This window comes from Streptomyces sp. CY-1, assembly GCF_047218265.1.
GTDB lineage: Bacteria > Actinomycetota > Actinomycetes > Streptomycetales > Streptomycetaceae > Streptomyces > Streptomyces niphimycinicus.
The window spans coordinates 5,762,599-5,991,203 of sequence record NZ_CP178393.1 but is presented as its reverse complement, the minus strand read 5'-3'; the positions used below and the strand labels follow the sequence as shown (position 1 = coordinate 5,991,203).

The following is a 228,605-nucleotide window of genomic DNA, read 5'->3' as shown; positions in this document are numbered from 1 at the left end:
ACCACCCCGGGCGGCAATGATCCGACCACCGAGCCCACCGACGACCCGCCGACCGAGCCCACCACGGATCCCACCGGTACGGCGGGTGCCACGGACGGCGGCATTCCGTAACGGCCCGGGGGCGCCCCGTGGCGCCCCCTCCCAAGGCCCTCTCCGGGCCGGACGTCAGCCGCAGAAGGCGTCCCGGACCGCGTCGTACTCCCGGGTCCACCACACCACCAGCGCCGCGGCCGCCGGGAACTGCGGATCGGCGCGCCGGTCCCCGCGCTGGTAGCGCCAGCGCAGCATCCAGAAGTCGTTGAGCCGCTCCCACCACACCCGGTGCACGGCCGCGGCCATCTCAAAGGCCCCGGCCCCCGCCGTGCAGCGGTACGCGCGCGCGTAGGAGCGCACCTTGGTGAGCTCCAGGGCGCCGTCCGGCCGTACGAAGAAGATCGCGGCGGCCCGGACCGCCTCCTCGGCGCGCGGCTGCACCCCGAGCCGGTCCCAGTCGACGATGGCGGCCGGTTCCGTGTCGCGGTAGAGCAGGTTCAGCGGGTGGAAGTCGCCGTGCACCCAGCCGGCGACCGGGACGGCGTGGGCCTCCGGGCGGCGGTGGGCGTGCCGCTCCAGCAGCGCCCGCCGCTCGACCAGGCGGTGCTCGGCGAGTTCGTCGAAGCTGTCGCGGTCCCGGCGCCCCCGGATCAGCGTGAGCAGCTCGTCGATGACGGCGAAGGTGTCCTCGGGGTCGGCCGCCTCCTCGGGCGGCCGGCGGTCGCCCGTACGGGCCCGCATGACGCGCTCCAGACAGGTGTGGACAAGCCCGAGCAGCCCGCCCAGCCGCCAGCACTGGGGGGCGGTCAGCTCACCGCCGGCGCGGTGCTGTCCGTCGATCCAGGGGTGTAACGCGTAGCAGCGGCCGCCGATGACGGCGACCGTACGGCCGTCGGCGTCGGGGACCGGCGGGGCGACGGGCACCCCGAGCGCGCCCAGCCGCTGGGTGACCCGGTGCTGGCGGGCGATGGCGGTGCGGTCGCCGTCCAGGTGGTGTTTGAGGAAGAACCGGCCGCGGGTGGTGGCGAGGCGGTAGCCCCGGTTGAGCAGTCCCTGGGTGAGCGGTTCGCAGGAGACGGCCTCACCGGCGCTGTCGTAGCGGCGGAGCAGGGCGCCCAGGGTTTCCCCGTCGGGAGCGGCCTCGGCGGAGTGTACATGTGAGCGCGGCACCTGCCAGATGTTAGATCACCGGGGATCACCTCCACGGCGCGCGAGGATGACGACGCACGGCACACCGGGGTGCGGCCGGACGGCACGCCGGGGTACGACCGGTTGACCGGACGGGGTCGACGTGTCCCGGCCCGCGTCGGCCGCCTGGGGCTCGGCGCCTGCGGCGGGCTTTCCCCTCCCCGCCCCTTCCCGCAGCACCGATATGCGGCTCCGCCGCGTGGTGGGGCTCCGCCCCAGACCCCGGGGTCCAGGGGCAAGGCCCCTGCCACGCGGCGGACATCCCCATGGCGCTTCCGGGCCCGCGCCGCCCCCGCCAGGGCTAAGCGCTCCGCTGGAAGTGTCGCGATGCGTCGTCGGCCGACCGCGGCGCCGTCGTGGCTGGTCGCGCAGTTCCCCGCGCCCCTTCGGGGCGCTGCCCGAACCGCAGCGGACTTCCTCCGGCCTGCTTACCGCTTCTGGGGCTGTGTCGCCCCCCGCCAGGGCTAGCGCTTCTGGGGCTGTGTCGCCTGCATCCGCGCGACATAGGCCGCCGCCTGCGACCGGCGCTCCATGCCCAGCTTGGAGAGCAGGCTGGAGACATAGTTCTTGATCGTCTTCTCGGCGAGATGGAGCCGTTCGCCGATCGCCCGGTTGGTGAGCCCCTCCCCGATCAGCAGCAGGATCCGGCGCTCCTGCTCGGTGAGGGCGGCCAGCCGGTCGTCCGGTTTGGCGGCCGTCTGGCCGCGCAGCCGCTCCAGCACCCGGGCGGTGGCCACCGGGTCGAGCAGCGACCGGCCCGCGGCCACGTCCCGGACGGCGGAGAGCAGTTCCTCGCCGCGGATGTCCTTCAGGACATAGCCGGAGGCGCCCGCGATGATGGCGTCGAAGAGCGCCTCGTCGTCGGCGAAGGAGGTGAGCATCATGCAGTGGATGCTCTCGTCGCGGGCGCGGATCTCCCGGCAGACCTCGACCCCGCTGCGGTCGGGCAGCCGGATGTCCAGGACGGCGACATCCGGCCGGGCGGCCGGGATCCGCGCCAGGGCGTCGGCCGCGGTGCCCGCCTCGCCGACCACCTCCATGTCCGGCTCGCTCGCGAGCAGATCCCGTACGCCGCGTCGGACCACTTCATGGTCGTCAACCAGGAAAATCCCTATTTTTCCTTCTTCGCGCACGGATCCAGTCTCACACACGATGTCTTCCCGTGCCCTTGTCCTGCGGGATAACGTGCGCTTGTCCGGCGGCCTGCGGGGCTGTGACCAGTGGATGTTTCCCCCCTCGCGCGATTTACTTGGAAATCCAAGCAAAATTGCAGGTCAGGTGGGGTTTCGCAGACATGCGACGCACTGGGTAACGTGCCTTGTGCAGGGCCAGCCGCCGGGAACCTGTCACGCCCGGCCATGCCTCGGCGCACCCACCCCGTGCGCCGGGACGGAACGGGCGAGCCGCAACTGGCCGCCGGCGGATCCCGGGGGCCGGACAGACGGAGGAGCACACGTGACCGTGGAGAGCACTGCCGCGCGCAAGCCGCGCCGCAGCGGAGCCAAGCGCAGCACCACAGCGCGGGACGCCAAGAAGCAGCCTGGGGGCCAGCCCGAACTCGTACAGTTGCTGACCCCCGAGGGCGAGCGTGTCGAGCACCCCGATTACGCCATCGACCCCACCCCGGAGGAGCTGCGCGGTCTGTACCGGGACATGGTGCTGACACGGCGTTTCGACGCCGAGGCGACCACCCTCCAGCGCCAGGGCGAACTGGGCCTGTGGGCGTCGCTGCTGGGCCAGGAGGCGGCGCAGATCGGCTCCGGCCGGGCGCTGCACGACGACGACTATGTCTTCCCCACCTACCGCGAGCACGGTGTGGCCTGGTGCCGGGGCGTCGACCCGACCAATCTGCTCGGGATGTTCCGCGGGGTGAACCACGGCGGCTGGGACCCGAACAGCAACAACTTCCACCTGTACACCATCGTGATCGGCTCGCAGACGCTGCACGCGACCGGCTACGCGATGGGCGTCGCCAAGGACGGCGCCGACGCCGCGGTCCTGGCCTACTTCGGCGACGGTGCCTCCAGCCAGGGCGATGTCGCCGAATCGTTCACCTTCTCCGCGGTGTACAACGCCCCGGTGGTCTTCTTCTGCCAGAACAACCAGTGGGCCATCTCCGAGCCCACCGAGAAGCAGACCCGGGTCCCGCTCTACCAGCGCGCCCAGGGCTACGGCTTCCCCGGGGTGCGGGTGGACGGCAATGACGTGCTCGCCTGCCTGGCCGTCACCAAGGCCGCGCTGGAGCGGGCGCGCACCGGGCAGGGCCCGATGCTCATCGAGGCGTTCACCTACCGCATGGGCGCCCACACCACCTCGGACGACCCGACGCGCTACCGCTCCCCCGAGGAGCGGGAGCTGTGGGAGACCAAGGACCCGATCCTGCGGCTGCGCACCCTGCTGACCCGCGAGGGCCTGGCCGACGACGCGTACTTCGCCGAGCTGGAGCGGGAGAGCGACGCGCTGGCCAAGCGGGTACGGGACGCGGTGCGGGCCATGCCCGACCCCGATGACATGGCGCTGTTCGAGCACACCTACGCCGACGGGCACGCGCTCGTCGACGAGGAGCGGGCGCAGTTCGCCGAGTACCAGGCTTCGTTCGTCACCGCTGAGGAGGGCATCTGACATGGCCGCCGAGAAGATGTCGCTCTCCAAGGCGATCAACGCGTCACTGCGCACGGCCCTCGAGTCCGACCCCAAGGTCCTGATCATGGGTGAGGACGTCGGCAAGCTGGGAGGCGTCTTCCGCGTCACCGACGGGCTCCAGAAGGACTTCGGCGAGGACCGGGTCATCGACACCCCGCTCGCCGAGTCCGGCATCGTGGGCACCGCGATCGGGCTGGCGCTGCGCGGCTACCGCCCGGTGGTGGAGATCCAGTTCGACGGTTTCGTCTTCCCCGCCTACGACCAGATCGTCACCCAGCTCGCCAAGATGCACGCACGCTCGCTCGGCAAGGTCAAGCTGCCGGTCGTCATCCGCATTCCGTACGGCGGCGGCATCGGCGCGGTGGAGCACCACAGCGAGTCGCCCGAGGCGCTGTTCGCGCATGTGGCCGGGCTGAAGGTGATCTCGCCCGCCAACGCCTCCGACGCCTACTGGATGCTCCAGCAGGCCATCGGCAGCGACGACCCGGTGATCTACTTCGAGCCCAAGCGCCGCTACCACGACAAGTCCGAGGTCGACACCGCCGCGATCCCCGGTCCGCTGCACGCCGCCCGGGTGGTGCGGCCGGGGGCGGACCTGACCCTCGCGGCCTACGGCCCGATGGTGAAGGTCGCCCTGGACGCCGCCGCGGCCGCCGCCGAGGAGGGCAAGTCGATCGAGGTCGTGGACCTGCGGTCGATGTCGCCGATCGACTTCGACACCATCCAGCGTTCCGTGGAGCGGACGGGGCGGCTGGTCGTCGTCCACGAGGCTCCGGTATTCCTGGGCACCGGGTCGGAGATCGCCGCACGCATCACCGAGAGGTGCTTCTATCACCTCCAGGCCCCGGTGCTGCGGGTCGGCGGCTTCCACTCGCCGTACCCGCCGTCACGGCTCGAGGACGAGTACCTTCCGGGGCTGGACCGGGTGCTCGACGCCGTAGACCGTGCGTTGGCGTACTGAAGGGCTTGAGGAGATCGTGACGATGACCGCAGTCGAACAGCGCTTCCGTGAGTTCAAGATGCCCGATGTGGGCGAGGGGCTGACCGAGGCCGAGATCCTCAAGTGGTTCGTGGCGCCGGGCGACACCGTGACCGACGGTCAGGTGGTGTGCGAGGTCGAGACCGCCAAGGCCGCCGTCGAGCTGCCCATCCCCTTCGACGGCGTGGTGCACGAGCTGCGCTTCGACGAGGGCACCACCGTGGACGTGGGCACGCCGATCATCTCGGTGGACACCGACCCCGGTGCGGGGGAGGCGGCGCCCCAGGCCGCTCCCGCCGCGGGGAAGCCCGCCGAGAAGCCCGCCGCCGAGGCCGAGCCCGCCGGGAAGGAGGGCCGCCAGGCCAACCTGGTCGGCTACGGGGCGGCGCCCGCCTCCACCAAGCGCCGTCCGCGCAAGCCGGTGCCGGGCTCCCAGCGCTCGGCGCCCGCCCCCTCCGCCGCGGCGCCCGCGCCCAAGGAGCCCGCGCCCGCCCCCGCGCCCGCGCGCCCCGAGGCCGCGCCCGCGCCCGAGCTGAACGGCAGCGGGCGGCCCGCCCGGCCGCTGGCCAAGCCCCCGGTCCGCAAGCTGGCCAAGGACCTGGGCATCGACCTGGAGGCGGTCACCCCGAGCGGGCCGGACGGGATCATCACCCGCGAGGACGTCCACGCGGCCGCCGAAGCCGTCCAGACGGCCCGGGAGACGCCCGTGGCGGCTCCGTCCAGGGCCGTGGCGGGCCGGGAGCGGCGGGTGCCCGTGAAGGGCGTACGGAAGGCCACCGCGCAGGCGATGGTCAACAGCGCCTTCACCGCCCCGCATGTGACCGAGTTCGTGACGGTCGACGTGACCCGCACCATGAAGCTCGTCGCCGACCTCAAGCAGGACCCGGCGATGGCCGGGCTGCGGGTCAACCCGCTGCTGCTGGTCGCCAAGGCCCTGCTGGTGGCCATCCGGCGCAACCCGGATGTCAACGCCACCTGGGACGAGGACAACCAGGAGATCGTCTACAAGGACTACGTCAATCTGGGCATCGCGGCGGCCACGCCGCGCGGGCTGATCGTCCCCAACATCAAGGACGCCCACGCCAAGACCCTGCCCGAACTGGCGTCCGCCCTGGGTGAGCTGGTCACCACCGCCCGTGAGGGCAAGACCACCCCGGCCGACATGTCCGGCGGCACGGTCACCATCACCAACGTCGGCGTCTTCGGCATCGACGCGGGCACACCGATCCTCAACCCCGGTGAGTCCGCGATCCTCGCCTTCGGCGCCGTCAAGCTCCAGCCGTGGGTCCACAAGGGCGAGGTCAAGCCCCGCCAGGTGACCACGCTCGCGCTCTCCTTCGACCACCGGCTGGTCGACGGCGAGCTGGGCTCCAAGGTGCTCGCGGACGTCGCGGCCGTCCTGGAGCGCCCCAAGCGCCTGATCACCTGGGCGTGATGTAGCGGCAGACCCCATCCCCCGTCCGCATCGCGGACGGGGGATGGGTGCGCATGCATCTTGTATCTATGATGTGCGCATCATGAGTCCCGCCGATACGGCCACCAAGCCGCCACCCGCCGCCGAACGCGTCTACCACCACGTCAAACAAGCCGTCCTCGACCGCCGCTACGAGGGCGGCACACTGCTGAGCGAGGGCGAACTCGCGGACGCCGTCGGGGTCTCCCGTACGCCCGTCAGGGAGGCCCTGCTGCGCCTGGAGGCCGAGGGGCTGCTCAAGCTCTATCCGAAGAAGGGCGCCCTGGTGCTGCCCGTCTCCTCGCAGGAGATCGCGGATGTGGTCGAGACCCGGCTGCTGGTGGAGCAGCACGCGGTCGCCAAGGTCGTCCCGGCCGGGGAGCAGTTGCTGGGGCGGCTCGAGGAGCTGCTGGAGGAGCAGAAGGTGCACGCGGCGGCCGGGGATCTGGCCGCCTTCGCGGCCGCCGACCGCTGCTTCCACGCGGCGATCGTCAGGGCGGCGGGAAACGCCATCCTGGCGCAGCTCTACGACCAGTTGAGGGACCGCCAGTTGCGGATGGGCGTGGCCACCATGCACGCCGAGCCCGGCCGTATCGCCAAGAACATCACCGAGCACACGGATATCCTCCGGGCCCTGCGCGCCGGGGACGCCGGGTTCGCGTCCGGGCTGGTGCAGCGCCATATCAGTTGGGTGAGCAACCTCGCCCGGGGTGAGGAGCGATGACCTCGGCCCAGTTGCCCGGGGATCCGCCCGGCGGCCGTCGTGCCGTCGCCGTGTGGGGTCTGGGCGTCGCCGTCTACTTCGTCGCCATCACCTATCGCACCAGCCTCGGCGTCGCCGGTATCGACGCCGCCGAGCGCTTCCACATCAACGCCTCGGCGCTGTCGACCTTCTCCATCCTCCAGGTGCTGGTCTACGCCGGGATGCAGATACCGGTCGGGCTCATGGTCGACCGTCTCGGCACCCGTAAGGTGCTCATGCTCGGGGTGGTGCTCTTCACCCTGGGGCAGTTCGGCTTCGCGTTCTCCCACTCCTACGCGATGGCGCTGGGCTCCCGGGCGCTGCTCGGCTGCGGTGACGCGATGACCTTCATCAGCGTGCTGCGGCTCGGCTCGCGCTGGTTCCCGGCCCGCCGCGGGCCGCTGATCGCCCAGATCGCCGCGCTCTTCGGCATGGCGGGCAACCTGGTCTCCACGCTGGTGATCGCCCGCTCCCTGCACAGCGTCGGCTGGACCACGACCTTCGCGGGCAGCGCGCTCGGCGGCCTCGCCGTCTTCGTCCTGGTGCTGTTCTTCCTCAAGGACCACCCGAAGGGCTTCGAGCCCGCGCCCGCCACGCATCTGGGCGCCGACTACGTCCGCCGGCAGATCGCGGACGCCTGGCGCGAGCCCGGCACCCGGCTCGGCATGTGGGTGCACTTCACCACCCAGTTCCCGGCGATGGTCTTCCTGCTGCTGTGGGGGATGCCGTTCCTGGTCGAGGCGGAGGGGCTGTCCCAGGCGACCGCGGGCCAGCTCCTGACCCTGGTGGTGCTCTCCAACATGGCGGTCGGCCTGGTCTACGGGCAGGTCATCGCCCGGCACCACGCCGCCCGCGGCCCGCTGGCCCTCGGCACGGTCGGCGCCACCGCGCTGCTGTGGGGCACCGTGCTGGTCTGGCCGTCCGCCCACGCGCCGATGTGGCTGCTGGTGGTCCTGTGCGTGGTGCTCGGCGCCTGCGGGCCCGCGTCGATGATCGGCTTCGACTTCGCCCGGCCCGCCAATCCGCCCGAGCGGATCGGCACCGCGTCCGGAATCGTCAACATGGGCGGCTTCACGGCCTCGATGACCACACTGCTGGCCGTCGGTGTGCTGCTGGACCTGACCGGCCAGAACTTCCGGATCGCGTTCACCTCGGTGTTCGTGCTCCAGGCGCTGGGCATCAGCCAGATCCTGCGGCTGCGCGGCCGGGCGCACCGCCGGGAGCGCGAGCGTGTGGTCGCGAGCCGTGTCGAGGCCGTGCACGTACCGGCGTGACCCCGGGGGCCTTTACGGCGAGACCCCGGGGGCTTACGGCGTGATCCCGGGCGCTGTGCGGCCCGGCCCTCCGGGCCCGCGCTACGGCGTGACCGCGAAGTGCCCGAGGATCGCCTCGGCCAACTGCTGATCGCCCTCGATCTTCAGCCGATCCGAGACCGCCTCGGGCCGCACCCGCCCACAGGCCAGCCGCATGTAGGTCTCCCAGTCCAGGGAGAGGGTGGCCGTCGGCCCGAGCGAGACGCTGCCGTCGATGCTGCCCCGGCCGTCCGCGTCGACCCGCACCGTCCGCATGAACTCCAGCGGGCCGTTCACATCGAAGACGACGGCCGACTGGGGCGCCGCGCCCGCGTCCTTGGCGACCACCTTCGGCAGCCCCGACAGCAGCAGGTCACGGGTGATCGTGGCGCCCGGCGAGTCCAGATTGCCCGGCTTGTTCAGGGCCCGGCGCAGATCCTGCTCATGCACCCAGACGTCGAAGACCCGCTTCGTCAGGGCCTCCTCCAGCGTCACCTCGGAGCCGCCGGGCCAGCGCACCATGGCGTCCGGGGCGCGCTTCTCGTTCCGCAACTGGCGGCCCCGCCGGATGACGGTGTACTCCAGCTCGGAGGTCATCTCGGGCGCGGTGTGGCAGCGCCGGACGTCGACCTGGACCTCCATGTACCGCGACAGCTCGTTGGTGACGTGGTAGAGGTCGCGCGGCAGGGTGTGGATGGGGCGGGGATCGCCGAGCATCTCGCATTCGAGGCCGATCACATGCGAGACGACGTCCCGCACCGACCATCCCGGGCACTCGGTGGCGAGGTTCCACTCGCGCTCCGCGAGCGGATTCACCAACTCCGATATCGCGTCGATGGAGTGCGTCCAGGCGTCGATGGAGGTCTGAAGGCTGGGATGGACGGTCACGGGACCCCTCGGGCGGTTGGTGCGCGGGCTGGGTGCTGGTGTGTGCGTTCAAGTTACGCTGCCCACGAGCGCACGGGCAGTGCTTTCGGCTCTGATCGTAGGCCCGGATCGGCGGCCGGCGGCCTGCTCGCGATGGTAGTGTGCGCCCGCCTTCGCCTTATCTCCGGGCAGACCCCCGCATATCGGTCGAAAGCCATCGGGGGGTGGGGGAATGAGACGGGTGGGGCTGCTGTTTCATGGGGATATGGCTCCACGTGCACGCGTCCGCGCTCCCGAACTGATCGGCCGGGGCGGCTGGCTCAATACCGGCGGCAACGACCTCACCCTCACCGACCTGCGAGGGCGCATCGTCATCCTCGACTTCTGGACCTTCTGCTGTGTGAACTGTCTGCATGTCCTGGACGAACTGCGCGAGCTGGAGGAGAAGCACCGCGACACCGTGGTGATCGTCGGGGTGCACTCGCCGAAGTTCGTCCACGAGGCGGAGCACCAGGCGGTCGTGGACGCGGTCGAGCGCTACGAGGTGCACCACCCGGTCCTCGACGACCCCGAGCTGGCCACCTGGAAGCAGTACGCGGTACGGGCCTGGCCCACCCTGGTCGTCATCGACCCCGAGGGCTATGTGGTCGCCCAGCACGCGGGCGAGGGCCACGCACACGCCCTGGAGACCCTCGTGGGCCAGTTGGAGGCCGAGCACGCCGCCAAGGGCACCCTGCGGCGTGGCGACGGCCCATATGTGCCCCCGGAGCCGGTCCCCACCGAGCTGCGCTTCCCCGGTAAGGCGCTGCCGCTGCCCGGCGGCACCTTCCTCGTCTCGGACACCACCCGCCATCAACTGGTGGAACTCGCGGCGGACGGCGAGAGCGTGGTGCGGCGGATCGGCGCGGGCGAGCGCGGCCTTGACGACGGCACCGGCGAGCGGGCCCGCTTCAGCGAGCCCCAGGGGCTCGCCCTGCTCCCCGACGGCACCGTGGCCGTCGCCGACACCGTGAACCACGCGCTGCGCCGCTACGACCCGGCCACCGGCGAGGTCACCACGCTCGCCGGGACCGGCCGCCAGTGGTGGCAGGGGTCGCCCACCGAGGGGCCCGCCCGGGAGGTCGACCTGTCCTCCCCCTGGGACGTCGCCTGGTTCGCCGGCCGGCTGTGGATCGCCATGGCGGGCGTCCACCAGTTGTGGACCTACGACCCGGAGGCCGGGACGGTACGGGCCGCCGCCGGGACCACCAACGAGGGGCTGGTCGACGGCCCCGCCGAGGAGGCGTGGTTCGCCCAGCCCTCCGGGCTCGCCGCCACCGGGGACCGGCTGTGGATCGCGGACTCCGAGACCTCCGCGCTGCGGTACGTCGAGCGCGACGGCGACGGCTTCGCCGTCCGTACGGCCGTCGGCACCGGGCTCTTCGACTTCGGCCACCGGGACGGCGCCGCCGAACAGGCGCTGCTCCAGCATCCGCTGGGCGTCACCGCGCTGCCCGACGGCTCGGTGGCGATCTCGGACACCTACAACCACGCGCTGCGCCGCTACGACCCGGCCACCGGCGAGGTCTCCACGCTCGCCACGGATCTGCGCGAGCCCTCCGGCGCGGTCCTGGCCGACGGGGACATCGTCGTGGTGGAGTCCGCCCGGCACCGGCTGACCCGGCTGCGGCTGCCGGAGGAGGCCGTAAGGGTCGACGCGGTGGCCCACCGCACCCAGCGGGCCGCGACCGACATCGCCCCGGGGACGCTCCGGCTGGACGTGGTCTTCCAGGCGCCCGAGGGGCAGAAGCTGGACACCCGCTACGGCCCCTCCACCCGGCTGCTGGTCAGCTCCACCCCGCCCGAGCTGCTGGCCGAAGGAGAGGGCGCGGGCACCGATCTGAACCGTGAGCTCGTCCTTGCGGAGGGCATGACCGAGGGCGTGCTGCATGTCTCGGCGATGGCCGCCTCCTGCGACGACGACCCCGGCAACGAGTACCCCGCCTGCCATGTGCACCAGCAGGACTGGGGCGTCCCGGTGCGGATCACCGAGGGCGGCGCGAGGCGGCTGCCGCTGGTGCTCGCCGGGATGGACGGCTGAGCCCGGACCGGCGGTCAGCCGCTCAGTCCGGGCAGTTGGGCAGCGTGGAGTACTGCACCTGGTCCTGGCGGATGCGGATGCCCGGTACCCACATCCGCTTGCCGTCCTGTAAGACGCGGAACCACATGCTGCTGTGCCCGCCCGCCTCGTCGGTCACCGTGACACCGTTGGCGATGCGGCAGTCGGCGCGCAGTACGTCGCCGTGCCAGGCCCGGCCCACGATGTTCGACGGGCGGTAGGCCACGTACGGATCCTCGGCCAGGCCCAGGGAGCAGGCGCGGACGCGCTGGTGCCGGCAGTCCTTCTCGGCGTTGTAGACGGTGATCCGGGCGTTGCCCAGGGGCGAGGAGCCCGCCGCGCCGCCCGGGGACCCGCCGTCGTCGGACGACCGGAGGGCGATGATCCCGGCCGTGCCCCCGGCGATCAGGACGACGGCGCCCACCGCGGCGAGGGTGAGCCGCAGCCGGCGCCGGGACGGCCGGTCCTTTGGGGGCTGCCCCAGGGGCGGCGGCGCGGACGCGACCGGCTCCGGACCGGCCTCCTCGGCGGCCTGCACGGCTGCCTCGGCCTCGGTGGCCCGGTGCAGCAGGGTCACCAGTTCGGGCAGCCGGTCCTCGGCGGTGAAGGAGAGCTTGCCCCACTGGACCAGAAGCCGCTCGTCGGGGAGGCTCTGGCCGCGCAGATAGCGGGAGAGGGAGGACCGGCTGGCGGGCAGCCGCCCCTCCAGTTCCTTCAGGCTGAGTCCCAGCTCACCGTGCATCCGGCGCAGTGCGGTCACGAATTCCCTTACCGGGCCGGAGAGTTCCTCGGGAAGCGGGGCAAGCGGCTTGCGTCGCGGGTTCTCGGGGCGATTCGGATGCGCTGGCACGTACACCATTGCAGCACGGGATCATGAACATGCAGAGCGACACGTCCACACCCCCGAGGTGGACGTGCCGCTCGTTACGGGAACCGGGTCAGGAACGCATCAGTCCGTGAACTTCAGCGGCCGGTAGGGCTTGTACTCGCTGCCCGGCTCCAGTCCGTAGCGACGGGTCGTGTGATCCGTCCCGAAGTCGCCGCGCTGCTCGTAGGAGGTGTACGAGGTGTGGGCGGCGTCGTTCCACTTCTCGAACATCACGACATGGCGGGTGTTGTTGTCCCCGGAGGCGTCGATCAGCAGATCACCGGGCCGCAGGTCGTTCAGGGCGATCGGCTTGGTGATGCCGGAGCCGGTGAGGCCCACGGTGTTGGTGCCGGGCGCTTGCAGGCCCAGCGCCATGGAGACATAGCCCGAGCAGTCCTGGCGGTAGCCGTCCTTCCAGACCTGGGCCTGGCTGTACGGCACCCGGCCGCCGTTGTCGGCGGTCAGCCAGGTGGCGGCCCGCTTCAGCGCCTCCGCGCGGGTGCCGCCGGTCTGCGGCGGCTCCGGCGGCTCACCACCGCCGTTCTGCACCGGGACGCCGGGCAGCGAGTCCTGCGGGATGTCCACCGCGACGACGGTCACAAAGCCGCTGACCGGCCCGGTGATATGGGCCATGTAGGTCGAGCAGGCCCCGTCCTCGCAGACCTTCTTGCCGGTGTTGACCTGGTAGTCGGCGGTGATGCGGTCCTGGCCGGGGGTGTTCTTGTTGAGCATGCCGACGGACGGGGAGCCGGTGTCGGCGCTCTGGTGGACCACCCAGCGGGTGCCCCAGGTGGGGAAGTCTGCGCTGGCCGCGGCCCTGGTGCCGAACTCCCCCGTGGTCGTCTTCAGCTTGAGTGCCGCGGCCCCGCCCTGCGCCGATGTGGTGTCGCGGCTCGTCAGGCCCTGCTCGGCGACCTTTCCGGCCTTCGCCGCCTTGGCGTCATGGCCCGCGGTGTCGGCTCCGCCCGAGCAGCCCACGAGTCCGGTGGCGCCGATGCCCGCCGCGGCGATCGCGGGGACCACCCTGCGCAGGAAGATCCGGCGTCGGCCGCCGCTGATGGAGTGCGTCATCTCTGGATTCCCCCTTGGTGAGAGCGCCGACGGCGGGCGTCGGCACGGCTCGGTCGAGGCCGCCGGGCCGTCCGCCGCGGCGACGGGAACCACTGTGGGCCGCGGGGCGGGGCCTTTCCGGGCCCGAGCCGACCTTTGGGACGTCCCAGCCGGGCGCGCCCCTGATGACCTGCCAAGACGTCCATGGGAGAGGCCGGGTGCGGGACATGGAGGGCGGTGCCGTGGGACATGACGAGACGGCCCCCGCCGAGGCGGGGGCCGTCCGGGGCAGGTAGCCGGGGGGAGGCGGCTACCTGTCCAGCCAAGGGGCTCGGAATCGAGCGGTCACCGGAGTGAAAGGTCGAGCGATCATCAGCGGCAAGGTCGAGCGGTCACCAGAGCAGTGCGTCGGACGCGTCGCTCTGCCAGTAGCCGACCTCCGTCCCGTCCCCGACCTCCACCGAGTCGCCGGGGAGGTCGACGCCGCGGCGGCTGTCCTCGCCGGGGAGGGAGACGGTCAGCCCGGTGGCCTTACGGCCGCCGTCGGCCGGGGCGCCGGCCGCGGAGGTGGTCAGGCCCGCGTAACCGCTCCCGCCGGGCGGCAGCGTGACGACCGTCTGGGGCCGGGTGTCCCCGTCCTGCGGCACCGCCGTCCGCCCGCCGTCGAACCGCACCACGGGGGAGCCGATGAGACGGCAGGTCACCCCGGACTGATTGGTGATCTCCAGCAGCAGATGGTTGGCCGGCCGGGGGACGGAGGTGACGCTCACCGACATGGTGTCCAGACGGCACACGCCGGTCTCGTCCTCGACGCCGCTGTCGGCCCCCAGGCCGCCCTGGGCCCCGGCGTCGGCCCCGACCGCCACCGACTCCCGCGCGGCCTGCTGGGCGCCGCCCTGGAGGCCCTCCTCGTTGGCGGTGGGGACGGTGGGGACGGCCGAGGCCATGCTCTCGGCCTTGCCGGCCGTCTTCACGCCCGACGCGTCGGCGGTGCCGCACGCCGCGAGGGTGATCCCCGCGGCGATGACCGTAAGTCCGGCCGCGACCGAGCGCAGGGTGCCGGCGCGGTGGGCGAGGCGAGCGGTGGTGAGCGGCATGGCGGGTCTCCCCTCAGCGGGCGTTCGGGCGTTTTCCGGTACGGCTCAAGCCTGTCCGGACCCGCTGCCGTTCGGCTGGTGAACGGCTGCCGCCCGCTAACGTCCCGCTAACGCCCCGCTGTTGACCCCTGCTCAGGCCCCCTGTGACGGCCCGCCGGAGGCCCCGCCGGACCCCTCGCCGGGGGTCTCGCCGTGCCCGCTCCCGTCGCCCTGGGCGAAGAGCTTCACCAGGTCGCTCATGACGTAGCGGTTGGTGGCCTCCTCGTCCAGCAGATGCATCTCCGCCAGCCGCTCCAGGGAGTCCTGGATCAGCTCGGGGTCCGCGCCCGACAGCGCGGCCGCCTCGGCGGTGTTGACCTCCCGCGCGAAACCGGTGCCCAGGGCCCGCAGCAACTGTGCGTCGTCCGCCGAGAGCCGGGCCACGGAGTTGCGCAGCGCGGCGGCCACTCCGGTGTCCTCCGCCGACAGCAGCGCGAGCCTGCGGCGCTCGTCGCGCAGCGCGGTGGCCAGCCGGGCCAGCCGCCAGCGGGGCCGGGCCATCAACTGGGCGGAGGCGGCGCGCAGCGCCAGCGGCAGCCCGTCGCACAGGGCCACCAGCTCCCGTGCGGCCTCCGGGTCCTCGGCGACCCGGGCGGGGCCCAGCAGCGCGCCCAGCAGGGCCGCCCCGTCCTCGGTGCCGAGGGCGTGCAGCCGTACGGGGCGGGCGGCGTCGGTGGCGATCAGCCCGTCCAGCCTGCTGCGGCTGGTGACCAGCGTGGCGCAGTGGGGCCCGCCGGGCAGCAGCGGGCGCACCTGGGCGGAGCTGCCCGCGTTGTCCAGCACCACCAGCAGCCGGCGGCGGGCGGCCAGCGAGCGGTACAGCGCGGAGGCGGCCTCGGTCGAGGTGGGGATCTGCTCGGCCGGGGTGCCCAGGGCGAGCAGGAACTCGCGCAGCACCTCGGCGGGCACCGCCGCCTCGCCGCCGCTGAAGCCGCGCAGATCCGCGAAGAGCCGTCCGTCGGGGAAGGCGGCTGCCTGGGCATGGCCCCAGTGGACCGCCAGACCGGTCTTGCCGACCCCGGCGGGCCCGGTGAGCAGGGCGATACCGCCCTCCTGGGGGTAGCCGCCGGAGCCGCCCTGGGCCGGTTCGGCGCTGCCCCGGGTCAGCCGGGTCAGCTCGGCCAGCTCCGCGCCCCGGCCGTGGAAGCCCGCCGGGGGCCGGGGGAGCAGCTCGGGCACGGGCGCGGCGGCCGACGCGGCGGCGGCCACGGACTGCTGATGCGACGACGGGGTCGACGGCACCGGCTGCCCCGAGTGGCCCGCCGCCGCGGCGCTCTCGGCGCCGCCCTGCGGCCCGTCCGCCTCCGGGGCCGCCCGCAGGATCTCCTGGTACGCGGCGCTCAGCCGCTGGCCCGGGTCGACCCCCAGATCGTCGTCGAGCAGTTGCCGGGTGCGGTGGAACCAGGCGATCGCGTCGGACTGCCGTCCGGAGCGGTACAGCGCCAGCATCAGTGCGGCGATCAGCCCCTCGCGCAGCGGGTTGGCGACTGCGGCGGGGTGCAGGGCGCGCACCGCCTCCTCATGCTCGCCCAGCGCCTTGTGCGCCCGGGCCAGGGCCTCCACGGCGCTCAGCCGGCGCTCCTCCAGGGCGTGCGCAGCCGCCGCGAACGGCGGGCTGGCCACGGTCCCGGTGAGCGCCGGGCCGCGCCACAGGCCGAGCGCCTGGCGGAGCAGCCGGACCGCCTCGCCGGGGGCGGTCTCCGGGCTGGCCTGGGCGGTCAACTGGTCGAAGCGCTGGGTGTCGATCAGGGACTCGGGGATGCGCAGCAGATAGGCGGAGCTGTGGGTGGCCAGCTCGACACCGTGCTCCTCGGCGCCGCCCTCGGCCAGCGCCGCGCGGAGCCGGGAGACATGGCCCTGGATGACGGTCCGGGCGTGGGCCGGCGGCTCGTCCTCCCACAGGCTGGTTATCAACTGCTCCACGGACACCGTCGCATTGGGCCGCAGCAGCAGCATCGCGAGCACGCTGCGCCGTTTGGCGGGCCCCAGCGGAAGCTCGACGGGCGCTGCCGGCGGTCCCGCTATGACGGTCACCGGTCCCAGCACGGAGAAGTCCAACTCAGCCCTCCAGAAAGGCGTGCAATGCCTTGGCCAGCAGCCGCGGGTCCTGCACTCCGCACAGTTCCCGTGCCGAGTGCATGGACAGGATCGCGATGCCGATGTCGACGGTGGCGATGCCGTGCCGGGCGGCCGTGATCGGACCGATCGTGGTGCCGCACGGCATCGAGTTATGGGAGACGAAGCTCTGCCAGGGCACCCCGGCGCGCTCGCAGGCGGCGGCGAAGACGGCCCGCCCGGCGCCGTCGGTGGCGTATCTCTGGTTGACGTTCACCTTGAGGATCGGGCCGCCGTTGGGCCGTGGGTGGTGGCCCGGCTCATGGCGCTCGGCGTAGTTGGGGTGAACGGCGTGACCGGTGTCGGAGGACAGGCAGACGGTGCCCGCGAAGGCGCGGGCCCGGTCCTCGTACGCGCCGCCGCGGGCGAAGACCGAGCGCTCCAGCACCGTGCCGAGCAGCGGGCCGTCGGCGCCGGTGTCGGACTGGCTGCCGTTCTCCTCGTGGTCGAAGGCGGCCAGTACGGGGATGTACGGCAGCTCCGGGCGGGCGGCGGCGATGAGGGCGGCCGTACCGGCGTGCACGGAGACAAGGTTGTCCATCCGTGGCCCGGCGAGCAGCTCGCGGTCCCGGCCGAGGTAGGCGGGCGGCTCGACGCTGTGCGTCATCAGGTCCCAGCCGGCGATCTCCTCGGCCGCGACACCGGTCTCCTCGGCGACGAAGCGGATCAGGTCGCCCTCCTCGACGCCGCCGAGCCCCCAGATGGGCGTCATATGGCGCTGCTTGTCCAGCTTGAGGCCCTCGGTGTTGACGGACCGGTCGAGGTGGACGGCCAACTGGGGCACTCTCAGCAGCGGCCGGTCGATGGTGACGAGATGGTGCGAGCCGTCCCTGAGGGAGATCCGGCCGGAGAGCCCGAGGTCACGGTCGAGCCAGGTGTTGAGCAGCACCCCGCCGTAGACCTCGACGGCGATCTGTCTCCAGCCGTGCGCACCGGTGTCGGGAATCGGCTTGACCCGCAAATTGGGAGAGTCGGTATGAGCGCCGACAATTCGGTACGGAGTGGCGGGGTCCGCCCCCTCCGGTACGTACCAGGCGATGATCGCCCCGCCTCGCAGCACGAACCGGCCACCGGCCGCGCCGTCCCAGGACGCGGTCTCCTCGACCCGCTGGAACCCGGCCTTCTCCAGCCGCTCGGCGGCGCTCGCCACAGCGTGGTACGGCGATGGGCTGGCGCGGAGGAAGGACATCAGGTCATCGGTGTGGCCGCGGTCGATGCCGGGTTGTGCGCTCATGTGCTCAGCATAGATTCGCCGGGGGGTGACTCGCCCTGGTGCGGGTCGTGGCATCCATCCGTGACACCACGTTGATCCAATCTGATGAAAGCACGTCAGGTAAGGCGAGAATTCGGGAGAATCGGTCGATATTCCCCGTGTACCGAGCAACGCCGCACTGAGTCGTAACTCAAGGGGATACCGGATGCGCGTTCTTCGCCACCTGCTTGTCGTTCTGGGGTCGCTGCTGCTGCTGTGCGCAGGCGGACCTGCCATGGCCAAGCCTGTCACGGATTTCGCCGCGGGGCTCGCGCCCGTGGCCTCTCCGGAGCCGGCGGCCGTGCCCTCTCCCGGCCTGCGTCCGGGGAACGGCGGGGAAGGTGAGGGCAAGGGCCACCCTCCCTGTCCGGCCATGGACCGCATCGGGGGGACCAGCATCGCACCCAACCCGCCGCGTGAGCGCTACTACCAGGGTGACTGGCGGCTCGGCCCCGCCCAGCTTCCCCGGTACGGCGCCATCGGGCGGATGCTCGAAGGCTACGAACGGCTCGACCACTTCCGCACCTCCTCCGCGTTTCTCGACTGCTACTGGAACGAGCAGACGAGCGGCTGGTGGTTCCCCTACCCCGACGGCTGGGTTCTGCTGAACGGGTCACCGCTGCACACCACGATCAGGATGAAGGTCGGCCAGAAGGTCGATCTCTTCGGAAGCGGCTTCGGTCACTTCCTCGCCCCGGCGGGCACGCCCTACGCGGAGCGCGCGCTGCCGCCCAGCAACCTCAACACCATCGACCCGGCCTATCCGAACGGCTATCACCTCTATGAGGTCACCGCGCCCTTCCTGGTCGAGGCCGGTCCCATCCGGCCATGGTTCGGACAACCCGGCTTCGGGCTCCAGTATCTGACCGGTCCTTCGATCCCCCAGTTGGTCGCGGCGGGTAATCTGCGCGCACTCAACTGAGGGCGGATCCTGAACCGGTGGACAGAACGGAACTCGTCACAACCCTGCGCGACGAGCAGGTGCCGGACGCGCTGTACGACATCCCGGGAGTGCAGGACATCCCGGTGCAGCCCGACGCCTACTACTATCTGCGCCCCGCCGCGGACGGCGGCTGGGAGACCGGGCTGAGGGAGCGCTCCCTGGACCGGGACACCACCCGGTTCGCCACGGAGGACGAGGCGTGCCGGGATCTGCTGGAGAAGCTGAGGGCCCGCCCGCGCCCGCCGGAGGGCGGGGGAGAGTCGGTCGACGAACTCCTCGCCCAGGGCGAGGAGCTCAGGCGGTGGGCCCGGGAGGAGGTCGAACGGGCCCTGCGGGAGCGGCCGCCCGACGAAAAGCGAAACGGTGACGAGGAACGGTGACGAGGAACGGCGACCAGGAGCGGTGATGACATCCGCGGGCGCAGGCCAGGGGGCCGGCCGCCCCGCTGGAGGATGGGACGGCCGGCCCCCTGGACGAGGGAAGAGAGCCCTCAGAACGCGGACTCGTCCAGGTCCATGAGCCCCTTGTCGACCGACTCGGCCAGCGAGCGCTGCACCGAGACGCCCGGCAGCACCTCATGGGCGAAGAACTTCGCGGCGGCGATCTTGCCCGCGTAGAAGGACCGGTCCTTCGTGGAGGCGGTGCCCAGCTTCTCGGTGGCGACGGCCGCGCCCTTGAGGAGCAGATAGCCGATGATCACGTCACCGGAGGCCAGCAGCAGCCGGGTGGAGTTGAGACCGACCTTGTAGATCGAGCTGACGTCCTGCTCGGTGGCGGCCAGGTCGGTGAGCATCGCCCCGACGATCGCCTCCAGGTCCACCGCGGCCTGGGCGAGCTGGTCGCGGGCGGCTTCCAGCTCCTCGCCCCCGGCGGCCTCGGCCAGGAACTTCTTGATCTCCTCCGAGACGACGGTCAGGGCCTGGCCCTGGTCCCGGACGATCTTGCGGAAGAAGTAGTCCTGCCCCTGGATGGCGGTGGTGCCCTCGTAGAGCGTGTCGATCTTGGCGTCCCGGATGTACTGCTCCAGCGGGTACTCCTGGAGGTAGCCGGAGCCGCCGATGGTCTGAAGGGACTGTGCGAGCTGCTCGTACGCCTTCTCCGAGCCGTAGCCCTTGACGATGGGCAGCAGCAGGTCGTTGAGGCGGCTCACGGCGGAGGCGTCCTCGCCCGCGGCCTCCTTGACCAGGATCTCGTCCTGGACGGAGGCGGTGTAGAGGACCAGGGCGCGCAGGCCCTCCGCGTACGCCTTCTGTGTCATCAGCGAGCGACGCACATCCGGGTGGTGGGTGATGGTGACGCGCGGGGCGGTCTTGTCGGTGAAGGCCGCCAGGTCCGGGCCCTGCACCCGCTCCTTGGCGTACTCCAGGGCGTTGAGGTAGCCGGTGGAGAGGGTGGCCATGGCCTTTGTGCCGACCATCATCCGGGCGAACTCGATGATCTTGAACATCTGGCGGATGCCGTCGTGCTTGTCGCCCAGCAGCCAGCCCTTGGCCGGGTGGTCGGCGCCGAAGGTCAGCTCACAGGTGTTGGAGGCGCGCAGACCCATCTTGTGCTCGACATTGGTGGCGTAGACGCCATTGCGCTCGCCCAGCTCACCGGAGTCCCAGTCGAAGTCGTACTTGGGGACGATGAACAGCGACAGCCCCTTGGTGCCGGGCCCCGCGCCCTCGGGCCGGGCCAGCACGAAGTGGATGATGTTGTCGGAGAGGTCGTGCTCACCGGAGGTGATGAACCGCTTCACACCCTCGATGTGCCAGCTTCCGTCCTCCTGCTGGGCGGCCTTGGTGCGGCCCGCGCCGACGTCGGAGCCGGCGTCCGGCTCGGTCAGCACCATGGTGGAGCCCCACTGCCGGTCCACCATGAGCTGGGCGATCTTGAGCTGCTCCTCGGTGCCCTCGTCGTGCAGCACACCCGCGAAGGCCGGGCCCGAGGCGTACATCCAGATCGGGGTGTTGGAGCCGAGGATGGTCTCGGCCGAGCCCCACAGCAGCGAGCGGGGGCAGACCGTGCCGCCGAGCTCCTCCGGGACGCCCAGCCGCCACCACTCGGCCTCCATATAGGCCCGGTAGCTCTTCTTGAACGACTCGGGAAGCGGCGCCGTGTGGGTCTTGGGGTCGAAGACGGGCGGGTTCCGGTCGGAGTCGGTGTAGCTCTCGGCCAGCTCGTTCTCGGAGAGCCGGGATATCTCCGCGAGCACGCTCTTGGCGGTCTCGACGTCCATCTCCGCGAACGGGCCGGTGCCGTACACCGTGTCGCGCCCGAGCACCTCGAAGAGGTTGAACTCGATGTCGCGGAGATTCGACTTGTAGTGCCCCATGGCGACGGCTCCGTAAGGGATCGGGAGGCCAGGACCTCTGCGTTGACGCGTATCGGATCAGCAGTCGCCATGATGCTACCCGTGGGTAATAAAGGGCAACCCTCAACCGGGTAACTGTGACTCAGTACGCTTCATCGCATGTACGGCTACGACCAGAACGCGAGCGCAGGGCAGGGTTATGCCGCTCCGCCACCTCCGCCGCAACAGCAGCCGCATGCGTCACATCACGCGCAGGCGGGTGCGGGCTACGGCCAGCAGCCGCTCTACCCGGAGCCCTCGCCGCCGTCGCTCGCCGACGCGGTGCGCGCCTTCACCACCGGTTCGATGCCGGCCGAGGACTTCCAGCAGATCTTCGCGGGCTCGAAGGTCTACTGCCCGCGCGGTGACAACCCCGGCTTCCTGGCGCTGCACAACACCCAGCAGCCGGTGATCCCCATGTTCACCTCGCTCAAGGAGTTGCGGCGGTACGCGGGCAAGGAGTCCAAGTACTTCGTGATCACCGGCGCCGAGGTGATCGACCTGCTGCCCACCGGCTACGGCTTCGTCCTCGACATGGAGGGTGAGCACCGGATGGTCTTCGACGCGAAGGCGGTGGAGCAGATGGTGGACTTCGCCATGCGGCGTATGTACGGATAGGCCCGGATAGGACCCGACAGGCACCGATAAGTCCTTATACCGCCGCTCGCCTCGCGGGGCGCTCGGGTGGAAATAAAGGCCCTCTTGCGAGTCGTTCACCATTCAATTAAGTTGAATGGTGAACGACCGAGGAGGCCGTCATGCCCGCAGTGACCGTAGAGAACCCGCTGACCCTGCCGCGCGTCGCGGCACCCGCCGAGGCACTCCAGCGCCCCGTGCGCGCCGTCACCACCGCCCCCAGCGGTTTCGAGGGGGAGGGCTTCCCGGTGCGCCGGGCCTTCGCTGGCATCGACTACCAGCACCTCGACCCGTTCATCATGATGGACCAGATGGGCGAGGTGGATTACGCGCCGGGCGAGCCCAAGGGCACGCCCTGGCATCCCCACCGCGGCTTCGAGACCGTCACGTACATCATCGACGGGGTCTTCGACCACCAGGACTCCAACGGTGGCGGCGGCACCATCACCAACGGCGACACCCAGTGGATGACGGCCGGCTCGGGGCTGCTCCACATAGAGGCGCCGCCGGAGTCGCTGGTCGTGTCGGGCGGCCTCTTCCACGGCCTACAGCTCTGGGTGAACCTCCCGGCCAGGGACAAGATGATGGCGCCGCGCTACCAGGACATCCGCGGCGGCAATGTGCAACTGCTGACGACCCCGGACGGCGGCGCGCTGCTGCGGGTCATCGCCGGTGAGCTGGACGGCCACCAGGGTCCCGGTATCACCCACACACCGATCACGATGATCCACGCCACGCTGGCGCCGGGTGCGGAGATCACCCTGCCGTGGCGGGAGGACTTCAACGGCCTCGCGTACGTCCTCGCGGGCCGCGGCAGCGTCGGCACCGAGCGCCGCCCCGTCCAGGTGGGGCAGACGGCGGTCTTCGGCGACGGTGGCGCGCTGACCGTCCGCGCCGACGAGAAGCAGGACTCCCACACTCCGGAGCTGGAGGTCGTCCTCCTGGGCGGGCAGCCGATCCGCGAGCCGATGGCCCACTACGGCCCGTTCGTCATGAACACCCGCAAGGAGCTCCAGCAGGCGTTCGAGGACTTCCAGAAGGGGCGTCTCGGCACGATCCCGGCCGTGCACGGGATGTCCGAGGGCGGGATGTAAGGCTCGCCGGGACCACATGCGAACGAGCCCCGTCCGGTATGGACGGGGCTCGTCAGCGCCTACGGGCGGATCACCCGCCTTTCAGCGTTGTTCTCAGTGTTGCCCGGCGCGACGCTTCCGGGTCACGAACGCGGCTGTCGCGCCCGCACCGGCCAGCAGGGCACTGAGGGAGATGATCTTCAGTAGGCCGGACGTACCCGTGTTGGCCAGCGACCCACCGCCTCCGCTTGTTCCGGAGCCTCCGCCACTCCCTGAGCCTCCGCCGCTCCCTGAGCCTCCGCCTGTCCCCGAGCCTCCGCCGGACTGGGGGCCCGGATTGTTGGGCGGCTCAGAGGTCGGCGGCTCGGACGACGACGGAGTGGGCGTCGGCGTGGGAGTCGGCGGTTTCTGCTTGGGGATGTACACGCCGGCGTCGATCGTGTGATCGACCTCTCCCGGCTTGTCCGGCGCCGTGACGGGTGCGCTTCCGTTACACAGCCGCCCGGTCCTCGGCGGGGTCACATTCGAGTCATGTGCCCGGTTGGCACCGGCCCGCGGGAGCGTGAACCGCAGCCTGGTGGCCGGCGGCTGGGTCGGCACCTTGTCGGTGTCCGCGGTGCACACGTCGAACTGCACCGTGTATTTGGCGCCCGGCTTCAGCTCATACGCGGCGCCGACGCCACCGAAGTAGTACTCGCCGGCGGCATCGGTCTTGGTCGTGGCGACCTGCTTGCCGTCGGCGTCCAGCAGGTTGATCGTCGCGTCCGGCAGCGGCACTTCGTTGCGGCCCTCGGGATCCTGGATCCCATTGTGGTCGCCGTCGAACCACACCCGGTTCCCGATCTGGATCGGCGCGTTCGCCGCCTCGTAGGCGATATCGCCGAGCCCACCGGCCTTACCGAACCCGCTCTGTGCCTGACTGACGAACTGGTACCCGTTGGCTTTCGGGCTGTTGCCCGGGCCCTGGCCGGTGGTGATGTTGTGGTACCCGGTCCCTGAGGTCGCGACGTCGACGACCGGGTCGAACTCCGTGCTGACGACCCACTGCTGCTGCGGGATGTAGGCCACCGACCCCAGCGCGGTCTCTGCGTGAACTCCGTTGCCATAGAAGTCGCCCGGGAAGTACTCGACGACACTGCTGTCCTGGCCGCCACCGGTGGCGGGGGTGGCGTGGTTGGGGCAACTCCCGGTGCCTTCCCACGAGTACCCGCCGTCGGGATTGGCGCAGGCCATGTTGATGTCACCACCGGCCATGCCATTTTCCGGGGTGTCGTTGTTCGGCCTCGGGTCCAGTCCACCCCAGCTCACGACGTCCATGAACCGGTCGCGGAAACCGAGGACCATCGAACCGTCGCGGGTGAAGGCGAGGGAGGCGAGCTCCGGCTGCGGATCGATGTGGACGTTGCCCACCTTCCGCTCGTCCCACGTGTCCAGGGAGGTGTTCCACGGGTTCCAGTGGGTGGCCCGGTCGACGTCGTTGGAACCGAAGACGGAGCCGCGCTTGGCGGTGAGCGGCTGGGTCAGCACGGTGTCGAACTGTCCGCCGTCGTAGGTGTAGACGACGGCTTTCAGGTCTTCGCGCTTCTGTGTGCTCTCCGCGCTGCACACGCCACCGACGTAGAGCTTGTTGTCGTGGACCTGAAGACCGAACGGCCGCCAGTCACCGGGGCTCGCGCAGCCCGGGTCCGGGATGCGCACCGTCGCCTTGGGCGCGGACGCCGTGGTACCGGTCGCGTCGAAGCTGACCAGTCTCCGGGTCCGCAGGTTCATCGCGTACAGCGTTGAGCCGTCCTCCGACAGGGCCATGCCGCCGATGCTCTCTTTGCCCGGCGCATCGGTGAATCCGGCGTCTTTGATCATGTTGGAGGCGTCGTGCGGTGTCACCGTGGCGTCCGGCACCTTCGCGAACAGGGTCGGCGCGCTCCCACCGTCGGTCGGCGTGGTGTAGATCGCGTTACCGCCGTCCGGCCCGTACGGGGTGTACCGCCGGGCGAACGCGCCCTGGAACAGCCGCTTCTGGTACTTGTCGTAGGCCAACGCGAACGTCGTGCCCACCTGGGCCCGCGTGTTGAGCGCGGTCGGGCACGCCGTGTCGCCGGGACACGTACCCCGTTTGTCCGTCCCGAACGCCACCAGTGCCCGGGTGTCCTGCCCGTCGGCGGTGTTCTGGATCGGCACGAAATACCGCGAGTCCGGCAGCGCGTAGTCGGCCGGGTTCCAGACCCCGGTAATGACCGAGTCGTCCTTGCCGTCCGACACGTCCACGAACGTCGTGAAGCTGTCGAAGTGGTTTTCCGCCGTCGAGGCCGGCGCCGCCCGCAGGTACTTGCTGTACGGCGCCGGGATGGTGACGTCGACGCGGTACTGGCCGCCGGTCAGTTCGGTCGACTTCGAGACCACCACCTTTCCGGTGGCATCCGTGGTGCCGGCGACCCGATGGCCGGCAGGGTCGGTTACCCGAACCTTCATGCCCCGCTGCGGCACATCCATGGTCGTGTTGATCACGCCGGTGCCGAAGAAATCCCGCAGTACCTGAACCGTCAGGGTTCCGTCGCCGGTCGAAGCGGTGGCCGTCCCGGCCGTCGCACCCATGGCACTGCCCAACAGCAAGAAACCGCATAGGCCCACTCGTGCCAGCGGACCCGTACGCTTCCCGGCTGTCCGGCGTAACCTTCCACATACTCTTCGCACAGCCATCACTCTCCCCTCGTGATGTGAACCGACCACCCGCTTCCAGCCGTACATTTCGCATCCCGGCCCCGGGTGACACGTCGGTCATGAAAAGGGCCCACCGCTGTTTCGGTGGGCCCGGTCGTTCTTGGTCGTCCTGGCGGAGGTGGCGAATTCAGGGACTCGGGAGTGCCATTCCCGGACGAGTCGCACTTGGCCTCGCCTCCCACATGGAAACAGCACAAGAGTCTGAATTGTCATCCTGAACCGCCCCACCAGCAGCGATACTGTAGCGGGTGTGACCCAAGATCGGGGGGAGAGTAGGGAATGAATAAGCGGAACGGGTTAGCAATCCGCCGGGTACGGAGTCTGAAAATCAGACACGTTTTCTCGCGGCGCGCGGCCGGTCAGCGCCGATGGCTGAGGCCACGCTGGGTGGTGGCCGCAGCCATCGGCGGTGTGGCCGTCGCGGTGGCCACGTTCCTGGCCGTCGACAGCGGCTCCGCCCCCAGCGGGCCAAAGACATTGACCTCGGATCAGGCGAACCGCCTGGCGGTCACGCGGTTCCTCAACTACCAGGCGGGCGGGCGCGCCGTGACGATCGACGTGCCGAACACCGCCGGTGGGCTGACCATCACCGGATCCATCGACTACCGCGGCAAGGTCGGTTACGGCGTGGTGCACGGCACCGGGCGCGATACGTCCAGCGACGGGCTGATCCAGTGGACGGCCACCACCGTGTTCGTCCACCCGATGGCGAACACCCCGGCGAAGGCACCGGCACGGCCGCCGGGTTCGGGTTGGTACCGCCGTCCGCTCCAGAACTCCGGCAGTTCGCTGGACAGTTCGCTGGCCATCGCGCTGAAGCTCGGCAGCGACCGGCCGGACAACGCCGAACTCCTGCCACAGAACGGTGCCGCCTGGGTGGGGCAGGACCGGTTGGACGGCCATCAGGTGGACATCATGACCGGGCCGAGCGCCCGCGCCACGTCCGGTTCGGCGGGTGCCGTGCCCACGTCCGGTTCGGCGGGTGCCGTGCGCTACTGGCTCGGCTCGGACGGCACCATGTACCGGGTTCGCGTCGGCGTGGCTTCCGCACCTCAGCCGGTGGTCATCGATTTCGACACCCAGAAGTACGTTCCGGTCCGGCCGGTACCGGGAGCCACCGCGGCGCGGTAGCCGCCGCTCAGGACGTCCGCACCCGCGCGCCCGCGGCGAGCAGTGCCGCCGACGGCAGCCGGATGCCCGCCGTGTCCGGCAGCGCCGGAACGGCCGGTACGGCGGTGGCCCCCGTGCTGGTGGCCTTCGGGAACTGCGGCTGTGGCCCAGGCGCCGCCACGTCGGTGAACGGGATACCGCCAGGTGCCGTCGGCTTCGCCCAGGTGCCGGACGGCGAGGGCGACCGGGCGGGACGCGGGCAGGACGCGGTTGTCGCGAGCCGGGCGGGCTTCGTCGTTCGCAGATCATTGCCGCGCAGGCAGTTGCCCCGTCCCTTGGTGGCGGTGGGGAACGTCCAGCCGACGTCAACGCCGTTGGCGGCGAAGGTGTTGTCCAGGATCCGGTTGCCGTTCGGCGGTAGGTCAGCGGTTGCGGTGATCATCAGCCCGGCGTTGCTGTTGCCGGCGACTCGGTTGCGGACGAACTGGTTGTCGGTGCCGCCGTCGATGCCGATGCCGATGCCCCACCCGCCGTCGGCCTGTTCGGGGGTGGCCGCCTGCTGGTTGGCCGCGATCAGGTTGCCCGCGATGACGGCATCCCGCTGCGGGAGCAACTTCTCCTGGTGGTCGGAGTTGGTGGTGAGCCCGACCCGGTTACCGACGAGGCGGTTACCGACCACGTACATGTCGCCACTGGCATTGGTGCCTTCGTAACCGACCGCGTTGAGTTCGGCGACGTTGTCCCGCACCACGATGCGACAGGGCTTGCACTGTCCGACATAGATCCCCGAGTCGGCCGAGCCCGAGGTGTACGAGTGCTCGATGACACCGTTTTGCGCGGAGAACGCGTAGATGCCGTACAGCCCGTTGCGGGTCGCGGTCACGTGGGAGACCAGGAACGATTTCAGGAAGGTGACGGGCTCGTCGCCGGTGTCGTAACCGCCGGATTGCCCCGGCATTCCGGCGGCCGCCTTCGCCGAGCCGGTGACCAGGACCCCGTTCTGGGTGTTGTTCTCCACGGTCAGGTTCTCCACGGCCACCCCGGGAGCGGCGACGACGATGCCGTTCGGCTGCCGCAACCGCCCGTCGATGACGACCTTGTCCCGGGACGCGCCGCGGAGGGTGATGCGAGGCTTCGATATCTTCACCGACTCGTGGTATTTGCCCGGCGCGACCAGCACAAGATCGCCGGGCCGGGCCAGAGACACCGCGGCCGAGATCGTCGGGGCGTCGGCCGGCACGTTGATCGTCACATGCGCACCGGACGGCCGCCGGCCGTGATCCGATCCGTCATCGTCCGCGCCGCAGCCGACCATTACGGGTGCCAGTGTGCCGAGTAACGCGGCCATCAGGCGAAGACGGAGACGAGGCATGGCGTCATCCTGGCACGGGCGCCGACAGGGTCGCAGGTACCGATACGGATATGGCACAGTTCACACTGTGTGCCAAGCCGACTCTCGCCCGTCACGCCGCGCGTTTCTCGGTGCCACCGGCACGGTGACCGCCGTCGGTCTCTCCGCCGGGTGCCAATCGAGTTCCGCCCCGCCGGACCGGTCCGATGCCCCTGCGCCGACCCCGCCGGTGTCAGCGGTGGGCCGGTACCAGGCGGGTATCACGCTTCCACAGCCGGCCCAGCGGAACCTGCTGGCCGTGGTGGCCGACCTCGTCGACGAGGTGCCTGTCCGTCCGTTGCTGGCCGAACTCGGCGAGGCCATCCGCACGCTCACCGCGGGGACCGACGCACGGCTGATGGGCCTCCCGCCGGGCGATCTGACCGTGACGATCGGAGTGGGCCCCCGGCTGGTGCGCACGGTCGATCCTGCCCTGCCCGGCGCGAAGGACCTCCCGCGGTTCTCCCGCGAACGGATCGCCTCCCGGGCACGCGGTGGCGACCTGCTGATACAGATCTGCGCCGACGACGCCTTGGTGGTACCGGTGGTGACTGCCGCGCTTCTGGAGCGGGCCGGTGACCGGATACGGGAACGCTGGCGGCAGACCGGAGTCCGTGGTGCGAACGTGCCGGTGGCTCGGGGCCGTGCCGCGCCCCGGAACCTCTTCGGTTTCGTCGATGGCATCGTGGGCCCCCACACCAGGGCCGAACAGGAACGCGATCTGTGGTTGTCCGGACCGGCTCCGGTCGCCGACGGCACCCTTGCCGTACTACGACGCATGGAACTCGATCTGCCGCGGTTCGCCAAGCTGTCCGTCGCCGAACAGGAAGCGGTCTTCGGCCGCCGCCGAGCCACCGGCGTGCCCCTCTCCGGTGGCCCCATCGCCTCGGGCCCGGACCTCGGGGCCAAGACGCCGGACGGACGCTACCTCGTCCCGGCGGACGCCCATGCCCGCAGAGCGCACGCCACCGCGGTCGGCGTCGGCCTCATGCTCCGTCGCTCCTACAGCATCGACGGAGCCGCCCCCGGCCTGCTCTTCATGAGCTTCCAGAACGACATACGGACCTTCACCAACACCCTCACCCGTATGGACAATTCCGACGCCCTGCTGGAATTCACCACCACGACCGCCAGTGCGACCTTCCTGATACTTCCCGGCTTCGACGAAGAACGCCCGCTTGGTTCCCGGCTCTTCCGCTGAACGGCCGGACCACAGAGCCGGCGTCCGCCCTGCCGCTCACTCGTGGGAGCCGGGCCGCTGGTCGCGGGAGGGGGCGGCGCCGGTGGCGGAGTCGGGCAGGGACCAGCTCGCGAGCAGGTCCAGGGCGCGCTTGGACGAGGAACCGGCTTCGGCGGTGTAGACGAACAGCGCCGTGTCGGGGTCGCCGGGCAGGGTCAAGGTCTCGTACTCGACGGTCAGCTCACCGACGACGGGGTGGCGCAGGCGCTTGGAGCCGTGGGTGCGTTGGTGGACGCGGTGCCGCTCCCACCACTGGTCGAATTCCGGGCTGCCTTCCCGCAGTTCGGCGATGAGGGCGGTGGTGGCCTGGTCGCCGGGGTCGCGGCCGGCGTCGAACCGCAGGCTCTCGACGGCGGCCCGTGCCTGGACGTCCCAGTCGACGAAGAGTGACCGGGCGTCGTCGTCGAGGAACATCCAGCGCGCGTAGTTGCGGTGCTGGGGCGTCATCCGGTCGAAGTCGGTGAAGAGCGCCTTGGCCATGCGGTTGGCGGCCAGTACGTCGGTGCGGCGGCCGAGGAGGAGGGCGGGCTCGCCGTCGAGCGCGTCGAGGAGCTGGTAGAGCCCGGGGCGCACCCGCTGAACGGCGCGGGGGCGGTGCCGAACGGGCCCCGAGGCGATGCCGATGAGGTCGCGCAGATGCGCGCGTCCCGCGGCGTCGAGATCCAGCGCGCGGCCGATCGCCTCGACGACGGCGGGCGAGGGCGTGATGCGACGGCCCTGTTCGAGGCGGGCGTAGTAGTCGGCCGACACTCCCGCCAGGATCGCGACTTCCTCACGGCGCAGCCCGGGCACCCTGCGCACCCGGGCATCCGGGGGCAGACCCGCACGAGAGGGGTCGCCCTGGCTGCGGGAGCGCTTGAGGAAGTCAGCGAGTTCACGGTTGATCTCGGCCATGGATCCAGTGTTCCCGACACCGCGCGCTCCTGACTGGACCTGTGCGTCCTAGTCAGCCGGGTCCGCGGTCGCACAGGGCGCGAGATGGGCGCCCACGGGGCCGTGCGACGGACCACGCTGGAGTCGACGCCACGGCGGGCCCGCCACGCCACGCCGCGTCACTCATGTCATGGAAGGGGATTTCCCGTGAGCAGGATTCTGATCGTCATGTCCGCCGCCGACACCTGGGAGCGCACCGACGGCTCGGCCTACCCGACCGGCTACTGGGCGGAGGAGGCCGCCGCACCCCACGAGGAGTTCGTCCGGGCCGGCCACACGGTCGACTTCGCGTCCCCCGGCGGGGTGTTGCAGCCGCTCGACCGGCACAGCGCCGACCCCGAGGTCGCGAGTGAGAACTGCGCGCACCACGTCGCCCACGCCGAACGGGCGCTGCGGGAGTCCGGTCCCCTCCGGAAGCTGGCGGAGATCGACATCGAGCAGTACAACGTCCGCGACGGCAACCTGTTCACCGGCCAGAACCCGGCGTCCAGCGGCTCCATGGCCGTCGACATGATCGCCGCTCTCGGCTGACCCCCGCGCCTCGCCCGCCGCTCTCGGCCGACCCCCGCGCCTCGCCCGCCGCCGCGTCGCGCCGCGGCGCACCGACGAGGCGGTACTCCGCGGTGGTCGGCATGGACCGGCCGACGCCCCCTTGTGATCACTCACCCGAAGGGGCCGCGCCGTCCGGCGCGGCCTCGTGCAGCTCGTACCAGATGCATTTGCCGTCGCCGCGCGGATCCACCCCCCAGTTGTCGGCGAGCATCTCCAGCAGCAGCAGCCCGCGCCCCGACGAGGCCAGCTCGCCCGGCCGCCGGCGGTGCGGCAGCTCATCGCTGCTGTCGGCGACGTCCAGCCGCAGCCGCCGGGTCCCGTGCCGCCCGCTGACCTCGGCCACCAGCAGGGCGTCCCCGTCGGTGTGCACCAGGACGTTGGTGACCATCTCGGAGAGCATCAGCACCGCCGACTCCACCTGGTCCGGGTCGGCCCAGTCGTGCAGCATGTCGCGCAGTTGCTGCCGGGTGCCCGCTATGCGCTCCGGCTCGGCCTGCGCGACCGTGACCGCCGTCCGCCGCACCGGCGCCGAACCGGGTCCGACCAGGCACACCTCCGCCTCCCGGCGGATCAGCAGCAGCGCTATGTCGTCCTCGCGCCGGTCCGCGAGCGGGCCGGTGGTGTGGTGGGAGGGCGGCCCGTGCACGGCCTGCACCAGGGAGTCGGCGAGGGCTTCGAGATCGTCGGAGTCCAGGCCGTCGGAGGGGAGGGTGCCGGGGTCGGCCGTGAGGGTGGCGGGCCGTTCGAAGACCTTACGGATCCGGTCCCAGCCGGTCTCCAGATCGTGGCCGCCGGTCTCGATCAGCCCGTCGGTGCACATCAGCAGTGTCTCGCCGGGCTCCAGTACCACGCGGGTGGTCGGGTAGTCGGTGTCCGGGTCGATGCCCAGCGGCAGCCCGCCCGCCGTGGGCCTGACCATCATCGTGCCGTCGGCGAGCCGGACCGCCGGGTCGGGGTGGCCGGCGCGGGCGATGTCCAGGGTGCCGGCGACCGGGTCCACCTCCATATAGAGGCAGGTGGCGAATCTCGGGTCGTAGCGGCCGTCAGGACCGTCCGGCGCAGCCAGCCCGGCGAGGAAGCGGGAGGCGCGGGAGAGCACCGCGTCGGGGTGGTGCCCCTCGGAGGCGTACGCCCGGACCGCGATCCGTAGCTGCCCCATGATCCCGGCGGCGTGCACATCGTGGCCCTGCACATCGCCGATCACCAGCGCGGTACGGCCCGAGGGCAGCCCGATCACGTCGTACCAGTCGCCGCCGACCTGTAGTCCGCCGCCGGTCGGCACATAGCGCGCGGCCACCGTCAGCCCCGGGATATCGGGCTTGCTGGCGGGCAGCATCGAGCGCTGGAGTCCGTCCGCCAGCTCCCGCTCGGTCTCCTGGAGCGCGGTGCGGGACAGCGCCTGGGCCAGCATCCGCGCGATCGTGGTCAGCACCGAGCGCTCATCGGGCGAGAACGACACGGGATGGGCGAATCCGGCCATCCACGCGCCGATGGTGCGGCCCGCGACGATCAGCGGCAGAAACGCCCAGGACCGGCGCTTACGGGGCCGGCCGAGCGACCAGGCGGCCGGAAACCGGCCGCGGTACTCCTCCGGCGTGGGCAGATAGACCGCCCGGCCGGTGCGGACCACCTCGGCCGCCGGATAGTCGCTGCCCAGCCCGATGTCATGAAAAGGGTGATCGGCTCCCGCCCGCGGCCCGTGGTGGCCGATCACCGAGATCCGCTCGCCCTGGACGCCGAAGACCGCGAGCCCCTCCGGGGAGAAGCCCGGCATGGACAGCCCCGCCGCGACCCGCAGCACCTCGGCGGTGGACATCGCCTCCGCCAGCGCCCGCCCCGCGTCCAGCAGGAACGCCTCGCGGTTGCGCCGCCAGTCGCCGGTGACCGGCGGGCCCGCGGCCGAGGTGCCGGGCAGCGGGTCGGGGACCTCCTGGAGGGTGCCGAGCAGGTAGTAGCCGTCCTCGCTGCCGCCCCGCGCTATCGGCCGGGACCGGGTGCGCACGGTCCGCAGTACGGTGCCCTTCTCGTCCACGATGCGCAGCCGGGCCTCGGCCAGCGTGCCCTCGGCCACCGCCAGGTCGACGATCGCCTTGACCTCCAGCCAGTCCGCGGGGTGGAAACACGCGCGGGCGGCGGCCTCGGGGAGGGTGGTGGCCTCGGCGGGCAGGCCCACCAGCCGGGCCGCCTCCGCGTCATAGCTGACGGCGCCCGAGACACTGTCCCAACGCCATAGGCCGGTCGCTATGGCGGCCAGCAGGTCCTCGGTGCGCATTGCACTACCTTATGGGGATTTGCCAACCGCTTACCAGTGAGGGTCGTGGCGCCGGTAGGCTTGGCCGGAAGTTCACGAGGGTACGCACGCCTCCCGATCAGACGACTTGGATGAATGATGCATCGGTACCGGTCGCACACCTGTGGTCAGCTCCGCGCCGCTGACGTCGACACCGACGTCCGGCTCTCCGGCTGGCTCCACAATCGACGGAACCTGGGCGGCATCCTCTTCATCGATCTCCGCGACCACTACGGCCTGGTCCAGTTGGTGGTGCGCCCCGACACACCCGCCAACGAGGCGCTGAGCTCGATCAGCAAGGAGACCGTCGTCCGCGTCGACGGCCGGGTCATCGCGCGCGGCGCGGACAACGTCAACCCCGAACTGCCCACCGGCGAGATCGAGGTCGAGGTCGCCGACGTCGAGGTGCTCGGCGCCGCCGACCCGCTGCCCTTCACGGTCTTCCCCGAGGACGGGGTCGGCGAGGAACGGCGCCTGGAGTACCGCTTCCTGGACCTGCGCCGCGAGCGTATGCACCGCAACATCATGCTGCGCTCCGCCGTCATCTCCGCCATCCGGCAGAAGATGACCGCGCAGGGGTTCAACGAGCTGGCGACCCCGATCCTGTCCGCCACCTCGCCGGAGGGCGCCCGGGACTTCCTGGTCCCCTCCCGGCTGCACGCGGGCAAGTTCTACGCGCTGCCGCAGGCCCCGCAGCAGTTCAAGCAGCTTCTGATGATCGCGGGCTTCGACCGCTACTTCCAGATCGCGCCCTGTTTCCGCGACGAGGACGCCCGCGCCGACCGCTCGCCGGGCGAGTTCTACCAGCTCGATGTCGAGATGAGCTTCGTCGAGCAGGAGGACGTCTTCGGCGTCATCGAGAAGGTGATGACCGAGCTGTTCGAGGAGTTCGGCGGCGGCCGCCATGTGACCTCGCCCTTCCCGCGGATCCCGTTCCGCGAGGCCATGCTGAAGTACGGCTCCGACAAGCCGGATCTGCGGGCCCAGCTCGAGCTGCGGGACGTCAGCCACATCTTCGAGGGCTCCGGCTTCAAGGCGTTCGCGGACAAGCACGTACGCGCGCTGGCCGTGCCGGACACCGCCGACCAGCCGCGGAAGTTCTTCGACCAGCTCGGCGAGTTCGCGGTCGAGCAGGGCGCCAAGGGGCTGGCCTGGGTCCGGATCGGCGAGGACGCCAAGCTGACCGGGCCGATCGCGAAGTTCCTCACCGAGGAGGACGTCGAGAAGCTGATCACCGAGGTCCAGGGCAAGCCCGGCACGTCGATCTTCTTCGGCGCGGGTGAGTTCGACGAGGTCTCCAAGATCATGGGCGCGGTGCGGGTCGAGGCCGCCAAGCGGACCGGCCACTTCGAGGACGGCGTCTTCCGCTTCTGCTGGATCGTGGACTTCCCCATGTTCGAGCGGAACGAGGACACCGGGCAGATCGAGTTCTCCCACAACCCCTTCTCCATGCCGCAGGGCGGTCTGGAAGCCCTGGAGACCAAGGACCCGCTGGACATTCTGGCGTGGCAGTACGACATCGTCTGCAACGGGGTGGAACTGTCCTCCGGCGCCATCCGGAACCATGAGCCGGACGTCATGTACAAGGCGTTCGCGATCGCGGGCTACGACCGCGAAGAGGTCGAGCGCGAGTTCGGCGGCATGCTGCGCGCGTTCCACTTCGGCGCCCCGCCGCACGGCGGTATCGCCCCCGGCGTCGACCGCATCGTGATGCTGCTGGCCGATGAGCCCAACATCCGCGAGACCATCGCCTTCCCGCTCAACGGCAACGCGCAGGACCTGCTGATGGGCGCGCCCAGCGAGGTGGACGAGACCCGGCTGCGGGAGCTGCACCTGTCGGTGCGCAAGCCGCCGCAGGTCAAGAAGGCCGAGACCGCCGAGAAGGCCGAGAAGCCCGCCGAGTAGACGGGCCGGACGAGACCCACCGGGCGGGGGCGTGCCGAACGGCGCGCCCCCGCTCCGCGTCTGCGGCGGATGGCCGAATGACGCGCTTCGCACAGCCATTCACAGCGGGCACCCATGGGGCTGCCAGGTTGCCTCCCTACTGTCCCGGCCCATGACCGAACAGCAGAGCAACGACCTCGATTCCCAGCGGGACCTGACGAGGCGGCGGGTCGTGGTGGCGGGCGGCGCGGCCGTCGCGGCGGCGGGCCTGGGAACGGCCATCGCCACCACCGCCTCGGCGGGTGAGACCTCCGCGGCCTCCGCCACCCCGTCGGCCTCCGCCTCCGCCCCGTCCGGAGAGGTCTGTTACCGGCTCACCTCGGAGACCACCGAGGGGCCGTACTACATCGACGCGGACAAGATCAGAAAGGACATCACCGAGCACAAGGAGGGCATCCCGATGACCCTCCGCCTCAAAGTGATCGACTCGGACACCTGCAAACCGGTGGCGAAGGCCGCCGTCGACATCTGGCACTGCGACGCGCTGGGGCTCTACTCGGGCTATGAGAGTTCGAGCAGCGGCGGGGGCGGCACCCCGCCCACCGGCACCCCGCCCACCGGCACCCCGCCCACCGGGACGCCGCCCACCGACGCACCGACGGGCGCTCCGACCGGTGCCCCGCCCGGCGGCGGCCACCAGGAGCCGACCGACGACAAGCGGTATCTGCGCGGCACCCAGCTCACCGACCGGCACGGCTTCGTCGAGTTCACCACGGTCTTCCCCGGCTGGTACCGGGGCCGCTGTGTGCATATCCACACCAAGGTGCACGTGGGCGGCAAGCTCACGGACGCCGGTTACGAGGGCGGCCACACCTGCCACACCGGTCAGCTCTTCTTCGCCGAGGAGGCGGTGCTCGCCTCGGCCGAGGTGGCCCCGTACAACACCAGCACCACCGAGCGCACCACCCTCGAAGCGGACGGGATCTACCCCGGCAATGGGGCACAGGGCGGTCTGCTGAACCTCAAGTACCGCAAGGGAAAGATCGAGAAGGGCGTCACCGGAAGCCTCACGCTGGGGGTCGACCCGGACGCGACCCACGAGGGCACGGACCTCTGAGGCCCTCGGGTCACAGCCTCGGGTCACAGCCTCCGGTCCACGCCGCACGGTGTGCCACGGTCCGCGCGGGCGACCCGGTGCACGGCGCGCAACAGCCGCTTCGGCGTGGTCCGGTGCTGCCATAAGACGGCTTGCACGCCGTACTCCATCACCGCCATCAGCTCCGTCTCACGCAGCTCGCCCGCGATCAGCACCACCCGCTGCCGCCCGCCCCGCACCAGACGGCGCAGCTCCGCCCCGGCGCGGTCGTCGAGGCGCTCGGCGAGCATGACGGCGACCGCGCCACGGGGTTCTTCGCCGGGCGGGCATGGCCGGTCGACCAGCTCGACGCTGGGCTGATGCTGTAGATGACGCACGACCCCGGCCCGGCTGAGCGGGTCGGGGCCGTGGACCGTCACCGTGACACGTGGGTCCGGCACTGCTTCCTCGACTCCCCGGTGGTTATGGACTCCACAGGGTCACCGAGAGGACTAAACGAACGGTTGCCGCGCGATCAACACGCGCATGAGCGGCTATGCGGCGCCCGTTCGCCGACCGCTACGCGGCGCCGTTCCCGTTCCGCTCCGCACCGCCGAAGCGCTCCCGGAAGGACTCCAGGTCCTCCTCGGTGATCTTCGCGAAGAGCACCGGGGGAACGGTGAAGGCCGTGCCCGCCGGAACCGACGCCAGCGCCTTCGCCTCCTCCTGACCGACCCAGACCGCGGTGTCCTCGCTCAGCGCGAACGCCGACCGCATGGCCCGCGCCGAGGCCGGGATGAACGGCTCGGAGACGATCGCGTAGAGGTGGATGAGGTTCATCGCCGTACGCAGGGTGAGGGCCGCGGCCTCCTGGTCGGTCTTGATCTCCAGCCAGGGGGCCTTCTCCTCCAGATAGGAGTTGCCCGCGCTCCACAGGGCGCGCAGCGCCGCCGCGGCCTTGCGGAACTGGAGCGTGTCCATGTGTTCCTCGTACTCCGCCAGCAGCCGCGCGATCTCCTCGCCCAGGCGCTCCTCCGCCTCCCCGGCGGCCTTCCCGGCCGGGACCTCGTCACCGAACCGCTTACGGGAGAAGGACAGCACGCGGTTGACGAAGTTGCCGAGGGTGTCGGCCAGGTCCTTGTTGACGGTGGCGGTGAAGTGCTCCCAGGTGAAGGAGGTGTCGTCGGACTCCGGGGCGTTCGCCATCAGGAAGTAGCGCCAGTAGTCGGCGGGCAGCACCTCGAGCGCGGCGTCGGTGAACACCCCGCGCTTCTGGGAGGTGGAGAACTTCCCGCCGTAGTACGTCAGCCAGTTGAACGCCTTGACGTAGTCGACCTTCTTCCAGGCGTCCCGGGTGCCGAGGAGGGTGGCCGGGAACATCACCGTGTGGAACGGGACGTTGTCCTTGGCCATGAACTCGGTGTAGCGGACGGTCTCGTCCACGTCGTACCACCACGACTTCCAGTCGCGGTTCTCCGCGTCTGTGTCTCGCGCGGCGTCCGCCCACTCCTTCGTCGCCCCGATGTACTCGATCGGCGCGTCGAACCAGACGTAGAAGACCTTGCCCTCGGCCGCCAGCTCCGGCCAGGTGTCGGCCGGCACCGGCACGCCCCAGTCCAGGTCGCGGGTGATCGCCCGGTCCTGGAGCCCCTCGTTCAGCCACTTGCGGGCGATCGAGGAGGCCAGCGTCGGCCAGTCCTTGCCGCGCTCGTCGACCCAGGCGGCGACCTCCTCCGCCAGCTTGGACTGGAGGAGGAAGAGGTGCTTGGTCTCCCGGACCTCCAGATCGCTGCTGCCGCTGATCGCGGAGCGGGCGTCGATCAGGTCGGTCGGGTCGAGCACGCGGGTGCAGTTCTCGCACTGGTCGCCGCGGGCCTTGTCGTAGCCGCAGTGCGGACAGGTGCCCTCGATATAGCGGTCGGGGAGGAAGCGGCCGTCGGCGTTGGAGTACACCTGGCGGATCGAGCGCTCCTCGATGAAGCCGTTCGCCTTGAGCTCACGCGCGATCGTCTGGGTGATCTGCACGTTCTGCGCGGAGGAGCTGCGGCCGAAGTAGTCGAAGGCGAGCCCGAAGCCGTCGTAGATCGCCTTCTGCGCCTCGTGCTGCTGGGCGCAGAACTCGTCGACCGGCAGCCCGGCCTCCTTGGCGGCCAGCTCGGCCGGGGTGCCGTGCTCATCGGTGGCACAGATGTAGAGGACGTCATGGCCGCGCTGGCGCATATAGCGGGAGTAGACGTCGGCCGGGAGCATGGACCCCACCATGTTGCCCAGGTGCTTGATCCCGTTGATGTAGGGAAGGGCGCTGGTGATGAGGTGTCGAGCCATTGCAGGCTGCTCCCGAGTCGATACGGTAAGTGACGTCCAGCTCTACTGAGCCGCCCATATCGTATCCGAGTGACGGGGGCCACCCGCGCGGCGTTTTTCCGCGGCGGATGGCCCCCGGTGTCGTGCTCGGTGGGTTGCCGGATGTGGTGCGGCCCCTGGTCAGCCCTGTGTACGGGCGGCCAGCCAGCCCGCGAACTTCTTCAGGATCTCCCGGTACAGCTCGGCGTCGGCGACCGTACGCGGGTCGAGCCCGGCATGGAAGAAGCCGGTGTTGTCGACCGCCCGCTTCTCCGGGACGGCCAGCGCGGGCGCGGTGTCCAGCTTCCGGAGGAAGTCGAACCCCTTCGCCTCCGGGTCCCCGAACGCCAGGAACTGCCAGAACAGCGGCAGCCCCGCCGCCTCGCACAGCGCCTTCTCGGCGGCGGTCTTGGTGGTGGGCGCGCCGTCCGTCTGGAAGATCACGAACGCGGGGTCGGTGGTGCCGGACGCCTTGTAGTGCTCGATGACGGCGTTGACGGCGGTGTGGTAGTTCGTCCGCCCCATGTGGCCGAGCGAGCCGTGCAGCTCCTCGATGCGGCCGGTGTGCCGGTCCAGCTCGAGGTCGGCGGTGCCGTCGATGTCGGTGGAGAAGAACACGACGGGCACGGTGCCGGTGGCGTCGAACTGCGCGGACAGGGCGAGCGCCTGGTCGGCCAGGTGCTGAACCGTGCCGTCCTTGAAGTACCCGCGCATCGACCCGGACCGGTCCAGCACGAGATAGACGACCGCCCGCTGCCCGGCCAGCCCAAGCGCCTGGATGGCTTCCCCGGCCGCGTTGTACGCCCCAACCAACCCGGGCGCCCGCGATGCGAGGTCGGCGGGAGAGATGGCGGATGCGGTGGTGGATGCGGTCGCGGTGGCGGGCGCGTCGGTCTTGGCGGCGCTGGCGGCGGTGGCGGCGGTGGCGGCCGCGACCGGCTCGGGCGCGGGCTCGGCGGCGGGCTCGGCGGGCTTGTCGTCGACCTTGGCCGCGGAGGCGGCCGCGGGCTCGGGCTCGGCCTCTGCCTCGGCGGGCTTGTCGTTGCTCGTGGCCGCGGGGGTGGCCTCGGGCTCGGCCTTCGCCTGGGCGGGCTCGCCATCGGTCTTGGCCTCGGGCTCAGGCTTGGCCTCTGCCTCGGCGGGCTTGTCGTTGCTCGCGGTCGCGGGGGTGGCCTCGGGCGTGGGGTCGGTCTTCGCCTGGGCGGGCTCGCCATCGGTCTTGGCCTCGGGCTCAGGCTTGGCCTCTGCCTCGGCGGGCTCGTCGTCGGTCGTGGCCGCGGGGGCGGCCTCGTCGTCAGCCTCTGCTGCCGCCTCGGCTTCGGCCTTGGGCTCGGCATCGGCACTCGCCGCCGCCGGAGCCGCCGTGGCATCGCCATCGGCTGCGGGCTCGACCTCCGCCGGGGCCTCCGGTTCGGCTTCCGCAGTGGCCTCGGCCTCTGCCGTGGCGGGCTTGTCGTCGCTCGTGGCCACGGGTATGGCCTCGTCGCTCGCGACGGCGGGCGTGGCCTCGTGGTCAGCCTCTGCCGCTGCCTCACCCTCGGGCGCGGCGGCGGTTGCCGTCTCTGCCGTGGCGGGCTCCGGCGCGGGGTCCTCCGTAACCTCGGCCTCGGGTGTGGTGTCGGCCTCCGCCGAGGATGCGTCGGCGCCCTCCGCCACCGGCTCGGCCGTCTCCGCCACCGGCTCGGCCGTCTCCGCCACCGGCTCGGTCGCAGGCTCAGGCTCGGCCTCCGTCACGGCCTTGGCCGGGGTCTCGGCGGGCTCGTCTTCGGTCTTGGGCTCGGCAGCAGCGGCGGTGCCCGCCTTCGCCTCGGCTTCGGCGTCGGCATCGGCACTCGCGTCCGCCGACGGGGTGTCCGCGGCTGCGGCAGCCTCGGGCGCGGCGGCGGGCTCGGCCGGGGCGTCGGCTGCGGGGGCGGTGGGGGACGTGGCGTCGGCAGCGTCCGCAGGCGTGGACTGGGCGTCAACATCCGGCTCGGACACGGCCGTCGCCGCGGCCTCGGCGGCGGGCTTGGGCTCGTCCGCCTCTGCCTTCGCCTCCCTCTTCGCCTCGGCGGTGACCGCTGCCGCTGCCTCGACCGGCGCCTCGTCGCCGGAGGTTGTCGTGTCCTCGGGCGCGGGGGACTTCAGGATCTCGTCGAGGGACTTCAGCGGAGCCGACAGGGCCGGGTCGTGCGTGGATTCGTCGTCGAGGGAGTCCGGGTCCGGTGCCATGTCCGCGGCCGGCTCAGGCTTCGGCTCAGCCCCCGGCTCGGGCGTGGGCTCGGCCTCCACCTTGGCCTCGGCCTTCGGCTCGGCGCCGGACTCGGCAGCCCTCGGCCCGGCGCCGGACTCGGCAGCCTTCGGCCCGGCGGCCGACTCAGCCTTGGACTCGGCCTTCTCGCCCGCCGTCGGCTCTGCCGTCGGCTCTGCCGTCTGCCCTGCCGTCTGCTCTACCGTCGGCTCCGCCGACTTCTCGGCCGACTGGGGGTCCGGGACAACCTCCGCCTCCGGCGCGGCAGAAGCTTCGTCCACCCCCGTGGTTCGGGAGCGGCCGAAAACTTTGCGCAGTAGGTCCCGTATGCCCATGGGAGATACCTCTCACGTGTCGAGTGCGGTGCATGGCGGTGCATGACCGTGGTGCCGAAAGGCTAGCGGGCCGCCCGGCGGCCCTCTTCCGCCGATTCCGCTCGCGCTTCGTTCACCTCTGGTTCAGGCGTTCGTCGCCACTGTGCGGTTCTACGCCCATAGCTTCGCCGCCAAAGGATCCCGACGTCATGTCGGACCGGACCGCGTCGGCGTACTGCCCATGCGGGGCCCTTCGCAGCCCATACGTGACACCCTTACGGAGGGGAAGACGTGCGCAACCTCCTGCCGCTCATCAGCTCACACCCGGGCGGTCGTTCCGCGCTGACGTGCCGGTACCGCTGTGGCGACGCCTGCTTTCACGAGACGCCGAACACCTCTGACAACGCCTACGTGGGCGACGCAATCGCCGCTGCCACCTCGCGCCGTTCCCTTCTGCGCGCCGGTGCGGTGATGACCGTGGCGGCCGCGACCGGGGCCGTGGCGGTGGAGCGGGCGCCGCAGGCGTCCGCCGCGTCGGGCGACGCCGCCGCCACCGCCGGTGCCGCCGCCGAGGCGAAGGACGGCAAGGCCGCCCGCGGCCTCCGCTTCTCGCCGGTGGCCCCCAACACCCAGGACACCGTGGTCACCGCCGAGGGCCACGACCAGAACGTGGTGCTCCGCTGGGGCGACCCGATCCTGCGCGGTGCGCCCGCGTTCGACCCGGCCAAGCAGAGCGCCAAGGCCCAGGCGGGCCAGTTCGGTTACAACAACGACTACATGGCGGTGCTGGACGTCCCCGGCGAGCGCGACCATCAGCTCCTCGTGGTCAACCATGAGTACACCGACGAGGTGCTGATGTTCGCCGGGTACGACCCGGAGAACCCCACCCGCGAGCAGGCCGAGATCGCCTGGGCCGCGCACGGGCTGTCCGTGGTGATGACGGCCGAGGAGCGCCGGCTGGGCCGGCTCACCGCCCTGCCCCGGCACCAGCTCAACCGCCGTATCACCGCGACCACTCCGTTCGAGGTCACCGGCCCGGCGGCGGGCAGCGAGCTGCTGCGCACCTCCGCCGACCGGTCCGGCAAGCGCGTCCTCGGCACGCTGAACAACTGCGGTGGCGGCATCACGCCGTGGGGCACGGTGCTCTCCGGCGAGGAGAACTTCAACCAGTACTTCGCCAACCCCGACAAGGTCACCGACCCGACCGTCAAGGCGGGCCTGAAGCGCTACGGCTTCAAGGACGGCGCCTCCGAGCGCAAGTGGGAGCGTTTCGACGACCGCTTCGACCTCGCCAAGGAGCCCAACGAGGCGCACCGCTTCGGCTGGGTCATCGAGGTCGACCCGTTCGACCCCGACTCCACCCCGCGCAAGCTGACCGCGCTGGGCCGCTTCAAGCACGAGGCCGCCGAGCCCCGGCTGACCACCGATGGCCGTCCGGTCCTCTACATGGGCGACGACGAGAAGTTCGACTACTTCTACAAGTTCGTCTCGGCCAAGCGGATGATGAAGGGCAACAGCCGCATCGCCCGCGAGCACAACCGCACGCTGCTGGACGAGGGCACGCTGTACGTCGCCAAGTTCACCGGTGACAGCCCGTCCGCCGAGATCGACGGCACCGGAAAGCTTCCCGCGGACGGCGAGTTCGACGGCGCCGGTGAGTGGATCCCGCTGGCCAGCGGCGACCGCTCCTTCGTGGACGGGATGACCGCCGAGGAGGTGTACGTCTTCACGCGTCTGGCCGCCGACAAGGCCGGTGCGACGAAGATGGACCGCCCCGAGGACGTCGAGCCGAGCCCGCGCACCGGTCGTGTGTACATCGCGCTGACCAACAACTCGGACCGTGGCAAGACGGGCAAGGCCGCGGCCGACGAGGCCAACCCGCGCAACGCCAACAAGCACGGCCAGATCCTGGAGCTGACCGAGCGCTGGAACAACCCGGGCTCCACCCGCTTCAACTGGCGGCTGTTCCTGGTCTGCGGCGACCCCGAGGACCCGAGCACCTACTTCGGCGGCTTCCCCAAGGACCAGGTCAGCCCGATCTCCTGCCCGGACAACATCACCTTCGACGCGCACGGCAATCTGTGGATCTCCACGGACGGCAACGCGCTCGGCAGCCATGACGGGCTGTTCGGCGTGGCGACGGCGGGCAGCCGTCGCGGCCAGGTCAAGCAGTTCCTGACCGTGCCGACCGGCGCCGAGACCTGTGGCCCGATCGTGCAGGAGCGGCGGGTGCTGGTGGCCGTGCAGCACCCGGGTGAGCTCGATGGCGCGAGCGTGGAGAAGCCCGCGTCGACCTGGCCCGACGGACCGGGCAAGCTGACCCGGCCGTCCGTTATCAGCGTCTGGCGGCGCGACGGCGGCGACATCGGCGCCTGAGGCCCACGGGCCTTGTGAAGTCCACGAGGCCCACGCCCCAGCCCGCGCCCCCGCGACCCCCGCGCCCCCCGCGAGCCGCCGCAGCGGCTCGCGGGGGGCGCGCGCGTAAGGAGTCCGGAAAAGCGGGGTTGCTCTCGCTCATATCGGACCCGGATATCCGTGTGGATAGCTGACTAAACTCTGGAGTCAGGAAAACGGGAGAACGTGAAAAGCGGGGGAAATCATGGTGCGACCCGGGTCGCTCGGACCACCGACGACGGATCGGCGCGGCCGTTGGGCGCAGAGCCCACTCGCGCTCATGGACACCACGATGGACCAGTTGCGCACCTTGATCATGGTCCATGAGGCCGGTACCGCACTGGGCGCCGCACGGATTCTGGGCCGTGAACAGTCCAGTGTGCAAAAGCAGATCGACACCATGAACCGGAACTTTCGCGAGCTTTGCGGCGAACCCCTCGTACTCAAGCAGGGGCGCGGCAAGGACGTGCTGTTCACCGGCACCGGAGAAGCCCTGGTCGAATTGGCGCGCGGAACTCTCGGCGAGTGGCTGGACGGCATCCATGAGTCACGGCGCCGCCTGGGAAAAACCCTGGTGGTGGGCACCACTCGATTTACCCTCAGCTATCTGGCGGGCGCCGGGGAGCGGGTGTCCGAGGAGTTCCGGCAGCGCGCCATCGAGCTCAAGGTCGGCCATGTGCGCACCCGGGACGTACTGGCCAAGCTGCGCGCCAAGGATGTCGACCTGGTGTGCGGCTCCGTGGTGACCCGGCCCGAGGGCGACGATGAACTCGCCGCCTTCGATGTCATGGAGTGGCGCCGCAGCGGGGTCTCGCTGCTGACCAATCTGTCCGAGGCCGAGCTGCCCGGCCCCACCGCCCCGAGCAGCGCGCTGCGCTCCCTGCCGCTGGTGGTCTCGGCCAGCGGGCTGATGGCCGGGGTGCTGCACACCTGGTTCGGCGGCGACTACCGCAACAAGCTGCGCATCGCCGCCGAGATCGACACCGTCAACTACGGTTTCGAGCTGCTGCGCTCCGGTCTGCTGCGCGGCTGCATGCTGGTCACCAAGGGGGTAGCGGACGCGGCGGGCGATCCGCGGGTGGCGTACGGACGCGGGCTGCGCGCGGTCGAGCTGGTCAATGACACCGGGCCCCGGCTGGAGGTGCTGCTGGGCGCCTTCACCCGGCGTGGTGAGCGCGCGTCCTATGACGCGGGCCATCCGCTCAATCTGCTCTGGGACGCGCTCGCGCAGGAGAACGCGCGCTGGCAGCGGGAGCAGCGCTGGCCCACGGCTGGCCTGGAGCCCGATCCGTTCGAGCTGGCCAACTCCTACAACCCGAGCGAGAGCTGAGCCGCGACCCGAGCGGGAACTTGAGTCGCTGAGTCGCCGGTCAGCCCTGTGGCCCGTACAGGTCCAGCTCCACCAGCAGTGCCCGGTGGTCGGTGTGCGGCAGCTCCAGGAAGCGGGCCGTACGCGGCCGTAGTGCCCGGCTGGCCAGCACATGGTCGATCTGCGCCCCCAGCACCGGGGCCGTGGCGCTCGGCCAGCTCGGTGTGCGGGAGACGCCGGTGGCCCGTGCGCTGTCCCGCAGCCCGGTGTCCAGGACGGACCGGAAGGCGGCATGGTCCTGGGTGGCGTTGAAGTCGCCCGCGATCAGGGTGGGTTCCTCGCCCCGCCCGGCGGCGTAGGCCCGCAGCCGCCCCAGCTCGGTGCGCCAGACGTCCAGCTCGCCCGGCATCGGCGGCATGGGATGCGCGACCTGTAGCCGCAGCCGCTGCCCGGCGATCCGGACGACCGCCCCCGGCATCCGCAGCGTCCCGCGCACCCCCTCCGCGCGGGTCAGCGGGTGGCGGCTGAGGATCGCCGAGCCCGCGGCGGGGCTGTCGCCGAGGGCGATGCTCCGGTACGGGTAGGCCGCGCGGACGGCGGCCGAGTCCAGCGCCTCGCCGCACTCCGTGTCGCACTCCTGCACCGCGACCAGGTCCGGCCGCTCCCGGCGCAGCGCGGTCAGCAGTCCGTCCCTGGCCTGGCCGAATTCGAGGTTCGCGGTCATCACCCGCAGCCGGGCGAGGACCGGTCCATGCGGCTCGGGCGGGGTGCCGCCGTCGTACGGCTGGATGAACCACCCGGTGGCCGCCGCTGCCGCCAGCGCCCAGCCGCACCCCAGCGGCCAGCGGGCGGCCGCGCAGAGCAGCAGCCCGAGCGCCGCCGGGACCAGCAGCCAGGGCAGGAAGGCCAGTAGCTGCGGTATGGGGGTGATGCCGTCGATGTCCGCGGCCCGGCACAGCACCACCGCGCTGACCAGGGCCAGCGGCAGCATCGCGGACCAGGCCGCCGTCCGCCGGGCCCGTCCGCCGGGGAGCCGGAGCAGCCGGGCGACGGCGCCCCGGGTGCCCCGGGCGCCGCGCGGGGCGCCGGACGGGCGGCCGGGGCCGGTGCCTTGGTCCTCGGCGACTGTCGTCTCCACGCTGGGGCCTCTCGATCGGGGCGGGGCGCACATTCTCTCCTACGCCCCGCAGGTCTAGACCTTGACGTGTTCATGAGCTAACTTCCCGGAGCATCGCAGGAGTTCATGTCGGCATCCGTCGTTCATATACGCGAACCCCACCGTCAGGAGCCGCCCCCATGCGCACCAGAGCCCTGTATCTCGCCCTCGCCGCAGCGCTGGCCGCGCTGTTCGCGGGCATCCTCAGTGGCCCGGCCACGGCCGGACAGGCCCAGCGGTCCGCCGAACCCGAGGCCGCCGCCGCCTTCACCCACCCCGGGGTCCTGGTCAGCCAGGCCCAGCTCGACTTCGTCCGCTCCAAGGTGAACGCCGGCGCGCAGCCCTGGAAGGGCGCGTACGACGCGATGCTGTCGAGCCCGTACGCCTCGCTGTCGCGCACCCCCAAGCCCCGGGCGGTCGTCGAATGCGGGCCGTACTCCGACCCCAACCTCGGCTGCACCGATGAGCGCCAGGACGCGCTCGCCGCCTACTCGCTCTCGCTGGCCTGGTACATCACCCGCGACAGCCGCTACGCCGAGAAGGCGATCCAGATCATGGACGCCTGGTCCGCCACCATCAAGGACCACACCAACAGCAACGCCCCGCTCCAGACCGGCTGGGCCGGATCCTCCTGGCCCCGGGCGGCCGAGATCATCCGCTACAGCTACGACGGCTGGTCGGACGCCTCCATCAGCCGCTTCTCCACCATGCTGCGGAACGTCTACCTCCCGAAGGTCATCGGCGGCTCGAACTCCAACGGCAACTGGGAGCTGGTGATGATGGAGGCCGCCACCGGCATCTCCGTCTTCCTCGACGACCGGGCCAGCTACGACAAGGCCGTCGCGAAGTTCCGCGGCCGCGTCCCCGCCTACATCTACCTCCAGTCCGACGGCTCCCTGCCCAAGACCGCGCCCGGCAGCGGCCTGGACACCCGCGACAAGATCGTCAAGTACTGGCAGGGCCAGACGACCTTCGTCACCGGCCTCACCCAGGAGACCTGCCGCGACTTCACCCACACCGGATACGGCATCGCCTCCATCGCGCATGTCGCCGAGACCAGCCGCATCCAGGGCCAGGACCTCTACCCCGAGGTGGGCGAGCGGCTGCGGCAGGCGCTGGGCTTCCAGTCGAAGTACGAGCTGGGCGAGGGTGTGCCGTCCTGGCTGTGCGGCGGCAGCGTCAAGCGGGGCCTCGGCCCGATCACCGAGGTCGGCTACAACGCCCTGCACACCCGCCTCGGCATCGCCATGGCCAACACCCAGAAGCTCACCGAGCAGCAGCGCCCGGCGGGCACCAACAGTCTCTTCCTGGGCTGGGAGACCCTGACCCACGCGGAGAACCCGTCCTGACCCCCGCCCGATCCGGAACGACCCCGGACCGCCCCGCGCCCCGGGGCCCGGGGGGCTCCGCCGTACGGCAGGGCTCCGCCTCCGGACCCGGGGTTCGGGGGCGGAGCCCCGGGTCCGGGCTCTGGGGCGGAGCCCCAGTCGCGGGAAGGGGCGGGTAGGGGAGCAGCCCGCCGCGGGCGCCAAGACCCGTCACCCACCCCGCAGCGCCAGCACCGCCTCGACCGTGTCCGCCTGAGCCGCCGGTTTGTCCTCCCGGTAGCGCAGCACCCGCGCGAACCGCAGCGTGACGCCCGCCGGATAGCGGGACGAGCGCTGAAGCCCGTCGAAGGCCACCTCCACCACCAGCTCCGGCCGCACCCGCACCACCCAGCCGTCGTCGCTGACCGCGATCCCCAGCAGCGCCTGCGTCTGCCACTCCAGCATCGCGTCGGTGAGCCCCTTGAAGGTCTTGCCCAGCATCAGATACGTGCCGTCCGCCGCCCGCGCGCCCAGATGGAGGTTGGACAGCTTCCCGGTGCGGCGGCCGTGCCCCCACTCCGCCGCCAGCACCACCAGATCCAGTGTGTGCACCGGTTTGACCTTCAGCCAGGACGCCCCGCGCCGGCCCGCGCCGTACGGCGCCTCCAGCGACTTGACCAGCACCCCCTCATGCCCCCGCGCCAGCACGTCGGCGGCGAACTCCCGCGCCGCACGCCGGGTTTCCGGATCCGCCGGGTCGTCGGCCACCAGCCGCCGCACCCGCCGGGGCCCGGGGGCGATCCGGGCCAGTTCGGCATGGCGCTCGCGGGCCGGGAGGTCGAGCAGAACGTCGTCGTCCACCACGAGCAGATCGAAGAAGACGGGGGACAGCGGCAGCGCGGCCGACGCCCCGGCCACATCGAGCCGGGAGCCGACCCGGGCGGAGGTCTCCTGGAACGGCCGTGGCCGCCCCTCGGCGTCCAGCAGGATCACCTCACCGTCGAGGATCGCCCGGTCCACCGCCAGCTCCCGCGCCGCCGTGACCACCTCCGGAAGCCGGTCGGTGATCTCATCGAGGGTGCGGGTGTAGATCCGTACGTCCTCGCCGTCCCGGTGCACCTGCACCCGGATCCCGTCCAGCTTCTCCTCGACCGCGCACGGCCCCAGCCGGTCCATGGCCTCGTCCAGGTCCTTGGCGCTCTGCGCGAGCATCGGCAGCACCGGCCGCCCCACCTCGAGCCGGAACTCGGCCAGCGCCTCAGGTCCGCGCGCCAGCAGCGCCTCGGCGACCGTGCCCAGCGAACCGCCGACCATCACCGCCCGCCGCACCTCGGCGGCCGGTGCGCCCACCGCCTCGGCGAGCCCCTCCACGGCCAGCCCTTCCAGGGCCCCTTGCCGCAGCTCCCCGCCGATCAGGCCGAGCAGAAAGCCCTGCTCCTCCTTGGTCGCGGCGGTCAGCAGCTCGCCCACCAGCCGCTTGCGGGCCGCCGTCGCGCCGGTGCCGGAGACCGCCGCGACCCGGGTCAGCGCCGCGTCCACATCGAGCACCGCGAGCGTCGGCTCGGCGGCGGGTTCCCGGCGGTGGCGCAGGGTGGACCAGCCCACTCCGGTCCGGCGCTGGGGCAGTTTGCCCGCGAGGTAGGTGATCACCACGGCCGCTTCGGCCGGTTCCGTACGCCGGAACAGCCGGGCCAGGCGCGGCGATCTTCTCCGAGCGGGCGGAGGTGGCCGCGACCTGTCGGGAGGTCAGCGCGACATCGGCCAGCAGCATGGCTCCAGCCTGCCCCGCACCCCGCCGGGAAGCCAGACGCCCCGGCTCTCAGGCGGTACGTCCCGTCTCGCCGCGTCCCCCCATCTCGCCGCGTCCTCCCGTCTCGCCACGTCCTGCCATCTCGCCGCGTCCTCCCGCGCCACCGCGGCTCGGCCCGGCGCACAGCGACCAGATGACGAGCGCGTCGATGATGAGCAGCACGGTGGCCCAGACCGGGTAGTACGGCAGCCACAGGAAGTTGGCGATCAGCGCGAGCCCGGCCAGCACCACACCCGTGACCCGGGCCCACATCGCACCGGTGAACACCGCGAACCCGGAGAGCAGGAGGGCGATGCCGACGCCGAAGTGGACCCAGCCCCAGCCGGCGAGGTCGAACTGGAAGATATAGCTCTGCGTGACCAGGAACACCCGGTCGGTTCGGATGGCCGAGATGCCCTGGAGCAGGTTCATCAGCCCACTGAAGATCATCATGACCGCCGCGAAGACGAGCCATCCGCTCACCGCCCGGTGCGCGTGGCCCGGGGCGACCCCTGTCTGAACTCCACCGGCGTGACTGGCCATGTCGGGCTCCTTCGTCAGGCGCAATCGATGCGGTGTCGGCACCGATTGACGGCAATAAGGGTGAATTGCCCTTTTTCTCAGATTTGCATAGACCCCCGACTTCGGCACCTCGCCATCGTGAACGCGCCCCAGGAAAGCGCTCCGTAATCGATTCGACACGGAAAGTCGCCCACCGTATGTGCCTTGTCGTTGCGCGCCCGGCCGACGGAAGCGGAGATTCGCCTTCCGGGATTTCCCGGTGTAGATGTATGTGTATGGCCCGGTTTATGGGTCGATCGTGGGCTGCCCGCATGATCCCCGGTCGGCGCCCACGGAGTCGGCGCCGGGAGCGCCCGGAGGTGGCGGGCCGGCGCTTTCGATCGTGGCTGAACGTTCGCAGCGTCGCCGGGCAGGTTTTCATCCTGCAACTCGTGATCGTGCTGTTGCTCGGCGCGGCGGCCACCGTCGCTCTGGTGCTCCAGGTGCGGCACGACGCCACCGACGAGGCCCGCGGCCGGTCCGTCGCGGTCGCCGAGGCGTTCGCCAACTCCCCCGGCATCGTGCAGGCCCTGCACAGCCCCAACCCCACCAAGGTGCTCCAGCCGAAGGCCGAGGCCGTCCGGAAGAAGTCCGGGCTCGACTTCGTCGTGGTCACGAACGACAAGGGCATCCGGTACACCCACCCCAAGCTCAACCGGATCGGCAAGCACTACGTCGGCAACATCGAGCCGGCGCTGCACGGGCACACCACCGTCGAGACCGGCCCCGGCACACTGGGCGAGGCGATGGACGCCGTGGCACCCGTCTTCGACAGCCATCACAAGGTCGTCGGCCTGGTGGGCGCGGGGATCACGATCCAGAAGGTGAGCGGGCTCGCCAACCGTCAGCTTCCGCTGCTCGTCGGCGCCGTCTCCGCCTCCCTCGTCCTCGCCACCGGCGGCACCGCCCTGGTGAGCAGGCGGCTGCGGCGGCAGACCCGCGGCCTGGACCCGGTCGAGATGACGCGGATGTACGAGCACCATGACGCGGTGCTGCACTCGGTGCGCGAGGGCGTGCTGATCGTCGGCGGCGACGGGCGGCTGGTGCTGGCCAACGACGAGGCGTCCCGGCTGCTCGATCTGCCGCCGCGGCCGGAGGGGCGGCTGGTCGACGATCTGGGCCTGGAGCCCCATGTCGCCGACGTCCTGGCCGCCCGGCGCGATGTCACCGACGAGGTGCTGGTGGCCGGCGACCGGCTGCTGGCCATCAACAACCGGCTGACCGACCGCGACGGCGGCCCGCCCGGCAGCGTCGCCACCCTGCGCGACTCCACCGAACTGCGCGCCCTCTCCGGCCGTGCCGATGTGGCGCAGCGGCGGCTCAAGCTGCTCTACGACGCGAGCGTGGAGATCGGCACCACCCTCGATGTGGCCCGGACCGCCGAGGAACTGGCGCAGGTGGCGGTGGACCGCTTCGCCGACTTCGTCACGGTCGACCTGGCGGAGCCCGTGGCGCGCGGGGATGAGCCGCTGGCGGTCGGCGGTGTCGAGATGCGCCGGGCGGCGGTCCACGGGATCCGGCCCGGCCAGGGCCACCCCTTCTATCCGGTCGGCCGGGTGTTCTCGTTCGTCCCGACCTCGCCCCAGGCGTTCGGGATCAGCGGCGGTGAGCCGGTCGTCGAGGACGATCTCACCGAGGCCACCGGCTGGCAGGCGCAGGACCCCGAGCAGACCGCCAAGGTCATCGAATTCGGCGTCCGGTCCCTGGTCACCGTGCCGCTGCGGGCCCGGGGGGTGCTGCTGGGCGTGGTCAACTTCTGGCGGATGAAGCAGCGCGAGCCCTTCGAAGAGGAAGAGGTGTCCCTCGCCGAGGAGCTGGCCGCACATGCCGCCGTCTGCATCGACAACGCCCGCCGCTACACCCGCGAGCACACCATGGCGGTCACCCTTCAGCACAGCCTGCTGCCCCGCGCCCTGCCGGAGCAGAACGCGCTGGATGTGGCCTTCCGCTATCTGCCGGCCGAGTCGGGGGTCGGGGGCGACTGGTTCGACGTCATTCCGTTGCCGGGGGCGCGGGTGGCGCTGGTGGTGGGCGATGTCGTCGGGCACGGTCTGCACGCCGCGGCGACGATGGGGCGGCTGCGGACGGCGGTGCACAACTTCTCCACCCTCGATCTGCCGCCCGACGAGATCCTGTCCCACCTCGACGATCTGATCGCCAGGATCGACCAGGACGAGGGCCCCGGCGGGCCGGATGGCGACGGCGGTGGCGGCGAGGGGATCACGGGGGCGACGTGTCTGTACGCGATCTACGATCCGGTGACGCGGCGGTGCACGATGGCGCGGGCCGGTCATCCGCCGCCCGCGCTGGTGCGTCCGGATGGCTCGGTGGAGTTCCTCGACCTGCCCGCCGGGCCGCCGCTGGGCCTGGGCGGGCTGCCGTTCGAGACCGCCGAGGTGCAACTGGCCGAGGGCAGCCATCTCGTCCTCTATACCGACGGGCTCATCGAGGACCGCCGCCGGGAGATCGACACCGGTCTGGAGATGCTGCGCAATGCCCTGTCCCACCCGGGCCGGACGCCCGAGGAGATCTGCACCGAGGTGCTGGACGCGCTGCTGCCCAGCAACCCGAGCGATGACATCGCCCTGATCGCCGCCCGTACCCGGGTCGTCGGCGGCGACCGGGTGGCCTCCTGGGATGTGCCGTCCGACCCCGCCGCCGTGGCCGGGGTGCGTGCCGAGGTGATGCGGAAGCTGGCGGAGTGGGGGCTGGACGAGGCGTCGTTCACCGCCGAGCTGGTGCTCAGCGAACTGATCACCAACGCCATCCGCCACGCCACCGGCCCGATCCGGGTGCAGTTGCTCCGCGACAAGGCCGTGATCTGCGAGGTCTCCGACACCAGCAGCACCTCCCCGCATCTGCGGTACGCGGCGACGACGGACGAGGGTGGCCGGGGGCTCTTCCTGGTCGCCCAGTTCGCCGAGCGCTGGGGCACCCGCTACACCTCGGACGGCAAGGTCATCTGGGCCGAGCTGGCGATTCCGTGAAGCTTCGGGGGCGAAACGCTTCCCGGCCCGTGACATTTCCGGGGCCGTAACGCCTGCGAGCAATGGCAGCGGCATATGCGTCCGGAAGGTGACGCTTCTTGACGCTCCGATTTGACGGACCGTCATGATCCATGTGATGAGCGGGACCGGTCAAAGTGACGTGACTCTACTAACATGTGGCGCCCACGGCTTGATGTCCGCGTGGTCCAGCCAAAAACCCTCAACGCGCCCATGAGGACCTGATAGATGTCAGCACACATATCCAGCCATCCGCACAAAGGGCCCTCGGTGACACGTGGGGCCCTGACCGTGCCCCTGCTGGCAGCCGTCGTCGCCGGTGGCGCGGGAGCGTGGGTGACCACCGCCGTGCCGTCCGCCCAGCGCGCCTCCGTCGCCGTCTTCTGCGGCGTGGCCGCCGTGCTGCTGGGGGTGGCGCTCGCCGTCGCCACCAACCGCTCGCGGACCATCGGCCGTCTCCAGGAGCGGGTCACGGAGCTGGAGACCGCGGCCGCCGCCAAGGAGATCGAGGCCACCCGGCTCGCCGAGGAAACGATTCCGTCCGCGGTCCGGAGACTGCGCGAGGGCGGCTCGGTGGATACCGTGATCACCCGCATGGAGCGCCCCACCAGCAGGGCCCATCAGTTGCTGCTGCGGGCGCTGCTGCGCGAGATCGGCGACGGTGAGCGGATGCGCGCCTCCGCGATGGCCGCGTGCGCCAACGCCGCGGGCCGCGTCCAGGCGCTGGCCACCAGCATGCTGGCCGATCTGCGGGAGATGGAGAACCGCCACGACGAGACCGTCCTCGGCGATCTGCTGAAGCTGGACCACACCACCGCCCAGGCGGGCCGGATCGCGGACAGCATCGCGGTGCTGACCGGTGCGCGCTCCGGGCGCCGCTGGACCAAACCGATCGTCATGGAGTCCGTGCTGCGCGGCGCGATCGGCCGGATCAGCGCCTTCCAGCGGGTACGGGTCCACTCGGCCAGCAACGCCGCGGTGGCCGGTTACGCGGCCGAGGGCGTCATGCACGCCCTCGCCGAACTGATGGACAACGCCGCCAGTTTCTCGCCTCCCACCGAGGAGGTGCACGTGTATGTCGAGGAGACGCACGCGGGCGTCGTGGTGACCATCGAGGACGGCGGGCTCGTGATGGGCCCGGCCGCCCTGGACCGCGCCCAGAAGTCCGTCTCCTCCGAGAGCCTGGATCTGATGAGCCTGTCCGGCACCCGGCTGGGCCTGGCGGTCGTCGGCTGTCTGGCCCGTAAGCACGGGCTGACCGTCTCCTTCCGGCCGTCCGCGCGGGGCGGCACCGGTGTGGTCGTCCTGATCCCGCAGCAGTTGATCACGCACGTCAACCAGGACGCGGTCGTCGTGGACGCACCGGGCACCGTGCGCACCGGGGTCCCCCGGCAGGCGTCCGCCCAGGCCGTCGCGGCCACGGCCACCACCACGGCGCCCGCGGCGGCGGCCCCCGTACCGGCCACCTCGCCGTCCCCCGCTGCGCCATCCCCTTCGCCGTCGTCCGCGCCCGACCCCGCCACGCCGGAGCCCGCCGCGCAGCCCCCACGGCCCGTCAACGGACTGCCCAAGCGGCGCCGTGGCGAGACGCTGGCCGCCGCCACCCGGGCGGCCAACCAGGCGGCCGAGACGGAACCCAAGGCCAAGAACAGCCGTCCACGACCCGAGGAAGCCGGAGCCCGCTTCGGCGCCTTCCGCCAGGCGGCCCGCGGTGGTTCCGCCACCGGTGCCCCGTGTGACACCGAGCCTTCGGTATCCGCAGAGCACAACGAGACCGCCGAGTCCGCCGAGTCCGCCGAGTCCGCCAAGCCTGCCGAGTCCGCCGAGCCTGCCGAGAACGACAAGCCGTGACAGAAGGAACGCCGATGAACACCACCGACCGCAGCTTGGACTGGCTGTTGGAGAACCTGCTGGAGAAGACCCCGGGGTCGCGCCACGCGCTGGTGCTCTCACGGGACGGGCTCAAACTGTGCCTCTCCTCCGGGTTGTCCGTGGACCAGGCCGATCAGCTCGCGGCCATCGCGTCCGGCATCCAGAGCCTCGCCCATGGCGCGTCCATCGAGTTCGGCGACGGCAGCGGCGGCGTACGGCAGTCGATGACGGAGTTCCACGGGGGAATTCTGTTCATCGTCGAGGCCGGCGAAGGCGCCCATCTCGCCGTGGTGGCCCATGACGACGCCGATGTCGGCATCATCGGCCACAACATGAACGAGCTGGTCGAGCAGATCGGCGACCATCTGCGCGCCGCCCCGAGGGTGGTCGCGGGCGACACCGGCGGAGGGGCGACGGCATGATCCGAGGGCCGCTGGACAAGGAGGGGCCGGACCGGCTGTACACCGTCACCGGCGGCCGCAGCCGGGCGGACGAGAGCCGGTTCGACATGGTCACGCTGATCGTCAGCGAAAGCGACCCCACCCCCGGGATGCAGTCCGAGCACGTCCGGATCCTGCGGATGTGCCGCCGCCCCCTGTCGGTCGTGGAGATCTCCTCGTATCTGGAACTGCCCGTCAGCGTGGTCAAGATCCTGCTGTGCGATCTGCTGGACACCGGCCGGATCACCGCGCGCCATCCACAGGCGGCCCGCCCCGGCGGCCGGCTGCCCGGGCCCGAAACCCTGAAGAAGGTGCTCGTTGCACTCCAGAATCTCTGACGACACCGTCAGCATGGCGCTCCCCGGCAGCACCGGACACGCACCGCTGCGGGAGAGCGCGAGCAACGGTCTCAAGATCGTGATCGTGGGCGGGTTCGGCGTCGGCAAGACGACGATGGTGCGGTCGGTCAGCGAGATCCGCCCGCTGAGCACCGAGGAGACGATGACGCAGGCGGGCGTCGGCATCGACGACGCCTCGTTCGTGCGGCACAAGACCACCACCACGGTGGCCTTCGACTTCGGCCGGATCAGCCTGGACGAGCAGATGGTGCTCTACCTGTTCGGCGCCCCGGGCCAGGAGCGGTTCTGGTTCCTGTGGGACCGGCTCTTCTCCGGGACCCTGGGCGCGGTCGTCCTGGTGGACACCAATCGGCTGTCCGACTCCTGGTACGCGCTGGACCGGCTGGAGCACCACGGCACGCCGTTCATCGTGGCCCGCAACAACTTCACCGAGCCGCAGCACTCGCTGGAGGAGGTGCGGGAGGCCCTCGACCTCCCGGCCGATGTGCCGATGATCGACTGCGACGCCCGTAAGCGCGACTCCAGCAAGGCCGTACTGGTCGCGCTCGCCCGCTACCTCTACTCCCTTTCCACCAACGGCGCCGCCGGGGAGAGCACCGCGTGACCACGCCTGACCCCACACCCTCGTCCGGGGGCCTGTCGGAGGACCCGCCCGGGCCCGTCTTCCGGTCCGCCCCCGCGCCGTCCGACGGGGTGGTGCCCGCCGGGTCGGTGCCACTGGACTACCAGCGGTTCCGGGACGAGCCGCTCGACCTCTACCGGGAGCTGCGCCGGGACCACGGCCCGGTCGTGCCCGTCCTGCTGGACGGCACGATCCCGGTCTGGGCGGTGCTCGGCTACCGCGAGGTGGTCCGGGTCACCACCGATCCCCGGCTGTTCGCCCGCGACTCCCGCCGCTGGCACTCCTGGCATCTGGTGCCGCCCGACTGGGAGTTGATGACCTTCGTCGGCTACCGCCCGACCATGCTCTTCAGCGAGGGCGCCGAGCACCAGCGGCGGGCCGAGGCGATCTGGGACGGCCTGGGCTCGGTGGACCAGTTCGAACTGCGCACGCAGTGCGAGCGCGTCGCCGACCGGCTGATCGACACCTTCGCGGGCAGCGGCCGGGCCGATCTGGTGGCCGAGTACGCCAGCCAGATCCCGCTGCGGGTGGTGACCCGGCTGTACGGCCTGGACGACACCGAATCCGCCGCCATCCAGGAGGATTCGCTCCACCTCACCGGGCCCGACGGCGCTCTCGCGCTGCGGAATATGCAGACCAGGACGGAGGCGCTGGTCAAGCGCGTCCGGGAGAACCCCGACCAGGTCAATGTCGCCGCCCGTCTGGTGACCCACCCGGCCGGGCTCACCGACGACGAGATCGTCAACGACCTGCTCGGCAGCGTCTACGCCGTCCAGCAGCCCACCAGCGATCTGATCGCCAACGCCCTCCGGCTGATGCTGACGGACGAACGGTTCGCCATCACCCTCTCCGGCGGCCGGCGCAGCGTCGGCCAGGCGCTCAACGAGGTGCTGTGGGAGGACACCCCGGTCCCGTTCTGGATCGGCCGCTGGGCCGCCGAGGACACCATGCTCGGGGGACGCCGCATCAGGAAGGGCGACTGCCTGATGCTGGGCCTCGCCGCGGCCAACGCCGACCCCGACGTACGCCCGGACTTCCACTCCGGCGCGGGCGGCAACCAGGCCCATATGGCCTTCAGCCACGGCAAGCACGGCTGCCCCCCGGCCGCCCGTGAGATCGCCGAGATCATCGCCGCCGCCGCGGTCGAGGTCCTGCTCGACCGCCTCCCGGACGTCACCCTGTCCGTCGCCCCGGACGACCTCGAATGGCGGGTCACCCTGATGATGCGCGGCGTGGCCGCCCTCCCGGTCCGATTCACCCCGGCCCACCCGCACTGACCGGTCGACGCACTCCGGTGGTGCGTTGCCACCGCCGGGGGATGAAAGGGGTACCGGTTTTCCCATAGGGCGCGTGCCCGGGCGTAGCGTGGAAGCCACAACCACCCGATACCTGACGGTGAATGGGGGGCCGGAGCCATGGGCTGTGAGGACGGGCAGGGGCTCGGGGACCGGATCGCTCGGTTCCGAGTTCGGCGCAAGCTTACGCAGGAGCGGCTCGCCGAACGGGCGGAGCTGTCCGTGGACGTGGTGCGCAAGCTGGAACAGGGCCGGCGGCAGACGGCGCGGCTCTCGACGATCAACGCCCTCGCCCGCGCTCTCGATGTGGAACCCTCCGTACTGATCGGGCAGCCGACCACCTTCGAGGCCCGTCAGGAGGGCGACTCACCGTCCGTGCTCGCGCTACGGCAGGCCGTCTCCCCGCTGACCGGACTCCTCGGTGAGGACGCCGACCCCGAGGCCCCGCCCACCATCGGTGCGCTGCGCGCCGCGTTACGGTCCACCGAACGCGTACGGCGCGAGGGGCGGATGGCCGACATCGGCGTCCTGCTGCCCCAGCTCATCCGGGACGCCAGGACGGCGGCTCACGCTCACAGCGGCGCCGACGCCGCCGCGGCCCATGCGGTGCTCGCCGAGGCGTACCAGGTGGCGGCCACCACGCTGGCCGCGCTCGGCAAGGAAGACGCCGGTTTCACGGCGCTGGAGCGCTCGATGGAGGCCGCCCGGCGGTCGGACGATCCGCACCTCGAGACCATGGGCATCTCCACGTTGTCGTGGATCCTCACCAAGCAGGGGCGGCTGGAGGACGCCGAGCGCGTCGCCCTGACCGCCGCCGAGCGGATCGAGCCCGGATTCCGGTCCCGGCCCATCGAGCTGTCCCTGTGGGGGATTCTGCTGCTGCGCGCGGCGACCGCGACCGTGCGGCGCGGCAGACACGACACCGTGGAGGAACTGCTCAACATGGCGACGGCCGCCGCCTCCCGCATCGGAGAGGACCGCCTCGACTACGCCACACCGTTCGGCCCGACCAACGTCGCAGTCGCCAAAGTCAACTTCCTGGTGGAGATGGAACGCGGCGCGAAGGCGCTGACCGCGGCCCGAACCGTCCCCGAACTCCATCGGCTTCCGCCGACATGGCGCGCCCGGTTCCATGTCGACCGCGCCCTCGCCTGCGTCGACCTCGGCAAGGACGACAGCGCTCTCCGCGCCCTCCTGGCCGCGGAGACCGACGCGCCGGAGTGGATGCGCTACCACGGAACGGCCCGGCGGGTGGTGGCCGAACTGCGCGGCCGCGAGCGCCGACGCACCTCCCCCGTGACGGAACTGGCCGACCGGATCAACCTGGACGGGTAGGACGCGACGTCCCACCCACGTACCACAGTGGTACGTAGGGTCACTGTCCGGTCGCTCTCGGCGGTCATAACGTGCGCTCACGTTCACGAACCGCGAGGTCCGCCATGATTGTGACCACCACCGCCCGCCCCTCCGGGCACCCCGGCTACACGGAGACCCTGCCGTGCACGGCCCAAAGCGCCGCCACGGCTCGTCGTCTCGTCCGTACGGCGCTGGCGGTCTGGGGCATAGAGCACGGCGCCGACGCCGCCACCCTCATCGTCTCGGAGCTGGTGGCCAACGCGGTGGACCACACCGACTGCCGCGTCATCCGCATCACCGTCACCCGCCCGGCTTGGTCCGCGTCGCGGTCGTGGACAAGTGCCGCACCCTTCCCGTTCTGCGCACCGCCGGGGCCGATGACGAGCGGGGCCGGGGGCTGGCCGTGGTGGAGGAGGTCGCCTGGCGGTGGGGGGTCGATCGGCTGCGTTGGGGGAAGCGGGTGTGGGGCGAGCTGAGATGCGACACCAAGGGAGAGGGAGCGGCGATGAGCACCATGATGGAGAGCCCGGCAGTTTCCCCGACGACTGTGCCGAGGGTCGTCGAGCTGGAGATCACTGGAGCCTGTCAGCTCCAATGCGCGCACTGCTTTGCCGAGTCGGGGCCGACCGGCACGCGCGGCGTGATGACGGCCGACGACTGGCGGCGGGTGATCAGCGATGCGGCGGCGCTGGGCGCGCGCGAGGTGCAGCTCATCGGCGGTGAGCCGACCACGCATCCGGCATGGGCCGAACTGGTCGGCCACGCGCTGAGCCTCGGCCTTCACATCGAGGTCTACAGCAACTTGTTCCACATCAAGCCCGGTTGGTGGCGCCTTCTCGCCCGCGCGGGCGTGAAACTGGCCACCAGCTACTACAGCGACCGCGCCGAGGAACACGACGCCATCACGACCCGACCGGGCAGCTACGAACGCACCCGGGCGAACATCGCCGAGGCCGTACGGCGAGGTATCCCGTTACGTGTCGGCATCGTGTCCGTCCTGTCGGGGCAGCGCGTGAGCGAGGCATGTCGGGAGCTGGAAGCGCTCGGCGTGACGGCGATCCGCACGGACCGCGTGCGGCGCCTCGGCCGTGCCTCGCTGCCCGAGGCGGGGGCGGACACGGCGGAGTTGTGCGGGCGGTGCGGGCACGGACAGGCGGCCGTCCTGCCCTCGGGCGAGGTGACCCCGTGTGTGATGGTGCGATGGCTGACCACCGGCAATGTCCGGGAACGAGGCTTGGCCGCAATCCTGGGCGGCGAGGCATGGGCCGAGGCGCTGAGCACGATTCCGGCCCGCGCCGAGGGAGGTCCGTGTGACCCTGACTGCAAGCCCGCGTCGGACGGTGGCGACTGCTCGCCCGCCGAGCAGGAGGCATGCGACCCGAAGTACGACGAATGAGGTGGCTGATGGACTGGAAGCCGCACGCCGAACGTCTCGCGGCCGAGGTGACCCCGCCCGTCTCGCGCTGGCGGGGCGCGGTGGCCTCGACCCCCCGCCACGCTTTCGTGCCGCGGTGGTGGGAACCGGCGGGTGGCGGCACATGGGTGTTGCGCGACGGGCCGGCCGACGAGTCGGCGTGGTTGCGCGCGGCCTACTCCGACACGTCCCTGGTGACCCGCGTCGGCCCGCTGCACGCCGACCGGGCAAGCCCCGACGACCGGCCGCGCGGGGTGCCCACATCGTCGAGCACCATGCCCGGCCTGGTGGTGCGCATGCTGCGCCACGGGCTGTTGTATGACGGCGCCGACCTCGGCCTGATCGGCACGGGTACTGGAGCCAGTACCGCCCTCGCCGCGCGGCGCCTCGGGGACAAGCGCGTCACGGCCATGGACGTGGACCCGTATCTGACCGCGACGGCGACCGATCGGCTTGCCTCTCTGGGCATGTTCCCTCAGGTGGTCACCTGTGATGCCACGGGGCCGCTCCCGGGGGACTTCGACCGCATCGTGTCCATGGTGGCGCTGCACAACCTCGCCGGCGTGACAGCCGCGCTGCGCCCCGGCGGGCGCCTGGTGACCACGCTCGCTCGCATGAGCGTGATCGTCACGGCCGACAAGGACACGGACGGCGGCGCGCGCGGGGTCGTCGAGTGGGACCGGGCAGGGTTCATGAGCGTCCGCACCGGGGCCGACTACCCGCCGGGGACGGAAGAGCTGTTCGCGGCCGTACGGGACCTCGAGGGCGAGCAGATGATGCGGGGCCGCTATCCGGTGCTCAACGTCGCGGAGGCGTGGGACGTGCGCGCCATGCTCGAACTCGCCGCGCCCGGCGTCGAGACCCACTACGAGGAGCGCGGCGAGCAGCGCACGGCATGGCTCGTGCACGCCGACGGCTCATGGGCGCGCGCTTCGGCGACGTGGATCGACCCGCCCACGGTCCATCAGGGCGGCCCGCGGCACCTGTGGACGGTGCTCGAACGCATCCGGCACCGACTGAACGCCGAGGGTGGCCTACCGATCTACGGGAGCCGCGTGCACATCACGCCTGACGGTGTGTGCCACTTCACGCGCGGCAAGTGGTCGGCCTCCTACGGCTGACCCCACCCGACCGTCCGACCGTCGGTTCCCTGGGAAGGGTCGGTTCCCTGAGAAAGAAGGGGGGCTTGCTGGACCTTCCTTCCCCTCGTGAGGAAGGTCCGGCAACTCTGCGCCCTGTTGGCCTAATGCGCTGTCGCGCGCATTAGGTAACGGGTGTCACAATAGCGAGGGGCGTGTACGCCGTGCAATGGGTTACCGGGCGTAGAGCGCCCGGATGTCGTGAAGATCTGGTGCTCACGAGGGTGGAGGGGCCGTAGAGTCGGCGCGTCATGACAGAGCGACCACCGCATGGGTCGGCTCGCCCCGGGGGGCGTACGGCCCGGACTCGTGCCGCCGTGTTGGCGGCCGCGTACGAGGAGCTCGATCGCGACTCGTTCGCCGCGCTCACCCTTGACCGGCTCGCCCGGCGTTCGGGGGTGCATGTGTCGACCATCCGGCGGCGCTGGCGGACGGTGGAGGGGGTCGTCGTCGATCTGCTGGCCGAGCACAGCTCGACGCTGCCGACCCCGGACACCGGTGACTTCCGGCGGGATCTGACGCAACTCACCCAGGCCATCGCGGACTTCAACAACGCGCTGCGCAACCGCAACGTCATCCAGGGGCTGCTGGTGGCCGCCGCGCATGATTCCCGGGTCGAGGAGATCGTGCGCGCCGCGTTCGTGCGGCGTACCGAGGAGGTGACCCTGATCGCGCGGCAGGCGGTCGAGCGGGGGGAGATCCCCGAGGGCACCGAGGCGCGGGAGGTCATCGCCGCACTGGCGGCGCCCCTCTACTACCGGGTGCTCATTCTGCGCGGGTTCATCGACGAGCGGCTGGTGCGCACCAGCGTCGAGGCGACGTATCAGGCCGCCGTCGCCGGGGTGTTCGTGCCCGAGGGTGAGCGCGAGGGTGAGCGCGAGGGTGAGCGCGAGGGCGAGGGCGAGGGGTGATGGCGCCCCCGGGGCGGGGGCGCCATCGGCTGGGCGTCAGGAGGACGCGCCGCGTGCCTTGAGCATTCCGGCCATCAGCTCGATCTCCGACTGCTGGCCCTGGACCATGGTCGTGGCCAGATGCTTCTCGGTCGGGTCCTTGACCAGCTTCACCGCGCCCTTCGCCATCTCGACGCCGCCCTTGTGATGGGCGGTCATCAGCTTCAGGTAGAGCACCTCGGCCGCCTTGCCCTTGGCCTTGCGCAACTCGTCGAGCTGGGTGTTGGTGGCCATGCCCGGCATGAGCGAGCCGTCGTGCGGCTTGTACGTGCCGCCGCCGTCCATGCCCTTCATCGAGCCGTGGTCCATGCCCTCCATGCCGTCCATGTCGTTCTTCATCCACGTCATGGGCGGGTCCTCGGACGTCTTGTCCAGCCCCCACATGTCCAGCCAGCCCTGAAGCATTCCGCTCTGGGTGGCCTGCGTGCTGGCGATGTCGAACGCCAGCCGCCGCACCTCGTCGTCGCTGGTGCGGTCGCGCACGATGAACGACATCTCCACCGCCTGCTGGTGGTGGACGGACATGTCGCGGGCGAAACCGGCCTCGGCGGAGGTGTCCTTCGGCGTACCCGTGTCGGTCGTGCCCTCCGAGCGGTCGCTCGTCAGCCACAGCACGGCCACCGCCACCAGGGTCAGCAGCGCGAGGGCGGCGGCGATCCCCGCCACCAGCGGCTGGCGCGAGGCGCGGCCGACGGCGGTCCCGTCGCTCACGAGGTCTTTCCGTTGGTGCAGTAGGCGCCGGGCTCGGGGGTCTGCTTGCCCTGGACGAACTTCTTGAAGAATTCGGCCACCCGCGGGTCCGAAGCCTTCTGGATGTCCAACTGGTTGCCCCAGGCGTTGAGGACGATGGGCGCGTCCTGCTCCTGGTAGGGGCTCATCATCGAGTACGGGGTCTTCTTCACCCGCTCCGAGAGGGCGGCGATGTCCTCCTTCGGCGCCTTGTCGGTGTACGTCACCCACACCGCGCCGTGCTCCAGCGCGTGCACCGCGTTCTCCTTCGTCAGCGGCTTGGTGTAGACGTCGCCGTTGCAGTTCTGCCAGACCTGGTTGTGGTTTCCGCCGACCGGCGGCGACATCGCGTACTTCACCGTGCCCTGGACATGCGTCCGGCCCAGGTTCTTCCAGGTCTTCATGCCCTTGAACTCGCCGCTCTGCACGACCGCGGAGGTGACCTTGGCCTCCTTCTCGTCCTTCTTGTTGCTCGCGTCGACGAGGAAGTAGCCCCCGACGGCCAGTCCGGCGACGATCACCGTGACGGAGGTGATCGTGATGGCCCGGAACCTGCGCTCGCGCGCCTTCTCCGCGCGGCGCAGTTCCTCTATCTTCGCGCGGCGGTCGGCCGCGGTGCCCTTCGTCTTCGATCCCTTGGAGCCCATGGCTGTCCTTGTCCTCGGAGTACTCAAAGTTCGCGCAGTTCGCGCAGTTCGCACGCTGGATGGGTGGTGCGGTGCATCGCGGTTACCGGCGCCGGCCTAGGTCCGAAGCACTTGGAGCTGATGGAGGCCGAGGGCGCGGGCGGGGCGGTCGGGCGGCGCCCGGACGGAGTCCGGATTCCGGTGGCCGTCGGGCGGCGGAACCTCGGTGAGGAAGAGCGGGGGTACGGGCGTGGGCACCAGGGCCTGGACCACGTCCCGGGGGCCCGCGACACAGTCGTCGCTTCCGGAGCCGGTGCCGGTGCCGGCTCCGGAGGCGGAGCCGGAGCCGGAGGCGTCGGACGGGCCATGCGCCGGAGCCGGATGGGTGATCGGCTTCTCATGCGGCTCGGCCGTCGCGACGGGTTCCGACGCGACGGGTTCCGTCGCGACGGTGTCCGACGTGACGGGTTCCGACGCGACGGTGTCCGTCAGGCGGCGCGGGCACCCCGTGGACAGGCCATTGTGGTCGGCGGCGGGATGGACGCAGGAGGGCGCCACCCATATCGCCGCGGCGAGCAGCAGGACGGCACGGCAGAGGACGGACGGCACGGTGCCGCGCACCGCGTCCCTCCGTATGTGGCCCTCTCCGCCCTGCCCTTTGCCCATCGCGCCAGATCGTAACCACTGCGGCTGTCGCGACTGAATGGGTCCATGGCGGAACGTGGGCAAACGCCTGGTGAGGGCGTGGTGTCAGGCACGCCGTCCGGCCCCCTGAGGTGGCCCGGCGTCAGCCCCGCCGCCCCGCCGCCCGCCGTACGCCGTCCCTCAGTAGACGCCCTCGATCACGACCTCGTCGTCGAACATCGCGACCGGCCCCACATCCGCCACCGAGTCCCCGGCCGCGCCCTCGGGCGGCGGGACACGGATCGCCAGATCGCGCTCCAGGTTGTTGGGCAGCAGCGCGGACTTGCTGACGTGGTTCATCACCACCTGGCCGCGCTCGCCGTACGGCACCGGCTCCCCGCTCGCCGGGTCCACCACCGAGAAGGTGACAAACGGGGTGCGCGGATCGAAGACACACGGCTCGTCCGGGCCGAGCCCCAGCCGCTCCGTGGCGCCGCCGAGGATCATGGTGTTGCCGTAGGTGCCGTAGAGCGCACAGCCGGGGAAGACCTCGGTGCGCAGCAGATCGCGGGTGTCGGCGTCCATATGGGCGCCGCCCCACATGATCCCCTTGACCTTCTCCCCGATCAGCTCGATCAGGTCGTCATGCCGGGCCAGCCGCTCCAGCAGCGGCGGGGTGGTCATGAGTACCCCGATGTCCTGGGTGCGCAGGACGTGCGCCGCCTGCTCCACCAGATGGCTCACATAGGCGTCGGTCTCCTCGGCCTTCCCGGCGGAGATCAGCTTCTTCACCCACCGCGGATCCATGTCGACGCGGAACATCAGCCCACCGTGCCGCGCGGCCGTGCCCGCGACCATCTCGCCGACCATATGGGGGCCGCTGGGCGCGATGGCGAGCCAGTCCACTCCGCGCGGGATGCCGAGCCCGTCGAGGTCGGCGCTCAGTCCGTGGGTGAGCCGGTCCAGCCAGTCGCGCAGACAGACGATCCGCTTGGGCGCGCCGGTGGTGCCGCCGCTTTCGAAGACGCCGACGATCCGGGCGTCGGCGCCGTAGCCCTGGGGGATCAGATCGCGCACCGGCACCTCGCGCAACTCCCCGGTGGCATTGGGGAAGAGCGCGAGATCGGCGACGCCCTTGACGTCCCGGCGCGGATCGAAGTCCAGCGTCCGCGCCTTGCGCAGCCAGAACGGGGAGCCGGTGTCCGGGCCGAAGTGCCACTCCATGGCGGCGCGGATGTACTCATCGGGGTCGGGGCGCTCGTCGAAGGGGACGTCGAGCACGGAAAGGGAAGCTGTCGGCACGGGTTGCTCCTCATGCTCCTCGTGGGGGACAGACGACGCCGGATCGGCGTCAGGGAAAGGCGGCGTCGTCATCGGCGCCGTCACGGTCAGGCGGCGCCGGGTCGGCGCCGTCAGCCGCGGATGACGGCCTTCGTACGCATCAGGAACTCGCCGAGATACGCGTCGTGCGGGATGCCCGGGGCGATCCAGTGCGTGGGGTGGTCCCCGATGTAGAGGTTCTTGACGGACGGCTCGGCGAGCAGCGCGTCCAGCAGCGCCTCGTCCCCGGTGATCGCCGTGACGACCAGGCTGTCCCGGAGCGCGGCGACCCCCGCTTCACGCGTCCAGGGGGCCACCCAGACGCAGGGGAACGACAGCTCCATGCCCAGCCGCGGGTCCCGCGGATCGTCGAGCTGGAGGACGGCGGGACGCAGGGCCGCGCTGCCGTCGCCGAGGTCGTCCACCACTCCGTCGCCGCCCAGCCATGCCCGGGCGCCCGCGGCCTTGCCGAGCAGCAGGCGCTCGAAGCCGCGCGCGACCTCGAGCGGATGGACCGGCAGTATCGCCTTCTCGTCCTGCGGCGGCAGGCTGGGGAGCGCGGCGAGCCGCTCCGCCAGCGCCTCGGCGACCGGCGCCGGATCGCCCTCCACGAGCACGGCGGTGGCGTTGACGCACGCGGTGCCGCCATGGCGGGCGATCGAGTCGACGACGACATCGAGATGGTCGCGCCAGTCCCGGTCGGCGGTGATCAGGATCTTGGAGCGGCCGGGTCCGTTGGGCAGCACGGCCGGATCGGTGGCGTAGCGGTCGATGACCTCCTGGCCGCCGTAGACCATGGACAGATCCGCACCGTGCAGGATCTCCCCGGCCGCGTCGTGGTCGGTGGGCAGCAGCACCACCTGATCCGTTCCGAAACCGGCCTCGCGCAGGGCGCTGACCAGCCGGTACGGGGTGAGCGGCTCACGGCGGGAGGGGCGTACGGCCACCCGGTAGCCCAGTGCCAGCGCCTCCAGCCACAGGGCGTGCACGGCGGGGTGGTTTCCGGCGGCGTGCACGGCGAAGACATCGCCGCGCCGGATCCACACGGCGGTGCCGCCGCGGGCGTACGGATCGCGCCAGTCGCCGACCGCCCCCACCGGGCGGGCCGCCTGGACGCTGCGGTACGCCTCGGTGGCGCTGAGCTGTATCGCCTCCACGGCGATCCGCACATTTGCCAGCGGGGTGCCCGACATCCGGCACACCGCGCTCTCGTACGCCGCCGCCGTCACCCCGGCGACGGTGCCGGTGGCGAACAGCTCCCCCGCCCGCTTCAGCGCGGCCAGCCGCTCCTCCAGCGGCGGGGTGGCGGCGGCGTGCAGCGCGGCCAGCGCCCGGGTGACGAACAGCCGGGGCACCAGGGAGAGTTCGGCCATGGGGGTGCCGGTGACATCGCTGATGGTGAGGCGGTTACGGGAGCGGTAGGGCCCCTTGGGGCCGAGGGCGTCCAGGGCCTGGAGGGGGTGTGACGGGTCCGGAGTACGCGGGGCGTCCAGGGCGTCCGGGGTGGTGGCGGGCTGGGACACGCTGGCTCCTTCGCGGGCGGAGGACACACCGGCCCCTTGGCGGGCGCGGCGGGAAAGGGGTGAACCACGCTTATCCCACGGTGCGGGCGGGGCGGAGTCAATTGGCCCAAAGGCCATACCGGGCCCCTGGGCCGGGCCGGGCGCACCGCGGGCCACGTACCATGCGCGGCCGGAGGTGGTAGGGACATGGGAGAGACAGGAGGCGGTCGCGTCCTGGTGACCGACGACGACGCGGCCATACGACGGTCCCTGGAGCGCGGGCTGCGGCTCAACGGCTTCTCCGTGACCCTCGCGGACGGCGGCCACGCCGCGCTCGCCGCGGTGCGCGACGGCGCGCCCGATGTGGTGGTCCTGGACATCTCCATGCCCGACCTCAGCGGTATCGAGGTGTGCCGCGCCCTGCGCGGGGACGGCAATGACGTCCCCGTCCTGATGCTCTCGGCGCTCGACGAGGTGTCCGACCGGGTGGCCGGGCTACAGGCCGGGGGCGACGACTATCTGGTCAAGCCGTTCGCGCTCCAGGAGTTGGTGCTGCGGCTGCACGCCCTGCTGCGCCGCCGTCCGCCCGCCGCCACCGACCGGGTGCGGGCGGGCGCGCTGGAGATGGCGCCGGAGGCCCGGGAGGCGTGGCTGGACGGGACGCCGCTGCGGCTCACCCGGCGCGAGTTCGAGCTGCTGGACATGTTCGCCCGCAACGCCGGGATCGTGCTCACCCGCGATCAGCTCCTGGATCGCGTCTGGGGCTATGACTTCGAGGTGCGGACGGACGCCGTGGACACCTTCGTCAGCTATCTGCGCCGCAAGCTGGAGGCGGGCGGCCGGCCCCGGATGCTGCACACGGTGCGCGGCGTGGGCTTCGTCCTGCGCCCGTCCAATGCGCCGGAGGGCCGTCCAACAGGCCCGTGAGCGGGGGCTGTTCCGGCCCACAGAATTTCCACAAGGAAGGCTCCTAGTTTCTTCCCCAGTCCGGGATGGTCCGGCCCGTCCCGGGCCGTCCGGCTCCGAGGGAAGGAACAGCACCATGCACCGTGGAAAGAGCGTCATCGTGGCCTGTGCGGCCACCGCTGCCCTGCTCGGTCCGGTGGGCGTCGCGGCGGCGGACGGCAGCGCCCCGGCCTCGACACCGGCCGCCGCCCCGAGCGCGAAGCCGCACAAGGGGGCGGGGGACGGCTCCCAGGGGCTGTGCAAGCGCTCCACGAAGATCGACAAGCGGCTGGACCGGGCGCTGAAGCGGCTGAAGGGCCAGGCCAACGTCAAGGGGTCCGTGGCCCGGCTGGCGAAGCGGGTCGAGCGGGCGAAGAAGGCGGACCACACCGAGGTCGAGACCTTCCTCAACCACAAGCTCACCTTCCGCAGGTCCCTCGTGACCACGCTCGAGCAGCGCCAGAAGGACCTGTCGAAGGTCCGGACGTGGTGCGCCTCGCGCGGTGCGGGTTCCGGCACATGAGGCGCGGCCGGCCCGTGCGGCGCGGCCCCTGGGCCGTGGCGGCCACGGCGGTGCTCTGCGCCGCGCTGGCCACCGGCTGTGGTGGCGGCAAGGGCGGTTCGGATGACGCGGACGGCTCGGACGGCTCATCGGGGTCGTCGTCCGCCCCGTCGGCCACCGCACCGGCTCCGTCCGGCTCCGAGCTGGACGAGCTGAACAAGCTGGTGGACGACGCCGAGTCGGCGGCCGACAAGGCGGACTCCGACGCCGCGAGCGACAACTGACCCCGAACGACACCTGACCACAAGAAGCCGAGAAGGCCCCCGGCGCGGCATCGCGCCCGCCGGGGGTCCCCTCAGACGAGGGTGACCGAGGCGATCAGACCGGCGGTGGATCCGGCCGGTACCGGGTTGGCCTCGGCGCTGACCAGATCGCCGCTCTCCATGACACCGGAGCCGCTGACGTCCACATGCACCCGCAGCCCGTAGTTGTCGCCCGGGGCCGGCTCACCGGGGACGGTGACACTGAACGGGACGTGGCCTCCCGGGCTCAGTGGCACATCGGTGAGGACCCGCGCCGCCACGATCGACTCGGGGGCATCGGAGCGGGACACGTTGCGCACCTCCACCACCACCCGCGCCGCCCGCCCGGCGGGGGCGTCGGGGGGCAGGGTCACGATGCCGCTCAGGACACTGCTCACTCCGAGATGTTTTCCCCCTGGACGGAGGACTTGTTCCGCCATCCGGGTGGGAACGCCGTTCGGGCCGGGCGGAGCGTGCCGTCAGCCCGCGCAGGGGCGGCCGTTCAGGGTGAAGGCCCCGGGCGGCCGGTTGCCGTCGTTCCAGGTGCCGAGGAAGCCCACGGAGAGGGAGCCGCCCGCCTTGACCCACTTGTTGTAGTCGGCGGCGGTGGCGGTGACCCTCGCGCCGTGCTGGGTGAACTCCCCGTCCCACATCTGGGTCACCCGCTGCGAGTCGCGGAAGGTCCAGGTGACCCGCCAGTCGTAGAGGGGCTTGCGGGAGGTGAGGGTGACGGCGGCCTTGAACCCGCCGGGCCATTCGGTGAGGAGCTGGAAGCGGGCCGTGCAGTCGGCGTATCCGCCGTGCCCCCGGCCGGAGGGCGGCCTTCCGCCGTGGCCGGACGCGGAGCCGGAGCCGGAGCCGGAGTCGCCCTTGGAGGGCGAGGGGGACGCGGAGGGCGCGGAGGGGGAGTGACCGGGCTTCCTCGTCGAGCCCTTGCCGGGGTCGTGGCCGGAGCCCTCGCCCGGGTCCTTGCCGTGGCTCGCGCCCTTCGAGGGGCTCGGGGAGGCGGGGGAGCCGGGGTTGTTCGGTGAGGAGGTGGCGGGGGCCAGGCTGCCGTACGTCTCCTTCGGGCCCATGTATCCGTCGCTGCGGTCGTCGGAGTCCGCGGCGGTTCTGGTCAGCGCGACCAGTGTGGCGAGAGCGACGACGGCTATCACCGCCAGGATGACCGTCGTACGGGCTCTGCGTAACCGGCGGCGGGAGGCGCGGCTCCGGCGGTCGACCCGGTGCCCGCCGGTGCGGGAACCACCCGCACCCTCGGCCCCTCCCGCCCCGGCTCTGCCTCCCGCGCCACCGACCCGTCTGCTGCGCCGCCCCCCGACCGCGTCCAGGACCCGGTCGCGCAGCCGCTCCCACAGCGGCGCGCGGACCGCGTGCGCGGTGGGAGCGGCTGCGCGGGCGCTCGGCGTGGTGCCCGGGGCCCGCTCGGCGAGCGCGCGGCGCCGCGCGAGGTAGGGGTGCGCGCCCCAGCCGATGACCCCGCTCGTCAGCGCGCCGGGCAGCCCCTCGCCGTCCACGTACATGCAGGTGGCGGCGTCCCGGCAGGACCGGCAACGGGCGAGGTGCTGCCACAGGTCGGCGGGTGAGGGGGAGTCGGGCGCCCGGGTGGCGGCGTCCAGCAGCTTGGCGTAGCTGCGGCACTCCTCGTCGGTGAGGGTCTCCACATGGGCGCGCTGACACCGTTCACGGAAGGCCGCGCGGACCCGGGCGATCTCCTCGGTGGCGTACTCCGGGTCGTAGCCCAACTGCCGGGCCACCGCCTCCGTGGACCGCGCCTCCACCTCGACCAGCCACAGCAGCTCCCCGTCCGCCTCCGGCAGATCCCGCAGGGCGCGCAGGGCGAGCGGCTGGTCGCGGGGCGGTGCGGCGAAGCGGGCGGCGACGTCGGAGGTCAGCCATGTCCGCAGCTCCGGGTTGAGCCGGTCGCCGTGGCGGTGGGCATGCCAGTCGGCGGCGGTCTTCCGTACCGAGGTCAGGAAGAGCGGAAGCCACGGGAGACGCTTGCCGAAGCCCCGGGTGCGGCGGTGGCGGGTCTCCCGAATACCCCGCCGGAACGCCTCGGTGGCGAGCCGCATCCCGTCCTCGGGAGTGGTTGTGCACAGTTCCGCGTAATCGGCGACCGCCTCCCAATAGGCGCCCAGCAGCGCCGTCGCGGAGGCCGCGCCATCGACTTCCTCGGCGGGCGCTTCGGCGAGACCGTGGCGCGCCGGGGAGCCGTCCCCGGGAGATTCCCTGGGCGATGAGTGGTCGGGCATGGAGGCAATTCCTCACTCACGAACAGCGGCGCCCCCGCCGGGGGCAACCCTCTCATAAACGGGCCGCGGGGTGGTCAGCCAACAACACAGCTCTGCCTCGGAGTTGGGGATTCCCCTTACGGGGCGGGCCGAGCCTTTCACGCCGGTGACCTGGCTGACAAGAGACGTAGAGCAGTCCCCGTTTGGCTGACGAGTCGCCTGACGAGCCGTTAGGTCGAACCGAATTCAGGTGAATAGTAGTCATGTTCACTGCCCGATGCGACACAAAGTTCCATGCCGCAAAAGGTCCGGACCGCACCGTTCGCCGCGTGAACTCCTGTGCGCTTCCGGTGACTTCCGGTGGCACCCCACCCCGGCCTCCGGTCCGGGCCCGGCCACCGCCGCACCGCATGGGCTCAATCGGCGCATGACCTCCCGAATCGTGTGGTTCGGGCGCTAAGGTTCACTCCACTCACGCGGAATGCGCAGTGCGTCACGCAGTGCAATGAGGAGGCTGTCCGGGCGGGCCCCGAGGCGGCTGTTTGGGGGGACCAACCATGCGCGAGATGACCAAGGGCGGCAATGTCGGCCTGGCGACTCTGAGCGAGGACGCGGGATCCGTGATCCTGAGCCTGAACTGGAGCACGGCGACCGGAGACGGGGACGCCGACGTCTCCGTGCTGCTGCTGAACGGTGATGGCAAGGTCCGCGGCGACGCGGACTTCTACTTCTACAACAACCCGGCCGCCGCCGACGGCAGTGTGCAACTGCTGGGCAAGACGCCGACCGCCGAGGGAAACGAGGACCGCATCAGCCTCGACCTGACGGCGGCACCTACGGATGTCGAGCGGATCGTCGTGGCGGCCAGCCGGTACGGCGGCGCCAGGTTCGGCGATCTCAGTGACCTCCGGATGACCCTCGCGGACCGGGGCGGCGAGACCCTGCTGGGATTCTCGATCGATGACGCGGATGTGGAGACCGCGTTCATCTTCGGCGAGCTCTACCGCCGGGGCGAGGAATGGAAGTTCCGGGCCGTCGGCCAGGGGTACGAGTCCGGACTGGCCGGCCTGGCCATGGACTTCGGCATCGACATCGACGATGACGCGGCCGACGAGGAGGCGGGGCCGGAGCCGGAGCCGGGGGCGGAGGCGGCGCCGGGGGCGGAGGCGGCGCCGGGGGCAGTGGAGCAGGCGTCGGTGCCCGAGGCCGAGAGGACGCCCGGTATCCCCGCGCAGGCCGCGGCCACGGCGCGCGCGATGGGCGAGGAGTCCGTATCCGCTTCGGCCCGGCGTCCCCGTACGGCCAGGAAGAAGGTCACGCTTCCCAGGGTCGCCAAGAAGTCGCTGGCGGAGAACGAGTCCTGGCGGGCGGCCCGGCTCTTCCCGGTTTCCTCGCTCAAGAATGACCGGGAACGGGAAATGCGCGCGACGTCCGTCCTGCTGTCGGTGATGACTCAGGTTCCGGAGTTCGGGCGTCGGCTCACCGCGGCCTTCGGCGCACCCGCCGGCCGTATGGAGACTTTCACCGAGGTCTCCTTGCCGCATGGCGGCAACGCCCCCAAGCGCCCTGACGGCGTGATCCGCGTCGAACGGGCCGGGAAACTCTGGACTGCCCTGGTGGAAACGAAGACCAACGGCAATCCGCTGAAGTCCGAGCAGGTCCAGGACTATATGGACATTGCCGCCCGGCGGGGCTACGAGGCCGTGATCACGCTGTCCAACGACGTTGCCATCGAAGGCAGTCCACTGGTCGACATAAAGGTGGACGGACGCCGTAAGCACAAGGTCGCGCTCTGGCATCTGTCCTGGGCCGAGGTGGCCCACCACGCCCAGATGCTGATCCGCCACGAAGGCGTGGGCAACACCGCGCACGCCTGGCTCCTCCAGGAACTGCTTCAGTACCTCCAGCATGAGAACTCCGGCTGCCACGGCTTCCAGAACATGGGCCCGGCATGGGTGCCGGTGCGCAACGGCATCGACAACGAGACGCTGTGCCAGGGGGATCAGCGCGCCATCGATGTGGTCGAGAGCTGGGATCGGCTCATCCGCCAGGTCTGTCTGCGGCTGGGCGGCGAACTCGGGCAGAAGGTCCTGCCCGTCCAGCGCGCCAGGCGGGGGACCGACCAGAGCTCCCGTCGTGCGGCCACGGCCGACCGGCTCTGCCAGGACGGCCGCCTCTACGCCGAACTGCGCATCGAGGACACCTCCGGGATCCTCGCCATCGTCGCCGATCTGCGCACCGGCAAGCTGCGCACCTCCATCGAGATTCCGGCCCCGGATCAGGGTTACCCCCTCACCTGGGCCAAGCGCCTGGTCCGCCAACTCGCCGAGGCCCCGGCCGATCTCCATGTGGAAACCCTTGTCGAGGGAGAGGGCGGTGGCCCGCGCGGCACCCTTGAGCGGCTCCGCCCCGAACCGGCCGACATGCTCCCCAAGGGCGGCGCCCGGATAACCGGTTTCCGGCTCTCCCTCTTCAAGAGCATGGGCAGTGCGCGCGGCAACGCGGAGTCCGGCTTCATCCGCAGTGTCGACGACGCCGTGGATCGCTTCCACTCCGGTGTCGTAGCCCACTTGGGGCGCCGCCCGGGCCGTCGGCCGTAGCGGGGCCGGTCCCTCGGCCGGGGATAAAGAGGCGGATCGGGCCACTGTGCAGTGTGACATTGCACTGTTACCGTTGAAGGGACAAGTGGCCTGGTCCCCTCGCCGAGAAGGTTCCGCATGCCCGAGATTCCCGGTGTTTCCGCGCCCTGGCGTGGCGTTCATGTCGCCACGGCGCTGCCGTTCCATGACGATGACGAACTGTCGGTCGACTACGAGGGATACGCCGCCCATGTGCGGTTTCTCGCCGAGCACGGATGTGACGGGGTCTGCCCCAACGGGTCGTTGGGGGAGTATCAGACCCTGACGGACGAGGAGCGGGCGCGGGTGGTGCGGGTGGCCGTGGAGGCGGCGCCCGAGGGGTTCGGGGTGATGCCGGGGGTGGCGGCGTACGGGGCGATGGAGAGCCGGCGGTGGGCGGAGCAGGCGGGGGAGGCCGGGGCGCGGGCGGTGCTGGCGCTGCCGCCGAACAGCTATCGCGCCGACCGGGAGGCCGTGGTCGGCCACTACCGCGAGGTGGCGCGGGCCGGGCTGCCGGTGGTGGCCTACAACAACCCCCATGACACCAAGGTCGACCTCACCCCGGAGCTGCTGGCCGAGCTGCACGGGGAGGGGCTGATCGTCGCGGTCAAGGAGTTCAGCGGGGATGTGCGGCGGGCGTACGAGATCGCCGAGCGCTCCCCCGGGCTGGATCTGCTGATCGGCGCCGACGACGTCCTGCTGGAACTGGGGCTGGCCGGGGCCGTGGGGTGGATCGCCGGGTATCCGAACGCGATTCCCGAGGCCACCGTGGAGCTGTACCGGCTGGCCACCTCGGGCGTCGGCACGGACCTGGAGAAGGCGCTGCCGCTGTACCGCGCGCTGCATCCGCTGCTGCGCTGGGACTCCAGGACCGAGTTCGTCCAGGCCATCAAGGTGTCCATGGACCTCGCCGGGCTGCGCGGCGGATCCTGCCGGCCGCCGCGCTCGCGGCTGACCGGTGAGGTGGCGGCGCGCGTCGTCCGGGAGACCGAGACCGTGCTCGGGCTGGGGTACCGGTGAGGTCGCGGCGGGTCCTGCACACCGTGGAGTCCCACACCGAGGGCATGCCCACCCGGGTGGTCACCGGCGGGGTGGGGACGCTCCCGGGCGCGACCATGGCCGAGCGCCGCCGGTGGTTCATCGAGCACCAGGACCATCTGCGCACCCTGCTGATGTACGAACCGCGCGGCCACTCCGCGATGAGCGGGGCCATCCTCCAGCCGCCCACCCGGCCGGACGCGGATCACGGAGTGCTCTTCATCGAGGTGTCCGGGGTGCTGCCGATGTGCGGACACGGCACCATCGGAGTGGCCACGGTGCTGGTCGAGACCGGGATGGTCGAGGTGCGCGAGCCGGTCACCACCATCCGCCTGGACACCCCGGCGGGCCTGGTGGTCGCGGACGTCGCCGTGCGCGACGGGGCCGCGACCTCGGTGACGATCCGGAACGTGCCCTCGTTCTGCCTGGCCACGGACCGTACGGTGCCAGTGCCCGGCTTCGGCGAGGTGCGCTACGACATCGCGTTCGGCGGCAACTTCTACGCCATCGTGGAGCTGGGCGCCCTCGGGCTGCCGTTCGACCGGGCGGCGGGGCAGGAGCTGCTGACCGCCGGGCTGAAGATCATGGAGGCGGTGAACGAGCGGGAGCCGCCGCACCACCCCGAGCGGCCGGACATCACCGGCTGCCACCATGTCTATCTGAAGGCCCCGGGGTCGACGGCGCGCCACTCCCGCCATGCCATGGCCATCCACCCGGGCTGGTTCGACCGCTCCCCCTGCGGGACCGGCACCTCCGCGCGGATGGCGCAGCTTTACGCACGCGGTGAGCTGGGCCTGGGCGAGGAGTTCGTGAACGAGTCGTTCATCGGGACGCGGTTCATCGGGCGACTGCTGGAGGAGACCACGGTGGCCGGGCTGCCCGCCGTCGTGCCCGCGATCACCGGACGGGCGTGGGTCACCGGCACCGCGCAGTTCCATCTCGATCCCGACGATCCCTTTCCGGCCGGGTTCTTGATGTAGGGGGGCGGGCGTGGCGATGGTGGGAGAGATGACGCCGGGGCGACGCAGCACGACTCCGGGGATCGGCGACGGGATCGGCGAGGAGCTGCCGAGCACCGCCGATCTGGTCGTCATCGGCGCCGGAGTGGTCGGTGCGGCCGCGGCCTGGTTCGCCGCCCTGGCCGGGCTGCGGGTCGTGGTGGTCGACCGGGGCGCAGTCGCGGGCGGCACCTCGGGCGCGGGCGAGGGAAACGTGCTGGTCTCGGACAAGGAACCGGGCCCGGAGCTGGAACTCGCCCAGTACTCACGACGGGTGTGGGGCGAGGACCTGGGCGCGTACGGCGGGCTGTGGGAGTTCGAGTCCAAGGGCGGGCTGGTGGTGGCCTCCGCCCCCACCGCCCTGGACGCGCTGCGGACGCTGGCCGAGCGGCAGCGGGCCTGCGGTGTCGACGTGCGGGAGGTGTCAGGGGCGGAACTCCACGCCCTCGAACCGCGGCTGACCCGCGAGGCCGCCGGGGGCGCGCTGTATCCGCAGGACGCCCAGGTGCAGCCGATGCTGGCGGCGGCGCATCTGCTGCGGCTCGCGCGGCGGCGCGGAGCGGTGGTGCGTACCCGGACGGAGGTGGTGGGGTTCCTGCGGCCGGGCGGCGGGCGGCCGGGCGGCGGGCCCGCGGGCTCCCCGGTCACCGGCGTACGGACCTCCCACGGCACCGTCAGCGCCCCCGCCGTCCTGAACGCGGCGGGCACCTGGGCCGGTGCGGTGGCGGGGCTCGCGGGCGTCGAGCTGCCGGTGCTGCCGCGCCGGGGCTTCGTCCTCGTCACCGAACCCCTGCCGCCCGCGACCGTACGACACAAGGTCTACGCGGCCGACTACGTGGACGCGGTGGCCAGTTCGGACGCGGAGCTTCAGGCGTCGCCGGTCGTGGAGGGCACGGGCGGCGGCACGGTGCTGATCGGCTCGACCCGGGAGCGGGTCGGCTTCGACCGGCGGCCGTCCCCCGCCGCGCTACGGGCGCTGGCCCGGGGCGCCATCGGGCTGTTCCCGGTGCTGGCGTCGGTGCGGGCGATGCGCGTGTACGCGGGCTTCCGGCCGTACTGCCCCGATCATCTGCCGGTCATCGGCCCCGATCCGCGCGCCCCCGGGCTGTGGCACGCCTGCGGCCACGAGGGCGCGGGCATCGGTCTCGCGGCGGGGACGGGGAAGTTGATCGCGCAGGCTCTGACCGGGGCGACGGGGGAGGCGACGGAGCTGGACCTGACGCCGTTCGCCCCCGAACGCTTCGCAGCCGAAGGAGGGCGCGGATGAGTGAGTGCAGCACCCGTAGTGGACCGCCGCCGTACCGGCTGACCTTCGACGGCGCGGCGGTCACCGCGCTGCCCGGGCAGAGCGTGGGCGCGGCGCTGATGGCCGCCGGGATCGTGGCCTGGCGGACGACGCGGCGGGAGGGCAGGCCGCGCGGGCTGTTCTGCGGGATCGGGGTGTGCTTCGACTGCCTGATCACCGTGGATGGGCGCCCCGGGCAGCGCGCCTGTCTGGTCCCGGCACGGGACGGGATGCGGCTGTCGGCGGAGGGCGGCGACGGCGAAGGCGACGGCGAAGGTGACGGCGAAGGTGATGGCGGAGGTGATGGCGATGTCGGCTGATCCGCCGATGTATGACGTGGCCGTCGTGGGCGCGGGGCCCGCCGGGCTCTCCGCCGCCGTCGGCGCCGCCGAGGCGGGCCTGGACGTGGCGCTCATCGACGCGGGGCGGCTGCCCGGCGGCCAGTACTGGCGCCACGACGACGAACACCCCCCGCACTCCGGCCACCGCGACGGGCGGCTCTTCGCCCGTCTCCGCGCCCGGCTGCACCACCAGCGCCGCCTAGGCCGCCTCCACTACCTCCCCGGCCATCAGGTCTGGCTGATCGACCGCCCCCGCCCGGACACCGGGCCGTTCACCCTGCGCCTGAACGGTCCGTACGACACCGCCCCCGTCGAGCGGGACCGGGTGCGGGCCCGCGCCCTGGTGCTCTGCTGCGGCGCCCACGACCGCCAACTTCCGCTCCCCGGCTGGGACCTGCCCGGGGTGATGGCGGCCGGAGGTGTCCAGGCGCTGCTGAAGGGGCATCGGACGGCGGCGGGCCGCCGGGCGGTGGTCGCGGGCACGGGACCGTTCCTGCTGCCGGTGGCGACGGGTCTGGCTCAGGCGGGTGTACGCGTCCTGGCCGTATGCGAGGCCAACCCGGCGCACGGCTGGCTGCGCCACCTGGGCGGGGCGGCGCGGGTGCCCGCCAAGTCCGCCGAGGCGCTGCGGTACGCGGCGCTGATGGCCCGCCACCGCATCCCGTACCGGACACGGGCCGCGGTGACCGAGATCCTGGGCGAGGACCGGGTGCGCGGGGTGCGGCTCGACGGCGGCGAGGTGCTCGAGGCCGATCTGGTGGCGCTGGGCTGGGGGTTCACCCCCGCCCTCGAACTGCCCCTGATGGTCGGCGCCGACACCCGGCGCGACCTCGACGGCTCCCTCGTCGCCGTGGTCGACGCCCGTCAGCGCACCACCGTCCCGGACGTCCTGGCCGCGGGGGAGACCACGGGCGTGGGCGGTGCCGCACTGGCCGTCGCCGAGGGACGGCTGGCCGCCCTGACCCTGGTGGCGGCCCACCGGCTGCCGGTCGATCCGCGCGCCGCGCGACGGCTGCGCGCCACGATCCGCCACGGCCGGGCCTTCGCCGCCGCCCTGCACCGCACCTACCCCGTGCCCGCCGGGTGGACGGATCGGCTGACCGAACGCACGGTGGTCTGCCGCTGCGAGGAGGTCACCTACGGGGAGCTGTGCCGCGCCCGCGGCGAACTCGGCGCCGAGGACCCCCGCACCATGAAGCTCCTGGCCCGCCCGGGGATGGGCTGGTGCCAGGGCCGGATCTGCGGGTTCGCCGTCGCTGCCGTCACCGCGTCGCTGACCGGCCGCCCGGCCACGGCGGAGGATCTACGGCCGCTCTCGGCCCGGCCGTTCGCGGCCCCGGTGACGCTGGGGGAGCTGGCGGGGATGGCGGACGGGGCCGAGGAGCCCGGAGCCGACGCGGACGAGGAGCCCTGAGCCCCCGCCCATCGCGCAGATGCCAGCGTTCGTACCCGAATCGTTGGACGAATACCACCTGACCGCCGTGTACCGGCTCGCAGATGCGGCGCTACCATCGGCGGATGCATACGTACCGGATCGGTGAGGCCGCGGCCCTGATGGGGGTCAGCGCCGACACTCTGCGGCGCTGGGTCGACAGCGGACGGCTGGCCGCCGAACGGGACGAGCAGGGGCGCCGGATCATCCCGGGCCCGGCGCTCGCCGCGTTCGCCCGCGAGGTCGCCAGTAGCGCGGAGCGCGACAACCCCGGCTCCTCGGCCCGCAATCGCTTCTCGGGGATCGTCACCGAGGTGATCCTGGGCGATGTGTCCGCGCAGGTGGAGATCCAGGCCGGGCCGTTCCGCGTGGTGTCCATGATCAGTCGGGAGTCGGCGGAGGAGCTGAAGCTGGAGCCCGGCGTTCCGGCCGTCGCCGTCATCAAGTCGACCAACGTGGTCGTGGAAACCCCGTGAGCACGCGCACCGTGAGCGGCAGTGGCACAGGCGGCAGCGGCAGCAGAGGCAGAGAGGGAGAGACAGACTCCATGACGACCCGTTCCGTAACCGGATCCCGACCCCGAGTCCGTTGGACCTACCGTGCGGTGGGCGGTTTCGCGCTCGCCGCCATGGCACTCACCGCCTGCTCCTCCGGCGACTCCGACGACTCCGACGACTCCGCCAAGAAGTCCGACTCCGGCTCCTCCTCGAAGAAGCCGTCCGGCACGGTGACCGTGTTCGCGGCGGCCTCGCTGAAGGAGAGCTTCACCGCGCTGGGCAAGACCTTCGAGAAGGAACACCCCGGCACCAAGGTCTCCTTCAACTTCGGCGGCAGCGACGCCCTCGCGGCCAGCATCACCTCCGGCGCCCCCGCCGATGTCTTCGCCGCCGCGAGCCCGAAGACCATGAAGACCGTCACCGACGCCAAGGACGCCAAGGGCACCCCGGTCACCTTCGTCCGCAACCAGCTCGAGATCGCGACCCTCCCGGGCAACCCGAAGAAGATCGCGACGCTGAAGGACCTCACCCGCTCCGGGCTGAAGGTCGCGCTGTGCGCCAAGGAGGTGCCCTGCGGCTCGGCGGCCCAGAAGGCGCTGGACGCGTCCAAGCTGAAGCTCACCCCGGTCTCGTACGAGCAGGACGTCAAGGGCGCCCTGACCAAGGTGCAGCTCAAGGAGGTGGACGCCGCCGTCGTCTACAAGACCGATGTGAAGGCGGCGGGCGGCAAGGTCGCGGGCGTGGAGTTCCCCGAGTCCAAGCAGGCCATCAACGACTATCCGATCGCCCTGCTGAAGAACGCCCCCAACGCCGAGGCGGCCACCGCCTTCATCGACCTGGTGAAGTCCGCGCAGGGTCAGAAGGTGCTCGGCGAGGCCGGTTTCCTCAAGCCGTGACGGAGCAGAAGTCCGGGCCGGTGCCGGACGCCGCCGACGGCCCGGCGGAGGTTCTGGACGGCGGTTCGCGCCGCCGGTCCGGAACCCCCCGCTTCCGGGCGGGGGTCCCGCTGCCGCTGCTGCTGCCCGCCCTCGGCGGCCTGGTCTTCCTGGTGCTTCCGCTGGTGGCGCTGCTGGTCCGCGCGCCCTGGCGGAGCCTGCCCGACCAGCTCACCAGCGTCGCCGTATGGCAGGCGCTGCGGCTTTCGCTGATCACCGCGACCGCCGCCACCGCCGTGGCGCTGGTGCTGGGCGTGCCGCTGGCCTGGCTGTTGGCCCGCGCCCGCTTCCCCGGCCGCCGACTGGTGCGCGCCCTGGTGACCCTGCCGCTGGTGCTGCCGCCGGTGGTGGGCGGTGTGGCGCTGCTGCTCGCGCTGGGCCGTAACGGGATCGTCGGCCGCTGGCTGGACTCGGCGTTCGGCATCACCCTGCCGTTCACCACGGCGGGGGTGGTGGTCGCGGAGGCGTTTGTGGCGATGCCGTTCCTCGTGATCAGCGTCGAGGGCACGCTGCGGGCCGCCGATCCGCGCTACGAAGAGGCCGCCACCACCCTCGGCGCATCCCGCTTCACAGCCTTCCGGCGCGTCACGCTGCCGATGGTCGCGCCCGGTGTGGCGGCGGGCGCGGTGCTGGCGTGGGCGCGGGCGCTGGGCGAGTTCGGCGCCACCATCACCTTCGCGGGCAACTTCCCGGGCCGTACGCAGACGATGCCGCTGTCGGTCTATCTCGCGCTCCAGAGCGACCCGGCCGCCGCCATCGCGCTCAGCCTCGTCCTGCTAGCCGTCTCCATCGCGGTCCTGGCCGGGCTGCGCGACCGCTGGATGGCCGCCTCATGATCACGGACACCTCCCCCACCGAGGACGCCGGGCCGCGCACCGACGGCCTCGACGCCCGCATCGTCGTGGACCGTGGCACCTTCCGCCTCGACCTGCGGCTGTCCGCCGCGCCCGGCGAGGTGGTCGCCCTGCTCGGGCCCAACGGCGCGGGCAAGACCACCGCCCTGCGCGCCCTGGCCGGACTCACCCCGCTCACCACGGGGGCGCTGCGGCTGGACGGCCGGACCCTGGAGGAGCCGGAGCGCAAGCTGAGGACCCCGCCCGAACACCGCCCGGTCGGCGTCGTCTTCCAGGACTATCTGCTCTTCCCCCATCTCACCGCCCTCGACAACGTGGCGTTCGGCCCGCGCTGCCACGGGGTGCCGAAGGCGGAGGCCCGTGCCCAGGCGGCCGACTGGCTGGAGCGGATGGGCCTGACCGACCGCGCGGGCGCCAAACCCCGCGCACTGTCCGGCGGTCAGGCACAGCGGGTCGCCCTCGCCCGCGCCCTCGCCACCCGCCCCCGGCTGCTTCTGCTGGACGAGCCACTGGCCGCGCTGGACGCCCGCACCCGCCTCGACGTGCGCGCCGGACTCCGCCGCCATCTGGCCGAGTTCGAGGCGGTGGCCGTCCTGGTCACCCATGACCCGCTGGACGCGATGGTGCTCGCCGACCGGCTCGTGGTCGTGGAGGAGGGCCGTACCGTCCAGGAGGGCGCCCCCTCGGACATCTCCCGCCGCCCCCGCACCGACTACATCGCCAGCCTCGTCGGCCTCAACCTCTACCAGGGCCGCGCCGACGGCCACACCGTACGGCTCGACGGCGGCGCCACCATCACCACCACCGAGGACCTCACCGGCCCGGTCTTCGTCGCCTTCCCACCCGCCGCGGTCACCCTCCACCGCGACCGCCCCGACTCCAGCGCGCGCAACCTGTGGCGGCTGGAGGTCGCCGGTATGGAGTCGCACGGCGACCAGATCCGCGTCGACCTCACCGGCGAACTCCCGCTGCTGGCCGACCTCACGACGGTGGCGGTGGCCGAACTGTCCCTCCACCCGGGCCGCACCGTGTGGGCCACCCTCAAGGCGACCCAGACCCACGCGTATCCGGCCTGATACTTGCTCTACCGGGCCGGGAAGTGCCGACCCATCAGGTGTCTCTTGAGCGACGGGCCAGGAACTTTCCCAGTTCCCACACGAGCAGGAGCGCGAGGGCGGCCAGCAGCGCCCAGCCGAACTGCCGCGCGTTGATCTGGGCCGTTCCGAGGATGCGGCGGAAGCCGTCCATCTGGGTCACCAGTACCGCGAGCACGAACTGGGCCAGCGCCACCCAGTTCATCTGCCTGCTGTCGAAGGTGGACGTCGTCAGCACCGAGTCCGTCTCGCTGCGGCACTCGAACGCGGCCACGATCAGACAGAGGGCGAAGGCGGTGAACGCGATCGACTGGCCGGTACCGACGCTGTCGAAGCGAGTCTGACCGAGCTTGATCAGTCCGAGCAGGACGACGGTGATCGCCAGCCCGCCGAGTCCGACCGTGACCAGTACGGGCCGGGTGAGCACGGACTCCCCTCGCGGTCGCGGCATGCGTCGCATGAGCCCGGGGCTCTCCTGGTCGAAGCCGAGCGCGAAGCCGAAGGAGGCGTTGACGACGAAGTGGATCCACAGCACCTGCGGCGGGGTGAAAGGCTCACCGGCGGCGATGTTGAAGACGGTGGCCCCGAGAAAGGTCAGCACGAAGGTGACCAGCAGGAGCAGTACGAATCGGATGTACTTGGTGAGGTTGTCGTAGATTCTGCGGCCCTGCTCCACGGCGTAGACGATGGTGGCGAAGCGGTCGTCGGAGAGGATCATGCGTCCGGCGTTCTTCGCCACGTCCGTGCCGCTGCCCATGGCGATACCGATGTCGGCGGCCTTGATGGCGGGCGCGTCGTTGACGCCGTCCCCGGTCATCGCCACGACCTCGCCCTTCTTCTTGAGCGTGTCGGCGAGCAGTACCTTGTGCTCCGGCGCGACGCGCCCCACCACACCGATGCCGTCGATCCGGGCGAGCTGCTCGTCCGCACTCATGGCGGCGAAGTCGGCGCCGAGGACCGCCTCGCCGGGGATGCCGAGCTGCCGGGCGATCGCCGCGCCGGTGGTGACGTCGTCACCGGTCACCATACGGACCCGGATGTGCCCCGCCTGCGCGCCGGCCACGGCTGCCCCGGCGTCCTCGCGCGGCGGATCGACCATGCCGACGAGACTGGTCATCCGCAGTTCGGTGATGTACGCGAGGAGGTCGCCGTCCGGATCGAAGCCGGCCGGGTCCAGATCACGGGTGGCCGCGGCCATCACCCGGCGTCCCTCACCGCCCATCCGCTCGGTCTGCGCGTCGGCGCGCGCGCTCAGTTCGGCGTCCCACCGTACGGTCTCGCCCGCCGCGAGCGCGGTGGCCGCCCGTTCCACCACTGCCGGGACCGCGCCTTTGACGAAGCACCGGACGATCTGCTGCCCGGAGGCGTCGACCGCTGAGTTGAAGGTGGCCATCAGCTTGTAGTCCGGGTCGAATGGCAGCGTGGCGAGCCGGGGAAGTCCCTCCCCGGTGGCGTCGATGTCCAGCCCGGCCTTGTGCGCGAGCATCAGCAGCGCGCCCTCGGTGGGATCGCCCACCACCCTGCCGTCCACCAGCTTCGCGTCGCTGGCCACCACGTACGGCAGGATCGCGTCCTCGATGCTCGCGGAGGACCCCGCGGCATGGTGGATCTTCCCGCCGAGCCCGTAGCCGGTGCCCGAGACGGTGTACCGGTCGGTGGGACTCACGACTTCGACGGCGGTCATCTGGTTCATGGTCAGGGTGCCGGTCTTATCCGAGTTGATCGCCGACGTGAACGCCAGCGTCTCGACGGACGGCAGTTCCTTGACGATGGCGTTCCGCTTCGCCAGGTTCAGGCTGCCGACGGACAGGATCGCCTGGGTCACGGTCGGCAGGGCCTCGGGGATGGCGGCGATGGCCAGCGAGACCGCGCTGACGAACAGGACGTCCCAGGGCCTCGTCCCGCCCGCGCCCCAGGGCGAACATCACGATCATGGTCAGGGCCGCCGCCCCCGTGATCCACAGTGTCAGGGTGTCGAGTTCCCTGGTGAGTGGCGGTACCTCTTTCTCGGTGGCCGACAGCATCCCGGAGATCTTGCCGACCTCGGTTCCGGCGCCGGTCGCGGTGACGACGAGCACGCCGCTGCCGTGGGTGACCGGGGTGTTCATGAACGCCATGTTCGTCAGGTCGCCAGGTGCCGGCAGGGGGCCCGGGAGTGTGCCGGCGTCCTTCGCGGCGGGAACGCTCTCTCCGGTGAGCGCCGACTCGTCGATTTGCAGGGCACTGGCCTCGATGATGCGTCCGTCCGCCGCCACCTGGTCACCGGCGGCGATGAGCACGATGTCACCGACGACCAGATGTTCCGCGGGGATCTCGGCCTCCGTGCCGTCCCTGCGTACCCGTGCCGTCGCCTTCATCATCGATTGCAGCGCGTTCATCGCGCTCTCGGCTTTGCCCTCCTGGCGCAGGCCCAGGCGCCATCGCCGTCGTCACTCCGCCGAACGGACCAGCTCGCTGAAGCTGGAGTGGCCGTGGGGCGCACTCGTCGACCAGCGAGCCGCCACCCACCCGGCCACGTTCGTGAACCCCACCGGCTGACCGTCTCGGCGTTGCCTACGCGCCACCGGGGGCCTCGCGGCAGAGCGGCCGGCACACCCACAGTTCGACCTCCTGGGGCCTGCTGCCGCAGGCCCACACGACCGTGCCGAGCAACTGATCGGCGTACAGCCGCCGCCCGCACAGCGCGCAGTGCCAGCCCTCCAGTTGGGGCCCGGTCAGCGTGTCGGGATCCGGCAACTCGATCCCGCCCAGCGCGACGTCCCGCTGCGCGGCCAAGCCCTCGCTCACCGATCCGCCTCCGCATCGATGCCCAGCTCGGCAACGGCCGCCCGGGCGAGGGCCTCGCGAAGCCGGTCGGCATCGGTGAGATACCGACCCGGCCCGAGCGGAACGCGCCAGTGCAGATATGGCCCGCTGGTGCGGTCGACGGGGGGAACCCCGATGTACGAGGTCTCGACGCGCCCCGTACCGAGCGTCTGCACCTGCCGGATGCGTCGCCAGTACTGGGCGCTTCCCGGCCGGATCAGCCAGTACATGAGGTTGTAGTCGGCGATGACGGCCCCGGAGGCCCCACCGAGTAACTCCAACGCCCGCCCGCCGAGCGCCTCCGGCGCCCGTACGACGTCCCAGTGCGGGCCGACCCGCACCATCTCTACGTCGGCGCCGCGCGGTGGCGCCCATGTTTGTGGTTTAGGGGTGCTGATGTGCACGGAAGCCCCCGGCGTCATGGGTGGTCAGGTGATGACTGACCGTAGAGACACCGGCGGCTGCCCACCCGAGCTGTCAGTTCGGGCGAACCACGGGCTCGGTGGTCAGAAGACTCCGACCCGCTCCGCCAGCTTCTCAGCCTGCCGGGCATGCATCGCCCGACCTCGCCGGATCACCGTGAGCATGAGCTTTCGCGCCAGGGGCGTACGCGCCAGGTCCTCCGGGGCCAAGTCCTCGAGTTCCAGCAGGCTCAGCAGCACCGCCGCGTCCTCGCGCCGCAGGTGGTGACAGCGCGCCACCTCCAGGTTGAAGGTGAACGACCGCTCCATGGACGGCAGATCGCTGGTGTCCAGTTCGTCTGCCACCTGTAGCGCCTCGCTTGTGTCGCCCGCTTCCATCTCGATGCTGACCTCGTGCAAGGCCACGTTCGTCGGCCCGAAAACGGTCCACATGATGTTGCCTTCTCCGACGCTCCGAGCCGCTGGACGGGCGTGGTTCCTGAGTCTGTCCCGTGCCGCAGACCAGTCACGACGCCGGGCCTCCGCGACGACCGCCACGAGTTGGAGCGCTCCTGACATCGCGACCCTGTACGGCTCCGCAATGGGCGATCGGCGTAGCTCCTCGACCGCGCGGAGCGCGACCTGCTCGGCGCCGTCCGGCTCCTGGGAGGCCAGCAGAGCATGTCCCAGATTCCACTGAGCGGCCGCTATGCGCAGTGGGTCATCCACTTCCTCGGCTGCCCGTACGGCCCGATCGGCGGCCAGCATCGACAGATCCACCCGGCCGGTACGCCGTAGGTACGACCGCAACAGGAAGTAGAGGTCAGCCCTCACACGCATGATGCTTCGGCGCCGGGCGGGGTCCGTGGCCGAGCGGGCCGTCCGGGCAGCGCGCTCGGTATCCGCGATCAGGCCGGGCAGAACGCCTGCCATGTCGGTGAATCGGGTCTTGCTGCTCTGCCAGAGCCGCCAGGCGCTGTCCACACGCTCGCGCAGTGCTGTCGGCTCGGCGGAGGAAGGACTACAAGGCGACCCGTAGCCCATCAAAGCCCGCACGATCGCGGGCTCGGTCGTGTCCAGGGATGCGCGGCTGCCTGCGGGCATGTCGGCGAGCAGCGCGGCAGTGGGCACCCCGAGCTCCTGGGCGATGGCGTGCAGGATGGGCAGCGACGGCACCTTCAAGCCGCGTTCGATCTGGGACAGGTAATCGGGGGAGATGCCGACGAGCCCGGCTACGACGTCTTGTCGCCGTTCGCCGCGGTAGTGCCTGATCCTGTCGCCGATGGGCAGATCGGATGCGACCATGCCTACCTCCGTACGTATGCCCACTCAGCGTATGGTGCCCGTCACCAACGGGGGTCGGTATCCAACGATCGGAAGGCAATACAGTGCCGCAGCTCGTGTTGTGGGACATCGACCACACGCTCGTAGATACCCGAGGGGTCGGACGCGAACTCTGGGCCGAGGCGTTCGAAGAGGTCACGGGTCGGCCCATGCGGGAGCAGGCGAAGATCGATGGGTCGACCGAGTCGGTCATCCTCCGCGAGACGCTGGGGCTCCACGGGTTGCCGGACAGCCGCGACCTGTTCGAGCGGTTCGCTCAGGCTCTCGGAGTCGTCCACGTACGCCGCGCGGCCGAACTTCGGGAGCGCGGGCATGCCCTCCCCGGGGCCTCCTCGTTGCTCTCGGCCCTGGCTGCGCGGGACGGGATCACGCAGACGGTGATGACCGGCAACATCCGGGCCACCGCCGAGGTGAAGCTGGCCGTGTTCGGCCTCGACCAGTGCATCGATCTCTCGATCGGGGCATTCGGCGAGGACGCGGACGAACGTCCGGAGCTGGTGCGCATCGCTCTGCGGCGTGCCCAGATGCGGCCAGACGACGCTGTCCTTGTCGGGGATACGCCATACGACGTCGAGGGCGGCCTGAGCTGTGGCGTCCGCGTCATCGGCGTGGCCACCGGGCGTACCAGCGCGGCCGGTCTACGGGCCGCCGGAGCTACGGAAGTCGTCGAAGATCTCGCGGACACGGAGAAGCTGCTGAAGCTCCTGACGAAGTGAATGGGGCATCCCGCCGGGCGTGGCGATCCGCCCGGGCCCACGCCTGTCCGGCCTGAAGCGGCCCCGGTTGGGGCATGCTGGGGCACATGAGGCAGGGGGAGCCCGGGGAGGGCGAGGGGTATTCGGGGCGGGCCGCGAGGCGTCGGTTCATCGTCGCGTCCGTGGTGAGCTGTGTGGCTGTCGCGGTGGCGGTCACGCATGTGCTGGCGCCGGACCTGAAGATAGACAACGTCACCGTGGCGCTCCTGGTCGTGGCGGTCGTGCCCTGGCTGCGTGATCTGCTCAACAGCATCGAACTGCCGGGCGGGGTCCGCCTGGAGTTCAAGGAGGCGGTCGAGCAGCGCATCGAGGCCGCCGAGCGCATCGCCGACGCCGCCCTCGTCGGCAGCGGCGACGACGGACCGGAGACCGACGACCCCACCGCGCTGGCGGACGTGCGCCGACTGGCCGCCGAATACCTCGGGGTCCGTAGGTCGATGGCCAGTGGCTCCACCCGTACGCAGCGCATGAGCGGCATCTTCGCGCGGCTGGTGCGCGCCACCCAGCGGCTCGCGGACCCCGACCTCGACGGCTGGCTCGCCTCCCCGGACGGCGGTCTGCGGCTGGCGGCCTACGCGCGGCTCTACGCGGTGCCGGTACCCGACGCGCTGACCCTTCTCGCCGACGCTGTCGTCAGGGAGCCGCTCGCCTTCAACCAGTACTGGGGCATCCGCGCGCTCGACAAGGTCGTCGACGCCGTCGGGGTCGAGGACGTACCGCCTGGCGTCGTCCGCCGTCTGGAGGACTGCCGACCGCGTGGCAGCGACCGGGTGGCCCTCCTGCGCCGTCTGATCACCAAGCTCCACGGCCTCCGATAGGCCCCTCCGGGTACCCCCCCCGAAAAAACGCTTGATCCGAAGCAACTAATTTGTCAAGCATTTTCAAGAGGGGTACCCCAACCCCCCTCCGGCTGCCCGGCACCTACCCCGGCCCCCGACCAGCGCAGCCGCCACCGGCGCCCACTCCCACCGACCCAGCGCCCGGCCGCGGCGCCGCGCCCCCCACCTCCGCCGCCGCTGCTCAATTGCGCCGAAGGCGCGAAACGGCGCCGCACCCGACCAAGCCGATCAGCCCGACCAAGCCGATCAGCCCGACCAAGCCGATCAGCCCGACCAAGCCGATCAGCCCGACCAAGCCGATCACCCCGATCACCCCGATAACCCCCACCGGGGCAGTCGTACCAGCGGCGGACCCCCTCGCCCCCTCCGTACTGCGTTCTCAGTAGTGCGAACTGTCGGCAGGCGCACGACGACACAATCACCCCCTCCCAGAGAGCCTGGACGGACAGTCGGCACCAGATGTTCGGCACCAGATGTGGAGACCTCCTGCCGTGGCTACTTTCCTTTACCGAGTGGGCCGTCTGGCCTTCCGGCGACGCTGGTACGTCGCCCTGGTCTGGGCGGCCGTGCTGGCCGCCGTCGGGCTGGGCGCCCTCAAGGCTCCGGGAGCCTCCGACGACGGGTTCTCCATGCCGGGCATCGAGGCCCAGAAGGCGTTCGACCTGATGGAACAGCGCTTCCCCGGAGCCACCGCCGACGGCGCGACCGCCCGGGTCGTCTTCGTCGCGCCGAGCGGTGAGAAGGTCACCGCCACCGAGAACAAGCGGGCCGTCGAGAAGGCCGTGGCCGACCTGGCCCACGGCCCGCAGGTCGCGAGTGCTGTCGACCCGTTCCAGGCGAAGGCCATCAGCAAGGACGGCTCGACGGCGTACGCGTCCGTCACCTACAAGGTCGCCGCCAACGACCTCACCGACGCCGGCAAGACGCGTCTGGAGCGGGCCATCGACACGGCCCGGGACTCCGGGCTGACCGTCGAGGCGGGCGGAAGCGCGATGGACGACGGTGGCGGGCCCGGCGGCGTGGCCGAGGTGATCGGTGTCGCGATAGCCGCCGTCGTACTGCTGATCACCTTCGGTTCGCTGGCCGCTGCCGGACTGCCGCTGCTGACCGCCCTCATCGGCGTCGGCGTGAGCATGGCCACCATCCTGACCCTGTCCCAGGCGCTGGGCCTGTCCACCACGACCGGCACCCTGGCGATGATGCTGGGCCTCGCGGTCGGCATCGACTACGCCCTGTTCGTCGTCTCCCGCTACCGCGAAGAGCGCGCCAAGGGCCGTGCGCCGCAGGAGGCGGCGGGTCTGGCGGTCGGCACGGCCGGTTCCGCGGTCGTGTTCGCCGGGCTCACCGTGGTCATCGCGCTCGCCGGACTCGCGGTGGTCGGCATCCCGATGCTCACCAAGATGGGCCTGGCCGCGGCGGGCGCGGTCGTCGTCGCCGTACTGATCGCGCTGACGCTGGTCCCGGCGTTCCTCGGCTTCTGGCCGAACGCCGTGCTCCGGCGGCGGGCCCGCAGGACCGGACGGATCGAGGACGAGGGCACCCGGAACAACGGGGGCAGCCGCTGGGCGCGGTTCGTACTGCGGCGTCCGCTGCCCGTGCTGCTGCTCGGCGTGGTGGGCCTCGGAGCCCTCGCGGTGCCGATGACGGCCCTGCAACTCGGCATGCCCGGGGACGAGGCCAAGTCGACCTCCACCACCGAGCGCCGGGCCTACGACGCGCTCGCCGAGGCGTTCGGGCCGGGCTTCAACGGGCCGCTGACCGTCGTCGTGGACGCGAAGGGTGCCGCCGACGCGAACGGTGCCGCCGACGCGAACGGTGCCGCCGACCCGAAGGGCACCGTCGACCCCAAGCGCGCCGCCGAAACCGTCGCGCAACAGATCGGTCGCACCGAAGGCGTCATCTCCGTCTCCCCGCCCCGCTTCAACGAGGCCGGTGACACGGCCGTCTTCCAGGTCGTGCCGTCCACCTCGCCGACCGATGAGAAGACCAAGGACCTGGTCACGACCATTCGGGGCGAGCGGCCCGGAGTCGAGTCCGAGACCGGGGCGACCTTCGAGGTCACGGGCACCACCGCGCTGAACATCGACATCTCCGACAAGGTGCAGGCCACGCTGATCCCTTACCTGGTCGTCGTCGTGGGCCTCGCGATCGTGCTCCTGCTGGTGGTCTTCCGGTCCCTGCTCGTCCCGCTGAAGGCGGCCCTCGGCTTCCTGCTGTCGGTGCTGGCCTCCCTCGGCGTGGTCGTCCTCGTCTTCCAGCAGGGCCACGGCGCCGGACTCCTGGGCGTGGAACAGACCGGCCCGATCATGAGCCTGATGCCGATCTTCCTGGTGGGCATCGTCTTCGGCCTGGCCATGGACTACGAGGTGTTCCTCGTCTCGCGGATGCGGGAGGCGTACGTCCATGGCGAGAGGCCCGGCGAGGCGATCACATCCGGCTTCCGGCACAGCGCCCGCGTGGTGGTGGCCGCCGCGCTGATCATGATCGCGGTGTTCGCCGGGTTCGTCGGCGAGAGCGACTCCATGATCAAGATGATCGGGTTCGGACTCGCCTGCGCCGTCCTGTTCGACGCCTTCGTCGTACGGATGGCGATCGTGCCCGCCGTGCTCGCCCTGCTCGGCGACAGGGCCTGGTGGCTGCCGAAGTGGCTGGACCGGCTGCTGCCCAACGTCGACGTGGAGGGCGAGGCCCTCAGCCGCCGACAGGAAGCGGACCAGGAAGCCGGCCAGGAAGCCGGCCAGGAAGCTGGCCAGGAAGCGGGCCAGGGAACAGACCCGCAAGCCGACCCGGAAGCGGGCCCGCGTCCGGCCGGGACGCCCGGCCGCGAAGTGGCCCGCACCTGATCCGACCACCCTGCCCACCCCACCGACCGGGGCCACCCGTGGCGAACGCCATGGGCGGTCCCGGCAGCCGTTCGCACGGGGAGCGGGGAAACGGTCACGATGGCCCCAGAGCAACGACCGGAGAGCCCGATGAGCACCAGCCTTGAGCGTTACACGGACCGTTTCGAGCAGTACGCCGACCGTTACCCCCGCGTCGTCGACGTGGTGCTCGTCCTGGCACTGATGGGCGGTGCGACCCTCGGCAGCAATCTCAGCCTGCCCGGCGCCGACCCACCCGACCAGGACAGGGCCGCCGTCGTCCTCATGGGCGTGTCCTGCATCGCCCTGCTGAAGTACCGCACCCACCCGCGCACCGCCGTCGTCGTGACCGCGGTCTGCACCGTGATCGCGATCTCGCGGGGGTATCTGCTCACCCCCCTGCTGCTGGGCCCCGTCATGGCGGCGCTCTACTGGCTGGCCACGCTCACCGACCGCAAGACCACACGCGTCTTCGGCGTCACCACCATGGTGGCGCTGATGGCCGCGGCGGTGTTCGCCGACTCCATGGACGGCCTCTCCCTGCTGCTCAGGACGATCGGCCCCTTCTTCTGGCTGATGCTGCCGCTCGCCGCCGGCAACATGACCCGGCTGCGGCGCGCCTACCTGGCATCGGTGCAGGCCCGCGCCGAACACGCCGAGCGCACCCGGGAGGAGGAGGCCCGGCTGCGCGTCACCGAGGAGCGCATGCGCATCGCCCGCGAGCTGCACGACGTCGTGGCCCACCACATGGCCCTGGCCAACGCGCAGGCCGGTACGGCCGCCCACCTCGCGCTCACCAGCCCGCAGCAGACGCAGAAGATCCTCACCGACCTGACCGGCACCACCTCCTCCGCACTGCGCGAGCTGAAGGCCACGCTGGGACTGCTGCGCCAGAACGACGACCCGGCCTCCGCATCGCTTGAGCCGTCCCCCGGCCTGGCCCGGCTGCCCGAACTGGTCTCGGCGTGTGCGTCCGCGGGGCTCACCGTCTCGGTCACCACGACGGGGGAGCCGCGCCCGCTCTCCCCCGGGGTGGACCTGACCGCGTTCCGGATCGTGCAGGAGGCGCTCACCAACGTCACCAAGCACGCCGCCGCGGACGCCGCACACGTACGCATCGCCTACGCCGGATCCCGTCTGCTGATCACGGTCAGCAACGAAGGTCCGGACGCCATGAGCAGCACGGACACCAAGGACACCACGGACACCACCGAGGCCGGGCCGAGCCGGGGCTTCGGCGTCATGGGCATGCGTGAACGCGCCCACACCATCGGCGGCGAACTGCGTGCGGGCCCCCGCCCGGGGGGCGGCTTCGAGGTCACCACCGCACTGCCGCTCCAGCCCGCGGCGCCCGATGCGGCACCCGACGCGGCCTCCCAGGCGGCCGCAGCCGCCACCGATGTTCCAGCAGGAGGAGAAGAGTCATGACCATCAGGGTGCTGCTCGCCGACGACCAGGCCCTGCTGCGGGCCACCTTCCGGATCCTGATCGACTCCTGCGAGGACATGACGGTGGTCGGTGAGGCATCGGACGGCGCGGAGGCGCTGGAACTGACCCGCGCCCACCACCCCGACATCGTCCTCATGGACATCCGGATGCCGGGCACGGACGGTCTCGCCGCCACCTCCGCGATCTGCGCCGACCCGGAGCTGGCCGCCACCCGCGTCCTCATCCTGACGACGTTCGAGACCGAGGACTACGTCGCCCAGGCGCTGCGCGCCGGTGCCAGCGGCTTCCTCGGCAAGGACGTCACCGCCGACACCCTGCTGGCCGGTCTGCGCACGGTGGCCTCCGGCGAGGCGCTGCTGTCACCCGCCGCGACCCGCACCCTCATCACGAACTTCCTCATGTCCCCCGCCCCCGACGCCCATCTCGCGCTCCCGGAGCGCCTGTCGGAGCTCACCGGCCGCGAGCGCGAGGTGATGGGCCTGGCCGCCGAGGGCAGGTCCAACACCGAGATCGCCGAGATCCTCACGCTCAGCCCGCTGACCGTGCGCACCCATATCCACCGCGCGATGACGAAGCTGGGCGCCCGCGACCGCGCCCAACTGGTCGTCATCGCCTACCAGACGGGCCTGGCGCAGGCGGCTCCGCCCACACCGTGACCGCCGAGGCCGAGGCCGCTGTCACGGTGTCACGCGTCGGTGTTTCGCACCGCGCCTCACCCGCTCTGCGGGATCCGGACGGCCTGCCCGCTGACCCGCACCCGGGGCTCGTCGGGCGTGACGTCGAGCAGGAGATCGCTGGGGCGGCCCATGTCCTCGCCCTGGCGGATACGGACCCGGGTCGGGCCGTCGACCAGGCCGAGTGCCCGCAGATAGCCGCCGAAGGCGGCGGCCGCGGCGCCGGTGGCCGGGTCCTCGACCACCCCGCCGACCGGGAACGGATCGCGGGCGTGGAAGACGAAGCCGTTCGTAACGCCGTCCGCCGAGCCACGCGCGGAGTCGTCCCCCGCCTCGCGCCACACCAGATGCACCGTCGTCCAGCCGCGCCGCCGCATCACCGCCTCCAGCGCGTCGTAGTCGTAGTCGAGGTCCGCCAGCCGCTCGCGGGTGGCGGCGGCGAGGACGAGGTGGTCGTTGCCCGCGAAGGCGACATGCGGGGGCAGGGCCGGGTCCAGGTCGTCCGCGGACCAGCGCAGCGCGGCCAGCGTCGGTTCGACCTCCGTGCCCGGGTCGGCGGGGCGCGACCGGGTGGGAACGCTGGTGAGCGTGGCCCGGGACGGGCCGTCGCCGTCGCCGTCGGCCGTGGTCTCGACGCGGATCTCGCCCGAGGCGGTGTCGAAGACCAGCTCGCCGGGGCCGTCGCGGTCGGCGAGGGCGACGGCCGTGGCGATGGTGGCGTGTCCGCAGAAGGCGACCTCGGCGAGCGGGCTGAAGTACCGCAGCCGGTAGCGGCGCGCGGCCTCGTCCCGCTCGGTGATGAACGCGGTCTCCGAGTAGCCGACCCGCGCGGCGACGGCGGTCATGGCCGCGTCGTCGTCCGCGAGGGCCGCGGCGTCGAGGACCACACCGGCGGGGTTGCCGCCGTCGGGGTGGGTGGTGAAGGCGGAGTAGTGCAGAACGTCGATGTCCGTCGTGGGTGCCGTCATGCCGTCCACGGTTCCACCGCGGCCGGTATCGCGTCCAACGATTCCTTTCGCTGGAGGCGATCGAGAAACCCGATGGGGCCAGGTGGGGGCTGCCTATCCTGACCGTCGTGGACACACGACTCCTGAGGACGTTCGCGGCGCTGGCGAGAACCGGCAGCTTCACCGCGACCGCCGCCGATCTCCATCTCGCCCAGTCCACCGTCACCGTCCAGATACGCACCCTGGAACGGGAGCTGGGCACCCGCCTCTTCGACCGGTTGCCGTCAGGCGCCCTGCCGACCAGCGCCGGCCGCCGGCTGCTGAAGGAGGCCGAGGAGGTCCTGGACGCCGAGGCCCGGCTGCGCGCGGTGGCCGCGGCCGGAAACGGCGACGGCGCGGACGGCACGGTGGAGGGCCCCGTCGCCCTCGGCGCGGGCGAGTCCCTCTGCGCCTCGCATCTCCCCCGCGTGATCGCCTCGCTGCGCCGCAGCCACCCCGGTATCGACCTCCACCTCCATCCCGCGGGCACCGCGGCGGCCGTCGAGGGCCTGCGTACGGGACGGCTCGACCTCGTCCTCCTCCTCGAACAGGAGGTGACCGACGCCGACTTGGTCGCCCGCCCCATCGCCCGCGAACCCCTCGTCTATCTCGCCGCCCCCGGCCACCCGCTGGCCGGACGCGAGGCGGACTGGGACGAACTGGCCGCGCAGAGCTTCTTCGTCCACGAACAGGGCTGCTCCTACAGCGACCACCTCGTCCGCACCCTGCTCACCCTCCCCGGCCCGCCACCGCGCCTCACCCGCTTCGGCAGCATCGAGGCCGCCCGCTCCTGCGTCGCCGCCGGGCTCGGCCTGACGCTGCTGCCCCGCGCCACGGTGGAACGCCAGCTCACCGACGGCCAACTCGCCGAAGTCCACGGCCCACCCATCCCCCCGGTGCCCGTGCACCTCACCCGGCACCGCCGCCGCTGGACCAGCCCGGCGGCGCGGGCGGTGGCGGACGAGCTGACGCGGTTGCTCCCGGCGTGAGCCGTGGGGGCGTTGCGGGTCAGACGAGCGTGACGCCGTCGTGGGCGCGGACCGCCGGTGGCGTGGTGGCGTCGAGGGCATCGAGGGCGTCCAGGATGCGCACGGCGTACGCCTCGTCGGCGAGGTCGGGGACCTCGGCGCGGGTGGCCCAGCGCCAGGCGCGGGTGCGGGGGCCCGTGGCGGGGGTGCCGTCGAGGGCCTCGCAGCGGAAGACGAGGGAGACGGTGAGGTCGTTCATGTCCTTGTAGACCCCGGTGAGCACGGCCGGGAGCGCGATCTTGACGCCCGTCTCGTCGAGGATCTCGCGCTGAAGGGCCTCGGGGACGGTGGCGTCGGGGTCGAGCGCACCGCCCGGCGGTTCCCAGGTGCTGCCGTCGCGCCGTTTGATCAGCAGCGCGCGGCCGCGCTCGTCCACGATGACTCCGGCGACGCTGACGCGGTGCGGGCGGTCAGGGGTCACGTTCCTCGGCCCTCTCGGCTGGCTGGGTTTCTCACGGTGGCAACGGCCGGACGGGCTGAACGCAGCCCGTCCGGCGACCCTAACGAACCTCGACCGCGCCGTCGTCCGCCCCGCCCGGGCGCTTCGGCTTCGGCTCGTCCTGCGGCCCCGGCGTGCCCATGTTGCGCCGCACCGCGTCCAGGATGGTCAGCCCCTGGCCGACCAGGCCCGCCGCGATCTCGCCCAGCCCATCGGCCCCGTTGAGGACGTTGACGTTCGCCCCGGACAGCCCGGAGGCGGCCTCTTTGACGATCTGCGGAAGCTGGTCGATCAGCATGCGGTCGAGCGCCACCCGGCCGTGCGAGGCCGCGGCCTCGGCCTGGATCTTCATCCGCTCCGCCTCGGCCATGGCCACGACCCGGATCCGCTCGGCCTCCGCCTCCGCCGGTTTCACGATCTCGGCCACGAGCTGCTGCTGCCGCAGATCGGCCGCCCGCTGGGCCAACTCGGTCCGCGCCGCCAGCACTTCCCGCTGGGCGTGCGCTTCTGCCAGCGGCCCCGCCTGGGCGGCCTCGGCCTGGGCGCGGTCCACCTCGGCGGTGTACCGGGCCTGGACCACCGCCGTCTGCCGCGCGTACTCGGCCTGGTTGCGCGCCGCCTCCTGCTCCGCCTCGGCCGATGCCTGGCTGGCCTGCGCCTGGGCGATCTGGGCCTGCCGCTGGATGGCGGCCTTGTGCGGGGCGGACATCGCGTCGATATAGCCGGTGTCGCCGTCGTCGATCGACTGGATCTGCAACGAGTCCACGATCAGGCCGATCTTCGCCATCTCCGCCTTGGAGGTGTCCAGCACCTCGGTGGCCAGCTTCTGCCGCTCGGTGATGATCTCCTCGACCGTCATCGAGCCGATGATGGACCGCAGATGGCCCGCGAAGATCCGGCCCGTCAGCACCGCCATCTGCTCCTGGTCGGAGAGGAACCGCTGCCCCGCGTTGACGATGGACTCGGTGTCGTTGCCCACCTTGAACGCGATCACCGAGCGCACCGTCAGCGTGATGCCCTGCCGGCTGACGCACTTCTCCTCGACCTCCGCCTCGCACATCGCCAGCGTCAGGAAGCGGACCTTGCGGAAGACCGGAAGCACGAACTTGCCGTGCCCGGTCACCACGCGAAACGGCGCACCTCCCTGCCCACGCCTGCCCCCCGAGATCAGCATCGCCTGGTCGGGTGCGGGCACGCGGTAACCGAACATCCTTCGTCTCCTCAGCCGGCGCCGCCGGCCATGCCGGACGACGCGTTCAATGGATCGGTCCACTCGATGACGTCGACCTGGCGGGAGCCACGGAAGTCGATCACGAGGACGGACGCGCCTTGGGGCAACGGGTCGGCAGACCAGGCGAGGAACGTCTCCGAACCGCCTCTGACCCGCACCAGGACCTCACCGGGACCACCGGCTCCCCGGGTGCCGAGTACCAGCACCCCGGTGCAACCGATCACAGGATCATCCGGTGTCATACGGCGGCCGCCCCCCCAGTCGTTCCGCTGCTGAAATCCGACGTTAGACCGTTTTCCCGGCGCCGGATACGGTTGTGCGCAGCGAGGACCGGATGAACCGCCACTCGCGCGGATGGCCGCTACGAGGTGGCGTCCTTGGCTTCGGTGTCGGTGTCGGTGTCGCCCTTGGCGTCTGCTTCGGCCTCGCCGTCCGCCGAGTCCTCGAAATACGCGTCGAGCACCGCGTCGAGCTCCGCCGTCCATTCCTTGAGGAACTTACGGGCGGGTGCCTCGACATCGGCCGTGTACCAACGCCGGTTGGTCGTATAGACCGTGATCCCGAAGCGCTTGCCGAACCGCGGGGAGTCGACCTCCACCGCGCCGATCTCGTCCCATCCGAACTCGGCCTTCTCGCCGTCGAGTTCGAACACGACACCGTGGCGTCCGGCCCGGATCGCACCGCGCCGGTCGGACACGTCGAAGGCGACGCCGCCGTCCTCCTCCTCGCCGTCCTCCTTCTGATCCGCTTCCTCGCCGTCGTCGTCCGCTTTCCCGTCGGACGCGTCGCCCTTCGCGTCGGCTTCGTCGTCGGACTCCGCCTCGGCGTCGGCGCCTTCCGCCTCGGCGCCCTTCACCTGGTCGGCTTCGTCCTCGGCGGTGACTTCCTCGGGCGGCCGCTCTGCTGCGTTGTCCGGTGCGTCCTCCTCCACATCGGCAGGGCGCGGGGACGTCAGGCCGGGGACATACCCCGGATCCGTCCCGGCTGTGTGCATGGGCGGGATGATCGGTCCAGTGCTCTGCTCCACGGCGGGAAGTATTGCCGATAAACCTGTGCCGACGACAGGCAACCCCGTCCCCAATCGAGCCGACCCGGGAAAGCCGCAGGTTGCGCGGAGCGAATCCGGACGCGGGCCGCGGTGCGGGCCGGGGGCCCGCACCTTTACCGTCCCTTTACTATGGATGGAGGGACACTGCCTTCCCCGGACATGTGGGGATCGACCGGACGTCCCCGCGAGCCACCTACCAGCGACGAAGGAGCACCAGACCCGCGATGGGCGACCCTGACCCTCCCAGTACCACCCGTGCCACCCTCCGCCCACCCCTCACGAGGACGCCCCTCACCACGGCATCCCTCACCGGGGAGCCCCTGAGCGGGCAGACGGCGGTGGCACGGTGACCGAGATCCTGTTGCTTATCCTCGCGCTGGCGCTCACGCTCGCCTGCGCGCTCTTCGTGGCCGCCGAGTTCTCCCTCACCACCGTCGAACGTGGTGACCTGGAGCGCGCCGCCGAAGCCGGTGAGCGCGGGGCCGACAGCGCGCTGACGGCGGTGCGCCGGCTGACGTTCCAGCTCTCCGGGGCCCAACTGGGCATCACCGTCACCTCCTTGGTGATCGGCATGCTCGCCGAGCCCTCGCTGGCCGCCCTGCTCCAGGGCCCGCTCACCGCGACCGGCCTGCCCGAGGGCGCGGCCTCGACGACCGCGCTGGTGCTGGGCGTGGCCCTCTCCACGGTGGTGCTGATGGTCGCCGGGGAGCTGGTGCCCAAGAACTGGGCGATCTCCCGCCCCCTGCACGTGGCCAAGGCGGTGGCCGCCCCGCAGCGCGCCTTCACCGCCGCCTTCGCCCCGCTGATCCACCACCTCAACAACACGGCCAACCGCCTGGTGCGCCGTCTGGGCCTGGAGCCCGCCGAGGAGCTGGCCTCCGCCCGTACCCCGGACGAACTGGTCGCGCTGGCCCGCCACTCGGCCGCCGCGGGCGCGCTGGAACAGGACGCGGCCGAGCTGTTCGTCCGTACGCTGCATCTGAGCGAGCTGACCGCCGAGAACGTGATGACCCCGCGCGTGGACGTCCAGGCGCTGGAGGCCCACGCCACGGCCGCCGACGCCGCCAACCTCACCCTGGCGACGGGCCGGTCCCGCTTCCCCGTCTACCGCGACACCCTGGACGAGGTCGTCGGCACCGTGCACATCCGCGACGTCCTCGCCCTGGACGCCGCCGACCGCGCCACCACCCCCGTCACCGACCTGGCCACGCCCCCGCTGCTGGTCCCCGACAGCCTCCCGGTGGACCGGCTGCTGGACCGGCTGCGCAGGGCGCACACCATGGCCGTCGTCATCGACGAGTACGGGGGCACGGCGGGTGTCGCCACCCTGGAGGACATCGTCGAGGAGATCGTGGGCGACGTACGCGACGAACACGACACCGACGAGACCCCGGGCCTGGTGCCCCTCGGCCCCGGCGCCTGGGAGGCGGACGGCGGCGTACGGCTGGACGAGCTGACCGGCATCGGCCTGACCGCCCCCGAGGGCCCGTACGAAACGGTGGCGGGCCTCCTGGCCACCGCCCTGGAGCGCATCCCGGCCGCCGGGGACACCATCGAGACCGACGGCTGGCGGCTCACGGTCCTGAAGGTGGACCACCACCGCGCCGACCGCGTGCGGATCACCGAGACCTCCGACACCAGCGAGCCCGCCGAGATCACCGAGGCCACCCGATGACCGTCATCCAACTCGCCATCGGCGCCCTCACCCTCCTCACCAACGCCTTCTTCGTCGGCGCCGAATTCGCCCTGATCTCCGTGCGCCGCAGCCAGATCGAACCGCGCGCACAGGCGGGGGAGAAGCGGGCGCGCGGTGTGCTGTGGGCGCTGGAGCATCTGTCCGCGCTGATGGCCACGGCCCAGCTCGGCATCACCATCTCCTCGCTCGCCCTGGGCGCGGTCGCCGAACCGGCCATCGCCCATCTGCTGGAGCCCGTCTTCGACACCGTTCATGTGCCGCACGCCCTGGTGCACCCGATCGCCTTCGTCGTCGCGCTCACGGCGGCCACCTATCTCCACATGCTCATCGGCGAGATGGTCCCCAAGAACATCGCCCTGGCCGCCCCCGAGCGCACCGCACTCCTCCTCGGCCCGCCGCTGGTGGCCCTCACCCGCCTCCTGCGCCCCGTCGTCTTCGGCGTCAACGCCTTCGCCAACGCGGTGCTGCGGCTGCTGAAGGTCGAGCCCAAGGACGAGGTCGAGTCGGTCTTCACCGACGATGAACTCATCCGGCTGGTACGGGACTCCAGCGACGCCGGGCTGCTCGACAAGTCCGGCGGCGACCGGCTGCGCGACGCCCTGGAGCTGGGCACCCGGCGGGTCGGCGACATCCTCGTCCCCCTCGACGCAATGGTCACCGTCGACCATCGCGTCACCCCCGCCCAACTGGAACGCACGGCCGCCGCCTCCGGCTACTCCCGGCTGCCGGTCACCGGCCCCGGCGGCGCCATCCTGGGCTACCTCCACATCAAGGACACCCTGGGGGCCGTCGACCGGGACCGCCCGTTCCCCCGTACCGCCGTCCACACCATCTCCCGGGTGCGGGCCGACACCCCGCTGGACGACACCCTCACCACCATGCGCGCCACCGGCACCCACCTGGCCGTCGTGACGGCCGACACCGGTACGGCGGTCCTCGGCTTCGTCACGATGACGGACGTCCTGGACGAACTCGTGGGGCCGGCCCCGGTATAACCGCGTCGATCAGGACGGGTGCCGCGCCGAGGGACGGTCCGGGCGCACGGAGAACGCCGTGTCCCCGGCCGTCCCCACGATCGCGTCCTGGACGAGCACCACCCTCGGCTCGGTGTCCTCCGCCGCCGTCCCGGGGTTGTCCAGCGCGGCCGTACGCCACGCCTCCGTGCCGTCGTCCACGTTCAGCGCCAGCAGCCGGCCGAAGCGGTTGGAGAAGTACAACTGCCCGTACCGTCTGGAGAGCACGGGCGCGGACAGGTTCTCCGTCTCCGTCGCCCGCTGCCACAGCTCCCGGCCGCTGTCCGCCGAGACCGCGGTGACCGTGCCGTTGGCACGGACGAAGTAGACGACACCGCGCAGCAGGGTCGGCTTGCCCAGCACCGGGCGGCGCAGCGGGATCCGCTTGGTCTCGCCGGTGCTCGGATCGACCCGGAGCATGGCGGTGTACGGGCGCTCGTAGCCCGATTCGTACACCTCCTTCGCGGTCTGCGGTATCAGGAACAGCGGCTTGCCCGCTGCCGCGCCGACGGTCAGCGTCTTCTTCGGCAGCGTGGTGAGTTCGTGCTGCTTGCCGTCCGAGGCGTCGAACCGCAGCAGTTCGTACGGGCCCTCGGCGGCCAGCCCGTTGGCGGCAACGGGTGAGCACAGGCCGTACGGTTCGCCGCCCAGTACCGTCGGCTCGCAGTACTTCCCCTGGGGCGCCGGTGACTGCCACAGCCGCTTACCCGACGTCCCGTAGGCGACGAGCTGACCGCCGTCCGGCGACAGCGTCAGCACCCCGCCGCGGAACAGCTCCACCGGGGCCGAGCCGTTGATCCGCTGCTCCCACCGCTGTCGCTTGGTGGCGGCGTCCAGGGCCACCACCGACCGGTGGCCGTCCTCCGACGCCCGGTAGGCGTAGGCGATGCCGTCCCGCACCCCGATCGGGCGCGCCGCCTGGGGGCGGGCGCCCCAGCGCCACAGGACGCGGCCGGTGGCGGCGTCGACCTTGGCGATCGTGAACCCGTTTCCGGCGCAGTACAGGGTCCGGCCGTTGTCCGGGACACATCCGGACTGCTGGTAGACGAGGGGCGGCCCCTCGGTCTCGACCCGCAGATCCGTCCGCCATGGCTTCCAGCCCTCGGGGAGCGACGCGGGCTTCTGGGACGGCCCGGTGGCGGAGGCGGAGGACGCGTCGCCCGACGAGTCCGTCATGTCCGGCGCGAAGACCGCCGCCGCTACGGTCAGCCCGGTGACGGCCAGGGCCACCCCGGCGGAGGTGACGACGAGCCGCCGCCGAGCGCCCCGGCCGGGGCCGGTGCGCCCGGGGCCTGGAGGTTGCGAGCCGGGGGGCTGGGGAGCGGGCCGCGGATCGTGGGCCGAGGAGGCGGGGGGACGCCCAGCGGCGGCCGCTCCGGCGCCGGCAACCCTCGCGGGACCCCCGGCCGCGCCGGGACCACCGGCCGCGCCGGGACCACTGGCCGCGCCGGGACCAGCGGCCGCGCCGGGACCAGCGGCCGCCCCGAGGCCACCGGCCGCCCCCGGACCACCGGCCGTTTCGACGCGCTCCGCCGCGGGAAAGTCCGGCAGCGCACGCAGCATTTGATGTAGTTCGTCCAGCTTCGGCCGGGCCTCCGGCTCCTTGGCCAGACAGCGTTCGGCGATGCCCCGCAGCGGTGCCGGGACCTCGTCCAGCGTCGGATGCTCGTACATCACCTGGTAGCCCGACAGATACGGGCTGTCGGACTCGAACGGGCTGCTGCCCCGCGCCGCGAACACCAGCAGCGACCCCAGCGAGAACACATCCGAGGCCGCCGTGACGTCCCGCGGACTGCGCAACTGCTCAGGCGACATGAACGGCGGGGTGCCGAGCACCCGCCCGATGGTGACGGTGAGCGTCTGGCTGTCGACGGCGCGGGAGATGCCGAAGTCGATGACGCGCGGCCCGTCCTCGGCCATCAGGATGTTGGCGGGCTTCAGATCCCGGTGCACCACCCCGGCCCGGTGGATCTCGCGCAGCGCCTCGACCAGCCCGAGGCCGAGTGTCCGCAAGGTGTGCCCGTCCAAGGGGCCGTTCTTCCGTACGACCTCGGAGAGGGTGCGCCCCGGCACATACAGAGTGGCCATCCACGGCCGGTCGGCCTCCGGATCGGCGTCCACGACGGGTGCGGTGAACGCCCCGCTCACCCGGCGCGCCGCCGCGACCTCCTGCCGGAAACGGGTCCGGAACTCCTCGTCCTGCGCGTACTGCTCGTGGACCAGCTTGAGCGCGACCTGCCGCCCCGACGCCGAACGCCCGAGGTAGACGACGCCCATGCCGCCCGACCCCAGCCGGTCGACCAGGGCGTAGCCGCCTATGGATTCCGGATCCCCGGTGGCCAGCGGCATCGCCGATCCCCTTTCCCGCGCTGTCCCCGCGTCTTGAACGGCCCTACCGGCCTCCTAGATTAGGTCGGCGGGGGCATCGGCGGACCAGGCGGCCCAGGGCGTGGCGGAACGGTTACCAGCGCAGCGCCGTCCGGTGGCGGGACAAACGGACGGACCGGCGAACGGGCGGGTCGGCCAACTGGAGGTGGGGGCCGTGCCGTTGCGTTAGTGCCGCGTTAGCGGAACGGAGTTTCGGCGGCAGCTTTACGCCAGCGGATCACGGCAGGCTCATAGCCATACCGAGGGCCGGAGCGGAACACCGGCCGGACCGCCGACCCGACCCAAAGGGAGAAACCCACCATGAACGTCACCGCTTACCGCCGCGGCCGCACCGTCCGTACCATCGCCGCCTCCATGCTGGCCGTCGCCGCGCTGGGCCTGACGGCGGCGTGCGGTGGCAGCGGCGACGGAGGTTCGGACAACGAGGGCAAGGCGAAGTCGTCGGCCTCGGCCCCGGCGGACAAGACGGCCAAGGGGGGCGGCGCGGACGCCAAGGACACGAAGACGCAGGCGCAGAAGATCGGGGCGGCGTCCGAGGACGAGCCGATCGGCGACTGCGACGTCAACAAGACGGCCTTCTCCCTCCAGAAGGTCAAGAACCCGATCAACCACCTGCTGCTCAAGGCGACCAACGGGGCCGGCGTGGACTGCAAGCTGGTCGGCTACCCCGGTCTGAAGTTCGGCGAGGACGCGCAGTCCGCCACCCCGGTGAACGAGGACAGCCAGCCGCAGTCCGTCGTCGTGCTCGCCCCGGGCGAGAGCGCCTACGCGGGCATCACCACCTCCTCGGGGGACGGCTCGGGTTCGGAGGGCGGCGAGGTCAACTCGCTCGAGGTGTTCGTCGACGGCAGCGAGGACCCCGCGAGCGTCGAACTGCCCGGCGGCTCGGTCTACATCGACAGCGCCGCCCAGGTCACGTACTGGCAGACGACCGCGCAGGACGCCCTGACCTGGTAGGCCCGAGCAACCCTAAGTCCATATACATGAACGCTGTCTTGCATAGGAGACAGCACCCCTGGAGTATGAAGCGACGTCGCCGACGTGCAGAAGGAACAGCGGCGTCGCCGAAGCGGCGAACAGGGGGAACGGATGGGCATCGACTCGGCCGCGCTGCTGGTGTCGGCCGGGGTGGCCTCCGGGCTCGCCGGTTCGATCGCGGGGCTGGCCTCGCTGTTCAGCTATCCGGCGCTGCTCGCGGTGGGCCTGCCGCCGGTGGCCGCCAATGTGACCAACACGGTGGCCCTGTTCTCCAACACCGTCGGCACCGCGGCGGGATCCCGCGCCGAACTCCGCGGCCAGCGCGACCGCCTTCTCCGGCTCGGCGCCATCGCGGCGCTGGGCGGCGCGGTCGGGGCCGCCCTGCTGCTGGGAACCCCGTCCTCCGCCTTCGAGACCGTCGTACCGTGGCTGATCGCCCTCGGCTCGGTGCTGATCCTGGTCCGCGATCCGCTCCGCCGACTCGTGGCCTCCCGCTCAGGGGCCCTCGCGCGGACCGCCCGGCCCACCCTCCCGCTCGCCTGCGCGGTCCTGCTGGTCGGCCTGTACGGCGGCTACTTCGGCGCTGCCTCGGGCGTGCTGATGCTGGCGGTGCTCTCGCTCTCCGCCACGGAGCCCCTCCCGGTCACCAACGCCGTCAAGAACATCGCCACGGGTGCGGCCAATGTGACGGCGGCCGTGGCCTACGTCGCCGTCGCCCCCGTGAACTGGGCCGCCGCCGTAACCCTCGGCCTCGGCGCCCTCCTCGGCAGTTGGCTCGGCCCCCTGGTCGTCCGCCGCCTGCCCGAAACCCCGCTCCGGATCGCCATCGCCCTCGGCGGCCTGGGCCTGGCCATCTCCCTGTGGCGCTAGCCGGCCACTCCCCGGACAAAACGGTCGACCGTACCCGCTCCATGGGGGGCCATTACCCGCGACGTAATCGCACCGCGCCACGCCCCCCGGCAGCATGGTGATCGCTCCCCGCAAGGCTTCCGATCGGAGGGATCACCATGTCCTTGGCCGCACCCACGACCACCCGCGCCCTGGTGGCGGAACTGCTGCGCCGCATCGGTGAGGGCGACCCCGAGCGCATCGCCGAGCTGTACGCCGAGCGCAGCGACTGGAAGCTGGACTGGCCGGAGGCCGAGCACGGCCGCCCCGCCACCCCATGGATCCGCCACCGCTCCACCCGCGCGGACGTGGCCGCCCACTTCCGGGAGCTGGCCCACCACCATGTGCCGGAGCAGGCGGCCACCGAGGTCGAGCGCATCCTCGTCGACGGCGACGACGCGATCGTGCTGGGCGAGATCCGCCAGACCGCCCGGGCCACCGGACGCGCCTATCGTGCGCGGTTCGCCCTGCACCTCACCCTCGAAGGCGGCCTCGTCACCCGCCACCACGTCTACGAGGACAGCCTCGCCGTAGCCCAGGCATTCAGTAAGGACTGATCAGCGCGCGAGCAGGGGCTCCACCCGGGACAAGGTGTCCAGCACATTGGCCTCGGTGATCGCCATCCGCGCCTCGTCCGGCGTCAGCCAGCGCAGCGGCGCGTCCGGGTTCTCCGGCCGTACCGCCTCGGGCACGCTGGTGGCCAGCACATACCGCACATCGGCGTGCTCATGCGCCGGCTCCCGGCTGCTCGCGGGGACCGGGACGATCACCACATGCCGTACGTCCGCGTCCGGCCACGGCGCCAGATCGGGCAGCCCCGTCTCCTCCCGCCCCTCCCGCAGCGCGATGGCGAGCGGATCGTACTCGCCCGGATCGCCATGCCCGCCCACCAGCAGCCACGACTGGTGGCGCTGGTGCCAGCGCAGCAGCACGCGGCCGCTGTCGGGGTGCACGATCAGGGCGGATGCGGTGATGTGAAGGGGCGTCGACCGGTCCCAGGGGGCGCCGCCAGCCTCGACAACGCCGAGCACCCGCTCGAGGTCGACGCATTCCGCGGTGGTCTTCGGCCGGTAGCCCGTGAGGACATGGGCAACTGCGTGGTCGGCTGTGGCCATGCGCCGGATCCTAACGACGCGAGGCCGCCTATGGCGCGGGGTTTTTGCCGGGGAGAGAGCTGCGGCACCGCCAGGAGCGCATGCCCGACGGTACGGACACGAGAGGCCCGGGTCGGTGACCCGGGCCTTGAATCATCGTGACCGGCTGAGATCCTAGTCCTCTGCGGAGGATATCCGGTGGGCGATGGTTACGGCGGCGATGTCTTCGGTATGCCGCACCACGCTGTGCTGACTTCTGCCATTCGCCGGGGTTTCCGGATTGCTGGATGTCCATACGTTGAACAGAGTCGGCATGCATGCCAAAGCTGCCAAGAGAAACGTCACTGCTCGAAGCCGACCGGTACGGATTTTCAATGTGCACCTGTCCTCGCGGATTCTGCGGGGGCGTCAAGATCGCCGCCTGGCGAGGATATTAGACCTGTCGCCCCGCAAGATCAAACAGAAGAGCGGGGAGCAAGTGTTCGGTTGTCAGTCTAGGGGCTACCGGAGGTTAACTTACCGACCAGTTTAAAACTCTGTTTCTCCGTGATCGATTCTGGTCAGGAGTTTGTGCAATCTGTTCGCTTCTCGATCGTTCAGCCCGCGTAGCGTGGAAATCGCCCGCCGCAGCAGCTCCCTGGCTTCCATGGCATCACCCGCTGTCGCGCGTACCTCGGCGAGGATCGCTTGCGCCCTGGCTCCCTCGTCGCGAGCGTTGGCCCTGTTCGCGGCAGCTATGGCCGCTTCCAGGTGCTCGGCCGCGGCCTCGAGTCGGCCACTGGCGAGTTCGCTTTGACCCAGCCCGCGCAGGGCGCGCGTGACTTCCTGGGTTGTTCCGATGTCGCGGGCGATGTCCAGGGCCTTCAGGTGGTTCTCGATGGATGCGTCAACAGAGCCCTCCTTGAAGTACGCTTCCCCGAGACCGTTGTACGCTGTCGCCTGGCTCTTTCTGTCCCCGAGCATGCGAAATTCCGTCAATGCCCGATGGTGGAGCGCCAGCGCCCGGTCGATTTCGCCGGTTTCGGCGAGACTCGCGGCCAAATTGGTACGCACCATCGCCTGGGTGTAGGCATTTCCGGTGGACTCCGTCAGGGGAAGTAATTCCTCGAAAGCCTTCCGGGCCTGTGCGTAGTCACCTCGGTGTGCGTAGAGGTCGCCTACGTTGTTGAGTGTTCTGATAACCCCGGCCTCATCCCCTGCGGACCGGAAACCGGATATCGCGTTCTGGAAGTGGTCCAGTGCGCGCTCCAGTTCTCCGAGGGCGAGAAGGGATATCGCGGTGTTGTTTCGAGATCTGGCCTGATTCAGGACGTTGCCGGTCGCGATGCCGATCGCGAATGCTCTCTGGTGCATCACCACCGCGGTCTCGTTCTCACCTATATGCCAATGAATCACCCCAAGGCTCCGATACGCCTCCCACTCCGCCTCCCGGTCCCCGATCGCCCGCGCGATCTCCAGTGCCCGCTCGCCCGCCTCCACGGCCCGCGCATAGCGGCCCGTGTTGGCGTGGTTGGAGCTGAGGCAGAGCAGGGCGTGGCACTGGGCCGGTTGGTCGCCGGTGTGTGACCAGTGGTCGGCGGCGTGCTGGAGGATGTCGATGGCGTCCTGCCAGTGGCACTCGGACTCCAGGAATCCCGCCAAGGCGTGGGCGAGCCGGGCCGCGGACGGCCGTGAGTCGTGGGTGCGGGCGTGGCGTTCGACGGCGAGGAGGTTGCCGTGCTCGGCGGCGAACCAGGCACGCGCCTCATGGGCGTTCCGCATCCGGGAGCGGGCCAAAGGCTCCTGCGCATCCTCCGGCGCGAGCCGGATCCTCCGCGGGTACGCTACCCGGTCGGCCTCCTCGGCGTTCCGAAGGTAGAAGGCGATGAGCCGTTCCAGGGCCTGCTCGCGCTCCCGCGCGCTGTCTTCCGAAAGGGCGAGCATCCGGGCGTATTCGCCCAGCAGGTCATGAAACCGGTACCGGTCGGGCGCCGGTTCCCGGAGGAGGTGGCACTCCAGCAGGGATTCGATCAGCCGTTCGGTCTCCTCGGGGGGAAGGTCGAGCAGCGCGGCGGCCGATTCGGTGGTGAAGTCGGGCCCCGGATGCAGCCCCAGGCGCCGGAACGTGGTGCGCTGGGTGACGTCGAGGGTCCGGTAGGAAAGGGCGAAGGCGCGTAGAATCTCCTGATCCGCGTTGCGGATCTCGCCGAGGGGGCCGGGGCTGCGCGCCAGGCGCTCGCCCAGGGTGGTCAGGCTCCAAGAGGGGCGGGAACGGAAGCGGTTGGCCACCAATTCGATGGCGAGCGGCAAATAGCCGCATAGGCGCACGATACGGGCGGTCTCCGTGATGTCCTGGGTCCGGGCCGCACCCGCGAAACTCCGGAAAAGGGTGATCGCGTCATCGGTCGGCAGCACATCCAGGGCAAGTGGCACCGCATGCGGAAGCCCCGTCAGATGCCGACGGCTGGTGATGATGGTCAGGCATGGCGAATTGCCGGGCAGCAGCGGTGCGACCTGATCGGGCCCCGCCGCGTCGTCCAGCACGATCACGGCCCGGCGGTCGGCGATGGTGGTCCGCCACAGGGCGATCAACTCGTCCAGCCGGACGGGGATCGAATCGGCGGACGCGCCGAACAGCCGCAGGAGCATGGCGAGGGCCGCGCCCGGACTCAGCGGTTCCTGGGAGGGGGAGTGGCCCCGCAGGTCCACGAAGACCTGACCGGCGGGGAATCGAGGAGCCAGCGTCCGAGCCGTGTCCACCGCGACCGCCGTCTTGCCGACCCCGGCCATGCCACTGACCGTTTCCAGCGTCAGCACGGCCCCTTCCCCCGGCTCCGTGTCGACGGACGCCATCAAGACGTCGAGCTCGGAGCGCCTGCCGATGAGCGGGGGCTGGTACGGCAGATTGCGTGGCGGAGGCGGCCCGGCGGAATGCCCTCCGGGAGCGGGCCCGGAGGCCGCCGCGGGGGCGGCGGTCCCAAGGAGCCGGTCCACGGGTGTCCGGTCGAGGACGCCGCGGTGTATTCGGTCCAGTTCGTCCCCCGGCCGGGAGCCGAATTCCGACATCAGCAGTCGGCGGGCCCGCTGATGCACCCGTAAGGCGTCCGTGTACCGGCCGCTGCCGTAGTACGCCAGCATCAACTGGCCCGCCAGCGTCTCGTCCTCCGGGTGGTGGCGCACCATGGCCGACAGCTCCCCGATCGAGTCCGCGAAACGGCCGAGCCGGTGCAGAGCGGCGATGCGGGAAATGGCCGCCTGGAGACGGCGCTCGGCGAGCGTGCTGCGTACGGTTTCGGCCCAGGTGCCGGGGAGTCCGGCGAGGGCCTCCCCCTGCCAGAGGTGTTCGGCGCGGGTAAGGAGGTCCACGACGCGTTCGTCCTCGCCGCTTGTCGCCACCGCTGCGGCCAGATCGGTGAGGCGTTGGAAGCGGTTCAAGTCCACCGAGTCGGGGTCGGTGTTCAGCACGTAGGTGTGGGCCCGGCTGGTGATGCGCGGGGAGCTCGGCCCGGTGCCGGCGAGGCGTAGCTGCTTACGCACCCGTGAGATGTACGTGTGGGTGTTCTCGCGGGCACGTGGTGGAGCCTTGCCGTCCCAGAGCCGCTCCAGGAGCGAGTTCATGGAGATGGGGCGGCCGACTTCCAGTGCCAGAGCGGCCAGCAGAGCCCGTTCCTTGTCAGAACCGAGCTTCAGTTGCCGGCCCTCCAGCCGAAGCTCCACCGGCCCGAGTAAATGGATGTCCACCAGCGTCCTCCCGCTGGTCTGTCCTTTTTCAGTGAGCATGGCATGGGGCATCGGGAGCCGCCATACGCCGTCGGCGGCGCACTGGCCGAATCACGTCACCGGGCGTTCCCGGGTGCATCGTCGAAGCCTCCTCGAGGGTAGAACCGGGCTGATCCACACAAACGGCAACCGACTGACCGGGGGGGGCAGACGGATGGGCCAGGCACCCGGGGATGCCCACGAGAACCTGATCGGCGGCCAGGCCCGGATTCTCGGTCCCGCGGTACAGGCGCGCGACATTCACGGCGGCATCCATGTGCACACGGGAGCGGCCACCGCGGTGCCGCCACCCCGGCAGCTCCTGCCGGTCCCCGCCCACTTCACCGGCCGTGGCGACGATCTGGCGGCGCTGGATGGACTGTTGACCGGCGGTGGGCAGGGCGGCCCGGCCCGCTCGCTGATCGTGGTCAGCGGCCCGGCCGGGATCGGCAAGACGACCTTGGTGTGCGACTGGCTGCACTCGCTCGCGCCCGAGTTCCCCGACGGACAGCTCTACGCCGACCTGCGGGGGCACTCCACCGAGGGCCCCGCGGGCCCTGGCGAGATTCTGAGCCAGTTCCTGCGGGCGCTCGGGGCCGGCTCGGTGCCCGCCGATATGGCCGAAAAGGCGTCGCTGTGGCGGTCTTGGACCGCTGATGCCCGGATCGCGGTAGTCCTGGACAACGCGTTCACCGCTGCCCAGGTCCGCCCGCTGCTGCACGCGGGCCCGGGTGGCCTCACCGTGGTCACCAGCCGCCGCCGACTGACCGGCCTCCGCATGGATGGAGCGGCGATGCACCAACTCGAGGCGCTGGAACCGGCCGCCGGGGCCGAGCTGCTCAGCCGTGCGATCGGCGACGACCGCGTCGCGAACGAGCCGCAGGCGGCGCGCCAGGTCGTCGCGCTGTGTGCGGGATTGCCCCTTGCCGTCTGCCTTGCCTCCGCGCGCCTGGCGTCGAGGCCGCGACAGTCCGTGAAGACACTGGCCGATGCCCTGACCCGGGACACCGAGCGGCTGGCCGCGCTGCAAGTGGAAGGGGAGACCACGGTGAGCAACGCTCTGGACGCCTCGTACGCCGTACTCACCGAGGGCGCCGCCCTCCTCTACCGCAGGCTCGGCCCACTGCCCTTGCGGACCTTCGACGCGAGAAGCGCCGCCGCGGCCTGCGCCGCCTCCCTCGCGTGGGCGGAGTCCCGGCTGGACGAACTCGTCGAGGCCAACCTGATGGAGGACATCGGCCCGGGGATCTGCCGCCACCACGACCTGGTGCGCGTCCACGCCCACGGCCGGGCGATCGCGGAGGAGAGCGCCACGACTCGTGCGGAGGCACTGCGGCGGGTCTGCGACTGGTATCTGGAGACGGCCACCGAGGCGGAGAAACTGATCACACCCGCGCAGTTCACCCTCGACAGGGACGTGGCCCACCCCTCCGGGCTCCCCATCCCCTTCACCGACGATCCGGGCGCGCTCGCCTGGCTCGATGCCCACCGGATGAACCTCATGGCGGTGATACGCGCCGCCGCGGCATCCGAATGGCATGCGATGACCTGGCAGCTCGTGGACGCCATGTGGCCGGTCTTCCTTCGGCTGCGCTACTACGATCTGTGGATCGAGGCTCATGAGATCGGGCTGGAGGCGGCCCGAAGAGACGGCAACGCCGAGGCCGAGCGCCAGATGCTCAACTCCGGCGCCATCGGCCTCGGCGCCGCCGGCCGCGTCGACGACGCGGCCGAGTGGTACGAGGAGTCCCGCCGGGCGGCGCGCGAGGCGGGCGATGTACGGGACGAGGGACAGGCGTTGCTGGGCCTCGGCGGCTGCCACCGCGAGGCCGGGCGGATGGTGGCCGCCGTGGACCATCTCCACCAGGCCATCACCCTGTGGGAGGCGTGCGGCTACCCACGCGGTGTGGCCCTGGCCAGGATCGTCCTCGGGGAGATCGCACTCGCCCAGGACGACACCGGCCGGGCCGTCGAGTACTTCACGCACGCGCGTGCCGGTCTGCTGGCCGTCGACGACCCCCATGACGCGGCGCGCGCCCTGGTCTTTTGGGGGCGTGCCCGTGCGCGTGCCGGTGAACACGAGGTGGGTGTGGCGGCGATGGAAGAAGCCCTCGCGGTGTTCACCTCGTCCGGGGCCGCGCACTGGCAGGCCCGTACCCTCGAGATGCTCGGAGACAGCGCCCGGGAACGCGGGGAGGAGACGGCGGCACGGGACTTCCGCGCCCGGGCGCTTGCGCTGTTCGAGGTCACCAGCCCCTCCGACGCGCGTCGGCTCAGGGAATCGCCGGGCGGTACGTGATCCGCGGGCGGGCCGCCAGCATTCCGCTCAGCGGGAGCCCCGCCACCAGCCAGGCGTGCAGGCAGGACACGAAGAGCCAGTGCTCCGGTGGCACTCGGCAGGGCAGGGCCACCACGTCCGGGTCGGTACCGCCGCGCGCCACCCAGCCGCCACCGGTCAGCGGTACGGCGGCCAGGCGGCACCCCGGTCCGGCGGGTCCGACCTCCGCCAGCCACCGCGCCGCCTCGGCGGCCGACCGCGGGCGGCTTCCACGCAGCACGTCGGCGCAGTCCAGCCCGCGTGTGTCGGCGCAGGCATCGGCGTCCACCGTCAGGTGCTCGTCGAGGACGGTCGCCCGGCGGGTGCCCGCGAGGCCGGTACGGGCCAGCAGGACGCCTCCGCCCGCCGCCCGGCCCGTCCACAGGCACACGGACGGCGTCGGCGCCGGATCCGGTGGAGTCTCCTCCCACCACTCCACGGTGACGAAACACCCGGCCGGACGGCTCATGCCGATGCCTCCCCACGATCGGAGGACCACGTTCGCAGTGTCGGCGGCTCCGGGAGCGGTATCACCCGCGGTTCGTGGGCGGGCTGGCCCAATCCCATCAGCCGATACATCAGCCGCCGCATATTGCGGTGGAAGCGGCCGGGCTCGGAGGTGATGCGCCCGGCGATCGCGGCGTACTCCTCCGGGCGGTATTCGGCGGCGGCGTAGTCGAGTTGCTCGGGGAGCGGATGAGCCGGGGACAGCGCCGGCGCGGTGACGGCGAGCGTGGCGGCCGGAGAGCCCGGGTTGATTTCCGGCTCCGGGGACCCGGTCAGAAGGATCGGCACCCCGGTGAGCGTTCCGTAGAGGGTGACCGAGCCATGGTCGCCGACGATGTAGTCGGCGGCGATCAGGACGCTGCGCCAGTCCGCCTCCGGCGGCACCACGCTGACCCCCAGCCGACCGCACCACGCCAACCACGTCCTGACCTGCCACGGCCCATGGCCCGACCACACGTTGGGGTGGACAAGGATGGCCGTACGGAACCGCCCGGAGGGAAGCTCCCCGACCATGCGGGGCAGCAACATCTCGAAACGGCCGAAGAACGAGTGCGGACCCCAGGTGGAGACGGCGAGCACCAGCCGCTCCCCGTCCGCGAGACCCAGCGCACGGCGATATGCGGTGCGCCGCGGCAGGCTCGCGGTGATCCGGTCGTGCGCGGGGTCGCCGACCACATGCGCCAGCTCGAGCGCCTCGGGGCAATGACGGCCCAGCTCTCGCAGGTCGGCGTGGTGCGGTACGACTACGGCGGCCGGCGGCTTGCCGCCGGGCATGAGGTCCCGCCTGCGGAGCCCCGCCACGCCCGCGTCCGACGTCCCGGGCAGGCGTTTGAGGTAGTTGGCGCCGTGCGGCATCGTGATCAGTGGCGCCCGCACCTGCTCCACCCCGCGCGGGCCTGCCGCCACCGCGAGGTCGAACGTCATGCGGGTGGCCTCTTCCCAGGGAAGTACGGGGCTTCCGAGCTGTTGGAGGAAGCGCGGTACTTCGTCCCCGAAGACATGGGGTGGCGTGGTGAACACCACCTGGAGCCGGAAGTCGGCCTCCAGCAGCGACAGGACGTCGAGAAGTCGCTTGGCGTAGGTGACGGTGTGGACGACGGCCAGTACCTTCTTGCGTTCCACCAGTGTGAGCCACTGGCGTGGCTCGTCCGACGAAGACTCTGCGATCGTGCTGAACGCCGACATGGCGCCCCCCGTTGATCTCGCATCCGGATTTCGGGCATGGACTTTCGTGGGTCTCGCGTCCGTCCTCTGCCCGGCCCGGTGGACAGAAGGCTTGCCGACCCCTTGCGGAAAGCTTGCGGGGCCGCCCGCAAGCAGATGTCGGTGGCGCCGCCGTGGGGCTCGTAGCCGTTGACCGTAACCGGAGGGCACAACACCGCATAGCGGTCAGAGCGGCAAAGTGCGAGGTCACAGCGTTGTCAGCCTGTTAACAGGGCGTTAGTTGATCGTCAGCGGAGGCGGACAGACTTGTTGTCATGGCCCCGGGGGACGGGGACAACGCTCACGACAACTGAGGGACTCATGTCGCACCGCATCACCACTCGTCACGCACGCAAGGTCGCCGCCGCCGCTGTCGTCGCCGTGGCCGCGTTCGGTCTGACCGCGTGCCAGGACAACGCGGATGCCGGCGGGGACTCGTCCTCCGCCGCCTCGTCCAGCTCCGGTGGTTCGGACTCCTCCGGCGGTTCGGACTCCTCCGACTCGGGTTCGTCCGGTTCCTCGGGCTCCGGTGGCGGCGGCAACGCCGGTTCCGATGCCTGCGCGACCTCGCAGCTCGGGTTCCGCAGCACCCACGGCATGGGTGAGGGCACCCTGATCGTCGACCTCAAGAACAACGGGTCGGCCACCTGCACGCTCCAGGGCTTCCCGGGCGTCGACCTGAAGAGCAAGAACGGCACCCTGAGCGCCGAGCGCAGCGACCTCGCGGCGCCGAAGACGAGCGTCAAGCCGGGCGAGGAGACCCGCTTCACGCTCTACTACCCGCCGAACAACTCCGGCGGCTCCGGCGAGACCTTCACCACGCTCGTCGTCACCCCGCCCAACGAGACCCACTCGCACTCCCTGCCCGTCAGCATCAACGTCCCCGTCACCGACGGCTCCGGCTCCGCCATCAAGGTGGACCCCGTCGGCACCGGCAAGTAGACACCGGCACGTAGACAACAGACAGCAAAGCAGCCCCGGGCCGCCGGCCTGGGGCTTTGCCATGAGCGCCGGGAGCCGTGCGCCCGAACCGATATCGATCGTACGTTTGATTTCCGGCGTGCCCGGCGTGCGCCCTCGCCGGTGACGGCCGACCCTGGAGGGTGGACGCGGGGAGCCTGCCGAGCAGCGCCCGGCTCACGTTCGCCCGGCCCCGCGCAGGAGCCCGGATTCGAACTGGAAGGTGGACGTCACGATGAAGACACCCCCGGTCGTTTCGCCGCAGGAGTGGGAGGCCGCGCGCCAGCGGCTGCTCGGGGAGGAGAAGGAGCTGACCCGCGCCCGTGACGCACTGGCCGCCAAGCGCCGGCGGATGCCGTGGCTGGCGGTGGAGAAGGAGTACGCGTTCGAGGGGCCCGAGGGCAGGGTGGGTCTGCTCGACCTGTTCCAGGGGCGTCGCCAACTGATCGTCTACCGCGCCTTCTTCGAGCCCGTCGTCTACGGCTGGCCCGACCACGCCTGCCGCGGCTGCTCCATGGTCGCCGACCATGTGGGCCACCTCGCCCATCTCAACGCCCGCGGCACCACCCTCGTCTTCGCCTCGCGGGCGCCACAGCCGGAGATCGAGCAGGTGAAGGCGCGGATGGGCTGGACGATGCCCTGGTACACGATCACCGACGACTTCGACGCCGACTTCGGTGTGGACGAGTGGCACGGCACGAACGCGTTCATCCGCGATGGCGACCGCGTATTCCGCACCTACTTCATCAACGCCCGCGGTGACGAGGCGCTCGGGAGCACCTGGAGCTACCTCGACATGACGGCGCTCGGGCGGCAGGAGGAGTGGGAGGACTCGCCGAAGGACTACCCCAGAACCCCGCCGTACGAATGGTGGAACTGGCACGACGCGTACGACGACGCCGAGCCCGCGCCGGAGTGGGTGGCCCAGACCCGACGCGGCACCCGGGCCCAGCCGGGCTGAGCCGTGCGCCAGACTGTGTGGCATGGACAACCGCAGCCATGTCCGCCCCGCGACCCCAGCCGACGCTGACGCGGTAAGGGCCGTCACCGACGTGGCATACCGCCCCTACATCGCCCGGATCGGCGTCCGCCCCGCGCCCATGGACGCGGACCACGCGGCCGAGATCGCGGCGGGGCGCGTCTTCGTGACCGGCGACCCGGTCGTGGTGGGGGTGCTGGTCCTGGTGGCCGAGCCCGGCCATCTCGTCCTGGAGAGCATCGCCGTGGACCCGGACGCGCACCGGCAGGGCGTGGGCAGACGGCTGCTCGCCTTCGCCGAGCTGCACGCCCGCGCCCTCGGCCTCCCGGAGATCCGGCTCTACACCAACGCCCTCATGTGGGAGAACCAGGAGATCTACCCGAGGTACGGGTACGAGGTGACCGAGCGCCGCCAGGACGGCGCGTACGACCGGATCCACTACCGGAAGCGCATCCCCGAGGCGGCGCCCGACGAGGGGTGAGGGGCCCGCTGCCGCAGGGGGCCGCGATGGAACGAGGACGGCCGCGTCATACGCCCCTAAGGCCGCCGCAGAAGCCCCCGCTCCATGGCCACCACCACCGCCCTCGTCCGGTCGTTCACATCGAGCTTGGCGAACAGCCGCAGCAGATGCGTCTTCACCGTGGCCTCGGCGATCACGAGGCGTCGTCCGATCTCGGCGTTGGTGAGACCGTCCGCCACGGCGCCCAGGACCTCGGTCTCGCGGTCGGTCAGCGGCTCCTGAACGGGCCGCCGCATCCGCGCGACCAGCTTCTCGGCGACCCGGGGGGCGAGCACCGTCTCGCCCCGGGCCGCCGCGTGGATGGCGTCGACGAGTTGCTCGCGGGTGGTGTCCTTGAGCAGATAGCCGATGGCACCGGCCTCCACTCCGCGCTCGATCTCCGTGTCGGTGTCGTACGTCGTCAGGATCAGCACCCGGGTACGCGGATACCGAGCGACGATCTCCGTCGTCGTCGCCACCCCGTCGAGTACCGGCATCCGCAGATCGACCAGCGCCACATCGGGGTCGTACCGCTCGACGAGTCCGAGTGCCACGCGTCCGTCGCCCGCCTCGCCGACGATCTCGATGCTGTCCTCGGCGGCGAGCAGGGCGATCACTCCGGCCCGCATCACGGTGTGATCGTCCACCACGACGATGCGCAGACCTCCCTCGCTCATGCCACCACCTCGCCCACCATGGGGATCATCGCCAGGATCCGTGTCCCGTCGCCCACCGAACTCGTCACCGTGAGCCTCCCGCCCAGCTCCGCCAGTCGCTTGCGCATGCCGTCGAGTCCGAAACCCGTCGACTCCCCCACCCGGAACCCGGCTCCATCGTCGGTGATCTCCAGCTCCACTCCGTGCGGACGCCGCACCAGCACCACGCCGACCATGGACGCGCGGGCGTGTTTGCGCACATTGGCCAGGGACTCCTGGGTGCAGCGCAGCAGCGCGATACGGGTCTGCTGGTCGCATTCGAGGTCTGCCAGGTCGGCGTCGACCGCCAGCCCGGTGTCCTCCGCGAAGCGGTCCAGCGTACGGCGCAGCGTCCGCGCCACCGAACCGGCCGCCACCTGGCCCGGGCCCGGCTGCCCCGCCGAGCCGACCAACTCCCTGGCCTCGGCGAGGTTTTCCCGGGCGGTGGACTCGATCGACCGCAGTTGCTGGGCGCTGGTCGCCGGATGGTGGTCAATGCCCGCCTGGGCCGCCTCCGCGAGCACGATGATCGACGCGAAGCCCTGCGCGAGCGTGTCGTGGATGTCGCGTGCGATGCGTTCCCGCTCGTCCGCCGCGCCCTGACGCTGATGGGCCTCGGAAAGCTGTGCCTGCGTCCGCTCCAACTCCTCGATCAGCCGCGCCCGTTCACTGCTCTGCGCGACGACCGAATGTGCCCACAGCCCGATCAGTACGCCCACCGCGACCACGATCAGGGTGGACATCAGCGTCTCGCCGAAGAACTCCGCCGACCAGCCCTGCCGGACCAGACTCCCGGCCAGCGTGGCACCGGTGGCCAGCCCGAGGAACCACATCGAGGCCCGCGGGGTGCGCCCGAACATCCAGTAGTGCGGCAGCGTCACCATGAACAGCGCCGCATAACTGCTGCCCAGATACGCCAGCCCGCCGAGCGCGACCACGAGCACCGAGAGATAGACCCGCGGCCGTACGACAGGATTGCCCGGGAAGCGGTCGAGCACCGCGTAACTCAGCACCACGCAGCCCAGCAGCGCGATGGCCTGGTACTTGGTCCCCCCGGCCGGAGCCGTGGTCACCAGCCCGACGGCCATCGCGGCGAACAGGCCCCAGCACACGGCGTTCCACCGGCGCAGCGAAGTGGCCCAGAAGGCGTCGGCCAGGGGGCTGGCGAGAGCGGTCATACCGATCAACGTACGTCGACCGCCGGTCGTCCGTCGGCCGGATGCGCCGAGGCCGCCGCCGTTCGCCCCGCCGTCCGCGAGGGCCACCAGCTCGCCTCGCCGAGCAGCAGCATCGCCGACGGCAGGACCATGATCCGGACGATGAAGGCGTCGAGCAGCACGGCCGCCGCGAGGACGAAGCCGATCTGCTTCATCTCGATGATGTGCAGAAAGACGAAACTCACGAAGACGGTCGTCATCACCACGGCCGCACTCGTCACCACACTCGCCGACCTGCGGATTCCCTCGAGTACGGCCTGCCGGGTGGGCACGCCCGCGAGGACGGCCTCCCGGATCCGGCTCACCACGAACACCTGGTAGTCCATCGAGAGCCCGAAGAGGATCACAAAGAGGAACAGCGGTACCCGCGATCCGATGGAACCCGTGGAGTGGAAGTCCAACAGCCCCTCGGCCCAGGTCCCCTGGAAGACCAGGACGAGCAGTCCGAGCGCCGCCGCAGCGGAGAGCAGATTCAGTACGACGCCGATCAGGCCCAGCACCACCGAGCGGAACGCGTACGTCGTCATCGCGAAGGTGACCAGCAGCAACGCCCCGAGGACCAGCGGGAGTTTGCTGTTCTGGTGAGCGGGATAGTCGGCGTACCGGGCGACGTCCCCGCTCACCCCGGACTCCGCCCCCTCGACCCGGCCGACGGTGGCGGGCAGGTAGTCCTCGCGCAGGTGGTCCAGGGAGTCGTACGCCTGGTCGGAGTTGCCCAGGTACGGCACCCTCAGCTCGAGCGCGCTGATCCGGTGGTCGGCGGAGGTCCGGACGCGAGAGGCGCCGGCGAACAGCGGGTCGGCGTCGGCGCGCCGGGCCAGCTCGCGCAGCGCCCCGCCGACCTCGCCGGAGCGCTCGGCGTCGGCCCGTACGACGACCTGGTGGGTGACCCGTCGCTCCGGGAACGCCGCGTTGAGCCGGTCGTACACCCGCATGGCGGCGATGTCGCGGGAGTGGGTGTCCCGGCTCATCTCCGTGATCTTCAGCCCGGCCAACGGGGTGACGAGCGCGAGCAGGGCGAGAACCGAGACGCACAGGGTGGCCAGGGGGTGCCGGCTCGCGGGCCGCAGCAGAGCGGCCCATACGCGGCCACCGCTGTCGTCCCGGGGCCGGCGCGCGGGCTTCCCCCGCTCGGCACGGCGCCGCGCCCTGCGCTCCTCCCGCTTTCCCAGCTTGACGAGCATCGCGGGCAGCGCCGTCAGCGAACTGGCCACCGCGACCAGGACGACCACGATCGTGCCGGTGGCGAGCGAGGAGAAGATGACGTCGGAGGCGAGATACAGCGTCGCGGTGGAGGCCACGACCGCGAGTCCGGAGATCATGACGGCCCGGCCGGAGGTCGCCGCGGCCAATTCCACCAGCGCCTCGGAGCTGAGCCGGCCGCCCGAGCGGGCGCGCTCCTCGCGCTCCCGCTTGAGGTAGAAGAGCGTGTAGTCGACGCCGACCGCGAGGCCGATCATCAGGATGACGTTGGTGCCGACCCCGGCGTCGGGGGAAAGGTGTGAGGCCACCATCGAAAGCCCGATGGCCGCCGCGATGGACGACAGCGCGAGCAGCAGCGGCACCCCCGCCATGGTCACGGAGCCGAAGACGACCAACAGGGTGACCAGGGTGATGGGAAGCGTGATCTTCTCGGAGAGTGCCAGGTCGTCACCGCGCTGCTGGTCGACTCCCTTGCTGATGGAGGGACTCCCGGTCTCCTCCAGCCGCAGCCCCGGATACGCCTTCGCCACGGCCTCGGTCTGTCCGGCCAGCGCGTCGACCTTGTCCTTGGCGTCCCGCTCCTCGCCCTTCAGGGCCACCTCGACCATCAGGATCCGGCGGTCCTCGGACAGCAGCGGATCGGCGACGCCCGCGACCTCGGGCAGCCGCTTCATCCGGGCGGTCAGCTCCCCGGCGGCGGCCTCGGCCGCGTCCCGGTCGAAGGGTCCCGACCGGGAAGAGATCAGCACTTGTTCGGCGGCCCTGCGCTCCAGACCCCCCTCGGCGGCGATCGCCTCCGCCCGTCCGGCCTCGCCGACCCGGTAGTCGGCCGTGGTCGCGCTGTGGGTGCCGACGGCACTGCCGATGCCCAGACATAGCACCACGAACACCAGCCAGCCGACGATGGCCCGCCAGGGGTGCCGGGCGCTCCAGCGCGCCATGCGCACAGTGAATGAGTTCATGGCCAAAAGCGTTGCTGGCCAGGGTGGTTGGCCGACAGAGGTGCCCGGTTGAACTTCCCGTCCACCGATCGGTGGACGGGACAGGGCCAGGCCCCGGGATGGGGACCTGGCCCTGGAGAGTGCGCGAAGCACCCCGGCGCCGCCGATGCCGTGAGCATCGGCGGCGCCGGGGGTGAGGTCAGGCGCAGGACTTGTAGAAGCGCTTCCAGCCGTCGCCGGGCATGGCGGGCGGCTCGGACGTGCTGCCGAACTCCCCGTACTTCTGCTGCGTCGCGTAGTCGTAGTCCCCCGGGCCGCTGCCCGCGGTCGACAGGCGCACATCCCGATCGAGCTGCCCGTCACCGGGGTTGTTGAGGATCGCGAGGTCCGGGTACGGGTCGTCGCCGTAGTTGGCGATCCGGAGCTGCTGGGCCTCGCCCTGGTCGCCGATGTCGGAGTGCCGGGCCTTGGCGGAGCCCAGGTCCTTCCGTGCGAGGGGGCCGGGGCGGTATTCCGCGACGCGCGCGGTCGAGGCGTCGTCCCCGTCGGCCGGCTCGACGATGTTGACGACCATGTCCAGGGTGCCGTCGTTCTGGAAGTCGGCGACCGCCGCGGTCGCGACCTCCCCCTTCTTCGCGCCGAGCAGTTTGCTGACGGCCTGCTTCGCGCCGAACGTGCCGTCCGCGGCGCCCCACTGGATGGTCATCTTGGTTCCGGTGTGCCCGGGGTTCGAGATCTTGTCCGGGTTGCCGTCGCCGTCGAGATCGCCGACCAGCGTCGTGGCGTCGGCCAGACACGGGCCCGCCGCCTCGCCGACCTCGCCGGACCGTTCCGCGCCGCTCGAGTGCGACGACCCGGCCGCACTGGCCTGGTAACCGGCGATGGTCAGGGTCAGGGCGACAGCCGCGATCGGGGCGGCGATCAGACGTGACCGTTTGCGAAGCATCTGCGAACTCCTAACGTCGTTACTGCGAAGTGCGAGGGTGGCGACGCCCCAACCGGAATGGGGTGGCCCGGTCGGTTACTGGTCCGTTCCGCCGCCGAAGGGGACGGCGTCCGCCGGGGCGGTGTGCCAGTTGGTGACGACGGGCCTGTCGACGGTCATGGCGCTGACCGGCAGGGAGACCGGGTTGGGGTCCTTATCACCGACGGCGAGGATGATGCTGTCCAGTTCCTTGCCGTTGTTGTCGTTGGTGGTCTTCGGGTTCACCCCGGCATAGGCGGTGGTGCTCCCGCTCAACGTGACCGCGTCTCCCACGGACTGCTCCGCGGGACCCGCCTCGGTGCCGTCCGACCCGAAGGCCACCGTGGGCAGCGCGGCGGGCAGGTCACAGGTGATCCCCGCCTTGGCCTTCGCCATGACCAGGATGTATCCACCGGCCTGTGTCTCTTCCCGGGTGCTCCAGGAAATGTCGTTGGCCCCGCACACCTGTCCGACCTTGCCGCGCTCGCCGTTGCCGGTGTCGGCACCGGAGCCGTCCTGGGCTCCCTTGTCCTTGGCACCGGGGGTCTTGGCCGACGAGCCGCCGGCGGTGTCCTTGTCGGCCGCGGAATCGGCCGAGGCGCCGGTCGTGGCCTTGGCGGAGGCGGACGAGTCATTGGACCCGCTGCTCTTCTCGTCCGACTGGCAAGCGGTGGCGAACATCGCGGCAGTCACCAGCAGGCTGGCACCGGCGAACATACGGACCCGGGGGCGGCTGATAAGCATGGGAAGTCCTTCTTCGTCATCAGTGGTGTAGTGCTCCCGGCGATGTTTCGCTCGGTGTGCAACTCACTGTGCCGGTGCCCGCTACCGTTCCATTAGCGCTCCGCTAACGAAGCGCTGACGCGATCTCGGACCGGCCGACCCACCTGCGTATCGCCGGGGCGCCAGTAGAGTGAAACGGTGACTTCTCTGCCGGAAGACCCGCCGTTACTGGTCGGCGAAGACGACCGCGACGCGGCCGTGCGGCGCGTGCAGGAGGCGTACGCCGAAGGGCATATCTCGCACGAGGACATGGACGAACGCCTCCACCAGGTGCTCACCGCCAAGACCCGCGGCGAACTGGCGTCGGCTCTGGCCTCGCTCCCGGAGGAGAACGCGGGCACCACGTCCACGATCGCCGCCGCCGGCGGACGGATCAAGCGGCGCGGCGCATGGCGGGTGCCCCGGGTCCTCAAGGTCGCGTCCGCGTTCGGAAGGGTGCGCCTGGACCTGTCCCGGGCGGTCATCGAACATCCGGTAGTCGACATCGAGCTGCAACTCGGCACCGGCAGGGCCAGGATCACGGTGCCGCGCGACGCCATCGTCGACCTCGAGGATCTGCACACCGGGTGGAAGGACACCCACTACAAGCCCCGGCAGCGCTCCGGCCCCGGCGGGCCCAGGATCCGGATCTCCGGGACCATGGGATTCGGACGGCTGAAGATCCGCCACGCCCGGCGGTGAGGCGGCGTCAGCGTCCCGCGCGGTGCGTCGAGGTCGGGAAGGTGAGCGTGACCGCGAAGGCGCGGGTGCCGGTGGTGTGGTCCAGGGTGCCGCCCATGGCCTCGGTGAGATCGCGGGAGAGCCGCAGGGGCAGGGTGTCGGCTCGGGAGCCGTTCGGCTCCGAGGTGGTTCCGTCGGTGATCCGGACCGTGAGCCGTTCCGGCCTGGCCCCGGCGGTGAGGGTCGGCGGGGTGTCGGGGGTGCTGTGGCGCAGTGCGTCGGCTCCCAGCGCGGTGAGGACCCGGGTGAGCAGGGCGGCGTCGGCGATCACGTACGGGAGCTGTTCCGGCAGGTGGAGGGCGATGGTGCGGCCGCTGGTGCCGAGGTCGTCCAGCGCGGCGGTCAGTGCCTCGTCGAGGTCGACCGGCCGGAGGTAGAGGTCCAGGGCTCCGGCGTGCAGCCGGCTCAGATCGTCCAGGTCGGTGACGAGCTGGGCGGCGCGGCGCACTGCTGACCGGGCGGCGGCCAGGAGGCGGCTCGCCTCCCGGGACGGGCCGGTGGGCCGGAGGTCGCGCAGGCGTACGAGGGCGTCCTCGGCCGAGCGCAGCGGGGCCCGCAGATCGTGGCTCGCGGTCAGGAGCAGCGAGGCGCGGGTGCGTTCGGCGGCGGCCAGAGTGTCGGTTTCGGCGGCGTGGCGGGTGAGCGCGCCATGGGTGTGGGCGATGCCGATCTGCGTGGCGCATGCGGAGAGGATGCGCTGGTCGTCGCCGCTGAGTCCGTGGCCGTAGGCGGCCAGGGCGAGGCGGTCGCCGATGGGGACCTCGACGTCGCCTTGGTGGGGCCGCTCGGGTGGCCGTTCGCCGGTGCTGGCGACGACGTACCAGCGCGGCTCGCGGGCGTGTTCCGGCTCGCGTACGGGGCCCGGCTCGCGTACGGGGCCGGGGCCCGGTCCGTGTTCCAGCAGGCTGACCGAGGTCAGGGAGAAGTTCTCGCGCACCTGTTCGAGGAGGGCGGGCAGGTCCTGACCGCGCATCATGGCGGCCGCCAGCCGGCTCAGCACCCGGGCCTCGGAGGTGGCGCGCCGGGCCTGACCGGTCCGGCGGGCGGCGGCCCCGGACGCGGTGCCGACCAGCCACGCGGCGGCGAGGAAGACGGCCAGCGCCACGACGTCGATGGTGTGCACGACGTCGAGCGAATGCAGGGGCTGGGTGAAGTAGTAGTCGGCGAGCAGCCCCGCCGCCACGGCGGTGACCAGCGCGGGCAGGACGCCGCCGACCAGGGCGGTCAGCACGACGGCCAGCATGTAGCTCACCAGGGCGCCGGGGAGGCCCATCCGGTCGCGCAGGGCGATCAGGACCAGGGTCAGCAGGGGCAGCAGCACCGCGGCTCCGGCCAGCGCCGACCACAGCCGCGCCGGGCCGGTGCCGCGGGCGGGCCGCGGCAGCCGGAGGGAGGGGCCCTTCGCCGCCTGCTCATGGGTGACGATGTGGACGTCGATGGGCCCGGACCGATGGATGGTCCGCTGCCCCACACCCGCCCGCAGCAACAGCGAGAACCGTCCTCGGCGGCTGGCGCCGAGCACGATCTGGGTGACGTTCTCGTCCTCGGCGAACCGCAGCAGCGCCTCGGGGACGTCCTCGCCGACCGTCTGGTGGTAGCTGCCGCCCAGCGACTCCACCAGCGCCCGCTGCCGGGCCAGCACGCCCAGACGGTTGGGCTGGGCGAGCCCGTTGCCGGGGACGACATGGAGGGCCAGCAGCTCGCTGCCGGGGGTCCGGGTGGTGATGCGGGCGGCGCGGCGGATCAGCGTCTCGCCCTCGGGGCCGCCGGTCAGGCCGACCATGATGCGCTCCCGGGTCTCCCAGGGGGCGGTGATGCCGTGTTCGGCGCGGTAGCGCTGGAGCCCCTCCTCGACGCGGTCGGCGAGCCACAGCAGGGCCAGTTCGCGCAGCGCGGTGAGATTGCCCAGCCGGAAGTAGTGGGTGAGGGCGCCCTCGACACGGTCCTGCGGATAGACATCGCCGTGCACCAGACGGCGGCGCAGCGTCTCGGGCAGCAGGTCCACCAGCTCGATCTGGTCGGCGCGGCGCGCCACCTCATCGGGCAGCGTCTCGTGCTGGGTGACGCCGGTGATCTGCCGTACGACGTCGTTCAGCGACTCCAGGTGCTGGATGTTGAGCGTGGTGACGACGTCGATCCCGGCGTCGAGGAGTTCGTCCACGTCCTGCCAGCGCTTGGTGTTGCGCGACCCCGGAACGTTGGTGTGGGCCAGCTCGTCGACCAGCGCCACCTGGGGGCGGCGGGCCAGGACGGCGTCGAGGTCCATCTCGGTGAAGGCCGTACCCCGGTGGACCAGGGTGTGCCGGGGGACCGTCTCCAGCCCTTCGGACAGGGCCGCCGTCAGCCGTCGCCCGTGCGGTTCGACCAGCCCGATGACCACGTCGGCACCCTGGCCGCGCAGCCGCTGGCCCTCCTGGAGCATGGCGTACGTCTTCCCGACCCCGGGGGCGGCCCCGAGGTGGATCCGCAATCGTCCACGCGCCATCGGCGTCTCCTGTCGGCTCGGCCGCGATCATGCGCCCCGCACTTCCATGGTGCGCCGGGGAGCGCGGGACGGCGGCCGATCTCGCACCGCGGAGGTCCCCCGCCCATGACCGTTGTCGCCGCTCTGACGCCGCCGTGCGAGGAATTGACGCGGCGCTGACGGGACCGTGCGTCAGCGTCAGGGGAACACGTCAGGAGAGCGTCAAAACCGCTGCCCCGGGTGCCAGGGATCCGATAAGAGGGCTCGGCCGCGGCCGGTCACCCCGCCGAAGCTGAGCACTCCGAACGCATTCCGAGTCCTGGAGGCAGCAGCGCCATGTCGACGGTTTCCCGTGGTGGAAACCCGGTCGAGGCCACGGTGGGGGCCACGACCGGGGCCGATGAGGAACCCCCCGATACCGGCGTACGGGACGGGTCCGAGGAGCCGGGTGAGCGTCACAGACTCACCGCCACCCAGGGCCTGGCCGCGCTCTCGCTGGACGCGATGGCCTCCGTCGCGTACGGCCCGGAGGCCATCGTCCTGGTCCTGGCCGCCGCCGGCGCGCACGGCCTCGGCTTCACCCTGCCGGTCACCCTGGCCATCGCCGGGCTGCTGGCGGTGCTCGTCGCCTCCTACCGGCAGGTCATCGCCGCGTTCCCGAACGGCGGCGGCGCCTACGCGGTGGCGAAGGCGCATTTGGGCAAGCGGCCGGCCCTGGTCGCCGCGGCCTCCCTGATCCTGGACTACGTGCTCAACGTGGCCGTCTCCGTGACCGCCGGAGTCGCCGCCCTGACCTCGGCCTTCCCCGCCCTGTACGAGGACCGGGTGTGGATCTGCCTGGCGGTGCTCGGGCTGGTGACGGCGGTCAATCTGCGCGGCATCGTGGAGTCCGCGCGCGCCTTCATCATCCCCACCGCGATCTTCGTGGCGAGCGTTTTCGCCATCATCGTCGTCGGGCTGTTCCGAGGCTCCCCGGCAAGCACCGCCGCCGCTGCCGGACACGCCTCCGTGCTCGGCGACGGCGCGACCTCGGTCGGCGCACTGCTTCTGCTGAAGGCGTTCGCCTCGGGCTGCTCCGCGCTCACCGGCGTCGAGGCGGTCGCCAACGCCGTGCCGTCCTTCCGCGCCCCGGCCGCCCGCCGCGCCCAGCGCACCGAGGTCGCCCTCGGCGCCCTGCTGGGTGTCATGCTGATCGGGCTGTCGGTGCTGATCGGCCGCTTCCACCTCCAGCCGGTCGAGGGCGTGACCGTCCTCGCCCAGCTCGCCGACGCCTCCCTCGGCCACAACGCGGCGTTCTACGTCGTGCAGTTCGCCACCATGGTCCTCCTCGCGCTGGCCGCCAACACCTCGTTCGGCGGACTGCCCGTTCTGATGGGACTGCTCGCCCGCGACAACCACCTGCCGCATGTCTTCGGTCTCAAGGCCGACCGCCAGGTCCACCGCCACGGTGTCCTCGCGCTCACCGCCGCGTCCGCCGCCCTGCTGATCGTCTCCAGCGGTGACACCAACACCCTCGTGCCGCTCTTCGCCATCGGTGTCTTCGTCGGCTTCACCCTCTGCCAGACCGGCATGGTCCGCCACTGGCGCGAGCGGCGTACGCCCGGCTGGCGCGGCAAGGCCGCCCTCAACGGCTTCGGCGCACTGCTCAGCGGCATCGCGGCGATCGTCGTCACCGCCACCAAGTTCACCGAGGGCGCCTGGCTCATCGTCATCGCCCTGCCGCTGCTCGTCCTCGTCTTCGAGCGCGTCCACCGGGCCTACGACGGCATCGGCCGGGCCCTGGGCCTGGGCCGCATCCCTGAACCCCCGCACCCGGACCGCTCCCTGGTCGTCGTCCCCGTCTCCGGGATCTCCCGGCTGACCCGCGAGGCCCTGGGCGCCGCCGCCTCCCTCGGCGACGAGGTCCACGCCGTCACCGTCGTCCACCCCGACCCGGAGGACCGGCGGGCCGCCGAGACGCTGCGCCGCGACTGGGAACTGTGGAACCCCGGCACCGACCTGATCGACGTCCCCGCCGCCACCCGCTCCCTGGGCCGCCCGATCGCCGCGTACGTCACCGAACTGGCCGCCCGCAACCCCGGCACCCGCGTCACGGTCCTCATCCCCGAGACCGAACCCGCTCACCTCTGGCAACGCCTGCTCCAGAACCAGCGCGGCGCCGTCGTCGCCCACGCCCTGCGCCGCGACACCGACGCGGTCATCTGCCGACTGCGGTTCCGGCCGCCCACGATGTGACACCGGGCCGGCCGGACGTCCCCGCGCCCGGAGCGCGGCATGACGCGCGTCCTCGTGCCCGCGGACCCCGGCACTCAGCCGACGTGGACGTGGGGCCGCCGGGCCCGGTCGGGTTCGGCCTCGCGCAGCACTTCCCGGGTGACGGGGGCGACCTCTCCCTGGCCGAACAGGAAGAACCGCAGGAACTGGGCGAAGGGGCTGCCCTCGGTCCACTCGAAGTAGATATGCGGCCTGCACCCGGTCACATCCCGTACGTGCAGCAGCAGCGCGGCCAGCGAGTTGGGGATGCTGGAGCCGTCGAGGGTCAGGACGCGGTAGCGGCCGTGCAGCACCTCGCCGTGCACACGCAGCGCCGATTCGAAGTCGGACGGGTCGCGGACGGTGACCTCGACGAAGATCAGATCCTCGTCGTCCGGGATGTCGTTGTCGGCCCGTATCTGCTGGGTCTTGTCGCGGTACTCGGCCACGTCCCGGCGGTCCGGCTCGTTGGCGATGAACCGTATGCGGCGGGTGGCGCTGTCGCGGACGAAGCGCTCGGCCAGGTCGTCCAGATCCATGTCGGTGACCCGTAGCTCGAAGGCACGGGCGAGCCGGGACAGCAGGGAGACCGCGATGATGCCGGCGATGAAACAGGCGCCGATCTTGACGCCGTCGGGGCGTTCCACGACGTTGACCGCCGTGGTGTAGCCGAAGACCACCGAGATCACGCCGAAGCCGATGGTCCAGCCCCGCTGCCCGGCGCGGCGGGCGGCGATGGTGACGGCGACCGCGGCGGAGGTCATCAGGACCAGCACCCCGGTGGCGTAGGCACCGCCCTGGGCGTCCACATCGGCGTCGAAGAGCCAGGTGACCAGGAAGGCGATCAGGGTGAAGACGAGCACCATGGGGCGCACCGCGCGGGCCCAGTGCGGGGCCATGCCGTAGCGGGGCAGATAGCGGGGCATGAGGTTGAGCAGTCCGGCCATGGCCGAGGCGCCCGCGAACCACAGGATGCCGATGGTCGCGGCGTCGTAGACGCTGCCGAAGACGGAGCCCAGGTAGTGGTGCGCGAGATAGGCGAGAGCCCGTCCATTGGCCTGGCCGCCCGCCTTGAACTCGTCCTGCGGGATGAGCACGGTGGTGATGAAGCTCGTGGTGATCAGGAAGACGCTCATGATCACGGCGGCGGTGGTGAGCAGCTTCCGGGTGTCCCGGATCCGCCCGGTGGGACGCTCCTCGGTGTCGCCGGGGCCGCCGTCCACATGCGGCATGACGGCCACCCCGGTCTCGAAACCGGACAGGCCGAGCGCCAGCTTGGGGAAGACCACCAGCGCCAGACCGACCATGACCAGCGGATTGCTGTGCTCGGCGGTCAGCGCCTGCGACCAGTCGGTGACCACGTGGGACGCGGTGGCCACATGCCACAGCCCGACGATCACGACGACCGCGTTCAGTGCCAGGTAGCCGCCGACGAGCACCACCGCCACCCCGATGGCCTCCATGAAGCCCTTGAGGAAGACGGCGCCGAGAAGGGCCACCAGCCCCAGCGTGATCGGCACCTCATGGCCGTGCAGCGCGCTGGTGAAGTGCGGGTTCTCCACCAGGTGGGTGGAGGCGTCGGCGGCCGAGAGGGTGATGGTGATCAGGAAGTCGGTGGCCGCGAACCCCAGCAGCGTCAGAACGAAGAGCTTGCCCTTCCAGAACGACAGCAGCCGCTCCAGCATCGCGATCGACCCCTCGCCATGCGGGCTCTCCTTGGCCACCCGCCGGTACACCGGCAGCGCCCCGGCCAGGGTCACGGCCACCAGCACGACGGTGGCGATGGGGGACAGCAGCCCGGCGGCGAGGGCGGCGATGCCGGGCTGGTAGCCGAGCGTGGAGAAGTAGTCCACTCCGGTCAGGCACATCACCCGCCACCACCGCTGCCCCCGGTGCCCCTCGGGGACCTGGGCATGCGGTCCGGGCTGCTGTTTGGCCATATCGGACAGGCCCTGTAGCAGCCAGGTCCGCAGACGGCCTCCCGTGGGGGCCTCCGCCGGGCGGGGCTCCACATCGGTGGAGGTGGCCATGGTGCACTCCTGGTCAGATCGCGATACCGAACACGCCGTCGAAAAGAATCGGCCGAATCAGGGTAGGCAGGGCCGTAGGCAGGGCCATCCCCGGGCCTCACAGTGGCATGCCCGGACTTCCGGGAGCCGGTTACTTCGGGTCGCGCTTGAACGACGCCGTCGACCAGCGGTAGCCGAGCGCGGTCAGGCCGATGGACCAGCCGAGGGCGAGCCACCCGTTGTGGCCGATTCCGGTGCCCAGCAGCAGACCGCGCAGGGTCTCGATGGCCGGGGTGAACGGCTGGTATTCGGCGATGGGCTGGAACCAGCCCGGGATCGAGTCGATCGGGATGAAGGCGCTGGAGATGAGCGGCAGCAGGATCAGCGGCATCGCGCTGTTGCTGGCGGCTTCGGCGTTCGGGCTGGCCATGCCCATCCCGACCGCGATCCAGGTGAGGGCCAGGGCGAAGAGCACCAGCAGTCCGAACGCCGCCAGCCACTCCAGGGCGGTGGCGTCCGTGGAGCGGAAGCCGATGGCCACGGCGATGGCGCCGACGAGGACCACGCTGGCGATGGACTGGAGCACGCTGCCGATGACGTGCCCGATGAGCACGGATCCGCGGTGGATGGCCATGGTGCGGAAGCGGGCGACGATCCCCTCGGACATGTCGGTGGCAACGGACACCGCGGCCCCGATGACCGTGGAGCCGATGGTCATCAGCAGGATGCCGGGGACGACGTAGGCGATGTAGTCGGAGCGGTCGGCGCCGCTGCCGGCGATGCCCGCGCTCATCGTGTCGCCGAAGAGGTAGACGAAGAGCAGGAGCAGCATGACCGGTGTGAGCAGCAGGTTCAGGGTCAGCGACGGGTAGCGGCGGGCGTGCAGGAGATTGCGGCGCAGCATCGTGGCCGAGTCGCGGACGGCGAGAGAGAGGGCGCTCATCGGGCGGTCTCCTTGGACTGGTCGCTCTGGGCGGCGGGCACGGTGGAGCTGGTGGAGCTGGTGGAGCTGGTGGAGCCGGTGGAGCCGGTCGGGTCGGTCGGGCCGGTCAGGGCGAAGAACACGTCGTCGAGGTCGGGAGTGTGCACGGTCAGCTCGTCGGCCTCGACGCCGACCGAGTCCAGCCAGTCGAGAATGGAGCGCAGTTCACGCTGGCTGCCGTCGCTGGGGATGTGCAGCGACAGTGCCTCGTCGTCCCGTGTCACCTCGCGCAGGGCGGCGGAGGCGGACTGGTAGGCGGCCGGATCGGTGAAGCGCAGCCGGACATGCCCGCCGGGGATGAGCCGCTTCAGCTCGTCGGCGCTGCCCTCGGCGGCGATCTTGCCGTCGCTCAGCACCGCGATGCGGTCGGCGAGTTCATCGGCCTCGTCCAGGTACTGGGTGGTGAGGAAGACGGTGACGCCGTCGGAGACCAACTCACGGATGATGCCCCACATGTTGTGGCGGCTGCGCGGGTCGAGGCCGGTGGTCGGCTCGTCGAGGAAGATGATCCGCGGGCTGCCGACCAGCGTCATGGCGATGTCCAGGCGGCGCTTCATACCACCGGAGTAGCTGGCGGCGGGCTTCTTCGCGGCCTCGACCAGGTCGAACCGCTCCAGCAGCTCGGCGGCGACCCGCCGCCCCTCGCGCTTGGAGAGATGGTGCAGATCCGCCATGAGGAGCATGTTCTCCTCGCCGGTGATCAGCCCGTCGACGGCGGAGAACTGCCCGGTGACACCGATCGCGGCCCGCACCGCCTGCGGGTCGGCGGCGAGGTCGTGACCGGCGACGTGCAGGTCGCCGCCGTCGGCGCTGATGAGAGTGGAGAGGATCTTGACGGCGGTGGTCTTGCCGGCGCCGTTCGGGCCGAGCAGGGAGAAGACCGTGCCGACCGGCACCGCCAGGTCGATGCCGTCGAGGACGACCTTGTCGCCGTAGGACTTGCGCAGCCCGTTCGCCGCGATGGCCAAGCTGGTCATGAGAGGTGCTCCTTCTGGAAGCCGCGGGGTCAGAGGCTGCGGGCGGCGATGTCGCCCCGGGAAGTGGTCGCGTGGATGTCGAGCTCGGCGGTGCCCGCGTTCTTGAGGCCGTTGCTGACGCGGCCGTAGGAGGTACCGGCGTCCAGGGAGGCCGAGACCCCGGCGGCGGCGGTGACCGAGATGTCGCCCTGCTGGGTGCTCAGCACGACCTTGCCGCGTACGGCCTCGGCGATCCGGATGTCACCCCTCGCGGTGCTGATCTCCGCGGGTCCGTTGAGGCGGCGGACCTCGACATCGCCGTCGACCGCGGTGAGGCGGACACTCGCGGCCTCATCGATCTTGATATGGCGGTACGCACCCTCGAAGACGATGTCGCCGAGGCGGCCGACGGCCCGGAATTCGGTGCTGGCCGCCTTCGCCTCGACGCGGGAACCGGCGGGGAGTTGGACGGTCACCTCGATGGATCCGGAGGGGCCGAGGTACTGGTTGCTCACCGGGACCTCGATCCGCAGGGCTCCGTCGGCGTACTCGACGGTGGTCTGCTCCGCCGCCCGCACATCGCGGCTCTTCGAGGCGTTGGTGGGCCGGATCTCGACCGCGGTGTCGGCGCGATCGGCGGCGATGATCTGGACCCGCCCCGCGGGGATGTCCAGGACGGCGGCGATCGGGGCGGGGGTCTCGAACTTGCGCATCGTGCTCTCCTTGCGACTCGTTGTTTCCGACATTGGAAAAGCTACGTTGCGTTCAAGGAGTTGGCAACGAAATCGTTGCATCAAATCTCTATAAATGCAGGTAGAAGCCGAGTAATCGTTGCGATGACCCTGAAACATAATGCAACGAAGACTCGTCGAGCGTTGCAATGGATTGCGAGTGAACGCTATGCTGGGCCATCGGACAACGCCATCGGACAACACGAAGGAGGGCGCGATGCCGGGCGGCAGGCTCACCCAGAAGGACCGTCAGCAGATCGCGCTGGGGCTGGCCGACAACCTCCCCTACGCCGAGATCGCCCGCCGCCTGGAGCGTCCGACCTCGACGATCACGCGTGAGGTGATGCGCAACGGCGGCCCCACCGGCTATCGCGCGGAGCTGGCCCACCGCGCCACCGAACGCCGCGCCCACCGGCGCACGCCCGCCTCGTCCCGGGGGGCGGAGCCGGCCGCCCTGCCGCATGGACGCGACCCCGAGGCCGTGGCCGAGTACGAAGAGCGGTTCACCGCCGTCATGATGCAATCGGGCCTGTCCAACAAGATGATGGCGCGGGTGATGGTCTGCCTCCTGACCACCGATTCCGGCAGCATGACCGCCGCCGAACTGGTCCAGCGCCTTCAGGTCAGCCCGGCGTCCATCTCCAAATCGATCAGCTTCCTGGAGAGCCAGGCCCTCGTCCGCAGGGAACGCGACGAACGCCGCCGGGAGCGCTACGTCATCGACCACAACCTCTGGTACCAGTCGATGGCCGCCAGCGTCCGCGCCCTCACCCAGCAGGTCGAGATCTCACGCCAGGGCGTCGGCATCCTCGGCCCCGGCACCCCGGCCGCCGTCCGCCTGGAGAACGTGGCCCGCTTCCTCGACTTCGTCGCCGAAAGCCTCGCCCGCGCCACGGAACAGGCCCGCGACATCCTCTACACGAGCGCCGAAGCGCCCCCGGACGGCCCTGCCACACCGTGATCGACGCTCACCATCCCCTCTCCGTATGGGGCTTGGCCCGGATCTGTATCGCGATATAGCGTTAGCGCTAGCCTTCCACTCGCGCCGCTGTCTCCATCGCGCGGAGACGGCGGAGACGGCGGAGACGTTCGTCAGGACTAGAACCAGGACCAGGACCAGGACGGAAGCATGTCGGGAGAGATCTCGCCCGCCGGGGAGCACTCCGGCCCCGGCTCGTCGCCCGAGCTGCGGGCCTCTCATGCGGACCGGGACCGGGTGGTGGATGTGCTGCGTATCGCGGCGGGGGACGGCCTGCTGACCGCGGACGAGTTGGACGAGCGCCTGGAAGCCGCCCTGTCGGCGCGGACCCTGGGCGAACTGGCCGTCCTCACCGCCGACCTGCCGCCCGTATCGGCTGCTACGGGCGGCGGCATGGCTGGAGTTGAGGCCAAGGACGTAGTCCGGATCGAACAGGTCCACAGCGGCGCGGTCGAGCGCGCGGGGCACTGGGTGGTGCCGCGGCGGCTGGAACTCGCCGTGACGTACTGCAAGGTGACGCTCGACTTCACGGACGCCGTGATCACGCACGACACCTTGCGGATCGACGTGGCCATGACGGGCAAGACCCTGAAGCTGATCACGAGGCCGGGCGTCGTGGTCGACACCGATGAGCTGCGGCTGGTGCACAGCAGTGTCAAATACCGTCGGACTCCCGCGAATCCTGATGTGCCGGTCACCCTGCGCGTGGAGTTGGTCGGTCTGAAGGCCCACGGCCGCGTAGTGGTGCGGCCCGCGCGCCGGACGTTCGGACAGTGGCTGCTGCGCAGGCCCCCGTCCCTTCCCGCAGGTGATTGACGCCACGCCTGGTCTGGCTGGCCTGCGGCGGGCCATGCGTCGAGTCACGCGTTCGGTCATACGTCCAGTCATGCGTTCAGTTGTGCGCGAATGAGCGCGTCGAGCCGCTGCCATGCCGGGGACGAGGCATTGACCGTGCTCTGGATGAGGGCGGGAATCGCGGAGGCCGCGTCCAGCTCGGGCAGTTCGTCGGGGCCGTAGCGTTCCCGGGTCGCCGAGGCGATCCGGCGGGCGAGGTCGTCGAGGTGGGGATCGTCGGCGTTCAGATCGTGCGCGTGGTCGTAGTCGAGGAAGAGCTGCCGCAGCGCCGGGTCGGCCAGGGCCCCGGCCTGGTCGTGGAAGAGCGTGATCGCGCGGTCCGGATGGGTGGCGAACACGAGGATCCACAGGTCGCGTTGCAGCTCCACCCACCGAGGCGTGAATCCCCACTGGGCGAGGCGCTTCAGATGGGAACCGACCTCGCCGGGCAGCGGTGACAGCTTCCCGGCGGCGAGCTGGTGCAGACGCCCCTGCGTCGCCCGCAGGCCATGGATGCGGGCGGTCAGCTCGTCGTCGATCTCCCGCAGCGCCTGCTGAAACTCTTCATCGGTCGCTGATCTCAAGTCCCGGATCCGAGCCAGGGGGACACCGGCTTCGGCGAGGGTACGGATCTTGATCAGCTCGATGGCGTCGTTCGCGCCGTACCGCCGATACCCGGACGCATCGCGCTCGGGCTCGGGGAACAGCCCCTTGTCGTGATAGACGCGGATGGTCTTGACCGACACCCCGACGTACCCGGCCAACTGCCCGATGGTGATCACCCGGCCATCGTTCCACTTGACCCTTCCCCTGGGGCAGGGTTGCAGCATGGCGTCATGACGCACCTGAATTTCGACCGGGAGACCCTGCGCGAGCTGGCCGATCAGGGCAACGAGACCGCTTTGGACCGGCTCGCCGACCTCGCCGAGGCGGCCGGCGACCTCGGCGAACTGAGCGAGCTGCTGGACGAGGGGTCCGCACACGCCGGATTCCTGCTCACCCGCCGCGCCGCGGCCACCGGCGACCTGCGCGAACTGCAACGGATCGCCGACGCCGGATACGACGAGGCCGGGCACGAGCTGGCCCGGCTGTTGAAGGCACCGGCCGACGGACATGAGGCTTACCCGGGCCCGTGACCTGCACCTTTACATGGAGCGGGCAACCGTAAACATACACCTACCTGGTACATGGGTTACGCTTGGTACATGCCTATGAAGCGCACCAACGTCTACGCCGACCCGGAAGACCTCGCCATCATCAAGGACGCGGCCAAGCGCCGCGGCATCAGTGAGGCCGAGATCATCCGGCAGGGCATCCATCTCGCCGCGATGGCCAATCGCGTATGGGACGAGCCGTTGTTCTCCCGCACCTTCGCCGGCCCCGGGCGCACTCTCGCCAAGGACGAGGTCCGTGATGTCGTCGCCGATGCCGCTCAGTGCGAAACCGGTTCGGGAACCGCTGCGTGATCATCGTCATCGCCGACACCTCCGGCCTGCTGGCCGCGCTCGATTCCGCGCACCCGGAGCACGTAGCGGCGCAAGAGGCGATCATGGCTGCCGGGCTGCTCGTCATGTCGCCATTGCTGCTCGCTGAACTCGATCACGTAGCCACCCGCGAACTGGGGCGTGAGGCCGCGGTCAGTGCGATCGACGACATCCGGGGCTGGATGCGCCGCGGCCGGGTATCCGTACCCGAGATCACCGAGGGGCACCTCGGCATCGCTCAGACCGTCCGATCCCGCTACCGGGCACTCGACCTTGATCTCACCGACGTGGTGAACGTCGCTCTGGCGGCCGACTACGACACCGACGCGATTCTCACCCTGGACCGCCGAGACTTCCGTGCCGTACGTCCCCTCGGCCATCACAAGGCATTTCGCGTGCTGCCCGACGATCTCCCCCTCTGAAGTCCGGACCGCCCTCGTCAGCTCGCAGCCGAACCTGATGCGGACGCCTCCTGGAACGCTGCCAGCATCTCCGGGGACCAGGTCAGGCTGCCGTCCCGCAGATCGCTGATCACCCCCCGCAGCCAGCGTTCCTCGGTGTCGAGGACGGCGAGCAGGTATTCGTTCTCGATCAGCGTGATGCGCGGCAGTCCGGTCGCGGCCTCGGCGGACTGGCGCGCCAGTTCGGCACGTTGGGCCGCGAGTCCTGCTGCCCGTCGTTCCAGGATCGGTGCCGCCTCGTCCGGGCTGAGCAGGAGCATGTTCGACAGGGCCGCCGGGAACACGGGGAACTCCGTCTTGGGTACCGCCAGCATCTGCTCCAGCCACTCGCGGGTGACCGCCCGGCCCTCCTCGGTGACCTCATAGACGGTCCGCTCGGGGTATTGCTGGTCGCGCTCGGTCTGCCGGACGGCGATCAGCCCGCCGGCCTGTAGCCGCTCGATGGTGCGATACAGCCCGGCCCGCTGGCCGACGTTGACCACCTGCTCCTTGCCCCACTGCTTGAGCAGTTGCTGGATGCCGTAGGGGTGCAGGGGCCGATAGTGCAGCAGCGCCAGCACGGCCAGTCCGAGCGGTGAGCTTTTCACGGAGGCGGTCATACGGGCATCGTAGACAAAGAGCGACTAGTTGCATTTCTACTAGTAGCTTTGAAACTATGGCTCGGCGTTCACCCGACGCATCCACGTGACCCACGGGAGGGGTTATGAGCGACAACCGCGGCCGCGGCTCCGGCGTACGGACAGCACTGGTCATCGGGGGCGGTGTGGCGGGCCCGGTGACGGCGCTCGCACTGCGCAGGGCAGGCATCGCGGCGACGGTCTACGAGGCGTATCCCAGCGCGGCGGACGGCGTGGGAGCCTGGCTGGGTCTGGCGCCGAACGGCCAGGCGGCGCTGGCGACCGTCGGTGCCGACGCGGCGGTGAAGGCCGTCGGGCAGTCGGTGCCCGGCATGGTGATGGCGGATGGGGACGGCAATCACCTCGCCCGCTTCGGCGGATTCCCAGAACTGCCCGCCACGCTCACGCTGCCGCGCGACTGGCTGTTCCGGGCGCTGACCGACCACGCGGTCGCCGCGGGCGTCCGGTTCGCGTACGGCAAGCGGCTGGTCGCTGTCGAGGAGGCGCCCGACGGTGTCACCGCCCACTTCGCCGACAAGACCTCCGCGACCGCCGACATACTGATCGGTGCCGACGGCATCCACTCCACCGTTCGCACGGTGATCGACCCGCGGTCACCCGCTCCCGAGTACGGCGGCGTGCTGAGCTTCGGCGGCTACGCGACCGTGGGCAATGAGGCCGTGGGCAATGAGGCCGGAGCCGAACCGGGCACCATGTACTTCGCGTTCGGCCGCGCCTTCATGGGCTACTGGCAGGGCCCGGACGGGCGGCTGATCTGGTTCGCCGGCCTGCCCACGGACACCCCGCCGAGCCCGGCCGACCTTGTGCGCGTCCCCAACGCCGAGTGGCTGAGCCGGCTACGAGATCTGTACACCGGTCATGTCCCGGGTGAGCGGCTGCTGCGGCACACCAGCCCCGACGATCTGATGGTGGTTGGCCGGATGGAGCGCATGCCGCCCGTACCGCACTGGTACCGCGGCCGGATGGTGCTGGTCGGAGACTCGGTGCACGCCCCGTCCTCCAGCTCCGGACAGGGTGCCTCGCTCGCCATCGAGAGCGCGGTCGAACTGGCCCGCTGCCTGCGCGATCTGCCCACGCCAGGCGAGGCGTTCGCCGCCTACGAGGCCCTGCGCCGCCCACGGGTGGAGGCGATCGGCCGCAATGCCGCGGCCGTCAACAAGGTCAAGTCCGGCAAGAGCGACGCTCTCGCGTCGGCGTTTCCCAGCCCCGAGGAGTTGCTCCGCCCGCTCCACTTCCATCGCATCGAGTGGGAGGCGAAGGTGAACGCGGGGGCGAATGGGCCGCTCAGCACCACGGCCTGACGGGAACCGGAAACCGGAAACCGGAAACCGGGAAATCCGCCCGTGCCGCGGACGCTCCGGGTGGTCCACGACGACGCCACGAACCGGCCGTGAGGAACGGGCCGGCGCCGTCTCGCACCGGCGGCACGCACCGGCGGCACGCGCCGCGGCGATTCCCGTGAGGGGCGTCCCGCCTCCTCGAGCGCCACGTGCTCGGCGGCTCCGCGCCTGCTACTCGCAGGGGCAGGCTAGAAGGAGAGAGCCTGTCCATACTCGGTCGCATGGACGAGACAGCGCACGGCAAATCCCTCCTCGGTGAGTTCCTGTCCGGGCGCCGGGCTCAGTTGAAGCCGGTGGACGTGGGGTTGCCGGACTACGGGGACCGGCGGCGGGTGCCGGGGCTGCGGCGTGAGGAACTGGCCCAGTTGGCCGGCGTCAGCGTGGCCTACTACATCCGGCTGGAGCAGGGGCTGTCGCTCAACGCCTCGCCGCAGGTCCTCGACGCGCTGGCCACGGCTCTGCGGCTGGATGACGCGGAGCGGCGCCACCTGCACACCTTGTCCGGTGATGCCCGGCAGAGCCGCCGCCGGCTCCCCGCCGAGCGGGTCACCGCGGCGGTGCGCCAACTGGTCGATGCCTTCGGGGACTCACCCGTGGTCGTCCTGGGCCGGCGCTCGGACATCCTGATGTGGAACCGCGCCGGGCATGCGTTGTTCGCCGGGCACCTGGCCCCGGACAGCCCGGATCAAGCGGCCACGCGGCCCAACACCGCCCGGCTGGTATTCCTGGACGCCCACACGCGGGACCTGTACGTGGACTGGCCCAGGAAGGCACGGGATGTGGTGGGCAAGCTGCGGCAGGCGGTCGGCGAATACCCGGACGACCCGCATCTGGCCTCCCTCATCGGCGAATTGACCATGCGCAGCCCGCAGTTCGCCACGCTGTGGGCCGAGCACCGGGTGCGCGGCTGGGACATGGCCGAGTACCGGATGCGCCATCCGACGGTCGGGGAGCTGGACGTGCTTCAGCACTCGCTCCCGGTGCCCCGCGGGCAGGGGATCCGGGTGGTGGTGACGACGGCGGCGCCCGGCTCCGCCGCCCAGGCGGCACTGCGATTGCTCAACCAGACCCTCCAGCCCGTCACGGACATGCCGGCAGCCGCCCGCCCCGCCGTTGGCACCCCCGCACGGGTCGTTCCTTCCGCACACTCCTGACCCCGCCGTCCGGCCGTCAGGCCGTCCGGCCCAGGTCACCGCAGTACACACCGGCCCCAACCCTCCCGAGGAACAAGGACGACAATGAAGAAGACGAAGCTGAAGATCGCCATCGCGGGCGCGGCACTTGTCGCCGCCGTGGCCACCGGGACGGCGCTGGCCGCGAACGGTTCCGCTGCCGGATCCGGCTCCGGATCCGGCGCGGAGCAGCCCCGGACCGAGCAGGCCAAGCAGAAGACGCCCGGCGTCATCAAGGCCGACGGCTCGAATGTGTTCCCGCACTCGCTGGACTTCGACGCGCGGTCGAACACGTTCCTCGCCGGCTCGCTGAAGCACGGCACGGTCTCCGCCGTCAGTCCTGACGGAAAGGTGCGCACCTTCATCGACGACCCGCAATTGGTGTCGGCGCAGGCCATCCGCGTCGACCGCGAACGGGACCGGGACCGCGTCCTGGTCAGCAATGTGGACTACGGCACTGCCGACCGTTCCAAGAAGGACGCCCCCTTCCGCGTAGCCGGTGTGGGCAGCTACGACCTGAAGAGCGGGAAGCAGGACTGGTGCGTCGATCTGACCGCGGTCGCCCTGGACGGCAAGAAGCACCTGATCTCCGACGTGACGGTGGCGCCCGACGGCACCGCGTACGCCGTCGACGAACTGACCCCGACGGTGTTCCGCGTCGACCGCAAGGGCAACGCCTCGGTACTCCTGCGGAACGACCTGCTCAAGGGCACGCTTGACATTCCCGACTTCCTGAACGACGTGGGGATGTCAGCGGTGGAGTGGGTGGAGGGAAACCATCTGATCATCGCCATGGCCGACGGCTCCCTGGTACGGGTGCCCGTCAAACATCCCGAAAAGGCGCAGAAGGTGAAGCTCTCCGCGCCACTGGGGTCCCCCACGGCCGGCATGCGGCTCCTGAAGGACGGCTCGATCACGGCGGTCAGCAGCGGTCTGCTGACCGGCAAGCCCGCCCAGATCCAGCGCGTTGAGCCCCGCGACGGCTGGAAGAAGGCCACGGTGAAGGTCACCGACACCGTCGAGGACCCCGTCACCAGCGACGTGACCGCGGGACCGGACGGGACGACGTACGCGCTCAGCGGCGGGCTGGCAGACCTCCTTGCGGGCAAGCCCAACGACGGCTTCGGCCTGACCCCCGTCAAGACCGATTGAGCCGGCAGCCGTTCCCCGGACGACCCGTTCGCCGGCGGCGCAGACGGCTCCTACGGTCTGGTCGTCATGGACCAAGGCCGCGTCGAGCGCACCGGCCTCAGCGGCATCGACACCTTCCCCTACGACCCTGCCTGGGTGTTCGAAGGCCAATACCGCGCCGCTCCCGAAGGCCGCCGTATCGAGGTGCCCCGGCTGACCGTCCCACGCAGTACCGAGGCCATCCTTGCCCCCGTCGACCTGGTCGTGACCATCGACGGCGCCGAATACGTCCTGGCCGTCCTCCAGGAATTCCCCGGCTCCGTGGCGTTGCGCCGGCGTCGGAACAACGGCCCCGGCGCGGAAACACCGGGGCCGCCCTTTCGGGTCGGTCGCACGTGAGAGTGCACCGGCCCACTCACCATGTTATGTCTGGTGCGCTTTTCCGGCATCGGAGACTTTTCGGGTCCGGAAGTTCTTCCGCCGGGCGCCGACGCGGGCCGGCGGCGCCCTGAACCCCTTCAGGCGTGGTCCGTCTGCGCGGGGTCTTGCCCGGAGGACCGACTTGCCACCAGCCAGGACCGCGCCGGCTCTGCCGTGTGCGTGGTGTCCACGGTGAGCTGGAGGAGGGTTCCGCCGTCCGCGCCGGCCGGGTAGCTCCGCTGTTCGGTGCCGGCGAAGCAACGACGGAGCACTTCCGCGACCTGGCGGGCGACCTCGGGGCACGCGGCGACAATACGCACCTCGGCGCGCCCTCCCGAGGCTGATTCCGGTGGCTGCATGGTGACCTCGTTCATCAGGAAGAGGTGGCGGTGGGCGCGGGCCCTCGCGTCGTGCCCACCGGCCCAGGTCAGGAGAAGGTCATGGGTCATTCGCGGCCCCGTCGCGGTGTTGGGGGCGAGGAGGGGGCGGGGGCATGGGTGGCGGTCTCGCTCGCCATCAGACTGCTCGCGGTGAGGAGGGCGCCGACGGTGGCTGCGGCGGACATCAGCCGGGCGGCGGCTGCCGCACTCGTCTCCGGCGGGATCACCAGAAGATCCCAGCGGCCCGTCGTGTAGGAGAGCAGAATCACCTTGTGCGGGTCCTGCTCATCGGTGAACCAGCCCACCTTCACCGTGTGCCCGGTCGCAGGCACCTTGCGCGGGATCACGGGCCAGTGGGCCGGGTTCACGGAGATGCGCGTGATCCGGCCCCAGCGTGCGTCCAGCACGTCCGTCAGGGCGGGCAGCTCGCGGAGGAGATCGCGGGAGCGAGGCCACCACGCACCGTCCAGAAGACCTGGAACCGGGCTGGTCGGCGTCAGTGACAGGCGGGCCGGTGGGGAGGGCACGCGCTCATCAGGGGTCGTACGGTCGATGGCCATGGTCATGGCGCGGACCTGTCCCCGGGCGCGTCTTGCGACGTCCCGGTGTTGTCGCTCGCCGAGAACGACACCCGCGTGGAAGCCGGTGTGCGAAGTACTCCCGGTGTTCTCACTGTACTGCCCGTCGTGTGCGTCGGCCTGGTCTCCGATGCACTGGGAAGAACTGCCGACACGGCTGATCATCGACGACCGGATCGTGCGTCTTGATGCCTCATGCGCCCGCGCCTGTCCCAGGCGGGGTCGAACAGCGGTGCCGCCCTGCTACCAGTAGTGCCGACGCCCACCGACTGCGTGCCCGACGGCGCCAAGGACCCAGAGGATCGCTCCGATGACGAGGATGATGATTCCAATGGTCCACAGGATGGCAATGCCGGTAAGAAAGCCGACGACGAGGAGAATGATCCCGAGGACGATCATGGAGTCCTCCGATCTTCCGGGAACGCTCTCTTTCCACTGTCGTCCCGAATCAGGCACCACGCCAACTCGTTCCCTCACTGCTGCGAGGGGGCGGCGCCGGACCTGACGTCATTCGGCGCGGTGCGGGCCGTGGCGGGCGACGCCCAGGCGGACATCCGTGGGGAGGCGGTCCCAACCAGCCGATTGGCGGGCTCGTTCGGTGGCGTCGCGCAGGTCCTCCAGTACGTGGTCCGGAGTGTTGCCGGGGCTGAGGGTGAGGCCGATACGGGCCCGCGGGCGAGTGGGAGGCCCGAGGAAGCGTGCCCGGGCCCGCCGGACGCCGGGCAGCGCGTCGAGGTCGGTGGTGAGGGCGTCGCGCAGCGCGTGGTCGTTGACCGTCACGGTTTCCCGGGGGGCGTGTCCGACGAACAGTCGGCGGGAGTGCCGTCGCCGGGGCTGGGACAGCAGCCACCACAGGGCGAGCAGCATGAGCAGGGTCAGTGCCGCGATGGCGGACAGCCACCACCAGTCCTGGACGGTCCACCGGATCTGGTCGGCACGCGGGATCAGGACGTTGTGCGGAGTGGTGAGCGGCCAGCCGGCGGGCGGTGTGAGGTGCAGGCGACGGTAGATGTCGGCGCCGCCGGCGAGCACCAGGAGGCCGCCGCCCAGTAGTACGAGTCCGAGCAGGGCCAGAAGCACGCGGTTGGTCGTGGTGTGTTCCCTCATCGTCTTCTCCGGTGCGCATCGGGGCCCTGGCGCCACGACCGTCAGGTCGGGCTCCGGCGTATGCGGACCGCCAGGCGCGGGGTCCGGGCCAGGGCGAGTTGGTCGCGCTCCTCGCGCCGGACGGCGTCGGTGAGTTCGTCCTTGACGTCGGCCGTGTCGCGGAAGCGAACGTCGGCACGGACGGTGACCCGGCGGCGGCGCACCCTCACTCGCGCCGCGCTGACCCCGGGGACACGCAGGGCGGCGTCGCGCAGGATCAGCGCTGCGCCCTTGCGGTCGAGCACGGCACGCATCCGGCCGTGGCCGTCGGTGGGGACCCGCAACGGCAATTGGGGACGCAGGCCGGGGGTGAGGGCCAGGACGATCAGCCACAGGCCGAGGGCGGTTGCGACGGCGGCGCCGGTGAGGACCCAGACGTCGTCCACCGGGCGGGTGGCGAGTTCGTGGGTCAACCGTGTCCACCAGGCAGTGGCCCGGTGTTCGGTGCCTATCCAGACCGCTTCGAAGAGCAGCACGCCCGCTCCGAGCACGATCAGTGCGGCGGTCAGGCCGGCCGCGGCCCGGCGCGTTCCCCAGGGGCGGGGGGACCGTTCTTCCCGCGCTGTCTGTCGAGGCGGCGGTTCAACGGACGGCGGATCGTGGTGCGGCGTGTTCCCGTCCGGAGCCGCCGTGGTGTCCGGCCGCGGTCGAGAGGGATCGCCGCCGGGGTCCGGCGGGGTGTTCGGGGTGTGGGAAGTCATGGTCCTCCTGTCGCGGGCGCGTGCCGCCGGGTCATTCGACTCGTCCCGGCCGCAGGCTTCGACCGGCGACGAGTCGCTGGACGGACACGGTGATGCCGTCGATCCGCAGGCCGGTCAGGTGGGACACCCGTTCGGCGATGTAGTGCCGAATCTCGCCGCCGGCGCGGGCGATGTCGACGGGATAGGGCAGCTCCAAGGAGACACCGAGGCGGACCGAGCCGTCGTGCACGGTGGCCGTGGTGCGGGGTGTTCCCAGGCCGAGCCGCGAGGGAGGCGCCCCTCCTTGCCGCATGAGGGCTTCGTGTGCCGCCCGGACCGAGATGCGGGCCACCACGGTGTCGGGGATGAGTGTCGCGCCGCGCCGGGCAGGCGACGGGAGGGGGGATCTGCCCGTGCGCTCGCCGCTTCCCGGACCGCCTCGGAGGGGACGCGACGGGGGCTGGGCGCTCACCGCACACGCCCCCTGTGCTCGGTGCCGGAGGTGGGTCCGTGGCTGCTCCGACGGCGCTGGAAGGTCTCCGCCCGGTGTCCATCGCCTTCGCGGGTGCGTACGTAGTCGGTGACATGGACATCGCCGCGTGCCAGGTGGCCGACGATCAGGCCCACCAAGCCCAGGGCCGCGACCACGATGAAAGCCCCGAAGCCGCCGAAGTAACCGGCGAAACCCAGTGTCAGGCCGGTCAGGAGTCCCACCACAGTTGTGTTCATCGTTCATTCACCAGTCTCATGTGGTCGCCTCCTTCCCGTGCGCGGTGCGGCCGCACGGCAGGGGCAGGGGCCGGGGAGATCACTCCACCCGGTGTTCGTCGCTTTCGCCTTCGTCCTCGTCCTCCGGCAGGTGGATATCGTCGACGGCCACGTTCACCTCGACGACCTCCAGACCGGTCATGCGTTCCACGGCCGCGATGACATTGGTGCGGACATCCGCGGCGACGTCGACGATGGGGAATCCGTAGTCGATGACCACGTCCAGGTCCACAGCCGTCTGGTGCTCGCCCACCTCGACGTGTACACCGCGGGTGATGCTGGGCTGGCCGCCGGGCATCCGCTCACGGACGCCCCCGATGGTCCGCGCCATGCCGGAGCCGAGGTTGTGGATGCCCGGGACCTCGCGGGTCGCCATTCCGGCGATCTTCTCCGCGACGGTGTCCGCGATCGTGGTCCGCCCGCGGCTGTCCGGTGCGTCGAGGCTGTGCTTCGGGGTGCGCTGTGCCGTTGCCTCATCGGCAGACCAGTGCCTTTCAGTGCCCGGGCGGGGCGTCGTGTCCGTCATGACGTTCTCCTTGCGGGGGAGACGGACGCCGGATCAGCGCCCGTCATAAGAATGGACACAAAAGGGCAGAAATCGTCACGCTCTTCTGTGGTGTACGTCACGTAGTCTGGCTATGAGGGCTCGCTCGGACCGCCGTCATCAGGCGGACTGGGTGGGAGCCGCCGCGACGCCGTCCAGGACGCGAATCTGTGTGGGAAGCGAACAGTGGATGCGAGGCAGGGAGGACTCTCACCACTCCGGTGCGCGGCTCCGCACCAGCCCACCGGGTCGGATTCACGCCCGCCCAAGCAAATGGGCGAGACCGGAGACGACCTCCGTGATCTGGACAACGGACTGCTGGCGGCCCGGGCCGCCGAAGGCGACGACGACGCCTTCGCCGTACTGGTCCAGCGCCACAGCGGACCGCTGCTGGCACTGGCGTACCACATGCTGGGCAACCTCCCGGACGCCGAGGAGGCCGTCCAGGACTCCCTCATCAGCGCGTGGCGGCGGCTTCCGGAGTTCCGCGGGGACGCCTCGTTCCGCACCTGGATGTACCGCATCGTGACCAACCGATGCCTCAATGTCCGGCGCGGGCGGGCCCCTTCCGTGTCCTTGGACGCCGTCTCCGAGCCGGCGGCCCACGATGCCGGTGGCGAACCCGCCCGGGCAGCCGAAAGCGCGGCCGCCGCGGCGGCGTTGACACAAGCGCTCCGGGACCTGCGCCCCGCTCAGCGTGCCTGCTGGGTTCTCAGGGAGCTGCACGGGCTGTCGTACGAGGAGATCGCGCACGTGGTGGGCGAGAGCGAACAGACCGTACGCGGCAGGCTGTTCCGGGCACGGCGCACCCTGATGAAGGAGATGGCCTCATGGCGCTAGACGATCCGCGTGCCACGCCCCCGCCCGACGATACGGCCGCCCGGGACGCCGACGCGGCACGGCTCATCGGGGACGAACGGCTGCCCTGCGGGCGCCTGGTGAGCCACGCCTGGCAGCAGGCCCGCGCCGCCGGCGATCAGCCCGACCCTCACCTGGACGGCTGCGCGTTCTGCCGGCAGGCGATCGAGGGGCTGACAGCCCTGGACAGGACCGCCCGCACCCTCTGCGCGGAACGCCCCAGCGCCCGCACTGTCGCCGACCGGGTCATGCGCGCGGTACGCGCCGAGGTACGGCTCGGCCGAATGCTGCCCCTGGACGATCCCACACGAGAACTGCGGATCGCGGAGACGGCGGCGGCGAAGGCCCTGCGCCGGGCCGCCGACCGGATCCCCGGGGTGCGCGCCGCGAGCTGCCGCCTGACCCCTGCCGAGGGGAGCACCAGGGTGGCCATCGCCATGACCCTCGCCGTCACCCTCGACCAACCCCTGCCCGGCAGGGCCACCGAGGTGCGCCGGGCCGTCGCTCATGCCGCTGGGCACGAGCTCGGCCTCGCCGTCAGCACCATCGACCTGAGAATCGCGTCCGTCCTGGAGCCCTTGAAGCCCATAGCCTCCGGCGAACCCACGCTTCGAGACGGGAGCGGACGGTGACCGCCGTCCGCACGACCAGCGTCGAGCGGACCGCCGCCCGAGCGGCGCTGGCCGTCCCGGGGGTGTCCGAACTTCAGCCCAGCCTCCGCCAATCCCTGGCCGAAGCCGCTACCCGGGTCCGCCGGACTCTCGGCTCCACCGCGCCGTCCCCCGAGACCGGCATCCACGCCGAACGCGCTCCCCGAACGGGCGCCTGGCACGTCGAAGTCCGCTGTGTGCTCGACGAAGACCGCCGCGCTCTGGACACCGCACGCGACGTTCGCGAAAGCGTCCGATCGGCGGTCGACGCGTATGCGACCCGCCACGGCGTACCCGGACCCGTCACCGTCGTCGTCACCATCACCCGCACCACCGGACACCGCCGGTCACACGGCCCGTCACGCCGTCCCGGGACCACCGCCCCGTGATGCCGCCAACCCGCCCACAGCCCGAAATAGGCCCGCCCCTTCCTCAGCGACAGCCAGTCGCGTGCGGCTGACCGACCCCGGGCGGCGGTAGTTCGGGGAAGCGAGCTTCCCAGGCGGCCCGGACTGGGGAGGGCAGGAATAGGTCTCGCCACACTTCCAGCAGAGGCGTGGTGTGCAGATAGGTCTTGAGGTCGTCATACCTGCTCATGGATCCAGCATGCCCACGACGGTGCTGAGTGCTGAGTGCTGAGTGCTGAGTGCTGAGTGCGGGGGCGCGGTCGGCAGCGCACCCGCGTCGTGTGCCGTGGGTCGGCATGGGGGTCCGGTCCAGGATGGCTCCGACCAGGTCCGTGGTGAGCCGGTGCCAGTGACGGGCGCCGCGGAGCATGGTGTGGCAGCCGTGCCGCATCGCGATCGTGTGGGCCTGGGCGCCTGCGTGCCGGGCCCCTTCGGCGAAGAGCCAGGAGTGCTCGGCCTTGGTGATCCGATCGTGCTCGTCGTGCAGGACGGCGAGACCACACCAGGTCTTGAAGGTCGACGTCACGCACGGCCCCGGATTTACCAACAGCATCCGGTACCGGATCCGGTACCGCATCCGGGGCCCTGCCGCGGCCAACCGCTTCGCGGGAGCGGCCGCGATCAGCGCTGGTCAGGGGATCCGGACGACGGCATGGATCCGTTGATCGGTACGACGTTGAAGTATTCCTCGATGCGGTCGATGAGGCCGCCGTCGAACCGGAAGTACATCGCCGCGTGTACGTCACTGCGGGACCCGTCGGTCATGGTCAGGTGGAGTACCTGCTGCTGGAGCACTTCGTCGCCGTCCTGGAACTGCCGCACGATGTCGTACCGGAGTGTCTCGACATCGGCGGCCAACTGCTTCAGCAGTTCCATGTTCTCGTCGATCGGCTGGTCGCCGCTTCCGTCGTTGTGCCACACGGTGGCGGTGTCGGTGCACAGGGATCGCATCGTGGCGTAGTCCCGCACCTCCCACTGCCGGAGGTAGTGCACCGCTGCCGCGCGAAGGTCCTGGTCGGGTGTCATCGTTCTTCCTTTCGGGGTGCGCCGGTTGCGGCGGATGTCAGACGGCGGGGCCGGTCGCGGTGTCGATGGCCGCTTCTTCTGCGAAGACGGGGGCGCGTTCCCCCGCTTCGATGCGTAGAGGGAGGTGGTTCTCCCGGGGCGGCAGGGGGCAGGGGAAGGCCGCCGAGAACATGTGGTGGGGAACGACAGCCCGGTTGAAGTCGATACGGGCCATACCCGTGGCGTCCTTGGGGCGGGGCAGGATCAGCCACCGGCCCATGCCGGGCGTGTCCGTGCCGCTGGTGCCGTCGGTGAACGTGATCAGCAGAGTGTCGCCGCCCACGCCGAACGCCCGGAGCGTGTGCCGCTCGCCTCCCAGATCGAAGACGAAGTCACCAGGGGCCGGGAAGGTGTCCCGCATACTCGGGCTGGTCAGCCGGGTCACTTCCAGGATGCGTCCGGCATCCGCCGGGCGGTACTCCGCCTCGATGGTCCAGGCCGGATTCCACGGCCACGCCTCGATCCCGCGCAGGCCGACGAGGGTGGGCGCGGCCGGATCCCACACGACCAGGACATGGGCTCCCCGCAGTTCCTCGATGGTGCCGCGCCGCCCGCCGGGGAAGGACAGGCGGCTGGCGCTGGTCAGTTCCACCGTGCCGTCGACGGCCTGGTCGTCGACGGACACGCCCTCCGCACGGGTCGCTGTCAGCGTCAGACTCCCCGAGAAGCCGGTGGACGTCCACCGCCCCGGAACCTCGGGGACTTCCTGACCCGGTTCCGTGATCAGCCGATAGGCGATGCGGCCCGCCTTCCCGTCCGGGCCCGCCATCTCCTCCCACCGGTTCCGACGCCACCGGTCGTATCCGGCCAACGCGCCGTCACCATCGAAGCAATCACTGGACACAGTGTTCTCTCCTCTCCAAGTGGCGGTCACCCGCGACCGCCGTCAGGACTCACCGCCGACCGGGAACCTCGACCGGTTCGATGGGCGGTCGATGGGCGGTCGATGGTCGCCGCAGCTCGGCCAGGGACGGCACGTCGTCAGGAGGCGCGTTTCCGTGCACGCCCGACCGTCACGGACCGACCGGTGGTATCGATGGCTTGGATGATCCGCTCGGCCCGAGCGCATGAGCAATGCTGCTTGCCGTTACGGCAAAAGCGGGAAGGACGCCGCGCTGGTGATCGCGCTCCCGCAGCACTCCGAGGTATGTGATCTCCGAGAGGCCGCGATGCGATGAAGCGGTCCCGGACCCCGTGAAGACGGAGCTTCGGGGGGCGGACGATGCCCTCGATGCCCTCGATGCGGGAGACCGACGACCTGCTCTCCTGCGTCGACCACACGAGCCTGCTCAATCCGTTCTCGCTCCACGAGATCCGCCTTCGTGGTCTCGTCTCCACCGGACGGACCGATGGGCCATGCGGCTGGTGGAACCCAATCCGCTGCCCACGACCGTCGTGGCCCCGCAGCGGCGCGTCATCGAGCTGATCACCGTCGCGCAGGTCCAACTGCTCGCCGACGACGACAGCGGCGCCGCCCAATCGCTGGACACCGCGATCCAGGAGGCGGCTGTGCGACGACGGCCTCGCCAACTCCAGCGCATCGTGCGCACCGCAGGGACCCGGCTGCCCGCCCAGCAAGCCACCACCTCGGAATCTCTTGATCAGATACGTAGAGAGACGGCCGCCTGACGGCTGAACAGATGCCACAATCCCCTGATGCCGGACAGCGGTTGGTCAATCGGCCTCATCACGGGTGGGACTGCGATTGTCGCGAGTTGGGTCACCGGCCGGGGTGCCACCAAGTCCGCGCGGGTGCAAGCCGAGGTCACTGCGCACGCGGCCCAGGTCGCAGAGGCGCGCTCCCGGCGGCCCGACGCGTACCGGGAGATGAGTGTCGCGCTGGAGGGCCCGGCACCGGTCGCCGAAGCCGCGCAGATCCTGCGCCGCACGGCGATCGCCACAAACGGCTTGCTCGGACGACCGGAGACGGGCGGCGAGGAGGAGCCGCTACGAGCGTAAAGCCGATCATTTCCTGGCCTTCGCCGGCATCTCTGCTGCCCTCATCTGCTACCGCCGATTCGCTCACCAGCGAACACGCTCGTCAGAAGAGAGCCCGACCTGATCGTGCGGCACCACGGGCCGGGCGATGAGTTTCGCGGATGTCGGAAGTCCACCCACGTGGGTTGCGGCTATTCGGCCGGCCCTTGCCGGGGCTACGTGCCTGGAGATGTGAGAGAAGGGGAAAGCGGCGTGTCGGTGATCGTTGCCGGTAAGTTGTATGTGGATCCCAAGGACAGGGACCGCTTCGTCGAGGGGCACCGCCCCATCGTGGAGGCGGCCCGCAGTCGCCCAGGCTGCCTCGACTTGTCCATCTCGCCCGACCCGATCGAGCCGGGCCGCGTGAACAACTTCGAGCACTGGGAGTCGCAGGAGGCCCTCGACGCCTTCCGGGCGGTGGCACCGCGCCCCTCCGTATCCGTCGACATCAAGGACGACCAGGTATTCAAGCACCAGATCTCGCATACCGGGCCGCCCTTCGACTGATGGGTTTTGCCGGAGATCCCGCCCTCGCCTGTAGTGCAATCGCCGGCGAGGGAGTTGCGGTCGTCCGAAAAGACGCCCCGGTCGCGCGCGACACAGGTCACTCAAAGTGGGTCTCTGAATGTGAGACGAATCGTCGCCGCACCACCCGGGGATGGTGCGGCGGCCCCGTCTGGGTGGCTGTGCTTGCCGAGTCAGGGCACGCGGAGGGCACGGTGGCCCTTGAGAGGTCTGGACAACAATGAAGCCCCGGGCCGGTGGCCTGGGGCTTCGTACTGGAGCGGGTGACGGTAATCGAACCCGCGCTCTGGGCTTGGGAATCACTGGTCCCAGTGTGCGTTAAACCGGCTCTGACCTGCTTGAACGGACGGTAGACGGTGTCGCGGAAAGATCTGCGAATGACTCTCGTTGACCGTGGTTCACCGCCCTGTCGGGCACGCATCGGGCACGGCGCGTCTAGCGGCACTGGCTAGCAAGCAATGGTCGATCAGCGGTCTGACAGAGATGCTGGTGTGCGCTCCAGGCCAGTGTCGTTGATGGCAGGAGCTTCTGCCCCGCGGCTTAGGAGTCCTTGCAGAATGATCTTCATGTGGCACGGTGGAGGGCGACGGAGATGGTTTCCCCGCGTTCGAGCACGCCGCCGGGCGGTTCCCGCTTACCGTTATCGCGTCGCTTGAAGGCGCCGGTCAGAGCCTCGACCATCGCGTTGTCGTACGGCTCCGCGATCGAGCCGACCGACGCGGCGGCCCCGATCTTGGCGATCCATCCGGTGCCCCGGATGGATACGTATCGCGGGCCTCGGCCGCTCTGATGGATCAACGGAGCCCTTCTCGGCCCGCCTCCTCCACAGCGCCGTCTCCCCGGCCGCCCGTGGGAGTTCGGCGCGCATGCGGTTCACGGCCTGGCAGCCGGCGATCACCCGGGAGAACACCTCCGGAACGAACGTCACCAACACCCAGCCCGTCCAGGTGCCACGCGACTGGGATCAGCTCAGAGCGATCGTTCCTGTTTCGACTGGACCATATTTTGTAATCTGTGGCTCCAGCACAGTAAGGGGGACACGAATGTGCACGGGGGAAGGCATGGCTGGCATCACATGCACCCAACTCGACGGTTTGATCGGGAAGCCGGGGCGCGCGGGTGAATCCGGCAGGGCGAAGGTGCGCCGGAGGACGCGGAATCCCGGGAGCGGAATGGCCGCCTTGCTGAGCGGCGTAGAGAATGTGACAGCCGCGGGAGCCGACGGCCAGGACAAGGGCCGGTGACCTGAACGGTGGACTACGCGACGCTGAAGGGCCTCAAGCCCAGCGAGTTCGAGGGCGCGGCGGACGGCTACCAGACGACAAGCGACATGGCCGGCCGGGCCAGGCAGGCGCTGGAGCGCCGGATCGCCGCCGAGATGCGAGAGTCCCTGGAGGGCGAGGCCGCCACGGCGGCGTACAACCAGTTACGGAACCTTTCGGAGAACTTCCATTACGTGGAGGTCGAGTGCGCTCTGGTCAGCACCGCCCTGAACGCGCTGGCTTTCGATCTGCGGGCGGCGAAGAAGAAGCTGGACGCGGCAGTCGAGGGCGCCGAGGCCGAGAATCTGACGGTGAACGCCGACGGCTCGGTGAGCTATCCGCCCGGTGGTGACAAGGTTGATGGCAAGACCCCGGAAGGCGGCAAGGTCACCGGCAGCGCCAGGGCACCCGAGTCCGGTGCACCCATCGACCCGGGGAAAGACGCCAATGACATCGCCGACGCCCTGGACCGGCAGGCCGGGAGCCAGCACCCGAACCCGTACTTCGGCCGGGCGATCGAATACGCCGACCGGATCGCCCAGGCCGTCCAGGAGGCGACCGAGGCCGACGAGCAGTGGGCGCCGAAACTGGGAAAGTTGAAGGCCGATGACGATCTGAACGTCTCGGACAAGGACTGGATCGACGTCGACGGGGACACCGGCGGGGTCAGGTCGGGCGCCAAAGACTACCTCGAGCACATCAAGCACCCGCCGAAGGACGGCAGCCCCAAGGAAAACGCAGAATGGTGGAAGGACCTGCCCCAGGACGAGAGGGACGCCTATATCGCCCTCCACCCGAAGGCCGTGGGCGGAATGAACGGGCTACCCGCCGTCGTCCGGGACGAGGCCAACCGCACCCACCTGGACGTGATGCACGTCAAGTACCAGGAGGAGCTGAATTCCATTCCCAAGGAACCCCTGGTCAAATACAAGACGATTGTCGGCGGCGCCGGTTATCCGGTCCAGGTCTTCACTGACGAATACGCGAAGTGGTACTACAAGTACAACGACCGCAGGAACCATCTGAACGCCGCTCTGGATGGCATGGAAGCGATCCAGAAGCGTTTCGACGAGACCGGTGGAAAGAAGCACATACCCGAGGCGTATCTACTCGGCTTCGACCCGGAGAAGAACGACGGCCGCGTCATCATGGCCACCGGAAACCCGGATAACGCCGATCATACAGCGGTGTACGTGCCGGGCACGAAAACGCATATCGGCAGCATCGGCGGCGACCTAGGTCGTGGGGAAAGGCTCTGGGCGGAGAGCCATAAACTGGACCCCAAGTCCAAGGTGTCCACGATCACCTGGCTGGGGTATGACGCCCCGGACGCCATTCCGGACGCCCGGCACGACAAATACGCCGCTGCCGCGGCACCCCATCTCCGTCAGTTCCTCGACGGTAATCAGGCGGCACATGAAGCGGCGACCGGCAACCATGGCCATACGACCCTCATCGGTCACAGTTACGGCAGCACGGTCATCGGTGACGCCACCAAGTCCCACACCTCCTATGACCCTCAAGGCGGTGTCTTGCCCGTTGACGACATCGTCGCGGCGGGCAGCCCTGGCATGCAGGTGGGGCACGCGTCCGACCTCGGTGTCGGGAGTGAACACGTCTGGGCCATGAAGGCCGGCGGTATTGGGGGAGACGACTGGTGGGTCCGAGAAGGGGGGCGGAAGGTCGGGCTCGGTGGTGACGGGAACATCCCCACCGACCCTGAGTTCGGCGCCCATCTCGTGAAATCAGGTGTCGAGGGTCATGGTGACTACTGGAACGACGACACCACAGCGCTGCGGAACCAGGCTGCTGTGGTCACCGGCAGTTATGACAAGGTTGAATATGATTGATTTGACTTCCAGAAAGGTTTGGGCAGCGCTTTTTGTGATTCCGGTCCTCACGTTTCTCGCGGGGTGTTCTCAGGTGGACGACAAAAAGGCCGCGGACAAGGTGGACGTCCGCGATGTCAGCAGCATGGAAAAGAAAGCAGAGAAAATGTCCAGCAGTATTCTGGACATCATTGCCCTGAAGAAGGCGAAGGTCACCGAGCCCGGTCCGGGGACACTGCCGTGCTCGGGATACCCTGAGGATGCGGGAGTGCAGCGCATGCATCATCCCTGGAGTGTCTACGACGTGCCTTTCGATGATCTGTCCCGTGGTTTTGAGCGGCTTCGCGCGGAGCTTCCCAAGCGTGACTGGAAGATCGTCAAGGACGGGCCCGATGGAAGTCCCGCGAAGACGCCGCAGATCGTCGCGAACTTCACTCGGGACCACTTCTCCGCGGACATCCGACTGCTCGATCAGCGCAAGCACCCTGACAAGACGTCATTGATCGAGGTGACGGTCGTCTCCGACTGCTTCCGCGAGAAGTCGCACGACGCCGGGGAGCCCGGCTGAGGGAAGATCTACGAACTGATGGGTGGAACGCCGACCCGACCTGCATGTCGGCCCTGACCCGCTGCAGTAGCACGCGCCTGCCGCGACCACGTCCGGCAATCCTTCGCCAAGATTGCCGAGAACCAGAAGCGCGGCGGCGACGGGCGGCCCATCCGGGGCGCGGACTTCACCGGCAGCCAGGAGTTGACCGATCGGGCTGTTGCCGCCCGCTGCTTCCCGCCTGTCCTGGCACGGCTGCCGCTGCGTGAGCTGGCCGTCAGGGGCCGTGGAGTTCGGTCTCCCATGCCTGGAATGGTGGCTCGACCTGGTAGCTCGGGTCGCAATAGGCGCGGATCCACTGGGCAGCGCGGTACTGCGCCTCTCCGTCGTTGAGCACACACCCGCTCTCGTCGACCTCCAGCACGTTGCCGTAGATCGCGAAAATCTGCTCCAGGGCAGAGCCGAACTGGAAGAGGGCGGGCCGGTAATCGATGCCATCGAGGAGGTCGACGTCAATTGTGCCGTTCGCGAGGTAGAAGGCGAACAACCGGATCGATGCACGCACGTCGAGAGAAAGATGCCCCACGGCTACATCATGCCTGTCCGCATGGATGCAACTGAGCTGTCCCAACATCATCGGGCTGCCCGCTCAGTGCGCGGCTCCGAGCGGGCCGTGCTGATTTGCCAGCACTCGCCGTTGGGGCGACAGAAGGAGGTGGCTGCTGGGAACGATGCCCTGGTCCGTGCCGACCGGCAGAAGGGTGCTGAGCAAGCGGCGCGAGGGCCTCTGGTGCGGATCTGGTGCAAGACTCTTAGAGAGGTCTAACAACAAACTAGGCCCAGGTCGCTGACCTGGGCCTTAAGTGTGGAGCGGGTGACGGGAATCGAACCCGCGCTCTGAGCTTGGGAATCACCGGGCCAATCAGGGTCAGAAAGCTGCTCTGAGCTGCTGCAATGGCCCCTTGGCGGGGTTGGAAGCAGGAGGCCTTTAGAGACCCTTGTTGACCGTGATTCCCCGTCCGTTCTGGCACGCATCTGGCACGCTCGCGCTCCTGGGCGGAGCGGAGGTCTGTGGCTCTGCTGCCGAGTCGGCTCGGCGGATGGCCTAGCCAACTCGTGGGCGATGCGGCTTCTGGCCTGTAGCGCCATGTGGATCAGTGGCTGCGGGTTATACAGGCTGCGGTGAGAGTCGTGGGCGCTGGTACGGACGGGTGGCCGTTAGTTAGAGGGGTTGCGCGCTTGCCCAGCGCCTGATGAAATCATTGCCCTTTTCTGTCAACATAATAGGTTTTAGACTGTGATCCACCATCGGCCACGGCTCCCCCAATCGCACCAGTTCATCATCCAGTAGATTCGCTATCAGCCACCACATCGGTCTGTGGATGTGAAGCACTTCGAGAAGTCGCCTCTGCGCATCATTCTTCGGGTTATGCACTGCAAGTACAGTACCTGCCGGAATGGATTTCCGAAAAGTTTCCTTCATTTCAAGCTGACGCAAGAGTACCCTCAAGAGCTGCCGTTCAGTATCCGTATATCGCTGATTGACAATCTCAAGGTTGACCTTGTATTGAAGCATCGCCTTTCTGTCGATCTCGCCTCGGTCGTAACGGGTATGGCACGTCGGGCATAGCGCGATCAGGTTCTCGAAGGTGTGCTCTTGAACCTTGACCCATGGCGTGATGTGTGCCAGCTCGACGGGCGTCTGCCTACAGGTTGGAATTGCGCAACGATGTCCGGATTCAACAAGTACCGCCCGCTTCAGGGTGGTCGGGATGTCAGGTCTGCCTTGAGCCATGGGCTGAGCATAAGCATTTTCGGACCGATCATCCCCGTGAGTTGCAACGTCGAAGGGCCCCCGTTTCGGCGGTCGACGTTCGGGCGGAAGTGGCGGAAGGCTCTGGCCAAAGTCGGTCTCCCGGAGAACTTCCGCTTCTACGATCTTCGTCACGCCGGGCACACCCGCTTTACTAGCTAGAAAAGCAAAAAAAACGTGACAGAAGGGACTAAGGCTGCATTATGTACGCAAGGGGCATAAAGGAGAGTGCGGAACGTCTGTTTGATTTCCTGATCTAGCAGACCTATGTACATCTGCGCTGGTTCTGAGTTAGCGTTGCGATATGGCAGGCCTTTCGACTATGAACCGTGCCCTCAATCTTGTGCCTAAGCGTGCTGAGTCACGCCAGACGGAACAGTTGAGAGATACGTTTGTTGACTCGGGGATTGCGATCGTGATGGAAACGGTCGATCATCAAATTCTCTACGGGCGGCGCGGCACTGGGAAAACGCATGCGCTCCGGTATCTGGAAACTGTCGTGGCCGGGCAGGGGAATATACCCATCTATCTGGACCTGCGGACGATCGGATCACCCGAGGGGCTATTTATGGGTGAGATGATGCCGCCGACCGAGCGCGCGGCACGCCTATTAGTTGATTTGCTGGGCCAATTTCATGACGCCTTGCTTGCTCTAATCGTAAGTGATGACGAACTAATTGAAAACGAAACTCTAGTATCAAGACTGGATCGTTTGGTCGATACGATCACGACAGTTCGCATCTCGGGTGAAGTTGAAGTCTCTAAGGAAGGTGAAAGTAAAAAGTCTGGTAAGTCTGGCCTTGGTGTGAAGCTGGGCATTAAGGCGCCGGAGTTGAGTTTTTCTGGAGAGTCTGCTGGCGAGTCCAGGCGTCTCACCAAGGAGACAAGGAGGGGCGCTGAGCAGACATCGCTCAACTTTAGTGACATTGCGCGCGCCCTGCGTGATCTCTCTGACTCGCTTGGCGGTCGACGCATCTGGTTGATGATTGACGAATGGAGTAGTGTTCCCCCTGATATTCAGCCGCTCCTCGGTGAATTTCTGGTGCGGTGCGTACTTCCGTTGAATCAATTCACCGTTAAGATTGCGGCAATTGAGCAGCAGACTAATTTTCGTGCAGCGCTGGACTCGGGAACCATTATCGGTTTAGAGCTCGGGGCAGACATTGCCGCCAACGTAAGCCTCGATGAGTTCATGGTTTTCGAGGAGAGTAAGGAGCGGTCTCGCGATTTCTTCAAGAGCCTATTTTATAATCATTTGACCTATGGAGCCGCTCGTGATGAGCCTTCAATTGGCCTTCATGTGCCGCAGGATGTTATCCGTCAAGGTTTCACGGATAGTCGCTCTTTTGATGAATTGTTGCGCGCGGCGGAAGGTGTGCCGCGGGACGCCATAAATATCGCGGGGAAAGCCGCCATTCGTGCCGCTGAGCGAAAGGTCTCGGTGCACGACATCAGAGCAGCCGGTCGCAGTTGGTTCCAAGCTGACAAGGAAGCCGCGATCAGGAGTCGCGAGGAAGCTGCAAGGCTTCTTAACTGGATCATTGATAAAGTGATCCGGGAGCGGAAAGCCCGAGGTTTTCTGGTCAACCAGAATCAAGTCAGTGATCCGCTACTGTTGGCTCTCTTTGATGCCAGGGTTCTGCATGTGGTCAGGCGCGGATACTCGGCGCAGGACGAACCCGGTGAACGTTACGATGTCTACGTCATCGATTACGGCGCTTACGTGGACCTCATGCAGACGCGCTACGCGCCGCAGGGACTGTTGCCATTCGGCCCTGAGGATGAAGAACCTGACTACGTCGAGGTTCCGACGCAGGACCTTCGGGCGATTCGTCGTGCAGTTCTGGATCTGAGCCAGTTTTATGCGAGCAATGCACATGCGTGATCCCCGTGCCTCGTGCCGAACGCAGTCTGACGCCCGGGGCGAAGGGGATTGAGCGGTGGTTTTGCCCGAGTCGGCGGAGCGGGTTTGGGCGGTGGCCTGCCCGGTCTGGGGTCGGGCATGGTCAGGGGGCCGTACGCTAGTTGGCAACTCGGGCAGGCTTTGGACCTGCCCGCAATGAGCACGAGTGGCCCCCTGGCCTTGCCCGACGCGGGACCCGGACCGGGGAGGTGCCTAAAGCCGTGGAGCCGACCGCCCCAGCCACGACGTATCCCTTCTCTGGCATCAGGCGGCTGATTGCTGTGTGCGCGGCACGGGCGGCGGCCGGGCTGGAGCGGGGCGGAGACAGGAGCGCAGGCCCGGCCGGGGGCCGGGCCGCGCGCGGGGAGCGGAGCGAGCCGCCTTGAACCCGTAGAGAAGGTTGTAACTCAGCGGTCGTTGGCCTGGTGTCGGGCGATCTTGTGTGTGGTGGGGCATGTGAACTGTTCGGCGCATGCCGGGAGGCGTCGAGACTCGCGGTGTGCGAGCGGTAGGAAGGTGACCGGTCGGAGGATCCATTCGATGTGGGTGTCTTGCTGGGTGAGGGCGAATGTGGCTGCTTCCCCGTTGGTGAGGGCGTCTTCGGCTTCCTTGTAGCCGTGGGTGACCCAGTCCCATGCCTCGTGGGCTGTTTCTCGGTCGAGTGCTGAGGCGATGGTTCGCACGGTGACGCGGATCCATCGGGTGGCCTCGCTTGGGCTGTTGGTTTCGATGGAGGCGAGCAGGACCGAGCGGGGTCCTGTGGCTGGTGAACGGCTCCAGCATTCGCACCAGTAGCCGGGGCGTAGCAGGGGCCTCAGCATGTGGTGACTCCTGCTTCGGGTGCGACGAGTTGGGCTGTGACGGTGCGGCCGTGCTGGCTGCCGGTGATGTCCAGGCGGCGGGCGAGTGCCATGACGATGGTTAATCCGCGGCCGTGGGTGTCGTCCGGGTCGGCCTCCGTGTGGCGGGGGTCTTCGGGGTGGCCTCCCTCGTCGGTGACGGAGATCGCGACGGTGCGGGGTGAGAGGGACAGCGTGAGCTGGAAGGTGCCGTAGGGGCTGCCGCTGGCGGTGTGGGTGAGGGCGTTGCTGCCGAGTTCGCTCACGATCAATTCGGCGTCGTCGGCGCAGGGGTGGTTGCTGAGGATGTCGCGGGTCCAGCGGCGGGCGCGGGTGACTTCTTCTCGGGATCCTGGGCACATCAGGCCCCAAACTCGCGGAGCACTCATATACTCGTCCATACAAGTTCCTTTGTGCTGGTAGGGGCTATGGGTCGTGGGTTCGTGCTAGATGAGTCGTACGCCGTCGTGGGCGCGGATGGCCGGCGGGGATGTGTTGTCGAGCGCGTCCAGGACGCGGATCGCGTATGCCTCGTCGGCCAGCTCGGTGACCTCGTCGCGGGTGGCCCAGTGCAGGGCGCGGGTCTCGGCTCCGGTGGTCGGGGTGCCGTCGATGGCTTCGCAGCGGAAGACCAGGGAGACGATCAGGCCGGTCATGTTCTTGTAGACGCCGGTGAGGGTCGCGGGAAGCGCGATCTTGATGCCGGTCTCTTCGAGGACTTCCCGTTGCAGGGCGTCGGGGATGGTTTCCTCGCGTTCGAGCACGCCGCCGGGCGGTTCCCACTTACCGTTATCGCGTCGCTTGATCAGCAGCGCACGGCCCGCGTCGTCGACGATGACTCCGGCGACGCTCACGGAGTGCGGGCGCTCAGTGCTCACGTTCCTCGGCCCTCTCGGCTGGCTAGGCTCTCCACCGTAGCAATCTCGGTCAGCCGCTCGTCTAGATACCTAAAGGAGTATGTGCGAATGCCTTCTCTGACTTCCGTCCTGGGTGTATTGGACCCGACGAGCGACCGGGCGGTGTTCCGGCAGATCGCTGATGCGCTGCGGGAAGCGATCGACAAGGGGCGCTTCCGGGAAGGGGACAAGCTGCCCTCCGAGACTGAGCTGGTCGATCACTTCGGTGTCTCGCGGATGACCGTGCGGAACGCTCTGTCGCTGCTCCAGCAAGAGGGGCTGGCGGTCTCAGAACATGGCAAGGGGGTCTTCGTCCGGCCCCGGCCACCGGTGAGGCGGCTGGCATCTGACCGGTTCGCCCGGCGGCATAGGGATCAGGGGAAGGCTGCCTTCACGGTGGAGGCGGAAGCGGCGGGGAGCCGTCCGGAGGTGGATAACCTCGAGGTGAATGAGGAGCGGCCGTCGCCGGATATCTCGGCTCGGCTGGGTTCGCCTCGTAAGGTGCTGGCTCGGCGGCGGCGGTATCTGCTGGATGGGCGGCCGGTGGAGTTCGCTACCTCGTATCTGCCGCTGGACCTGGCGCGGAACACGCCGATCGCGCAGCCCAACCCCGGCCCTGGCGGTATCTACGCCCGGCTGGAGGAGATGGGGCACCGCCTGGACCACTTCGACGAGGAGATCCGGGCCCGGATGCCCTCGCCCGCCGAGGTGCGCACGCTCCAGCTCGCCTCCGGGGTACCGGTGATCCACCTGGTCCGGACTGCCTACGACGCCGAGGGGCGGGCGGTGGAGGTGTGTGACACCGTGATGGCCGCTGACGCGTACGTCCTCGCCTACCAGCTTCCCGCCAACTGACGCATGACCGGGGCGTGGTGGCCCCCGGCTGCTTCTTCTGACTCGTACACACGAAGACGCATACTCGTATAGACGAGTGGGCAAGCTGTGTGGCATGGTGGTCCTCGTTCCCGCTCGTTCGGGTTCGAAGGCGGCAACTCATCTACACAAGTAGGTGGGTTGAATGCGAGATGAGGAGAAGTAGTTGCGTTCCATTCGAGTTGAGACCTCCGGTGCCACGGTTCTGCTGACTGAGGCGCCGGAGCCGAAGGTGAAAGACCGGCAGACCGGCGAGATCGCCAAGGATGCGCAGAGCGGCGAGACGCTGATGCGGCTCGGCGTCGTCTACATCGACGGCGGGGAGTCCTCGCTGCTTCAGGTCACCGTGCCGGAAAGCGGCGTGACGGAGGGGCTGGCCCTCGGTTCGCCGGTCACCCTGATCGGCCTGATCGCCCGGCCCTGGGACACCGTGTTCAACGGGCAGCAGCGGCACGGGATCGCCTTCCGGGCCGAGGCCATCGTCCCGGCCGCCATATCAGTGGGTGCGGGGGCCTGAGCCTGATGGCTGACGTGATGACGTTGATGGAGATGGGTGGTCCGGTCGCCGGAATCGTTGGCGGGGCTGCCTACCTCCGGGCCCGGCACCCGGCCGCCTACTGGTCCACGGTCGGGATGCCCATCTCCACGGCCCGGCTGCTCGGGTCGTACGGATCGGTGATGGACGCGTGTGGGCTGACCGTTCCGCCATCCCGGCTGCGGGCCTGGGCGGTACAGGCATTTACGCATCGGGAGGTCCGGCCGGTTCCGCCTCGTCGAGGGCTCATCCGGCCTACGTCGACCGGGCTGAGGGTTCGGCTGCGGTTGGCGCCGGGTCAGGAACCGGCGGACGTGGCGGCCTCGGCCGAACGGCTGCGGCATGCCTGGGGAGTTCACGGCGCGTATGTGGAGGAGATCAAGCCGGGTGTGGTCGAGCTGCGGCTGATCGGCTTCGATGTGCTTCGGAAGGTGCGGATGCCGCGCAAGACCGGGGGTGGCTTCCTGAAGGTGCCGGTGGCGCTGCGGGAGGACGCGACGCCGTTCGTCCGGGACTACCGGGCTATCCCGCACCAGCTCACCCTGGGCGCCACTTTGTCGGGGAAGTCGATGTTCCTACGGCATCTGATAGCCGGGCTCGCTCGGCAGCCGGTCGCGTTGGTCGGGATCGACTGCAAGCGGGGTGTGGAACTGGCGCCGTTCGCTTCACGGCTTTCGGCGCTGGCGACGGATCCTGTGCAGGCGGCGGAGTTGCTGCCCTTGCTGGTTGGGCTGATGGAGGACCGGTACGACCTGATCAAGGCCCGGCAGGGTATCGCTCCCAGTACCCCGGACGAGGAGATCACCTCTGACATCTGGGGGCTGCCGGAGGAGGAGCGGCCGGTGCCGGTGGTGCTGCTCGTCGATGAGGTGGCTGAGTTGTTCCTGGTCGCCACGCGGAAGGACGAGGAACGGCGGGACGAGATGGTCACCCAGCTCATCCGCCTCGCCCAACTCGGCCGCTCGGCAGGCATCTACCTGGAGGTCTGCGGGCAGCGCTTCGGCGCCGAGCTGGGCAAGGGGGCGACGATGCTGCGGGCTCAGCTGACCGGCCGGGTCTGTCACCGCGTGAACGATGAAGCCTCCGCCAAGATGGCGCTTGGTGACATCGCCCCAGAAGCGGTCGGTGCGGCCTGCGCCATTGCTCCGGAACGGCCCGGTCTTGCGGTCGCCGGGGACACGTCCGGCGGCTGGTCCCGCATCCGCACGCCGTACCTGTCGCTGGCTGAGGCGGCCGAAGTGTGCCGCGAGACCGCTGACCTCGTGCCGGACATGCCCGCGCTCGAACCGTTCCGGCCGGACGTGCCGGCTGTCCCGGTGAGCACTCCGGCGTCCCTGCTCAAGCCGCTTCCGGCCGCTGAGTAATCCACCCGCCTGACGGCTGGCGCGACCGTACCCGCGCCGTGTCCCTACCCCCGCCATGCCTGAAACCGAGAGAGAGTCCCTGTGTCCCGTCCCACCATCTCCGAGGTCTCCGCGCTCCTGGCCGACCTGGCCGACTTCCGCACACGCGGGGCCGGGAGCCGCGCCGAGTTGATGAACCGCAAAGCGGACCTGTTGGAGCGCATCGCCGCTGCTCAGCCCGATGACGCCCAGGCCGCTGAGGTCGCCGCTGCCGCTCGCGCCCGTGCCGACGAACTCACGGCGGGCGGCTGACCGAACCGGAAGGAGTCCCTACCCATGCGCGCTCATCTGGCGCGGGTTGACGCGGTGTTGGTGCAAGCGGTCATCGCTGCCGCGCTGTCTTTCGCGCACCTGCATGACCTGGCCTCGGCGGCCGGGCAGGACGGGTGGAAGGCGTGGGCCTATCCGGTATCCGTTGACCTGCTGCTTGTGGCGGCCTGGCGTCGGCTGCGGTCGGGGGCGTCCAAGGCTGCGGGCTGGTGCTGGTTCGTCGTCGCCCTGGCCGCGTCGCTCGGGGCGAACGTCGCCACCGCCGGACTGCTCGACCTGGCCGACGTACCGGACTGGCTGCGCATCCTCGTCGCCGGATGGCCCGCCGTCGCCTTCCTCGGCGGAACCCTCCTCGCCCACACCGCACCAGCGGCCGAAACCGCGTCGGCTCCGGCCGAACCTGCCGTAGCTGTATCGGTCCCGGTCGCACCGGAAACCGCGGGACTACCCGCCGCCCCAGAGCCCGAACCGAAGCAGCCCGCGCCGCACGTTCCGGCCGCGCTCGTGAACCACGCGCGCAAGCTCGCCGACGACCACCACGCCCGTACCGGATCGCCCATCGACACCGACACCCTTCGCGCCCGCCTCGGCGTCCCCGCACCGCTGGCTGACGCCATCGCTTCCCGTCTCTGAAGGAGTCCACGATGCTCCGCCGCTTCCGCAACGTTGCTCGTATCGGTCCAGTCCGCGTCGGCACCGCCAACGACCAGCGGGGCCGCGTGAAGCACACCGCCGTGTGCACCGCTCCCCGGTGTGACTTCTCCGCCGACTACGACACCCGCGCTGCCGCCGAGCTGGCCGCCCGTACGCACCGCTGCCCCGTCCGCTGAAAGGAGATCGCCCGTGACCGTCAGCTTGCCCCTGGTCCTCGTCCTCGGCGCTGCCGCCTGGATCGCGATCAAGTTCATGGGCGTCCGCCTGTGGGTCGCCGTCGTGATCGCGCTGTTCGGCTTCTGGCTTGCCCACACCGGGCTTGCGCCGTCTGTGGAGTCCGGTACGCGCTCCGGCGTCGACTCCGTCAACGACCAACACGACTAGACGAGTAGCTGAGAGGAGATCGCCGTGTTCCGTCCGAAGTACCCCGAAGCCCCCACGCCGTCGATCGTCCACGTGCCCACCGCCGTCCCGGCGGCCCAGCACAGTCACGCCCCGGCCTGCTCCTGCCAGCGCACCACCGCGCCCGCTCCAGCTCGCCCGGCCGGGGTCTTAAGCGGGCTCAACGTCGGAACGGTCGGCGCCGTGGTCACGGTCGGCATCGTCCTGACCGCCCTGCTCGCCGCTGTCGCCGTGACGGCTGTCTCCGTCGCCGTGGCTGCCGTCGTCATGCGCTCGCTCCTGGCCAGCCAGCGCCGCCGCTGATCCACACCACACGACTGCCGGGGCGGCCTCGATACCGCCAAGCATCCGCCGCCCCGGCAGCCCAATCCCTCCCGACCCATGAGCCGAAAGAGGAGACCCCATCATTACCCGCACCACCCCGCCACCGCTGCCCGAACTGGGCACCCTGGCAGCACTCGGCACCATGCCCGCACTGCTCCGCCAACTCTCCGGTCTCGGCGGCTGCACCAACCCCGTCCGCCTCGACGGCCACCGCACCGAACACCACCTCAACCAGGACACCGGCGAGATCGGCCGCGTCCTCCGACACCTGGACTCCGCCGAGCTGCCCGCCGGGCATCTCCTGGTCCGCTGCAACAACCGCCGCACCACTCGCTGTGCGGCTTGCGCCGAGACCTACCGACGCGACACCTTCCACCTGATCACCGCCGGGCTACGCGGTGGCAAAGGCACCCCGGAAGACGTCGCCACTCATCCGCGCGTCTTCGCCACCTTCACCGCACCCAGCTTCGGCCCCGTCCACAACCGGCCAACCGGCCCGGCTGGCACGGTCCGCCCGTGCCGGTGCGGCGTCCGCCACGACCAGGACGACGACGCCCTTGGTGCGCCTCTCGCCCCGGACCGGTACGACTACGAATCGGCGGTGCTCTGGAACGCTCACGCGGGCATGCTGTGGCGGCGGTTCTCGATCTACCTGCGGCGGGAGGTCGCCAAGCGGGCCGGACTCAGTCAGCGAGCCCTCCGCGAGCACGCCCGGCTGTCCTTCGCCAAGGTCGCCGAGTACCAGAAGCGGGGAGCTGTTCACTTCCATGCCGTGATCCGCATCGACGGTCCCGGCGGTGGCGACACCCTGCCCCCGGCCTGGGCCACCGTCGAGCTGCTGGCCGACGCTATCCAGGCGGCTACGCCCAAGGCGCAGGTTGCTGGGCCGGTCATCGACGGGCGGGCCCACACGTTCGCCTTCGGTGACGAGCTCGATGTACGGCCCATCCGAGGCGCCGACTTCAACAGCGGCCAGGAGCTGACCGACCGGGCCGTTGCCGCCTACATCGCCAAGTACGCCACCAAGGGCGCCGAGACCGCGACCGGAGCCCTGGACCGACCCATACGGCTCATCGCCGAAGTCGCCCAGCTTGACATCAGCGAGCATGCGCGGCGTCTCGTCCGCACCGTCTGGGCGCTCGGCGCCCGTAAGGACCTGGAACACCTCCGGCTCCGTGCCTGGGCTCACATGCTCGGCTTCCGGGGCCACTTCTCCACCAAATCCCGCCGCTACTCCACCACCCTCGGCGCGCTGCGCGATGCCCGCGCCGCATGGCGACGTGCCCAAACTGCCGCGCCTGAGCCGGAGCAGGACAACACCACGCTGGTCCTCGCCCACTGGGTCTACGCCGGTACGGGCCTCACCCCCGCTGAGGAATGGCTCAGCGCCACCATCGCCCCCGCTCCAGGAACGGAAGGAGAACCGACCCATGCGTGACCGGTACCTCAGCGTTGCCCAGGTGGCCGAGCTGCTGGGGACCACTCAGCGCTTCCCTCGACGGCTGGTCGCTGAGCGGCGCATCAAGTACGTCAAGGTGGGCCGCCACGTCCGTATCCCGGAGAGCGTCATTCAGGAGTACATCGACGCCAACACGGTGCAGCCTCGGCGTCGTCACCTCCGGAGGGCTGCCTGATGGCCAACGGCAAAGGGAAGCGGCGTCGTTTCGGAGCGGTTCGCAAGCTCCCCTCCGGCCGCTTTCAGGCTCGCTATCCCGGCCCGGACGGGGTTATGCGCCCGGCTCCGGTGACCTTCGAGACTGCGGGCGACGCAGACGACTGGTTGGCGGAGAAACAGACCGAGGTGCGGCGGGGTGATTGGCAGGACCCGGACGCGGGCGCCGTCAGCTTCGAGGAGTACGCCTTGCGGTGGGTGAAGGAGCGCGGCTTGTCGCCCACAACTGACGAGCTGTACAGGCGCCTTCTGCGGCTGCACATCCTCCCCGTCTTCGGCGGGTGGGACCTGGACGAGATCACGCCTCCGCGCGTTCGTACCTGGCGCGCTGAGCGGCTGGAGACCGTGGGGGAGACGACCGTTGCGAAGTCGTACCGGTTGGTGAAAGCCATCCTGGAGACGGCCGTTGAGGACGAGCTGATCCGCCGGAATCCCTGCCGGATTCGCGGGGCAGGGAAGGAGTCGGCGGGCGAGCGTCCCATTGCCACGGTGGAGCAGGTGGATGCGCTCGCCGACGCCATGGGCCCTCGGTGGCGGCTGATGGTCTACATCGCCGCGTACGGCCCGGCTCGCCCCGAGGAGCAGGCGGAGATGCGGCGGCCTGACGTAGACCTCGAAACGGTCGGCGTGTGGGTGCGCCGGGCGGCTCCCGAGCTGACAACCGGCCGGCGGGTGGTGGGCGATACGAAGTCGGAGGCGGGGAAGCGGTTCATCGTGCTGCCCGGCTTCATACGGAAAGACCTGGAGCAGCATGTGAAGTGGTTCGCCGAGAAGGAGCCGAACGGGCTGCTCTTCGTCGGCGAGAAGGGGGCGCCGTTCCGCCGGTCCTCCTTTGGGCGGAAGTGGCGACGGGCGCGGGCCAAAGTGGGGCTGCCGGGAGATTTTCGTTTCTACGATCTTCGTCACACTGGTCACACGCTCTCGACCCAATCCGGGGCGACGCTCAAGGACACGATGGTGCGCGCCGGGCAGTCGTCCACGCGGGCCGCGCTCATCTACCAGCACTCGACGCTTGAGCGTCAGAAGGAGGTGGCCGCCGGGATCGATGCCCGCGTTGCCGCCGACCGCCAGGCGGCCAAGGCCGCCGCCGAGAAGCACGACGATCAGGCATCTGGCACGGATCTGGCACGAGACGCTTAGAGAGGTCTAGACAACAAACAAGCCCCGGGCCGCTGGCCTGGGGCTTTGTGCTGGAGCGGGTGACGGGAATCGAACCCGCGCTCTGAGCTTGGGAAGCTCATGTTCTACCATTAAACTACACCCGCGAGGGGCGCCTGATCTCGGCGCCGCATCGTCGGACACTTTACCCCATGGCTGACCCCAGGCGCATTCGTCATGGGGTCTTCGTGCTGTTCGGGGTGGATTCTGGGGTGTTTTGGGGTGGAATTCTGGCGTGTGGGTGGGGCGGAAGCGGCTGTTGGGGTGCGGGAGTTGGGCGTACGGTGGGGGTGCGGAGTGCCGCGTGGAGTGGTGGGTGGTTGATCCCCTAATGTGGCTTTTGTCGTCCACGCCGTTCACGTTCTTGGGGAAGGGACTCAATGGAGCGCACCGTCGTCCGTTGTGCTGAAGGGCACGTATTCAGCACCGCCTCGTTCCCGATGCAGCACCTCACCGTCGACCGCATTGGTCCCGGCCGGTTGCTGCGGTGTCCGCGTTGCGCCCGGCTTCGGCACGCTGTGCCGGTGGGTGCCGAGAAGCGGTAAGCGGTAGCCGATGAAGCCGCAGGGTGCGGGCCCGGTCCGGTGGGGCCGGGCCTGTGCCGTGGGGGTGGGTCCGATGTGCGTATCCTCTTCGGGTGCTTCTCTCAGACAAGGACATCCGGGCCGAGATCGACGCCGGACGGGTGCGGATTGATCCGTACGACCCGGCGATGGTGCAGCCGTCGAGTATCGATGTACGGCTGGACCGGTTCTTCCGGGTGTTCGAGAACCACCGCTATCCCCATATCGACCCGGCGGTGGAGCAGCCCGATCTGACGCGGCTCGTGGAGCCCGAGGGCGAGGACGCGTTCATCCTGCATCCCGGGGAGTTCGTGCTCGCCTCGACGTACGAGGTCGTATCGCTGCCCGATGACATCGCCTCGCGGCTCGAGGGGAAGTCGAGTCTGGGGCGGCTGGGGCTGCTGACGCACTCCACGGCGGGGTTCATCGACCCCGGGTTCTCCGGGCATGTCACGCTCGAGCTGTCGAATGTCGCGACGCTGCCGATCAAGCTGTGGCCGGGGATGAAGATCGGGCAGCTCTGCATGTTCCGGCTGACCTCGCCCGCCGAGCATCCTTACGGTTCCGCCCATTACGGTTCCCGCTATCAGGGGCAGCGCGGGCCGACGCCCTCGCGGTCGTTCCAGCGCTTCCATCGGACGAAGGTATGAGCGGCATGGGTGAGCAGCGCGAGAACCTTACGTACGAGCGGTTCGGGGTCGCCGTCCGCGAGCTGGCGGAGAAGATCGCCGAGGATGGGTACGAGCCCGACATCGTGCTCTCCATAGCCCGGGGCGGGGTCTTCGTGGCCGGTGGGCTGGCGTACGCGCTCGACTGCAAGAACATCCACCTGGTGAACGTGGAGTTCTACACGGGCGTGGGGACCACCCTCGACATGCCCGTGATGCTCGCGCCCGTGCCCAACGCGATCGACTTCTCCGACAAGAAGGTGCTGATCGCCGATGACGTGGCGGACACCGGCAAGACGCTGAAGCTGGTCCGTGACTTCTGCCTCGGCTCGGTCGCCGAGGTGCGCAGCGCGGTGATCTACGAGAAGCCGCAGTCGCTGGTGAAGTGCGAGTACATCTGGAAGCACACCGATCAGTGGATCAACTTCCCGTGGAGCGTCGAACCGCCCGTCGTGCGGCGGGAGGGCCAGGTACGGGACGCCTGATGGGTGCGGGAAGCCTCTGAAGGGTGCGGGACGCCTGATGGGTGATGGGCGCCTTACGGGTGCACTGGTGCCAAGCCCGTGCGGTGGCGCGTGAGATGAGGAAGGGGCCCGCGGCGCGGGCCCCTTGGTCGTGCGGAATGCGGTGGCCGCCTTACAGCGTCCCCAGCTTCAGCAGGCTCAGCAGGGCGATGAGCTGGAGCGCCGAGGCGCCCAGTGCCTTCTGCCACGGCAGGTCGTGCGACTTGCTCACCATCGTGGTGAAGAGCGCGCCCGCGGCCAGCCAGGTCAGCCAGCCCACCACCTTCACCAGCGAGCTGTCGCCGCCCAGGAAGAGCGCGAACACCAGCCGCGGCGCGTCCGTGATCGACATGATCAGCATCGAGAGGCCGATGGTCGGTGCCCAGGTGCCGTCGCCGCCCAACTGGCGGGCGAGGGTGTGGGTGACGGCGCCCAGGATCAGCGCGCTGATCACCATGGCGACGCCCGCGGTGAGCACCCACGGGATGCTGTTGCCCATGGAAGCGTTGAGGACGTCCTCGCGGGCGTCGTCGAAGCCGAAGACCGCCAGCAGACCGTAGACGAAGGTCACGATCAGCGCCGGGCCCCACACCGCGTAGTCCCGCATCTGCCAGAAGGTGGCCGACGGGCGCAGCACGATGCCGCTCAGCAGTTGCTGCCAGTGCAGCCGGGGGCCGGCGGGCGGGGCGGTGGACGAGCCGGCGCGGTAGGTCTGCCCGCCGTAGCCGTCGTCGTACGAACCGGGGGCCTGGCCGTACGGGTCGTACGCGTCGGGCGCCTCGCCGACGCTGAACTGCTGTGTATGGCCCGCGTTGTTGTCGGCGTAGCCGCCGCCCTGGCCGTACGGTCTCTGCCCCTGGCCATGGCCTCCGTGCCCGGGGCCAGGGCCGTGCCCGGGGCCGTAGTGCGGGTTCTGGCCGCCGAAGTACTCCGGCTCTCCCTGTGAGGAGGGCTGCTGCCACTGCGGCGGCTGCTGACCGCCGTACGGCTCCTGCTGTCCGTACGGCGACTGCGGCGGCCGCTGCTGCTGCCCTTGTTGCGCGGAGTGGGAGTCCCGTCCGCGTCCGATCCTGAATCCAGCCACCATTCGAACGTACCCGGTCGTAGCGGGCCGGGCGCGGGAGCTGTGTGGCGGACCAGGCTTTGCGGCCGAACTGTGACATCCCTTAGGGGGTCCCTTATGGGTTTTCCCCCGGCGGCTCCTGAGGGTATCCGGTGTACCCGCCCGGGGTTCCCCCGGCGTTCGCCCGTCCTCGCAAGACGTCTTCGTAACGCCCGTCTTCGCAAGACGCCCTCGCAAGACGCCCTCGCGCTCTCGGCTCGCCGCCCTAGTGCGCGTCCGCCCCGAACGGCTTGCTGCTGAAGGCCGTCTTGTCCTTCGTGCCGTCCGTGATCCACCACCACTCGGGGCGTTCGCCGTACCGCGAGAAGGCCAGCCCCGGGCCCCACGCCAGGACGACCTCGTCCTTACCGTCATGATCGAAGTCCGCGACGTCGTAGAGCCGGGCCGCGCGCTCGTCCTTACGGATCGTCTTGCCGTCCACGACGGAAGGTGCCGCGCGGGTCAGGAGGTGACGCCCGGCGACGCGGGGCGTGGCGGTGTGGGAGGCCCGGCGCAGGGTGAGCAGCTCGACGCCGCCCCGGCCGAGCGAGACGGCCAGCTCATCGGTGCCGTCACCGTCGGTGTCGGCGGCGGCCAGCTTGCCCGACATCCCCGGCATCTTGAGAGGGCGTGGTTCCAGAGGGCGCGGATCGGCCCGTCCCGGCCGCGTCGTCCGCTTGTAGTAGACGCTCACCGTCTTACCGATGTCCGGCCGCTCCGTCTCGCCGCCCGGCTCGTCATTGCGGGTGCCGCTGTCGCCGACCGCGACATCGCGGCGGCCGTCGCCGTCGAAGTCGCCGAACGTGATCGCGTTGCCCTCGCGCAGCTTGCGGCCCTTCGTGCTGAGGCCGTGGGAGCCGCCGGGGAGGAGGGTGGAGCCGGACTGGTCGTTGTCGTTGACCGCGTGCACCACCAGATCGGTGGCGCGGTGGCCGTCGGCGGTGTGGGTGCCGGTGCCGTCCGCGGATTGGCCATCGGCGGTGCCATTCGCGGAGTGGCCATCGGCGGTGCCGTCCGCGGAGTCGCTGTCCGCGATGGTGTCCGCGATGAGATCGCCGATCTCGGCGTGGCCGTCCAGCGGGCTCGCGTACGGAACGGTCCGGGCGGCCTTGCCCGCCCGGTTGAACGGCCCGTACAGCACCAGCAGCGAGTGGCGGTCCTCGCGGATCAGGGCCAGGTCGTGGTGGTCGTCGCCGTCGAAGTCGCCGACGGTCGGGCGCTGGGCGTCCACGCCGTCGTCCGGGCCGGTCAACTGGACGCGGGCGGCCGAGCGGGTCATCTGGGGGCCGCCGGGGCCGCCCCAGGAGATGTAGGGGACGGTCCGGACGGTGGCCTGGGTGCGCTCCGTCTCGCGTTCGCCGAGGGCCTCGCCCGCCGTGGTGGTGACGTCGGCGTAGCCGTCGCCGTCGAGGTCGGCCGTGGCCACCTCGGTCGCGCCCGCGACGGTGACGTCCTGGGACGGCAGGCCGAGGTCGCGGTGGCGCAGCACGGTGCGGGTGGCGGGATTCAGACCGTGGGACGAGCCGTGGACGAAGGCGATCCGGCTGGGCAGCCCCCCTTTGCCGGACGGGACGGGGAGCCGCAGATCGGGATAGCCGTCGCCGTTGACGTCATCCGGCAGCCGGCTGCCCTTGCCGTGGGGGACGGGCGCGGTGGCGGTGGGGGTGATGACGGACCCGCTGGCGGAGGAGGAGCGCTCAGCCCGTGCGCCGCCGTCGTCGGGGCCGCAGGCGGCGAGCAGCAGCGCCAGACAGGCCGTACCTGCGGCGATGGAGGCGACGGAGGAGGTGGAGGCGATGGAGGAGGTGGAGGCGATGGAGGAGGTGGAGGCGGTGGGGACGCGGAAGAGGGTGCGGAAAGGAGTGCGGAGAAGGGTGCGGCGTCGGGGGCCCGGGACGCGGCCGGGTGGTGCGGTGGGGGGAGGCGCGGGCGTCATCGGGCCACCTCAACCCATCAGGGCGGCTGAGGCCAAGGGGCGCGGCACTTCGTTACGAGTGTGATGCCTGGCGTTTCGTCCTCGTCCGCTCAATGGCCGTATGGGAGGACGCGGGACCGATCAGTCCGGTTGGCTGTAAAGATGACCTTTGGAGCACAAGGTCTGTCCAGGACATTTACCTATGCGCTGTCGGGCATGATCCTGTAGGGAATTCGTAACGTCGTTGTGAGAAGGGATACTTCACGGCCAGTATCGGTAGTCGGTCGACGCGGAACTTCAACGCGGAAAAGCGGGGGCAGCCATGTGCTTAACGCACGGTGTGCGGGTGACGGGTGAAGCGGCGAGACCGGCGAAAGAGGGGTCGGGCGGGGTGTAGTCGCGATGTCGGACGGGAGCGCTTGGCGCCCGGCGGCGGATGCCGCTCGCCCGCCGCTGAGCGAGGGTGCTAGAAATAACGACATGGCCGGACTTTTCGGTCGACCACGGGTTCCGCCGGCCCGCACGATGAACGACTGGCGTCCACGGGGTCGGCGTGAGGGGCCCCGCTCGGCGTGGGAGCGACGTGGGCGGCGCGTTCAGCAGGACCAGCAGGGTCAGCGGGACCGGCGCGATCAATCCGATCCGCAGGGCTCGCCGGATTCCCATGACCACTGGGATCCGCAGGGCCGCCAGGACGCGTACGCCCAGCGGGGCCCGCAGAAGCGGTCGCCGGTGCGCATCGGCCTGACCGGCGGCGGGTCCGGGCCCGGCTCCGGCCACGGCACCGCACACGGCCGCGGCTACGGGCGGCCCCGGCGGAACCCGGTGCGCGGCGTGCGCACCGTGGCCGGCCAGGTCTTCGTCCTGCAAGTGGGGGTCGTGCTGCTGCTGGTCGTCGCCGCCGTGGTGGCGCTCGTCCTTCAGTCCCGCTACGACAGTGAGCGGGAGGCCCGTAACCGCTCCATGGCGGTCGCCGAGAGCTTCGCGAGCGCGCCGGGGATGGTGAGCGCGATCCGCGGGCCCGATCCGAGCGCCGTGCTCCAGCCGCTCGCCGAGCGCGCCCGTAAGGGCTCCCACGTCGACTTCGTCGTCGTCATGACACCCCAGGGGATCCGCTTCACCCACCCCAATCCCGCCCGGATCGGCAAGCACTTCATGGGCAGCATCCGGGCAGCGGCGGAGGGCCGGACGGTCCAGGAGACCTTCACCGGCACCCTCGGCCTGTCCGTGCGGTCCGTGGTGCCCGTCAAGGACAGCCACGGGAAGGTCGTCGGCCTGGTCGCGGCCGGTATCACGATCAAGAAGGTCAGCGGTGCGGCCGACCATCAGCTTCCGCTGCTGTTCGGCGCGGCCGCGGCCGCGATGGCGCTCGCCACGGCGGGCACGGCCCTGGTCAGCAGGCGGCTGCGGCGCCAGACCCACGGGCTGGACCCGGCCGAGATGACGCGGATGTACGAGCACCATGACGCGGTGCTGCACTCGGTGCGCGAGGGCGTGCTGATCGTCGGCGGCGACAGGCGGCTGGTGCTCGCCAACGACGAGGCGCGCCGGCTCTTCGACCTCCCGCCGGACGCCGAGGGCCGGCTGGTGTCCGAGCTCGGCTTCGATCCGCACACCGCCGCGCTGCTGGTCTCCGGGCGCCCCGCCACCGACGAGGTCCATACGGCCGGTGAGCGGCTGCTGTCCGTCAGCCACCGCCCCACCGACCGCGACGGCGGCCCGCCCGGCAGCGTCGCCACCCTGCGCGACACCACGGAGCTGCGCGCGCTGTCCGGCAAGGTCGACCTCGCGCGCAACCGGCTCAAGCTGCTGTACGACGCGGGCGTCTCCATCGGCACCACGCTGGACGTGGTGCGCACCGCCCAGGAGCTGGCGGAGTACGCGGTGGCCCGGTTCGCCGACTACGTATCGGTGGACCTCGCGGACTCGGTGCTGCGCGGCGAGGAGCCCCCGGACGGAGCGGTGGGCACCGGCGCCCCGGACGCGGGCCCGTGGAGCGCCGTGGCGGTCGCCGACGGCGGCGGTACCGTCCTGCGCCGTACGGCCCTCAGCGGCATCCGGGACGACGGCCCGCTCTACCCCCTCGGCATGCTGATCGAATTCGGCCCGAGCGCGCCCCAGGCCCGCGGCTTCCGCAGCGGAGCGGTGACGGTCGAGCCGGTCCTGGGCGATTTCGCCGGCTGGCAGGAACAGGACCCCGAGCACGCCCGGCGGATCGTCGACTACGGCATCCACTCGATGATCACGGTGCCGCTGCGGGCCCGGGGCGTCGTCCTGGGCGTGGCCAGTTTCATGCGCGCGGAGAAGCCGGAGCCCTTCGAGGAGGACGACATCTCCCTCGCCGAGGAGCTGGTCACCAGGGCCGCCGTCAGCATCGACAACGCCCGGCGCTACACCCGCGAGCACACGATGGCGGTGACCCTTCAGCGCAGCCTGCTGCCCCGGATGCTGCCGGAGCAGAACGCGCTGGATGTGGCGTACCGCTATCTGCCGGCCGAGTCGGGGGTCGGGGGCGACTGGTTCGACGTCATTCCGTTGCCGGGGGCGCGGGTGGCGCTGGTGGTGGGCGATGTCGTCGGGCACGGTCTGCACGCCGCGGCGACGATGGGGCGGCTGCGGACGGCGGTGCACAACTTCTCCACCCTCGATCTGCCGCCCGACGAGATCCTGTCCCACCTCGACGATCTGATCGCCCGGATCGACCAGGACGAGGGCCCCGGCGGACTGGACGGCGACGGCGGTGGGAGCGAGGGGATCACGGGGGCGACGTGTCTGTACGCGATCTACGATCCGGTGACGCGGCGGTGCACGATGGCGCGGGCCGGTCATCCGCCGCCCGCGCTGGTGCGTCCGGATGGCTCGGTGGAGTTCCTCGATCTCCCGGGCGGGCCGCCGCTGGGCCTGGGCGGGCTGCCGTTCGAGACGTCGGAGCTGGACCTGCCCGAGGGCAGCCATCTGGTGCTCTACACGGACGGCCTGATCGAGAAGCGCGACCGGGACATCGACACCGGTCTGGAGATGCTGCGCGATGCCCTGTCCCACCCCGGCCGGACGCCCGAGGACGCCTGTACGGCCGTGCTGGACGCGCTGCTGCCCGACCGCCCGAGCGATGACATCGCGCTGATCGTGGCCCGTACGAGGGTGCTGGAGTCCGGTCTGACGGCCGACTGGGAGGTGGCCTGTGACCCGTCGCAGGTGGCCGCGGTGCGGGCCGCGGTGGCCCAGAAGCTGGCGGAGTGGGATCTGGGCGATGTCGCGTTCACGACCGAGCTCATCCTCAGCGAGCTGATCACCAACGCGATCCGCTATGCGACCGGCCCGATCCGGGTGCGGCTGCTCTGCGACCGCAGCCTGATCTGCGAGGTCTTCGACACCAGCAGCACCTCCCCGCATCTGCGGTACGCGGGGACGACGGACGAGGGCGGCCGGGGGCTCTTCCTGGTCTCGCAGTTCGCCGACCGCTGGGGCACTCGCTACACCTCGGACGGCAAGGTCATCTGGACCGAGCAGGCGCTGCCGCTGTCGAAGAGCGGCAAGCCGCGGTCGTAAGGGCCTCAGGGCGCTCCAAGGGCTCGCATGAAAGCCATAAGGCGCTCACGGGGCCGTAGGGGCTAGTGACGGGGCCGTAGGGCTCCTGAGGCCCGTCAAAGCCGTCAAGGGGGCAACGCGGCCACCGAGGGGCAACGCGGCCACCTTACGGCCCCCAGCACAGCCAGAAGCCCGCCCACGGACCCCGTGGGCGGGCTTCTGCGCTTCGCACCGGTTGCGGCGTTACTTGGCCGGGGCCGGCTCCGGCTCCTCGGCGCTCTTGCCGCCGTCCTCCGGCTCGGCCGGGGTCCTCACCGAGTCGAGGAGCAACTGCGCCACGTCCACGACCTGGAGCTCTTCCTTCGCCTTTCCGTCGTTCTTCTTGCCGTTGACGGAGTCGGTCAGCATCACCAGGCAGAACGGGCAGGCGGTGGAGACGATGTCCGGGTTGAGGGACAGCGCCTCGTCCACGCGCTCGTTGTTGACGCGCTTGCCGATCCGCTCCTCCATCCACATCCGGGCGCCGCCCGCGCCACAGCAGAAGCCGCGCTCCTTGTGGCGGTGCATCTCCTCGTTCCGCAGCCCCGGCACCTTGGCGATGATCTCGCGCGGCGGGGTGTAGACCTTGTTGTGGCGGCCCAGGTAGCAGGGGTCGTGGTAGGTGATCAGGCCCTCGACCGGGGTGACCGGGACCAGCTTGCCCTCGTCGATGAGGTGCTGGAGCAACTGGGTGTGGTGGATGACCTCGAACTCGCCGCCGAGCTGCGGGTACTCGTTCGCGATGGTGTTGAAGCAGTGCGGGCAGGTCGCGACGATCTTCTTCTTGGCCTTCTCGACGGTGACGCCTTCCTCGGCATCCTCCCCGAAGGCCATGTTCAGCATCTCGACGTTCTGCTGGCCGAGCTGCTGGAAGAGGAACTCATTGCCCAGACGGCGGGCGGAGTCACCGGTGCACGCCTCGTCGCCGCCCATGATCGCGAACTTGACGCCCGCGATGTGCAGCAGCTCCGCGAATGCCTTGGTGGTCTTCTTCGCCCGGTCCTCCAGGGCGCCCGCGCAGCCGACCCAGTACAGGTAGTCGACCTCGGTGAGGTCCTCGATGTCCTTGCCGACGACCGGCACCTCGAAGTCGACTTCCTTGGTCCACGCGAGGCGCTGCTTCTTGGCCAGCCCCCAGGGGTTGCCCTTCTTCTCCAGGTTCTTGAGCATCGTGCCCGCCTCGGACGGGAACGAGGACTCGATCATCACCTGGTAGCGGCGCATGTCCACGATGTGGTCGACGTGCTCGATGTCCACCGGGCACTGCTCGACGCACGCGCCGCAGGTGGTGCAGGACCACAGCACGTCCGGGTCGATGACGCCATTCTCCTCGAGCGTGCCGATCAGCGGGCGCTCGGCCTCGGCCAGGGCCGCGGCGGGCACATCGGCAAGCTGCCCCTCGCCGGCCTTCTCCTCGCCCTCCGCCGTCTTGCCGCCACCGGCGAGCAGATACGGCGCCTTGGCGTGCGAGTGGTCGCGCAGCGCCATGATCAGCAGCTTGGGCGACAGCGGCTTGCCGGTGTTCCAGGCGGGGCACTGCGACTGGCAGCGGCCGCATTCGGTGCAGGTGGAGAAGTCGAGGATGCCCTTCCAGGAGAAGTGCTCGATCTGCGAGACGCCGAACTGGGCGTCCTCGTCCGGGTCCTCGAAGTCGATCGGCTTGCCCTCGCTCACCATCGGCTGAAGCGCGCCGAGGGCCACATCGCCGTCCGCGTTGCGCTTGAACCAGATGTTCGGGAAGGCGAGGAAGCGGTGCCAGGCGATGCTCATGTCGAGGTTGGTGCTGACCGTGATCATCCAGATCATGGTCGTACCGAGCTTGATCATCGCGAACAGGTAGGTCAGGTTCTGCACCGTGTCCACGCTGAGCCCGTCGAAGAGCTGGACCAGCGGATACGAGGCGAAGTACGCGGGCTCGTAAGTGTCGACGTGGTGCAGCGCGCCCTCGGTGCCGCGCAGGGCCATGATCGCGACGCCGATGATGAGGATGACGTACTCGACGAAGTACGCCTGCCAGGCGGTGGAGCCCGCGAACCGGGACTTGCGGCCGGCCCGGCTGGGCAGGTTGAGCAGCCGGATCGCCATCAGCGTCAGGATGCCCAGGGTGGTCATCGTGCCGATGAACTCGATGTACAGCTCGTAGGGGAGGAATCCGCCGAGGATCGGCAGCGTCCAGTCCGCCTGGAAGAGCTGGCCGTAGGCGTTGATGATGGTCGGCGGCAGGGTCAGGAAGCCGATCGCCACGAACCAGTGGGCGACGCCGATCACGCCCCACTTGTTCATGCGGGTGTGCGCGAGGAACTCCCGGGCCAGGGTCACGCTGCGCTGGTAGGGGTTGTCGGTCCTGACCCCCGCTGGGACCGGCGCGCCGAGCTTGAAGAAGCGCACGAACTGTGCGACGGCCCGGCCGAGCAGGGCAACGCCGACCGCGGTGAGGACCAGCGACACGATGATCGCGGCGAGTTGCATATGGGGCTCCTCGAACCTGCGAGCTGGATTACTAAGCAGTAACTTAATGTGGCTTGACCGAGATTACCCGCCCGGACGGGGGCGTATGTAGTCGACGAGCCGGTGATCTGTGTCGCTCACTTGGCCCCCTCTCCCTCTCATCCGTGCTTGGTTGGGCATAAGCCTCATATAAAACTTGAGCCCATGCGACTCAGGTCTGTTGACAGCGGCGATCCGGCTGATGCACGCTTGAGCCTGTTCCACTCAATGCTGTAGCTGGAGGATCCCGAAATGGCACGTGCGGTCGGCATCGACCTGGGTACGACGAACTCCGTCGTCAGTGTTCTCGAGGGCGGTGAGCCCACCGTCATCACCAACGCCGAGGGCGCCAGGACCACGCCGTCCGTCGTGGCGTTCGCGAAGAACGGCGAGGTGCTCGTCGGCGAGGTGGCCAAGCGCCAGGCGGTCACCAACGTCGACCGCACCATCCGGTCGGTCAAGCGCCACATGGGCACCGACTGGAAGGTCAACCTCGACGGCAAGGACTTCAACCCGCAGCAGATGAGCGCCTTCATCCTGCAAAAGCTCAAGCGGGATGCGGAGTCGTACCTCGGCGAGAAGGTCGCGGACGCGGTCATCACCGTCCCGGCGTACTTCAACGACGCCGAGCGCCAGGCCACCAAGGAAGCCGGTGAGATCGCGGGCCTCAACGTCCTGCGTATCGTCAACGAGCCTACCGCCGCCGCGCTCGCCTACGGGCTGGAGAAGGACGACCAGACCATCCTGGTCTTCGACCTCGGTGGCGGCACCTTCGACGTCTCGCTGCTGGAGATCGGCGACGGCGTGGTGGAGGTCAAGGCCACCAACGGTGACAACCACCTCGGTGGTGACGACTGGGACCAGCGCGTCGTCGACTACCTGGTCAAGCAGTTCAACAACGGCCACGGCGTCGACCTGTCCAAGGACAAGATGGCCCTTCAGCGCCTCCGCGAGGCCGCTGAGAAGGCGAAGATCGAGCTCTCCAGCTCGTCCGAGACCACCATCAACCTGCCCTACATCACGGCGTCCGCCGAGGGCCCGCTGCACCTGGACGAGAAGCTCACCCGCGCCCAGTTCCAGCAGCTCACCTCCGACCTGCTGGAGCGCTGCAAGACCCCGTTCCACAACGTCATCAAGGACGCGGGCATCTCGCTGTCCGAGATCGACCACGTGGTCCTGGTCGGTGGCTCGACCCGCATGCCCGCCGTCGCCGAGCTCGTCAAGGAGCTGACCGGCGGCAAGGAGGCCAACAAGGGCGTCAACCCGGACGAGGTCGTCGCCATCGGCGCCTCCCTCCAGGCCGGTGTCCTCAAGGGCGAGGTCAAGGACGTCCTGCTGCTCGACGTCACCCCGCTGTCCCTCGGCATCGAGACCAAGGGCGGCATCATGACCAAGCTGATCGAGCGCAACACGACCATTCCGACCAAGCGCTCGGAGATCTTCACCACGGCCGAGGACAACCAGCCGTCCGTGCAGATCCAGGTCTACCAGGGCGAGCGCGAGATCGCGGCCTACAACAAGAAGCTCGGGATGTTCGAGCTGACCGGCCTGCCGCCGGCCCCGCGCGGCGTGCCGCAGATCGAGGTCACCTTCGACATCGACGCCAACGGCATCATGCACGTCGGCGCGAAGGACCTCGGCACCGGCAAGGAGCAGAAGATGACCGTCACCGGCGGCTCCGCGCTGCCGAAGGACGACATCGACCGCATGATGCGCGAGGCCGAGCAGTACGCGGAGGAGGACCACAAGCGCCGCGAGGCCGCCGAGACCCGCAACCAGGCCGAGCAGCTCGTCTACCAGACGGACAAGTTCCTCAAGGACAACGAGGACAAGGTCCCGGGCGAGGTCAAGACCGAGGTCGAGGAGGCCCTCACCGAGCTGAAGGAGAAGCTCAAGGGTGAGGACACCGCCGAGATCCGCACCGCGACCGAGAAGGTCGCCGCGGTCAGCCAGAAGCTGGGCCAGGCCATGTACGCCAACACCCAGGCGGACGGCCCGGGCGCGGCCGGTGCCGCCGCCGGTGACGCCGGCGCCGCGGGCCAGGCCAAGGCCGATGACGATGTGGTGGACGCCGAGATCGTCGACGACGACAAGGCCGACAAGGGCCAGGGTGGTGCCGCGTGACGGAGGAGACCCCGGGCTTCGAGGAGCAGCCCGACGTCCCCTCCGAGGCCGCGCAGACCCCCGACGACGCGGCGAAGGGCGCCGGGTCCGCCGACAAGGCGGGCCCGGCAGCCCCGGCCGGGGACCTCGAGCAGGTAGCCCTTCAGGCACAACTGGACCAGGTGCGTACCGCCCTCAATGAGCGGACGGCCGACCTCCAGCGGCTCCAGGCGGAGTACCAGAACTATCGGCGCCGGGTCGAGCGGGACCGGGTGACGGTCAAGGAGATCGCCGTGGCGAGCCTCCTGTCCGAGCTGCTGCCCGTGCTCGACGACATCGGCCGGGCCCGTGAGCACGGCGAGCTGGTCGGCGGCTTCAAGTCGGTCGGCGAATCGGTGGAGACGGTGTCGGCGAAGCTGGGCCTTCAGCAGTTCGGCAAGGAGGGCGAGCCCTTCGACCCGCTGGTGCACGAGGCCCTGATGCATTCGTACGCGCCGGATGTCACCGAGACCACGTGCGTGCAGATTCTCCAGCCGGGGTATCGAATCGGCGAGCGCACGATCCGCCCGGCGCGGGTCGCGGTCGCCGAGCCCCAGCCGGGAGCCACCGCCAAGGGCGGCGAGGGCGAGGCCGCGGCGCCGGACGAGGAGAGCGGTGGCCCGGAAGAGGGCTGACGTGACGGTGATCGCGGGAGCAGCAGGAGAGGAGGGACGTCGAGGATGAGCACCAAGGACTTCGTGGAGAAGGACTACTACAAAGTCCTCGGCGTCCCCAAGGACGCGACCGAGGCGGAGATCAAGAAGGCGTACCGGAAGCTCGCCCGCGAGTACCACCCGGACGCCAACAAGGGCGATGCCAAGGCGGAGGACCGCTTCAAGGAGATCTCCGAGGCCAATGACATCCTCGGCGACCCCAAGCGGCGCAAGGAGTACGACGAGGCCCGCTCGCTCTTCGGGAACGGCGGATTCCGCCCCGGTCCCGGCGGTCCGGGCGGCACCGGGAACTTCAACTTCGACCTGGGCGACCTCTTCGGCGGCGCCCAGGGCGGCGGCGGTCCCGGTGGCGGTGGCGCCGGCGGCTTCGGCGGCGGGCTCGGGGATGTCTTCGGCGGGCTGTTCGGCCGCGGCGGCGCCACCCGCGCCCAGCCGCGCCGGGGCCAGGACATCGAGTCCGAGGTGACGCTCAGCTTCACCGAGGCCGTCGAGGGGGCCACGGTCCCGCTGCGGATGTCCAGCCAGGCCCCGTGCAAGGCGTGCTCGGGCACCGGCGACCGGGACGGCACCCCGCGGGTCTGCCCCACCTGTGTCGGCACCGGCCAGGTCAGCCGGGGCGGCGGGGGCGGCTTCTCGCTCACCGACCCGTGCGTGGAGTGCCGCGGCCGCGGCCTGATCGCGCAGAACCCGTGCGAGACCTGCAAGGGCAGCGGACGGGCCCGTTCCGCCCGCACCATGCAGGTCCGGATCCCCGCGGGTGTCAGCGACAGCCAGCGGATCCGGCTGCGCGGCAAGGGTGCCCCCGGCGAGACCGGCGGCCCGGCCGGCGATCTGTATGTGGTCGTGCACGTGGACGCGCATCCGGTCTTCGGCCGTAAGGGCGACAACCTGACCGTCACCGTGCCCGTCACCCTTCCGGAGGCGGCGCTCGGCGGCGAGATCAAGGTCCCGACCCTGGGCGGCCCGCCGGTCACCCTGAAGCTGCCGCCCGGCACGCCCAACGGACGCACGATGCGCGCCCGTGGCAAGGGCGCGGTCCGTAAGGACGGCACGCGCGGAGACCTGCTGGTCACCGTCGAGGTCATGGTGCCGCAGGAGCTGAGTGACACGGCGCGGGACGCGCTGGAGTCGTATCGCGAAGCGACCGTGGGAGAGGACCCACGGGCGGAGCTGTTCAAGGCCGCGAAGGGAGCGTGACCCCAATGGAGTCGCACGGCCGAGGAGGCATCGGAGGCAGGGGCGCCGGCCGGCCCCGTAACCCTTATGAGCTGACCGAGGATTCGCCGGTGTACGTCATCTCGGTGGCGGCCCAGCTTTCCGGGCTGCACCCGCAGACCCTGCGTCAGTACGACCGCCTCGGCCTGGTATCCCCCGACCGTACCGCCGGCCGCGGCCGGCGGTACTCCGCGCGGGACATCCAGTTGCTCCGCCAGGTCCAGCAGTTGTCCCAGGACGAGGGCATCAACCTCGCCGGGATCAAGCGCATCATCGAACTGGAGAACCAGGTCGCGGCTCTCCAGGCCCATGTCGCCGAGCTCCAGGCCGCGGTCGAGGGCGCCGCGACCGCCATGCAGCAGCGCGAGGCCCAGGTCCACGCCTCCTACCGCCGCGACCTGGTCCGCTACCAGGACGTCCAGCAGAGCAGCGCTCTGGTGGTCTGGCGCCCCAAGCGCCCGGAGTAGCACCCCGGCGCGCGGCTGATCGCAGGCCCGGTGACCGTCCTTACGGCCACCGGGCCTTTCGCGTGCCCGGCGGGGCCGCTGGTCGGGCGCGCCGATGGGGCGTGCCGGGTCCACCATGGAGTTATGGGAGGAGGTATCGCCATGGTGGAAGTCAAGACGATCGAGAAGCCGGATGAGCGGCGTGACTTTCCCGGAGGCCATATCGAAGCCCTGCATCTGACCGGGCTGGATTTCGCCGTGGGCACCTTCGAGCCCGGATGGCGCTGGCGGGAGTCGGTGCGGCCGATCGTGGGGACCGATCTGTGCGAGGTCCACCACAGCGGGATCGTGGTCCAGGGCCGGATGCGGCTGCGCACGGCCGATGGCGCGGAGGCCGAGGTGGGGCCCGGGGATGTGTATGTGGTGGCGCCCGGCCATGACGCCTGGGTCGTCGGCGATGAGCAGGTCGTGGTGTACGACGTCGCGGGGCAGATGGCGTTGACGTATGCGAAGTCGAGTGAGGCCGGGGCCTGACACGGGGGGCGGGAGCGGCGTCCTGTAGCGGTTCAGCCGTCGGCAGGGGACGAGATGAGTACCGGTCGGATACCACCGCGTGGACCCCGCCGCGGGGGGTGGCCGCACGGAAGTGCCCGTACCGACCAACTGATCCGGACGCTGCTGCGGCGCCGTAAGGAGCCGCTGGCGATCGAGGACGTCACCGTCGTCGACAAGCCGGGGATGCGCCGCGCGGTCGCGGCGACCGCGATCGGCAACACCATGGAGTGGTTCGACTTCGGTGTCTATGCCTATGTCGCGGTCACCCTCGGCAGGGTCTTCTTCCCCGCCGACAACCCCGCCACCCAGGTGGTCTCCACGTTCGCCACGTTCGCCGTGGCGTTTCTGGTGCGGCCGCTGGGCGGGCTGGTGTTCGGGCCGCTGGGCGACCGGATCGGGCGGCGGCGGGTGCTGTCCACCACCATGATCATGATGGCGACCGGCACCTTCGCGGTGGGCCTGCTGCCCGGCTATACCCGGATCGGCTTCGCCGCCCCGCTGCTGCTCCTGGCCTGCCGGGTGGTGCAGGGCTTCTCGACCGGCGGTGAGTACGCGGGGGCGACCACCTACATCGCCGAGTTCGCGCCCGATCAGCGCCGTGGCTTCCTCGGCAGTTGGCTCGACTTCGGCACCTTCATCGGCTATTCGCTGGGCTCCGGTCTGGTCACCGTGCTCACCGCGGTCATCGGTGAGACCGGGATGGTGGAGTGGGGCTGGCGGGTGCCGTTCCTGGTGGCGGGGCCGCTGGGGCTGATCGGTCTGTATATGCGGCTGCGGCTGGAGGAGACCCCGGCGTTCCAGCAGGAGGCCGAGCGGGCGGCCGAGGCGGCGCAGGCGGCGGAGGCGCACGGCGAAACGGTGCCGGTCGAGGCGGCCCGCCAGTCCGGTCATGGGCGGCTGAAGGAGATCTTCACCCGGCACTGGGAGGCGATGCTGATCTGCATGGGCCTGGTGCTGCTGTACAACGTCACCAACTACATGGTGACGTCGTATCTGCCGACGTATATGACCTCCACGCTCGGCCAGGACCCCACCACGGCCCAGGTGCTGGTGCTGGGCACCATGCTGTTCGTGGTGCTGGCGATCACGGTGGTCGGGCGCGGTTCCGACCGCTGGGGGCGGCGGCCGCTGTTCCTGTTCGGCAGTCTGGGCCTGGTGGCGCTGGCCATTCCGGCGGTGCTGCTGATCCGGGCGGGCGGTGTGCTGATGCCCGCGATCGGCTGTCTGATCCTGGGCGCGATGCTGGTCACCTTCGCGGGGACGAGCGCCGCCACGCTTCCGGCGCTGTTCCCGACCCGGCTGCGCTACGGCGCGCTGTCGATCTCGTACAACCTCTCCGTGTCGCTGTTCGGCGGGACGACGCCGCTGCTGGCCTCTTGGCTGGTGGCCACCACGCACAACACGCTGGTGCCCGCCTTCTACCTGATGGCGGCGGGGGTGATCGGGCTGATCGCCACGCTGTTCCTGCACGAGACGGCGGGGAAGCCGCTGCGCGGTTCGGGGCCCATGGTGGAGACCGAGGAGGAGGCGCGTACGGCCGTGGCCGAGAGCCGTACGGAGGCCGGGCGGCACGCCCGCGACGTCTGGATCCGGCTGCGCCACCCCTGGGCGGGGGCGGGCCACCGGGAGGGGGAGGGCGAGGAGTGATCCGGCCCGGGCCTCAGCCCTTGCCCACGGCGCTGACTCACCCGCTGACTCACCCCTTGCCCATGGCGCGGGTGAGGGTGATTTCGATCAGGACGCGGTCGGGGTTGGGGCGCGGGGTGCGCTCGTAGCGCTCGGCGTAGCGGCGTACCGCCTCCGCGATCAGCTCGGGCTCCTCGCGTACGACCGCGAGCCCCTCCAGCGTGGCCCACCGCCTGCCCGCCAGTTGGCAGACCGCGACCCGCGCACCGCCCTCGCCCGCCGCCCGGACATGGGCGACCTTACGGCTGTGGCGGTTGGCGATGACGCGGGCGAGCCCGGCCTCGGGGTCGTAGGTGACACCGACCGGGACGACATGCGGGGTGCCGTCCGGGCGGGGGGTGGTCAGGGTGCAGACATGGCGTTCGCGCCAGAAATCGAGGTACTCGGGATCGGGGTTGCGGGGGTCGACAGGCATGGTCCAGAACCTACCGACATGGCCCGGAACCTCAGACCAGGGGAGTGGCGTGAGCGAGATTGAGTGGAATAGACTCAACTTTGCGGAGGTTGGGTAGGGCAGGATGAGAAGATCGCAGCGAGGAGGAGCACAGGGACGTGGATGCCGAGCTGACCAACAAGAGCCGGGCGGCGCTGAGCGCCGCCAATGACCGGGCGGTGTCCTCCGGACACGCGGATATGACGCCCGCGCATCTCCTGCTCGCCCTGCTCCAGGGCCAGGACAACGAGAACGTCATGGATCTGCTGGCAGCCGTAGAGGCCGACGCGGCCCATGTGCGCGGCGGCGCCGAGCGGCTGCTCGCCGCCCTGCCCAGCGTCCAGGGCTCCACCGTGGCCCCGCCGCAGGCCGGCCGCGAGCTGCTCGCCGTCGTCGCGGACGCCACCCAGCGGGCCAGGGAACTGGGGGACGACTATGTCTCCACCGAGCATCTGCTCATCGGCATCGCCGCCAAGGGCGGCCAGGCCGGTGAGCTGCTCGACCAGCAGGGGGCGAGCGCCAAGAAGCTGCTCGCCGCGTTCGAGAAGGTCAGGGGTGGACAGCGGGTGACGACGGCCGATCCGGAGGGCACGTACAAGGCCCTGGAGAAGTTCGGCACGGACTTCACCGCTGCCGCGCGCGAGGGCAAGCTGGACCCGGTCATCGGCCGGGACCAGGAGATCCGCCGGGTGGTGCAGGTGCTCTCCCGGCGCACCAAGAACAACCCGGTGCTGATCGGCGATCCGGGCGTCGGTAAGACGGCCGTCGTCGAAGGGCTCGCCCAGCGGATCGTCAAGGGCGACGTCCCCGAGAGCCTGCGCGACAAGCGCCTGGTCGCCCTCGACCTCGGCGCGATGGTCGCGGGCGCGAAGTACCGCGGTGAGTTCGAGGAGCGGCTGAAGACCGTCCTGGCCGAGATCAAGTCCAGCGACGGCCAGATCATCACCTTCATCGACGAGCTGCACACCGTGGTCGGCGCGGGCGCCGGCGGCGACTCCGCGATGGACGCGGGCAATATGCTCAAGCCGATGCTGGCCCGCGGTGAGCTGCGCATGGTCGGCGCCACCACGCTGGACGAGTACCGCGAGCGGATCGAGAAGGACGCCGCGCTCGAGCGCCGCTTCCAGCAGGTGCTGGTCGCCGAGCCGACCGTCGAGGACACCGTCGCCATCCTGCGCGGGCTCAAGGGCCGCTACGAGGCCCACCACAAGGTGCAGATCGCCGACGGCGCGCTGGTGGCCGCCGCCGCCCTCTCCGACCGGTACATCACCTCCCGCTTCCTGCCCGACAAGGCCATCGACCTGGTCGACGAGGCGGCCTCCCGGCTCCGGATGGAGATCGACTCCTCCCCCGTGGAGATCGACGAGCTCCAGCGGTCGGTGGACCGGATGCGGATGGAGGAGATGGCGCTCGCCCGGGAGACCGACGAGGCCAGCAAGCTGCGGCTGGACAAGCTGCGCCGCGACCTCGCCGACAAGGAGGAGGAGCTGCGCGGGCTCACCGCCCGCTGGGAGAAGGAGAAGCAGGGCCTCAACCGTGTCGGTGAGCTCAAGGAGAAGCTGGACGAGCTGCGCGGCCAGGCCGAGCGCGCCCAGCGCGACGGCGACTTCGACACCGCCTCCAAGCTGCTGTACGGGGAGATCCCGGCCGTCGAGCGGGAGCTGGCCGAGGCGTCGGAGGCCGAGGCCGAGGTCCAGCAGGACCGCCCCACCATGGTCAAGGAGGAGGTCGGCCCGGACGATGTGGCCGATGTGGTCGCCTCCTGGACCGGCATCCCCGCCGGCCGGCTGCTGGAGGGCGAGACCAAGAAGCTGCTGCGCATGGAGGACGAGCTGGGCAAGCGGCTGATCGGCCAGATGGAAGCCGTAAGGGCGGTATCGGACGCCGTGCGCAGGACCCGCGCGGGCATCGCCGACCCGGACCGGCCCACCGGTTCGTTCCTCTTCCTCGGCCCCACCGGCGTCGGCAAGACCGAGCTGGCCAAGGCGCTCGCCGACTTCCTCTTCGACGACGAGCGGGCCATGGTCCGCATCGACATGAGCGAGTACGGCGAGAAGCACAGCGTGGCCCGGCTGGTCGGCGCCCCGCCCGGATACGTCGGCTACGAGGAGGGCGGCCAGCTCACCGAGGCGGTGCGCCGCCGCCCGTACAGCGTGGTGCTGCTGGACGAGGTGGAGAAGGCCCACCCCGAGGTCTTCGACGTCCTGCTCCAGGTCCTGGACGACGGGCGGCTCACCGACGGCCAGGGCCGGACGGTGGACTTTCGCAACACCATCCTGGTGCTCACCTCCAACCTGGGCAGCCAGTACCTGATGGATCCGCTGCTCGGCGACGAGGAGAAGAAGCAGAGCGTGCTGGAGACCGTGAGGACCTCCTTCAAGCCGGAATTCCTCAACCGCCTGGACGACCTCGTGGTCTTCTCCGCGCTCAGCGGGCCGGAGCTGGCCCGGATCGCCGAGCTCCAGATCGCCCGGCTGGCCCGCCGCCTCGCCGACCGCAGGCTGACCCTCGACGTCACCCCGGCCGCGCTGGAATGGCTGGCCGAGGAGGGCAACGACCCGGCGTACGGGGCGCGCCCGCTGCGCCGGCTGATCCAGACCGCCATCGGAGACCAGCTCGCCAAGGAGATCCTCGCCGGGGAGATCCGCGACGGCGACAAGGTCCGGGTGGACCGGGTCGGCGACGGCCTGCTGGTGGGCCCCGCGCAATAGGTCCCGCCGGTCCCTGTTCGGCCGGATCGGGCAATGTACGGCCGGGGTTGCACGGCGGGGGCGGGTGTGAGGGAGGATGGCGGTATTCCATACGAAGGGAAATCCACGGTGAGCATCGACCCGTCCTCGATTCCGAATTTCGGGGGTCAGCCCGAGCCCGAACCGACGGGTCCGAGCGGCCCCGTGCTGCCCGACCAGGATCTGGTCAAGCAGCTACTGGAGCAGATGGAGCTGAAGTACGTCGTCGACGAGGAGGGGGACCTCGCCGCGCCGTGGGAGCAGTTCCGCACCTATTTCATGTTCCGCGGGGAGGAGGAGCAGCAGGTCTTCTCCGTCCGTACGTTCTACGACCGGCCGCACGGCATCGATGAGAAGCCGCGGCTGCTCGAGGCGCTCGACGACTGGAACCGCCGCACGTTGTGGCCGAAGGTCTACACCCACACCAATGACGACGGCACGGTCCGGTTGATCGGCGAGGCGCAGATGCTGATCGGCACCGGCGTCAGCCTTGAGCACTTCGTGTCCAGCACGGTGAGCTGGGTGCGGGCTTCGATCGAGTTCGACCGCTGGCTGGTCGAACAGCTCGGTCTGGAGGCCGACATCGAGTCCGACGGCGAGGACAAGCCGGACGACGGCGACGGCCAGGTCTGAGCCGGGAGCCGTATCGCAAGCCCTGGGCCCGCCCGTATCGCGGTCAGGCCGGGCTGCCGGCCATGGTCAGCAGATACGCCCCATAGAGACAGGAGAGCCCGGCCAGTACGCCGCCCACCAGGACGGCGGTGCGTGGCCGGGCTCTTGCCATCGCCAGCGCCGCCGGGAACAGCAGCGGGAAGGCGGGCAGCAGAAAGCGCGGCTTGGACGCGAAGTAGTGCGAGCCGGTGAGCGCGATGAACACCAGGGCCAGGGTGTAGACGACCAGCGGCAGCGGCGGCGGGCGCAGCGCGAGGCAGACGAGCGAGACCAGCGAGGCGCCGATGACGATCAGGGACATGTAGTGCGGCGGTGTGCCGCCCCCCATGATCAGGCCGCGGACGGAGCGGAAGACGCTCGCACCGAGATCGAGAGAGGTGCCCCAGCGGTCCTGGACGTCCAGATAGCCGTGCCAGGTGCCGCGCCGCACTCCCACCCAGCCGGTGTAGCCGAGCCAGCCGAGCGGTGAGAGCGCCGCGCCCGCCCACACCCGCCAGGACGTACGCCCACGGCGCCGCCAGACCTCGGCGGCCGCGCACGCGCACACCGCCGCCGCGACCGCGATCCCATTGGGCCGGGTGGCCCCCGCGCACAGCGCGAGCGCCCCGGCCCACAGCCACCGCCGGGTCAGCAGCGCGTACAGCGACCAGGCCGCCAGCGCGGTCAGCAGCGACTCCGTGTACCCCATGGACTCGACGACCGCATGCGGCAGCAGCCCCCACAGCACGACCAGCATCAGGGCCGCTCGCCGCCCGTACAGCCGCTCCCCGACCGCGTGGATGCCCCAGGCCGCCAGCCCGGCCGCGACCCAGGTGATCAGCAGCCCCGCCGTCACCGCGCTCAGGGGCAGGACGCTGGTGACGGCCCTGATCAGCGCCGGGTAGAGCGGGAAGAACGCGAGATCGCTGAAGGTCAGGCCGGGGTGGGTGACGGAGGGCCGGCTGGTGCCGTAGCCGTGCTGGGCGATGCCCACGTACCAGATGCTGTCCCAGTAGTGCCCGAGCTGCGTCCGCGGATGCTTCCCGGTCCGCCAGGCCCCCACCGCCACGCATCCGATCCCGGCGGCCCGCACCGTCGCGTACACCGCCAGCGCGGGCCACGCCCGCCCCAGCGACGCCCGCACCCCCCGCCGGGTGGCCGGTCGTCCGGGCGGCTCCGGGGGCCGGGTGGACGCGGTGGTGTCGGCGGACACGGAAACCTCCGGTGCGGGCGCCCGACGGACATGCGCCGAGCCCCCGGGAGGGGACGGACCAGGGGGGCTCGGCGGACACACCGACCATCCGCCAGGCAGCGGCCGCCCGCGACCTGGAAGGCCCATCCGGGGGAGGCGCACCGGGCCTGCCCGGTCCCTGCCCAGGTGACCGGAGGCGCCTCCTCAGCCCGTGCCGAGCGTCTTCAGACGGGCGACGGCGTCCGTAAGGACCTCATCACGCTTGCAGAAGGCGAAGCGGACGAAGGGGGAGCCCTGGTCCTGGTGGTCGTAGAAGACCGCGTTCGGGACGGCGACCACGCCGCAGCGCTCGGGGAGGGAGCGGCAGAAGGCGAAGCCGTCGGTCTCGCCCAGGGGCCGGATGTCGGTGGTGATGAAGTACGTGCCCGAGGGGCGGAAGACCTGGAAGCCCGCGTCGGTCAGGCCGTCGGCCAGCAGATCGCGCTTGGCGCGCAGATCCTCGCGGATGCCGTGGAAATAGGCGTCGGGCAGCCGCAGCGCCTCGGCGACCGCGTACTGGAAGGGCCCCGCCGAGACATAGGTGAGGTACTGCTTGGCCGAGCGCACCGCCGTGACCAGCTCGGGAGCGCCGGTCACCCACCCGACCTTCCAGCCGGTGAACGAAAACGTCTTGCCGCTGCTGCTGATGGTGACGGTCCGCTCGCGCATCCCGGGGAAGGAGACGAGCGGGGTGTGCGCGGTGCCGAAGACGAGATGCTCGTAGACCTCGTCGGTGACCACCAGCAGATCGCGCTCGACGGCCAGCTCGGCGACCGCGGCCAGCTCATCATGGGTGAGCACGGTGCCGGTGGGGTTGTGCGGGGTGTTGAGCAGGATGAGCCGGGTGCGATCGGTGACGGCGGCTCGCAGCTCGTCCAGATCCAGCCGGAAGGTGTCCCCGTCGGGCCGGAGGGTGACCGGGACGCGCACCCCGCCCGCCATGGCGATACAGGCGGCGTACGAGTCGTAGTACGGCTCCAGCGCGACCACCTCGTCCCCCGGCTCCACCAGCGCCAGCAGCGACGCCGCGATGGCCTCGGTGGCGCCCGCGGTGATCAGCACCTCGCTGTCGGGGTCGAAGCCCAGCCCGTACCAGCGCCGCTGGTGCTCGGCGACGGCGGCACGCAACTCGGGCACCCCGGGTCCGGGCGGGTACTGATTACCCCGCCCGTCCCGCAGCGCCCGTACGGCGGCCTCGCGCACCTCCTCGGGCCCGTCGGTGTCCGGAAAGCCCTGGCCCAGATTGATCGCGCCGGTGCGCACGGCGAGGGCGGACATCTCGGCGAAGATCGTGGTCCCGAAGGCGGCCAGTCGGCGATTGAGCGGCGGTCGTCCCATGCCGCCCATACTCCGCCGAACATCCGGACTTCCTCAAGCCGCCCCTGCCCCGCGCGTGGAGTGGTCCGGGGTTTTCATCCCCGCGAGGTACGGGGACTCGGCCGGGCCCTCATAGGCCGATCAGTCGCACGCGGTCATCGCAGAGCTTGGCCATGTCGTCGGTGTCGGAGGTGAGTACGGCGACTGGTGGCGGCTGGCGTAGTGCTGCCTCGGCGACGGTGGCGTCGATCGCGTATTTGTGCCCGTGCAGTCCTGCTGACTTGAGCAGTTCGGCGGCTGCCTTGGCCGCCTGTTCGGTAACGGGTTCGACTTTTACCCGTGAGAGGGCCCAGTGCAGGCGTGGGAGATTCACTCGCGAATGACTGACTTCGACGATGGTGTTGGCGCTGACGACGAGATCAGCTCCCATTTCGTGGAACACCTGGAACATCGCGAGAGCCTTCCGGTCCTGGGCGACCCAGGCGGACAGCCCCTGGGAGTCCAGGACGACGGTCTCGAGGTTTGTGCTCACGCGGCGTCCGTATGGTCGGCCCGGTCGGCAGTGCCGAAGATCTTGGCGCGGGCTTCGGCCAGCTCTTCGTCCGTGAAGGCGCCTTGTTCTTCCTGGTGGCGCCGTAGATCGTCGCCGAGGAGTTGGTGGCGGATCTGGCGGGCTACCGCTTCGGCCACATAGCCGGACACGTTGTCGGTGAGCTTCCGCAGCTCGGCGACCTGCTCGGTGGGCAGGGTGACGGTGATACGCGTCGTGGCGGACATGAGCCGAGCATACTCCAGTATGCGTGCGATTGATGTCCGATGCGGTGACCGGTGTGGGGGCGCCGCGCTCGATGGTGGTGCCACCCGGCGCGAGGCGCACTCGCTGGTTTCCGCGCTCGTTTTCATCGGCGTGATGGGCGGGTACTCGGCCGGGTCGGAATGCATTGACTGTGATCGATTGCGCTTTTGCCGGAGTCGTGAGGCCCCGCGGGAGGCGAGATGGCCAAGCACATGACACAGCAGGCGGGGGCCTGGCCGCGGCTTCGGCTGGAGGACTGGGCCGAGGCGCGGGACACGCTGCATATGTGGACCCAGATTGTCGGGAAGATCCGGCTGGATCATGCGCCACCGGCCAATCAGTGGTGGCAGGTGACCCTGTATGTCACGCCGCGCGGGCTGAGTACGTCGACGATTCCGTATCGGTCCGGGGCGTTCGATATCGAGTTCGACTTCGTCGATCAGCGGCTGGGGATTCGGGTCAGTGACGGGAGCCGACGCGAGCTGGCGCTGGAGTCCAAATCGGTGTCCCAGTTCTACTCCGAGATCATGGGTGTGCTGGGAGAGCTGGGCATCCAGACCCGGGTGTACCCCCGCCCGAACGAGGTGCCCGTGTCGATTCCATTCCCCGAGGATCACCGGCACGCGGTGTACGACCCACACGCCACCCGGCTCTTCTGGGGCCAATTGCTGAGCGCGCAACGGGTGTTCGGGGAATTCAGGTCGCATTTCGTCGGCAAGGCCAGCCCCGTGCACTTCTTCTGGGGAGCGATGGACCTGGCCGTGACCCGCTTCTCCGGCCGCACCGCGCCGCCGCATCCCCCCGGCGGGGTGCCGAATCTGCCGGACCGGGTGACGCAGGAGGCGTACTCCGTCGAGCTGTCCAGTTGCGGCTTCTGGCCCGGCGGCGGCGAGGAGGGCGGCTTCTACTCCTACGCCTACCCCGAGCCCGCCGGTTTCGCCGACCAGCCGGTCCAGCCCGCGACGGCCTCGTACCGGCGGGACGTCGGCGAGTTCGTGCTGCCCTACGAGACGGTCGCCACCGCGGCCGATCCGGACCGGACGCTGAGCGAATTCCTGAACAGCACCTACGAGGCGGCCGCCGAACTGGCCGACTGGGATCGCGCGGTCCTGGAAGCCGACCCGCGTCACTGGGAGCACCGCATTCGCTGACACGCTCCCCTTCCTGCGCTTCATGAGCGTTTGTTGCCCGCCGTATGAGCAAACGATGACGGCGGGCGGAAAGCGGCATCCGGGCTGTTGTGCTGGGCGCATGAACAGTAACCACACGTCCCGTTCCCGGTATCCGTATACGTCCTCCCGGCGCCCCTCCCGTCACGTCCTGACCACGGTGGCCGCGGCCGTCGCGCTCGGTGTCGCCCTGGTCGGGTGCGGCGGTTCGGGCTCCGGTGGGCGGGCGGAGGGGAAGAGCACGACGGCGGAAGAGGTGCGGCGGACCGGTACGAAGGTGCTGTGGATGGGCGACTCCATCGCGGGCGCCGAAGGCCCTGCCCTGGGTGCGGCCCTGAAAGCGGGCGGCGTGGAGTTCAAGGACGCCTCGTCCGACGGTGGGGGCACGGTTGTCGCCGGCAACGAGAAGATCACGAAGATGATCGCTGCCGACACATGGCGGCAACTGGCCAAGAACGTCGAATCGTTCCAGCCCACCGTGATCGCCTACCAGGTCACCACGTACGACTGGGGAAGCCGGGATCAGCAGCGCGCCGCCTACGAAAAGCTCGTCAGGACGGCCGAGGACGCCGGGGCCAAGGCGGTGTTCGTACCGACCCCGCCCATCAAGATCGACGGGTTCTACGAGAAGTACGAGCCGCAGATGCGTACCGCCTCCCCGGTGGCCAAGGAGGTCGCCGACAACAGCGGCGGCGCGGCGGTGTTCCTCGATGCCGCGCGGCTGTGGGGCGCCGATGCCTCGGTGAAGAAGGCTCAGCGCGCTTCCGACGGGATCCACAACTGCCAGCAGGGGGCGGCTTCCTTCGCCGCCTGGTTCGCCACGGAGCTCAGTAAGACGGAACTCGGCAAGAAGGGCTTCACGCCCGCGGCCGTGGAGACCTGGGCCAACGGCTCGTGGACCGGTAATGACCGGTTTGCCAAGCTCAAGTGCGACGGTTGAGGAAGCGGCGCATCGTGGTGAGTGAGCGTCGTGCGCATATCGCCGCCCTCGACGGGCTGCGCGGGTTCGCGGTCGCGGCCGTGCTGCTCTTCCACGCCGGGCTGCTGCGCGGCGGCTTCCTCGGGGTCGATCTGTTCTTCGTGCTGTCCGGGTTCCTGATCACCGGGCTGCTCCTCGGCGAGACGGCGGGGCGCGGCCGGATCGCCCTGGCCGCGTTCTGGGGCCGTCGCGCCCGTCGTCTGCTGCCCGCCCTGGTCTGCGCGGTGGTCGTGACCATGGTGGCGATGTGGGCCTGGGGCACCCCGGCCCAACTGCGGTTCGCACTCGACGATGTGCCGTGGGTCGGGGCCCAGGCCGTCAACTGGCACTACATCGCCGAGCAGATCGGTTACTGGAATGCCTCCGACAGCCGGGCCTTCGCCCATCTGTGGAGCATCGGCGTGGAGTGGCAGTTCTATCTGGCCTGGCCGCTGGTGGTGGCGGTGGCGGCCTGGGGCCGGTACGGCGAGCGGATCGTGGCCCTGCTCGCCGGGTCGGGCGCCCTGGTCTCCCTCGCCCTGACCGTCTCGCTCGGCGCCGCGGTGGACACCACCCGCGCCTACGAGGGCACCGACACCCGCGCTGCCGCGCTGCTGCTCGGGGCGCTGGTGGCCACCGCGCCGGTACGCGATCTCGCGCGCCGGGTGCCGCGCCGCGCGGCCGACCTGGTGTGCCTGGTCCTGGCGGGCGGGCTCGTGGCGGCGTGGGCGATGGCCGAGGGCGAGAAGGCTCCACGGCTCTTCCAGGGCGGCCTCTTCCTGCACTCCCTGGCGGCTGCGGTGCTGATCGCCCTGATGGCCCAGGTACCGGGCACCCGCGCGGCCCGGATCGCGGGCAGCCGCCTGCCGCGCCGCATGGGTGAGGTCTCCTACAGCCTGTACCTGTGGCACTGGCCGGTGTATCTGCTGTTGCTGCCCCGGCTCTCCGGGCTCGGGGACTGGGGCGCCGCGGCCGTGGCGATCGGGGTGTCGCTGATGGCCGCCGCGGTGACGAAGCGGCTGGTCGAGGACCCGGTGCGGTTCCGCTCGGGGTGGGCGTGCGGTCGGCGCGGCCCGGCGGCGGTGGCGGCGCTGGCCCTCATCGGGGTCACGCTGTGGATGGCGGTCCCGGTCCCGGTGCTGGGCGCGGGTACTGTCGACATCAGCCGGCTGAGGTGATGATCCACGCGAACGGGCGGCGGCTCGGCCGCACCGTGGGCGACTGCCCGATACCTCCTCGACGCCGGACAACCGCACGCCCATGCCGGATAGCCGCGTGCGGATGCCGGACAACCGCACACGCCCATGCCGGATGGCCGCGTGCTGCTACCGGACAACCGCATGCTGAGACCGGATTGCCGCACGCTCTGTGGAAGGAGCCCTGTCCATGCACCGCGTACTGTTGATCGAGGACGATCCGGCCGTACGCCGCGGTGTCGTCCTGGGCCTGTCCCGCAATGGGCACGAGACCGAGGCGGTCGGCACCGGCGAGGACGGTCTGGAGGCGCTGGCCGCCTTCAAGCCCGACCTCGTGCTCCTCGATCTGATGCTGCCCGGCATGAGCGGCCTGGAGGTGTGCGGCCGTATCCGCGAGACCAGCCGTCTGCCGATCGTGATCCTGTCCGCGCGCGGCGACGACATGGACGTCGTGATCGGCCTGGAGGCGGGCGCCGACGACTATGTCGTCAAGCCCGCCAGCGCCGCGGTCATCGAGGCCCGTATGCGCGCGGTGCTGCGCCGCGTCGCGCCCGCCCAGGCCGACACCGGCGCGGCTGCCGGCTGCACCACCGTGGGCGATCTGGAGATCGACCGCGACGCGCTGATCGCCCGCAAGCGCGGTGCGGAACTCCCGCTCGCCCCGTCCGAGCTGAAGCTGCTGCTCTTCCTCAGCGCCGCGCCGAAGCGGACCTTCAGCCGCCAGCAGTTGCTCGAAGACATCTGGGAGCACAGCTACTACGGGGACGCCCGTCTGGTCGACGCCTGCGTGATGCGGCTGCGCGCCAAGATCGAGGAAGACCCGCGCCACCCGGTGTACGTCCAGACCGTGCGCGGCTTCGGCTACCGCTTCGGCCCGCTGCCCGCATGAGACTCGTGCTCCCGCGCGGCCTGCGCCCGCGCCTGGTCGTCGCCTTCCTCCTGGTCGCCGCGCTCAGCGCGCTCATCACCGCCGCGCTCACCTTCCGCCAGGCCCGCAGCGCCATCCTGGACCGCACCCAGAACAGCGCCGTCCGCGACCTGCGCCTTCAGATCGAGTCGCTCGCTCCCAATCTGCCGCCCGACCCCACCCCCACGGACCTGCGCACCTTCGCGCGCCAACTGGACCGCGCCTCGGGATCGCGCGGCTGGCATACGGCCGTCTCCCGTGACGGCGGCCCGCTCATCGGCACCGCGGACGAGATCGGCGGCGCCCTGCGCGCCGCGACAAAGGACGGCGACACCACCTACTACGAGCGTGTGGAGCGCACCGGTGATCCCCGGCTGCTCATCGGCATGCCGGTGACCTACACCAGCCGCGGCGATGGCGTGGAGAAACCGTCGGGGCTCGTCGTCTACGCGGTTCTGTCGCTGCACGGCGAACGGGCCGATATCTCCGCGCTGATCACCGCGGCCTGGGCGGGAGCCGTCCCCACACTCGCCTTCGCCGTCGTCCCCGCCCTGTTCGCGGCCCGCCGGGTACTGCGTCCGGTACGACAACTGCGTACCGCGGCCCAGAAGATCACATCGGGGGCCCTCGACACCCGCCTGGATGTCGTAGGCAAGGACGAACTCGCCGCGCTGACCAGCACGTTCAACACGATGGCCGCCACGGTGGAACGAGACGATGCGGAACTACGGCGTATGGAGGCCAACGCCCGCCGATTCGCCGCCGACGTCTCGCACGAACTGCGCACCCCGCTCGCCGCCATGGCCGCCGTCACCGACGCCCTCGACGAGGACGCCCGCTCCGGCACGCTCCCCCCGGACACCGCCGACGCGGTCCTCCTCATCAGCGACGAGACCCGCAAGCTGGCCGTCATGGTGGAGGACCTGATGGAGATATCCCGCTTCGACGCGGGCTCGGCGGTCCTGCACCTGGACGACGTGAGCCTGCGCACCGTCATCCACAAGACAGTTCAACTGCGCGGCTGGCGGGAGCCGGACGAGGTGATCACCGAGCTTCCCGAGGACGATCCGCGCATCCGGGTCGACGCACGGCGTATCGACGTCGTCCTCGCCAACCTGATCGGCAACGCACTGCGGCATGGCACCGCGCCCGTCACCGTCCGGGCGACCTCCACACCGGAGGCCGTCGTGATCGAGGTCGCCGACCACGGCCCCGGCATCCCGGATGACGTCCTGCCGCATGTCTTCGACCGTTTCTACAAGGCGGACGCCGCGCGGTCCCGCTCCGAAGGCAGCGGCCTCGGGCTCGCCATCGCGACGGAGAACGTACGGCTGCACGACGGCACCCTCACCGCCGCCAACCTCCCGGACCATGGCGCCGTGTTCACCGTGACCCTCCCGCACACGCCCGCCCCGGAGGAACGTTCATGAAACGCCGACTCGCCGCCGTCGCCGTGCTGTTGGCCGCCTGCTCGGTGGGGTGCGGGGTCGGTTCCGCCGGCCCGGTCCCGGCCGGTGCCCCGGCCTCCGGTCTGCAGAAGGGCTCCGCGTCCCCCTACGCCCGACTCTACTTCGTCGGCCCCTACGGCCTGCGGGCCGCGCCCCGTGAAGTGGCCTCCCCCGCGAGTCCGCAACAGGCCCTCGACCTCCTCCTCAAGGGCCCCGATACGGCCGAGCGGGCCCGTGGCCTGAGCACGGAGGTGCCCTCGAATCTCGGGCGCCTGATCGCGCGGGCCGCCGACGGCGCCGTGGACCTGTACCTCCCGGTGTCCGTGTCGAACATGACCGGCGGCGGCAGCCTCGGCCTCAGCCAGATCATCTGCACGACGGCCAACGCCCGGGTACCCGGCGGCAAGCGGTCCCCCGATGTGGACGTACGGGTCTATGAGGCGGGCTACACGACGGCATGGACCGTGCGATGCGACGCGGCGGGCAATGTCACCCCCGTGCCGAGGAGTTGACCTGGGGCGGCGGGTGCGGCCGGGGCGGTCGTGCTCGCTGAACCTCTGGACTTCCTCAACTTCGCTTTCGACCCGGGTGAGGTCGGGCAGGGGAGACGACAGGTACGAAGCGGTACCTCGCTACGGGGGATGGGAAGGAGAGTGAGGACCATGGGTCCTGTCGTCATCTTGGTCGTGGTGGCGTTCACGTTCGCGGCGGTCGCCGCGCTGGGCGCCGGTCGGTCGAAGGGGTACAGCGGGCGGCGCAAGCGGTCCTGGAGCGCGGGGTCCGGCGGGGCGGCCGGTGGTAGCTGGTGGGCCGGTGGCGACGGCGGTGGTGGCCATCACGGGGGTGGGCACCACGGCGGCGGTGGCTGTGGCGGCGGAAGTGGTTGCGGTGGTGGAGGCGGCTGCGGTGGCGGCGGTGGTGGCGGTGGCGGTGGCTGCGGTGGGGGCGCCTGATCCCCTGGATCTCCTGGCCACCACGCGTCCTTGAGGTCGCTACGCCGTCCTTACGGTCACGCCGTCCATCTGGGCGCCACGCCGTTCCAACGGCCGTGAAGCAATGAGCCCGCGCCCGGCGCGCCAACGTGCGCCGGGCGCGGGCTTGTTGAACACTTGCCCTAGAAGGCGCCCTAGGGGGTGGAAACCCGGCGAAGATGGGTAAAAACGATGTGGCGCCCAGCATTTCATGATTCCGTATACCACCATCGACCTTACGGCCCCACGTGGGCACGAGCCGGCGTATGCGCATGCCCCTGGTCCACCGCGGGGCCGAGTCGGCCCATCTTTTTTCCAATGCGTGCTTGCGGAGCCGATCCATGCTCACGACCCTCAAGACTGCCTACACCGATACCCGCGCCGCTGACCTCGCCTGGGGCCTGGGACGGGAACCGCTTCCCGCCCTCGCCGTGCTTGATCTCCAACTCCACGGTTTCGACGTCCAGTTGAGGCTCCTGGGAGCCTCGCATCAGGTCCTCCTCGAAGGGGAGGGCAGCCGTTGCTCGGAGACCGTGGCCTGTATGTCCGGCAACAGCACCGCGCTTCCGCTGGGGGTTTCCACCCTCGTCGACGGCCGCGAATACGAATTCGCGGCGCGCGTCGAGGAGTTGTCGCAAGGAGCCTTCGCCGGGCGCGCGCAGGAGCTGCTCGCGCTGGTGGCCGACCATCCGCACGGGCTGGCGGGTACGTTTCCCGGCAGTCCGAACGCGTTCACGGCGCTGCTCGCGCAGTGGCACGAGGGCACGGTGGGGTGGCGGACCTGGCATGCCTACCCCCAGGAGGGGCGGTTGGTCACCACCCGCACCTGTGTGGGGGCCCGGGTGCCGGCCGCGCTCCGCCCGCCGGGCGCGGGCGGCCTCGAGATAGGTGGCCTGCCCGATGGGCGGTCGCCCCAAGTGCCGTGTGCCTAAAGGGGGTCCAGGTGTTCGCGAGGTCATCGATGCCCGATGCGTGAACGGCAATGCACTCGTGTGGGGGACGAGGCGTAAGCGATATGTAACGTAGCGTTCCCTTTGTGATCGATTCGCCGATGTCCGCCGTCTCGGATGCGCCGTCGTCGCCGGAGTCCGGCCCTCCGGCGCGGCTGCCCGTGACGGCGGCGCTCGGCCGCTTCCTCGTTCTCGGTGCCGTTTTCGTCTGCGCCGCCTGTGGTCTCGTCTACGAGCTCGAACTCGTCGCGCTGGCCTCGTACTTGGCGGGTGACTCGGTCACCCAGGCATCCGTGGTGCTGTCCGTGATGGTCTTCGCCATGGGCGTCGGCTCGCTGCTGGCCAAGCGGCTGCGCTGCCGGGCCGCCGTCGGCTTCGGCGCGGTCGAGGCGGTTCTCGCGCTCGTCGGCGGCTGTTCGGCGATGGCGCTGTACGCGTGCTTCGCATGGGGCGGCCACTCGCGCTCCGCGCTCGTCGGCTTCTCGTTCGCGATCGGGGTGCTCATCGGGGCCGAGGTGCCGCTGCTGATGACCCTCATCCAGCGGGTGCGCCGACAGGACGCGGGCGGCGCGGTCGCCGATCTGTTCGCGGCGGACTATGTGGGCGCGCTGGTCGGCGGGCTCGCCTTTCCGTTTCTGCTGCTGCCCGCGTTCGGGCAGTTGACCGGCGCGCTGGTCACCGGCGCGGTCAACGCGGTCGCGGGCGGGGCGCTGGTGCTCTGGCTGTTCCGCCGCGATCTGACCGTACGGGCGCGGTGGACCCTGATCGTCGCCAACGGGCTGGTGCTCGCCGCGCTGACCGCCGGTGCCGTGCTGACCCCCTCCTTCGAGCGGGCCGCCCGGCAGGCCGTCTACGGACCGGGGGTGCGGGTCGCGCTGCGCACCGGCGAGCAGGAGATCGTGCTCGTGGGCGGCGGCGCGAGCGGGCGGCCGCTGGCCCTCTTCGTCAACGGGCGGCTGCGGGTCAGCGGGCGCGACGAGGTCCGCTACCACGAGGCGCTGATCCACCCGGCGATGGCCGCCGGACCGCATGGCCGGGTCCTGGTGCTGGGCGGGGGCGACGGGCTCGCGGCGCGCGAGGCCCTGAGGTACCCGGGGGTCCGTTCGGTGACCGTCGTGGAGCGCGACGCGGAGGTGGCGCGGCTGGCCCGGCGCGATCCGGGCCTGTCCGCGCTCAACGGCGGCGCCTACCGCGACCCGCGGGTGCGCGCGGTGACGGCGGACGCCTTCGACTGGCTGCGCCGGTCCATGGCGTACGACGTGGTGGTCTGCGATCTGCCCGCCCCCGAGCTTACCCCGAGCACCAAGTACTACTCGCAGGAGTTCTACGGCCTGGCCGAGCGGGTGCTGGCGCCCGGCGGCCGGCTGGTGGTCCACGCCGGGCCGCTGCGGCCCGACCCGCGGGCGTTCTGGACGGTGGACGCGACGATGCGCTCGGTCGGGCTGCGGACCGCGCCCTATGTGATCGACACCCCGCGTCCCGGCCGTGGCTCCCCGCACGACTGGGGCTTTGTGCTGGCCGCGCGCTCCCCGGTGGGGCTGCGGCTGGCCCCGCACGATCCGCGGCCGCGCTCGCTGACGGAGGAGGGGCTACGGGCGGCCCGCCGCACGGCCGAGCGGCATCGGGAGGCGGGGCCGCCTCCCTCCACGCTGATGCATCCGCGGTATGGGGAGTGAGGCGCCCTGGCGGGCCCTCGCCGGGGGCAAAGCCTCAGGGGGATCGCAGGGGGCGACCACAGGGCAAGGCCGCCGTGGCCCGGCGGTGGGCGGCGCGCCCGGTGCGGAAAGTTGACGGGGAACGGGTCTCAGATAACGAGCGATGGGTAGTGTCTTGAGCTATGGAGCATGAGGTGTTCGTTCCGTTTCCCGTCGACACCGTCCGGCTGGCGCTCGCGGAGCCCGATCGCGTCGCCCGTTGCGTTCCCGGGCTCCAGCGGGACGCCGATGAGGCCGCCGGGCCGCTTTCCGGCCGGTTGCGGCTGCGTATCGGCGGGTCCACCATCACCTACCGCGGTGTGCTGCGCGTCGGTCGGCGCGCCGATGTCTTCGAGATCGAGGGCGAGGGCACCGAGGCGCGCGGCAGCGGCTCGGTGAAGCTGGCGCTGACCGTGACGCCGAGGCCCGTCGAGGGCGGTACGGAGCTGGGCTTCGCCGGGACGGTGCACAGCGAGGGGCGGCTGGCCGAGTTCGACGACGAGGCGTCCACGACGGTGGCCCGCCGCATGCTGGACCGGTTCGCCTCGGCGCTCACCGCCGGGCTCCAGACGTCCCCGATCACCGCGCCCACCGAGGACGAGACCCCCGGCAGGCCCACCGCCGGGCCCACTGACGAGGCCACCGGCGACGAGGCCGGCGACGCCGGCACGGGCGTTGCCGCGGAGGAGTCCGGGCTGCCGACCGAGGCCGAGCTTCCGCTGTCGGCCGACGACATGGACATCGACGACGTCGGCGACCTCGAGGACGTCGACGACGCGGACGCCGCCGAGGAGCCCGTCGGCTTCGGCGACCTCGCCGATCTCGACGACCTGGACGACGAGCCCCCGGCCGAGGCCGCCCACGCCCGCCGCACGATGATCGGCCGCTCCACCGAGGAGGTCGACCACGCCCCGCCGCGCGGCCGCTACGCCCCCGTCCCCGCGCCCGAGACCGTCTCCACCAGCGCCACACTGCGCTGGGCCGCGCCCGCCGCGGCCGTGGTGCTCGCCTCCGTCGTCGTCGTGGGCCGTCGCGTACTTCGCCGCCGCCGATGAGCGTGTGCGCATAGGGTCGGTAGCTGTGACCACCGAAGAGACACCGGAGACCAAGGGCGTACGGCTGACCGCCGGGGACGCCGAGCTGACCGTCTCGCCCGAGAACGGCTGCCGTATCGGTTCACTGCGCATCGGCGGTACGGAGCTGCTGCGACAGGGCCCGCGGTTCGGGGCGTTCCCGATGGTGCCGTGGTGCGGCCGGACCGGTCTTGGCCGGTTCCGCAACGGCGGGCAGATCCACCAACTGCCCATCAACTCCCCGCCGCACGCGATCCACGGGACCGGCCGGAACGTGGCATGGAGCCAGGTCAGGAGCGGGGAGTCCAGCGCGGCCTTCACCTACGACCTCGCCGACCCCTGGCCGTACGAGGGCCGGGTCACCCAGACCTTCGAGCTCTCCCCGGACAGCGCGACCGTCACCATGAGCGTGGAGACCGAGGGCGATTCCTTCCCGGCGCAGGCGGGCTGGCATCCGTGGTTCCTGCGGAACCTGGGCGACGGCGGCGCCGATGCCGAGATCGCCTTCGACGCCGCATGGCAGGAGGAGCGCGGGGACGACCACCTCCCCACCGGCCGCCGGATCGCGCCGAAGCCCGGCCCCTGGGACGACTGCTTCGGGATGCCGCAGGGGGTGGACGTCACGCTCACCTGGCCCGGCCGGCTCGAGCTGAAGGTCAGCAGCCGGACGGAGTGGGTGGTCGTCTACGACGAGCAGGCGGAGGCGGTGTGCGTCGAACCGCAGTCCGGCCCGCCCAACGGCCTCAACCTCCTGCCCCGCCTGGTCACCCCCATCGATCCGCTGGAGCTCTCCATGACCTGGAGCTGGCGCACGCTGGCCTGACGCGGTCGGTCTCACGGTATGGAGTGCCTTGAGGGGTTCCGAGGGCCACCGCCTGAGGGCCACCGCCTAAGCTCATGCGCATGAGCGATGCGCGTGACGCCCTGCTACAGCAGATCAAGGACAAGGCCGTGGTCCACGGCAAGGTGACCCTCTCCTCCGGGCGTGAGGCCGACTACTACATCGACCTGCGCCGGATCACCCTGGACGCCGAGGCCGCGCCGCTGGTCGGGCAGGTCATGCTCGAGGCCACGGCAGAGCTGGAGTACGACGCCGTGGGCGGTCTGACGCTGGGCGCCGACCCGGTGGCAACGTCCATGCTGCACGCGGCGGCCGCGCGCGGACGCCGGCTCGACGCCTTCGTGGTCCGCAAGGCCCAGAAGACGCACGGGATGCAGCGGCGGATCGAGGGCCCGGACATCACGGGCCGCCGGGTGCTGGTGGTCGAGGACACCTCCACCACCGGCGGTTCGCCGCTGACCGCGGTGGAGGCGGCACGGGAGGCGGGCGCTGAGGTCGTCGCGGTGGCGACGATCGTCGAGCGCGGCGCCGCGCCGGCGATCGCGGACGCCGGACTGCCGTACCTCCCGGCGTACTCGCTCACCGACCTCGAGCTGAGCTGAATCGTGGCGGGTGGGGTGGTCGGACGTTTCACGTGAAACCACCCACCCCCGTCCGTGTGGTCTCCGCGTGCGCCGTGTGGAGCAATCGACGGAGTCTGGGATTATGGCCCCGACGATGACGTCGCCCCTAGGTCAGGGCCGAGTACGACTAACCCGCACATACAAGGAGCGGTCAGATGCCCATCGCATCCCCTGAGATCTACAACGAGATGCTCGACCGGGCGAAGGCGGGCAAGTTCGCCTACCCGGCGATCAATGTGACCTCGACGCAGACTCTGCACGCCGCCCTCCGCGGCTTCGCCGAGGCGGAGAGCGACGGCATCGTCCAGATCTCCACCGGTGGTGCCGAGTTCCTGGGTGGCCAGTACAGCAAGGACATGGTGACCGGTGCGGTCGGTCTGGCCGAGTTCGCGCATGTCGTCGCCGAGAAGTACCCGGTGAACATCGCCCTCCACACCGACCACTGCCCGAAGGACAAGCTGGACGGCTATGTCCGTCCGCTGCTCAAGATCTCCCAGGAGCGCGTGGCCAACGGTCAGAACCCGCTGTTCCAGTCCCATATGTGGGACGGCTCCGCCGAGACGCTCGACGACAACCTCCGCATCGCGCGGGAGCTGCTCGCCGAGGCCGTCAAGGCGAAGATCATCCTCGAGGTCGAGATCACCCCGACCGGTGGCGAGGAGGACGGCGTCACCCACGAGATCAACGACAAGCTGTACACGACGGTCGATGACGCGCTGCGCACCGCCGAGGCCATCGGCCTGGGCGACAAGGGCCGCTACCTGCTCGCCGCCTCCTTCGGCAACGTCCACGGCGTCTACAAGCCGGGCAATGTCGTCCTCCGCCCGGAGCTGCTGCGTGAGCTCCAGGACGGTGTCGCGGCGAAGTACGGCAAGCAGGACCCGTTCTACTTCGTCTTCCACGGCGGCTCCGGCTCCACGGAGGAGGAGATCCGCACCGCGCTGGAGAACGGCGTGGTGAAGATGAACCTCGACACGGACACCCAGTACGCCTTCACCCGCCCGATCGCGGACCACATGTTCCGCAACTACGACGGGGTGCTGAAGGTCGACGGCGAGGTCGGCAACAAGAAGCAGTACGACCCGCGGAGCTGGGGGAAGCTGGCCGAGAAGGGGATGTCGGAGCGGGTCACCCAGGCTTGCGCGAACCTTCGGTCCACCGGGACGAAGCTGAAGTAGTTCGTTCTCCGGCTCGCCCTTACGGGCCCGGCGGCTCGCCTTCGCGGCGAGTCGCCGGGCCCGTTCGCGTTCTGCGCTGGCTCTGCGGGGCCGACCCGAGGGATGATCCAGGTATGGGCGGCGCCACGCCCGGAGCGGGCCGCGCTCCGGGCAACGGTGAGCCGGTCAGGCTTTCCGTGCCGGCCGGGCGGTGGCTGGTGTTCACCACCGTGCTGGGCTCCGCCATGGCCCTGCTCGACAGCACCGTCGTCAATGTCGCCCTGCCGCGCATCGGGCTCGACCTGGGTGCCGATCTCCCCGTACTCCAGTGGACCGTCAACGCCTACATGCTCACCCTCGCCGGGCTGATCCTGCTCGGCGGTGCGCTCGGGGACCGGTTCGGGCGGCGGCGGGTGTTCGTCACCGGGGTGGTGTGGTTCTCGCTGGCCTCGCTGGTGTGCGGGCTGGCGCCGAACGCCGGGGTGCTCATCGCCGCGCGGGCGCTGCAAGGCATCGGCGGGGCGCTGCTCACCCCCGGGTCGCTCGCGCTGATCCAGTCGGTGATCCACCCCGACGACCGGGCGCGGGCGATCGGGCTGTGGTCCGGCTTCGGCGGGATCGGGGCGGCGATCGGGCCGTTCCTCGGCGGCTGGCTGGTGGACGGGCCCGGCTGGCGCTGGGTGTTCTTCATCAATGTGCCGCTGGCCGCGGTGTGTGTGCCGGTGGCTTTGCGCCATGTACCGGAGACCAGCAATCCGCGGGCGCACGGGCGGTTCGATGTCCTCGGCGCCCTGCTGGGGGCGGCGACCCTCGGGCTGATCACCTACGCGCTGATCGCCGCGCCGCAGAAGGGCGCCTCGCCCGCCGTGGTCGTTCCGGCCGTCGCCGGGCTGGCGATGGGGGTGGTCTTCGTCGCCGTGGAGCGCAGACGGCGCGAGCCGATGCTGCCGCTCTCCATCTTCTCCTCCCGCCAGTTCAGCGCCGTCAACGCGGTGACCCTGTGCGTCTACGCGGCCTTCGGCGGCTTCTTCTTCCTCTCGGTGCTCGATCTTCAGGTGGTCGTGGGCTACTCCGCGCTCGCCGCCGGTACCGCGCTGCTGCCGACGACCACGCTGATGCTGCTGCTGTCGGCCCGTTCGGGAGAGCTGGGCAAGCGCATCGGCCCGCGGATTCCGCTGACCGTGGGCCCGCTGCTGTGCGCGGCGGGGATGCTGCTGATGACCCGGGCCGGGGTGGGGGCGGTCTACTGGCGGGACATCCTGCCCGCGCTGCTGGTGCTGGGCATGGGCATGGTGGTGGTGGTCGCCCCGCTCACCGCGACCGTCCTGGCCTCGGTGGACGTCGCCCGCGCGGGTCTGGCCAGTGGCGTCAACAACGCGGCGGCCCGTGCGGCGGGCCTGATCGCGGTGGCGGCGCTGCCGCTGCTCGCGGGGATGGGCCCGGAGGCGTACCGGTCGGCGGACGCGTTCGGGGACACCTTCCGGCGGGCGATGCCGATCTGCGCCGGGGTGCTGGTGGTGGGGGCGGTCCTCGCCTGGCGCACGGTGCGCTCGGACGCTCTGGAGCCGGTGGGGCTGGAGCCCGCGGGGTTGGAGGCGGGCGCGGGGGCGGCCGCGGGGGCGGGAGTGGGCGCCGAAGCGGGTGCGGAGGCGGGCGCGGAGGTGGGCCCGGCGCCGGAGCGGGCCGAGCCGGGCGCCGCCGTGCCGGTGGAACGTGCCGAGGGCGCCGTACGGCCGGAGGGGCTGCTGTGCCGCCCTGAGTGCGCGTACCACTGCGGTGTGGCGGCGCCGCCCCTGGACCCGGGCGATCTGTCCGCGCCGCCGCCCCTGGACCCGGGCGAGCGACGCTCCGACACCTGACCCGCGCCCTCTTCACCCCTCGCCACCCCTCTTCACCCCTCCTCGCGCCGGACGCGCCCCGGGACGTGCCCCTCGATCTGCGGACCACGTGGCTTGAGCGTGTCGGGTGGGGCCCCGGACCAGGCAGACTGGAACCCATGGCCATTCACGAGAACCTGCTCGGGGGACCGCCCCCGACCCATCTGCCCGACGACCCGGAGCCACGGGAGCTGCTCGCCTCCGGCGCGGCCCCGTCCGAGGTCGCCGCGAAGTACCCGGCCTCCTCGCTCGCCTGGGCCCAGCTCGCCGACGAGGCGTTCGAGGCCGGCCGGGTGGTCGAGTCCTACGCGTACGCCCGCACCGGCTACCACCGTGGACTCGACGCCCTGCGCCGCAGCGGCTGGAAGGGCCACGGTCCCGTGCCGTTCGAGCATGAGCCCAACCGTGGCTTCCTGCGCGCCCTGCACGCGCTCGCGCGCGCCGCGCAGTCCATCGGCGAGGAGGAGGAGTACGAGCGCTGCTCGACCTTCCTGCGTGAGAGCTCCCCCACCGCGGCGGACACGCTCTCCTGAGACGTAACGAGACGTACCGGGCCTGTGGGGTGTCGTACGCCCCACGGGCCCCTTCCGTACTTGCCGATCGTCCGTACGGCGCGGATGATGCGGTGCGGGGCCCCTTCGGATGCGGGCCCCGAGGGGACCGGGGCTCCGAGACCGAAAGGATGGGGCGGACCGCTACCCGGTAGCGAGCAGTACTCAGGAGATGCGATGTCGCAGCAGCCTGTCCCTGACCACGCCGCCCCGGCCCAGGCCACCCCAGGCGGGACCACGCCGAGTGGGGCCTCCCCGAGCGGGACCGCCGCGAGCGGGGCCGAGCTCGAGGCCCCCCATCTGGACTTCGACGGCACCACCCCGTACGAGGACTACGTCCAGGCGTCCGTGCTCACCCACCTCCAGCGCCCCCTCTCCGACGACCCCGGCGAGATGGTGTTCCTGGTCACCACCCAGGTCATGGAGCTGTGGTTCACCGTGATCGTCCATGAGTGGCAGACCGCCGCGCAGGCGCTGCGCGAGGACGATCTGCCCACGGCGATGGCCGCCCTCCAGCGCTCGGCCTACGAGCTGGAGTCGCTCAACGCCTCCTGGACGCCGCTGGCCCATCTCACCCCCGGCCAGTTCAACGCGTACCGTTCCGCGCTCGGCGAGGGCTCCGGCTTCCAGTCGGCGATGTACCGGCGGCTGGAGTTCCTGCTCGGCGAGAAGTCCGCGTCCATGCTCGTCCCGCACCGGGGCGCGCCGCGGGTCCACGCCGAGCTGGAGAAGGCGCTGACCGAGCCCAGCCTCTACGACGAGGTGCTGCGCTATCTGGCCCGCCGCGGCCTCGCCGTCCCGGCCGCCGTGCTGGACCGCGATCCCGCCCTGCGCTATGAACCCGATCCGGGGGTGGAGCGGGTCTGGGAGGAGATCTACTCCGGCCCGCGCGAGGGTGAGCTGGTCCGCCTCGGCGAGGCGCTCACCGAGGTCGCCGAGCTGGTGTGGCGCTGGCGCAACGACCACCTGGTGGCGACCCGGCGGGCGATGGGCGCCAAGACCGGCACCGGCGGCTCGGCCGGGGTCGCCTGGCTGGAGAAGCGCGCGGGCAAGACGGTCTTCCCCGAGCTGTGGACGGCGCGCAGCCATGTCTGACGCGACGATCCCGACGGAGTCGGCGGGTGCCGCGCCGAGGAGTCCCCAGTCCGGTCCGGCCGAGACCCGGCTGTCCCGCTCCGCGCTGAGCGACGAGGCCGCCGCGCTCGACGCGGCCGACCGGCTGCGGGCCAAGCGCGACGCCTTCGTCCTCGACGACGTGATCTACCTGGACGGCAACTCGCTGGGCGCGCTGCCGCGTGCCGTGCCGCCCCGCCTGGCCGATGCGGTGGCCCGCGAATGGGGCGAGCTGCGCATCCGCTCCTGGGAGGAGAGCGGCTGGTGGACCGCGCCGGAGCGGATCGGTGACCGCGTCGGCCGGCTCGTCGGCGCCGCCCCCGGCCAGATGGTCGTGGGCGACTCGACGAGCGTGAACGTCTTCAAGGCGGTCGTCGCGGCCGTACGGATCGCCCAGGAGCGCGGCGCCCACCGCGATCAGATCCTGGTCGACGAGGCCACCTTCCCCACCGACGGCTATATCGCCGAGTCCGCCGCCCGGATGACCGGCTGCACGCTGCGGCCGGTGGCGGCGGGCGACGTGCCCGGCGCCGTGGGCGCGCGCACCGCCGTCACGCTCGTCAACCACGTGGACTACCGCACCGGCCGCCTCCACGACCTGCCCGGGATCACGGCCGCCGTGCACGCGGCGGGCGGGCTCGTCGTCTGGGACCTGTGCCACAGCGCGGGCGCCCTGCCGGTCGGGCTGGACGCCCATGGGGTGGACCTCGCGGTCGGCTGTACGTACAAGTACCTCAACGGCGGGCCCGGCGCGCCCGCGTATCTGTATGTCGCCCGTGCGCATCAGCCCCGCTTCGACTCGCCGCTGCCCGGCTGGAACTCGCATGCCGACCCCTTCGGCATGGCCTCCGCCTACACCCCGGCCGAGGGCTCGGCCCGTGGCCGCGTCGGCACCCCGGACATCCTCTCGATGCTGGCGCTGGAGGCCGCCCTCGAGGTGTGGGACGACGTGACGATCGAGGACGTCCGGGCCAAGAGCCTGGCCCTGACGGACTTCTTCCTCCGCTGTGTCGAGGACCATGTCCCGGCCGGTCGCGTCCAGTCCGTCACCCCCACCGCACACGCCGAGCGCGGCAGCCAGGTGGCGCTGCGGTGCGTGGACGCGGGGGAGGTGATGGCGGAGCTGACGCGGCGCGGTGTCGTGGGCGACTTCCGCCGCCCCGATGTGCTGCGCTTCGGCTTCACCCCGCTGTACACCGGCTTCGCCGAGGTGGAGCGGGCGGCACGGGTGCTGGCCGACGTGCTGCCGAAGGAGGGCTGACCGATGGGCGGGGCAGCGGCCGAGGAGACGTCGCTCCTGGGGCTCACACCCGTGGCCCCGGACCGGACCGCCGCGTACGGCGAACACCCGGACCAGATGGCGGACTTCTACCTTCCGCACGGGGCGCGCGGGGCCGCCCGCCCCGCCCCGCTCGTCCTCCTCTTCCACGGCGGCGCCTGGCGCGCCCCCTACGACCGCCGCCATGTGTCGCCCTTCGCCGCCTTCCTGGCGGGGCGGGGGCTCGCGGTGGCGTCGGTCGAATACCGCCGCGGCGGGGCGGAACCCGCGCGGGCGGGGCGGTGGCCGGAGACGTTCGACGACATCGCGGCCGCCGTGGATACGGTGCCGGGCCTCGCCAGGGAGCTCGGGCTCCCCGGGGTCGACCCGGACCGCGTGGTGCTCACCGGGCACTCCGCGGGCGGGCACGCCGTGCTGTGGGCGGCGGCCCGGCACCGGCTGCCGTCCGGCACTCCCTGGCATCTGCCCGCCCCCTCCCCGCTCCGCGGTGTCGTCGCCCTCGCCCCCATCGCGGACCTCGCCACGGCCCGTGCGCTGGACGTCTGCTCCGGCGCCGTGGGCGAACTGCTCGGCGAAGATCGCGGCGACGGCGATGAACTGACGGCCCGACTCGCCCTCGCCGACCCCGCCGCACTGCTGCCCACCGCGATCCCCACCACCATCGTGCAGGGCGGCACCGACATCGACGTCCCACCGGCGGTCGCGGACGCCTTCGCGACCGCCGCGACCCGCGCCGGGCAGGCCGTCCGGCTGGTCGGAACGGAGGGCGGACACTTCCCGCCCATCGACCCCACCACACCGGCCGCCCACACCGTCGCCGAGGAAATCACCCACGTGGCCGGGGCGGGCCCGGCAGGGTAGTCGGGGCACCGTCGGCCGTAGCGCGCCCACCCCACCGCGTAGTACTTGAGGCGGACGCCGCACAATCCACATTCCCGGGGACGACGGCGCCGCAGGCGCTCTCTACCGTGGACGGCGTGACCCAGACGATTCCGCGGACCGAAATCCGCACCATCCGCCGGGCGTTGTCCAATTCGCGGAAGGACTTGATCACCGGGGCCTTCGCCTTCCGCCCGGTGCCGCCGCTGGCCGCCACGCATCCGCTGGTGCGGAAGATGCCCCGGGCGGTGCGGCCGTACGCGCCGTGGTTGCCGCAGGCCGCGATCGGGGCCCTCGCCTTCTATCTCATGGCCGTGGCGGGCGAGACCGAGAGCGTAGGGCTGGCCCTGCTCAGCGGTGTGCCGCTGTTGCTGGCGCTTTACCGGCCGATCGGCGCCTGGTGGCTGTCGTTCGCGGCGAGCCTCGTCTGGGGCCTGGGCATCGCCGACACGTACGGGGGGAGCATGTGGCCCTGGCCGACGACCCTCTTCGCGTCGCACATCGCGGTGATGGTGATCGTCGCGACCCAGAACCGCCCGCGGGTGGCCGGGCGGATGCTGCTGCTCACGGCCGGGTTCGGGTTCGCCTGTGAACTCGGTATCAATGCGCGGCCCACGAACGCCTTCTCCATGGTGGTCACCTCCTGCGTCATCGTGGGCGCCGTGGTGGCCCGGCGCAGTCTGCGCGAGACCAAGGAGCAGGTCGCCGTGCAGCAGTCGGCCACCTACGAGGAGCGTTCCCGCCGCACCCTGCTGGAGGAACGCGCCACCATCGCCCGCGAGTTGCACGATGTCGTCGCGCACCATATGTCCGTGATCGCCATCCAGGCGGAGGCCGCGCCCTACCGGGTGGCGAACCCGCCCGAGGAGCTGGCCACCAGCTTCGCGACCATCCGCGAGAACGCGGTCGCCGCGCTCACCGAACTCCGCCGCGTCCTCGGCGTCGTCCGCGCCGAGGACCCCGACGCCTACGCCGACGCCGACCCCGAGGCGCCCCAGCCGACCCTCGCCACGCTCGACACGCTCTTCGCGGGGGTCCGGGCGGCGGGGCTGACCGTCGAGCACGTCATCACCGGGGCCGTACGCCCGCTGCCCTCCGGTGTGGAGCTGTCCGCCTACCGGATCGTCCAGGAGGCGCTGTCCAACGCGCTGCGCCACGCCCCCGGATCCACCGCCCGCGTCGAGATCGCGTACGTCCTCGGCGGTCTGGGCCTGCGGATCGTCAACGGCCCGCCCACCCAGCCCGTACGCCCCTCGCCTGGCATGGGCCATGGGCTGCTCGGGATGCGGGAGCGGGTGGCGATGCTGAACGGGGAGATGACGGCGGGAGTGGTGGAGGAGGACGGCGGCTACGAGGTCGCGGTCTTCATCCCGGCCGCGACCATCCCCGAGGCGGACGCCTCTACTCCGGACCCCGCAACGCCCCCGCAGCCGGGGCCCGCCCCGGGAACAGGGACGATGAAGCCATGACGACCGATGTCACCCCTGCCATCCGCGTGCTGATCGCCGACGACCAGGTGATGGTCCGCGAGGGCTTCTCCGTGCTGCTGAACGCCCAGCCCGATATCGAGGTCGTCGGCGAGGCGGTCGACGGGCGCCAGGCCATCGCCCAGGTCGCCGCCCTGCGCCCCGATGTCGTCCTGATGGACATCCGGATGCCGGAGCTCAACGGCCTCGAGGCCACAAGGGAGATCGTCGCGGCGGATGCGGACGCCAAGGTGCTCGTCCTGACCACCTTCGACCTGGACGAATACGTCTACCAGGCGTTGCGCTCCGGAGCGAGCGGCTTTCTGCTCAAGGACGCCTCCGCCCGTCAGCTCGGCGAGGCGGTACGGGTCGTCGCGGCGGGCGAGGCGCTGCTCGCGCCGACCGTCACCAAGCGTCTGATCACCACCTTCTCGCGGATCGGGGAGGCCGCCGGGCTCGGTGGCCCGCTCCCCTCCCCGCAGGGGCGGTTGGCCGAGCTGACCGAGCGGGAGAACGAGGTCCTGGTGCTGGTCGCCCAGGGCTGCTCCAACGCCGAGATCGCCGAGCGGCTGATCGTCGCCGAGTCGACGGTGAAGACGCATGTCAGCCGGATCCTGGTGAAACTGGGGCTGCGCGACCGCACCCAGGCGGCGGTGTTCGCGTACGAGGCCCGCCTGGTGACCCCTGGGGGCTGAGGAGACCCCCGGAGGCTGCGCGGGTCGGGGGAGGCTAGCGGCCCCCAAGGCTGAGCGGCCCCGAAGGCTGAGCGGCCCCCGAGGCCGGCCGCCATGCCCTGGAGGCCGCGCGGGCCTCGGCGGTACCGTCCGGGGATGAGCAGCAGCAGCGCGGAAGCCCCCGCCTTCGACCCATGGCGGCCCTCGTTCGTCGCGGACCCGTATCCGGCGTACGCCGCGCTGCGCGAGCGCGGCCGCGTGCACTGGTTCGAGCCCTCCCGTCAGTGGCTGATCCCGCGGCACGCCGATGTCAGCGCCCTGCTGCGGGACCGCCGCCTCGGCCGTACCTATCTGCACCGCTTCAGCCATGAGGAGTTCGGCCGCACCGCGCCGCCGCCCGAGCACGAGCCGTTCCACACCCTCAACGACCACGGCATGCTCGATCTCGAACCGCCGGACCACACCCGGCTGCGGCGGCTCGTCTCCAAGGCGTTCACCCCGCGGACGGTCGAGGCGCTGGTGCCGACGATCCGGCGGTTCGCGGACGAACTCGTCGACTCCCTCGTCGCCTCGGGCGGCGGCGATCTCATCGCGGCCGTCGCAGAACCGCTGCCGGTCGCCGTCATCGCCGAGATGCTCGGCATTCCACCGGCCGACCGCCCCGCCCTACGGCCCTGGTCGGCGGATATCTGCGGGATGTACGAGCTGGGGCCGAGCGAGGAGACGGCGCGCCGGGCGGTGCGCGCGTCGCTCGAATTCTCCGGCTATCTGCGCGAGTTGATCGGCGCGCGCCGCAAGGCCCCGGGGGACGATCTGATCAGCGGGCTCATCGCCGCGCATGACGAGGGCGACCGGCTCACCGAGCAGGAGATGATCTCCACCTGTGTGCTGCTGCTCAACGCGGGCCATGAGGCCACGGTCAACTCCACCGGCAACGGCTGGTGGGCGCTGTTCCGCCACCCCGAGCAGCTTGCCCGGCTCCGCGCCGACCCGGACGCGCTGCTGCCCACCGCCGTGGACGAACTCCTGCGCTTCGACACCCCGCTACAGCTCTTCGAGCGCTGGGTGCTGGAGGACATCGAGGTCGACGGCACGGTCATCCCGCGCGGCAGCGAGGTCGCCCTGCTCTTCGGCTCGGCCAACCGCGACCCGGCCCGTTTCGACCGCCCCGACACCCTCGATCTCTCCCGTGCCGACAACCCCCATGTCAGCTTCGGCGCCGGGATCCACTACTGCCTCGGCGCCCCGCTGGCGCGGCTGGAGCTCGCCGCCTCCTTCGGCGCGCTGCTCCGTAAGGCGCCCGGGATGCGGCTGGTCAAGGAGCCGGAGCCGCAGGCGAACTTCGTGATCCGCGGGCTGCGGGAGCTGCTGGTCGAGCTCTGAGCGGACGACGGCGGCCGGCCAGCAGACACTGTGGACAGCAGACGACGCAGACGAAAGGGCCCCCTGTTGTCCACAGCCTGTGGACAACAGGGGGCGGTTGCCGGGGTATGGCGGGCCGACGGGGGTCAGCCGCCGATGTCACGGCGGCGCAGACCCACCAGTCCTCCGGCGGCGAGAACGACCGAGAGAAGCAGCAGCCACAGGAACGGCGCGGCCGTCACCTCATCGCCCGGCAGCTTCGGCAGATGGCTGAAGGGCGAGGTGTTCATGACGGAATCGGACAGCTCCAGCGCCGGGCCCATCCAGCCCAGGGCGACCACCCAGCCGACGAAGGCCCAGGCCGCGGCCGAGTACTTCGGCAGCACGCCCACGAGGAACAGCGTCACGCCGGTGAGCACCCACAGCGCCGGAAGCTGGGAGAGAGTGGCACCCATACAGCGGCCGAGCTGGTCGCCCAGATCGCCCGCCGCGACGCCGTACCCCAGGCCGAGCGCCAGACCGCCGATGGCGAGGATGACGACCGGGCCGAGGTAGGCGATGACCAGATGGCTCCCGGCCCAGCGCAGCCGGCCCACGGCGTTGGACAGCAGGGGCTCGGCGCGCTGGTCGGTCTCCTCGCTGCGCAGCCGCAGCACGGCGCTGGCGGTGTAGACGGCGAGGATGGTGCCGAGGACGCCGACCATGGCGGCCAGGAACGCGTCGTTGAGCCCCTGGGCGCCGCCCATCCGCTGGATGATGTCGCGGGTCTGGTTGCTGTCGCCGAGGAAGTCGTCGGCACCGTCGGAGATGGATCCGAAGATGGCGCCCGCGAAGACGAAGCCCGCGGCCCAGCCGAGCAGGGCACCGCGCTGAAGCCGCCAGCCCAGGCCGAAGACGCCGTTCAGCAGTGGCCCGGCGGCCGGCGGGCCGGGACGGCTGGCGTAGAAGCTGGCGCCCACGTCGCGACGGCCCGCGAGGGAGTACGCGAGGCTGATCGAGGCCGCGGCGAGCACGGCGATCAGCAGCAGCGGCCACCACCGCTCGCCCCCGTACGGCCGGGCGTACTCGGCCCAGCCCAGCGGCGAGAGCCAGACCAGGACATGGCCGGAGCCCTTGGTGCCGTCCTCGGCGGCGTCACCCGCCATGCGCAGCACGAAGGCGACACCGACCGCGGCGGAGCTCAGGCCCCGGGCCAGCCGTGCGTTCTCCGTGAGTTGGGCGGCGACGGCGGCCAGACCGCCGAAGGCCATACCGGACAGGCCGACGGCGAGGCCGAGGGCGAGCGCTCCGGTGCCGCCCTGGCCCGCGAGGCTGCCCGCGATGAGCAGGGTCACCGCGCCGTTGGCGATGCCCACGGCGAGCAGGGCCGAGGTGAGACCGGCGCGGCGGCCGACCATGCCGGCGGAGAGCGCCTCCTGACGGCCGGTCTCCTCCTCCTCACGGGTGTGCCGGATCACGATCAGCAGGCTCATGATCGCGGCGAACACCGTGAGGAAGGCACCCACCCGCCAGACGGTGAGCGCGCCGAGCGAATCGTCGAAGGCGGCGCCGAACAGGGCCCGTGTCGACCCGTTCCCGTTCATGTCGTGGACGAGGTCGGCGCGCCGGGTGGGGGTGTCGTACGCGCTCTTCAGACGGCCGACGGTGCTGCTGGCCGTGAGCCCCAGGCACAGCACCCACACCGGCATCATGATCCGGTCGCGGCGCAGGGCGAGCCGCAGCAGCGTGCCCGTGCCGGCCAGATCGCGGGCCGATCCGCGGGTGCGGGGGGAGACCCGGGCGTCGGCTACGGCGGTCATCGGACGATCGCCTCGGCTTCCGTGTGCGAGATGTCGTCCTGGTAGTGGCGGAGGAAGAGCTCTTCCAGGGTGGGCGGGGTGGAGATGAGGCTGCGCACCCCGGCCTGGGTGAGCTGGCGCAGCACGGCGTCCATCTTGTCGGTGTCGACCTGGAGCTTGACCTGGCGGCCCTGGATGTCCACGTTGTGCACACCCGGGAGGCCGGACAGGCCGTTCGGCTCCCCGGCGAGCTCGGCGGTGACCGACGTACGGGTCAGATGGCGCAGCTCGGTGAGCGAGCCGGACTCCACCCGCTTGCCCTTGCGGATGATGCTCACTCTCCGGCAGAGCGCCTCGACCTCACTGAGGATGTGGCTGGAGAGCAGGACCGTACGACCCCGGTCGCGCTCCTCGGCGACGCACTCCCGGAAGACCTCCTCCATGAGCGGGTCGAGCCCGGAGGTGGGCTCGTCGAGGATCAGCAGCTCCACTTCGGATGCGAACGCGGCGACCAGGGCGACCTTCTGCCGATTGCCCTTGGAGTACGTACGGCCCTTCTTGGTGGGGTCGAGCTCGAACCGCTCCAGGAGCTCGGCGCGGCGTGCGGAGTCCAGCCCGCCGCGCAGCCGCCCGTACAGGTCGATGACCTCTCCGCCGCTCAGGTTGCGCCACAGGGTGACGTCCCCGGGGACGTAGGCGATGTGGCGGTGGAGGTCGACCGCGTCGTGCCAGGGGTCCTTGCCGAGCATCTGCACCGCGCCGGAGTCGGCGCGGAGCAGACCGAGGAGGACCCGGATGGTGGTGGACTTCCCGGCGCCGTTGGGCCCGAGGAAGCCATGGACCTCACCTGCCTCGACTTCGAGGTCGAGGCCGTCCAACGCGTGGGTCCGGCCGAAGGATTTGTGGAGGCCGGACACGGAGATAGCCGTTTTCATGATTTCGAAGCTACGCTAGTTTCACAAAATTGTGAAGTTAAGGAACCATATAAACTTATGATGATGTGACGAAGAGAGGAGATGATGAAGCGGTGAGGGAGATGATCGAACCGGAGGACGCGCCCGGTGACGCGCGCGACGAAGCGGCGGTGTCCAGGTTCGTCGAGCGGTTCGCGGCCGATCTGGCCGAGGGCGGTATGCAGCGCATGGCGGCGCGGGTCTTCGCGGCGCTTCTCGTCTCCGACGCCGGGGCCCTCACCTCCGCCGAACTCGCCGAGCAACTGCGGATCAGCCCGGCCGCGGTCTCGGGCGCGATCCGCTATCTGTCCCAGGTGGACATGGTGGTGCGCGAGCGCGAGCCGGGCTCCCGCCGCGATCGCTACCGGCTCTATAGCGTGGTCTGGTACGAGACCCTGACCCGGCGCGACCAGATGATGGCCCGCTGGGAGAGCACCATGCGGGACGGCGCGAAGGTGCTCGGGCCCGGCACCCCGGCGGGGTTGCGGATCACCGAGACCGCCGACTTCTTCGAATTCGTCCAGCAGGAGCTGCCCAGGATGCTGGAGCGCTGGCGCGCCCAGCAGGCCGCGCACCGCGCCGCGGAGGCGCGCGGGGCGCGCGAGGCGGGGTAGCGGCCGGGGCGCCGGCGAGAGCGGCACCCGGGCCCGTAGGCGCCGGGCCCGGGGGCGGGCCGCCGGGCGGTCCCGCCCGGCACGGGTATCCGTCGTGTCCGGTCCGGTCCGGCTCCGGATGCGGTCGCCCGCGGCCACGTGCCAGTGGTGGTCGCCCGTGGCCCGGCGGCGGTATCCGTCGTGTCCGGCCTGGCGCCGGATGTGGTTGCCTCTGGCCGGGCGTCAGTGGTGGTCGTCCGTGGCCCGGCGCCGGTGGGCGTCGTGTCCGGTCCGGCGCCGGAGGCGGTCGCTCGCGGCCGCGTGGCGGTGGCGGTCGCATACGCCCGGCGCACCGGGCGGTCGCGGCCCGCCCGGTGCCGGTGGCCCTCGTGTTCCGTGCCGGGCGCCCCGTGGCCGCGCTAGCGTCGCTCAAGGGCGGTGGGGCAGCATCAGAGACCACGCCTCCGCCAGGACCGTCCAGGTGCGGCTGCGCACCGGGCCCCGGATCAGCGCGTCCGCGTGATAGCGGAAGTCCGGGCCGGAGACGGTGACGGCCCGCGCCCGGGTGCGCAGCGGACCGTCCGCCGCGTGGGGATGGACGACGACCTCGGCCAGCCCGCCGCCCGGTGCGGCCGTCGAAACCGAGACCCGCTCCACCGGCCGGTCCAGATCGGTCAGCAGCACCCCGTCCGCCTCGATCCGCAGCCGCTGCGGCGGCGGATGCGCCGGCCGTCGAACGCCGCCGGTCAGCCCGATCACGGGGAGCGAGAGCAGCGTCAGCGCGGTACGGGCGGTGCGTGCCGCCGGGGTCCACCACGGCCGGTTGCCGTCGCCGTCCGCATCGCCGCCCGGCGGGCCCCCGCCGTCTCCGCCGTCCTCGCCCCCGCCGCCGTCTCCGTCCTCCTCGGCCCGGCGGCGGTCGCGGTCGCGGTCGCAGGGATCGCAGCGGCAGTCCCGGCCCCTCGCCCCGCCGTCGTGCGGGCCCGGGTCATGCCCGTCCGGTCCGTCCGGCCCGGCCACCGCGCCGCAGCCGCCGCCCGGCGTCCCATGCGCACCGTAAGGAGCGTGTCCGGAGGGGATCCGCAGGCCCCCGAGGACCACCCCGCCGCTCTCGTCCACCAGCAGATCACGCGGCCGGGCCGTGCCGTCGAGGACCGTACGGGCCGCCGCGACCGCGTCCGTCGGCACGCCGAGCGAATGGGCCAGGGCGACCGTCGCGGAGCCGCCGACCGGGACCACCGACAGCGTCGCGTCCGCCAGCTCCCGCCGCCGGTGCAGCAGCTCCACCATCCGCAGCAGGGCGCGGTCGTCGCCCACCAGCACGGGACGGCGGGCGCCCCGGCGGGCCAGTGCCCGCTCGACCTCCTCCGGGCCGTCCGGCAGGCAGATTTTCGTCTGCGCGCCCGCACAGAGCACATCCTTCGCGATCCGCACCGACTCCCCGTCCGTTCGCCGGGCGTTGGGGTCGATGACCATGAGCAGCGGGCGCCCCCGGACGGTGTCCGGCGCAGGGGGCCGGGGATCTGGAGCCGACACCTCGGTCCTTCCTCAGGTAATCTCTCGGTGCAAGAGCCCCTGTCGCTGTTGCGCCAGGGGCTTCGTCTATCCGGGGCACCGGTTCGACGGCTCTTGTGGTGGCGCACGTCACCATGCACGTTGGACATGCCCCGCCCGGAAGGGGTGTACGCCTGTGCCCGCACTTGTGCTGCTCGGTGCTCAGTGGGGTGACGAGGGCAAGGGGAAGGCCACCGATCTGCTCGGCGGCTCCGTCGATTATGTAGTGCGCTACCAGGGCGGTAACAACGCCGGCCACACCGTGGTGGTGGGCGACCAGAAGTATGCGCTGCACCTCCTCCCGTCCGGAATCCTGTCGCCCGGGTGCACCCCGGTCATCGGCAACGGTGTCGTCGTGGACCCCGCGGTCCTGCTCTCCGAGCTGAGCGGGCTGGATGAGCGCGGTGTCGACACCTCCAAGCTGCTGATCAGCGGTAACGCCCATCTGATCACGCCGTATCACACGACCCTCGACAAGGTGTCGGAACGATTCCTCGGCAAGCGGAAGATCGGCACCACCGGCCGCGGCATCGGCCCGGCCTACGCGGACAAGATCAACCGGGTGGGCATCCGAGTCCAGGACCTCTTCGACGAGTCGATCCTGCGGCAGAAGGTCGAGGCGGCCCTGGACTACAAGAACCAGGTGCTGGCCAAGCTCTACAACCGCCGAGCCATCGCGATCGACCAGGTCGTCGAGGAGCTGCTGGGCTACGCGGACCCGCTCCGCGGCTATGTCGCCGACACCACCCTGCTGCTCAACAACGCCATCGACCAGGGCCAGGTCGTGCTCTTCGAGGGCGGCCAGGGCACCCTGCTCGATGTCGACCACGGCACGTATCCCTTCGTCACCTCCTCCAACCCGACCGCGGGCGGCGCCTGCACCGGCACCGGAGTGGGTCCGACGAAGATCAACCGTGTGATCGGCATCCTGAAGGCGTACACCACCCGCGTCGGCGCGGGCCCGTTCCCCACCGAGCTGCTCGACGAGGACGGTGAGAAGCTGCGCACCATCGGCGGCGAGCGCGGTGTGACCACCGGGCGCGACCGGCGCTGCGGCTGGTTCGACGCGGTCATCGCGCGCTATGCGACCCGGGTCAACGGCCTGACCGACTTCTTCCTCACCAAGCTGGACGTGCTCACCGGCTGGGAGCGGATCCCGGTGTGCGTCGCCTACGAGATCGACGGCAAGCGGGTCGAGGAGCTGCCGTACAGCCAGACCGACTTCCACCACGCCAAGCCGATCTACGAGACCCTGCCGGGCTGGTCGGAGGACATCACCCAGGCCAAGACCTTCGACGAGCTGCCGAAGAACGCGCAGAAGTACGTCCAGACGCTGGAGGAGATGTCGGGCGCCCCGATCTCGGCGATCGGCGTCGGACCGGGCCGCGACGAGACCATCCAGATCAACTCGTTCCTCTGACCCCTCGGCGGGAGCGCGGGCCTCGGCGGAAGCGCGGCCCGCGCCTCGGCGTCACTACGCCGTGGGCGGGCCGAACACCCCGGCGGGCTGCTGCGCCTGACCGATGGGCTGGGCGGCCCGCCGCTCCTGCATCTTGGTGATCCGCCGCACCACGCCGATGGCCAGCACCGCCGCCAGCATGCCGATGGCGTCGTCGGCGATGTTGATGATGACGCCGAACCGCTCCGCCCTGCCGCTGTCGCTGACGATCTCGCTGGCCCCGTGTACCGGGAACATCAGGAACATGGCCACGAACGCCGTCCACCACCAGTGCAGCACCGCGCGTCCATGACGTCCGGGCGCCGGGGGAGTGCTGGCGGTCCAGATGTCGTTGGCGATCTGCTTGGGCAGCCACAGTTGGGCGACCGGGATGAACCAGGCGCCCACGGCATAGCCACTGCCGAACCGCGGTCGCCCGGGACTCAGCACCGTGGAGTTGATGTAGGCGGTCCGGAACCAGACCAGCCACACCACGGCGAGCACGCACACGGCGACCCCGATGCCGGTGCCCAGGGAATCGATGTCACTGGCCCTGCTGGAGAGCATGTCGGGTTCGCTGCCGTACGTGTCGAGCAGCGAGATGTTCAGCGCCATGTCGAGCATGGTCAGCACCATCCAGACGCCGAACATGCTCAGCAGCGCGGTGGCCAGACCCCGGATCGGCTTCAGCCTCGTACCGGAGACGGGGTAGCCGAGCGGTGCCTGATAGCCGCCCTGCCAGGGCTGGGCGTTCATCGCGTACCCGTGCGCCTGGGGCGTCGCGTACGCGGACGGGGAGGCGTACGGGCTGGGCGGTGTGTGCGGACCGGGCGGCGTATGCGGACCGGGGCCGGCCTGCGGGTGGCCGTACGCCGACGGGCCCTGCTGCGGCGCGGTGGCGTCCGGCTGAGCGTTCTCGGCCTCCACCTCCAGCAGTTGCAGCGCGTCCCGTCCGAGCCGGGCGAGCAGCCCGCCCGGCAGCCAGGGCTCGCCGTCGTCGGTCACCGGATGGGTGGCGGCGACCAGCTCGTCCACCGAGGGCCGCTTGGCCGGGTCCTTGTTCAGACACGCGGTGACCAGCCCGCGTGCCCCCTCGGGGAGCCCCACCAGATCGGGCTCCTCCTGGGCTATTCGGTACATCAGGGCGTGGATACCGCTGTCCACATTGCCGAAGGGCTGACGTCCGGTGGCGGCGAAGGCCAGCACCGAACCGAGGCAGAAGACATCGCTCGCGGCCGTGACCGGCTCGCCGCGCACCTGCTCGGGCGACATGAACCCGGGCGAGCCGACGACCGCGCCGGTCATCGTCAGATTGCCGCCCGTGGTGGAGCCCACGGAGTCCAGGGCGCGCGCGATACCGAAGTCGATCACGCGCGGACCGTCGATGGTGATGAGGATGTTGGACGGCTTGAGGTCGCGGTGGATCAGCCCGGCGCCGTGGATGTCACGCAGCGCGAGGGCCAGTCCGTTCGCCAGGATCCGCAGCGAGCGCTCGGGCAGCGCCCCGAAGTCCTCGGCGACGACGCTGTGCAGGGACGGACCGCCGATATAGCCGGTGGCCACCCAGGGCACCTCGGCGTCGGTGTCGGCGTCGAGCACGGGGGCGGTCCACTGGCCGCCGACCCGTGTGGCCGCCTCCACCTCCCGCTTGAAGCGACCGCGGAAGTCGGGCTGTCGTGCGAGTTCGGCCTGTACGAGCTTCACTGCGACGGTGCGGCCGCGGGCGGAGCGGGCGAGATAGACCCGGCCCATTCCGCCCTCGCCGAGCTTGCCGAGCAGCCGGTACTCGCCGATCCACCGCGGGTCCTGGGCCCCGAGGTTCTCCATCGCGGTGTGGCTCCTGTCCCTGTGCCGATAGTCCCTGCGCCGATCGGCCGATCAGTCGAGGCGGGTGAACGTCTGTGTCATCGTCTCATCGCTGTAATCGTCCGGGTCGTCATACTCGACACGCAGCTTGTCATGTCCGGAAGAGGTGAACGTCAGTGACGTGCCGGGCCCACAGAGATTCTTAGGGGTCCCCCCGGTGAACTTCGAGGGGCTGAGCACGAGGCCCTTCTCCACCGAGGCCAGCACCCGGTCACCCTCGCAGTGGTACTTCTTACTGTCCGCGACCTCTTGGGCCACCGCGGTGCCGATCGCGCCCTGCTTGATGGTGACCTTCAGCGTGGCGTCCTGCTTCCCGAACGCGTCCTTCGCCAGCCAAGTGCCCTCGTACGAGGAGGGGATCGGCTTGCCGCCGCTCTTCGACGGGCGCAGCGTCGCCTCGTAGGAACCGTCCGTGGTGCTCCAGGCGAGGGTGCCGTCGTTGCCTATCCGCAGGGTCTGCTCGCCGACCGTGCTGCAACTGTCCTCGGGGATACTGGTGGTGACCTCGTCGTCCTCGATCAGCAGCAGGCTGTCCGCCGACTTGAGCTTGGCCGAGTCCTGGCAGAACGAGTCCGAGTCGGAGGTCAGCGTCTCGGCGACGAACGCGCCGACCGGTCCCTGGGAGAGGACGATCCGGCGGATCTTGCCGGTGGACGAGCCGCTCTCCTTGATCTCGCCCTCCCAGGCGCCCAGATACTCGGTGGGCACATCGCCGGTCGTGTCCAGCTTCGTCGCGGACGGATCGGGCGCGCCGCCCGAACCACCGGTGGGCGCCTTGGAGTTGGCGGCATCCGGGTTGGCGGGCGGGGTGTGGGTCATCTTGTCGTAGTCGGTCTTGGCCTTGTCGCCCTTGTCGTCGTTCCCCTTGACCACGACGAGGGCGGCGACCCCGGCAATGAGCAGCGTGGCGACGGCGGCGGAGACGACGATGAGCGTCTTACGGCGCCGCTTGGGCTTCGGCGCCTGGGGTGCCTGGGGCGCCTGGGGCGAGCCACCGCCGGGTCCGCCTGGCGCTGCTGGTGCGTTCGGTTCGCCTGGACGGCCCGGTCCGCCCGGACTGTTCGGGCCGAAGCCGACGGAGGGCGTGGCGGCGGCCGCCTGGCCCTGGGCCGGGGCGGGCCCGAACGAGGTGACGGCGGGCGGCCCGAAGGCGTGCGGCGGCGTCTGCGGCTCGCGGTCCGCGCCGGGCTGCGGGGGTGTGGCGTGCGGCGGGTAGCCGTACGCCGGGGCGGCGTAGGGGGAGGGGGCGGCGGAACCGGGCGAGTTGGGCCCGGCGCTTCCGGGGGTGCCGTGGGTGCCGTGGGGCGGCACGCCCTGCGGCGGCGTGGCGCTCCCAGGTGTGCCCTGCGCGCCGCCTGCCTGCTGCGGCGCTGCGTACGGCGCGGGGCTCTGGGGCCCGGCGCCGCCGGGCGAGTTGGGCGACACGGCAGCTCGGTCGCCCGTTCCGGCGTGCGGCGGCGTCGGGTGCCCGGGTCCGTCCTGGCCTTCGCCTGCCTGTGGTCCGGCGGAGGAGGGCGCGCCCTTCTGCGGCCCGCCGGGCGTCGCGGCGGAGGCGGAGCCCTGGCTTCCACCCGGCGGGGACGCGTCCGCCTGCCTCGGGTCTGCCTGCCCTGCGCCTGCCTGGGGCGCGGCGGACGGTCGGCCGGGTGCTCCGGATGCGGCGGCGTGCGCGGCCCCGTGGCTCGGCGCGGCACCACCGGGCGTGCTGGGCAACGCGGCGGATCCGCCCGCCGCGCCAGCCTGCGCATCGCCCGCCGAAGGCCCGGCGGCTGCCCCGCCCGGCGCTGCGGGCGCGGCGGCGGGGTGGCCCGGGGTGTCCTGCTGCGGCGCGCCCTGCCCTGAACCGGGGTGACCCGAACCGGCGTTCCCTGAACCGGCGTGGGCCGAACCGGGTTGGCCGGAACCGCCGTGGCCCGAACCGCCGTGCGCGTCGTCGGCCGATGGCGCTGCGGCCGACGACGTGGCGGCCTGCGGCCCGGCGGCCGGGTTCGCGGCGCCCTGGTCTCCGCCCGCTTGCGGTGTGGCGCTGTACGGCGCGGCGGGGTGCCCGCCGGGCGTCGCGGGTCCGGCGGGCTGTCCCGCATCCGCCTGCGGCCCGACGGCCTGTCCCGCGCCCGCCTGTCCCGCGTCCGCCTGCGGCCCCGCGGCGTACGGTCCGGCGGCCTGCCCGCCCGGCTGGGCCTGCCCGTCCTGCCCCGAGCCCGCCGAGGGGGGCGCGGACGGAGCCGGGGGGAGCGGCGCGCCCGCCTGGGGCGCGGCCGAGGGGAGCGGCGGTGTGGTGGGTGGCGGGGGCGTGGGGGGCTCCGCCGGAGCCAGCGGGTACGACGTGGCCGACGGCGGCGCGGAGGGCGGCGGCGGGACGGCGGGGCCCGCCACTCCGGCCATGGGCGTGACAGGGCCCGCCGCCTCGGCCATGGGCGGCACCGCGGGCCGCGCGGGCATTCCCGGCACGGCGGGCACCCCCGGCCCCGCGGGTGTCTCCACCTCCAGGAGCTGCACCGCGTGCCGTCCGAGCTGGGCGACGAGCCCGCCCGGCAGCCACGGTTCGCCGTCCTCGTCCGCACCGGCCGTACGGTCCAGCAGCGCTTCCAGCGAGGGCCGGTCGTCCGGGGCCTTCTTCAGGCAGTCGGTGACCAGGTCGCGCAGCCCTTCCGGCAGCCCCTCCAGGTCCGCTTCCTCCTGGGCGATGCGGTACATGACCGCGTGCACCCCGCTGTTGGCCGTGCCGAAGGGCTGGCGGCCGGTCGCCGCGTAGGCGAGCACCGAGCCGAGGCAGAAGACATCGCTGGCCGGGGTGACCCGCTCGCCGCGCACCTGCTCGGGCGACATGAACCCGGGCGATCCGACGACGGCGCCGCTGCGCGTGAGGATGCCGTCGGTGACGGTCTCCAACGCCCGCGCGATACCGAAGTCGATGACGCGCGGACCGTCGATGGTGACCAGGACGTTGGAGGGTTTGAGATCGCGGTGGACCAGACCCGCGTCGTGGATGTCCCGCAGGGCCTGTGTGAGGCCGTGGGCCAGGATGCGGACGGTCCGCTCGGGCAGCCGGCCCGACTCGGAGACGATCGCGTGCAGGGAGGGACCGGCGATATAGCCGGTGGCGACCCATGGGGTGGCGGCCTCGGTGTCGGCCTCCAGCACCGGCGCGGTCCAGGCGCCGCCGACCCGCTGCGCGGCCCGTACCTCCTGTTTGAACCGCCGCCGGAATTCGGCCTGTTGGGCGAGCTCGGTCTGGACGAGCTTCACCGCCACCGTACGGCCGCGCGAAGAATGAGCCAGGAACACCCGGCCCATGCCACCCGCGCCAAGTCGCCGGAGCAGCCGGTACTCACCGATCCATCGAGGGTCCTCGGCCCCCAGGTCTTCCATGCGTCGATCGCCCCTTCCCCGTGAATCCCCCTGATCAGCCCCTTGGAGAGAATAAAGGCGGCTGAGAGCGAAGTGGACGACGCGGACGATCCGTTATCGGTTCCGTATCCGTCCTGTGTCACTCCCGGGCCGGGGAGCGAAATCCGGACGCCGCGCCCCGATCACCGGCGGCGGCCATAAGGGCGCCGCCGCCCGGCAAGGTGTCGGCGAACGGCCCGAAACCCTGACAGCCTGTCGGTGCCGGGCCCGGGGACCCGGTCCGTACGCTGGTCCCACCCCGACCCGCGAGCGATCCGAGGTACCGAACGTGTCCGTGCAGCCCAGCCCCGACCCCGCGGCCGGCGCCGCCGTCAAGGCCGCCGACCGCGCGCATGTGTTCCACTCCTGGTCCGCGCAGGGCCTGATCGACCCCCTCGCCGTCGCGGGCGCCGAAGGCTCGTACTTCTGGGACTACGACGGCAACCGCTACCTCGACTTCTCCTGCCAGTTGGTGAACACCAACATCGGCCACCAGCACCCCAAGGTCGTCGCCGCGATCCAGGAGCAGGCCGCGAAGCTGTGCACCATCGCACCGGGCTTCGCCGTGGACGTGCGGTCCGAGGCGGCGCGGCTGGTCGCCGAGCGCACCCCCGGCGACCTCGACAAGATCTTCTTCACCAACGGCGGCGCCGAGGCGGTGGAGAACGCGGTCCGGATGGCCCGGCTGCACACCGGCCGCCCCAAGCTGCTCTCCGCCTACCGCTCGTACCACGGGGCCACCGCCACCGCGATCAACCTCACCGGCGACCCCCGCCGCTGGGCCTCCGACAGCGCCTCGGCGGGTGTGGTGCACTTCTGGGCGCCGTTCCTCTACCGCTCGCCCTTCCACTCCGACAGCGAGGCGCAGGAGTGCGAGCGCGCGCTGCGCCACCTTGAGGACACCATCGCCTTCGAGGGCCCGCAGACCATCGCCGCGATCATCCTGGAGACCATCCCCGGCACCGCCGGGATCATGGTCCCGCCGCCCGGCTATCTCGCCGGGGTCCGCGAGCTCTGCGACCGCTACGGCATCGTCTTCATCCTGGACGAGGTCATGGCGGGCTTCGGCCGCACCGGCCACTGGTTCGCGGCCGACCACTTCGGCGTCACCCCCGACCTGCTGACCTTCGCCAAGGGCGTCAACTCCGGCTATGTGCCGCTCGGTGGCGTCGCGATCTCCGCCGAGATCGCCGCGACCTTCGACCAGCGGCCCTACCCCGGCGGTCTCACCTACTCCGGCCACCCGCTGGCCTGCGCCTCGGCCGTCGCGACGATCAACGCGATGGCGGAGGAGGGGATCGTGGAGAACGCCGCCGCGATCGGGGAGAACGTGATCGGCCCGGGGCTGCGGGAGATCGCCGAGCGTCACCCCTCGGTCGGGGAGGTGCGCGGCCTCGGCGTCTTCTGGGCGCTGGACCTCGTCAAGGACAAGGAGACCCGCGAACCGCTCGTCCCGTACAACGCGAGCGGACCGGACAACCAGCCGATGGCCGACTTCGCCGCGGCCTGCAAGCGCGGCGGTCTGTGGCCCTTCGTGAACATGAACCGCACCCATGTGGTGCCGCCGTGCACCGTCACCGAGGCCGAGGCCAAGGAGGGGCTCGCGATCCTGGACGAGGCGCTGGCCGCGGCCGACGCGCATACGTCCTAGGCGTACCGGGGCCCGGGGACGCCGTCCCCGGGCCGTCCCCGGGTGGCTGCCTGGCTCGTCCTCGCGCCCCTGCCCGTTTGGCCTCCGACCGCCGCCCGACCGCTGCCCGGTGTAGACCACCGCCGCACTCTGCGTGTTCCGCGCAACGGCCCTCGCATATCGTGATGCGAGGGCCGTCCGCTTTCTTACACCGACGGCCGTGGAAGGAGACGGTCCTCGATGCCCGTGCCCGGCGCCAGCCCGGTCAAGCGGAACACCCTGCGGCAGCAGATCGCCGACGCGCTCTGTGACGAGGTGCTCGCGGGCCGGCTCCCTGCGGGGCGCCAGTTCACCGTCAAGGAGATCGCCCAGCAGTACGGCGTCTCCGCGACCCCCGTCCGGGAGGCGCTGCTGGATCTGTGCTCCCAGGGGCTGCTCGATGTCGAGGAGCACCGGGGCTTCAGGGTCCACGACTTCACCATCGAGGACTTCCGGCACATGGTCGACGCCCGCACGATGGTGGTCGAGGGCGTCTTCCGGCACTACGTCGAGCTGAAGACCATGACCCCGCAGACGCTGGCCTCGGTAAGGCGGCGGGCCGAGGAGGCCGAGCGGGCCGCCCGCTCCGGTGACCTGGACATCCTCATCGGCTACGACCTGCGCTTCTGGCGCGAGATCTGCGGCCTGGTCGGCAATCCGTATGTGTCGGACTTTCTTCAGCGGCTACGCGTGCAGACCTGGGTCTTCACGGTGCCGTATCTGCGGCGCGTACCCGATCTGCGCGGCCAGTTGTGGACGGGGCACTCCGAGCTCACCGCGGCGGTGACCCGCGGGGACCCGCATGACTCGGAGCGGTTGATAGCGGCGTACAACGCGCATTTCCGTGCGCTGATCGAGCGGTTGGTGGCGGGCGAGGAGTCGCGGGCGCAGAACGGGACGTCGGAGGTCAACTCCCCCTGATCTCCTCCTGAACTCTTTCCGAACTTCGCCCGGCCGGTGAGCGGTTCCGCCCCGCGGTGAGCGAGTCGAAGGCCGGGGAGGCCGGAGCGGCGGCAGGTGAACCGACCCGCCAGGGTTGGCTTCCGGCACTCTTCGCGAGGCGTACGCGGGGCATTACGCTGGGCCGACCATCGACCGTACGGATACGAGAGTGAGATCGCGTGGCATGTGACCTCTGGCTGGTCCCCCTCGTCGATGTGCTGTGCCACAGCCCCGACAATCCCTTCGCCGAAGAGATCGCCGCGTACGACAAGGCGCTCAGTGATGCCGGTTTGCCGCCCGTACCCGTCTTCAGTTATATGCCGGGACTGTCCGGGGATGTCGCCCCGGTGGCCGGTTTCGACTACGACGCGCTGCACTTTCTCCGCCGTGCCTATCTGCTGCAACTGTGCGGACTCGCGGTGACCCCGGTGGACGAACTGGGCGGGGACTACGAGCAGTTGCTGGAGATGTTCGAGCCCACGGCCCAGCAGTCGCATCTGGTCTGGCACTACGACCACGCGGGGGCGTATGTCCCCGTCGACTTCCAGAGCCCGCTGTCCAACGACGAACTCCTCGAGGGCGGCGGCCCGTTGGGTTCCAGCCACGGCCTGCTGCGCGAGCTGGAGGCGGTCGGTCCGGCGCTCGGCATCGACCCGTCCAACCCTCCGGCCGCCCCCGCGCCCCCGGCCCGCCCCACGAGCCTGGAGGAGCCGGCGGCGTCGGTCCCGTACGAGGACAGCCCCTTCGCCCGGGAGCGCCATGTCTGGCTGGGGCTGCACGCGGCGGCGACGCGCAGCCTGGGCCAGGGCTCGATGATCGTCTTCAGTTGACCGTTCCTTCGGGCGTCTCCGGCTGATGTCCGTGACAGGCGCCGCCGCCGTCAGCGGGGCGGCTCCGGAGGACGCTGCCGCGGCATATTGGGCCGGGCGGGGCCCGACGGCAGCGGAAAGCGGCTCGCGGGGCTCCCGCTGTCCGGACGGGAGCCCTGAGTCATCAGCGCCTGCGTGACCAGCGGCGCCGCACCGGCCCCGAAGTCCACCATCCAGCCCGCCGTCTCGGCCCGGACCAGCTCCGACACGTCCTCGCAGAACCGCCGCAGCACCGACAGACACCGCTCCACGGCCTCGCTCGCGGTGCCCTCGGTCGGACCCAGCACCTCCCGTACGCTCTCCGACGCCCAGTCGAACTGAAGCGCCTCCAGCCGCCGGTGCACCGCCTGCGCCGTGGCCACGTCCCGCATCCAGCCGGACGTCAGCCCGAAGAACCGGTCGCCGCCGACGCAGGCGGCCGCCAGCAGCAGCGCCAGCGCGCCCCACCCGCCGCCGCCGTCCAGCGCCCCGTTCAGATCCAGCAGCGGCAGCACACCCCCCACGACCGCCGCCACCGCGGCGCCCACCCGCAGCACCCGGGCGGTCCGGCGCTTCCACACCCGTTCGGCGAGGTACCACCCGGCGACCTCCAGGGCGCCCTCCT

At 70.8% G+C, this 228,605-nt stretch carries 207 protein-coding genes, 1 tRNA gene and 3 pseudogenes (2 of these 211 only partly in view); 126 read left to right on the top strand and 85 right to left on the bottom strand.

Annotation, left to right across the window (positions count from 1 at the left end; all coding sequences use genetic code 11):
- A protein-coding gene (locus ACK1X7_RS25810) for a protein kinase domain-containing protein (protein ID WP_385142538.1) crosses the window boundary here: on the top strand, positions 1-111 show its end. It extends 1,467 nt beyond the left edge of the window; the window shows 111 of its 1,578 coding nt (coding positions 1,468-1,578); its start codon lies off the left edge, out of view; the stop codon is at positions 109-111.
- A gap of 54 nt (positions 112-165) precedes the next feature.
- Here ACK1X7_RS25810 and ACK1X7_RS25805 read toward each other — a convergent pair whose 3' ends face one another.
- Together ACK1X7_RS25805 and ACK1X7_RS25800 are read right to left on the bottom strand one after the other, a co-directional pair.
- Positions 166-1,203 (bottom strand): phosphotransferase, encoded by a 1,038-nt coding sequence (locus tag ACK1X7_RS25805; RefSeq protein ID WP_385142535.1) that lies wholly within the window; start codon positions 1,201-1,203, stop codon positions 166-168.
- A 482-nt stretch (positions 1,204-1,685) separates the two neighbouring features.
- Positions 1,686-2,354, bottom strand: a complete 669-nt coding sequence (locus tag ACK1X7_RS25800) for a response regulator (protein WP_385142532.1) — start codon at positions 2,352-2,354, stop codon at positions 1,686-1,688.
- Positions 2,355-2,676: 322 nt separating this feature from the next.
- Here ACK1X7_RS25800 and pdhA point away from each other — a divergent pair, with 322 nt between their 5' ends.
- From pdhA to ACK1X7_RS25775, 5 genes are all read left to right on the top strand, one after another.
- Complete coding sequence (pdhA, locus tag ACK1X7_RS25795; RefSeq protein WP_385142529.1) at positions 2,677-3,843, top strand: pyruvate dehydrogenase (acetyl-transferring) E1 component subunit alpha; 1,167 nt, start codon at positions 2,677-2,679, stop codon at positions 3,841-3,843.
- Between the two features lies 1 nt (position 3,844).
- Complete coding sequence (locus ACK1X7_RS25790; protein WP_078642487.1) at positions 3,845-4,825, top strand: alpha-ketoacid dehydrogenase subunit beta; 981 nt, start codon at positions 3,845-3,847, stop codon at positions 4,823-4,825.
- Positions 4,826-4,847: 22 nt separating this feature from the next.
- Positions 4,848-6,278: a dihydrolipoamide acetyltransferase family protein gene (locus tag ACK1X7_RS25785; RefSeq protein ID WP_390793708.1), complete on the top strand. Its 1,431-nt coding sequence runs from the start codon at positions 4,848-4,850 to the stop codon at positions 6,276-6,278.
- 82 nt (positions 6,279-6,360) lie between these two features.
- Positions 6,361-7,020 carry a GntR family transcriptional regulator gene (locus tag ACK1X7_RS25780; RefSeq protein ID WP_385142524.1) on the top strand — a complete coding sequence of 220 codons (660 nt, stop codon included), beginning with the start codon at positions 6,361-6,363 and terminating at the stop codon, positions 7,018-7,020.
- Entirely contained in the window at positions 7,017-8,312 is a 1,296-nt protein-coding gene (locus ACK1X7_RS25775) for an MFS transporter (RefSeq protein WP_385142521.1), read from the top strand. Before ACK1X7_RS25780 ends, ACK1X7_RS25775 begins: the two co-directional genes overlap by 4 nt.
- Before the next feature lie 81 nt (positions 8,313-8,393).
- On the opposite strand, the gene ACK1X7_RS25770 is transcribed toward ACK1X7_RS25775, so the two are convergent.
- Complete coding sequence (locus ACK1X7_RS25770; RefSeq protein ID WP_385142519.1) at positions 8,394-9,218, bottom strand: maleylpyruvate isomerase family mycothiol-dependent enzyme; 825 nt, start codon at positions 9,216-9,218, stop codon at positions 8,394-8,396.
- Between the two features lie 244 nt (positions 9,219-9,462).
- Between ACK1X7_RS25770 and ACK1X7_RS25765 the strand changes: the two genes are divergently transcribed.
- Positions 9,463-11,277 (top strand): NHL domain-containing thioredoxin family protein, encoded by a 1,815-nt coding sequence (locus tag ACK1X7_RS25765; protein ID WP_398158470.1) that lies wholly within the window; start codon positions 9,463-9,465, stop codon positions 11,275-11,277.
- A 22-nt stretch (positions 11,278-11,299) separates the two neighbouring features.
- On the opposite strand, the gene ACK1X7_RS25760 is transcribed toward ACK1X7_RS25765, so the two are convergent.
- From ACK1X7_RS25760 to ACK1X7_RS25740, 5 genes are all read right to left on the bottom strand, one after another.
- The gene (locus tag ACK1X7_RS25760) at positions 11,300-12,154 is read right to left on the bottom strand and encodes a helix-turn-helix domain-containing protein (RefSeq protein WP_385142513.1); all 855 of its coding nucleotides are present in this window, start codon (positions 12,152-12,154) and stop codon (positions 11,300-11,302) included.
- A gap of 90 nt (positions 12,155-12,244) precedes the next feature.
- Positions 12,245-13,234: a hypothetical protein gene (locus ACK1X7_RS25755; protein ID WP_413115698.1), complete on the bottom strand. Its 990-nt coding sequence runs from the start codon at positions 13,232-13,234 to the stop codon at positions 12,245-12,247.
- A 371-nt stretch (positions 13,235-13,605) separates the two neighbouring features.
- Positions 13,606-14,310, bottom strand: coding sequence for a DUF4232 domain-containing protein (locus ACK1X7_RS25750; protein WP_398158468.1), 705 nt, complete (start codon positions 14,308-14,310; stop codon positions 13,606-13,608).
- A 132-nt stretch (positions 14,311-14,442) separates the two neighbouring features.
- Positions 14,443-16,407 (bottom strand): AfsR/SARP family transcriptional regulator, encoded by a 1,965-nt coding sequence (locus ACK1X7_RS25745; RefSeq protein WP_385142504.1) that lies wholly within the window; start codon positions 16,405-16,407, stop codon positions 14,443-14,445.
- Between the two features lies 1 nt (position 16,408).
- Positions 16,409-17,698 (bottom strand): M18 family aminopeptidase, encoded by a 1,290-nt coding sequence (locus ACK1X7_RS25740; RefSeq protein ID WP_385142501.1) that lies wholly within the window; start codon positions 17,696-17,698, stop codon positions 16,409-16,411.
- 391 nt (positions 17,699-18,089) lie between these two features.
- Here ACK1X7_RS25740 and ACK1X7_RS25735 point away from each other — a divergent pair, with 391 nt between their 5' ends.
- On the top strand, positions 18,090-18,638 hold the full coding sequence (locus ACK1X7_RS25735) for a TNT domain-containing protein (RefSeq protein ID WP_413115697.1): 549 nt from the start codon (positions 18,090-18,092) through the stop codon (positions 18,636-18,638).
- A gap of 17 nt (positions 18,639-18,655) precedes the next feature.
- A complete protein-coding gene (locus ACK1X7_RS25730) occupies positions 18,656-19,039 on the top strand; it encodes a hypothetical protein (protein WP_385142495.1) in 384 nt (127 codons plus the stop codon).
- A gap of 110 nt (positions 19,040-19,149) precedes the next feature.
- Here ACK1X7_RS25730 and ACK1X7_RS25725 read toward each other — a convergent pair whose 3' ends face one another.
- Positions 19,150-20,976, bottom strand: a complete 1,827-nt coding sequence (locus ACK1X7_RS25725) for an acyl-CoA dehydrogenase (RefSeq protein ID WP_385142492.1) — start codon at positions 20,974-20,976, stop codon at positions 19,150-19,152.
- A 138-nt stretch (positions 20,977-21,114) separates the two neighbouring features.
- Between ACK1X7_RS25725 and ACK1X7_RS25720 the strand changes: the two genes are divergently transcribed.
- Both ACK1X7_RS25720 and ACK1X7_RS25715 read left to right on the top strand, forming a co-directional pair.
- On the top strand, positions 21,115-21,612 hold the full coding sequence (locus ACK1X7_RS25720; RefSeq protein ID WP_361496481.1) for an SseB family protein: 498 nt from the start codon (positions 21,115-21,117) through the stop codon (positions 21,610-21,612).
- A 140-nt stretch (positions 21,613-21,752) separates the two neighbouring features.
- Positions 21,753-22,724 carry a pirin family protein gene (locus ACK1X7_RS25715; protein ID WP_385142489.1) on the top strand — a complete coding sequence of 324 codons (972 nt, stop codon included), beginning with the start codon at positions 21,753-21,755 and terminating at the stop codon, positions 22,722-22,724.
- A gap of 93 nt (positions 22,725-22,817) precedes the next feature.
- Here ACK1X7_RS25715 and ACK1X7_RS25710 read toward each other — a convergent pair whose 3' ends face one another.
- Complete coding sequence (locus ACK1X7_RS25710; RefSeq protein WP_385142547.1) at positions 22,818-25,295, bottom strand: SdrD B-like domain-containing protein; 2,478 nt, start codon at positions 25,293-25,295, stop codon at positions 22,818-22,820.
- A gap of 549 nt (positions 25,296-25,844) precedes the next feature.
- Here ACK1X7_RS25710 and ACK1X7_RS25705 point away from each other — a divergent pair.
- Positions 25,845-26,552 (top strand): hypothetical protein, encoded by a 708-nt coding sequence (locus ACK1X7_RS25705; protein WP_413116909.1) that lies wholly within the window; start codon positions 25,845-25,847, stop codon positions 26,550-26,552.
- Between the two features lie 7 nt (positions 26,553-26,559).
- On the opposite strand, the gene ACK1X7_RS25700 is transcribed toward ACK1X7_RS25705, so the two are convergent.
- Positions 26,560-27,903, bottom strand: a complete 1,344-nt coding sequence (locus ACK1X7_RS25700; RefSeq protein ID WP_385142486.1) for a right-handed parallel beta-helix repeat-containing protein — start codon at positions 27,901-27,903, stop codon at positions 26,560-26,562.
- A 67-nt stretch (positions 27,904-27,970) separates the two neighbouring features.
- Here ACK1X7_RS25700 and ACK1X7_RS25695 point away from each other — a divergent pair, with 67 nt between their 5' ends.
- On the top strand, positions 27,971-29,122 hold the full coding sequence (locus ACK1X7_RS25695; RefSeq protein ID WP_385142483.1) for a Dyp-type peroxidase: 1,152 nt from the start codon (positions 27,971-27,973) through the stop codon (positions 29,120-29,122).
- A gap of 36 nt (positions 29,123-29,158) precedes the next feature.
- Here the strand turns inward: ACK1X7_RS25695 and ACK1X7_RS25690 are convergent, their stop codons facing one another.
- Positions 29,159-30,055, bottom strand: a complete 897-nt coding sequence (locus ACK1X7_RS25690; RefSeq protein ID WP_385142479.1) for a helix-turn-helix transcriptional regulator — start codon at positions 30,053-30,055, stop codon at positions 29,159-29,161.
- A gap of 186 nt (positions 30,056-30,241) precedes the next feature.
- Here ACK1X7_RS25690 and ACK1X7_RS25685 point away from each other — a divergent pair, with 186 nt between their 5' ends.
- Positions 30,242-30,625 carry a hypothetical protein gene (locus ACK1X7_RS25685; protein ID WP_390793711.1) on the top strand — a complete coding sequence of 128 codons (384 nt, stop codon included), beginning with the start codon at positions 30,242-30,244 and terminating at the stop codon, positions 30,623-30,625.
- Between the two features lie 127 nt (positions 30,626-30,752).
- Here the strand turns inward: ACK1X7_RS25685 and ACK1X7_RS25680 are convergent, their stop codons facing one another.
- Positions 30,753-32,918, bottom strand: coding sequence for an ATP-binding SpoIIE family protein phosphatase (locus ACK1X7_RS25680; RefSeq protein ID WP_398158466.1), 2,166 nt, complete (start codon positions 32,916-32,918; stop codon positions 30,753-30,755).
- 117 nt (positions 32,919-33,035) lie between these two features.
- On the opposite strand from ACK1X7_RS25680, the gene aspS reads away from it, so the two are divergent.
- Together aspS and ACK1X7_RS25670 are read left to right on the top strand one after the other, a co-directional pair.
- Positions 33,036-34,841: an aspartate--tRNA ligase gene (gene aspS, locus ACK1X7_RS25675; RefSeq protein WP_385142470.1), complete on the top strand. Its 1,806-nt coding sequence runs from the start codon at positions 33,036-33,038 to the stop codon at positions 34,839-34,841.
- 151 nt (positions 34,842-34,992) lie between these two features.
- Positions 34,993-35,937 (top strand): intradiol ring-cleavage dioxygenase, encoded by a 945-nt coding sequence (locus ACK1X7_RS25670; RefSeq protein WP_413115696.1) that lies wholly within the window; start codon positions 34,993-34,995, stop codon positions 35,935-35,937.
- Positions 35,938-35,960: 23 nt separating this feature from the next.
- Here the strand turns inward: ACK1X7_RS25670 and ACK1X7_RS25665 are convergent, their stop codons facing one another.
- The 3 genes from ACK1X7_RS25665 to ACK1X7_RS25655 all read right to left on the bottom strand — a co-directional run bounded on the left by ACK1X7_RS25665 (position 35,961) and on the right by ACK1X7_RS25655 (position 40,749).
- Positions 35,961-36,356: a DNA-binding response regulator gene (locus ACK1X7_RS25665; protein ID WP_216346277.1), complete on the bottom strand. Its 396-nt coding sequence runs from the start codon at positions 36,354-36,356 to the stop codon at positions 35,961-35,963.
- A gap of 118 nt (positions 36,357-36,474) precedes the next feature.
- A complete protein-coding gene (gene metG, locus ACK1X7_RS25660; RefSeq protein WP_385142464.1) occupies positions 36,475-38,220 on the bottom strand; it encodes a methionine--tRNA ligase in 1,746 nt (581 codons plus the stop codon).
- Between the two features lie 159 nt (positions 38,221-38,379).
- On the bottom strand, positions 38,380-40,749 hold the full coding sequence (locus ACK1X7_RS25655) for a VWA domain-containing protein (protein WP_413115695.1): 2,370 nt from the start codon (positions 40,747-40,749) through the stop codon (positions 38,380-38,382).
- A 324-nt stretch (positions 40,750-41,073) separates the two neighbouring features.
- Here ACK1X7_RS25655 and ACK1X7_RS25650 point away from each other — a divergent pair, with 324 nt between their 5' ends.
- Both ACK1X7_RS25650 and ACK1X7_RS25645 read left to right on the top strand, forming a co-directional pair.
- Complete coding sequence (locus ACK1X7_RS25650) at positions 41,074-43,158, top strand: PhoX family protein (RefSeq protein WP_390793714.1); 2,085 nt, start codon at positions 41,074-41,076, stop codon at positions 43,156-43,158.
- Between the two features lie 298 nt (positions 43,159-43,456).
- Complete coding sequence (locus tag ACK1X7_RS25645) at positions 43,457-44,506, top strand: LysR family transcriptional regulator (protein WP_253209690.1); 1,050 nt, start codon at positions 43,457-43,459, stop codon at positions 44,504-44,506.
- 40 nt (positions 44,507-44,546) lie between these two features.
- Here ACK1X7_RS25645 and ACK1X7_RS25640 read toward each other — a convergent pair whose 3' ends face one another.
- Positions 44,547-45,623 carry an endonuclease/exonuclease/phosphatase family protein gene (locus ACK1X7_RS25640; RefSeq protein ID WP_398158463.1) on the bottom strand — a complete coding sequence of 359 codons (1,077 nt, stop codon included), beginning with the start codon at positions 45,621-45,623 and terminating at the stop codon, positions 44,547-44,549.
- A 158-nt stretch (positions 45,624-45,781) separates the two neighbouring features.
- Between ACK1X7_RS25640 and ACK1X7_RS25635 the strand changes: the two genes are divergently transcribed.
- Positions 45,782-46,990 carry an alginate lyase family protein gene (locus ACK1X7_RS25635; protein ID WP_390793716.1) on the top strand — a complete coding sequence of 403 codons (1,209 nt, stop codon included), beginning with the start codon at positions 45,782-45,784 and terminating at the stop codon, positions 46,988-46,990.
- Between the two features lie 189 nt (positions 46,991-47,179).
- On the opposite strand, the pseudogene ACK1X7_RS25630 reads toward ACK1X7_RS25635, so the two are convergent.
- A pseudogene (locus tag ACK1X7_RS25630) lies at positions 47,180-48,719 on the bottom strand (ATP-dependent DNA ligase).
- Positions 48,720-48,767: 48 nt separating this feature from the next.
- Entirely contained in the window at positions 48,768-49,280 is a 513-nt protein-coding gene (locus tag ACK1X7_RS25625) for a DUF7144 family membrane protein (RefSeq protein WP_385149861.1), read from the bottom strand.
- 254 nt (positions 49,281-49,534) lie between these two features.
- On the opposite strand from ACK1X7_RS25625, the gene ACK1X7_RS25620 reads away from it, so the two are divergent.
- The 10 genes from ACK1X7_RS25620 to ACK1X7_RS25575 all read left to right on the top strand — a co-directional run bounded on the left by ACK1X7_RS25620 (position 49,535) and on the right by ACK1X7_RS25575 (position 61,711).
- Complete coding sequence (locus ACK1X7_RS25620; protein ID WP_385149858.1) at positions 49,535-52,285, top strand: SpoIIE family protein phosphatase; 2,751 nt, start codon at positions 49,535-49,537, stop codon at positions 52,283-52,285.
- Positions 52,286-52,531: 246 nt separating this feature from the next.
- Positions 52,532-54,154, top strand: coding sequence for a sensor histidine kinase (locus tag ACK1X7_RS25615; RefSeq protein WP_413115694.1), 1,623 nt, complete (start codon positions 52,532-52,534; stop codon positions 54,152-54,154).
- Between the two features lie 14 nt (positions 54,155-54,168).
- Positions 54,169-54,597, top strand: coding sequence for a roadblock/LC7 domain-containing protein (locus ACK1X7_RS25610; RefSeq protein WP_216346120.1), 429 nt, complete (start codon positions 54,169-54,171; stop codon positions 54,595-54,597).
- Positions 54,594-54,953, top strand: coding sequence for a DUF742 domain-containing protein (locus ACK1X7_RS25605; RefSeq protein WP_078642513.1), 360 nt, complete (start codon positions 54,594-54,596; stop codon positions 54,951-54,953). Before ACK1X7_RS25610 ends, ACK1X7_RS25605 begins: the two co-directional genes overlap by 4 nt.
- On the top strand, positions 54,934-55,578 hold the full coding sequence (locus ACK1X7_RS25600) for a GTP-binding protein (protein ID WP_385149852.1): 645 nt from the start codon (positions 54,934-54,936) through the stop codon (positions 55,576-55,578). The genes ACK1X7_RS25605 and ACK1X7_RS25600 overlap by 20 nt, the downstream gene beginning before the upstream one ends.
- Entirely contained in the window at positions 55,575-56,873 is a 1,299-nt protein-coding gene (locus ACK1X7_RS25595; RefSeq protein WP_413115693.1) for a cytochrome P450, read from the top strand. Before ACK1X7_RS25600 ends, ACK1X7_RS25595 begins: the two co-directional genes overlap by 4 nt.
- A 138-nt stretch (positions 56,874-57,011) precedes the next feature.
- Positions 57,012-58,226, top strand: coding sequence for a helix-turn-helix domain-containing protein (locus ACK1X7_RS25590; RefSeq protein ID WP_398158459.1), 1,215 nt, complete (start codon positions 57,012-57,014; stop codon positions 58,224-58,226).
- 334 nt (positions 58,227-58,560) lie between these two features.
- Positions 58,561-59,643, top strand: coding sequence for a radical SAM protein (locus ACK1X7_RS25585; protein ID WP_413115692.1), 1,083 nt, complete (start codon positions 58,561-58,563; stop codon positions 59,641-59,643).
- Positions 59,644-59,651: 8 nt separating this feature from the next.
- The gene (locus ACK1X7_RS25580) at positions 59,652-60,782 is read left to right on the top strand and encodes a methyltransferase domain-containing protein (RefSeq protein WP_385149840.1); all 1,131 of its coding nucleotides are present in this window, start codon (positions 59,652-59,654) and stop codon (positions 60,780-60,782) included.
- A 269-nt stretch (positions 60,783-61,051) separates the two neighbouring features.
- The gene (locus tag ACK1X7_RS25575; protein ID WP_413115691.1) at positions 61,052-61,711 is read left to right on the top strand and encodes a TetR-like C-terminal domain-containing protein; all 660 of its coding nucleotides are present in this window, start codon (positions 61,052-61,054) and stop codon (positions 61,709-61,711) included.
- Between the two features lie 36 nt (positions 61,712-61,747).
- On the opposite strand, the gene ACK1X7_RS25570 is transcribed toward ACK1X7_RS25575, so the two are convergent.
- From ACK1X7_RS25570 to ACK1X7_RS25550, 5 genes are all read right to left on the bottom strand, one after another.
- Positions 61,748-62,461, bottom strand: a complete 714-nt coding sequence (locus tag ACK1X7_RS25570) for a DUF305 domain-containing protein (RefSeq protein WP_382955039.1) — start codon at positions 62,459-62,461, stop codon at positions 61,748-61,750.
- Entirely contained in the window at positions 62,458-63,126 is a 669-nt protein-coding gene (locus tag ACK1X7_RS25565) for a DUF3105 domain-containing protein (RefSeq protein WP_413115690.1), read from the bottom strand. The genes ACK1X7_RS25570 and ACK1X7_RS25565 overlap by 4 nt, the downstream gene beginning before the upstream one ends.
- 96 nt (positions 63,127-63,222) lie before the next feature.
- Positions 63,223-63,771 carry a hypothetical protein gene (locus ACK1X7_RS25560; RefSeq protein WP_390793723.1) on the bottom strand — a complete coding sequence of 183 codons (549 nt, stop codon included), beginning with the start codon at positions 63,769-63,771 and terminating at the stop codon, positions 63,223-63,225.
- 159 nt (positions 63,772-63,930) lie between these two features.
- On the bottom strand, positions 63,931-65,031 hold the full coding sequence (locus tag ACK1X7_RS25555; RefSeq protein ID WP_385149829.1) for an AMP-binding protein: 1,101 nt from the start codon (positions 65,029-65,031) through the stop codon (positions 63,931-63,933).
- Positions 65,032-65,141: 110 nt separating this feature from the next.
- A complete protein-coding gene (locus tag ACK1X7_RS25550; RefSeq protein ID WP_413116908.1) occupies positions 65,142-66,542 on the bottom strand; it encodes an aldehyde dehydrogenase family protein in 1,401 nt (466 codons plus the stop codon).
- 216 nt (positions 66,543-66,758) lie between these two features.
- Between ACK1X7_RS25550 and ACK1X7_RS25545 the strand changes: the two genes are divergently transcribed.
- From ACK1X7_RS25545 to ACK1X7_RS25535, 3 genes are all read left to right on the top strand, one after another.
- Positions 66,759-67,478, top strand: coding sequence for a response regulator transcription factor (locus ACK1X7_RS25545; RefSeq protein ID WP_385149827.1), 720 nt, complete (start codon positions 66,759-66,761; stop codon positions 67,476-67,478).
- 115 nt (positions 67,479-67,593) lie between these two features.
- Complete coding sequence (locus ACK1X7_RS25540) at positions 67,594-68,019, top strand: hypothetical protein (RefSeq protein WP_385149824.1); 426 nt, start codon at positions 67,594-67,596, stop codon at positions 68,017-68,019.
- Complete coding sequence (locus tag ACK1X7_RS25535) at positions 68,016-68,282, top strand: hypothetical protein (RefSeq protein ID WP_385149822.1); 267 nt, start codon at positions 68,016-68,018, stop codon at positions 68,280-68,282. Before ACK1X7_RS25540 ends, ACK1X7_RS25535 begins: the two co-directional genes overlap by 4 nt.
- 71 nt (positions 68,283-68,353) lie before the next feature.
- Here the strand turns inward: ACK1X7_RS25535 and ACK1X7_RS25530 are convergent, their stop codons facing one another.
- The gene (locus ACK1X7_RS25530) at positions 68,354-68,698 is read right to left on the bottom strand and encodes a hypothetical protein (protein WP_385149819.1); all 345 of its coding nucleotides are present in this window, start codon (positions 68,696-68,698) and stop codon (positions 68,354-68,356) included.
- Between the two features lie 81 nt (positions 68,699-68,779).
- Positions 68,780-70,555 (bottom strand): cellulose binding domain-containing protein, encoded by a 1,776-nt coding sequence (locus ACK1X7_RS25525; RefSeq protein ID WP_413115689.1) that lies wholly within the window; start codon positions 70,553-70,555, stop codon positions 68,780-68,782.
- 545 nt (positions 70,556-71,100) lie between these two features.
- Here ACK1X7_RS25525 and ACK1X7_RS25520 point away from each other — a divergent pair.
- From ACK1X7_RS25520 to ACK1X7_RS25475, 10 genes are all read left to right on the top strand, one after another.
- Positions 71,101-73,134: a TerD family protein gene (locus tag ACK1X7_RS25520; protein WP_385142077.1), complete on the top strand. Its 2,034-nt coding sequence runs from the start codon at positions 71,101-71,103 to the stop codon at positions 73,132-73,134.
- Positions 73,135-73,251: 117 nt separating this feature from the next.
- Positions 73,252-74,172: a dihydrodipicolinate synthase family protein gene (locus ACK1X7_RS25515; protein ID WP_385142071.1), complete on the top strand. Its 921-nt coding sequence runs from the start codon at positions 73,252-73,254 to the stop codon at positions 74,170-74,172.
- Positions 74,169-75,170: a proline racemase family protein gene (locus ACK1X7_RS25510; RefSeq protein ID WP_385142068.1), complete on the top strand. Its 1,002-nt coding sequence runs from the start codon at positions 74,169-74,171 to the stop codon at positions 75,168-75,170. Before ACK1X7_RS25515 ends, ACK1X7_RS25510 begins: the two co-directional genes overlap by 4 nt.
- A 28-nt stretch (positions 75,171-75,198) precedes the next feature.
- Complete coding sequence (locus ACK1X7_RS25505) at positions 75,199-76,455, top strand: NAD(P)/FAD-dependent oxidoreductase (protein ID WP_413115688.1); 1,257 nt, start codon at positions 75,199-75,201, stop codon at positions 76,453-76,455.
- Positions 76,452-76,793 (top strand): (2Fe-2S)-binding protein, encoded by a 342-nt coding sequence (locus tag ACK1X7_RS25500; protein WP_385142062.1) that lies wholly within the window; start codon positions 76,452-76,454, stop codon positions 76,791-76,793. Before ACK1X7_RS25505 ends, ACK1X7_RS25500 begins: the two co-directional genes overlap by 4 nt.
- Positions 76,750-78,228 carry an FAD-dependent oxidoreductase gene (locus tag ACK1X7_RS25495; RefSeq protein WP_385142059.1) on the top strand — a complete coding sequence of 493 codons (1,479 nt, stop codon included), beginning with the start codon at positions 76,750-76,752 and terminating at the stop codon, positions 78,226-78,228. The genes ACK1X7_RS25500 and ACK1X7_RS25495 overlap by 44 nt, the downstream gene beginning before the upstream one ends.
- 104 nt (positions 78,229-78,332) lie before the next feature.
- Positions 78,333-78,722: a TOBE domain-containing protein gene (locus tag ACK1X7_RS25490; RefSeq protein WP_208949114.1), complete on the top strand. Its 390-nt coding sequence runs from the start codon at positions 78,333-78,335 to the stop codon at positions 78,720-78,722.
- 71 nt (positions 78,723-78,793) lie between these two features.
- Positions 78,794-79,639, top strand: coding sequence for a molybdate ABC transporter substrate-binding protein (gene modA, locus ACK1X7_RS25485; protein ID WP_385142056.1), 846 nt, complete (start codon positions 78,794-78,796; stop codon positions 79,637-79,639).
- Between the two features lie 20 nt (positions 79,640-79,659).
- Complete coding sequence (locus ACK1X7_RS25480) at positions 79,660-80,514, top strand: ABC transporter permease (RefSeq protein WP_385142074.1); 855 nt, start codon at positions 79,660-79,662, stop codon at positions 80,512-80,514.
- Positions 80,511-81,608, top strand: a complete 1,098-nt coding sequence (locus ACK1X7_RS25475; RefSeq protein WP_385142053.1) for an ABC transporter ATP-binding protein — start codon at positions 80,511-80,513, stop codon at positions 81,606-81,608. The genes ACK1X7_RS25480 and ACK1X7_RS25475 overlap by 4 nt, the downstream gene beginning before the upstream one ends.
- Positions 81,609-81,642: 34 nt before the next feature.
- Here the strand turns inward: ACK1X7_RS25475 and ACK1X7_RS25470 are convergent.
- From ACK1X7_RS25470 to ACK1X7_RS25455, 4 genes and pseudogenes are all read right to left on the bottom strand, one after another.
- A pseudogene (locus ACK1X7_RS25470) lies at positions 81,643-84,040 on the bottom strand (cation-translocating P-type ATPase); the annotation flags it as partial.
- Between the two features lie 139 nt (positions 84,041-84,179).
- The gene (locus ACK1X7_RS25465) at positions 84,180-84,413 is read right to left on the bottom strand and encodes a hypothetical protein (RefSeq protein ID WP_361504782.1); all 234 of its coding nucleotides are present in this window, start codon (positions 84,411-84,413) and stop codon (positions 84,180-84,182) included.
- Positions 84,410-84,835: a hypothetical protein gene (locus ACK1X7_RS25460; RefSeq protein ID WP_383144518.1), complete on the bottom strand. Its 426-nt coding sequence runs from the start codon at positions 84,833-84,835 to the stop codon at positions 84,410-84,412. The genes ACK1X7_RS25465 and ACK1X7_RS25460 overlap by 4 nt, the downstream gene beginning before the upstream one ends.
- A gap of 102 nt (positions 84,836-84,937) precedes the next feature.
- The gene (locus ACK1X7_RS25455) at positions 84,938-86,137 is read right to left on the bottom strand and encodes a helix-turn-helix domain-containing protein (protein ID WP_383144521.1); all 1,200 of its coding nucleotides are present in this window, start codon (positions 86,135-86,137) and stop codon (positions 84,938-84,940) included.
- Between the two features lie 83 nt (positions 86,138-86,220).
- Here ACK1X7_RS25455 and ACK1X7_RS25450 point away from each other — a divergent pair, with 83 nt between their 5' ends.
- On the top strand, positions 86,221-86,892 hold the full coding sequence (locus tag ACK1X7_RS25450) for an HAD family hydrolase (RefSeq protein ID WP_413115687.1): 672 nt from the start codon (positions 86,221-86,223) through the stop codon (positions 86,890-86,892).
- A gap of 86 nt (positions 86,893-86,978) precedes the next feature.
- Positions 86,979-87,749: a hypothetical protein gene (locus ACK1X7_RS25445; RefSeq protein ID WP_413115686.1), complete on the top strand. Its 771-nt coding sequence runs from the start codon at positions 86,979-86,981 to the stop codon at positions 87,747-87,749.
- Positions 87,750-87,951: 202 nt separating this feature from the next.
- Here ACK1X7_RS25445 and ACK1X7_RS25440 read toward each other — a convergent pair whose 3' ends face one another.
- A complete protein-coding gene (locus ACK1X7_RS25440) occupies positions 87,952-88,083 on the bottom strand; it encodes a hypothetical protein (protein ID WP_413115685.1) in 132 nt (43 codons plus the stop codon).
- A 178-nt stretch (positions 88,084-88,261) separates the two neighbouring features.
- Between ACK1X7_RS25440 and ACK1X7_RS25435 the strand changes: the two genes are divergently transcribed.
- The 3 genes from ACK1X7_RS25435 (at position 88,262) to ACK1X7_RS25425 (ending at position 92,736) form a co-directional block, all read left to right on the top strand.
- Complete coding sequence (locus ACK1X7_RS25435) at positions 88,262-90,613, top strand: MMPL family transporter (RefSeq protein ID WP_413115684.1); 2,352 nt, start codon at positions 88,262-88,264, stop codon at positions 90,611-90,613.
- 129 nt (positions 90,614-90,742) lie between these two features.
- Complete coding sequence (locus ACK1X7_RS25430) at positions 90,743-92,059, top strand: sensor histidine kinase (protein ID WP_413115683.1); 1,317 nt, start codon at positions 90,743-90,745, stop codon at positions 92,057-92,059.
- Positions 92,056-92,736 carry a response regulator transcription factor gene (locus tag ACK1X7_RS25425; protein ID WP_385142032.1) on the top strand — a complete coding sequence of 227 codons (681 nt, stop codon included), beginning with the start codon at positions 92,056-92,058 and terminating at the stop codon, positions 92,734-92,736. The genes ACK1X7_RS25430 and ACK1X7_RS25425 overlap by 4 nt, the downstream gene beginning before the upstream one ends.
- 56 nt (positions 92,737-92,792) lie before the next feature.
- Here the strand turns inward: ACK1X7_RS25425 and ACK1X7_RS25420 are convergent, their stop codons facing one another.
- Positions 92,793-93,722, bottom strand: a complete 930-nt coding sequence (locus tag ACK1X7_RS25420; RefSeq protein ID WP_413115682.1) for a PhzF family phenazine biosynthesis isomerase — start codon at positions 93,720-93,722, stop codon at positions 92,793-92,795.
- Positions 93,723-93,829: 107 nt separating this feature from the next.
- Here ACK1X7_RS25420 and ACK1X7_RS25415 point away from each other — a divergent pair, with 107 nt between their 5' ends.
- Positions 93,830-94,729 (top strand): LysR family transcriptional regulator, encoded by a 900-nt coding sequence (locus ACK1X7_RS25415; RefSeq protein ID WP_413115681.1) that lies wholly within the window; start codon positions 93,830-93,832, stop codon positions 94,727-94,729.
- Between the two features lie 19 nt (positions 94,730-94,748).
- On the opposite strand, the gene ACK1X7_RS25410 is transcribed toward ACK1X7_RS25415, so the two are convergent.
- The 4 genes from ACK1X7_RS25410 to ACK1X7_RS25395 all read right to left on the bottom strand — a co-directional run bounded on the left by ACK1X7_RS25410 (position 94,749) and on the right by ACK1X7_RS25395 (position 97,432).
- Positions 94,749-95,189 (bottom strand): NUDIX hydrolase, encoded by a 441-nt coding sequence (locus ACK1X7_RS25410; protein WP_413115680.1) that lies wholly within the window; start codon positions 95,187-95,189, stop codon positions 94,749-94,751.
- Between the two features lie 79 nt (positions 95,190-95,268).
- The gene (locus ACK1X7_RS25405) at positions 95,269-96,417 is read right to left on the bottom strand and encodes an SPFH domain-containing protein (protein ID WP_361494792.1); all 1,149 of its coding nucleotides are present in this window, start codon (positions 96,415-96,417) and stop codon (positions 95,269-95,271) included.
- Positions 96,418-96,428: 11 nt separating this feature from the next.
- Complete coding sequence (locus ACK1X7_RS25400; RefSeq protein ID WP_014053709.1) at positions 96,429-96,680, bottom strand: hypothetical protein; 252 nt, start codon at positions 96,678-96,680, stop codon at positions 96,429-96,431.
- A gap of 119 nt (positions 96,681-96,799) precedes the next feature.
- Positions 96,800-97,432 (bottom strand): hypothetical protein, encoded by a 633-nt coding sequence (locus tag ACK1X7_RS25395; RefSeq protein WP_390793737.1) that lies wholly within the window; start codon positions 97,430-97,432, stop codon positions 96,800-96,802.
- Between the two features lie 400 nt (positions 97,433-97,832).
- Between ACK1X7_RS25395 and ACK1X7_RS25390 the strand changes: the two genes are divergently transcribed.
- Together ACK1X7_RS25390 and ACK1X7_RS25385 are read left to right on the top strand one after the other, a co-directional pair.
- The gene (locus ACK1X7_RS25390) at positions 97,833-99,161 is read left to right on the top strand and encodes a hemolysin family protein (RefSeq protein ID WP_385142020.1); all 1,329 of its coding nucleotides are present in this window, start codon (positions 97,833-97,835) and stop codon (positions 99,159-99,161) included.
- Positions 99,158-100,177 carry a hemolysin family protein gene (locus tag ACK1X7_RS25385; RefSeq protein WP_385142017.1) on the top strand — a complete coding sequence of 340 codons (1,020 nt, stop codon included), beginning with the start codon at positions 99,158-99,160 and terminating at the stop codon, positions 100,175-100,177. Before ACK1X7_RS25390 ends, ACK1X7_RS25385 begins: the two co-directional genes overlap by 4 nt.
- A 9-nt stretch (positions 100,178-100,186) precedes the next feature.
- Here ACK1X7_RS25385 and ACK1X7_RS25380 read toward each other — a convergent pair whose 3' ends face one another.
- Positions 100,187-102,544, bottom strand: a complete 2,358-nt coding sequence (locus ACK1X7_RS25380) for a protein kinase domain-containing protein (protein WP_413115679.1) — start codon at positions 102,542-102,544, stop codon at positions 100,187-100,189.
- A 339-nt stretch (positions 102,545-102,883) separates the two neighbouring features.
- On the opposite strand from ACK1X7_RS25380, the gene ACK1X7_RS25375 reads away from it, so the two are divergent.
- From ACK1X7_RS25375 to ACK1X7_RS25365, 3 genes are all read left to right on the top strand, one after another.
- Positions 102,884-103,540: a DUF4232 domain-containing protein gene (locus ACK1X7_RS25375; protein ID WP_385142011.1), complete on the top strand. Its 657-nt coding sequence runs from the start codon at positions 102,884-102,886 to the stop codon at positions 103,538-103,540.
- 132 nt (positions 103,541-103,672) lie between these two features.
- A complete protein-coding gene (locus ACK1X7_RS25370; RefSeq protein WP_385142008.1) occupies positions 103,673-104,431 on the top strand; it encodes a sulfite exporter TauE/SafE family protein in 759 nt (252 codons plus the stop codon).
- A 137-nt stretch (positions 104,432-104,568) separates the two neighbouring features.
- Positions 104,569-105,006 (top strand): nuclear transport factor 2 family protein, encoded by a 438-nt coding sequence (locus ACK1X7_RS25365; RefSeq protein ID WP_385142005.1) that lies wholly within the window; start codon positions 104,569-104,571, stop codon positions 105,004-105,006.
- Here the strand turns inward: ACK1X7_RS25365 and ACK1X7_RS25360 are convergent, their stop codons facing one another.
- Positions 105,007-105,564, bottom strand: a complete 558-nt coding sequence (locus ACK1X7_RS25360; RefSeq protein ID WP_385142002.1) for an NUDIX hydrolase — start codon at positions 105,562-105,564, stop codon at positions 105,007-105,009.
- A 507-nt stretch (positions 105,565-106,071) separates the two neighbouring features.
- Positions 106,072-109,263, bottom strand: a complete 3,192-nt coding sequence (locus ACK1X7_RS25355; protein ID WP_413115678.1) for an AfsR/SARP family transcriptional regulator — start codon at positions 109,261-109,263, stop codon at positions 106,072-106,074.
- Between the two features lie 193 nt (positions 109,264-109,456).
- Here ACK1X7_RS25355 and ACK1X7_RS25350 point away from each other — a divergent pair, with 193 nt between their 5' ends.
- Positions 109,457-111,580 (top strand): tetratricopeptide repeat protein, encoded by a 2,124-nt coding sequence (locus ACK1X7_RS25350; RefSeq protein ID WP_385141996.1) that lies wholly within the window; start codon positions 109,457-109,459, stop codon positions 111,578-111,580.
- Here the strand turns inward: ACK1X7_RS25350 and ACK1X7_RS25345 are convergent.
- A complete protein-coding gene (locus ACK1X7_RS25345) occupies positions 111,555-112,067 on the bottom strand; it encodes a hypothetical protein (protein WP_385141994.1) in 513 nt (170 codons plus the stop codon). The two genes, ACK1X7_RS25350 and ACK1X7_RS25345, sit on opposite strands and share 26 nt — an antisense overlap.
- Positions 112,064-113,227: a hypothetical protein gene (locus ACK1X7_RS25340; protein WP_385141991.1), complete on the bottom strand. Its 1,164-nt coding sequence runs from the start codon at positions 113,225-113,227 to the stop codon at positions 112,064-112,066. Before ACK1X7_RS25340 ends, ACK1X7_RS25345 begins: the two co-directional genes overlap by 4 nt.
- Positions 113,228-113,629: 402 nt before the next feature.
- On the opposite strand from ACK1X7_RS25340, the gene ACK1X7_RS25335 reads away from it, so the two are divergent.
- The 3 genes from ACK1X7_RS25335 (at position 113,630) to ACK1X7_RS25325 (ending at position 115,728) form a co-directional block, all read left to right on the top strand.
- The gene (locus ACK1X7_RS25335) at positions 113,630-114,250 is read left to right on the top strand and encodes a DUF4232 domain-containing protein (RefSeq protein ID WP_385141989.1); all 621 of its coding nucleotides are present in this window, start codon (positions 113,630-113,632) and stop codon (positions 114,248-114,250) included.
- Positions 114,251-114,503: 253 nt separating this feature from the next.
- On the top strand, positions 114,504-115,229 hold the full coding sequence (locus ACK1X7_RS25330; RefSeq protein WP_385141985.1) for a DUF899 domain-containing protein: 726 nt from the start codon (positions 114,504-114,506) through the stop codon (positions 115,227-115,229).
- 22 nt (positions 115,230-115,251) lie between these two features.
- Positions 115,252-115,728, top strand: a complete 477-nt coding sequence (locus ACK1X7_RS25325) for a GNAT family N-acetyltransferase (protein WP_413115677.1) — start codon at positions 115,252-115,254, stop codon at positions 115,726-115,728.
- A gap of 56 nt (positions 115,729-115,784) precedes the next feature.
- Here the strand turns inward: ACK1X7_RS25325 and ACK1X7_RS25320 are convergent, their stop codons facing one another.
- The 5 genes from ACK1X7_RS25320 to ACK1X7_RS25300 form a co-directional block, all read right to left on the bottom strand.
- Complete coding sequence (locus ACK1X7_RS25320; RefSeq protein WP_385141978.1) at positions 115,785-116,423, bottom strand: response regulator; 639 nt, start codon at positions 116,421-116,423, stop codon at positions 115,785-115,787.
- Positions 116,420-117,619 (bottom strand): sensor histidine kinase, encoded by a 1,200-nt coding sequence (locus ACK1X7_RS25315; RefSeq protein WP_385141975.1) that lies wholly within the window; start codon positions 117,617-117,619, stop codon positions 116,420-116,422. The genes ACK1X7_RS25320 and ACK1X7_RS25315 overlap by 4 nt, the downstream gene beginning before the upstream one ends.
- Before the next feature lie 5 nt (positions 117,620-117,624).
- Entirely contained in the window at positions 117,625-119,823 is a 2,199-nt protein-coding gene (locus ACK1X7_RS25310) for an MMPL family transporter (protein ID WP_413115676.1), read from the bottom strand.
- Positions 119,824-120,001: 178 nt separating this feature from the next.
- A complete protein-coding gene (locus ACK1X7_RS25305) occupies positions 120,002-120,748 on the bottom strand; it encodes an FG-GAP repeat domain-containing protein (protein WP_390793743.1) in 747 nt (248 codons plus the stop codon).
- 75 nt (positions 120,749-120,823) lie between these two features.
- On the bottom strand, positions 120,824-121,510 hold the full coding sequence (locus tag ACK1X7_RS25300; protein WP_385146449.1) for a DUF4232 domain-containing protein: 687 nt from the start codon (positions 121,508-121,510) through the stop codon (positions 120,824-120,826).
- A gap of 177 nt (positions 121,511-121,687) precedes the next feature.
- Here ACK1X7_RS25300 and ACK1X7_RS25295 point away from each other — a divergent pair, with 177 nt between their 5' ends.
- Positions 121,688-122,230 carry a DUF1707 SHOCT-like domain-containing protein gene (locus ACK1X7_RS25295; protein ID WP_413115675.1) on the top strand — a complete coding sequence of 181 codons (543 nt, stop codon included), beginning with the start codon at positions 121,688-121,690 and terminating at the stop codon, positions 122,228-122,230.
- A 7-nt stretch (positions 122,231-122,237) separates the two neighbouring features.
- On the opposite strand, the gene ACK1X7_RS25290 is transcribed toward ACK1X7_RS25295, so the two are convergent.
- Complete coding sequence (locus ACK1X7_RS25290) at positions 122,238-124,754, bottom strand: sensor histidine kinase (protein ID WP_390793745.1); 2,517 nt, start codon at positions 124,752-124,754, stop codon at positions 122,238-122,240.
- 315 nt (positions 124,755-125,069) lie between these two features.
- Here ACK1X7_RS25290 and ACK1X7_RS25285 point away from each other — a divergent pair, with 315 nt between their 5' ends.
- Positions 125,070-126,968 (top strand): APC family permease, encoded by a 1,899-nt coding sequence (locus tag ACK1X7_RS25285; RefSeq protein WP_385146455.1) that lies wholly within the window; start codon positions 125,070-125,072, stop codon positions 126,966-126,968.
- 74 nt (positions 126,969-127,042) lie between these two features.
- Here the strand turns inward: ACK1X7_RS25285 and ACK1X7_RS25280 are convergent, their stop codons facing one another.
- From ACK1X7_RS25280 to ACK1X7_RS25265, 4 genes are all read right to left on the bottom strand, one after another.
- Positions 127,043-129,016, bottom strand: a complete 1,974-nt coding sequence (locus ACK1X7_RS25280; protein ID WP_385146457.1) for an APC family permease — start codon at positions 129,014-129,016, stop codon at positions 127,043-127,045.
- A 130-nt stretch (positions 129,017-129,146) separates the two neighbouring features.
- The gene (locus tag ACK1X7_RS25275; RefSeq protein ID WP_216340701.1) at positions 129,147-129,938 is read right to left on the bottom strand and encodes an ABC transporter permease; all 792 of its coding nucleotides are present in this window, start codon (positions 129,936-129,938) and stop codon (positions 129,147-129,149) included.
- Positions 129,935-130,954: an ATP-binding cassette domain-containing protein gene (locus ACK1X7_RS25270; RefSeq protein ID WP_413115674.1), complete on the bottom strand. Its 1,020-nt coding sequence runs from the start codon at positions 130,952-130,954 to the stop codon at positions 129,935-129,937. The genes ACK1X7_RS25275 and ACK1X7_RS25270 overlap by 4 nt, the downstream gene beginning before the upstream one ends.
- A 29-nt stretch (positions 130,955-130,983) precedes the next feature.
- On the bottom strand, positions 130,984-131,646 hold the full coding sequence (locus ACK1X7_RS25265; protein WP_385146461.1) for a DUF4097 family beta strand repeat-containing protein: 663 nt from the start codon (positions 131,644-131,646) through the stop codon (positions 130,984-130,986).
- 235 nt (positions 131,647-131,881) lie between these two features.
- Here ACK1X7_RS25265 and ACK1X7_RS25260 point away from each other — a divergent pair, with 235 nt between their 5' ends.
- Both ACK1X7_RS25260 and ACK1X7_RS25255 read left to right on the top strand, forming a co-directional pair.
- Positions 131,882-132,625, top strand: a complete 744-nt coding sequence (locus ACK1X7_RS25260) for a helix-turn-helix domain-containing protein (protein WP_385146463.1) — start codon at positions 131,882-131,884, stop codon at positions 132,623-132,625.
- Positions 132,626-132,793: 168 nt separating this feature from the next.
- Positions 132,794-133,459: a DUF1707 SHOCT-like domain-containing protein gene (locus ACK1X7_RS25255; RefSeq protein WP_390793749.1), complete on the top strand. Its 666-nt coding sequence runs from the start codon at positions 132,794-132,796 to the stop codon at positions 133,457-133,459.
- Positions 133,460-133,527: 68 nt separating this feature from the next.
- Here ACK1X7_RS25255 and ACK1X7_RS25250 read toward each other — a convergent pair whose 3' ends face one another.
- Positions 133,528-134,259, bottom strand: a complete 732-nt coding sequence (locus tag ACK1X7_RS25250) for a MerR family transcriptional regulator (RefSeq protein ID WP_390793750.1) — start codon at positions 134,257-134,259, stop codon at positions 133,528-133,530.
- Positions 134,260-134,313: 54 nt separating this feature from the next.
- Here ACK1X7_RS25250 and ACK1X7_RS25245 point away from each other — a divergent pair, with 54 nt between their 5' ends.
- The 3 genes from ACK1X7_RS25245 (at position 134,314) to ACK1X7_RS25235 (ending at position 135,383) form a co-directional block, all read left to right on the top strand.
- Positions 134,314-134,613, top strand: coding sequence for a hypothetical protein (locus ACK1X7_RS25245; RefSeq protein WP_385146469.1), 300 nt, complete (start codon positions 134,314-134,316; stop codon positions 134,611-134,613).
- 69 nt (positions 134,614-134,682) lie between these two features.
- Positions 134,683-134,943 carry a CopG family transcriptional regulator gene (locus tag ACK1X7_RS25240; protein WP_385146471.1) on the top strand — a complete coding sequence of 87 codons (261 nt, stop codon included), beginning with the start codon at positions 134,683-134,685 and terminating at the stop codon, positions 134,941-134,943.
- Positions 134,940-135,383 carry a PIN domain-containing protein gene (locus ACK1X7_RS25235; protein WP_385146473.1) on the top strand — a complete coding sequence of 148 codons (444 nt, stop codon included), beginning with the start codon at positions 134,940-134,942 and terminating at the stop codon, positions 135,381-135,383. Before ACK1X7_RS25240 ends, ACK1X7_RS25235 begins: the two co-directional genes overlap by 4 nt.
- Positions 135,384-135,400: 17 nt before the next feature.
- Here ACK1X7_RS25235 and ACK1X7_RS25230 read toward each other — a convergent pair whose 3' ends face one another.
- Positions 135,401-136,021 (bottom strand): PadR family transcriptional regulator, encoded by a 621-nt coding sequence (locus ACK1X7_RS25230; protein WP_385146475.1) that lies wholly within the window; start codon positions 136,019-136,021, stop codon positions 135,401-135,403.
- Between the two features lie 104 nt (positions 136,022-136,125).
- On the opposite strand from ACK1X7_RS25230, the gene ACK1X7_RS25225 reads away from it, so the two are divergent.
- From ACK1X7_RS25225 to ACK1X7_RS25210, 4 genes are all read left to right on the top strand, one after another.
- The gene (locus tag ACK1X7_RS25225; RefSeq protein WP_413115673.1) at positions 136,126-137,361 is read left to right on the top strand and encodes an FAD-dependent monooxygenase; all 1,236 of its coding nucleotides are present in this window, start codon (positions 136,126-136,128) and stop codon (positions 137,359-137,361) included.
- 260 nt (positions 137,362-137,621) lie between these two features.
- The gene (locus tag ACK1X7_RS25220) at positions 137,622-138,554 is read left to right on the top strand and encodes a helix-turn-helix transcriptional regulator (protein ID WP_390793751.1); all 933 of its coding nucleotides are present in this window, start codon (positions 137,622-137,624) and stop codon (positions 138,552-138,554) included.
- A gap of 84 nt (positions 138,555-138,638) precedes the next feature.
- Positions 138,639-139,724: a hypothetical protein gene (locus ACK1X7_RS25215; RefSeq protein ID WP_385146481.1), complete on the top strand. Its 1,086-nt coding sequence runs from the start codon at positions 138,639-138,641 to the stop codon at positions 139,722-139,724.
- A gap of 66 nt (positions 139,725-139,790) precedes the next feature.
- Positions 139,791-140,102, top strand: coding sequence for a DUF1684 domain-containing protein (locus ACK1X7_RS25210; protein ID WP_413115672.1), 312 nt, complete (start codon positions 139,791-139,793; stop codon positions 140,100-140,102).
- A gap of 119 nt (positions 140,103-140,221) precedes the next feature.
- Here ACK1X7_RS25210 and ACK1X7_RS25205 read toward each other — a convergent pair whose 3' ends face one another.
- From ACK1X7_RS25205 to ACK1X7_RS25170, 8 genes are all read right to left on the bottom strand, one after another.
- A complete protein-coding gene (locus tag ACK1X7_RS25205; protein WP_361498855.1) occupies positions 140,222-140,482 on the bottom strand; it encodes a hypothetical protein in 261 nt (86 codons plus the stop codon).
- 86 nt (positions 140,483-140,568) lie between these two features.
- Positions 140,569-141,069, bottom strand: coding sequence for a DUF5994 family protein (locus ACK1X7_RS25200; protein WP_361498829.1), 501 nt, complete (start codon positions 141,067-141,069; stop codon positions 140,569-140,571).
- A gap of 255 nt (positions 141,070-141,324) precedes the next feature.
- Positions 141,325-141,480: a DUF6131 family protein gene (locus ACK1X7_RS25195; RefSeq protein ID WP_361498831.1), complete on the bottom strand. Its 156-nt coding sequence runs from the start codon at positions 141,478-141,480 to the stop codon at positions 141,325-141,327.
- 108 nt (positions 141,481-141,588) lie between these two features.
- Positions 141,589-142,188, bottom strand: a complete 600-nt coding sequence (locus ACK1X7_RS25190; protein ID WP_385146483.1) for an alkaline shock response membrane anchor protein AmaP — start codon at positions 142,186-142,188, stop codon at positions 141,589-141,591.
- 41 nt (positions 142,189-142,229) lie between these two features.
- Positions 142,230-142,928, bottom strand: coding sequence for a DUF6286 domain-containing protein (locus ACK1X7_RS25185; protein WP_390793752.1), 699 nt, complete (start codon positions 142,926-142,928; stop codon positions 142,230-142,232).
- 31 nt (positions 142,929-142,959) lie between these two features.
- The gene (locus ACK1X7_RS25180) at positions 142,960-143,220 is read right to left on the bottom strand and encodes a hypothetical protein (RefSeq protein WP_385146487.1); all 261 of its coding nucleotides are present in this window, start codon (positions 143,218-143,220) and stop codon (positions 142,960-142,962) included.
- A gap of 155 nt (positions 143,221-143,375) precedes the next feature.
- Complete coding sequence (locus ACK1X7_RS25175) at positions 143,376-143,636, bottom strand: hypothetical protein (protein WP_385146489.1); 261 nt, start codon at positions 143,634-143,636, stop codon at positions 143,376-143,378.
- Between the two features lie 79 nt (positions 143,637-143,715).
- Positions 143,716-144,201 carry an Asp23/Gls24 family envelope stress response protein gene (locus ACK1X7_RS25170; protein WP_385146491.1) on the bottom strand — a complete coding sequence of 162 codons (486 nt, stop codon included), beginning with the start codon at positions 144,199-144,201 and terminating at the stop codon, positions 143,716-143,718.
- A gap of 291 nt (positions 144,202-144,492) precedes the next feature.
- Here ACK1X7_RS25170 and ACK1X7_RS25165 point away from each other — a divergent pair, with 291 nt between their 5' ends.
- Genes ACK1X7_RS25165 through ACK1X7_RS25155 form a run of 3 tightly spaced genes read left to right on the top strand, consistent with a single transcriptional unit; the run spans position 144,493 to position 146,116 of the window.
- Entirely contained in the window at positions 144,493-145,059 is a 567-nt protein-coding gene (locus ACK1X7_RS25165) for an RNA polymerase sigma factor (protein WP_390793753.1), read from the top strand.
- The gene (locus tag ACK1X7_RS25160) at positions 145,050-145,709 is read left to right on the top strand and encodes a hypothetical protein (RefSeq protein ID WP_413115671.1); all 660 of its coding nucleotides are present in this window, start codon (positions 145,050-145,052) and stop codon (positions 145,707-145,709) included. Before ACK1X7_RS25165 ends, ACK1X7_RS25160 begins: the two co-directional genes overlap by 10 nt.
- Positions 145,706-146,116 (top strand): hypothetical protein, encoded by a 411-nt coding sequence (locus ACK1X7_RS25155; protein ID WP_385146497.1) that lies wholly within the window; start codon positions 145,706-145,708, stop codon positions 146,114-146,116. Before ACK1X7_RS25160 ends, ACK1X7_RS25155 begins: the two co-directional genes overlap by 4 nt.
- A 43-nt stretch (positions 146,117-146,159) precedes the next feature.
- Here the strand turns inward: ACK1X7_RS25155 and ACK1X7_RS25150 are convergent, their stop codons facing one another.
- The 3 genes from ACK1X7_RS25150 to ACK1X7_RS25140 all read right to left on the bottom strand — a co-directional run bounded on the left by ACK1X7_RS25150 (position 146,160) and on the right by ACK1X7_RS25140 (position 148,043).
- On the bottom strand, positions 146,160-146,660 hold the full coding sequence (locus tag ACK1X7_RS25150) for a hypothetical protein (protein ID WP_413115670.1): 501 nt from the start codon (positions 146,658-146,660) through the stop codon (positions 146,160-146,162).
- Positions 146,661-146,755: 95 nt separating this feature from the next.
- Complete coding sequence (locus ACK1X7_RS25145; protein ID WP_385146501.1) at positions 146,756-147,160, bottom strand: nuclear transport factor 2 family protein; 405 nt, start codon at positions 147,158-147,160, stop codon at positions 146,756-146,758.
- A gap of 37 nt (positions 147,161-147,197) precedes the next feature.
- On the bottom strand, positions 147,198-148,043 hold the full coding sequence (locus ACK1X7_RS25140) for a DUF1684 domain-containing protein (protein WP_385146503.1): 846 nt from the start codon (positions 148,041-148,043) through the stop codon (positions 147,198-147,200).
- 512 nt (positions 148,044-148,555) lie between these two features.
- Between ACK1X7_RS25140 and ACK1X7_RS25135 the strand changes: the two genes are divergently transcribed.
- The 3 genes from ACK1X7_RS25135 to ACK1X7_RS25125 all read left to right on the top strand — a co-directional run bounded on the left by ACK1X7_RS25135 (position 148,556) and on the right by ACK1X7_RS25125 (position 149,683).
- Complete coding sequence (locus tag ACK1X7_RS25135) at positions 148,556-148,828, top strand: hypothetical protein (protein WP_385146505.1); 273 nt, start codon at positions 148,556-148,558, stop codon at positions 148,826-148,828.
- Between the two features lie 27 nt (positions 148,829-148,855).
- Positions 148,856-149,158: a hypothetical protein gene (locus tag ACK1X7_RS25130; protein ID WP_398158432.1), complete on the top strand. Its 303-nt coding sequence runs from the start codon at positions 148,856-148,858 to the stop codon at positions 149,156-149,158.
- A gap of 231 nt (positions 149,159-149,389) precedes the next feature.
- Positions 149,390-149,683 (top strand): putative quinol monooxygenase, encoded by a 294-nt coding sequence (locus ACK1X7_RS25125; RefSeq protein WP_386947628.1) that lies wholly within the window; start codon positions 149,390-149,392, stop codon positions 149,681-149,683.
- Between the two features lie 582 nt (positions 149,684-150,265).
- Here the strand turns inward: ACK1X7_RS25125 and ACK1X7_RS25120 are convergent.
- Positions 150,266-150,499 carry a hypothetical protein gene (locus ACK1X7_RS25120; protein ID WP_385148363.1) on the bottom strand — a complete coding sequence of 78 codons (234 nt, stop codon included), beginning with the start codon at positions 150,497-150,499 and terminating at the stop codon, positions 150,266-150,268.
- Positions 150,500-150,953: 454 nt separating this feature from the next.
- Between ACK1X7_RS25120 and ACK1X7_RS25115 the strand changes: the two genes are divergently transcribed.
- Together ACK1X7_RS25115 and ACK1X7_RS25110 are read left to right on the top strand one after the other, a co-directional pair.
- Positions 150,954-152,813: an alpha/beta hydrolase gene (locus ACK1X7_RS25115; protein ID WP_398158431.1), complete on the top strand. Its 1,860-nt coding sequence runs from the start codon at positions 150,954-150,956 to the stop codon at positions 152,811-152,813.
- A 73-nt stretch (positions 152,814-152,886) separates the two neighbouring features.
- Entirely contained in the window at positions 152,887-153,360 is a 474-nt protein-coding gene (locus ACK1X7_RS25110; RefSeq protein ID WP_385148320.1) for a hypothetical protein, read from the top strand.
- Positions 153,361-153,616: 256 nt separating this feature from the next.
- Here ACK1X7_RS25110 and ACK1X7_RS25105 read toward each other — a convergent pair whose 3' ends face one another.
- Both ACK1X7_RS25105 and ACK1X7_RS25100 read right to left on the bottom strand, forming a co-directional pair.
- Complete coding sequence (locus ACK1X7_RS25105; protein WP_398158430.1) at positions 153,617-153,925, bottom strand: DUF7677 family protein; 309 nt, start codon at positions 153,923-153,925, stop codon at positions 153,617-153,619.
- 636 nt (positions 153,926-154,561) lie between these two features.
- Positions 154,562-155,134 carry an HNH endonuclease gene (locus ACK1X7_RS25100; RefSeq protein ID WP_413115669.1) on the bottom strand — a complete coding sequence of 191 codons (573 nt, stop codon included), beginning with the start codon at positions 155,132-155,134 and terminating at the stop codon, positions 154,562-154,564.
- A gap of 54 nt (positions 155,135-155,188) precedes the next feature.
- On the opposite strand from ACK1X7_RS25100, the pseudogene ACK1X7_RS25095 reads away from it, so the two are divergent.
- Together ACK1X7_RS25095 and ACK1X7_RS25090 are read left to right on the top strand one after the other, a co-directional pair.
- Positions 155,189-155,308, top strand: a pseudogene (locus tag ACK1X7_RS25095) (tyrosine-type recombinase/integrase); the annotation flags it as partial.
- Between the two features lie 148 nt (positions 155,309-155,456).
- Complete coding sequence (locus tag ACK1X7_RS25090; protein ID WP_413115668.1) at positions 155,457-157,037, top strand: hypothetical protein; 1,581 nt, start codon at positions 155,457-155,459, stop codon at positions 157,035-157,037.
- Positions 157,038-157,462: 425 nt separating this feature from the next.
- Here the strand turns inward: ACK1X7_RS25090 and ACK1X7_RS25085 are convergent, their stop codons facing one another.
- Genes ACK1X7_RS25085 through ACK1X7_RS25075 form a run of 3 tightly spaced genes read right to left on the bottom strand, consistent with a single transcriptional unit; the run spans position 157,463 to position 158,748 of the window.
- Positions 157,463-157,876 (bottom strand): hypothetical protein, encoded by a 414-nt coding sequence (locus tag ACK1X7_RS25085; RefSeq protein ID WP_413115667.1) that lies wholly within the window; start codon positions 157,874-157,876, stop codon positions 157,463-157,465.
- Positions 157,870-158,283, bottom strand: coding sequence for an ATP-binding protein (locus tag ACK1X7_RS25080; protein WP_413115666.1), 414 nt, complete (start codon positions 158,281-158,283; stop codon positions 157,870-157,872). The genes ACK1X7_RS25085 and ACK1X7_RS25080 overlap by 7 nt, the downstream gene beginning before the upstream one ends.
- Positions 158,284-158,340: 57 nt before the next feature.
- Entirely contained in the window at positions 158,341-158,748 is a 408-nt protein-coding gene (locus ACK1X7_RS25075; protein ID WP_413116907.1) for an NUDIX hydrolase, read from the bottom strand.
- A 111-nt stretch (positions 158,749-158,859) separates the two neighbouring features.
- Between ACK1X7_RS25075 and ACK1X7_RS25070 the strand changes: the two genes are divergently transcribed.
- From ACK1X7_RS25070 to ACK1X7_RS25020, 11 genes are all read left to right on the top strand, one after another.
- A complete protein-coding gene (locus ACK1X7_RS25070) occupies positions 158,860-159,645 on the top strand; it encodes a GntR family transcriptional regulator (RefSeq protein ID WP_413115665.1) in 786 nt (261 codons plus the stop codon).
- 184 nt (positions 159,646-159,829) lie between these two features.
- Positions 159,830-160,180 carry a hypothetical protein gene (locus tag ACK1X7_RS25065; protein WP_413115664.1) on the top strand — a complete coding sequence of 117 codons (351 nt, stop codon included), beginning with the start codon at positions 159,830-159,832 and terminating at the stop codon, positions 160,178-160,180.
- Between the two features lie 5 nt (positions 160,181-160,185).
- Positions 160,186-161,562, top strand: coding sequence for an FtsK/SpoIIIE domain-containing protein (locus tag ACK1X7_RS25060; protein ID WP_413115663.1), 1,377 nt, complete (start codon positions 160,186-160,188; stop codon positions 161,560-161,562).
- 81 nt (positions 161,563-161,643) lie between these two features.
- A complete protein-coding gene (locus ACK1X7_RS25055) occupies positions 161,644-161,853 on the top strand; it encodes a hypothetical protein (protein WP_413115662.1) in 210 nt (69 codons plus the stop codon).
- A gap of 24 nt (positions 161,854-161,877) precedes the next feature.
- Complete coding sequence (locus ACK1X7_RS25050) at positions 161,878-162,504, top strand: DUF2637 domain-containing protein (protein WP_413115661.1); 627 nt, start codon at positions 161,878-161,880, stop codon at positions 162,502-162,504.
- A gap of 11 nt (positions 162,505-162,515) precedes the next feature.
- Entirely contained in the window at positions 162,516-162,701 is a 186-nt protein-coding gene (locus tag ACK1X7_RS25045; RefSeq protein ID WP_037954184.1) for a mobile element transfer protein, read from the top strand.
- Between the two features lie 13 nt (positions 162,702-162,714).
- Positions 162,715-162,909: a hypothetical protein gene (locus ACK1X7_RS25040; RefSeq protein ID WP_413115660.1), complete on the top strand. Its 195-nt coding sequence runs from the start codon at positions 162,715-162,717 to the stop codon at positions 162,907-162,909.
- Between the two features lie 24 nt (positions 162,910-162,933).
- Positions 162,934-163,230, top strand: a complete 297-nt coding sequence (locus ACK1X7_RS25035) for a hypothetical protein (RefSeq protein WP_413115659.1) — start codon at positions 162,934-162,936, stop codon at positions 163,228-163,230.
- A gap of 163 nt (positions 163,231-163,393) precedes the next feature.
- Positions 163,394-164,689, top strand: a complete 1,296-nt coding sequence (locus ACK1X7_RS25030) for a replication initiator (protein ID WP_413115658.1) — start codon at positions 163,394-163,396, stop codon at positions 164,687-164,689.
- On the top strand, positions 164,682-164,885 hold the full coding sequence (locus ACK1X7_RS25025) for an excisionase family DNA-binding protein (protein ID WP_413115657.1): 204 nt from the start codon (positions 164,682-164,684) through the stop codon (positions 164,883-164,885). The genes ACK1X7_RS25030 and ACK1X7_RS25025 overlap by 8 nt, the downstream gene beginning before the upstream one ends.
- Entirely contained in the window at positions 164,885-166,063 is a 1,179-nt protein-coding gene (locus ACK1X7_RS25020; protein ID WP_413115656.1) for a tyrosine-type recombinase/integrase, read from the top strand. The genes ACK1X7_RS25025 and ACK1X7_RS25020 overlap by 1 nt, the downstream gene beginning before the upstream one ends.
- A 51-nt stretch (positions 166,064-166,114) precedes the next feature.
- On the opposite strand, the gene ACK1X7_RS25015 is transcribed toward ACK1X7_RS25020, so the two are convergent.
- Positions 166,115-166,188, bottom strand: a tRNA-Gly gene (locus ACK1X7_RS25015).
- A 530-nt stretch (positions 166,189-166,718) separates the two neighbouring features.
- On the opposite strand from ACK1X7_RS25015, the gene dcd reads away from it, so the two are divergent.
- Both dcd and ACK1X7_RS25005 read left to right on the top strand, forming a co-directional pair.
- On the top strand, positions 166,719-167,294 hold the full coding sequence (gene dcd, locus ACK1X7_RS25010; RefSeq protein WP_078642588.1) for a dCTP deaminase: 576 nt from the start codon (positions 166,719-166,721) through the stop codon (positions 167,292-167,294).
- Positions 167,295-167,299: 5 nt separating this feature from the next.
- Positions 167,300-167,797 (top strand): phosphoribosyltransferase, encoded by a 498-nt coding sequence (locus ACK1X7_RS25005; protein ID WP_361493438.1) that lies wholly within the window; start codon positions 167,300-167,302, stop codon positions 167,795-167,797.
- 151 nt (positions 167,798-167,948) lie between these two features.
- Here ACK1X7_RS25005 and ACK1X7_RS25000 read toward each other — a convergent pair whose 3' ends face one another.
- Together ACK1X7_RS25000 and ACK1X7_RS24995 are read right to left on the bottom strand one after the other, a co-directional pair.
- Positions 167,949-168,902 (bottom strand): Yip1 family protein, encoded by a 954-nt coding sequence (locus ACK1X7_RS25000; RefSeq protein WP_390793767.1) that lies wholly within the window; start codon positions 168,900-168,902, stop codon positions 167,949-167,951.
- Between the two features lie 241 nt (positions 168,903-169,143).
- Entirely contained in the window at positions 169,144-170,853 is a 1,710-nt protein-coding gene (locus tag ACK1X7_RS24995) for a VCBS repeat-containing protein (RefSeq protein ID WP_413115655.1), read from the bottom strand.
- A 504-nt stretch (positions 170,854-171,357) separates the two neighbouring features.
- On the opposite strand from ACK1X7_RS24995, the gene ACK1X7_RS24990 reads away from it, so the two are divergent.
- Entirely contained in the window at positions 171,358-174,381 is a 3,024-nt protein-coding gene (locus tag ACK1X7_RS24990; RefSeq protein WP_385148360.1) for a SpoIIE family protein phosphatase, read from the top strand.
- Positions 174,382-174,603: 222 nt separating this feature from the next.
- On the opposite strand, the gene ACK1X7_RS24985 is transcribed toward ACK1X7_RS24990, so the two are convergent.
- Positions 174,604-176,868, bottom strand: a complete 2,265-nt coding sequence (locus ACK1X7_RS24985; protein ID WP_385148208.1) for a (Fe-S)-binding protein — start codon at positions 176,866-176,868, stop codon at positions 174,604-174,606.
- Positions 176,869-177,138: 270 nt separating this feature from the next.
- Between ACK1X7_RS24985 and dnaK the strand changes: the two genes are divergently transcribed.
- The 6 genes from dnaK to proP all read left to right on the top strand — a co-directional run bounded on the left by dnaK (position 177,139) and on the right by proP (position 183,565).
- The gene (gene dnaK, locus ACK1X7_RS24980; RefSeq protein WP_216343767.1) at positions 177,139-179,010 is read left to right on the top strand and encodes a molecular chaperone DnaK; all 1,872 of its coding nucleotides are present in this window, start codon (positions 177,139-177,141) and stop codon (positions 179,008-179,010) included.
- The gene (gene grpE, locus ACK1X7_RS24975) at positions 179,007-179,663 is read left to right on the top strand and encodes a nucleotide exchange factor GrpE (RefSeq protein ID WP_385148212.1); all 657 of its coding nucleotides are present in this window, start codon (positions 179,007-179,009) and stop codon (positions 179,661-179,663) included. Before dnaK ends, grpE begins: the two co-directional genes overlap by 4 nt.
- Positions 179,664-179,708: 45 nt before the next feature.
- On the top strand, positions 179,709-180,899 hold the full coding sequence (dnaJ, locus tag ACK1X7_RS24970; protein ID WP_390793769.1) for a molecular chaperone DnaJ: 1,191 nt from the start codon (positions 179,709-179,711) through the stop codon (positions 180,897-180,899).
- Positions 180,900-180,904: 5 nt separating this feature from the next.
- Positions 180,905-181,384: a heat shock protein transcriptional repressor HspR gene (locus tag ACK1X7_RS24965; protein WP_385148218.1), complete on the top strand. Its 480-nt coding sequence runs from the start codon at positions 180,905-180,907 to the stop codon at positions 181,382-181,384.
- Between the two features lie 141 nt (positions 181,385-181,525).
- Positions 181,526-181,897, top strand: a complete 372-nt coding sequence (locus ACK1X7_RS24960) for a cupin domain-containing protein (RefSeq protein ID WP_351883268.1) — start codon at positions 181,526-181,528, stop codon at positions 181,895-181,897.
- Positions 181,898-182,026: 129 nt separating this feature from the next.
- A complete protein-coding gene (gene proP, locus ACK1X7_RS24955) occupies positions 182,027-183,565 on the top strand; it encodes a glycine betaine/L-proline transporter ProP (protein WP_385148255.1) in 1,539 nt (512 codons plus the stop codon).
- A 49-nt stretch (positions 183,566-183,614) separates the two neighbouring features.
- On the opposite strand, the gene ACK1X7_RS24950 is transcribed toward proP, so the two are convergent.
- Positions 183,615-184,019 carry a pyridoxamine 5'-phosphate oxidase family protein gene (locus ACK1X7_RS24950; RefSeq protein WP_216343772.1) on the bottom strand — a complete coding sequence of 135 codons (405 nt, stop codon included), beginning with the start codon at positions 184,017-184,019 and terminating at the stop codon, positions 183,615-183,617.
- A 137-nt stretch (positions 184,020-184,156) separates the two neighbouring features.
- Between ACK1X7_RS24950 and clpB the strand changes: the two genes are divergently transcribed.
- Both clpB and ACK1X7_RS24940 read left to right on the top strand, forming a co-directional pair.
- Positions 184,157-186,748: an ATP-dependent chaperone ClpB gene (gene clpB / locus ACK1X7_RS24945; RefSeq protein WP_385148221.1), complete on the top strand. Its 2,592-nt coding sequence runs from the start codon at positions 184,157-184,159 to the stop codon at positions 186,746-186,748.
- A gap of 108 nt (positions 186,749-186,856) precedes the next feature.
- On the top strand, positions 186,857-187,399 hold the full coding sequence (locus ACK1X7_RS24940) for a YbjN domain-containing protein (RefSeq protein WP_361495573.1): 543 nt from the start codon (positions 186,857-186,859) through the stop codon (positions 187,397-187,399).
- 43 nt (positions 187,400-187,442) lie between these two features.
- Here ACK1X7_RS24940 and ACK1X7_RS24935 read toward each other — a convergent pair whose 3' ends face one another.
- The 4 genes from ACK1X7_RS24935 to ACK1X7_RS24920 form a co-directional block, all read right to left on the bottom strand.
- On the bottom strand, positions 187,443-188,630 hold the full coding sequence (locus ACK1X7_RS24935) for a hypothetical protein (RefSeq protein WP_413115654.1): 1,188 nt from the start codon (positions 188,628-188,630) through the stop codon (positions 187,443-187,445).
- A gap of 183 nt (positions 188,631-188,813) precedes the next feature.
- On the bottom strand, positions 188,814-189,986 hold the full coding sequence (locus ACK1X7_RS24930) for a pyridoxal phosphate-dependent aminotransferase (RefSeq protein WP_390793771.1): 1,173 nt from the start codon (positions 189,984-189,986) through the stop codon (positions 188,814-188,816).
- A 109-nt stretch (positions 189,987-190,095) separates the two neighbouring features.
- Positions 190,096-190,497: a PIN domain-containing protein gene (locus tag ACK1X7_RS24925; RefSeq protein ID WP_385112705.1), complete on the bottom strand. Its 402-nt coding sequence runs from the start codon at positions 190,495-190,497 to the stop codon at positions 190,096-190,098.
- A complete protein-coding gene (locus tag ACK1X7_RS24920) occupies positions 190,494-190,742 on the bottom strand; it encodes a type II toxin-antitoxin system CcdA family antitoxin (protein WP_102935284.1) in 249 nt (82 codons plus the stop codon). Before ACK1X7_RS24920 ends, ACK1X7_RS24925 begins: the two co-directional genes overlap by 4 nt.
- A 219-nt stretch (positions 190,743-190,961) precedes the next feature.
- On the opposite strand from ACK1X7_RS24920, the gene ACK1X7_RS24915 reads away from it, so the two are divergent.
- From ACK1X7_RS24915 to ACK1X7_RS24815, 21 genes are all read left to right on the top strand, one after another.
- Positions 190,962-191,912 carry a DUF5996 family protein gene (locus tag ACK1X7_RS24915; protein WP_413115653.1) on the top strand — a complete coding sequence of 317 codons (951 nt, stop codon included), beginning with the start codon at positions 190,962-190,964 and terminating at the stop codon, positions 191,910-191,912.
- Positions 191,913-192,012: 100 nt separating this feature from the next.
- A complete protein-coding gene (locus ACK1X7_RS24910) occupies positions 192,013-192,870 on the top strand; it encodes an SGNH hydrolase domain-containing protein (RefSeq protein WP_385148234.1) in 858 nt (285 codons plus the stop codon).
- 17 nt (positions 192,871-192,887) lie between these two features.
- Positions 192,888-194,066, top strand: coding sequence for an acyltransferase family protein (locus ACK1X7_RS24905; protein WP_385148237.1), 1,179 nt, complete (start codon positions 192,888-192,890; stop codon positions 194,064-194,066).
- Positions 194,067-194,274: 208 nt separating this feature from the next.
- The gene (locus tag ACK1X7_RS24900; RefSeq protein ID WP_413115652.1) at positions 194,275-194,973 is read left to right on the top strand and encodes a response regulator transcription factor; all 699 of its coding nucleotides are present in this window, start codon (positions 194,275-194,277) and stop codon (positions 194,971-194,973) included.
- Positions 194,970-196,421: an ATP-binding protein gene (locus ACK1X7_RS24895; RefSeq protein ID WP_385148242.1), complete on the top strand. Its 1,452-nt coding sequence runs from the start codon at positions 194,970-194,972 to the stop codon at positions 196,419-196,421. The genes ACK1X7_RS24900 and ACK1X7_RS24895 overlap by 4 nt, the downstream gene beginning before the upstream one ends.
- Positions 196,418-196,951, top strand: a complete 534-nt coding sequence (locus tag ACK1X7_RS24890) for a hypothetical protein (RefSeq protein WP_413115651.1) — start codon at positions 196,418-196,420, stop codon at positions 196,949-196,951. The genes ACK1X7_RS24895 and ACK1X7_RS24890 overlap by 4 nt, the downstream gene beginning before the upstream one ends.
- Positions 196,952-197,252: 301 nt before the next feature.
- A complete protein-coding gene (locus ACK1X7_RS24885; RefSeq protein WP_413115650.1) occupies positions 197,253-197,426 on the top strand; it encodes a hypothetical protein in 174 nt (57 codons plus the stop codon).
- A gap of 325 nt (positions 197,427-197,751) precedes the next feature.
- Positions 197,752-198,342, top strand: a complete 591-nt coding sequence (locus ACK1X7_RS24880; protein ID WP_014053793.1) for a DUF2617 family protein — start codon at positions 197,752-197,754, stop codon at positions 198,340-198,342.
- 119 nt (positions 198,343-198,461) lie between these two features.
- On the top strand, positions 198,462-200,036 hold the full coding sequence (locus tag ACK1X7_RS24875) for a polyamine aminopropyltransferase (protein WP_413116906.1): 1,575 nt from the start codon (positions 198,462-198,464) through the stop codon (positions 200,034-200,036).
- Positions 200,037-200,209: 173 nt separating this feature from the next.
- Positions 200,210-201,109: an SRPBCC domain-containing protein gene (locus tag ACK1X7_RS24870; RefSeq protein WP_390793773.1), complete on the top strand. Its 900-nt coding sequence runs from the start codon at positions 200,210-200,212 to the stop codon at positions 201,107-201,109.
- Positions 201,110-201,134: 25 nt separating this feature from the next.
- Positions 201,135-201,950: an aldose 1-epimerase gene (locus ACK1X7_RS24865; RefSeq protein WP_390793774.1), complete on the top strand. Its 816-nt coding sequence runs from the start codon at positions 201,135-201,137 to the stop codon at positions 201,948-201,950.
- A gap of 74 nt (positions 201,951-202,024) precedes the next feature.
- On the top strand, positions 202,025-202,570 hold the full coding sequence (gene pyrE / locus ACK1X7_RS24860) for an orotate phosphoribosyltransferase (RefSeq protein WP_361495545.1): 546 nt from the start codon (positions 202,025-202,027) through the stop codon (positions 202,568-202,570).
- A gap of 176 nt (positions 202,571-202,746) precedes the next feature.
- Positions 202,747-203,769, top strand: coding sequence for a class II fructose-bisphosphate aldolase (fbaA, locus tag ACK1X7_RS24855; RefSeq protein ID WP_385138613.1), 1,023 nt, complete (start codon positions 202,747-202,749; stop codon positions 203,767-203,769).
- 113 nt (positions 203,770-203,882) lie between these two features.
- Positions 203,883-205,607, top strand: coding sequence for a DHA2 family efflux MFS transporter permease subunit (locus ACK1X7_RS24850; RefSeq protein WP_385138616.1), 1,725 nt, complete (start codon positions 203,883-203,885; stop codon positions 205,605-205,607).
- A 137-nt stretch (positions 205,608-205,744) separates the two neighbouring features.
- Positions 205,745-206,158 carry a DUF3151 domain-containing protein gene (locus ACK1X7_RS24845; RefSeq protein ID WP_201854057.1) on the top strand — a complete coding sequence of 138 codons (414 nt, stop codon included), beginning with the start codon at positions 205,745-205,747 and terminating at the stop codon, positions 206,156-206,158.
- 195 nt (positions 206,159-206,353) lie between these two features.
- Entirely contained in the window at positions 206,354-207,271 is a 918-nt protein-coding gene (locus tag ACK1X7_RS24840) for a tryptophan 2,3-dioxygenase family protein (protein WP_390793776.1), read from the top strand.
- Positions 207,264-208,550 (top strand): kynureninase, encoded by a 1,287-nt coding sequence (kynU, locus tag ACK1X7_RS24835; protein ID WP_413115649.1) that lies wholly within the window; start codon positions 207,264-207,266, stop codon positions 208,548-208,550. The genes ACK1X7_RS24840 and kynU overlap by 8 nt, the downstream gene beginning before the upstream one ends.
- 3 nt (positions 208,551-208,553) lie before the next feature.
- Entirely contained in the window at positions 208,554-209,429 is an 876-nt protein-coding gene (locus ACK1X7_RS24830) for an alpha/beta hydrolase (RefSeq protein WP_385138625.1), read from the top strand.
- A gap of 107 nt (positions 209,430-209,536) precedes the next feature.
- Positions 209,537-210,916, top strand: coding sequence for a sensor histidine kinase (locus ACK1X7_RS24825; protein ID WP_413115648.1), 1,380 nt, complete (start codon positions 209,537-209,539; stop codon positions 210,914-210,916).
- Positions 210,913-211,608: a response regulator gene (locus tag ACK1X7_RS24820; protein ID WP_216346787.1), complete on the top strand. Its 696-nt coding sequence runs from the start codon at positions 210,913-210,915 to the stop codon at positions 211,606-211,608. The genes ACK1X7_RS24825 and ACK1X7_RS24820 overlap by 4 nt, the downstream gene beginning before the upstream one ends.
- 135 nt (positions 211,609-211,743) lie before the next feature.
- Positions 211,744-212,970 (top strand): cytochrome P450, encoded by a 1,227-nt coding sequence (locus tag ACK1X7_RS24815; protein ID WP_361511865.1) that lies wholly within the window; start codon positions 211,744-211,746, stop codon positions 212,968-212,970.
- A 125-nt stretch (positions 212,971-213,095) separates the two neighbouring features.
- On the opposite strand, the gene ACK1X7_RS24810 is transcribed toward ACK1X7_RS24815, so the two are convergent.
- Entirely contained in the window at positions 213,096-214,748 is a 1,653-nt protein-coding gene (locus tag ACK1X7_RS24810; RefSeq protein WP_398158421.1) for an ABC transporter permease, read from the bottom strand.
- Positions 214,745-215,662, bottom strand: coding sequence for an ABC transporter ATP-binding protein (locus ACK1X7_RS24805; RefSeq protein ID WP_137966720.1), 918 nt, complete (start codon positions 215,660-215,662; stop codon positions 214,745-214,747). The genes ACK1X7_RS24810 and ACK1X7_RS24805 overlap by 4 nt, the downstream gene beginning before the upstream one ends.
- A gap of 101 nt (positions 215,663-215,763) precedes the next feature.
- Between ACK1X7_RS24805 and ACK1X7_RS24800 the strand changes: the two genes are divergently transcribed.
- Positions 215,764-216,294: a GbsR/MarR family transcriptional regulator gene (locus ACK1X7_RS24800; protein WP_385138751.1), complete on the top strand. Its 531-nt coding sequence runs from the start codon at positions 215,764-215,766 to the stop codon at positions 216,292-216,294.
- A gap of 408 nt (positions 216,295-216,702) precedes the next feature.
- Here ACK1X7_RS24800 and ACK1X7_RS24795 read toward each other — a convergent pair whose 3' ends face one another.
- Positions 216,703-217,749, bottom strand: coding sequence for a hypothetical protein (locus ACK1X7_RS24795; protein ID WP_385138754.1), 1,047 nt, complete (start codon positions 217,747-217,749; stop codon positions 216,703-216,705).
- Between the two features lie 214 nt (positions 217,750-217,963).
- On the opposite strand from ACK1X7_RS24795, the gene ACK1X7_RS24790 reads away from it, so the two are divergent.
- On the top strand, positions 217,964-219,247 hold the full coding sequence (locus ACK1X7_RS24790; protein WP_385138635.1) for an adenylosuccinate synthase: 1,284 nt from the start codon (positions 217,964-217,966) through the stop codon (positions 219,245-219,247).
- Positions 219,248-219,301: 54 nt separating this feature from the next.
- Here ACK1X7_RS24790 and ACK1X7_RS24785 read toward each other — a convergent pair whose 3' ends face one another.
- Both ACK1X7_RS24785 and ACK1X7_RS24780 read right to left on the bottom strand, forming a co-directional pair.
- On the bottom strand, positions 219,302-221,092 hold the full coding sequence (locus ACK1X7_RS24785; RefSeq protein ID WP_413115647.1) for a protein kinase domain-containing protein: 1,791 nt from the start codon (positions 221,090-221,092) through the stop codon (positions 219,302-219,304).
- 51 nt (positions 221,093-221,143) lie between these two features.
- Positions 221,144-224,503 carry a protein kinase domain-containing protein gene (locus tag ACK1X7_RS24780; protein WP_413115646.1) on the bottom strand — a complete coding sequence of 1,120 codons (3,360 nt, stop codon included), beginning with the start codon at positions 224,501-224,503 and terminating at the stop codon, positions 221,144-221,146.
- A 307-nt stretch (positions 224,504-224,810) separates the two neighbouring features.
- Between ACK1X7_RS24780 and ACK1X7_RS24775 the strand changes: the two genes are divergently transcribed.
- From ACK1X7_RS24775 to ACK1X7_RS24765, 3 genes are all read left to right on the top strand, one after another.
- Positions 224,811-226,172 carry an aspartate aminotransferase family protein gene (locus ACK1X7_RS24775; protein ID WP_398158418.1) on the top strand — a complete coding sequence of 454 codons (1,362 nt, stop codon included), beginning with the start codon at positions 224,811-224,813 and terminating at the stop codon, positions 226,170-226,172.
- A gap of 219 nt (positions 226,173-226,391) precedes the next feature.
- Positions 226,392-227,111 (top strand): GntR family transcriptional regulator, encoded by a 720-nt coding sequence (locus ACK1X7_RS24770; RefSeq protein ID WP_385138647.1) that lies wholly within the window; start codon positions 226,392-226,394, stop codon positions 227,109-227,111.
- A 200-nt stretch (positions 227,112-227,311) separates the two neighbouring features.
- Positions 227,312-227,962, top strand: coding sequence for a hypothetical protein (locus ACK1X7_RS24765; RefSeq protein WP_216347293.1), 651 nt, complete (start codon positions 227,312-227,314; stop codon positions 227,960-227,962).
- A 50-nt stretch (positions 227,963-228,012) separates the two neighbouring features.
- Here ACK1X7_RS24765 and ACK1X7_RS24760 read toward each other — a convergent pair whose 3' ends face one another.
- Positions 228,013-228,605, bottom strand: partial view of an SLATT domain-containing protein gene (locus tag ACK1X7_RS24760; protein WP_385138650.1) — the 3' portion only. It continues 142 nt past the right edge of the window; the window shows 593 of its 735 coding nt (coding positions 143-735); its start codon lies beyond the right edge, outside the window; the stop codon is at positions 228,013-228,015.

Coding starts and splice junctions, on each gene's coding strand:
- ACK1X7_RS25505 (WP_413115688.1), top strand. CDS start 75,199: ATGACGCCGGGGCGACGCAGCACGACTCCGGGGATCGGCGACGGGATC.
- ACK1X7_RS25000 (WP_390793767.1), bottom strand. CDS start 168,902: ATGGTGGCTGGATTCAGGATCGGACGCGGACGGGACTCCCACTCCGCG.
- ACK1X7_RS25175 (WP_385146489.1), bottom strand. CDS start 143,636: ATGAACACAACTGTGGTGGGACTCCTGACCGGCCTGACACTGGGTTTC.
- ACK1X7_RS25700 (WP_385142486.1), bottom strand. CDS start 27,903: ATGCCTCGTCTCCGTCTTCGCCTGATGGCCGCGTTACTCGGCACACTG.
- ACK1X7_RS25205 (WP_361498855.1), bottom strand. CDS start 140,482: ATGCAGCCACCGGAATCAGCCTCGGGAGGGCGCGCCGAGGTGCGTATT.
- ACK1X7_RS25325 (WP_413115677.1), top strand. CDS start 115,252: ATGGACAACCGCAGCCATGTCCGCCCCGCGACCCCAGCCGACGCTGAC.
- ACK1X7_RS25285 (WP_385146455.1), top strand. CDS start 125,070: ATGTCGACGGTTTCCCGTGGTGGAAACCCGGTCGAGGCCACGGTGGGG.
- ACK1X7_RS25680 (WP_398158466.1), bottom strand. CDS start 32,918: ATGCGCACCGAGGACCTGCTGGCCGCCATAGCGACCGGCCTATGGCGT.
- ACK1X7_RS25210 (WP_413115672.1), top strand. CDS start 139,791: ATGGACCAAGGCCGCGTCGAGCGCACCGGCCTCAGCGGCATCGACACC.
- ACK1X7_RS24930 (WP_390793771.1), bottom strand. CDS start 189,986: ATGGGACGACCGCCGCTCAATCGCCGACTGGCCGCCTTCGGGACCACG.
- ACK1X7_RS25255 (WP_390793749.1), top strand. CDS start 132,794: ATGTCGGGAGAGATCTCGCCCGCCGGGGAGCACTCCGGCCCCGGCTCG.
- ACK1X7_RS25135 (WP_385146505.1), top strand. CDS start 148,556: ATGCGGCTGGTGGAACCCAATCCGCTGCCCACGACCGTCGTGGCCCCG.
- ACK1X7_RS25345 (WP_385141994.1), bottom strand. CDS start 112,067: ATGAGCCGTCCGGCCGGGTGTTTCGTCACCGTGGAGTGGTGGGAGGAG.
- ACK1X7_RS24990 (WP_385148360.1), top strand. CDS start 171,358: ATGAACGACTGGCGTCCACGGGGTCGGCGTGAGGGGCCCCGCTCGGCG.
- ACK1X7_RS25245 (WP_385146469.1), top strand. CDS start 134,314: ATGACGCACCTGAATTTCGACCGGGAGACCCTGCGCGAGCTGGCCGAT.
- ACK1X7_RS25500 (WP_385142062.1), top strand. CDS start 76,452: ATGAGTGAGTGCAGCACCCGTAGTGGACCGCCGCCGTACCGGCTGACC.
- ACK1X7_RS25145 (WP_385146501.1), bottom strand. CDS start 147,160: ATGACACCCGACCAGGACCTTCGCGCGGCAGCGGTGCACTACCTCCGG.
- ACK1X7_RS25240 (WP_385146471.1), top strand. CDS start 134,683: ATGCCTATGAAGCGCACCAACGTCTACGCCGACCCGGAAGACCTCGCC.
- ACK1X7_RS25290 (WP_390793745.1), bottom strand. CDS start 124,754: ATGGCGCGTGGACGATTGCGGATCCACCTCGGGGCCGCCCCCGGGGTC.
- ACK1X7_RS24795 (WP_385138754.1), bottom strand. CDS start 217,749: ATGGTCATCGACCCCAACGCCCGGCGAACGGACGGGGAGTCGGTGCGG.
- ACK1X7_RS24770 (WP_385138647.1), top strand. CDS start 226,392: ATGCCCGTGCCCGGCGCCAGCCCGGTCAAGCGGAACACCCTGCGGCAG.
- ACK1X7_RS25275 (WP_216340701.1), bottom strand. CDS start 129,938: ATGAGCGCCCTCTCTCTCGCCGTCCGCGACTCGGCCACGATGCTGCGC.
- ACK1X7_RS24920 (WP_102935284.1), bottom strand. CDS start 190,742: ATGTCCGCCACGACGCGTATCACCGTCACCCTGCCCACCGAGCAGGTC.
- ACK1X7_RS25310 (WP_413115676.1), bottom strand. CDS start 119,823: ATGAACTCATTCACTGTGCGCATGGCGCGCTGGAGCGCCCGGCACCCC.
- ACK1X7_RS25575 (WP_413115691.1), top strand. CDS start 61,052: ATGACAGAGCGACCACCGCATGGGTCGGCTCGCCCCGGGGGGCGTACG.
- ACK1X7_RS25090 (WP_413115668.1), top strand. CDS start 155,457: ATGGCAGGCCTTTCGACTATGAACCGTGCCCTCAATCTTGTGCCTAAG.
- ACK1X7_RS24900 (WP_413115652.1), top strand. CDS start 194,275: ATGCACCGCGTACTGTTGATCGAGGACGATCCGGCCGTACGCCGCGGT.
- ACK1X7_RS25780 (WP_385142524.1), top strand. CDS start 6,361: ATGAGTCCCGCCGATACGGCCACCAAGCCGCCACCCGCCGCCGAACGC.
- ACK1X7_RS24950 (WP_216343772.1), bottom strand. CDS start 184,019: ATGCCTGTCGACCCCCGCAACCCCGATCCCGAGTACCTCGATTTCTGG.
- ACK1X7_RS25270 (WP_413115674.1), bottom strand. CDS start 130,954: ATGACCAGCTTGGCCATCGCGGCGAACGGGCTGCGCAAGTCCTACGGC.
- ACK1X7_RS25565 (WP_413115690.1), bottom strand. CDS start 63,126: ATGGGCTCCAAGGGATCGAAGACGAAGGGCACCGCGGCCGACCGCCGC.
- ACK1X7_RS25625 (WP_385149861.1), bottom strand. CDS start 49,280: ATGGCCAGTCACGCCGGTGGAGTTCAGACAGGGGTCGCCCCGGGCCAC.
- ACK1X7_RS25265 (WP_385146461.1), bottom strand. CDS start 131,646: ATGCGCAAGTTCGAGACCCCCGCCCCGATCGCCGCCGTCCTGGACATC.
- ACK1X7_RS24820 (WP_216346787.1), top strand. CDS start 210,913: ATGACGACCGATGTCACCCCTGCCATCCGCGTGCTGATCGCCGACGAC.
- ACK1X7_RS25430 (WP_413115683.1), top strand. CDS start 90,743: ATGAGCACCAGCCTTGAGCGTTACACGGACCGTTTCGAGCAGTACGCC.
- ACK1X7_RS25760 (WP_385142513.1), bottom strand. CDS start 12,154: ATGGTGTACGTGCCAGCGCATCCGAATCGCCCCGAGAACCCGCGACGC.
- ACK1X7_RS25405 (WP_361494792.1), bottom strand. CDS start 96,417: ATGTTCGGTTACCGCGTGCCCGCACCCGACCAGGCGATGCTGATCTCG.
- ACK1X7_RS25535 (WP_385149822.1), top strand. CDS start 68,016: ATGAGGCGCGGCCGGCCCGTGCGGCGCGGCCCCTGGGCCGTGGCGGCC.
- ACK1X7_RS25080 (WP_413115666.1), bottom strand. CDS start 158,283: ATGAGTGCTCCGCGAGTTTGGGGCCTGATGTGCCCAGGATCCCGAGAA.
- ACK1X7_RS25005 (WP_361493438.1), top strand. CDS start 167,300: ATGGGTGAGCAGCGCGAGAACCTTACGTACGAGCGGTTCGGGGTCGCC.
- ACK1X7_RS25225 (WP_413115673.1), top strand. CDS start 136,126: ATGAGCGACAACCGCGGCCGCGGCTCCGGCGTACGGACAGCACTGGTC.
- ACK1X7_RS25045 (WP_037954184.1), top strand. CDS start 162,516: ATGCTCCGCCGCTTCCGCAACGTTGCTCGTATCGGTCCAGTCCGCGTC.
- ACK1X7_RS25315 (WP_385141975.1), bottom strand. CDS start 117,619: ATGACCGCTCTCGCCAGCCCCCTGGCCGACGCCTTCTGGGCCACTTCG.
- dnaJ (WP_390793769.1), top strand. CDS start 179,709: ATGAGCACCAAGGACTTCGTGGAGAAGGACTACTACAAAGTCCTCGGC.
- ACK1X7_RS25735 (WP_413115697.1), top strand. CDS start 18,090: ATGGACCGCATCGGGGGGACCAGCATCGCACCCAACCCGCCGCGTGAG.
- ACK1X7_RS24965 (WP_385148218.1), top strand. CDS start 180,905: ATGGAGTCGCACGGCCGAGGAGGCATCGGAGGCAGGGGCGCCGGCCGG.
- ACK1X7_RS25740 (WP_385142501.1), bottom strand. CDS start 17,698: ATGAGCGCACAACCCGGCATCGACCGCGGCCACACCGATGACCTGATG.
- ACK1X7_RS24850 (WP_385138616.1), top strand. CDS start 203,883: ATGGGCGGCGCCACGCCCGGAGCGGGCCGCGCTCCGGGCAACGGTGAG.
- ACK1X7_RS24780 (WP_413115646.1), bottom strand. CDS start 224,503: ATGGAAGACCTGGGGGCCGAGGACCCTCGATGGATCGGTGAGTACCGG.
- fbaA (WP_385138613.1), top strand. CDS start 202,747: ATGCCCATCGCATCCCCTGAGATCTACAACGAGATGCTCGACCGGGCG.
- ACK1X7_RS25490 (WP_208949114.1), top strand. CDS start 78,333: ATGCATACGTACCGGATCGGTGAGGCCGCGGCCCTGATGGGGGTCAGC.
- aspS (WP_385142470.1), top strand. CDS start 33,036: ATGCATCGGTACCGGTCGCACACCTGTGGTCAGCTCCGCGCCGCTGAC.
- ACK1X7_RS24845 (WP_201854057.1), top strand. CDS start 205,745: ATGGCCATTCACGAGAACCTGCTCGGGGGACCGCCCCCGACCCATCTG.
- ACK1X7_RS25020 (WP_413115656.1), top strand. CDS start 164,885: ATGGCCAACGGCAAAGGGAAGCGGCGTCGTTTCGGAGCGGTTCGCAAG.
- ACK1X7_RS24805 (WP_137966720.1), bottom strand. CDS start 215,662: ATGAAAACGGCTATCTCCGTGTCCGGCCTCCACAAATCCTTCGGCCGG.
- ACK1X7_RS25590 (WP_398158459.1), top strand. CDS start 57,012: ATGGGCTGTGAGGACGGGCAGGGGCTCGGGGACCGGATCGCTCGGTTC.
- ACK1X7_RS25610 (WP_216346120.1), top strand. CDS start 54,169: ATGAACACCACCGACCGCAGCTTGGACTGGCTGTTGGAGAACCTGCTG.
- ACK1X7_RS25715 (WP_385142489.1), top strand. CDS start 21,753: ATGCCCGCAGTGACCGTAGAGAACCCGCTGACCCTGCCGCGCGTCGCG.
- ACK1X7_RS24800 (WP_385138751.1), top strand. CDS start 215,764: ATGATCGAACCGGAGGACGCGCCCGGTGACGCGCGCGACGAAGCGGCG.
- ACK1X7_RS25030 (WP_413115658.1), top strand. CDS start 163,394: ATGCCCGCACTGCTCCGCCAACTCTCCGGTCTCGGCGGCTGCACCAAC.
- ACK1X7_RS25615 (WP_413115694.1), top strand. CDS start 52,532: ATGTCAGCACACATATCCAGCCATCCGCACAAAGGGCCCTCGGTGACA.
- ACK1X7_RS25025 (WP_413115657.1), top strand. CDS start 164,682: ATGCGTGACCGGTACCTCAGCGTTGCCCAGGTGGCCGAGCTGCTGGGG.
- modA (WP_385142056.1), top strand. CDS start 78,794: ATGACGACCCGTTCCGTAACCGGATCCCGACCCCGAGTCCGTTGGACC.
- ACK1X7_RS24985 (WP_385148208.1), bottom strand. CDS start 176,868: ATGCAACTCGCCGCGATCATCGTGTCGCTGGTCCTCACCGCGGTCGGC.
- ACK1X7_RS25775 (WP_385142521.1), top strand. CDS start 7,017: ATGACCTCGGCCCAGTTGCCCGGGGATCCGCCCGGCGGCCGTCGTGCC.
- ACK1X7_RS25190 (WP_385146483.1), bottom strand. CDS start 142,188: ATGAGGGAACACACCACGACCAACCGCGTGCTTCTGGCCCTGCTCGGA.
- ACK1X7_RS25220 (WP_390793751.1), top strand. CDS start 137,622: ATGGACGAGACAGCGCACGGCAAATCCCTCCTCGGTGAGTTCCTGTCC.
- ACK1X7_RS25130 (WP_398158432.1), top strand. CDS start 148,856: ATGCCGGACAGCGGTTGGTCAATCGGCCTCATCACGGGTGGGACTGCG.
- ACK1X7_RS25710 (WP_385142547.1), bottom strand. CDS start 25,295: ATGGGTGCGACGGCCGGGACGGCCACCGCTTCGACCGGCGACGGAACC.
- ACK1X7_RS25395 (WP_390793737.1), bottom strand. CDS start 97,432: ATGCACACAGCCGGGACGGATCCGGGGTATGTCCCCGGCCTGACGTCC.
- ACK1X7_RS25385 (WP_385142017.1), top strand. CDS start 99,158: ATGACCGTCATCCAACTCGCCATCGGCGCCCTCACCCTCCTCACCAAC.
- ACK1X7_RS25540 (WP_385149824.1), top strand. CDS start 67,594: ATGCACCGTGGAAAGAGCGTCATCGTGGCCTGTGCGGCCACCGCTGCC.
- ACK1X7_RS25350 (WP_385141996.1), top strand. CDS start 109,457: ATGGGCCAGGCACCCGGGGATGCCCACGAGAACCTGATCGGCGGCCAG.
- ACK1X7_RS25165 (WP_390793753.1), top strand. CDS start 144,493: ATGGGCGAGACCGGAGACGACCTCCGTGATCTGGACAACGGACTGCTG.
- pyrE (WP_361495545.1), top strand. CDS start 202,025: ATGCGCATGAGCGATGCGCGTGACGCCCTGCTACAGCAGATCAAGGAC.
- ACK1X7_RS25200 (WP_361498829.1), bottom strand. CDS start 141,069: ATGACCATGGCCATCGACCGTACGACCCCTGATGAGCGCGTGCCCTCC.
- ACK1X7_RS24840 (WP_390793776.1), top strand. CDS start 206,354: ATGTCGCAGCAGCCTGTCCCTGACCACGCCGCCCCGGCCCAGGCCACC.
- ACK1X7_RS25785 (WP_390793708.1), top strand. CDS start 4,848: ATGACCGCAGTCGAACAGCGCTTCCGTGAGTTCAAGATGCCCGATGTG.
- ACK1X7_RS25400 (WP_014053709.1), bottom strand. CDS start 96,680: ATGACACCGGATGATCCTGTGATCGGTTGCACCGGGGTGCTGGTACTC.
- ACK1X7_RS25560 (WP_390793723.1), bottom strand. CDS start 63,771: ATGGGCAAAGGGCAGGGCGGAGAGGGCCACATACGGAGGGACGCGGTG.
- ACK1X7_RS25050 (WP_413115661.1), top strand. CDS start 161,878: ATGCGCGCTCATCTGGCGCGGGTTGACGCGGTGTTGGTGCAAGCGGTC.
- ACK1X7_RS25170 (WP_385146491.1), bottom strand. CDS start 144,201: ATGACGGACACGACGCCCCGCCCGGGCACTGAAAGGCACTGGTCTGCC.
- ACK1X7_RS25670 (WP_413115696.1), top strand. CDS start 34,993: ATGACCGAACAGCAGAGCAACGACCTCGATTCCCAGCGGGACCTGACG.
- ACK1X7_RS25185 (WP_390793752.1), bottom strand. CDS start 142,928: ATGACTTCCCACACCCCGAACACCCCGCCGGACCCCGGCGGCGATCCC.
- ACK1X7_RS25545 (WP_385149827.1), top strand. CDS start 66,759: ATGGGAGAGACAGGAGGCGGTCGCGTCCTGGTGACCGACGACGACGCG.
- ACK1X7_RS25365 (WP_385142005.1), top strand. CDS start 104,569: ATGTCCTTGGCCGCACCCACGACCACCCGCGCCCTGGTGGCGGAACTG.
- ACK1X7_RS25100 (WP_413115669.1), bottom strand. CDS start 155,134: ATGGCTCAAGGCAGACCTGACATCCCGACCACCCTGAAGCGGGCGGTA.
- ACK1X7_RS25260 (WP_385146463.1), top strand. CDS start 131,882: ATGCCGGGCGGCAGGCTCACCCAGAAGGACCGTCAGCAGATCGCGCTG.
- ACK1X7_RS25765 (WP_398158470.1), top strand. CDS start 9,463: ATGGCTCCACGTGCACGCGTCCGCGCTCCCGAACTGATCGGCCGGGGC.
- ACK1X7_RS24915 (WP_413115653.1), top strand. CDS start 190,962: ATGGCCAAGCACATGACACAGCAGGCGGGGGCCTGGCCGCGGCTTCGG.
- ACK1X7_RS25635 (WP_390793716.1), top strand. CDS start 45,782: ATGCGCACCAGAGCCCTGTATCTCGCCCTCGCCGCAGCGCTGGCCGCG.
- ACK1X7_RS25335 (WP_385141989.1), top strand. CDS start 113,630: ATGTCGCACCGCATCACCACTCGTCACGCACGCAAGGTCGCCGCCGCC.
- ACK1X7_RS24890 (WP_413115651.1), top strand. CDS start 196,418: ATGAAACGCCGACTCGCCGCCGTCGCCGTGCTGTTGGCCGCCTGCTCG.
- ACK1X7_RS24830 (WP_385138625.1), top strand. CDS start 208,554: ATGGGCGGGGCAGCGGCCGAGGAGACGTCGCTCCTGGGGCTCACACCC.
- ACK1X7_RS25305 (WP_390793743.1), bottom strand. CDS start 120,748: ATGCTTCGCAAACGGTCACGTCTGATCGCCGCCCCGATCGCGGCTGTC.
- ACK1X7_RS25475 (WP_385142053.1), top strand. CDS start 80,511: ATGATCACGGACACCTCCCCCACCGAGGACGCCGGGCCGCGCACCGAC.
- ACK1X7_RS25330 (WP_385141985.1), top strand. CDS start 114,504: ATGAAGACACCCCCGGTCGTTTCGCCGCAGGAGTGGGAGGCCGCGCGC.
- ACK1X7_RS25445 (WP_413115686.1), top strand. CDS start 86,979: ATGAGGCAGGGGGAGCCCGGGGAGGGCGAGGGGTATTCGGGGCGGGCC.
- ACK1X7_RS25750 (WP_398158468.1), bottom strand. CDS start 14,310: ATGCCGCTCACCACCGCTCGCCTCGCCCACCGCGCCGGCACCCTGCGC.
- ACK1X7_RS24960 (WP_351883268.1), top strand. CDS start 181,526: ATGGTGGAAGTCAAGACGATCGAGAAGCCGGATGAGCGGCGTGACTTT.
- ACK1X7_RS24910 (WP_385148234.1), top strand. CDS start 192,013: ATGAACAGTAACCACACGTCCCGTTCCCGGTATCCGTATACGTCCTCC.
- ACK1X7_RS24995 (WP_413115655.1), bottom strand. CDS start 170,853: ATGACGCCCGCGCCTCCCCCCACCGCACCACCCGGCCGCGTCCCGGGC.
- ACK1X7_RS25790 (WP_078642487.1), top strand. CDS start 3,845: ATGGCCGCCGAGAAGATGTCGCTCTCCAAGGCGATCAACGCGTCACTG.
- ACK1X7_RS25195 (WP_361498831.1), bottom strand. CDS start 141,480: ATGATCGTCCTCGGGATCATTCTCCTCGTCGTCGGCTTTCTTACCGGC.
- ACK1X7_RS25690 (WP_385142479.1), bottom strand. CDS start 30,055: ATGGCCGAGATCAACCGTGAACTCGCTGACTTCCTCAAGCGCTCCCGC.
- ACK1X7_RS25215 (WP_385146481.1), top strand. CDS start 138,639: ATGAAGAAGACGAAGCTGAAGATCGCCATCGCGGGCGCGGCACTTGTC.
- ACK1X7_RS25280 (WP_385146457.1), bottom strand. CDS start 129,016: ATGGCCACCTCCACCGATGTGGAGCCCCGCCCGGCGGAGGCCCCCACG.
- metG (WP_385142464.1), bottom strand. CDS start 38,220: ATGGCTCGACACCTCATCACCAGCGCCCTTCCCTACATCAACGGGATC.
- ACK1X7_RS24815 (WP_361511865.1), top strand. CDS start 211,744: ATGAGCAGCAGCAGCGCGGAAGCCCCCGCCTTCGACCCATGGCGGCCC.
- ACK1X7_RS25755 (WP_413115698.1), bottom strand. CDS start 13,234: ATGACGCACTCCATCAGCGGCGGCCGACGCCGGATCTTCCTGCGCAGG.
- ACK1X7_RS25725 (WP_385142492.1), bottom strand. CDS start 20,976: ATGGGGCACTACAAGTCGAATCTCCGCGACATCGAGTTCAACCTCTTC.
- ACK1X7_RS25515 (WP_385142071.1), top strand. CDS start 73,252: ATGCCCGAGATTCCCGGTGTTTCCGCGCCCTGGCGTGGCGTTCATGTC.
- ACK1X7_RS25300 (WP_385146449.1), bottom strand. CDS start 121,510: ATGCTTATCAGCCGCCCCCGGGTCCGTATGTTCGCCGGTGCCAGCCTG.
- kynU (WP_413115649.1), top strand. CDS start 207,264: ATGTCTGACGCGACGATCCCGACGGAGTCGGCGGGTGCCGCGCCGAGG.
- ACK1X7_RS25580 (WP_385149840.1), top strand. CDS start 59,652: ATGGACTGGAAGCCGCACGCCGAACGTCTCGCGGCCGAGGTGACCCCG.
- ACK1X7_RS25455 (WP_383144521.1), bottom strand. CDS start 86,137: ATGGTCGCATCCGATCTGCCCATCGGCGACAGGATCAGGCACTACCGC.
- ACK1X7_RS25070 (WP_413115665.1), top strand. CDS start 158,860: ATGCCTTCTCTGACTTCCGTCCTGGGTGTATTGGACCCGACGAGCGAC.
- ACK1X7_RS25605 (WP_078642513.1), top strand. CDS start 54,594: ATGATCCGAGGGCCGCTGGACAAGGAGGGGCCGGACCGGCTGTACACC.
- ACK1X7_RS25320 (WP_385141978.1), bottom strand. CDS start 116,423: ATGAGCGAGGGAGGTCTGCGCATCGTCGTGGTGGACGATCACACCGTG.
- ACK1X7_RS25060 (WP_413115663.1), top strand. CDS start 160,186: ATGGCTGACGTGATGACGTTGATGGAGATGGGTGGTCCGGTCGCCGGA.
- ACK1X7_RS25620 (WP_385149858.1), top strand. CDS start 49,535: ATGGCCCGGTTTATGGGTCGATCGTGGGCTGCCCGCATGATCCCCGGT.
- ACK1X7_RS25370 (WP_385142008.1), top strand. CDS start 103,673: ATGGGCATCGACTCGGCCGCGCTGCTGGTGTCGGCCGGGGTGGCCTCC.
- ACK1X7_RS25160 (WP_413115671.1), top strand. CDS start 145,050: ATGGCGCTAGACGATCCGCGTGCCACGCCCCCGCCCGACGATACGGCC.
- ACK1X7_RS25230 (WP_385146475.1), bottom strand. CDS start 136,021: ATGACCGCCTCCGTGAAAAGCTCACCGCTCGGACTGGCCGTGCTGGCG.
- ACK1X7_RS24880 (WP_014053793.1), top strand. CDS start 197,752: ATGCTCACGACCCTCAAGACTGCCTACACCGATACCCGCGCCGCTGAC.
- ACK1X7_RS25525 (WP_413115689.1), bottom strand. CDS start 70,555: ATGCCCGACCACTCATCGCCCAGGGAATCTCCCGGGGACGGCTCCCCG.
- ACK1X7_RS25720 (WP_361496481.1), top strand. CDS start 21,115: ATGTACGGCTACGACCAGAACGCGAGCGCAGGGCAGGGTTATGCCGCT.
- ACK1X7_RS25425 (WP_385142032.1), top strand. CDS start 92,056: ATGACCATCAGGGTGCTGCTCGCCGACGACCAGGCCCTGCTGCGGGCC.
- ACK1X7_RS25420 (WP_413115682.1), bottom strand. CDS start 93,722: ATGACGGCACCCACGACGGACATCGACGTTCTGCACTACTCCGCCTTC.
- ACK1X7_RS25520 (WP_385142077.1), top strand. CDS start 71,101: ATGACCAAGGGCGGCAATGTCGGCCTGGCGACTCTGAGCGAGGACGCG.
- ACK1X7_RS24875 (WP_413116906.1), top strand. CDS start 198,462: ATGTCCGCCGTCTCGGATGCGCCGTCGTCGCCGGAGTCCGGCCCTCCG.
- ACK1X7_RS25380 (WP_413115679.1), bottom strand. CDS start 102,544: ATGCCGCTGGCCACCGGGGATCCGGAATCCATAGGCGGCTACGCCCTG.
- ACK1X7_RS25085 (WP_413115667.1), bottom strand. CDS start 157,876: ATGCTGAGGCCCCTGCTACGCCCCGGCTACTGGTGCGAATGCTGGAGC.
- ACK1X7_RS25645 (WP_253209690.1), top strand. CDS start 43,457: ATGGACACCACGATGGACCAGTTGCGCACCTTGATCATGGTCCATGAG.
- ACK1X7_RS25180 (WP_385146487.1), bottom strand. CDS start 143,220: ATGCGGCAAGGAGGGGCGCCTCCCTCGCGGCTCGGCCTGGGAACACCC.
- ACK1X7_RS24895 (WP_385148242.1), top strand. CDS start 194,970: ATGAGACTCGTGCTCCCGCGCGGCCTGCGCCCGCGCCTGGTCGTCGCC.
- dnaK (WP_216343767.1), top strand. CDS start 177,139: ATGGCACGTGCGGTCGGCATCGACCTGGGTACGACGAACTCCGTCGTC.
- ACK1X7_RS24810 (WP_398158421.1), bottom strand. CDS start 214,748: ATGACCGCCGTAGCCGACGCCCGGGTCTCCCCCCGCACCCGCGGATCG.
- ACK1X7_RS25360 (WP_385142002.1), bottom strand. CDS start 105,564: ATGGCCACAGCCGACCACGCAGTTGCCCATGTCCTCACGGGCTACCGG.
- ACK1X7_RS24785 (WP_413115647.1), bottom strand. CDS start 221,092: ATGGAGAACCTCGGGGCCCAGGACCCGCGGTGGATCGGCGAGTACCGG.
- ACK1X7_RS25375 (WP_385142011.1), top strand. CDS start 102,884: ATGAACGTCACCGCTTACCGCCGCGGCCGCACCGTCCGTACCATCGCC.